The organism is Aggregatibacter valvarum (assembly GCF_980468985.1).
Window position 1 is genome coordinate 1 of sequence record NZ_OZ413141.1, and the last position, 230686, is coordinate 230686.

At 43.3% G+C, this 230686-nt stretch carries 190 protein-coding genes, 5 tRNA genes, 3 rRNA genes, 6 pseudogenes and 3 CRISPR repeat arrays; of the genes and pseudogenes, 107 read left to right on the forward strand and 97 right to left on the reverse strand.

Features of this window, described 5'->3' with window-relative positions:
• Positions 1-20: 20 nt before the first annotated feature.
• From rrf to gmhB, 5 genes are all read right to left on the reverse strand, one after another.
• Positions 21-136: ribosomal RNA gene (rrf, locus tag AC30SF_RS00005) — 5S ribosomal RNA — on the reverse strand.
• 173 nt (positions 137-309) lie between these two features.
• A 23S ribosomal RNA gene (locus AC30SF_RS00010) occupies positions 310-3206 on the reverse strand.
• Between the two features lie 250 nt (positions 3207-3456).
• A tRNA-Glu gene (locus AC30SF_RS00015) sits at positions 3457-3532 on the reverse strand.
• A 105-nt stretch (positions 3533-3637) separates the two neighbouring features.
• Positions 3638-5177: ribosomal RNA gene (locus AC30SF_RS00020) — 16S ribosomal RNA — on the reverse strand.
• Together the 16S, 23S and 5S rRNA genes with 1 tRNA gene alongside form the textbook arrangement of a ribosomal RNA operon.
• A 281-nt stretch (positions 5178-5458) precedes the next feature.
• Positions 5459-6016, reverse strand: a complete 558-nt coding sequence (gene gmhB / locus AC30SF_RS00025) for a D-glycero-beta-D-manno-heptose 1,7-bisphosphate 7-phosphatase (protein ID WP_314116499.1) — start codon at positions 6014-6016, stop codon at positions 5459-5461.
• A 195-nt stretch (positions 6017-6211) separates the two neighbouring features.
• Between gmhB and metN the strand changes: the two genes are divergently transcribed.
• From metN to trmL, 4 genes are all read left to right on the forward strand, one after another.
• Complete coding sequence (metN, locus tag AC30SF_RS00030) at positions 6212-7249, forward strand: methionine ABC transporter ATP-binding protein MetN (protein WP_489607159.1); 1038 nt, start codon at positions 6212-6214, stop codon at positions 7247-7249.
• Positions 7239-7916, forward strand: coding sequence for a methionine ABC transporter permease (locus AC30SF_RS00035; protein WP_314954397.1), 678 nt, complete (start codon positions 7239-7241; stop codon positions 7914-7916). The genes metN and AC30SF_RS00035 overlap by 11 nt, the downstream gene beginning before the upstream one ends.
• A gap of 34 nt (positions 7917-7950) precedes the next feature.
• Positions 7951-8781, forward strand: coding sequence for a MetQ/NlpA family lipoprotein (locus tag AC30SF_RS00040; protein ID WP_448757670.1), 831 nt, complete (start codon positions 7951-7953; stop codon positions 8779-8781).
• Between the two features lie 210 nt (positions 8782-8991).
• Complete coding sequence (gene trmL, locus AC30SF_RS00045; protein WP_489607160.1) at positions 8992-9468, forward strand: tRNA (uridine(34)/cytosine(34)/5-carboxymethylaminomethyluridine(34)-2'-O)-methyltransferase TrmL; 477 nt, start codon at positions 8992-8994, stop codon at positions 9466-9468.
• An 87-nt stretch (positions 9469-9555) separates the two neighbouring features.
• Here trmL and glpX read toward each other — a convergent pair whose 3' ends face one another.
• Positions 9556-10569, reverse strand: coding sequence for a class II fructose-bisphosphatase (gene glpX, locus AC30SF_RS00050; protein ID WP_290521914.1), 1014 nt, complete (start codon positions 10567-10569; stop codon positions 9556-9558).
• Positions 10570-10746: 177 nt separating this feature from the next.
• Between glpX and cas10 the strand changes: the two genes are divergently transcribed.
• From cas10 to clpB, 15 genes are all read left to right on the forward strand, one after another.
• The gene (gene cas10, locus AC30SF_RS00055; RefSeq protein WP_489607161.1) at positions 10747-12918 is read left to right on the forward strand and encodes a type III-A CRISPR-associated protein Cas10/Csm1; all 2172 of its coding nucleotides are present in this window, start codon (positions 10747-10749) and stop codon (positions 12916-12918) included.
• 9 nt (positions 12919-12927) lie between these two features.
• Positions 12928-13317, forward strand: coding sequence for a type III-A CRISPR-associated protein Csm2 (gene csm2 / locus AC30SF_RS00060; protein ID WP_489607162.1), 390 nt, complete (start codon positions 12928-12930; stop codon positions 13315-13317).
• A 15-nt stretch (positions 13318-13332) separates the two neighbouring features.
• Positions 13333-14025 (forward strand): type III-A CRISPR-associated RAMP protein Csm3, encoded by a 693-nt coding sequence (gene csm3, locus AC30SF_RS00065; RefSeq protein WP_296027463.1) that lies wholly within the window; start codon positions 13333-13335, stop codon positions 14023-14025.
• Between the two features lie 9 nt (positions 14026-14034).
• Positions 14035-14973, forward strand: coding sequence for a type III-A CRISPR-associated RAMP protein Csm4 (gene csm4, locus AC30SF_RS00070; protein ID WP_489607163.1), 939 nt, complete (start codon positions 14035-14037; stop codon positions 14971-14973).
• Positions 14970-16502: an RAMP superfamily CRISPR-associated protein gene (locus AC30SF_RS00075; protein WP_489607164.1), complete on the forward strand. Its 1533-nt coding sequence runs from the start codon at positions 14970-14972 to the stop codon at positions 16500-16502. Before csm4 ends, AC30SF_RS00075 begins: the two co-directional genes overlap by 4 nt.
• Complete coding sequence (gene cas6 / locus AC30SF_RS00080) at positions 16499-17425, forward strand: CRISPR system precrRNA processing endoribonuclease RAMP protein Cas6 (RefSeq protein WP_489607165.1); 927 nt, start codon at positions 16499-16501, stop codon at positions 17423-17425. The genes AC30SF_RS00075 and cas6 overlap by 4 nt, the downstream gene beginning before the upstream one ends.
• Before the next feature lie 56 nt (positions 17426-17481).
• The gene (gene csx16 / locus AC30SF_RS00085) at positions 17482-17772 is read left to right on the forward strand and encodes a CRISPR-associated protein Csx16 (protein WP_314401806.1); all 291 of its coding nucleotides are present in this window, start codon (positions 17482-17484) and stop codon (positions 17770-17772) included.
• Between the two features lie 9 nt (positions 17773-17781).
• Complete coding sequence (locus AC30SF_RS00090) at positions 17782-18951, forward strand: Card1-like endonuclease domain-containing protein (RefSeq protein ID WP_489607166.1); 1170 nt, start codon at positions 17782-17784, stop codon at positions 18949-18951.
• Positions 18951-20156: a CRISPR-associated ring nuclease Csm6 gene (csm6, locus tag AC30SF_RS00095; protein ID WP_489607167.1), complete on the forward strand. Its 1206-nt coding sequence runs from the start codon at positions 18951-18953 to the stop codon at positions 20154-20156. Before AC30SF_RS00090 ends, csm6 begins: the two co-directional genes overlap by 1 nt.
• A 354-nt stretch (positions 20157-20510) precedes the next feature.
• Positions 20511-21552: direct repeats of the CRISPR family, unit length 37 nt; unit sequence GTCGAAAGACCCTGCCCTGCTCCAAAGGGATTGAAAC.
• 104 nt (positions 21553-21656) lie between these two features.
• Positions 21657-22616: direct repeats of the CRISPR family, unit length 37 nt; unit sequence GTCGAAAGACCCTGCCCTGCTCCAAAGGGATTGAAAC.
• A 427-nt stretch (positions 22617-23043) separates the two neighbouring features.
• Positions 23044-23403: a hypothetical protein gene (locus tag AC30SF_RS00100; protein ID WP_489607168.1), complete on the forward strand. Its 360-nt coding sequence runs from the start codon at positions 23044-23046 to the stop codon at positions 23401-23403.
• Positions 23404-23491: 88 nt separating this feature from the next.
• A complete protein-coding gene (locus AC30SF_RS00105; RefSeq protein WP_489607169.1) occupies positions 23492-24346 on the forward strand; it encodes a hypothetical protein in 855 nt (284 codons plus the stop codon).
• 15 nt (positions 24347-24361) lie between these two features.
• Positions 24362-24646: a CRISPR-associated endonuclease Cas2 gene (cas2, locus tag AC30SF_RS00110; RefSeq protein WP_021616129.1), complete on the forward strand. Its 285-nt coding sequence runs from the start codon at positions 24362-24364 to the stop codon at positions 24644-24646.
• An 8-nt stretch (positions 24647-24654) separates the two neighbouring features.
• Entirely contained in the window at positions 24655-25725 is a 1071-nt protein-coding gene (gene cas1 / locus AC30SF_RS00115; RefSeq protein WP_489607170.1) for a CRISPR-associated endonuclease Cas1, read from the forward strand.
• A gap of 9 nt (positions 25726-25734) precedes the next feature.
• Positions 25735-26022: a CRISPR-associated endonuclease Cas2 gene (cas2, locus tag AC30SF_RS00120; RefSeq protein ID WP_021616127.1), complete on the forward strand. Its 288-nt coding sequence runs from the start codon at positions 25735-25737 to the stop codon at positions 26020-26022.
• Between the two features lie 220 nt (positions 26023-26242).
• A CRISPR array of direct repeats spans positions 26243-27416; the repeat unit is 37 nt; unit sequence GTCGAAAGACCCTGCCCTGTTCTAAAGGGATTGAAAC.
• A 245-nt stretch (positions 27417-27661) separates the two neighbouring features.
• Positions 27662-30232 carry an ATP-dependent chaperone ClpB gene (clpB, locus tag AC30SF_RS00125; protein ID WP_489607171.1) on the forward strand — a complete coding sequence of 857 codons (2571 nt, stop codon included), beginning with the start codon at positions 27662-27664 and terminating at the stop codon, positions 30230-30232.
• Between the two features lie 53 nt (positions 30233-30285).
• Here the strand turns inward: clpB and AC30SF_RS00130 are convergent, their stop codons facing one another.
• On the reverse strand, positions 30286-30624 hold the full coding sequence (locus tag AC30SF_RS00130; protein ID WP_489607172.1) for a helix-turn-helix domain-containing protein: 339 nt from the start codon (positions 30622-30624) through the stop codon (positions 30286-30288).
• Between the two features lie 201 nt (positions 30625-30825).
• On the opposite strand from AC30SF_RS00130, the gene AC30SF_RS00135 reads away from it, so the two are divergent.
• From AC30SF_RS00135 to AC30SF_RS00155, 5 genes are read left to right on the forward strand one after another with little or no spacing between them, the layout of a single operon-like run.
• Positions 30826-31272: a thermonuclease family protein gene (locus AC30SF_RS00135; protein ID WP_489607173.1), complete on the forward strand. Its 447-nt coding sequence runs from the start codon at positions 30826-30828 to the stop codon at positions 31270-31272.
• The gene (locus tag AC30SF_RS00140) at positions 31265-31633 is read left to right on the forward strand and encodes a hypothetical protein (RefSeq protein ID WP_489607174.1); all 369 of its coding nucleotides are present in this window, start codon (positions 31265-31267) and stop codon (positions 31631-31633) included. Before AC30SF_RS00135 ends, AC30SF_RS00140 begins: the two co-directional genes overlap by 8 nt.
• 2 nt (positions 31634-31635) lie before the next feature.
• Positions 31636-31899, forward strand: a complete 264-nt coding sequence (locus tag AC30SF_RS00145) for a hypothetical protein (RefSeq protein WP_489607175.1) — start codon at positions 31636-31638, stop codon at positions 31897-31899.
• A 55-nt stretch (positions 31900-31954) separates the two neighbouring features.
• Positions 31955-32698, forward strand: coding sequence for a hypothetical protein (locus AC30SF_RS00150; RefSeq protein ID WP_489607176.1), 744 nt, complete (start codon positions 31955-31957; stop codon positions 32696-32698).
• 12 nt (positions 32699-32710) lie between these two features.
• On the forward strand, positions 32711-33844 hold the full coding sequence (locus AC30SF_RS00155) for a hypothetical protein (protein ID WP_489607177.1): 1134 nt from the start codon (positions 32711-32713) through the stop codon (positions 33842-33844).
• An 89-nt stretch (positions 33845-33933) separates the two neighbouring features.
• Here the strand turns inward: AC30SF_RS00155 and ruvX are convergent, their stop codons facing one another.
• The 4 genes from ruvX to metJ form a co-directional block, all read right to left on the reverse strand.
• Complete coding sequence (gene ruvX / locus AC30SF_RS00160) at positions 33934-34353, reverse strand: Holliday junction resolvase RuvX (protein ID WP_489607178.1); 420 nt, start codon at positions 34351-34353, stop codon at positions 33934-33936.
• Entirely contained in the window at positions 34353-34913 is a 561-nt protein-coding gene (locus AC30SF_RS00165; protein ID WP_297931180.1) for a YqgE/AlgH family protein, read from the reverse strand. Before AC30SF_RS00165 ends, ruvX begins: the two co-directional genes overlap by 1 nt.
• Positions 34910-35653 (reverse strand): 16S rRNA (uracil(1498)-N(3))-methyltransferase, encoded by a 744-nt coding sequence (gene rsmE, locus AC30SF_RS00170; RefSeq protein WP_489607179.1) that lies wholly within the window; start codon positions 35651-35653, stop codon positions 34910-34912. Before rsmE ends, AC30SF_RS00165 begins: the two co-directional genes overlap by 4 nt.
• A gap of 71 nt (positions 35654-35724) precedes the next feature.
• Positions 35725-36042 carry a met regulon transcriptional regulator MetJ gene (gene metJ, locus AC30SF_RS00175; protein ID WP_489607180.1) on the reverse strand — a complete coding sequence of 106 codons (318 nt, stop codon included), beginning with the start codon at positions 36040-36042 and terminating at the stop codon, positions 35725-35727.
• Between the two features lie 316 nt (positions 36043-36358).
• Between metJ and zapB the strand changes: the two genes are divergently transcribed.
• The 13 genes from zapB to AC30SF_RS00240 all read left to right on the forward strand — a co-directional run bounded on the left by zapB (position 36359) and on the right by AC30SF_RS00240 (position 47006).
• Positions 36359-36577 (forward strand): cell division protein ZapB, encoded by a 219-nt coding sequence (gene zapB / locus AC30SF_RS00180; protein WP_021616118.1) that lies wholly within the window; start codon positions 36359-36361, stop codon positions 36575-36577.
• A 57-nt stretch (positions 36578-36634) separates the two neighbouring features.
• Positions 36635-37078 (forward strand): FMN-binding protein MioC, encoded by a 444-nt coding sequence (gene mioC / locus AC30SF_RS00185; RefSeq protein WP_295973370.1) that lies wholly within the window; start codon positions 36635-36637, stop codon positions 37076-37078.
• A 417-nt stretch (positions 37079-37495) separates the two neighbouring features.
• The gene (mnmG, locus tag AC30SF_RS00190) at positions 37496-39385 is read left to right on the forward strand and encodes a tRNA uridine-5-carboxymethylaminomethyl(34) synthesis enzyme MnmG (protein ID WP_489607181.1); all 1890 of its coding nucleotides are present in this window, start codon (positions 37496-37498) and stop codon (positions 39383-39385) included.
• A complete protein-coding gene (gene rsmG, locus AC30SF_RS00195) occupies positions 39385-40017 on the forward strand; it encodes a 16S rRNA (guanine(527)-N(7))-methyltransferase RsmG (protein WP_479743719.1) in 633 nt (210 codons plus the stop codon). The genes mnmG and rsmG overlap by 1 nt, the downstream gene beginning before the upstream one ends.
• A gap of 106 nt (positions 40018-40123) precedes the next feature.
• Entirely contained in the window at positions 40124-40498 is a 375-nt protein-coding gene (locus AC30SF_RS00200) for an ATP synthase subunit I (RefSeq protein ID WP_296027729.1), read from the forward strand.
• A 27-nt stretch (positions 40499-40525) separates the two neighbouring features.
• On the forward strand, positions 40526-41314 hold the full coding sequence (gene atpB / locus AC30SF_RS00205; RefSeq protein WP_021616113.1) for a F0F1 ATP synthase subunit A: 789 nt from the start codon (positions 40526-40528) through the stop codon (positions 41312-41314).
• A 56-nt stretch (positions 41315-41370) separates the two neighbouring features.
• A complete protein-coding gene (gene atpE / locus AC30SF_RS00210) occupies positions 41371-41625 on the forward strand; it encodes a F0F1 ATP synthase subunit C (RefSeq protein WP_021616112.1) in 255 nt (84 codons plus the stop codon).
• A 49-nt stretch (positions 41626-41674) separates the two neighbouring features.
• On the forward strand, positions 41675-42145 hold the full coding sequence (gene atpF, locus AC30SF_RS00215; protein ID WP_021616111.1) for a F0F1 ATP synthase subunit B: 471 nt from the start codon (positions 41675-41677) through the stop codon (positions 42143-42145).
• Between the two features lie 13 nt (positions 42146-42158).
• The gene (atpH, locus tag AC30SF_RS00220; protein WP_033002533.1) at positions 42159-42707 is read left to right on the forward strand and encodes a F0F1 ATP synthase subunit delta; all 549 of its coding nucleotides are present in this window, start codon (positions 42159-42161) and stop codon (positions 42705-42707) included.
• Positions 42708-42719: 12 nt separating this feature from the next.
• Positions 42720-44261: a F0F1 ATP synthase subunit alpha gene (atpA, locus tag AC30SF_RS00225; protein ID WP_021616109.1), complete on the forward strand. Its 1542-nt coding sequence runs from the start codon at positions 42720-42722 to the stop codon at positions 44259-44261.
• A 15-nt stretch (positions 44262-44276) separates the two neighbouring features.
• Positions 44277-45146, forward strand: a complete 870-nt coding sequence (atpG, locus tag AC30SF_RS00230; protein WP_489607182.1) for a F0F1 ATP synthase subunit gamma — start codon at positions 44277-44279, stop codon at positions 45144-45146.
• A gap of 16 nt (positions 45147-45162) precedes the next feature.
• Positions 45163-46536: a F0F1 ATP synthase subunit beta gene (gene atpD / locus AC30SF_RS00235; protein WP_006719891.1), complete on the forward strand. Its 1374-nt coding sequence runs from the start codon at positions 45163-45165 to the stop codon at positions 46534-46536.
• Positions 46537-46577: 41 nt separating this feature from the next.
• A complete protein-coding gene (locus AC30SF_RS00240; RefSeq protein WP_021616106.1) occupies positions 46578-47006 on the forward strand; it encodes a F0F1 ATP synthase subunit epsilon in 429 nt (142 codons plus the stop codon).
• Between the two features lie 376 nt (positions 47007-47382).
• Here AC30SF_RS00240 and AC30SF_RS00245 read toward each other — a convergent pair whose 3' ends face one another.
• From AC30SF_RS00245 to aspA, 4 genes are all read right to left on the reverse strand, one after another.
• Positions 47383-48129, reverse strand: coding sequence for an MlaA family lipoprotein (locus AC30SF_RS00245; RefSeq protein WP_489607183.1), 747 nt, complete (start codon positions 48127-48129; stop codon positions 47383-47385).
• Between the two features lie 138 nt (positions 48130-48267).
• Entirely contained in the window at positions 48268-49599 is a 1332-nt protein-coding gene (hslU, locus tag AC30SF_RS00250) for an ATP-dependent protease ATPase subunit HslU (RefSeq protein WP_489607184.1), read from the reverse strand.
• Between the two features lie 20 nt (positions 49600-49619).
• Positions 49620-50147, reverse strand: a complete 528-nt coding sequence (gene hslV / locus AC30SF_RS00255; RefSeq protein ID WP_005704683.1) for an ATP-dependent protease subunit HslV — start codon at positions 50145-50147, stop codon at positions 49620-49622.
• A 210-nt stretch (positions 50148-50357) separates the two neighbouring features.
• Positions 50358-51776 (reverse strand): aspartate ammonia-lyase, encoded by a 1419-nt coding sequence (aspA, locus tag AC30SF_RS00260; RefSeq protein WP_489607185.1) that lies wholly within the window; start codon positions 51774-51776, stop codon positions 50358-50360.
• A 226-nt stretch (positions 51777-52002) separates the two neighbouring features.
• Here aspA and AC30SF_RS00265 point away from each other — a divergent pair, with 226 nt between their 5' ends.
• The 3 genes from AC30SF_RS00265 to groL all read left to right on the forward strand — a co-directional run bounded on the left by AC30SF_RS00265 (position 52003) and on the right by groL (position 54594).
• Positions 52003-52485, forward strand: coding sequence for an FxsA family protein (locus AC30SF_RS00265; RefSeq protein WP_489607186.1), 483 nt, complete (start codon positions 52003-52005; stop codon positions 52483-52485).
• Positions 52486-52569: 84 nt separating this feature from the next.
• Positions 52570-52860 carry a co-chaperone GroES gene (locus tag AC30SF_RS00270; RefSeq protein ID WP_489607187.1) on the forward strand — a complete coding sequence of 97 codons (291 nt, stop codon included), beginning with the start codon at positions 52570-52572 and terminating at the stop codon, positions 52858-52860.
• 90 nt (positions 52861-52950) lie between these two features.
• Positions 52951-54594, forward strand: coding sequence for a chaperonin GroEL (gene groL / locus AC30SF_RS00275; RefSeq protein WP_489607188.1), 1644 nt, complete (start codon positions 52951-52953; stop codon positions 54592-54594).
• 68 nt (positions 54595-54662) lie between these two features.
• Here the strand turns inward: groL and AC30SF_RS00280 are convergent, their stop codons facing one another.
• Positions 54663-55430 carry a glycosyltransferase family 2 protein gene (locus tag AC30SF_RS00280; protein ID WP_489607189.1) on the reverse strand — a complete coding sequence of 256 codons (768 nt, stop codon included), beginning with the start codon at positions 55428-55430 and terminating at the stop codon, positions 54663-54665.
• 96 nt (positions 55431-55526) lie between these two features.
• On the opposite strand from AC30SF_RS00280, the gene waaA reads away from it, so the two are divergent.
• Together waaA and coaD are read left to right on the forward strand one after the other, a co-directional pair.
• Positions 55527-56807, forward strand: coding sequence for a lipid IV(A) 3-deoxy-D-manno-octulosonic acid transferase (waaA, locus tag AC30SF_RS00285; RefSeq protein ID WP_489607190.1), 1281 nt, complete (start codon positions 55527-55529; stop codon positions 56805-56807).
• A gap of 4 nt (positions 56808-56811) precedes the next feature.
• Entirely contained in the window at positions 56812-57288 is a 477-nt protein-coding gene (gene coaD / locus AC30SF_RS00290) for a pantetheine-phosphate adenylyltransferase (RefSeq protein WP_376922030.1), read from the forward strand.
• A gap of 253 nt (positions 57289-57541) precedes the next feature.
• Here the strand turns inward: coaD and AC30SF_RS00295 are convergent, their stop codons facing one another.
• Genes AC30SF_RS00295 through hemC form a run of 4 tightly spaced genes read right to left on the reverse strand, consistent with a single transcriptional unit; the run spans position 57542 to position 61902 of the window.
• A complete protein-coding gene (locus AC30SF_RS00295; RefSeq protein WP_489607191.1) occupies positions 57542-58798 on the reverse strand; it encodes a heme biosynthesis protein HemY in 1257 nt (418 codons plus the stop codon).
• Positions 58799-58801: 3 nt separating this feature from the next.
• Positions 58802-60184, reverse strand: a complete 1383-nt coding sequence (locus AC30SF_RS00300; protein WP_489607192.1) for a uroporphyrinogen-III C-methyltransferase — start codon at positions 60182-60184, stop codon at positions 58802-58804.
• 30 nt (positions 60185-60214) lie between these two features.
• Positions 60215-60961 (reverse strand): uroporphyrinogen-III synthase, encoded by a 747-nt coding sequence (locus AC30SF_RS00305; RefSeq protein ID WP_209363747.1) that lies wholly within the window; start codon positions 60959-60961, stop codon positions 60215-60217.
• Between the two features lie 14 nt (positions 60962-60975).
• Positions 60976-61902: a hydroxymethylbilane synthase gene (hemC, locus tag AC30SF_RS00310; protein ID WP_311462165.1), complete on the reverse strand. Its 927-nt coding sequence runs from the start codon at positions 61900-61902 to the stop codon at positions 60976-60978.
• A gap of 153 nt (positions 61903-62055) precedes the next feature.
• On the opposite strand from hemC, the gene AC30SF_RS00315 reads away from it, so the two are divergent.
• The 6 genes from AC30SF_RS00315 (at position 62056) to AC30SF_RS00340 (ending at position 73844) form a co-directional block, all read left to right on the forward strand.
• Positions 62056-64557, forward strand: a complete 2502-nt coding sequence (locus tag AC30SF_RS00315; RefSeq protein ID WP_489607193.1) for a class I adenylate cyclase — start codon at positions 62056-62058, stop codon at positions 64555-64557.
• Between the two features lie 9 nt (positions 64558-64566).
• Positions 64567-65196 (forward strand): two-component system response regulator NarL, encoded by a 630-nt coding sequence (gene narL / locus AC30SF_RS00320; protein ID WP_489607194.1) that lies wholly within the window; start codon positions 64567-64569, stop codon positions 65194-65196.
• A 159-nt stretch (positions 65197-65355) separates the two neighbouring features.
• The gene (gene tamA / locus AC30SF_RS00325; RefSeq protein WP_489607195.1) at positions 65356-67113 is read left to right on the forward strand and encodes an autotransporter assembly complex protein TamA; all 1758 of its coding nucleotides are present in this window, start codon (positions 65356-65358) and stop codon (positions 67111-67113) included.
• A 20-nt stretch (positions 67114-67133) separates the two neighbouring features.
• Positions 67134-71015, forward strand: a complete 3882-nt coding sequence (gene tamB, locus AC30SF_RS00330; RefSeq protein ID WP_489607196.1) for an autotransporter assembly complex protein TamB — start codon at positions 67134-67136, stop codon at positions 71013-71015.
• A 22-nt stretch (positions 71016-71037) separates the two neighbouring features.
• Positions 71038-72594, forward strand: a complete 1557-nt coding sequence (gene ppx / locus AC30SF_RS00335; RefSeq protein ID WP_489607197.1) for an exopolyphosphatase — start codon at positions 71038-71040, stop codon at positions 72592-72594.
• Positions 72595-72797: 203 nt separating this feature from the next.
• On the forward strand, positions 72798-73844 hold the full coding sequence (locus tag AC30SF_RS00340) for an extracellular solute-binding protein (RefSeq protein WP_489607198.1): 1047 nt from the start codon (positions 72798-72800) through the stop codon (positions 73842-73844).
• Positions 73845-74441: 597 nt separating this feature from the next.
• Here the strand turns inward: AC30SF_RS00340 and AC30SF_RS00345 are convergent.
• Together AC30SF_RS00345 and cgtA are read right to left on the reverse strand one after the other, a co-directional pair.
• A tRNA-OTHER gene (locus AC30SF_RS00345) sits at positions 74442-74516 on the reverse strand.
• Positions 74517-74594: 78 nt separating this feature from the next.
• Positions 74595-75770 carry an Obg family GTPase CgtA gene (gene cgtA / locus AC30SF_RS00350; protein WP_489607199.1) on the reverse strand — a complete coding sequence of 392 codons (1176 nt, stop codon included), beginning with the start codon at positions 75768-75770 and terminating at the stop codon, positions 74595-74597.
• Between the two features lie 293 nt (positions 75771-76063).
• Between cgtA and ligA the strand changes: the two genes are divergently transcribed.
• A complete protein-coding gene (ligA, locus tag AC30SF_RS00355) occupies positions 76064-78079 on the forward strand; it encodes an NAD-dependent DNA ligase LigA (RefSeq protein ID WP_489607200.1) in 2016 nt (671 codons plus the stop codon).
• Positions 78080-78175: 96 nt separating this feature from the next.
• On the opposite strand, the gene lgt is transcribed toward ligA, so the two are convergent.
• Genes lgt through rppH form a run of 3 tightly spaced genes read right to left on the reverse strand, consistent with a single transcriptional unit; the run spans position 78176 to position 80387 of the window.
• Complete coding sequence (lgt, locus tag AC30SF_RS00360) at positions 78176-78982, reverse strand: prolipoprotein diacylglyceryl transferase (protein WP_489607201.1); 807 nt, start codon at positions 78980-78982, stop codon at positions 78176-78178.
• An 8-nt stretch (positions 78983-78990) separates the two neighbouring features.
• Positions 78991-79788 (reverse strand): sulfite exporter TauE/SafE family protein, encoded by a 798-nt coding sequence (locus AC30SF_RS00365; protein WP_489607202.1) that lies wholly within the window; start codon positions 79786-79788, stop codon positions 78991-78993.
• 2 nt (positions 79789-79790) lie between these two features.
• Positions 79791-80387, reverse strand: coding sequence for an RNA pyrophosphohydrolase (rppH, locus tag AC30SF_RS00370; RefSeq protein WP_489607203.1), 597 nt, complete (start codon positions 80385-80387; stop codon positions 79791-79793).
• Between the two features lie 165 nt (positions 80388-80552).
• Here rppH and AC30SF_RS00375 point away from each other — a divergent pair.
• A pseudogene (locus AC30SF_RS00375) lies at positions 80553-80774 on the forward strand (helix-turn-helix domain-containing protein); the annotation flags it as partial.
• A 23-nt stretch (positions 80775-80797) separates the two neighbouring features.
• Positions 80798-81022 (forward strand): annotated as a pseudogene (locus AC30SF_RS00380) (type II toxin-antitoxin system HipA family toxin); the annotation flags it as partial.
• An 82-nt stretch (positions 81023-81104) separates the two neighbouring features.
• Here AC30SF_RS00380 and AC30SF_RS00385 read toward each other — a convergent pair.
• Positions 81105-83189, reverse strand: coding sequence for a TonB-dependent receptor domain-containing protein (locus tag AC30SF_RS00385; protein ID WP_489607204.1), 2085 nt, complete (start codon positions 83187-83189; stop codon positions 81105-81107).
• Between the two features lie 187 nt (positions 83190-83376).
• Here AC30SF_RS00385 and AC30SF_RS00390 point away from each other — a divergent pair, with 187 nt between their 5' ends.
• The 15 genes from AC30SF_RS00390 (at position 83377) to glmS (ending at position 102348) form a co-directional block, all read left to right on the forward strand.
• Positions 83377-84135 (forward strand): 7-cyano-7-deazaguanine/7-aminomethyl-7-deazaguanine transporter, encoded by a 759-nt coding sequence (locus AC30SF_RS00390; protein ID WP_489607205.1) that lies wholly within the window; start codon positions 83377-83379, stop codon positions 84133-84135.
• A 144-nt stretch (positions 84136-84279) separates the two neighbouring features.
• A complete protein-coding gene (gene secE, locus AC30SF_RS00395) occupies positions 84280-84690 on the forward strand; it encodes a preprotein translocase subunit SecE (protein ID WP_021616065.1) in 411 nt (136 codons plus the stop codon).
• 1 nt (position 84691) lies between these two features.
• On the forward strand, positions 84692-85243 hold the full coding sequence (gene nusG / locus AC30SF_RS00400; RefSeq protein ID WP_021616064.1) for a transcription termination/antitermination protein NusG: 552 nt from the start codon (positions 84692-84694) through the stop codon (positions 85241-85243).
• A 174-nt stretch (positions 85244-85417) separates the two neighbouring features.
• Entirely contained in the window at positions 85418-85846 is a 429-nt protein-coding gene (gene rplK, locus AC30SF_RS00405) for a 50S ribosomal protein L11 (RefSeq protein ID WP_005630840.1), read from the forward strand.
• Positions 85847-85850: 4 nt separating this feature from the next.
• Positions 85851-86540 (forward strand): 50S ribosomal protein L1, encoded by a 690-nt coding sequence (gene rplA, locus AC30SF_RS00410; RefSeq protein ID WP_290521274.1) that lies wholly within the window; start codon positions 85851-85853, stop codon positions 86538-86540.
• A gap of 355 nt (positions 86541-86895) precedes the next feature.
• Complete coding sequence (rplJ, locus tag AC30SF_RS00415) at positions 86896-87387, forward strand: 50S ribosomal protein L10 (protein WP_021616062.1); 492 nt, start codon at positions 86896-86898, stop codon at positions 87385-87387.
• A gap of 51 nt (positions 87388-87438) precedes the next feature.
• Positions 87439-87810 carry a 50S ribosomal protein L7/L12 gene (gene rplL / locus AC30SF_RS00420; RefSeq protein ID WP_005702046.1) on the forward strand — a complete coding sequence of 124 codons (372 nt, stop codon included), beginning with the start codon at positions 87439-87441 and terminating at the stop codon, positions 87808-87810.
• 268 nt (positions 87811-88078) lie between these two features.
• Positions 88079-92107, forward strand: a complete 4029-nt coding sequence (rpoB, locus tag AC30SF_RS00425) for a DNA-directed RNA polymerase subunit beta (protein WP_489607206.1) — start codon at positions 88079-88081, stop codon at positions 92105-92107.
• Between the two features lie 102 nt (positions 92108-92209).
• Positions 92210-96478, forward strand: a complete 4269-nt coding sequence (rpoC, locus tag AC30SF_RS00430) for a DNA-directed RNA polymerase subunit beta' (RefSeq protein WP_209363695.1) — start codon at positions 92210-92212, stop codon at positions 96476-96478.
• 164 nt (positions 96479-96642) lie between these two features.
• Positions 96643-97452, forward strand: a complete 810-nt coding sequence (nudC, locus tag AC30SF_RS00435) for an NAD(+) diphosphatase (protein WP_489607207.1) — start codon at positions 96643-96645, stop codon at positions 97450-97452.
• Positions 97433-98497 carry a uroporphyrinogen decarboxylase gene (hemE, locus tag AC30SF_RS00440; RefSeq protein ID WP_489607208.1) on the forward strand — a complete coding sequence of 355 codons (1065 nt, stop codon included), beginning with the start codon at positions 97433-97435 and terminating at the stop codon, positions 98495-98497. Before nudC ends, hemE begins: the two co-directional genes overlap by 20 nt.
• A gap of 17 nt (positions 98498-98514) precedes the next feature.
• Positions 98515-99105 carry a YjaG family protein gene (locus tag AC30SF_RS00445; RefSeq protein WP_489607209.1) on the forward strand — a complete coding sequence of 197 codons (591 nt, stop codon included), beginning with the start codon at positions 98515-98517 and terminating at the stop codon, positions 99103-99105.
• 162 nt (positions 99106-99267) lie between these two features.
• Positions 99268-99540, forward strand: coding sequence for an HU family DNA-binding protein (locus AC30SF_RS00450; protein WP_209363688.1), 273 nt, complete (start codon positions 99268-99270; stop codon positions 99538-99540).
• A gap of 136 nt (positions 99541-99676) precedes the next feature.
• Entirely contained in the window at positions 99677-100453 is a 777-nt protein-coding gene (locus AC30SF_RS00455; RefSeq protein WP_033002526.1) for a DeoR/GlpR family DNA-binding transcription regulator, read from the forward strand.
• A 62-nt stretch (positions 100454-100515) separates the two neighbouring features.
• Positions 100516-102348, forward strand: coding sequence for a glutamine--fructose-6-phosphate transaminase (isomerizing) (gene glmS / locus AC30SF_RS00460; protein WP_489607210.1), 1833 nt, complete (start codon positions 100516-100518; stop codon positions 102346-102348).
• A 1035-nt stretch (positions 102349-103383) separates the two neighbouring features.
• Here the strand turns inward: glmS and uvrA are convergent.
• The gene (gene uvrA, locus AC30SF_RS00465; protein WP_489607211.1) at positions 103384-106215 is read right to left on the reverse strand and encodes an excinuclease ABC subunit UvrA; all 2832 of its coding nucleotides are present in this window, start codon (positions 106213-106215) and stop codon (positions 103384-103386) included.
• A gap of 170 nt (positions 106216-106385) precedes the next feature.
• Between uvrA and AC30SF_RS00470 the strand changes: the two genes are divergently transcribed.
• Entirely contained in the window at positions 106386-106871 is a 486-nt protein-coding gene (locus AC30SF_RS00470) for a single-stranded DNA-binding protein (RefSeq protein ID WP_489607212.1), read from the forward strand.
• 383 nt (positions 106872-107254) lie between these two features.
• Here AC30SF_RS00470 and AC30SF_RS00475 read toward each other — a convergent pair whose 3' ends face one another.
• The 5 genes from AC30SF_RS00475 to polA form a co-directional block, all read right to left on the reverse strand.
• On the reverse strand, positions 107255-107476 hold the full coding sequence (locus tag AC30SF_RS00475; protein WP_021616050.1) for a sulfurtransferase TusA family protein: 222 nt from the start codon (positions 107474-107476) through the stop codon (positions 107255-107257).
• A 15-nt stretch (positions 107477-107491) separates the two neighbouring features.
• Positions 107492-108532: a YeeE/YedE thiosulfate transporter family protein gene (locus tag AC30SF_RS00480; protein ID WP_489607213.1), complete on the reverse strand. Its 1041-nt coding sequence runs from the start codon at positions 108530-108532 to the stop codon at positions 107492-107494.
• A gap of 194 nt (positions 108533-108726) precedes the next feature.
• Positions 108727-109338, reverse strand: a complete 612-nt coding sequence (locus AC30SF_RS00485) for a glutathione S-transferase N-terminal domain-containing protein (RefSeq protein WP_489607214.1) — start codon at positions 109336-109338, stop codon at positions 108727-108729.
• Positions 109339-109568: 230 nt separating this feature from the next.
• Positions 109569-109886, reverse strand: coding sequence for a cupin domain-containing protein (locus AC30SF_RS00490; protein WP_290521312.1), 318 nt, complete (start codon positions 109884-109886; stop codon positions 109569-109571).
• A 15-nt stretch (positions 109887-109901) separates the two neighbouring features.
• Positions 109902-112700: a DNA polymerase I gene (polA, locus tag AC30SF_RS00495; protein WP_489607215.1), complete on the reverse strand. Its 2799-nt coding sequence runs from the start codon at positions 112698-112700 to the stop codon at positions 109902-109904.
• A 215-nt stretch (positions 112701-112915) separates the two neighbouring features.
• Here polA and AC30SF_RS00500 point away from each other — a divergent pair, with 215 nt between their 5' ends.
• The 7 genes from AC30SF_RS00500 (at position 112916) to AC30SF_RS00530 (ending at position 116649) form a co-directional block, all read left to right on the forward strand.
• Complete coding sequence (locus tag AC30SF_RS00500) at positions 112916-113461, forward strand: outer membrane protein (protein ID WP_479743755.1); 546 nt, start codon at positions 112916-112918, stop codon at positions 113459-113461.
• 120 nt (positions 113462-113581) lie between these two features.
• Positions 113582-113812: a YceK/YidQ family lipoprotein gene (locus AC30SF_RS00505; RefSeq protein WP_489607216.1), complete on the forward strand. Its 231-nt coding sequence runs from the start codon at positions 113582-113584 to the stop codon at positions 113810-113812.
• Between the two features lie 9 nt (positions 113813-113821).
• A complete protein-coding gene (gene rep / locus AC30SF_RS00510; protein ID WP_489608288.1) occupies positions 113822-115837 on the forward strand; it encodes a DNA helicase Rep in 2016 nt (671 codons plus the stop codon).
• 126 nt (positions 115838-115963) lie between these two features.
• Positions 115964-116057 (forward strand) — tRNA-Ser (locus tag AC30SF_RS00515).
• Between the two features lie 17 nt (positions 116058-116074).
• Positions 116075-116151 (forward strand) — tRNA-Arg (locus AC30SF_RS00520).
• 54 nt (positions 116152-116205) lie between these two features.
• A tRNA-Arg gene (locus tag AC30SF_RS00525) sits at positions 116206-116282 on the forward strand.
• Between the two features lie 106 nt (positions 116283-116388).
• Positions 116389-116649 (forward strand): DUF5339 domain-containing protein, encoded by a 261-nt coding sequence (locus AC30SF_RS00530; RefSeq protein WP_109128813.1) that lies wholly within the window; start codon positions 116389-116391, stop codon positions 116647-116649.
• A gap of 61 nt (positions 116650-116710) precedes the next feature.
• Here AC30SF_RS00530 and mutT read toward each other — a convergent pair whose 3' ends face one another.
• From mutT to secM, 3 genes are all read right to left on the reverse strand, one after another.
• Complete coding sequence (gene mutT / locus AC30SF_RS00535; protein WP_489607217.1) at positions 116711-117109, reverse strand: 8-oxo-dGTP diphosphatase MutT; 399 nt, start codon at positions 117107-117109, stop codon at positions 116711-116713.
• 86 nt (positions 117110-117195) lie between these two features.
• Positions 117196-119904 (reverse strand): preprotein translocase subunit SecA, encoded by a 2709-nt coding sequence (gene secA / locus AC30SF_RS00540; RefSeq protein ID WP_489607218.1) that lies wholly within the window; start codon positions 119902-119904, stop codon positions 117196-117198.
• A 77-nt stretch (positions 119905-119981) separates the two neighbouring features.
• Positions 119982-120299, reverse strand: a complete 318-nt coding sequence (gene secM, locus AC30SF_RS00545) for a secA translation cis-regulator SecM (protein ID WP_489607219.1) — start codon at positions 120297-120299, stop codon at positions 119982-119984.
• Positions 120300-120390: 91 nt separating this feature from the next.
• Here secM and AC30SF_RS00550 point away from each other — a divergent pair, with 91 nt between their 5' ends.
• The 4 genes from AC30SF_RS00550 to pckA (AC30SF_RS00565) all read left to right on the forward strand — a co-directional run bounded on the left by AC30SF_RS00550 (position 120391) and on the right by pckA (AC30SF_RS00565) (position 124901).
• Entirely contained in the window at positions 120391-120702 is a 312-nt protein-coding gene (locus AC30SF_RS00550) for a DciA family protein (protein ID WP_489607220.1), read from the forward strand.
• 39 nt (positions 120703-120741) lie between these two features.
• On the forward strand, positions 120742-121149 hold the full coding sequence (locus AC30SF_RS00555) for a MerR family transcriptional regulator (RefSeq protein WP_489607221.1): 408 nt from the start codon (positions 120742-120744) through the stop codon (positions 121147-121149).
• Positions 121150-121234: 85 nt separating this feature from the next.
• Positions 121235-123124 (forward strand): bifunctional glutathionylspermidine amidase/synthase, encoded by a 1890-nt coding sequence (gene gss / locus AC30SF_RS00560; protein WP_489607222.1) that lies wholly within the window; start codon positions 121235-121237, stop codon positions 123122-123124.
• Positions 123125-123284: 160 nt separating this feature from the next.
• A complete protein-coding gene (gene pckA / locus AC30SF_RS00565) occupies positions 123285-124901 on the forward strand; it encodes a phosphoenolpyruvate carboxykinase (ATP) (protein WP_489607223.1) in 1617 nt (538 codons plus the stop codon).
• A gap of 106 nt (positions 124902-125007) precedes the next feature.
• Here pckA (AC30SF_RS00565) and AC30SF_RS00570 read toward each other — a convergent pair whose 3' ends face one another.
• Complete coding sequence (locus tag AC30SF_RS00570) at positions 125008-125148, reverse strand: hypothetical protein (RefSeq protein WP_489607224.1); 141 nt, start codon at positions 125146-125148, stop codon at positions 125008-125010.
• A 97-nt stretch (positions 125149-125245) separates the two neighbouring features.
• Here AC30SF_RS00570 and AC30SF_RS00575 point away from each other — a divergent pair.
• Positions 125246-125572 (forward strand): annotated as a pseudogene (locus AC30SF_RS00575) (MerR family DNA-binding protein); the annotation flags it as partial.
• Positions 125573-125613: 41 nt separating this feature from the next.
• Here AC30SF_RS00575 and AC30SF_RS00580 read toward each other — a convergent pair.
• Entirely contained in the window at positions 125614-126258 is a 645-nt protein-coding gene (locus AC30SF_RS00580; RefSeq protein WP_295972667.1) for a hypothetical protein, read from the reverse strand.
• A gap of 265 nt (positions 126259-126523) precedes the next feature.
• On the opposite strand from AC30SF_RS00580, the gene pckA (AC30SF_RS00585) reads away from it, so the two are divergent.
• The gene (gene pckA / locus AC30SF_RS00585; protein ID WP_489607225.1) at positions 126524-128140 is read left to right on the forward strand and encodes a phosphoenolpyruvate carboxykinase (ATP); all 1617 of its coding nucleotides are present in this window, start codon (positions 126524-126526) and stop codon (positions 128138-128140) included.
• Positions 128141-128406: 266 nt separating this feature from the next.
• Positions 128407-128565 (forward strand): annotated as a pseudogene (locus AC30SF_RS00590) (IS200/IS605 family transposase); the annotation flags it as partial.
• A gap of 136 nt (positions 128566-128701) precedes the next feature.
• Here the strand turns inward: AC30SF_RS00590 and AC30SF_RS00595 are convergent.
• Together AC30SF_RS00595 and AC30SF_RS00600 are read right to left on the reverse strand one after the other, a co-directional pair.
• Entirely contained in the window at positions 128702-129760 is a 1059-nt protein-coding gene (locus tag AC30SF_RS00595) for an MBL fold metallo-hydrolase (protein WP_489607226.1), read from the reverse strand.
• Positions 129761-129945: 185 nt separating this feature from the next.
• Positions 129946-131952: a YadA family autotransporter adhesin gene (locus tag AC30SF_RS00600; RefSeq protein WP_489607227.1), complete on the reverse strand. Its 2007-nt coding sequence runs from the start codon at positions 131950-131952 to the stop codon at positions 129946-129948.
• A gap of 196 nt (positions 131953-132148) precedes the next feature.
• On the opposite strand from AC30SF_RS00600, the gene AC30SF_RS00605 reads away from it, so the two are divergent.
• Positions 132149-132829, forward strand: coding sequence for a pseudouridine synthase (locus AC30SF_RS00605; protein WP_489607228.1), 681 nt, complete (start codon positions 132149-132151; stop codon positions 132827-132829).
• 4 nt (positions 132830-132833) lie between these two features.
• Positions 132834-133550 (forward strand): MgtC/SapB family protein, encoded by a 717-nt coding sequence (locus tag AC30SF_RS00610; protein WP_021616021.1) that lies wholly within the window; start codon positions 132834-132836, stop codon positions 133548-133550.
• Positions 133551-133635: 85 nt separating this feature from the next.
• Here AC30SF_RS00610 and AC30SF_RS00615 read toward each other — a convergent pair whose 3' ends face one another.
• Positions 133636-134523 (reverse strand): RsiV family protein, encoded by an 888-nt coding sequence (locus tag AC30SF_RS00615; protein WP_489607229.1) that lies wholly within the window; start codon positions 134521-134523, stop codon positions 133636-133638.
• Positions 134524-134584: 61 nt separating this feature from the next.
• Positions 134585-135460, reverse strand: a complete 876-nt coding sequence (locus AC30SF_RS00620) for a VirK/YbjX family protein (protein WP_489607230.1) — start codon at positions 135458-135460, stop codon at positions 134585-134587.
• 139 nt (positions 135461-135599) lie between these two features.
• On the opposite strand from AC30SF_RS00620, the gene yihA reads away from it, so the two are divergent.
• Together yihA and AC30SF_RS00630 are read left to right on the forward strand one after the other, a co-directional pair.
• Positions 135600-136214 carry a ribosome biogenesis GTP-binding protein YihA/YsxC gene (yihA, locus tag AC30SF_RS00625; protein ID WP_290521734.1) on the forward strand — a complete coding sequence of 205 codons (615 nt, stop codon included), beginning with the start codon at positions 135600-135602 and terminating at the stop codon, positions 136212-136214.
• Positions 136215-136334: 120 nt separating this feature from the next.
• On the forward strand, positions 136335-137870 hold the full coding sequence (locus AC30SF_RS00630) for a YifB family Mg chelatase-like AAA ATPase (RefSeq protein ID WP_489607231.1): 1536 nt from the start codon (positions 136335-136337) through the stop codon (positions 137868-137870).
• Between the two features lie 13 nt (positions 137871-137883).
• Here AC30SF_RS00630 and AC30SF_RS00635 read toward each other — a convergent pair whose 3' ends face one another.
• The 3 genes from AC30SF_RS00635 to gpt all read right to left on the reverse strand — a co-directional run bounded on the left by AC30SF_RS00635 (position 137884) and on the right by gpt (position 140591).
• Positions 137884-138711 (reverse strand): divergent polysaccharide deacetylase family protein, encoded by an 828-nt coding sequence (locus tag AC30SF_RS00635; protein WP_489607232.1) that lies wholly within the window; start codon positions 138709-138711, stop codon positions 137884-137886.
• The gene (envC, locus tag AC30SF_RS00640) at positions 138708-139874 is read right to left on the reverse strand and encodes a murein hydrolase activator EnvC (RefSeq protein ID WP_489608289.1); all 1167 of its coding nucleotides are present in this window, start codon (positions 139872-139874) and stop codon (positions 138708-138710) included. Before envC ends, AC30SF_RS00635 begins: the two co-directional genes overlap by 4 nt.
• A gap of 252 nt (positions 139875-140126) precedes the next feature.
• Positions 140127-140591 (reverse strand): xanthine phosphoribosyltransferase, encoded by a 465-nt coding sequence (gene gpt, locus AC30SF_RS00645; protein WP_021616013.1) that lies wholly within the window; start codon positions 140589-140591, stop codon positions 140127-140129.
• 114 nt (positions 140592-140705) lie between these two features.
• Between gpt and AC30SF_RS00650 the strand changes: the two genes are divergently transcribed.
• Positions 140706-142172: an aminoacyl-histidine dipeptidase gene (locus tag AC30SF_RS00650; protein WP_489607233.1), complete on the forward strand. Its 1467-nt coding sequence runs from the start codon at positions 140706-140708 to the stop codon at positions 142170-142172.
• Between the two features lie 452 nt (positions 142173-142624).
• Here the strand turns inward: AC30SF_RS00650 and gltS are convergent, their stop codons facing one another.
• Complete coding sequence (gene gltS / locus AC30SF_RS00655; RefSeq protein ID WP_489607234.1) at positions 142625-143833, reverse strand: sodium/glutamate symporter; 1209 nt, start codon at positions 143831-143833, stop codon at positions 142625-142627.
• Positions 143834-144142: 309 nt separating this feature from the next.
• On the opposite strand from gltS, the gene AC30SF_RS00660 reads away from it, so the two are divergent.
• Entirely contained in the window at positions 144143-145183 is a 1041-nt protein-coding gene (locus AC30SF_RS00660) for a glycosyltransferase family 9 protein (RefSeq protein WP_489608290.1), read from the forward strand.
• Here the strand turns inward: AC30SF_RS00660 and yczE are convergent.
• The gene (gene yczE, locus AC30SF_RS00665) at positions 145127-145792 is read right to left on the reverse strand and encodes a membrane protein YczE (RefSeq protein ID WP_315543455.1); all 666 of its coding nucleotides are present in this window, start codon (positions 145790-145792) and stop codon (positions 145127-145129) included. The two genes, AC30SF_RS00660 and yczE, sit on opposite strands and share 57 nt — an antisense overlap.
• Positions 145793-145999: 207 nt before the next feature.
• Between yczE and mobB the strand changes: the two genes are divergently transcribed.
• Both mobB and AC30SF_RS00675 read left to right on the forward strand, forming a co-directional pair.
• Positions 146000-146506 carry a molybdopterin-guanine dinucleotide biosynthesis protein MobB gene (gene mobB / locus AC30SF_RS00670; protein WP_489607235.1) on the forward strand — a complete coding sequence of 169 codons (507 nt, stop codon included), beginning with the start codon at positions 146000-146002 and terminating at the stop codon, positions 146504-146506.
• 10 nt (positions 146507-146516) lie between these two features.
• Positions 146517-147908 (forward strand): DHA2 family efflux MFS transporter permease subunit, encoded by a 1392-nt coding sequence (locus tag AC30SF_RS00675; protein WP_489607236.1) that lies wholly within the window; start codon positions 146517-146519, stop codon positions 147906-147908.
• 287 nt (positions 147909-148195) lie between these two features.
• On the opposite strand, the gene AC30SF_RS00680 is transcribed toward AC30SF_RS00675, so the two are convergent.
• The 14 genes and pseudogenes from AC30SF_RS00680 to AC30SF_RS00745 form a co-directional block, all read right to left on the reverse strand.
• Complete coding sequence (locus tag AC30SF_RS00680; RefSeq protein WP_209363621.1) at positions 148196-148570, reverse strand: DUF5376 family protein; 375 nt, start codon at positions 148568-148570, stop codon at positions 148196-148198.
• Positions 148571-148572: 2 nt separating this feature from the next.
• Positions 148573-148923, reverse strand: a complete 351-nt coding sequence (locus AC30SF_RS00685; RefSeq protein ID WP_489607237.1) for an EndoU domain-containing protein — start codon at positions 148921-148923, stop codon at positions 148573-148575.
• Positions 148920-149327: a DUF5376 family protein gene (locus tag AC30SF_RS00690; protein WP_489607238.1), complete on the reverse strand. Its 408-nt coding sequence runs from the start codon at positions 149325-149327 to the stop codon at positions 148920-148922. The genes AC30SF_RS00685 and AC30SF_RS00690 overlap by 4 nt, the downstream gene beginning before the upstream one ends.
• 9 nt (positions 149328-149336) lie before the next feature.
• A pseudogene (locus AC30SF_RS00695) lies at positions 149337-152726 on the reverse strand (hemagglutinin repeat-containing protein); the annotation flags it as partial.
• 686 nt (positions 152727-153412) lie between these two features.
• Positions 153413-153889 (reverse strand): hypothetical protein, encoded by a 477-nt coding sequence (locus AC30SF_RS00700; RefSeq protein WP_489607239.1) that lies wholly within the window; start codon positions 153887-153889, stop codon positions 153413-153415.
• A 316-nt stretch (positions 153890-154205) separates the two neighbouring features.
• Entirely contained in the window at positions 154206-154451 is a 246-nt protein-coding gene (locus AC30SF_RS00705; protein ID WP_489607240.1) for a hypothetical protein, read from the reverse strand.
• Between the two features lie 118 nt (positions 154452-154569).
• Positions 154570-154818, reverse strand: a complete 249-nt coding sequence (locus AC30SF_RS00710; RefSeq protein ID WP_115179505.1) for a hypothetical protein — start codon at positions 154816-154818, stop codon at positions 154570-154572.
• A gap of 8 nt (positions 154819-154826) precedes the next feature.
• Positions 154827-164975, reverse strand: coding sequence for a two-partner secretion domain-containing protein (locus AC30SF_RS00715; RefSeq protein ID WP_489607241.1), 10149 nt, complete (start codon positions 164973-164975; stop codon positions 154827-154829).
• A gap of 47 nt (positions 164976-165022) precedes the next feature.
• Positions 165023-166768 (reverse strand): annotated as a pseudogene (locus tag AC30SF_RS00720) (ShlB/FhaC/HecB family hemolysin secretion/activation protein).
• A 106-nt stretch (positions 166769-166874) separates the two neighbouring features.
• Positions 166875-167528 carry a ribonuclease T gene (rnt, locus tag AC30SF_RS00725; protein ID WP_314401631.1) on the reverse strand — a complete coding sequence of 218 codons (654 nt, stop codon included), beginning with the start codon at positions 167526-167528 and terminating at the stop codon, positions 166875-166877.
• A gap of 92 nt (positions 167529-167620) precedes the next feature.
• Positions 167621-168028: a lactoylglutathione lyase gene (gene gloA, locus AC30SF_RS00730; protein WP_033002744.1), complete on the reverse strand. Its 408-nt coding sequence runs from the start codon at positions 168026-168028 to the stop codon at positions 167621-167623.
• A gap of 178 nt (positions 168029-168206) precedes the next feature.
• Positions 168207-169577, reverse strand: coding sequence for a quorum sensing histidine kinase QseC (gene qseC / locus AC30SF_RS00735; protein ID WP_314401629.1), 1371 nt, complete (start codon positions 169575-169577; stop codon positions 168207-168209).
• Positions 169561-170232: a response regulator gene (locus AC30SF_RS00740; RefSeq protein ID WP_314170680.1), complete on the reverse strand. Its 672-nt coding sequence runs from the start codon at positions 170230-170232 to the stop codon at positions 169561-169563. Before AC30SF_RS00740 ends, qseC begins: the two co-directional genes overlap by 17 nt.
• 88 nt (positions 170233-170320) lie before the next feature.
• Positions 170321-170737 (reverse strand): YgiW/YdeI family stress tolerance OB fold protein, encoded by a 417-nt coding sequence (locus AC30SF_RS00745; RefSeq protein ID WP_296027670.1) that lies wholly within the window; start codon positions 170735-170737, stop codon positions 170321-170323.
• Between the two features lie 129 nt (positions 170738-170866).
• Here AC30SF_RS00745 and AC30SF_RS00750 point away from each other — a divergent pair, with 129 nt between their 5' ends.
• The 3 genes from AC30SF_RS00750 (at position 170867) to AC30SF_RS00760 (ending at position 173710) form a co-directional block, all read left to right on the forward strand.
• Complete coding sequence (locus AC30SF_RS00750; RefSeq protein WP_489607242.1) at positions 170867-171982, forward strand: pyridoxal phosphate-dependent aminotransferase; 1116 nt, start codon at positions 170867-170869, stop codon at positions 171980-171982.
• A gap of 90 nt (positions 171983-172072) precedes the next feature.
• Positions 172073-172990 carry a formate dehydrogenase accessory protein FdhE gene (fdhE, locus tag AC30SF_RS00755; RefSeq protein ID WP_489607243.1) on the forward strand — a complete coding sequence of 306 codons (918 nt, stop codon included), beginning with the start codon at positions 172073-172075 and terminating at the stop codon, positions 172988-172990.
• 15 nt (positions 172991-173005) lie between these two features.
• Entirely contained in the window at positions 173006-173710 is a 705-nt protein-coding gene (locus AC30SF_RS00760) for a tRNA1(Val) (adenine(37)-N6)-methyltransferase (RefSeq protein WP_489607244.1), read from the forward strand.
• 45 nt (positions 173711-173755) lie between these two features.
• Here the strand turns inward: AC30SF_RS00760 and dnaE are convergent, their stop codons facing one another.
• Positions 173756-177232, reverse strand: coding sequence for a DNA polymerase III subunit alpha (gene dnaE, locus AC30SF_RS00765; RefSeq protein ID WP_489607245.1), 3477 nt, complete (start codon positions 177230-177232; stop codon positions 173756-173758).
• 260 nt (positions 177233-177492) lie between these two features.
• Entirely contained in the window at positions 177493-178605 is a 1113-nt protein-coding gene (apbC, locus tag AC30SF_RS00770) for an iron-sulfur cluster carrier protein ApbC (RefSeq protein WP_489607246.1), read from the reverse strand.
• 171 nt (positions 178606-178776) lie between these two features.
• Between apbC and metG the strand changes: the two genes are divergently transcribed.
• Positions 178777-180837, forward strand: coding sequence for a methionine--tRNA ligase (gene metG / locus AC30SF_RS00775; RefSeq protein ID WP_489607247.1), 2061 nt, complete (start codon positions 178777-178779; stop codon positions 180835-180837).
• A gap of 146 nt (positions 180838-180983) precedes the next feature.
• Here the strand turns inward: metG and iscX are convergent, their stop codons facing one another.
• The 9 genes from iscX to trmJ all read right to left on the reverse strand — a co-directional run bounded on the left by iscX (position 180984) and on the right by trmJ (position 187428).
• A complete protein-coding gene (gene iscX / locus AC30SF_RS00780) occupies positions 180984-181178 on the reverse strand; it encodes a Fe-S cluster assembly protein IscX (protein WP_489607248.1) in 195 nt (64 codons plus the stop codon).
• The gene (fdx, locus tag AC30SF_RS00785) at positions 181178-181519 is read right to left on the reverse strand and encodes an ISC system 2Fe-2S type ferredoxin (protein WP_005700966.1); all 342 of its coding nucleotides are present in this window, start codon (positions 181517-181519) and stop codon (positions 181178-181180) included. Before fdx ends, iscX begins: the two co-directional genes overlap by 1 nt.
• Positions 181520-181529: 10 nt before the next feature.
• Entirely contained in the window at positions 181530-183389 is a 1860-nt protein-coding gene (hscA, locus tag AC30SF_RS00790; RefSeq protein ID WP_489607249.1) for a Fe-S protein assembly chaperone HscA, read from the reverse strand.
• A 23-nt stretch (positions 183390-183412) separates the two neighbouring features.
• Positions 183413-183934: a Fe-S protein assembly co-chaperone HscB gene (gene hscB, locus AC30SF_RS00795; RefSeq protein WP_489608291.1), complete on the reverse strand. Its 522-nt coding sequence runs from the start codon at positions 183932-183934 to the stop codon at positions 183413-183415.
• Between the two features lie 11 nt (positions 183935-183945).
• Positions 183946-184269, reverse strand: a complete 324-nt coding sequence (gene iscA / locus AC30SF_RS00800; RefSeq protein ID WP_021616853.1) for an iron-sulfur cluster assembly protein IscA — start codon at positions 184267-184269, stop codon at positions 183946-183948.
• A 189-nt stretch (positions 184270-184458) separates the two neighbouring features.
• Positions 184459-184842 (reverse strand): Fe-S cluster assembly scaffold IscU, encoded by a 384-nt coding sequence (gene iscU / locus AC30SF_RS00805; RefSeq protein WP_021616852.1) that lies wholly within the window; start codon positions 184840-184842, stop codon positions 184459-184461.
• A gap of 57 nt (positions 184843-184899) precedes the next feature.
• A complete protein-coding gene (locus tag AC30SF_RS00810) occupies positions 184900-186114 on the reverse strand; it encodes an IscS subfamily cysteine desulfurase (RefSeq protein WP_489607250.1) in 1215 nt (404 codons plus the stop codon).
• A 37-nt stretch (positions 186115-186151) separates the two neighbouring features.
• On the reverse strand, positions 186152-186634 hold the full coding sequence (gene iscR, locus AC30SF_RS00815; RefSeq protein ID WP_209363591.1) for a Fe-S cluster assembly transcriptional regulator IscR: 483 nt from the start codon (positions 186632-186634) through the stop codon (positions 186152-186154).
• 74 nt (positions 186635-186708) lie between these two features.
• Positions 186709-187428, reverse strand: coding sequence for a tRNA (cytosine(32)/uridine(32)-2'-O)-methyltransferase TrmJ (gene trmJ / locus AC30SF_RS00820; protein ID WP_489607251.1), 720 nt, complete (start codon positions 187426-187428; stop codon positions 186709-186711).
• 151 nt (positions 187429-187579) lie between these two features.
• On the opposite strand from trmJ, the gene suhB reads away from it, so the two are divergent.
• Both suhB and metK read left to right on the forward strand, forming a co-directional pair.
• Positions 187580-188380 carry an inositol-1-monophosphatase gene (suhB, locus tag AC30SF_RS00825; RefSeq protein ID WP_489607252.1) on the forward strand — a complete coding sequence of 267 codons (801 nt, stop codon included), beginning with the start codon at positions 187580-187582 and terminating at the stop codon, positions 188378-188380.
• 223 nt (positions 188381-188603) lie between these two features.
• Positions 188604-189758, forward strand: a complete 1155-nt coding sequence (metK, locus tag AC30SF_RS00830; RefSeq protein WP_021616847.1) for a methionine adenosyltransferase — start codon at positions 188604-188606, stop codon at positions 189756-189758.
• A gap of 481 nt (positions 189759-190239) precedes the next feature.
• On the opposite strand, the gene slyD is transcribed toward metK, so the two are convergent.
• The 8 genes from slyD to thrS form a co-directional block, all read right to left on the reverse strand.
• Entirely contained in the window at positions 190240-190848 is a 609-nt protein-coding gene (gene slyD / locus AC30SF_RS00835) for a peptidylprolyl isomerase (protein ID WP_296027497.1), read from the reverse strand.
• 95 nt (positions 190849-190943) lie between these two features.
• Positions 190944-191663, reverse strand: coding sequence for an SIMPL domain-containing protein (locus tag AC30SF_RS00840; protein WP_489607253.1), 720 nt, complete (start codon positions 191661-191663; stop codon positions 190944-190946).
• A 60-nt stretch (positions 191664-191723) separates the two neighbouring features.
• Positions 191724-192161, reverse strand: coding sequence for a ribonuclease E inhibitor RraB (gene rraB, locus AC30SF_RS00845; RefSeq protein ID WP_314170667.1), 438 nt, complete (start codon positions 192159-192161; stop codon positions 191724-191726).
• Between the two features lie 99 nt (positions 192162-192260).
• Entirely contained in the window at positions 192261-192647 is a 387-nt protein-coding gene (gene mscL, locus AC30SF_RS00850) for a large-conductance mechanosensitive channel protein MscL (protein WP_376921739.1), read from the reverse strand.
• Between the two features lie 104 nt (positions 192648-192751).
• Entirely contained in the window at positions 192752-194128 is a 1377-nt protein-coding gene (gene trkA, locus AC30SF_RS00855) for a Trk system potassium transporter TrkA (RefSeq protein ID WP_296027493.1), read from the reverse strand.
• 22 nt (positions 194129-194150) lie between these two features.
• The gene (gene rsmB / locus AC30SF_RS00860) at positions 194151-195512 is read right to left on the reverse strand and encodes a 16S rRNA (cytosine(967)-C(5))-methyltransferase RsmB (protein ID WP_489607254.1); all 1362 of its coding nucleotides are present in this window, start codon (positions 195510-195512) and stop codon (positions 194151-194153) included.
• Positions 195512-196468: a methionyl-tRNA formyltransferase gene (gene fmt / locus AC30SF_RS00865; RefSeq protein WP_489608292.1), complete on the reverse strand. Its 957-nt coding sequence runs from the start codon at positions 196466-196468 to the stop codon at positions 195512-195514. Before fmt ends, rsmB begins: the two co-directional genes overlap by 1 nt.
• Before the next feature lie 192 nt (positions 196469-196660).
• Positions 196661-198592, reverse strand: a complete 1932-nt coding sequence (gene thrS / locus AC30SF_RS00870) for a threonine--tRNA ligase (protein WP_489607255.1) — start codon at positions 198590-198592, stop codon at positions 196661-196663.
• A gap of 1 nt (position 198593) precedes the next feature.
• On the opposite strand from thrS, the gene AC30SF_RS00875 reads away from it, so the two are divergent.
• Positions 198594-198722, forward strand: a complete 129-nt coding sequence (locus AC30SF_RS00875; protein ID WP_489607256.1) for a hypothetical protein — start codon at positions 198594-198596, stop codon at positions 198720-198722.
• A gap of 107 nt (positions 198723-198829) precedes the next feature.
• A complete protein-coding gene (locus AC30SF_RS00880) occupies positions 198830-199717 on the forward strand; it encodes a fructosamine kinase family protein (RefSeq protein ID WP_489607257.1) in 888 nt (295 codons plus the stop codon).
• 101 nt (positions 199718-199818) lie between these two features.
• Here the strand turns inward: AC30SF_RS00880 and AC30SF_RS00885 are convergent, their stop codons facing one another.
• The 6 genes from AC30SF_RS00885 to AC30SF_RS00910 form a co-directional block, all read right to left on the reverse strand.
• Positions 199819-200646, reverse strand: a complete 828-nt coding sequence (locus AC30SF_RS00885; RefSeq protein WP_209363570.1) for an OmpA family protein — start codon at positions 200644-200646, stop codon at positions 199819-199821.
• Between the two features lie 212 nt (positions 200647-200858).
• Positions 200859-201917 (reverse strand): protease SohB, encoded by a 1059-nt coding sequence (gene sohB, locus AC30SF_RS00890; RefSeq protein WP_489607258.1) that lies wholly within the window; start codon positions 201915-201917, stop codon positions 200859-200861.
• Between the two features lie 40 nt (positions 201918-201957).
• Positions 201958-202860 (reverse strand): recombination-associated protein RdgC, encoded by a 903-nt coding sequence (gene rdgC / locus AC30SF_RS00895; RefSeq protein WP_489608293.1) that lies wholly within the window; start codon positions 202858-202860, stop codon positions 201958-201960.
• Positions 202861-202937: 77 nt separating this feature from the next.
• Positions 202938-203453, reverse strand: a complete 516-nt coding sequence (gene def / locus AC30SF_RS00900) for a peptide deformylase (protein ID WP_021616832.1) — start codon at positions 203451-203453, stop codon at positions 202938-202940.
• Positions 203454-203567: 114 nt separating this feature from the next.
• Positions 203568-204152, reverse strand: coding sequence for a Fe-S biogenesis protein NfuA (nfuA, locus tag AC30SF_RS00905; RefSeq protein ID WP_489607259.1), 585 nt, complete (start codon positions 204150-204152; stop codon positions 203568-203570).
• A 108-nt stretch (positions 204153-204260) separates the two neighbouring features.
• A complete protein-coding gene (locus AC30SF_RS00910) occupies positions 204261-204947 on the reverse strand; it encodes an amidophosphoribosyltransferase (protein WP_489608294.1) in 687 nt (228 codons plus the stop codon).
• A 150-nt stretch (positions 204948-205097) separates the two neighbouring features.
• On the opposite strand from AC30SF_RS00910, the gene AC30SF_RS00915 reads away from it, so the two are divergent.
• Positions 205098-205910 (forward strand): Cof-type HAD-IIB family hydrolase, encoded by an 813-nt coding sequence (locus AC30SF_RS00915; RefSeq protein WP_021616829.1) that lies wholly within the window; start codon positions 205098-205100, stop codon positions 205908-205910.
• A 145-nt stretch (positions 205911-206055) separates the two neighbouring features.
• Here the strand turns inward: AC30SF_RS00915 and raiA are convergent, their stop codons facing one another.
• From raiA to serB, 3 genes are all read right to left on the reverse strand, one after another.
• Positions 206056-206379, reverse strand: coding sequence for a ribosome-associated translation inhibitor RaiA (gene raiA / locus AC30SF_RS00920; RefSeq protein WP_296027482.1), 324 nt, complete (start codon positions 206377-206379; stop codon positions 206056-206058).
• Positions 206380-206563: 184 nt separating this feature from the next.
• Positions 206564-207055, reverse strand: coding sequence for a YajQ family cyclic di-GMP-binding protein (locus AC30SF_RS00925; RefSeq protein WP_005701698.1), 492 nt, complete (start codon positions 207053-207055; stop codon positions 206564-206566).
• A gap of 10 nt (positions 207056-207065) precedes the next feature.
• Entirely contained in the window at positions 207066-208010 is a 945-nt protein-coding gene (gene serB, locus AC30SF_RS00930) for a phosphoserine phosphatase (protein ID WP_489607260.1), read from the reverse strand.
• 77 nt (positions 208011-208087) lie between these two features.
• Here serB and AC30SF_RS00935 point away from each other — a divergent pair, with 77 nt between their 5' ends.
• Positions 208088-208765 carry a YtjB family periplasmic protein gene (locus AC30SF_RS00935; protein WP_489607261.1) on the forward strand — a complete coding sequence of 226 codons (678 nt, stop codon included), beginning with the start codon at positions 208088-208090 and terminating at the stop codon, positions 208763-208765.
• A 158-nt stretch (positions 208766-208923) separates the two neighbouring features.
• Here AC30SF_RS00935 and tsaD read toward each other — a convergent pair whose 3' ends face one another.
• On the reverse strand, positions 208924-209952 hold the full coding sequence (tsaD, locus tag AC30SF_RS00940) for a tRNA (adenosine(37)-N6)-threonylcarbamoyltransferase complex transferase subunit TsaD (RefSeq protein ID WP_489607262.1): 1029 nt from the start codon (positions 209950-209952) through the stop codon (positions 208924-208926).
• Between the two features lie 224 nt (positions 209953-210176).
• On the opposite strand from tsaD, the gene rpsU reads away from it, so the two are divergent.
• From rpsU to AC30SF_RS00965, 5 genes are all read left to right on the forward strand, one after another.
• Positions 210177-210392, forward strand: a complete 216-nt coding sequence (gene rpsU / locus AC30SF_RS00945; protein WP_005701713.1) for a 30S ribosomal protein S21 — start codon at positions 210177-210179, stop codon at positions 210390-210392.
• A gap of 119 nt (positions 210393-210511) precedes the next feature.
• Positions 210512-212272, forward strand: coding sequence for a DNA primase (dnaG, locus tag AC30SF_RS00950; protein WP_489607263.1), 1761 nt, complete (start codon positions 210512-210514; stop codon positions 212270-212272).
• A gap of 75 nt (positions 212273-212347) precedes the next feature.
• Positions 212348-214207, forward strand: a complete 1860-nt coding sequence (gene rpoD, locus AC30SF_RS00955) for an RNA polymerase sigma factor RpoD (RefSeq protein ID WP_489607264.1) — start codon at positions 212348-212350, stop codon at positions 214205-214207.
• A gap of 279 nt (positions 214208-214486) precedes the next feature.
• Complete coding sequence (locus AC30SF_RS00960; protein WP_021616818.1) at positions 214487-214654, forward strand: hypothetical protein; 168 nt, start codon at positions 214487-214489, stop codon at positions 214652-214654.
• The gene (locus AC30SF_RS00965; RefSeq protein ID WP_489607265.1) at positions 214644-214937 is read left to right on the forward strand and encodes a type II toxin-antitoxin system RelE/ParE family toxin; all 294 of its coding nucleotides are present in this window, start codon (positions 214644-214646) and stop codon (positions 214935-214937) included. The genes AC30SF_RS00960 and AC30SF_RS00965 overlap by 11 nt, the downstream gene beginning before the upstream one ends.
• Positions 214938-215681: 744 nt before the next feature.
• On the opposite strand, the gene AC30SF_RS00970 is transcribed toward AC30SF_RS00965, so the two are convergent.
• The 5 genes from AC30SF_RS00970 to AC30SF_RS00990 form a co-directional block, all read right to left on the reverse strand.
• Positions 215682-215978 (reverse strand): type II toxin-antitoxin system RelE/ParE family toxin, encoded by a 297-nt coding sequence (locus AC30SF_RS00970; RefSeq protein WP_209363541.1) that lies wholly within the window; start codon positions 215976-215978, stop codon positions 215682-215684.
• The gene (locus tag AC30SF_RS00975; RefSeq protein WP_489607266.1) at positions 215971-216156 is read right to left on the reverse strand and encodes a hypothetical protein; all 186 of its coding nucleotides are present in this window, start codon (positions 216154-216156) and stop codon (positions 215971-215973) included. The genes AC30SF_RS00970 and AC30SF_RS00975 overlap by 8 nt, the downstream gene beginning before the upstream one ends.
• 368 nt (positions 216157-216524) lie before the next feature.
• Positions 216525-216767, reverse strand: coding sequence for a hypothetical protein (locus AC30SF_RS00980; RefSeq protein WP_489607267.1), 243 nt, complete (start codon positions 216765-216767; stop codon positions 216525-216527).
• Positions 216768-216880: 113 nt separating this feature from the next.
• Positions 216881-217192 (reverse strand): helix-turn-helix domain-containing protein, encoded by a 312-nt coding sequence (locus AC30SF_RS00985; protein ID WP_479743885.1) that lies wholly within the window; start codon positions 217190-217192, stop codon positions 216881-216883.
• Positions 217189-217500, reverse strand: a complete 312-nt coding sequence (locus tag AC30SF_RS00990) for a hypothetical protein (RefSeq protein ID WP_489607268.1) — start codon at positions 217498-217500, stop codon at positions 217189-217191. The genes AC30SF_RS00985 and AC30SF_RS00990 overlap by 4 nt, the downstream gene beginning before the upstream one ends.
• Positions 217501-218163: 663 nt before the next feature.
• Between AC30SF_RS00990 and AC30SF_RS00995 the strand changes: the two genes are divergently transcribed.
• Positions 218164-226773 (forward strand): YadA-like family protein, encoded by an 8610-nt coding sequence (locus AC30SF_RS00995; RefSeq protein WP_489607269.1) that lies wholly within the window; start codon positions 218164-218166, stop codon positions 226771-226773.
• 559 nt (positions 226774-227332) lie between these two features.
• Here AC30SF_RS00995 and AC30SF_RS01000 read toward each other — a convergent pair.
• Entirely contained in the window at positions 227333-227488 is a 156-nt protein-coding gene (locus tag AC30SF_RS01000) for a hypothetical protein (protein ID WP_489607270.1), read from the reverse strand.
• Between the two features lie 209 nt (positions 227489-227697).
• Positions 227698-227853, reverse strand: coding sequence for a hypothetical protein (locus AC30SF_RS01005; RefSeq protein ID WP_489607271.1), 156 nt, complete (start codon positions 227851-227853; stop codon positions 227698-227700).
• A gap of 361 nt (positions 227854-228214) precedes the next feature.
• Between AC30SF_RS01005 and AC30SF_RS01010 the strand changes: the two genes are divergently transcribed.
• Together AC30SF_RS01010 and AC30SF_RS01015 are read left to right on the forward strand one after the other, a co-directional pair.
• The gene (locus tag AC30SF_RS01010) at positions 228215-228430 is read left to right on the forward strand and encodes a hypothetical protein (RefSeq protein ID WP_290521044.1); all 216 of its coding nucleotides are present in this window, start codon (positions 228215-228217) and stop codon (positions 228428-228430) included.
• Positions 228427-228807 carry a hypothetical protein gene (locus AC30SF_RS01015; RefSeq protein WP_021616348.1) on the forward strand — a complete coding sequence of 127 codons (381 nt, stop codon included), beginning with the start codon at positions 228427-228429 and terminating at the stop codon, positions 228805-228807. Before AC30SF_RS01010 ends, AC30SF_RS01015 begins: the two co-directional genes overlap by 4 nt.
• 429 nt (positions 228808-229236) lie before the next feature.
• Here the strand turns inward: AC30SF_RS01015 and AC30SF_RS01020 are convergent, their stop codons facing one another.
• Positions 229237-229773, reverse strand: coding sequence for an REP-associated tyrosine transposase (locus AC30SF_RS01020; RefSeq protein WP_489607272.1), 537 nt, complete (start codon positions 229771-229773; stop codon positions 229237-229239).
• Positions 229774-230686 lie beyond the last annotated feature (913 nt).

Genomic DNA, 230686 nt, shown 5'->3' on the forward strand with positions numbered 1-230686 from the left:
TCAGGGGTTCATACGAATAAACTTGGCGGTGACCTACTCTCACATGGGAATCTCCCACACTACCATCGGCATAACAGCGTTTCACTTCTGAGTTCGGTATGGAATCAGGTGGGTCCACCGCATTATCGCCGCCAAAAATCGGTCGATGATATTCTTCTCTTTCTCTCTTATCTCTTTCTTTTTATTTCTCTGTCTTCTTCAAACTAAAACAAGCTGACTCTCCACTTTCTCTTCTTCGTCTACTCTCTTAACTGTTACCCTCTACTTCACTCCATGCTCCAGGTCTCCCCCAAAACACTTGAGCGTTGTATGGCTAAGCCTCTCGGGCAATTAGTATGCGTTAGCTCAATGTATCACTACACTTACACACCGCACCTATCTACGTCTTAGTCTTAAACAACCCTTACAGATTTTAAATCTGGGAGAACTCATCTCTTGGCAAGTTTCGTGCTTAGATGCTTTCAGCACTTATCTCTTCCGCATGTAGCTACCCGGCAATGCGTCTGGCGACACAACCGGAACACCAGTGATGCGTCCACTCCGGTCCTCTCGTACTAGGAGCAGCCCCAATCAATTCTCCAACGCCCACGGCAGATAGGGACCGAACTGTCTCACGACGTTCTAAACCCAGCTCGCGTACCACTTTAAATGGCGAACAGCCATACCCTTGGGACCTACTTCAGCCCCAGGATGTGATGAGCCGACATCGAGGTGCCAAACACCGCCGTCGATATGAACTCTTGGGCGGTATCAGCCTGTTATCCCCGGAGTACCTTTTATCCGTTGAGCGATGGCCCTTCCATGCAGAACCACCGGATCACTATGACCTACTTTCGTACCTGCTCGACTTGTCTGTCTCGCAGTTAAGCTTGCTTATACCATTGCACTAACCTCACGATGTCCGACCGTGATTAGCAAACCTTCGTGCTCCTCCGTTACGCTTTGGGAGGAGACCGCCCCAGTCAAACTACCCACCAGACACTGTCCGAGACCGCGTTTCGCAATCTTCGTTAGAACATCAAACGTTAAAGGGTGGTATTTCAAGGACGACTCCATAATCACTGGCGTGACTACTTCAAAGTCTCCCACCTATCCTACACATCAAAATTCAATGTTCAGTGTCAAGCTATAGTAAAGGTTCACGGGGTCTTTCCGTCTAGCCGCGGGTACACCGCATCTTCACGGCGATTTCAATTTCACTGAGTCTCGGGTGGAGACAGCCTGGCCATCATTATGCCATTCGTGCAGGTCGGAACTTACCCGACAAGGAATTTCGCTACCTTAGGACCGTTATAGTTACGGCCGCCGTTTACTGGGGCTTCGATCAGGAGCTTCTCTTTCAATTACACCATCAATTAACCTTCCAGCACCGGGCAGGCATCACACCCTATACGTCCACTTTCGTGTTTGCAGAGTGCTGTGTTTTTAATAAACAGTTGCAGCCAGCTGGTATCTTCGACCGGTTCAACCTTCAGGGGCAAGCCCTTACAATCTACGCCGGCGCACCTTCTCCCGAAGTTACGGTGCTATTTTGCCTAGTTCCTTCACCCGAGTTCTCTCAAGCGCCTGAGTATTCTCTACCTGACCACCTGTGTCGGTTTTCAGTACGGTTTAGTAAAGCCTTTCGCTTAGTGGCTTTTCCTGGAAGTGTGGTATCAGTTACTTCAGCTCCGTAGAGCCTCGTCATCATCTCTCAGTGTTAAGGAAGTCCGGATTTGCCTAAACTTCCCACCTACCAACTTAAACGTACATATCCAACAGTACGCTAACCTAACCTGCTCCGTCCCCACATCGCAGCTTTACCAAGTACGGGAATATTAACCCGTTTCCCATCGACTACGCTTTTCAGCCTCGCCTTAGGGGCCGACTCACCCTGCCCCGATTAACGTTGGACAGGAACCCTTGGTCTTCCGGCGAACGGGTTTTTCACCCGTTTTATCGTTACTTATGTCAGCATTCGCACTTGTGATACGTCCAGCATGCTTCTCAACACACCTTCATCCGCTTACACAACGCTCCCCTACCCAACAGACTTACGTCTGATGCCGCAGCTTCGGTGCTATATTTGAGCCCCGTTACATCTTCCGCGCAGGCCGACTCGACTAGTGAGCTATTACGCTTTCTTTAAATGATGGCTGCTTCTAAGCCAACATCCTAGCTGTCTAAGCCTTCCCACTTCGTTTCCCACTTAATATAGACTTTGGGACCTTAGCTGGCGGTCTGGGTTGTTTCCCTCTCCACGACGGACGTTAGCACCCGCCGTGTGTCTCCTGAGTATCACTCTTCGGTATTCGTAGTTTGCATCGGGTTGGTAATCCGGGATGGACCCCTAGCCGAAACAGTGCTCTACCCCCAAAGGTGTCCGCTCAAGGCTCTACCTAAATAGATTTCGGGGAGAACCAGCTATCTCCCGGTTTGATTGGCCTTTCACCCCCAGCCACAAGTCATCCGCTAATTTTTCAACATTAGTCGGTTCGGTCCTCCAGTTAGTGTTACCCAACCTTCAACCTGCCCATGGCTAGATCACCGGGTTTCGGGTCTATACCTTGCAACTCAACGCCCAGTTAAGACTCGGTTTCCCTTCGGCTCCCCTATTCGGTTAACCTCGCTACAAAATATAAGTCGCTGACCCATTATACAAAAGGTACGCAGTCACCCTTGCGGGCTCCCACTGCTTGTACGTACAAGGTTTCAGGTTCTATTTCACTCCCCTCACCGGGGTTCTTTTCGCCTTTCCTTCACAGTACTGGTTCACTATCGGTCAATCAGGAGTATTTAGCCTTGGAGGATGGTCCCCCCATCTTCAAACAGGATATCACGTGTCCCGCCCTACTTCTCGTTAGCTTAGTACCACGACCTGGACTTCGAGTACGGGGCTATCACCCTGTGTCGCCAAGCTTCCCAGCTTGTTCCTCTGTCTCTATCGCTATCACTAACAGGCTCTTTCGCTTTCGCTCGCCGCTACTCACAAAATCTCGGTTGATTTCTTTTCCTCGGGGTACTTAGATGTTTCAGTTCTCCCGGTTCGCCTCACTTACCTATGAATTCAGTAAGTGATAGTAGATTCTTCATCTACTGGGTTTCCCCATTCGGACATCTTGGATTAAACGCCTCTTATCGACTCATCCAAGCTTTTCGCAGATTAGCACGTCCTTCTTCGCCTCTGATTGCCAAGGCATCCACCTTGTACGCTTTGTCACTTAGCCATACAACCTCAAGTATTCTTAGGATGAACAATCTGATGAAGATAAAATGGAATTTAAAGTTAAAATCCACTCTACATCACAGATTGACGCTAAAAACACGTTAGGTTTGTCAGCCGTAACAGTTAATTTATTCAGAATCATTGCCTTTTATCAATGACCCTTACTCAGACTTTCTTGAAAGTCTCGTTTTCAGCTTGTTTCCAGTTTGTTAAAGAACAGTTTATTAAGAAGACAAAAAATCATCTTTAAATGGCGTCCCCACGGGGATTCGAACCCCGGTTACCGCCGTGAAAGGGCGATGTCCTAGGCCTCTAGACGATGGGGACAACATGTAAAGATATTCTTCACATCTTGCTTTATTTGTTTATTCTTCTTTTGTTTACAATCATCAGCCAAACTGTGTGGACACTTAAAGTCAATTCTATCTTTGGTAAGGAGGTGATCCAACCGCAGGTTCCCCTACGGTTACCTTGTTACGACTTCACCCCAGTCATGAATCATACCGTGGTAAACGCCCTCCCGAAGGTTAAGCTATCTACTTCTGGTACAACCCACTCCCATGGTGTGACGGGCGGTGTGTACAAGGCCCGGGAACGTATTCACCGCGACATTCTGATTCGCGATTACTAGCGATTCCGACTTCATGGAGTCGAGTTGCAGACTCCAATCCGGACTTAGACGTACTTTCTGAGATTCACTCCACCTCGCGGCTTCGTCACCCTCTGTATACGCCATTGTAGCACGTGTGTAGCCCTACTCGTAAGGGCCATGATGACTTGACGTCATCCCCACCTTCCTCCGGTTTATCACCGGCAGTCTCCTTTGAGTTCCCGACCTAATCGCTGGCAACAAAGGATAAGGGTTGCGCTCGTTGCGGGACTTAACCCAACATTTCACAACACGAGCTGACGACAGCCATGCAGCACCTGTCTCATGGTTCCCGAAGGCACTCCCGTATCTCTACAGGATTCCATGGATGTCAAGAGTAGGTAAGGTTCTTCGCGTTGCATCGAATTAAACCACATGCTCCACCGCTTGTGCGGGCCCCCGTCAATTCATTTGAGTTTTAACCTTGCGGCCGTACTCCCCAGGCGGTCGATTTATCACGTTAGCTACGGGCACCAAGCTTAAAGCCCAATCCCCAAATCGACAGCGTTTACAGCGTGGACTACCAGGGTATCTAATCCTGTTTGCTCCCCACGCTTTCGCACATGAGCGTCAGTACATTCCCAAGGGGCTGCCTTCGCCTTCGGTATTCCTCCACATCTCTACGCATTTCACCGCTACACGTGGAATTCTACCCCTCCCTAAAGTACTCTAGCTACCCAGTCTGAAATGCAATTCCCAGGTTAAGCCCGGGGATTTCACACCTCACTTAAATAGCCGCCTGCGTGCCCTTTACGCCCAGTTATTCCGATTAACGCTCGCACCCTCCGTATTACCGCGGCTGCTGGCACGGAGTTAGCCGGTGCTTCTTCTGTGATTAACGTCAATTTGTTGCGCTATTAACACAACAACCTTCCTCGTCACCGAAAGAACTTTACAACCCGAAGGCCTTCTTCATTCACGCGGCATGGCTGCGTCAGGGTTGCCCCCATTGCGCAATATTCCCCACTGCTGCCTCCCGTAGGAGTCCGGGCCGTGTCTCAGTCCCGGTGTGGCTGGTCATCCTCTCAGACCAGCTAGAGATCGTCGGCTTGGTAGGCCTTTACCCCACCAACTACCTAATCCCACTTGGGCTCATCTCATGGCATGCGGCCTCGCGGTCCCGCACTTTCATCTCTCGATTCTACGCGGTATTAGCGACAGTTTCCCGTCGTTATCCCCCTCCATAAGCCAGATTCCCAAGCATTACTCACCCGTCCGCCACTCGTCAGCAAGAAAGCAAGCTTTCTCCTGTTACCGTTCGACTTGCATGTGTTAAGCCTGCCGCCAGCGTTCAATCTGAGCCATGATCAAACTCTTCAATTCAAAAAGTTTAATCGCTCAATACTGCTGACTTAATTAATCATCTATAATAAATAAACGAATCTTCGTAGCACTATTCAGTTCAATTTTAAAATCTTTAATGATAAAACGAATCTTCAAGTGCCCACACAGTTTGTCTGATTGATTGTTAAAGAACAAAAAACGACGCGCTGCTTAATGCTTTACAACGGCGCGTCGTTGTGGTGGCGTATTATAGGCATTTTTTATCACCACGCAACCCCTTTTTAGCTTTTTTTTCATTTTTTGTTTTGATTGGTTATTTTTTATAAATTTTGACTAATAATCAGACTAGGAATGTCTACAATTGAATCTAATACGTAGTCTGCCATTTTTTCTCCCTCAGAAGTGATCGGTTTACCGGTTCGCACTAAAACAAGCGTTTTCACCTTAGCTCCCTTCCCGGCAAGCAAATCTTCCACTTTATCTCCAACCATAATAGATTTTGTCGGATCGATATTCAGCTCTTCTATTGCTTGTAGTAACATCCCCGATTTCGGCTTACGGCAGTCACAATCCTGTTTAAATTCGGCAAGTTTTGCCTCCGGATGATGCGGACAATAATAGATACCATCCAAATCCACACCGCGATCAGCCAATGACCAATCCATCCATTCTGTTAACTGCAAAAACTGTTGCTCAGTAAAATACCCTCGCGCAATGCCTGATTGATTTGTTACCAGCACTAACAAATAGCCCATCTCTTTCAGTTTTTTTAGCGCCTCAATACTTCCTTCAATAAAATGGAAATGATCAATGTCATGCACATAACCATAGTCAATATTCAACGTTCCGTCTCGATCTAAAAAAACCGCTTTCTTCATCTTTTTATCCTATTTAAATATAAATTCGCGCCGATTATCTTCTTTATTTTTATCTTGTGCAAACCTTCAACTTTTTTGTTCTAAGAGAAAGCAAATAATTATAAGAATGTCATGGATAGAGGTTGACATGGCATTCTAGACGTCTAGAATACAAAAATCTTTTTTTGATAAAAACGAAACCGCAAAAGGGCTTATATGATTAAGCTAAAGAATGTCAGCAAAATTTTCGACGTTTCAGGTAAAAAACTGACCGCACTTGATAACGTTTCCTTGGATATTCCGAAAGGGCATATCTGTGGCGTTATCGGCGCATCCGGTGCAGGCAAAAGCACTCTGATTCGTTGTATCAACCTATTGGAAAAACCCACTGTGGGTTCCGTTATCATTGATGGCAAAGATCTCACTCAACTTCGCGATGCGGAACTGGTATTGGAACGCCGTAATATCGGCATGATTTTCCAACATTTCAATTTATTGAGCTCCCGCACTGTCTTTGGTAATGTTGCGTTACCTTTAGAGTTAGAAGGTACACCAAAAGAAAAAATCGATGCGAAAGTCAACGAATTGCTTTCTTTGGTAGGCTTAAGCGACAAAAAAAATGTATATCCGTCTAATTTATCCGGCGGTCAAAAGCAACGCGTCGCCATTGCACGTGCACTAGCAAGCAATCCCAAAGTGTTATTGTGCGACGAAGCCACCAGTGCGCTGGATCCGGCAACCACACACGCCATCTTAAAATTATTAAAAGAAATCAACCGCACTTTAGGCATCACGACTCTCTTAATTACCCACGAAATGGATGTTGTCAAACGCATTTGTGATTTAGTTGCCATCATCGATCACGGCAAACTCGTAGAACAAGGTTCAGTAAGCGACATTTTCTCCAATCCAAAAACAGAATTGGCTCAAGAATTTATTCGTTCTACCTTTAACGTTAATCTGCCTGATGAATATCTAGAGAATCTATCACACACGCCAAAACACGCTAAGTCTTACCCGATTATCAAATTCGAGTTTACCGGACGCTCTGTGGATGCCCCATTGTTATCTCAAGCTTCCAAAAAATTCGGCGTGGAATTAAGCATTTTAACGTCTCAAATTGAATACGCCGGCGGTGTGAAATTCGGTTTCACCGTGGCTGAAGTGGAAGGCGACGAAGATGCTATTACACAAACCAAAATCTATTTAATGGAAAATAACGTACGCGTTGAGGTATTAGGCTATGTGGAATGATTTTTTAACGCAACTTACGCCTCAAATGTGGCAAGCGGTGTGGGTTTCTACCTATGAAACCGTGTATATCAGTTTTGCTTCAACCCTTCTTGCCGTTATCGTTGGTTTGCCTTTTGGTGTGCTCACCTTCCTCACCGGCAAAGGCGAAATTCTGCAAAACGCTCGTTTAAATCTCATTTTGAACATTGTGATTAACATTGGTCGCTCCATTCCTTTCATTATTTTGTTAATTATTTTGTTGCCCTTTACCCGTTTCATTTTGAACACAACGCTGGGGACAACGGCTGCCATTATTCCATTAAGTATTTGCGCCATGCCATTTGTAGCACGTTTAACCGCTAATGCCTTAGTGGAAGTGCCAAAAGGCTTAACGGAAGCCGCAAAAGCCATGGGTGCGACAAACTGGCAAATCATCCGCAAATTCTATTTGCCGGAAGCTCTGCCGACCTTAATTAACGGCATTACACTGACCTTAGTGACCTTAGTGGGCTATTCCGCCATGGCAGGCATTGTCGGCGGCGGTGGTTTAGGTAGCCTCGCCATTAACTACGGCGAATATCGCAACATGGTGTACGTTAAATGGGTCGCCACAATTATTATTGTCGTATTCGTCATGATTTCACAAAAACTGGGCGATGATTTAGCAAAACGCGTCGATCATCGTTAATTCACTTAACATTGACATCAAAAGAGGATCTTTTATGAACTTAAAAAAACTATTAGGCGTAGCAACACTTGCCTCCGTATTTGCATTAACGGCTTGTAACGAAGAGAAAAAAGCGGAAGCTGCACCAACCGCAGAAGCACCGGCTAAAATTAAAGTCGGCGTCATGGCAGGGCCTGAGCACGAAGTGGCTGAAATTGCGGCAAAAGTTGCGAAAGAAAAATATAACTTAGACGTTGAATACGTTTTATTTAACGACTATGCCTTACCAAACACCGCCGTGTCTAAAGGCGATTTAGATGCGAACGCCATGCAACACAAACCGTATTTAGACAAAGATTCCCAAGCGAAAGGGTTAAACAATCTCGTTATTGTGGGCAACACCTTTGTTTACCCATTAGCCGGTTATTCTAAAAAAATCAAAAACGTAAATGAGTTACAAGATGGTGCTGTGGTTGCGGTACCAAATGATCCGAGTAACTTGGCACGTGCGTTAATCTTATTAGAAAAACAAGGGTTAATTAAATTAAAAGATGCCACAAACTTATTCTCTACTTCCATGGATATCATTGAAAATCCAAAACACTTACAAATCAAAGAAGTGGACACTTCTGTTGCCGCACGCGCTTTAGACGACGTGGATTTAGCGGTTGTGAATAACAACTATGCCGGTCAGGTTGGCTTGAATGCGCAAGATCACGGTGTGTTTGTGGAAGATAAAGATTCTCCATATGTGAACATTATCGTGGCACGCACTGATAACAAAGACAGCAAAGCTATCCAAGATTTCGTGAAAGCTTACCAAACACCGGAAGTAGAACAAGAAGCGAAAAAACACTTTAAAGACGGCGTGGTGAAAGGCTGGTAATTTAAATCTCCTGTAAAAACATCGTAAAATGAGACCGCACTTTTAAGCGATAAAACGCCAAGTGCGGCCATTTTTTTACACGTTTTTTACGGAGAATATCAGGATGAAAATCCCTTTTTAACCATTGATAAGAATTTTTTATGAACGCTTTTAGCCGGTCAGGTTTGCGCCTATAATAAGCCGTCTATTGTTATACCAATCAGGAACACCATGTTAGATATTGTTTTATACGAACCGGAAATACCACAAAACACTGGAAATATCATTCGATTATGCGCCAACACGGGCTTTCGCTTACATTTAATCGAACCTCTAGGATTTACGTGGGACGACAAAAAATTACGCCGTTCCGGCTTGGATTACCACGAATTTGCCGACATCAAAAAACACAAAACTTTCGCGGCATTTTTACAAAGTGAACAACCGAAGCGCTTATTTGCCTTAACAACAAAAGGCACGCCGGCACATAGCGAAGTGAAATTTGAATTGGGCGACTATTTAATGTTTGGCCCGGAAACCCGCGGTATTCCGATGGACATTTTAAACAGCATGCCGGCGGAACAAAAAATCCGCATTCCTATGGCCGCCAACAGCCGCAGCATGAATCTCTCCAACTCGGTGGCTGTTGCCGTATATGAAGCTTGGCGCCAGCTGGGATATCAAGGTGCAGTAAATCTTGCGCGATAAGATGAACTAAAAATTGCGCTTGTAAAAGGCGATATAAAATGGGCTAAGTGCATTTCATCGTTGCTACTTAGCCCTTTTCTTTTAGGATTATGCGCCGATTAAACGGGAAAGTGCAGTGTCTTTTCGGTCTAAATAATGGGTCGATTGAATACGACGAATGGTTCTGGATTTACCTCGAATCAACAAGGTTTCCGTGGTGGCTAAATTGCCTTTACGGCGAATGCCTTTTAATAAATCACCATGAGTAATCCCAGTAGCAGCAAATACCAAATTGTCATCACGCACGAGCTGTTCCAGCTGCAGCACTGTATTGACTTGAACTCCCATTTCTTCACAACGGCGAATTTCTTCTTGTGCCAATGCCTTATTTTCCGGCGTATCGCCTTTCACCTGATCACGCGGCAATAGACGGGATTGCATATCTCCGCCCAAAGCACGAATCGCGGCAGCCGCCACAACACCTTCCGGCGCACCACCAATGCCATAAACCATGTCAATTTCCGCTTCCGGCAAACAACATAATACTGAAGCCGCCACATCACCATCAGGAATCGTAAATACGCGCACACCCAGTTGATGCATTTTTTCAATCACCGCTTCATGGCGGGGTTTATCTAAAATCATCACCGTTAAATCAGATAACAATTTACCGAGTTTCGACGCGACACGACGCAAATTTTGTTCAAGCGGCAAATTCAAATCCACAATGCCTTTGGCTTCCGGCCCCACCACCAACTTTTCCATATACATATCCGGCGCTTTCAAAAAGGTATTTTTGCCGCCTGCCGCCAACACGGAAATTGCATTAGACTGCCCCATCGCCGTCATGCGCGTGCCATCAATAGGATCGACCGCAATAGACACCAATTCGCCCATACCTGAACCCACTTTTTCACCAATATATAACATCGGCGCGTGGTCAATTTCGCCTTCGCCAATCACGATTTCTGCATCCATATGAATCAAATTTAGCATATAACGCATGGCTTTCACGGCAGCATCATCAGCCGAATGTTTATCCCCACGCCCCAACCACGCAAATCCGGCAAGGGCAGCAACTTCGGTTACTCTCGAAAACTCAATGGCTAATGATCTATTCATGGCATAATCCTTAAAAATGAGAAATAAAAATCGGCTTATTCTAGCACCAAGCAAACGTTTGCTATAGCGAAAATCGTAAAAATATGCGTTAATATTGATGTTTACAAATTTGTATTTGCTGGCAAATTTAAAAAACGTGCTTATACTTCACTTAATATTTCAATACATGGAGTAATTATGTCAGATCATACAATTTCTCTCGCTTTTTCAGTATTGCACCATTATTTAAAGCTATTCGCTGAAAAACAAGAACCTCATTTACCTCTTCCCTCTTTTCCATCCCAATTCAAACAGGTTGATATATCTCCTTTCTTATCACAAGCTGAATGCATTGTTTTAGGTAAACAACCTGAATTAAAACAAAGCAATAAACTGTTTAGTTTGTTTGAAACAATCCATCAAGAAAATAAAGAAACACCATTTTCTTACGATTTTCAACCACTTTCGCCGAATACTATTTTCCCGAAAAAAGAAGAAAACAACACCGCACTTTCAGTGCATTGGGATAAATTTATCAACGCAATCAAGGAGATTCCTAAATCTCATTGTGATAACCCAAGTTTATGGTTAGATCATTTTGATACCGCAATGCAATGTTTCACTTGCAATTTACCAAGCCCTTATAGTGATGACATTTCTTTCTATGATTTCACTAAAGCAGTCGCCGCCTTTGTGGTCGCACTCGCAGATCAAGAAAGCAATAAAGCAGAGCCATTCTTATTGATTCAAGGCGACTTTTTCGGCATTCAAGATTTTATATTTTCCGGAGGCAGTGCTTCCAATAAAGGTGCTGCAAAAATCTTGCGCGGGCGTTCTTTCCAAGTGTCACTTTTCACCGAATTAGCTGCACTTAAAATTTTAAATGTTTGTAAGTTACCAACCACTTCACAAATGATGAATGCGGCGGGTAAATTTTTGATTGTGGCACCAAATACGGAAGAAGTAAAAAATGCAATCAAGCAAGTTCAATCGGAATTAAACCAATGGTTTATCAAAGAAACCTACGGATTAATTGGGTTGGGTATCGCAGTTCAACAAGCAAAGTTCAGCGATTTTGAAGAAAAGTGCTATGAAGAATTAGTTAAAAAATTATTTCAGAATTTGGAAGAACAAAAACTCAAGCGGTTAGATTTAACGGATACCACGCAAAGCGTGCAAGAAGTTGAATATCCAAATGGTGTTTGTGAAATGAATAGCTTTTTCCCGGCTCAAATTGGGAAAGAACATTCCGTGATTTCAGAGGATCAAATCAAAATTGGGGAAATGTTATCAAAAAAACAACGCATTATTATTGCGGATATAAACGCTGACATTAACCATAAATATGAAACACAAATCCTAAAATTGCCGATTTTTGGCTTTAAAGTGATTTTTACCAATAGCCGTGAAGATACTAAAGAATTTGGTTATCCGGTAAAACTGTTACAAATTCACCGTTTTTGGGATTTCTCATTGCCAAAAGATACTAATGCAAAAATCTGGAACGGTTATGCCCGCCGTTATATCAATGCCTATGTGCCTTTTGATGAGGAAGGAAAGATTATTACGTTTGAGGATATTGAAACTCAAGATAAAGGACAAAAAGCATTAATGACCTTAAAAGGAGATGTGGATAATCTTGGCACGATTTTCCAAGAAGGTATTCGGTCTGCCAACATTGCAAAAATGGCGGCGCTTTCTCGCCAAATGAATCTCTTTTTTAGTCTTTGGTTGCCGGCTTATTGTGCTGAACAAAGCCAAAGTATGTACACCGTGTTTGCGGGGGGAGATGATTTCTTCTTAATCGGCCCTTGGTATTCTACGCAAAAAGTGGCACACGGAATGCAACAAGCTTTTGCGCATTATGTAGCAGAAAATCCTAAAATTCATTTTTCGGTGGGAATGGTGATGAGTAAATCAAACATTCCTGTGCCACGTTTAGGCGATTTAGCCGAAGAAGCGTTGGAGAAATCAAAAGGTATTGATAAAGGCGAAAAAGTTTCTACAGCGGAAGGTAAAAATGCGGTAACAATTTTTAATCGGTCAGTGAAGTGGGCGGATTGGAAACAACTTTGTGATTTAGAGGAAGAAATTCACCGATTGGCAGAAACTTATAAAATTTCAACGTCTTATCTTTATTCATTAATTCGTTTATGTGAACAAGCTGCGGATGAAAAGAATATTGAAAGCGCCATGTGGCGGAGTCGTTTTTATTATCGCACAGCACGTTATGTAACGGATAAACTCTCTAAAGAAACTCGTAATAAAGCATTAAGTGAAATTAGCATTTCATTAGGAGATAAGGGGATTGGATCGTATAAATTGAATTTTGCCATTCCATTAACAAACTATTTCTATCAAAAACGATAAGGAAAATTTATGTTGAACATTAACGAAATCAAATTTGGCAATGAAAAATCAGCCGAAATCTTTTCAGATATTGCACAACGTGCAGCAAAACATATCAAAACCAATAAAAATTTAAATAAAACAACACAGTTACGTAAGTTTTATGATGAATTAGCCATGTGGAACGATCGTGTGCAATTAGTGCGTGAAAATAAGGCAGGTAAATTCCAAGAACTAATACCATTTATCAAAATGTTAAAAGCTAAAGTTGCTTATGCTGAAGGGCGTAAGAACGTTGATAAAAATTTTTCTGACATCTTTAATCGCTGTATTGATCAGATAAATAACGTAGAAACTTTACGTGATGCAAAATTATTTATGGAAGCTGTAATGGGCTTTTGCAAATTAGAAGAATTTTAACAAGGAATTAGGATTATGAAACTCACAAATATTGTAGAAATCAAAGCTAAATTAGTATTACAAACAGGTTTACATATCGGCGCAGGCGATAGCGAAATGCATATTGGAGGTATTGATAATTCAGTAATCAAACATCCTCTAACCCAATCACCTTATATTCCGGGTTCAAGTTTAAAAGGGAAAATCCGTACATTATTAGAATGGCGTTCTGGTGCTGTCCAAAATAATCCTTTGACATTAAAAGATGTCTCTAAAAATCCTGAAGAAGTAAAGAATATTTTACGTTTATTCGGTATCAGTGGTGATACTAAAAATAGCGAACAAGAAGTCGCTGAAATTGGTGTTTCTCGCCTCGCATTTTGGGATTGTGCACTAAATGAAGACTGGGAAAAAGCGATTCGTGATGATAACCAACTTTTAACCGAAGCCAAAAGCGAAAATACCATCGACCGCATAACCTCAACGGCGGGAAATCCTCGCCAAACGGAACGCGTACCGGCAGGTGCAGAATTTGATTTCAAACTCACTTTACGCCAATTTGAAGGCGATAAACCGGAACTTCTTGATTTAGTGTTAAAAGGTTTAAAACTGTTAGAACTTGACAGCCTTGGCGGCTCCGGTTCCCGGGGTTACGGCAAAGTGAAATTTACTGAATTAACGGTTGATGGCGAAGCTCGTAATTTAGACGACATTAAACCTTTCGAATAAGGTGATTTTATGAAGTTATATCGTTTTACACTCACACCACAAAGTGCGATGGGAACGCCTTTGGTGGGCGATACCTTGTTCGGCCAACTTTGTTGGGCCGTGCGGAATCGCTTTGGTGAAGCTCGCTTAAGTGAATTACTTGAAGGTTATACAGCACAGCGCCCATTTATGGTGGTGTCTGATGCGTTTCCGGCAGGTTTTTTGCCTTTACCGACGTTGCCATCAACGTTTTGGGAAACCAAAACAAAAACCGATCGCAAAAGTTTAAAAAAAGCCCAATGGGTCAAAATCACCGATGCAGAAAAAAGTGCGGTGAAATTTTGGCAAGAATGTACTTTACAAGCGAATTTTCAATTCAAAAAAGAAACTCAAGACCAGTTTCACAACACTATTGATCGCCAAACAAATACCACGGGTGATGGACAATTTGCGCCTTATTCCACAGAACTAACCTGGTTTGGCGCACAACAAAAATTCGATCTCTATGTCGTGTTAGATGAAAATCGCTTTTCATTGGAAGCGTTAAAAATAGTACTTCAAGATGTCGGAAATATTGGTTTCGGACGTGATGCCTCTATCGGGCTAGGCAAATTCTATTGTGAAAAGCCACAAGCCTTTGATTTTACTCAACCGAATGCAAATTGCTATTTAACGCTAGCCAATTGTGCCCCACAAGGTTTAGGTTTAAATAAGGACCACTGCTACTACCAAATTACGACAAGATTTGGTCGTCACGGTGACATTCAAGCATTAAGCTCTAACCCATTTAAAAAGCCGATTATTCTGGCAAAACCCGCGGCCATTTTTACGCCTGAAAACTATCAACCCCGTTTATTTTTAGGTAATGGATTAGGCAATGTGTCTTATGCTCAACCAGAAGCCGTGCATCAAGGCTATGCTCCCGTCTTAAATTTATTTGTCGATTTTGAACATAAGGATCACAAATGAAACCATTTATACAAACCCACAACGTTTATTTAACCCCATTAAGCCCGATTCATATTGGCTGTGGTGAAGATTTTGAGCCAACGAATTATGTCATTGATAATGAAACTTTATTTAATTTTGAACCTAGCCATTTAATATTAAATGAGCGGGAGAGAACGGATTTATTAAATGCTGTGAACCGTTTAGATTTACTTGCGATTCAACGTTTTTTCTTAAACCACAAGGATAAAGCAATCGCAAATTCTGAGTATTTTGCAGATGTTGCCGAAGGTTTAGCGCAAGATTATAAAAATCGCGTTGGAAAAGTTTCTCAACGTGAAAGTGATGGAAACAAAGTAATCAATAATCTTTCAATTGAACGCACTGCATTTCTACCTTTGCAACATCTACCTTATATTCCGGGTAGCGGATTTAAAGGCGCACTAGCAACGGCATTATTAGATCAAGCTCATCAAGCAAAAAATAACCCCAAAGTAAATGCTAAAGATCATAGCCATTTATTAAAAGAATACATTGGTGAGTTTGAGAAAAGCAAATTACGCCATGTAAAATTTAGTGATTTTATTCCGCAATCTTTAGCTGAAAGTAAAGTTTACTATTCGCTTAATTTTAAGAAAAAATTAGGTAAAACGGATGGTAAAGGACGCGCTATGGCATTGCGTCGAGAATGTATCTCTATGGGACAATACCGTGCTTTTCAAAGCCAATTAACATTAACCAAAAGTCAAAATACTTTCTCTTTAACAGAGCTAATTGATGCACTTAAAAAATTCTATTTACCTGTATTTAAAAAAGAAATGGAATTACTACAAACCCGTAATTTAGTGTCTGTACAATATGTAAAATCGCTTGAAAAACTCATCTCTTTACCAAAAGTTGCTTTAATCCGTTTAGGCAAAAATGGCGCAGACAGCAAAACCTATCAAGGTGAAAATATTGCGCAAATTAAAATTATGGGAGCAAAAGGCACTCCACCCATGTTTAAAGACAGCAGTACAACCGTATGGCTGGCAGGAACAAGCAGTACACAACAAACAGATCTTCTTCCCTTCGGTTGGGCATTAATTGAAGTTGATCCCACAACGGAAAATGAAGACTTAAAAACGTGGTGTGAAGCTCAACCAAAATCAAAATTTGATCGTTCTGAAATTTTGGCAAGGCGCGAAGCTCAAAAAGCGGAACAAGCACGCTTACAAGCAGAAGCTGAAGCAAAACGCTTAGCAGAACAACAAGCTGAGGCTGAAAAACAAGCCTTATTACATTCGCTATCAAATAATCAACGTCTTGTTATGGATTTTGTGGAAAAAGTACAAACCACCCGAGAACGCCAAGCAGACAATACAGGTTCGACCTTGCTAAAAGAAGCTCAAGCACTAATTGAAAGTGCGGTTGAAAATTGGGATGTTTCTGATCGTAAATTCGTACAAGCGCAAATTACACTAGATTTACTTAAATCTAAGGTCGATTTTAAGAAGAAAGACACCGAAAAAAATCTGAGAAAATCCTTAAACAAACTGGTGACAGAATGATTCCAAATTCTTTCCCCATAGCTCGCTATCAATTTGATTTTGTTGTGAGCGAGCCGATTTTGTTGCCGGAATATTCAGGTTCCACCTTGCGTGGTGCTTTCGGGCGGGCATTGCGAAAAATTGCTTGCATGACAAAGCTGGAAGACTGCAAAGGCTGCCCGCTTTATCGCACCTGCCCTTACACCAACATTTTTGAAACGCCTGCACCGACAGCGCATGAATTGCAAAAGTTCAGTCAAGTGCCGAACGGCTATATCATTGAACCGCCGGCATGGGGAGAGCGACTTTATGCCGAAGGTGAAAAATTGACATTTTCGCTTGTGCTATTCGGACGGCTGATTGAACAGCTCCCCCTCATTGCTTTTGCTTTCAAGCGAGCTTTTGAATATAACGTCGGACGGGGAAAGGCAAATTTACTTGATATCGCCAAAGTTGAAGTAGATTTAACCCGACAATCCATTTTACAAAATGGGAATATTATCGAATATAAAAAAACAATCGAAATTCCGACCGCACTTGATAGCGTGGCACAAATCAAAATAGAGACGCCTTTAAGGCTACAAGAAAATGGCAAGCCTTTACGGGTAAATGAGATGACGGCAGAGCGATTTTTTATTTCTTTAACCAAGCGCCTTTCCTTATTAAGTGAATTTCATTCTGAGCCCTTGAATCTAGATTTTGGATTACTAAAAACCCAAATCGAACAAATTCAAGATGATAAACACTTAAAATGGCAAGATTGGACGCGCTATTCCTCCCGCCAAGATCAGAAAATGAAATTAGGAGGGGTAATCGGCGAATGGCAATTCAAAAATTTATCACCGGAATTAGCTAAATTACTTTACATCGGACAATGGCTACATTGTGGGAAAAATGCCACTTTTGGATTAGGCAAATATCGGATTACAAATTTGTCATTCTGAACATTAGCGATGAAAAATGTAACAATACGACTTGTTTTTATTAGATAAGGATTATTATGGCTGTTTGGTTTGTTTCTCGTCACCCTGGTGCGATTGAATGGATAAAAACGCAATCTATTCATATTGATCACTGGGCTACCCACTTGGATACTAACCAAATTCAACCTAATGATGTGGTCATTGGGACGCTACCGGTTCATCTTGCAAGCCAAGTTTGTGAGAAAGGAGCTACCTTCTATTTTTTATCCGTTAACGTAAAACCGGAACAACGCGGAACAGAACTCACTGCACAGCAACTTGTTGAACAAGGTTGCTTGTTGCAGGCATTTCATATTGAAAAACGATAAGGAAACATTATGCAACCTAAATATGATGTACATTTTTGTTTGATTTCAGATCAAGCTGCGCCCTCATTATTACCTATTTTAGATCCTGATTTTAAACCGAAAGAAGCAGTTTTTTTAGTATCCGATAAAATGAAAAGTAATGCAGAGGCATTAGAAAAAGTTTTTAAAGAAAAAAACATAAAAGTCACATTAGTTCGTATTGAAAATATTTATGATTTCCAAGAAATGGAAAATTGTTTTATTGAGCTAATAGATCAATTTGATGGGAAAGATATCGCACTCAATGTAACCGGTGGTACAAAATTAATGGCAATTGTGGCGCAGAACACCTTTGCTATGGGCGGAAAACCCATTTTTTATGTGGATAGTGATAATAACCAAATCCTATTTATTAGCCGTGATGAACAAGGACAAAGCATTCCTAATAAAACGCTTAATTGTCAGATTGATTTAAAAACCTATCTTTCTGCTTATGGCATGGTTTACAAATCCACTAAACAGCCAATGGCTTCCGAACGATTAATTGCCAATTTGGAACCGTTTATCAAGCAATATGATAAATATAAAGATAGTATTCCAGGACTTAATTATTATGCTTCTGAATCCCAAAAGAATGGTTTTAAAGTGAAATTCACGAATCATGATGATGAATCGCTAGTTTCATTACTAGAAGAGCTACACCACAAAAATTTATTAGATTTTGATCGTCATAGAATAGATTTTAGAGATACAGTACATAAAGAGTTATTAAATGGCGTATGGCTTGAAGAAATAACCTATAAAGCCATTGAGAATATCAAATCGATTCAAGATAAAGCATTAAGTTTAGAGGTTGGGAATTCCTCATACGATCAAAATAAACACCAATATGCCTTAAAAAATCAAGGTAATCAAAATGAATTTGATATCGCATTTATGGCAAAAAATCGTCTGCATATCATTGAGTGTAAAACACAACTGATGAACAAAGAAGGCGGCATAAAATCAGAAGAGATTTTATATAAACTAGAAGCATTAAAGAATTATGGTGGCTTAATGACTAAAAAATGTTTAGTCAGTTATTTTGAAGTACCGGAATCAGTAAAGAATCGAGCAAAAGAATTACATATTGAAATTATTCAAGGTAAAGATCTGCAGCGATTAAGAGAAAAAATCTCAAATTGGATAGGAAAAGCATAATGAATCAAAAACGTAAAATCCTCCTTTCCGTCACCGGCATGTCCCCTGCCGTTGTGACTGAAACGCTCTATGCGCTTGTCACAGAGAAAAATTTTGTTCCTACTGAAATTCAAGTCATTACCACTGAACAAGGCAAAAATAAACTACTAGAAACCTTGTTAGGGATTGAAGGCGGACGTAAAGAACGCAAAGGGGCACTACAAGAATTTATTGAAGATTACGGTGAGCAATACGGTTTCTCTTCAATTCATTTTGATGAAAGCTGCATCCATATCATCACAGATAAGTGCGGTCAAAATTTACCGGATATTCGTACGCCGGAAGAAAACGAACAGGCTGCCAACAGCATTGTGCAATTAGTGGGTAATTTATGCCAAGATGAAGATATGCAACTACACGTTTCCATTGCCGGCGGACGCAAAACCATGGGCTTTTTTATGGGTTATGCGTTATCGCTCTACGGACGTGAACAAGATAGCCTTTCCCATGTTTTGGTAGATACGCAATATGAAAACTTACCCAGTTTTTATTATCCAAAACCTTATTCACACCTCATCAATGAGCGTGATGGCAAACAAATTGATGCTAAAGATGGCAAAGTAATGCTGGCTGAAATTCCTTGGGTGCGTTTAGGCTTAGGCGTACCGGAAGATCTCAAACAACAGGCTATTTCTTACAGTGATTCGGTAAAAAATGCGCAAGCATTGTTAGATAAACCACAAATTCAATTTTTTACTAAAAAACATAAAGAATTAGGAGAATGCATATCTAAAAAAGCTATTTTTGGTTCATTAATGATTGATATGCCACCAAAAGGCATGGCATTACTGCTATCTATTATTTATGCAAGAAAAAATAACTTTGAAATCAGTACAGGTTATAGAGAAAAATCTATCTCTACATTTTTAAAATTTTATTCTTTTTTAGGTAAAGATAATGAAGATATCAAAAAAAGATTTTATTTTTATGAAAATAGTCATTCATCAGAAGAAGATAAATACCTGAAAAATAATGAGGCGTTTAATGATATTCTTTCTGAAGCAACATATCACTATAATAAGAAGGTAAGAAAATCATTCTCTATTGGTGAAAAAGCACACTGCGATTATTTAATCTCAAATAGTGGAGCTTATGAGTTATCTGTTTCATCAAATAGTTTGCTAACTAACGAAATAGAACATTTCTTTAAGTTTAATGTTAAATAATCCAAACCGCCCTTGTGGCGGTTTTCTTTTCTATAAATCGCCCACAACATCACGCCACAAACTCCCAATAGCACTTAGGCAAAGCCAACCTGCAAATGTATTATCCGAACGGCACGAACGATGAGCTTACCTTATAACAGAGATGAAAATGTGAAGAAAGTGAGGTAGAATAGCTCGCAAGTCACATAAAAAAACATCGTTTTTTATCACCGCACTTGTAACAAAGATGAAAAAGAAAATGGATAAAATCGTTCAATATTTAATCAAATCCACACCTTGCTTTTCGCATGAGGGGAAAAGTTGGGAAGCGATCTTCTCAAGCCTTATCCACCAAGGCACTAAACCACCCCTGCAGTCGAAAGACCCTGCCCTGCTCCAAAGGGATTGAAACTTTCGAACACTGTTGTTCGAAATTCTCTAAGTTCGTCGAAAGACCCTGCCCTGCTCCAAAGGGATTGAAACTGTTCTGACATTATAACCAGAACTTTGTATTAAGTGTCGAAAGACCCTGCCCTGCTCCAAAGGGATTGAAACGGACATTGCTGATCTGACGAGCAATGAGTTCTTTTTGTCGAAAGACCCTGCCCTGCTCCAAAGGGATTGAAACAGTGTTAAGATCTCAATTTTACCAAATCCGTAACCGTCGAAAGACCCTGCCCTGCTCCAAAGGGATTGAAACTCGCCATCGCCACGGATGAATTCCGTCCGACACGTCGAAAGACCCTGCCCTGCTCCAAAGGGATTGAAACTTGTTGACGGTACGTTTGTTAAGCGTGAACCTGAAGTCGAAAGACCCTGCCCTGCTCCAAAGGGATTGAAACATTAATAGGCGCATTGAATTAGCCTACTTATTCGGTCGAAAGACCCTGCCCTGCTCCAAAGGGATTGAAACTCTGGACTATTGAGACTTTGAGCTTGTCTTTCAATGTCGAAAGACCCTGCCCTGCTCCAAAGGGATTGAAACATACTTCAGCGAGATCTTCTACGCTTTCATAAATAGCGTCGAAAGACCCTGCCCTGCTCCAAAGGGATTGAAACTTCTGCGCCCGTCGTTGATGCGCTTTAATTGGGTAAGTCGAAAGACCCTGCCCTGCTCCAAAGGGATTGAAACCTTTTTTATCCATTTTGTTAACTCCTCATTTGTGTCGAAAGACCCTGCCCTGCTCCAAAGGGATTGAAACAAATCATGGGCCTGCTCTTCAAAACTCTTACCTTGTCGAAAGACCCTGCCCTGCTCCAAAGGGATTGAAACATAAAAACTACTGTGAAGCTAGACAAAACCTTATGTCGAAAGACCCTGCCCTGCTCCAAAGGGATTGAAACTAAATGCCATCTCTTAAATAGGTTTGGTGGGTTTTGTCGAAAGACCCTGCCCTGCTCTAAAGGGATTGAAACAGAAGACAGCATAATTGCTTAATAACTGGGTATTGTCGAAAGACCCGCCCTGCTCCAAGGGGATTGAAACGTGCTTGCTTTACTAAGCTTATACGATATGCTTCTGTCGAAAAACCCAGCCCTGTTCCAAAGGGATTGAAACTGTTGTGCCTTACAAACAAAAGTCAGATCTTACTGTTGAAAGACCTCACCCTGCTCCAAAGGGATTGAAACATTCTATCGGGCGGTAGTACCATTTTTTCTTTTGGTCGAAAGACCTCGCCCTGCTCCAAAGGGATTGAAACTGTTTGTTGATTTTTGTAATTGCCTTTTGATCGTCGAAAGACCCCGCCCTGCTCCAAAGGGATTGAAACACCAACATATTGGCGATTTTACATGGCTCAATTGTCGAAAGACCCTGCCCTGCTCCAAAGGGATTGAAACATGCTTGCTTCCGACACATCGCCCACCCAACGTAAGTCGAAAGACCCCGCCCTGCTTCAAAGGGATTGAAACCAAGCAATACATCGTTCAAAATCAGCAAATACGTCGAAAGACCTCGCCCTGTTCCAAAGGGATTGAAACTGGAATTCTGGCATTTTATAGTTTACTTTATCTTTGTCGAAAGACCCCGCCCTGCTCCAAAGGGATTGAAACTTGCGCTTGATTGCATAGAATTCTTCTTCACTAATGTCGAAAGACCTCGCCCTGCTCCAAAGGGATTGAAACTTAGTCGTTCGTTTAATAGTTCAAACACACGTTCAGGTCGAAAGACCTCGCCCTGCTCCAAAGGGATTAAAACCCCTTTTCTTTCTGACCTAATTCACCATTTAGAGTCGAAAGACCCCGCCCTGCTCCAAAGGGATTGAAACTTGAATTTGAACGAATGTTCTAACAGGATAGGTATGTCGAAAGACCCCACCCTGTTCCAAAGGGATTGAAACAATCTTGAGTAGGGAATGTTGATATTGATTTCGTGTCGAAAGACCTCGCCCTGCTCCAAAGGGATTGAAACGATGCGTGGCAGATAAAATTGCCTTTTAAGGTATGTCGAAAGACCCCGCCCTGTTCCAAAGGGATTGAAACGCATAATCCTCACTGTAGTTGTGCGCTACAAAATGTCGAAAGACCCGCCCTGAGCTAAAGAGATTGAAACTAGTTTCCATATTTTTTTATCCTTTGGAATGTCGTCGAAAAACCCAGCCCTGCTCCAAAGGGATTAAAACTTCCCGTCATAGCTAAACAGCGTCACATTGCCTTGTCGAAAGACCCCGCCCTGTTCTAAAGGGACTAAAATGCACCTAAAATCAACCGCACTTTTGGCGATTTTTTTATAAATACGTATTTCAAAAATACAAATTTTATTTATCTATTCTTAACGCTCAATTCAAAATAAATAATCCCATCTAAATAAAATCACCGTTTAATCTCTTTGATATACAAATTTGCATTTTATTCTTTACATTATTTTTTTATTTATGATGTATTCATAAAGAATAAGTAAGGAGGAAATATGTTGAACTTAAGAATGCATCATAAAGCAACACAAGCAACATTTAATCCTTCCTATACTGAAAGTGAAATGAACGCTATTGCTGCAGGTTTTGTTGAAGTAAGAGACGAACGTGCTTATAACGGCCATTATTTCATGAAAAATGGTAAAAAATGGATTCATAATTTAGAAGCTTTACGCAAGAAATTAAATGCTGAATATGGTCATTATATTGATGATGAGGAACTGTCTGCACCGGCACCTGAAGGCTTTGGTTACGACATTGAAACCTATTATTTATATAACTCAACATCATCAACTCACAATGATTTTTCAACTCGTTTTCGTACAATGCTGGAGAAAGTTTGTATTAAGCATTAGCTTGAATACAAATTTGTATTTCAATATTTAACACTCAAGATAATTTATTATTTAATCAATCATTGAAACACGAAAGGTGAAAATAAAAATGTTCTATATCACTAAACATAATTATTATAAAAATATTATCTGTAAGTTAGATATTGATGTTCCTATGATTGAAAAAACAGGCTTTTTCTCAAGTTACAAACTCGATCTATTCGATCTTGATCTTAGCTATTTTGCAAAAAATGAGCGTGAAGCCCTTATTATCAGCGATCATTTATTTCGTAATATTTCTAATATTAATAAGAATGTGATTTTTAAACAAATCAAACGCAAAGAAAATAACTGGGTGTATAAACTTAGTATGCCTGCATATCATGCAGATCGTCATTGCCCAAATTTAACAAAAGAATTCAATAACATCAGAATTCCATTTTCTCTTGAGCTTTCTTTATGCAAGGAATATCGTCAATTTTTTATTGATAATAAGGATCGTTATGGTAAGAAAGCCGGTCTTATTGAACCGAAAGCTTTCGCACGTAAGTTAAAAGAGAAATTTAACTTAAGCGAAGAGCTTGATGTATTGCTAGACAATCATATTTTACCGGAAATCCGTGAAAATAGCGGTGTGGAGTGTATAAACATCACTGTTGAACAGTTTGTTGATGAAATCAATGAACTCATTAATATTTTTAAAAATTTCATTCGCGAAGAACAGGTTTCAGCCTCGTTCTCTCGCCGTTCATGGTTAAGTACTAAAGAAGATTCTGAACTTTCTAAAGAGGAACGTGAATCTATGCAGAAAGTATATGAACAAAAAAGAAGAATCTGCGCCCGTATTCTCGCATTTCATTTTCAGCACTTTGAAAAAGAAGGGTTTAACATTTCGGAAAATCTATTAGAAATGCTTGGATTTCAGGCTTGCCCAAATTGCTGTAAGCATATTATTCCATTCTAAAATCGGAGAAGGGTTATGGATACTCGTCGGAGTCGCTACCTGATCGCCTATGATATTGCTGATTCTCATCGGCTTTATCAAATGCATAAACACGTCGAGGCCTATGCCATTGGCGGACAAAAATCTTTCTATGAATGTTGGCTAACAGAACATGAAATGATTGCATTCCAACAAGACGTAAATGCATTAATTGACGCCTCTGACGATCGTGTATTTATTTTTAGAATTCCAAATAGCATAGAGCCTTTGTTATTCGGCAAAGCCACATTGCAATCAAATTCCCCATTTTTACTTGTTTAGGAGGCATTATGTCGAGCTTATATATTGATAGAAAAGGCACTGAAATCAAATTAAGTGGCGAAGCCCTTGTGTGTTATGAAAATGGTGAACGCGTCGGCACCATTCCCCTTGCGCCAATAGAACGCATTTATTTAAAAAGCGATGTCACCGTACAAGCCTCATTGTTGGCAAAATTGGGAGAAAAGGGCATTGGCATTATTTTTCTTTCCGGCAGAAAAAATACCCCCACACTCTTTTTGGCTCAACCACACAATGATGCCACCCGTCGTTTAAACCAATATGAACTGGCAAAAAATGAACCTTTCTGTTTAGCGTTTGCGAAAAAACTCATGCAACTCAAATTAGTCACACAAAAAAATTGGCTTTGGCAGGCAAGTCATGCCCGCGCGGATAAAAGAAGCCAATTGGCAGAAAAAGCCGGCGAATTGGATCAACTCATCGGCAAAATCAGCGAGCAAACCACCCTCGCCTCATTGCGTGGTATTGAAGGCAGAGCCGCCTCCGTTTATTTCACCGCATTAAGTCTTTATCTTCCTCCGGCATTACGCTTTCAAGGCAGAAACCGCCGTCCACCACGGGATCCGTTCAATGCCGTCTTATCCCTCACCTACACACTCATCCATTCAGAAGCCGTACTCGCAGCCTATGGCGCAGGGCTTGATCCATATATCGGCTTTTATCACGCCCTTGATTTTGGTAGAGAATCCCTTGCCTGTGATCTCATTGAACCGTTACGCCCTTTAATTGATAACTGGTGTTTAGGCTTATTTCGCCAAAACATTTTACGCGAAGAGTCTTTCTCTACAACACAAGAAGGCTGCTTTTTAGGGAAAGCAGGGCGTGTACAATTTTATAAAAGCTATGAAAGTGCGGTCGGAAATTGGCGCAAAATGCTCACAGAGAACAGTTTAGACATTGTTAATCTCATTAAACAGGCTGATTTTATCAGCTCACCACAACGCCGTGAAAGTGAATGGCAAACCTTTTCCGATCTCAATGAAAAACAATGGCAAGGCTTGCTAGGACGCTATTATTTTAATCAACAAACCATGCTGCAAGATGTGATTTTCCAATTTTAGGAGAAAAATATGCAATACCTTATTGGTTACGACATTGCCGACCCCAAACGTCTCCAGCGTATTCATCGCCGCATGACCAAATATGCCACCCCGATTCAATACAGTATTTTCTTATTTGAAGGTTCAGAAAAATTGTTAACACAGTGCTTAACGGAGGTTATGCAGATTTTCCATAAAAAAGAAGATGATCTCCGAATTTATCCCTTACCCCATAACTGCTCTCAATGGCGCTTAGGAAAAGCGAGCCTGCCCCAAGGCATTATTTGGACAGCATTACCCATCAGTTTAACATTATAACAGAGGTGAAAATGTGAAGAAACTGAGGTAAAATAGTGTGCAGAAATCATATAAAAAAACATCATTTTTTATCACCGCACTTTGAACAAAGATAAAAAAAGAAAATGGATAAAATCGTTCAATATTTAATCAAATCCACACCTTACTTTTCGCGTGAGGGAAAAAGTTGGGAACCGATCTTCTCAAGCCTTATCCAGCAAGGCACCAAACCACCCCTGCAGTCGAAAGACCCTGCCCTGTTCTAAAGGGATTGAAACCAATTCTTTTCACGAGAGATTGCTCTCTCTCTTTGTCGAAAGACCCTGCCCTGTTCTAAAGGGATTGAAACAAAGCGGTAAAAAGTCATTGACCCTTTTTTGATGAGTCGAAAGACCCTGCCCTGTTCTAAAGGGATTGAAACATAATCTTCACCGGTAAGAAACGGATGAAATTAGTCGAAAGACCCTGCCCTGTTCTAAAGGGATTGAAACTCCTTATCATCGACAGCCACGAAAGAAACCGATGTCGAAAGACCCTGCCCTGTTCTAAAGGGATTGAAACTCTTTGGTAGCTCTTACTGTAGCCCATGATTCTAGTCGAAAGACCCTGCCCTGTTCTAAAGGGATTGAAACATCGCCATCACTCAAGATTATCATTAAGCCGTTAGTCGAAAGACCCTGCCCTGTTCTAAAGGGATTGAAACTTTTCCTGTAAAAGGGTCTAATTCCTTAATACGAAGTCGAAAGACCCTGCCCTGTTCTAAAGGGATTGAAACTTACTAACCATGCTGAATTGGTCAGACAACACAGGGGTCGAAAGACCCTGCCCTGTTCTAAAGGGATTGAGATTGACTTGCCCAAAAACAGCCCAATTTTTTTAATTGTCGAAAGACCCCGCCCTGTTCTAAAGGGATTGAGACTAGTCTCCTTGTTTAAATGACAAATCACCCGTCAGTCGAAAGACCCCGCCCTGTTCCAAAGGGATTGAGACAAAGCGCTCCAAGCGTACTGCCTCTTGTCGAAAGACCCTGCCCTGTTCTAAAGGGATTGAAACTTACTAACCATGCTGAATTGGTCAGACAACACAGGGGTCGAAAGACCCTGCCCTGCTCTAAAGGGATTGAGACAATCATTCTTAATCAATACTTCAAAAAGATTACTATGTCGAAAGACCCTGCCCTGCTCTAAAGGGATTGAAACTTATGGTGTATTTGGGCGGTTTTCTCTCGTCTATCGTCGAAAGACCTCGCCCTGCTTCAAAGGGATTGAAACAAATCACTGCCTGCATAAACATTGTATAGCTCAAGTCGAAAGACTCCGCCCTGCTCCAAAGGGATTGAAACTCATATGCCGTTTTGCAGTGATTAGCGTCAAAAAAGGTCGAAATACCCCACCCTGTTCCAAAGGGATTGAGATTAACCAATACCAGAAGTATGAAGGTTGAAATATTTGTCGAAAGACCCGCCCTGCGCCAAAGGGATTCCCCATCAATCATCAAAGTGCGGTGTGTTTTTTAAATAAATCACACTAATCAAATTCTACGAATTAATAGACAAAACTAAATTTTTCATTTTTTCTCTTGAAATCCCTCAAAACGATCTTATTTAAATTTGGCGAACAAATGTTCAACAGAACATTCATGGAACGAAGAAGGAATACTTATGAATATTGAAAAATTTACGACCAAATTCCAACAAGCCATTGCTGAAGCGCAATCTTTAGCGATTGGTAAGGATAATCAATTTATTGAACCGGTACATTTATTGAGTGCGTTGTTAAATCAACAAGACGGCTCAGTGGCGCCGATTTTAACCGCAAGCGGCGTGAACGTTGCCGTGTTGCGTAACGAACTCAACAATGAACTTGCCAAACTTCCGCAAGTCTCCGGCAATGGCGGTGATGTACAACTTTCCCGTCAGTTGCTTAACTTGTTGAATTTATGCGACAAATTGGCGCAACAACGGCAGGATAAATTTATTTCCTCCGAACTCTTTTTGCTTGCTGCCTTGGAAGAAAAAGGCGCCGTCAGCGAGATACTGAAAAAGTGCGGTGCGAAAAAAGACCAAATTTTACAAGCCATCGATCATATTCGTGGAGGAAAAAACGTGAATGACCAAAATGCGGAAGAAAGCCGCCAAGCCTTAGAAAAATATACTATCGACTTAACTGCCCGCGCGGAAAGTGGGAAATTGGATCCGGTGATTGGGCGTGATGAAGAAATCCGCCGCACCATTCAAGTGTTGCAACGCCGCACCAAAAACAACCCTGTGCTTATCGGTGAACCGGGCGTGGGCAAAACCGCCATTGTGGAAGGTTTGGCACAACGTATTGTGAACGGCGAAGTGCCGGAAGGTTTGAAAAATAAACGTGTGCTTTCCCTTGATATGGGTGCGTTAATCGCCGGGGCAAAATATCGCGGTGAATTTGAAGAACGCTTGAAAGCCGTGTTAAATGAACTCGCCAAAGAAGAAGGCCGTGTCATTTTATTTATTGATGAAATTCACACCATGGTCGGTGCGGGTAAAACCGATGGCGCCATGGATGCGGGCAACTTGTTAAAACCAAGTTTGGCACGCGGTGAATTGCATTGTGTGGGCGCAACCACGTTGGACGAATATCGCCAATACATTGAAAAAGACGCCGCACTTGAACGTCGTTTCCAAAAAGTGTTTGTGGATGAACCGAGCGTGGAAGACACCATTGCTATTTTGCGTGGTTTAAAAGAGCGTTATGAAATCCACCACCATGTACAAATTACTGACCCGGCTATTGTGGCGGCGGCAACCTTGTCCCATCGTTACATTTCCGATCGTCAGTTGCCGGATAAAGCCATCGACTTAATCGATGAAGCGGCTTCTAGCATTCGGATGGAAATTGACTCTAAACCACAGCCGTTAGATCGCTTAGATCGCCGTATTATCCAACTCAAATTGGAACAACAGGCGTTACAAAAAGAAGATGATGATGCCAGCCGCAAACGCTTGGAAATGTTAGAAAAAGAATTGGCGGAAAAAGAACGGGAATATGCTGAATTAGAAGAGGTATGGAAATCCGAAAAAGCGGCGCTTTCCGGTGCGCAACACATTAAAGCGGAATTGGAAAACGCCCGCACCCAAATGGAACAAGCCCGTCGTGCCGGTGATTTAAACAAAATGTCCGAATTGCAATATGGTAAAATTCCGGAATTAGAAAAACAATTAGCGGCAGCAGAAGGTGCGGAAGGCAAAGAAATGAGCCTATTACGCTATCGTGTTACCGACGAGGAAATTGCAGAAGTGCTTTCCCGTGCCACCGGCATTCCGGTCTCCAAAATGATGGAAGGCGAAAAAGAAAAACTCTTGCGCATGGAAGAAGAATTGCATAAACGGGTTATTGGGCAAAACGAAGCCGTGGACGCTGTGGCGAATGCGATTCGTCGTAGCCGTGCCGGTCTTTCCGATCCAAATCGCCCGATTGGTTCCTTCTTATTCCTTGGACCAACCGGCGTGGGTAAAACCGAGTTGTGCAAAACCTTGGCGAAATTCCTATTCGATAGCGAAGATGCCATGGTGCGTATTGATATGTCCGAATTCATGGAAAAACACAGTGTATCTCGCTTAGTCGGTGCGCCTCCGGGCTATGTGGGCTATGAAGAAGGCGGTTATTTAACCGAAGCCGTACGTCGTCGTCCATATTCCGTGATTTTGCTCGACGAAGTGGAAAAAGCACACAATGATGTGTTCAACATCTTGTTGCAAGTGTTGGATGATGGCCGTTTAACCGACGGACAAGGCAGAACCGTGGATTTCCGCAATACGGTAGTGATCATGACCTCTAACTTAGGTTCTGATTTGATTCAAGGTAATCAAACCGAAAGCTACGATGAAATGAAAGCCTTGGTAATGTCCGTGGTGAGCCAACATTTCCGTCCGGAATTTATTAACCGGATTGATGAAACCGTCGTGTTCCATCCGTTGAATAAAAACAACATTCGCGCCATTGCGGAAATTCAGTTAAAACGCTTAATCAACCGCATGGAAAGCCGTGGCTATGTGTTGCACTTTACAGATAGCACACTCAATTTCATTAGCGAAATCGGTTATGACCCGATTTACGGCGCACGTCCGTTAAAACGTGCGATTCAGCAAGAAATTGAGAACCCGTTAGCGCAACAAATCCTGTCCGGCAGTTTGTTACCGGAAAAACCGATTAGCGTGGATTACGTTGACGGCAAAATTGTGGCAAAACAATAGTCACCCTAAATGCAAAAGTGCGGTTGATTTTTTAACCGCACTTTTTTGTTTCTTTAATCTGTCTTTTTTAATTCTTTTAAAAAGGCAACAAGTATTGTCTTTTGTGGTGTCGTTAATTCCTGCCAATATCTATCTAGTTCATCATGATTCCATTCTGCCAACTCCATACAATCTGCAAAAAAGTAGCTAATCGGTGTTTTTAGAAAAGTAGCAATCGCGACTAAATGAGACATGTTGATTTTGTTTGTACCGCGTTCATAGCGGGAAAGTTGTGGTTGAGAAATATCGACATATTCAGACAGTTTTTCTGCTGTGTAACCCAGTTCTTTACGTTTTTGTTGGATGCGTTGTCCTATAAGTCTATCGATCTCTGTTGAAACCAGTTGTGCCATTATATTCCTAAACATTATGTATCTATAGTACATTTTTTGTGATTTTTTGCATTGATTGAATACCATTAAGAGAATATAATTCCTATATATTATGCATTTAATAGATAATTGGGTATTATCAGAGTGCTAAAAATGAATAAAACAATGTATCTACTGTTTTTTATATTGGTAACTGTGTCAATCTTAGGTATATCTCGAAAGATGCATAAGTTTGAACTTCCATTAGAGACTAATAGTCCTCTAAAACAAATTAGGGTTATTGATGGAGATACCTTTGAACTGAATGGATCAAAAATTAGACTTTATGGAATTGATGCCTTTGAGAAAAATCAGAAGTGTTATAAACATGGTGAAAGTGCAGATTGTGGAGTTTTAGCAACAAATTATTTATCTTTTTTGTTAACAGGTAAAAATATTTCTTGTAATAAAAAATCTTTGGATAAGTATGGTAGGAATGTATCAATATGCACTGTTGATGGAATTGATATCAGTAAAATGATGGTTAGGCAAGGATGGGCAAAAGCCTACACAAAGTATTCATCGGATTATATAGAAGATGAACAATTTGCTAAAGATAACCTATTAGGTGCATGGACTAAAGATTTTATAGAGCCAAAAGATCAACGAGGGAAAAAAGCTCATGAGTAATGAAGTAAAACAAAATACACCATCAATTATAACTGAAAAACTTCTTTCTTCTTTATCAGAAAAGCAACGTACAGGCTTAGCTGAACATTATACAAAAGAGATGATAAATCTGCAGATTTATAATGAAAAAAAAGGAATTGATAGGGGAAATATATCTGAGACCATAGGAACATTAACAAATAAAACTAGAGATGCAATGAATCATGGAGCTGAAATAAAAATATCTACAACAATCAAACATGAGAATAGCGAAACTAAAGTAGAGCTAAGTGATCCATTATCAGCCAATAGAGAAAGTAAGCTGCACTTATATGTTTTCGCATTAATTGCACTAATTATTATCGTTTTTTTATTTAAATAGTTATGAAAATAAGAGTTGATCAAAACACAACTATAGATGCAATATTTGACAAGTTATACCCAAGGATTATTGATCTTAAAAAAGAAAATGAAATTCGTAGTATGGTAAATAACTTAATTATTCAAGAGAAAGAGTTCTTGATGTTAAATGTTTCAAGATATCGTTTATCCGAATTTATCTCAATAGATGATGAAAAGATAATTCTATATATTCGATCAGATAATATTTTGGATAAAATTAAAAAGAGATTGCATAAATATGTCTAGATACCGCTCATCTTATCGCCCTAACTTTTATTACGATAAACCATTAAGTGTTTACTTGGCTGAAAAGCATATAGAAGAAGCTCAAAAATTACAAGAAGAATTAGGTTCATCAATTCAAGATGTAAAAGAATATTTATATTCATTATCAGATTCAGATTTAGATCTAATATTAATAGAATATGAAAAACTTATTCTTAGTGAGGAAAAAGAGAAAAAACCTGGGGGAGCTAAATCGGCAAAAGAATATGCAAGAAAAACATTAAAAAAATGGAAATATGGTGAAATAGAAATGAGTGGTCTAGTTGCTCAAAGATTTTTTAAAATTTTACCTAATTTTATACCGTTAAATATTAAATATGAATTAATAGATAAATTATTTAATCATTTAGAGGATTTGACAAGTGATAACACATTGAAAGTCTTCTATATTGGTCCTGATTTTAATGTTAATCAGTTGATATCGGAGATAAGGTTATATTATGAGAAAAATCTAAAGTACTATGAGATACCAGATTCTTTAAAAGCAAGGTTTAATTGGTTATCTCAAAGTGATGTTATAGTACAAAAACAACTAGTTGATTATTTTAAAGATAAGAAAAAAAGTATAGAGTTAGAAGAACTCAAGAGTACATTAATTATGTTATCTAACAAGTTGCAAGATTTTAATGGTAAATATATAACAGGATTAGAACATAGCATTACGATAAGTAAAAATACTGTAAAAATTATTTTTCACAAAAAAGCAAGGGGCATAATGTATGAAAAACCAAAGAGTTTTTGGGAAAGTATATTTGGATAAGGAGATACTAAAATGAAAATTAACGAAATAGTAGGTATAAAAACCACAGCCATATCTTTTTGGGAAGATGTTTATAACGAATATAAAGATATTGATTTATCAATGGTCGATATTTTAGATATTGTTGATCATTTGAATGAAACATTTAAACTTTACTTTCCTACTATAAGTATTGGTTTTGGGTATTATCCTGAAATAACCGGAAGAATATTCCTAATAAATTTAGATTATAGCAATATTAATAATCTTATTTATTTGTGGTTTTTAGATAAAACTAAATTTGATTTTGGTATAAGAATTTCTTTAATTGAAGAGGATACGATAAATCAATATAAATTAGATTTTGCGGATTCCTATAACATTCAATTTAAATTATCAAAAAATCAAAGTTTGATTGATCTTGAGTTTTTTTCTGAAAACATAAGTGAAGATAGATTTGATATTGCCTTTGTAATTATTCGATTTGTTTTGGGTGAATGGAGTATGTACAGCAAAATAAATTCAATAAGAATGTTAGAGTACATGCCAGAAAATCCTATACCTCTATCTAAACTATACTATACATTTAATAATATATGGATTAATGAGCTAGGACATTCTGGCAAAAATGAAGGATATCATTTTGATAGATATCTTCTCCCAGCATTATCAGGTGAAGAGGTAGGGATAATGAATGGCTTTATCCCTATGAGAAATAAGTTGGCAAATCACTTAGTTGGCTCTATTGATTATCCGTTTTCTTTTTTTATGTTTGTAACATTAGAGAATGGGTACAATGAAGATGAGATCGATACATTTGAAAGCTCCATTTTTGATATCTATGAAAAAGGTAAAGGAGTTATAACTGTAAGAACAAGGCAACCAAGTGAAAATAGATATAGTGTATATGGATATTGTGCTCAGCCTGAACTAATTTATACACATCTTACATCATTATTAAAAAGCTACCCAAAATTTAATGCTGAAATAAATATATTATTTGATCAGAACTGGTATGGTTACCGACATTGGGTATTAGATAAGAACATAAGGATGGATTTATCTGAGATAAATGAACTAATAACTTCATCTAAAAAAAATTCTACTGAACAACTAATTAATAAACAGCCCAAAAAGTCATTTTTTCAAAGATTATTTAAGCGATAAAAAAAAGCCATTTAGTGAATGCTAAATGGCTTTTTTGTTATCTGATCAACCTCAAAGTGCGGTCGCTTTTTTATGCGTTTTCAACGCAGTTATTCACTGTGTTGTTCAAACCAGCTTTCTAAAATTAAGCAGGCGGAAATGCCATCCACTTTGCTTTTATTTAAAGCACGATAACCGCCGCGACTGAAAATTTCACTGCGAGCTTCCGTGGTTGTGAGGCGTTCATCCTGTAATTCCACCGGTAAATTAAAACGTCCGTTCAAGCGATTGGCAAATTTTTTGGCGCGTAAGGTCAGTTCTTGTTCGGTGCCATCCATATTGAGTGGCAAACCAACAACGATTCGTGCCGGCTGCCATTCTTTGATGACTTTACCGATAGCATCCCAATCAGGAATGCCGTCTTGTGCTTTAAATGCCGGCAACGACTGTGCTGTGCCGGTGATACTTTGCCCCACTGCACAACCAATGCTTTTTGTGCCGAAATCAAAGGCTAAAACCGTAATGCCCATTAACAATGTCCCACTTGACCGACAAAATTATGCATATCAATGCCGAGCAATTGATTGGCCGCCAACCAGCGTTGATCGCATGGTAAATCAAACAGGATTTGTTCCGTTGCCGGCACGACCAGCCAAGAATCATGGGCGATTTCTTGCTCTAACTGATTGGCTTCCCAACTGGCACAACCTAAAGCAACCAAATATTTTTCCGGTTCTTCAAAGGTGCCAAATGTATCTACTACATCGGCAGACGTTGTTAGCACAAGATTATCATTCACCTTATAACTGTGATTAAATACTTTTGGAACAGGCGTATGCAAAATGAAACCGCGATCAACGTTCACCGGCCCACCGGCAAGCACCAATTTATTGTTATAAGTGCGGTCGGTTACCATCATGAAATTCATTTTTGCACTCAGTTCTGCAATGGTTAAGTCAGTGGGCTGATTAATCACCAATCCCATAGACCCTTTTTCATTATGTTCACAAATATAAATGACTGTCCGATAAAAATAACTGTCCTCTAAATTTGGCATAGCAATGAGCAAATGATCTTGTAAATCCATCATAATGTTTCCCCCAAATCACCAAAACAGACTTGTAACGCGGTTATTGCTGCCATCGCGGCTGTTTCAGTGCGTAATACACGTTTTCCTAATAACACTTCCACAAAACCTTGTTGTTCGGTTTGTGCAATTTCTTGCGCTGATAAGCCACCTTCAGAACCAATTAGTAAGCGCACGCCGGCAGTGGGTATCGTTGGCAACGTGCGAATGGAATGGGTTGCTCTCGGATGAAGATTTAATTTCAGTGCGCCATCTTGTTCGGCGCACCATTGTTGTAATTTCATTAATGGGCGAATTTTCGGAATTTTATTCCGGCCACATTGTTCACACGCCGCAATGGCAATTTTTTGCCACTGTTGGATTTTTTTTTCCATACGATCACCGTCTAATTTCACGCCACAACGTTCCGACCACAGCGGTGTAATCACGTTCACGCCTAATTCGACGGATTTTTGAATGGTAAATTCCATGCGTTCGCCACGCGAAATCACTTGCCCAAGGTGAATAAACAATGGACTTTCCCGATCGTCAAATTGCCGGCTTAAAATTTCTACATCGATGCTTTTTTTACTCACCTGCGTAATCATCGCTTGGTATGTCTGGTTACTGCCATCAAAAAGTTCAAGGTGTTCACCGGGCTGCATACGCAAAACACGCCCCACATGATTTGCACCGTCTTCAGACAAGGTGCAAAAAGTGAGATGATTCAACGATGTAGGATGATAAATTCTAGGTACTCGCATAATAGAACATTAACTAAAAATCATGGTTCTATCATAACAGAAAAGAAGAGGGCAAAGAGAGAAATGATAAATTAATATTCCCATTTGGTCGGATCAATACCTAACTCACGCATAATCACTTTCGCTTCTTCAGGAATTTCATCGCTGCGCTCTTTGAGCAAATCCTCATCTATTGGCAAAGGCTGGCCGGTAAAGGCGTGTAAGAAAGCTTCACAAAGCAATTCACTGTTTGTTGCGTGGCGTAAATTACGAATTTGGCGACGAGTGCGTTCATTTGTCAAAATTTCAAGCACTTTAATTGGAATGGAAACCGTAATTTTTTTCACTTGTTCGCTTTTTTTGCCATGTTCTGCATAAGGGCTAATGTATTGTCCGTTCCAATTCGCCATAATTGATTCCTGAAATAACCTTAGTAATTGTCTCAATATTCTAATAAAAAAGAATAAAAATAACAATCTAGCCGTGAAGACTGCTAGATTTCCATGGATGCGTCTGCCCTAGACAACCTGACGTCTTCATCAACTCAAAAGTGCGGTCAGTTTTTTCAAGGTTTTTTCTGCTTCATGGTGAATTTTTAAGAAAATTCCCTTTACAGAGGACGACTAGCCCCATGAATTAACAGACAATGCGATTCTTTGCTTTAATAAAATCAATTAAGTCGGTAGAATACCTCCACTTTTTATCCATTTTTTAGAGGAAATCACTATGTCATTAGAAGTTTTAGATCAGTTAGAAAACAAAATTAAACAAGCCGTTGAAACCATTCAACTCCTTCAACTCGAAGTGGATGAATTAAAAGAAAAAAACGGCAGATCACAACAAGAAAACGATGCGTTACGCAGTGAAAACGAACAATTAAGAAGCGAACATCAAAATATTCAAGAACGTTTACGCTCACTTTTAGGCATCACTGACAGTATCTAACGATTCTTTATTAAACCAAGGCTTAGTTAATCTAAGCCTTCTTTTTTGGGAGAAAAAATGCAACCTCACATTTGCTTAATCACCGGCAGCACTTTAGGCGGTGCCGAATATGTTGCCGAACACATAGAAAGCCGATTACAACAACAAGGTTTCAGTACTGAATTGCACCACGGCCCGGCATTAAATGACGTAATTAATGAAAAATTATGGCTAGTGGTGACTTCCACTCATGGCGCAGGCGAATTACCGGATAACCTCAAACCGTTATTTGAAGCTCTGGATGCAAGTGATAATGACCTTTCCCACTTAAGATTTGCGGTGATCGGTTTAGGAAATTCTGATTACGATACCTTTTGCTTTGCCGTGGACAAAGTAGAACAAAGTTTATTGGCAAAAAGTGCGGTCAAAATAACCGATGCTTTACGCATTGATGTCTTAACAGAATCTGATCAAGAACAGTGCGCAGAAGACTGGTTACCTAATTTTACGCATAATATTTAATCAATAAAAAAGCAAACAGAGTGTGGATAACTTCGGTGATTATTGTTAAAAATCTGTTTTTATGTGATGAATAAATTCTGATGCTAATCAACCTGTGGATAAATAAGGAAGTTATACACAAGAATTAACGGTATCGATCGGGAAGATCTTAACACGTTTGAAAATGATCTATGTATTTCATTTACAACGTAAAAACGATCTTATTCAACGGTTTTTATGATCCTTATAATAGTAATAATAAAAGATCTCTATATAAAGATCTTATTTCTTATTAGCGAAGATCCTTCTCCCGATCCCTCTTTTTTCTTTCACTGAAACGCATCTTTTAACCACCTAAGATTTTCAGTAAAATAGCGACCAATTTTTTCAAGGATCAACAGATCCGTACCTCATTTAAAATAGAGATCATTCATAATCATGTTTTACACTGAAACCTATGATGTCATCGTGATCGGTGGCGGTCATGCAGGAACAGAAGCCGCATTGGCACCTGCACGTATGGGATTAAAAACCCTATTACTTACTCATAATGTAGATACTCTCGGACAAATGTCTTGTAACCCGGCGATTGGCGGAATTGGCAAAGGGCATTTAGTAAAAGAAGTGGATGCCATGGGCGGATTAATGGCGCATGCCGCCGATAAAGCCGGTATTCAATTTCGTACATTAAACAGCAGTAAAGGCCCGGCCGTACGCGCAACACGTGCGCAAGCGGATCGTGTGTTATATCGTCAAGCCGTCAGAATCGCCCTTGAAAATCAACCGAATTTAGATATTTTCCAACAAGAAGCCACAGATATCTTAATTGAACAAGATCGTGTAACCGGTGTTACAACGAAAATGGGGCTTACGTTTCATGCAAAATCTGTGATCTTAACCGTCGGCACCTTCTTAGCCGGTAAGATCCATATTGGTTTACAAAATTATGAAGGAGGACGTGCAGGTGATCCGGCTTCGGTAACCCTCTCTCATCGTTTAAGAGATCTTGGTTTACGTGTGGATCGCTTAAAAACCGGAACACCGCCACGTATTGATGCACGTACGATCAATTTTGAAGTTTTAGCTAAACAACATGGCGATGCAGTATTGCCGGTGTTCTCTTTTATGGGATCCGTTTCTGATCACCCGCAACAAATTCCTTGTTATATCACCTACACCAACGAACAAACCCATAATGTGATCCGTAATAACTTGGATCGTAGTCCGATGTATACCGGTGTCATTGAAGGGATCGGACCACGTTATTGCCCATCGATTGAAGATAAAGTAATGCGCTTTGCAGATCGTAATTCGCACCAAATTTATTTAGAACCGGAAGGCTTAACCAGTAATGAAGTGTATCCGAATGGGATTTCAACCAGTTTACCGTTTGACGTGCAAATGGGTATCGTCAATTCCATGAAAGGGTTGGAAAATGCCCGCATTGTGAAACCGGGTTATGCCATTGAATATGATTATTTTGATCCACGTGATTTAAAACCCACCTTAGAAACCAAATCCATTCAAGGTTTATTCTTTGCCGGTCAAATTAATGGTACGACCGGTTATGAAGAAGCAGCAGCACAAGGCTTATTGGCTGGGATTAATGCTGGTCTTTACGTACAAGAGAAAGAAGCCTGGTTTCCGCGCCGTGATCAAGCTTACACCGGTGTGTTGGTGGATGACCTCTGTACATTAGGAACAAAAGAACCCTATCGCGTGTTTACTTCTCGTGCGGAATACCGTTTGTTATTGCGTGAAGATAATGCCGATATTCGTTTAACGCCAATTGCCCATGAATTAGGATTAATTGATGACGCACGTTGGGCTCGTTTTAACCAAAAAATGGAAAATATCGAGCAAGAGCGTCAACGCTTACGCAGTATTTGGTTGCATCCACGTTCTGAATACCTAGAAGAAGCCAATAAAGTATTGAATAGTCCATTAGTGCGTGAAGCCAGTGGTGAAGATTTATTACGCCGTCCGGAAATGACTTACGATATTTTGACTTCCTTAACGCCATATCAACCGGCAATGGAAGATAAAGAAGCGGTAGAACAAGTAGAAATCGCCATTAAATATCAAGGCTATATCGAGCATCAACAAGAGGAAATCGAAAAACAAAAACGCCACGAAAATACAGCTATTCCGGTTCACTTTGATTACAGCAAAGTTTCCGGTTTATCTAACGAAGTGCGGGCAAAATTGGAACAACATCGTCCGGTCTCTATCGGACAAGCGAGCCGTATTTCCGGTATTACGCCGGCAGCGATTTCCATCATTCTAGTGAATTTGAAAAAGCAAGGCATGCTAAAACGTGGTGAATAATGACTAATTTAGAACTTCAATTAACGGATAAGCTAAAAACATTGTTAAAACAGACCGCACTTTCTGTGACAGAACAACAGCAACAACAGTTAGTGAAGTTGGTTTTATTGCTCGATAAATGGAACAAGGCTTATAATCTAACGTCTGTGCGTGATCCGCAGGAAATGATGGTTAAACATATTTTAGACAGTCTTGTGGTGAGCCCTTATTTACAAGGTGATCGTTTTATTGATGTCGGTACCGGCCCGGGCTTGCCCGGCTTGCCTTTAGCTATCATTAATCCGCAAAAACAGTTTGTTTTGTTAGATAGCTTGGGTAAACGGATCAGTTTTATTCGCAATGCGGTATGTGAGTTAGAGCTTACCAATGTTGAAGCAGTGTTGAGTCGCGCGGAAGAATATCAACCCGATCACCAATTTGACGGGGTATTAAGTCGTGCTTTTGCCTCGTTAAAGGATATGACCGACTGGTGCCATCATTTACCGAAAAAAGAGGGGCATTTTTATGCTTTAAAAGGCCTCTATCACAATGAGGAAGTTCAAGCCTTGGAGGGGAAATTTATGGTTAAAGAGGTGATTAAACTCCATGTTCCTGAGCTTGTAGGTGAACGACATTTAATCATTCTGCATTAAATTTCTAAAAGTGTGATTTATTTAACAGTTTTTCCCCTTTTTTAAGTTGAATCTCTCTGTGCTAAATGTATAATTAGCCAGTTTTTGCATACTAAAAAATAATGTGATGTCTAGGGTTTTAACGCAAGCGAAGCATTGTTACCAAAAATCAATATGGATTGAAATGGGGATTTTACTCATTATCGGTGCGTTAATTTCACTTTGGCAGTGGAAAAGTGCGGTTGATTTCTGTCTTGGATTTTTCTGTGCTTTTCTACCTTTTTGTGCTTTTGTGTATCTTATTTTTTATCGTAAACAGCATTTATCAACAAAATTGACCGCACTTTATCGTGGGGAAGCGGTAAAGTTTGCATTAACGATACTATGTATCATTGCTGCGTTTAAAGGATTTCATGTAAGTGAATTCATTTTATTTTTTGCAGGTTTTTTCGTGGCATTAGTGTTGAACAATGTCGTTCCATTTTTGCTGAACAGGTCTTAATTTTAAGTTCTATATAAAGGGTCAACTATGTCCGGACAAACAACCTCTGAGTATATCGGCCACCATTTGTCTTTTTTAAAGACCGGTGAGGGTTTTTGGCATATTCATGTCGATACGCTGTTTTTCTCTATCGTATCAGCCATTATTTTCCTTTTCGTTTTTTCACGTGTTGCGAAAAAAGCGACACCGGGCGTACCAAGCAAAATGCAATGTTTGGTCGAAATTTTAGTGGAATGGGTCAATGGTATCGTAAAAGAAAACTTTCATGGTCCACGCAATGTTGTTGCACCGTTAGCATTAACCATTTTTTGTTGGGTGTTCATTATGAATGCCATCGACTTAATCCCAGTCGATTTTCTTCCACAATTCGCAGGTTTGTTCGGTATTCACTATTTGAGAGCTGTGCCAACAGCAGATATTAGTGCAACGCTCGGCATGTCAATCTGTGTCTTTTTCTTAATTCTTTTCTATACAGTAAAATCTAAAGGCTTTGGTGGATTGGTTAAGGAATATACTTTACACCCATTTAATCACTGGGCGTTTATTCCGGTTAACTTTATTCTTGAAACCGTTACTTTACTGGCTAAACCAATTTCTCTCGCATTCCGTTTATTCGGTAATATGTATGCAGGGGAATTAATCTTTATTCTCATTGCTGTGATGTATTCTGCCAATATGGCAATTGCGGCATTGGGAATTCCATTACACCTTGTTTGGGCGATTTTCCATATTTTGGTCATTACGCTACAAGCATTCATCTTTATGATGTTGACGGTGGTTTACTTAAGTATCGCTTATAACAAAGCAGATCATTAATTTTATTTTTTATTAACCGGCTCTAGGGCTAAACTTAACTTCTATTGGAGAACATTATGGAAACTGTAATTACAGCTACAATTATCGGTGCATCAATCCTTCTTGCATTCGCAGCATTAGGTACAGCTATCGGATTTGCGATTTTAGGCGGTAAATTCTTAGAATCTTCCGCTCGTCAACCTGAGCTTGCTTCTAGCTTGCAAACAAGAATGTTTATCGTTGCAGGTTTATTGGATGCGATTGCGATGATTGCTGTTGGTATTTCTTTACTTTTCATTTTCGCAAACCCATTCATCGGTTTATTACAATAATCACCTTATTTGCTTATCAACGTAAAACAAGCAGATTAAGGAGGACGTTGTGAATCTAAATGCAACATTAATTGGTCAACTGATTGCGTTTGCAATTTTCGTGTGGTTCTGCATGAAATTTGTTTGGCCACCAATTATTAGTGCAATTGAAAAACGTCAAAGCCAAATTGCGAATGCTTTAGCTTCTGCTGAAGCGGCTAAAAAAGAACAAGCAGATACTAAAATGCTTGTTGAAAAGGAAATTTCTGAAGCGAAAATTCAAGCGCAAGAAATTTTAGATTTAGCCAATAAACGTCGCAATGAAGTTTTAGACGAAGTGAAGGCAGAAGCCGAAGAACTTAAAGCGAAAATCATTGAACAAGGCTATGCTGAGGTTGAAGCTGAACGTAAACGTGTTCAAGAAGAATTACGTGTAAAAGTTGCGTCTTTGGCCATTGCAGGTGCTGAAAAAATTGTTGGACGTACTGTGGATGAAGCAGCCAACAATGACATTATTGATAAATTAGTTGCAGAACTATAAGAAGGTTGAGCTTATGTCAGAATTAACTACCATAGCTCGCCCTTATGCTAAAGCAGCGTTTGATTTTGCCGTTGAACAAAGTACATCTGACAAAAGTGCGGTAGAAAAATGGAATGAAATGTTAGGTTTTCTTGCTGAATTAGTGAAAAACGAAACAATGCAAAATTATCTAACAGGTTCTCTTTCTGCACAAAAATTAGCAGATACGGTGATCTCAATTTGTGGTGAACAATTAGATCAATATGGGCAAAACTTAGTTCGGTTAATGGCTGAAAATAAGCGTTTAACTGTTCTTCCGCAAGTTTTTAAAGAATTCCAACATTATGTTGAGGAATATAAAGCTATTGCGGAAGTGAACGTCATATCGGCTCAACCATTAAGCGTCATGCAACAAGAAAGAATTGCAGCCGCAATGGAAAAAAGATTAGCCCAAAAAGTTAAGTTAAATTGCAACGTTGATAGCTCGCTCATTGCTGGCGTTATCATTCGTACAGAAGATTTTGTGATTGACGGAAGTAGTCGCGGACAGCTTGCCCGTTTAGCAAATGAGTTGCAATTATAAGAGGATTAGAAAATGCAACTAAATTCAACTGAAATTAGTGAATTGATTAAAAAACGCATTGCTCAATTTGATGTGGTGAGCGAAGCCCGCAATACAGGAACGATTGTTTCTGTTAGTGATGGGATTATTCGTATCCATGGTTTAAGCGATGTGATGCAAGGCGAAATGATCGCCTTACCGGGCAACCGTTATGCCATGGCACTTAACCTTGAACGCGATTCGGTTGGTGCGGTAGTTATGGGGCCTTATGCCGATCTTGCCGAAGGAATGGAAGTGCAATGTACCGGCCGTATTCTTGAAGTGCCGGTTGGTCGTGGTTTATTAGGTCGTGTTGTAAACACCCTTGGTCAACCAATTGATGGTAAAGGTGAAATTGAAAATGACGGTTTTTCTCCGGTTGAAGTTATCGCGCCGGGTGTAATTGAACGTAAATCCGTTGATCAACCAGTACAAACCGGTTATAAAGCGGTTGACTCCATGGTGCCAATCGGTCGTGGTCAACGTGAATTGATTATCGGTGACCGTCAAACCGGTAAAACAGCATTAGCGATTGATGCCATCATTAACCAACGTAATTCAGGCATTAAATGTATCTATGTGGCAATTGGTCAAAAAGCGTCAACAATTGCTAACGTAGTACGTAAATTAGAAGAACATGGTGCATTAGCTAACACTATCGTGGTTGCGGCATCTGCGTCTGAATCTGCAGCATTACAATATTTAGCACCTTATGCCGGTTGTGCAATGGGTGAATATTTCCGTGATCGTGGTGAAGATGCATTAATCGTTTACGATGATCTTTCTAAACAAGCGGTAGCTTATCGTCAAATTTCCCTATTATTACGTCGTCCACCAGGTCGTGAAGCATATCCTGGAGACGTGTTCTACTTACACTCACGTTTGCTTGAACGTGCTTCTCGTGTAAATGAAGAATACGTAGAAAAATTCACCAAAGGCGAAGTAAAAGGAAAAACCGGTTCTTTAACTGCTCTTCCAATTATTGAAACTCAAGCGGGTGACGTTTCTGCATTCGTTCCTACTAACGTGATTTCTATTACCGATGGTCAGATTTTCTTAGAATCTAACTTGTTTAACTCCGGTATTCGTCCTGCGGTGAACCCGGGTATTTCGGTTTCTCGTGTAGGTGGTTCTGCACAAACTAAAGTGATTAAGAAACTTGCGGGTGGTATTCGTACTGCACTTGCACAATATCGTGAATTAGCGGCATTTGCTCAGTTTGCTTCAGATCTTGATGATGCAACTCGTAAACAACTTTCTCATGGTGAAAAAGTAACCGAATTGTTGAAACAAAAACAATTTTCTCCGCTTTCTGTTGCTGAGCAAGCAGTAGTGTTATTTGCAGTTGAATTTGGTTATTTAGACGATGTTGAGTTATCTAAAATTGCAAGTTTTGAAACCGCACTTCTAGATTATGCAAATCGTAATTATGCCGAGTTTATGCAAGAGCTTACTAAAACCGGTAACTATAATGATGAAATCAAAGATACATTAAAAGGTATTTTAGATAGTTTCAAAGCGAATAGTGCTTGGTAGTAACGGAGAAATAAGATGGCAGGTGCAAAAGAGATAAAAACCAAAATTGCCAGCGTACAAAGTACGCAGAAAATTACCAAGGCAATGGAAATGGTTGCAACCTCGAAAATGCGTAAAACGCAGGACCGTATGGCGGCATCTCGTCCGTATTCTGAAACTATCCGTAGTGTTATCAGCCATGTGTCTAAAGCAAGTATCGGTTATAAACACCCGTTCTTAGTTGAACGGGATGTGAAAAAAGTGGGTGTTTTAGTGATTTCTACTGATCGTGGAATGTGCGGTGGTTTAAACGTGAATTTATTTAAAACCACACTTAACCAAATTAAAGACTGGAAATCACAAAATGCGACGACTGAGCTTGGCTTGATTGGTTCTAAAGGGATTAGTTTTTTCCGTTCCCTTGGTTTTAAGGTAAAAAGCCAACTTTCCGGTTTGGGCGATAACCCTTCTTTAGAAGAATTAATTGGTGTAGCAAATACCATGTTTGATGCTTATCGTAATGGAGAAATTGATGCAATTTATATTGCATACAATAAATTCATTAATACGATGTCGCAAAAACCGGTTGTACAACAATTAGTTCCTTTACCGGAAATGGAAAACGATCACTTAAGCGAAAGACAACAGGCATGGGATTATATTTACGAACCTGAACCAAAAGTGTTATTAGACAGCCTTTTAGTTCGTTATTTAGAATCTCAAGTTTATCAAGCGGTTGTAGATAATTTAGCTTCAGAACAAGCGGCTCGAATGGTAGCAATGAAAGCAGCAACAGATAATGCAGGAAATTTAATTAATGACCTGCGGTTGGTGTATAACAAAGCTCGTCAAGCAAGTATCACAAATGAATTAAATGAAATCGTTGCCGGTGCGGCTGCGATTTAATAGAAGAGGAACGGTAATGGCGACAGGTAAAATTGTACAAATCATCGGTGCGGTGATTGACGTCGAATTTCCACAAGATGCAGTACCAAAAGTTTATGATGCATTAAATGTTGAAACAGGTTTGACCCTTGAAGTTCAACAACAATTAGGTGGCGGTGTGGTACGTTGTATCGCATTAGGTGCTTCCGACGGTTTAAAACGTGGTTTAAAAGTAGAAAACACAAACGATCCGATTCAAGTACCGGTAGGAACAAAAACCCTTGGTCGAATTATGAACGTGTTAGGTGATCCAATTGACGAACAAGGTCCAATTGGTGAAGAAGAACGTTGGTCTATTCACCGTTCTGCACCAAGCTACGAAGAACAATCAAACAGTACCGAATTATTAGAAACCGGTATTAAAGTGATCGACTTAATTTGCCCGTTTGCAAAAGGGGGTAAAGTTGGTTTATTCGGTGGTGCGGGTGTAGGTAAAACCGTAAATATGATGGAATTAATCCGTAATATCGCGATTGAACACTCAGGTTACTCCGTATTTGCTGGTGTAGGTGAGCGTACCCGTGAAGGTAACGACTTCTACCACGAAATGAAAGATTCCAACGTATTGGATAAAGTATCTTTGGTTTACGGTCAAATGAATGAGCCACCGGGTAACCGTTTACGTGTTGCGTTAACCGGTTTAACCATGGCGGAAAAATTCCGTGATGAAGGTCGTGATGTATTGTTCTTCGTGGATAATATTTATCGTTATACTCTTGCTGGTACGGAAGTATCTGCATTATTAGGTCGTATGCCATCAGCGGTAGGTTACCAACCAACCCTTGCAGAGGAAATGGGTGTATTACAAGAGCGTATTACTTCAACTAAAACAGGTTCTATCACGTCCGTACAAGCGGTTTATGTGCCTGCGGATGACTTGACTGACCCATCTCCGGCAACTACCTTTGCGCACTTAGACTCAACCGTTGTATTGAGCCGTCAAATTGCGTCTTTAGGTATTTATCCTGCGGTTGACCCACTAGATTCTACATCTCGTCAATTAGACCCATTAGTTGTTGGTCAAGAGCATTATGATGTTGCTCGTGGCGTACAAGGTATCTTACAACGTTATAAAGAATTGAAAGATATTATTGCGATTCTTGGTATGGATGAATTATCTGAAGAAGATAAATTGGTTGTAGCCCGTGCGCGTAAGATCGAACGTTTCTTATCACAACCGTTCTTCGTTGCTGAAGTATTTAACGGTACACCAGGTAAATACGTTCCGTTAAAAGAAACCATTCGTGGCTTTAAAGGTATTTTAAACGGCGAATACGATCATGTTCCGGAACAAGCGTTCTACATGGTCGGTTCAATTGACGAAGCGCTAGAAAAAGCCAAAAATATGTAATCACTTCAAGCTGATGCATATCAAACTTGAAGGAGAAAAACATGGCAACATTTAATTTAACAGTCGTAAGTGCAGAACAAAAAATCTTTTCCGGTAATGTGAAAAGTGTTCAAGCAACAGGTATTGAGGGTGAACTCGGTGTTTTACCGGGGCACACCCCTTTATTGACGGCAATCAAGCCAGGTATTGTTAAATTTACTTTAGAAAATGATAGCGAAGAAGTTATCTATGTTTCTGGTGGTTTTTTAGAAGTTCAACCAACGATTGTGACTGTGCTTGCGGATGTCGCAATTCGTGGTCAAGAGCTTGATAGCGAGCGTATTCTTGCTGCTAAGAAACGTGCGGAAGAAAATATTCATCAACATCACCATGATGCTGATTACGAATTGTTAATGCTTAAACTTTCTAAAGAATTAGCGAAACTTCGTGCTTACGAACTGACAGAGAAGTTAGTGAAATCTAAACGTTAATTACAGCGGACACAGTGATTTCATAAAAATTAAGGACTGATTCCTAAGAGAGTCAGTCCTTTTTTATTATAGCCAGCCACAAAGTCTGGCGATAAAAACCATACGCGATGTGTATTGAGCTAAATAGCTTAAGCGATGAACAGAAAAAATTCTCGCGATATAACGAAAACAAGACTGACAACCAAAACTCAACATATAGGAAGATTATTTACCCCTCGTAGCGTGCAACTTGTTGCACGAATGATTAACCTCGTGCGTAATTCACAGCATGATCAAATCATGCACGGAACGTTATTTAACCTTTTCGAGTATTCACGATTTCGTGCAACAAGTTGCACGCTACGATTCACTAATTATGAATTAAAGAGAAAATTAATCAGTCAATTTGATTAAGAATATCTTCTGATAAGGCCGGAGTTGCTTTTTCTTCTTTCTTGTTGGCACGGATGCGATAGTCAATATTTTGGAAATAAGCTTCGCGGAAAGTAACGTAAGGATCTTGAGCCTGCTCTAACAATGCTTCTTTATCCATTAAACTTGCACGCGTATCGATACCTTGAACCGTCCATTTTAATAAACTCCAAGGGCCTAATAATGACAACATTGGATAGGTTGTATCTGCTAGGTTACCAATATCTTGTCGTGGTGTTGCCGGGCCATATACGGGAAGCATAATGTAAGGGCCGGTTCCCACGCCATAGCGACCTAACGTATCGCCGAAACGGGAATTTTCTTCTTTTTTAAGTGGTGCGCTGTAGCTTGCAATATCAATTACGCCACCTAAACCAAAGATACTGTTTAACCAAAAACGGTTGAAATGAACCATTGCCAATTTAAATTCACCTTGCACTAAACGGTTAGCAAAGCTTGCAGGCTCATCGAGGTTATTAGCAAAGTTAACAATTCCGGTTCGAATTGGGGAAGGGACATATTCTTTCCAGCCTTGAGCAAGAGGTTTTAATACGTAAGGATCCGCAACATGGTAGTTAAAATCCCACATTTTACGATTAAAACCCTCTAAGGCATCTTTACGTTCTCCGGTTTCCGGATCAATGGTTGATGAACAACCGGTGAGTGTTGCCGTGCCTAATAAGAGCGCAATGAATAATTTTTTTGTCTGCATAATTTGTACTCAGGCGAATGAAAAAGTGGGCACATTGTAAACAACTTAGTGACTAACTACAAAAACTTTCTAAAATTCTACCGCACTTGATAAATAAAAGGGCACGACATTTGTCGTACCCTAAATAAAACCAGAAGATTAAAGAATAAAGCGACTTAAATCTTCATTTTCTACTACTTCACCTAATGCCTCACTGACATACGCGGCATCAATGTTCACGGTTTGTCCATCCATGTCGCTGGCGTTGAAAGAGATTTTATCCATTAAGCGTTCCATCACGGTATGCAAACGGCGGGCACCGATGTTTTCGGTTTTTTCGTTGACACGAAATGCCGCTTCGGCGATTTTCTTAATAGCATCTTGAGTAAACTCAATATTCACCCCTTCCGTTGCCATTAAGGCTTTGTATTGCTCGGTTAAAGAGGCGTTCGGCTCAGTCAGAATACGCTCGAAATCCTCGGCGGTGAGTGCTGATAATTCCACACGAATTGGCAAACGACCTTGTAATTCCGGGATTAAATCTGACGGACGCGCCACTTGGAACGCACCGGAAGCGATAAACAAGATGTGATCGGTTTTCACCATGCCGTGTTTGGTGTTCACGGTAGAACCTTCCACCAACGGCAATAAATCGCGTTGCACGCCCTCACGGGAAACATCCGCGCCACTGTATTCGCCTTTCTTACAAATTTTGTCGATTTCATCGATAAACACGATGCCGTTTTGTTCCACCGCATCAATGGCTTTTTGTTTCAACTCTTCCGGGTTCACCAATTTCGCCGCTTCATCGTCAATTAAGGTTTTTAACGCATCCTTAATTTTCATTTTGCGTTTTTTGGTTTGGCTACCGGAAAGGTTCTCAAACATGGATTGTAATTGACTGGTCATGTCTTCCATGCCAGGAGGTGCCATGATTTCCACGCCCATGGATACACCGGCCACATCGATTTCCACTTCTTTATCGTCTAACTGACCTTCGCGTAGTTTCTTACGGAAAATCTGACGGGTGTTACTTTGACTATCGCGGTTTTCCACTTCACCCCATTGGTTCTTCGCCGCAGGCAATAAGGCATCTAAAATTCGCTCTTCTGCCGCTTCTTCCGCTTTAGCACGATTTTTGACGATTTCCTGTTGACGTACCAATTTCATGGCGCTGTCGGTTAAATCGCGAATAATGGAATCCACTTCTTTGCCCACATAACCTACTTCGGTAAATTTAGTGGCTTCTACTTTAATGAACGGCGCATTGGCTAATTTTGCCAAACGGCGGGCAATTTCCGTTTTTCCCACGCCGGTCGGTCCAATCATAAGAATATTTTTCGGGGTCACTTCATGGCGCATTGGCTCTTGTAACTGCATTCTGCGCCAGCGGTTTCTTAGGGCAATTGCTACTGCACGCTTGGCGTCGCTTTGACCGATAATATGTTGATCTAATTCAGAAACTATTTCACGAGGCGTCATTTCAGACATGGTTGATTCCTTATAATTTTTTAATTCGGCAATTCTTCAATAGTAAAATTGGTGTTGGTGAACACGCAAATTTCACCGGCAATTTTGAGAGATTTTTCCACAATTTCACGTGCCGACAACTCGGTGTTTTCCACCAACGCACGGGCAGCAGATAAAGCGTAGTTGCCGCCAGAGCCGATAGCAAGAATTTGATCTTCTTCCGGTTGTACTACATCGCCGATACCGGTAATGATCAGGCTTTCTTTTTCATCCGCCACAATTAGCATCGCTTCCAATTTACGCAATGCACGATCAGTGCGCCAATCTTTTGCTAATTCCACCGCACTTTTCAGTAAATGCCCTTGGTGCATTTCTAATTTACGCTCAAAAAGCTCAAACAACGTAAAGGCATCTGCCGTGCCGCCCGCAAAACCCGCCAATACTTTGCCGTTATATAAACGACGCACTTTACGCGCATTGCCTTTCATCACCGTATTGCCAAGGGAAACCTGTCCGTCACCGCCCACAACCACTTTGCCGTTGCGACGTACACTTACAATCGTAGTCATAATGTTGTCCTTTATAAAACAGAAATATGCAAACTATATTGAGGTTAATTGAGAGAATTCAAGGGATATGAAAGGAATTTACGCTTTGTTTTTTCATGTCATTTTTATTTCGGTATACAAAAAAATCAGCGCCTAATCCATTAGGACGCTGATTTTGACTAAATAAACAAGCTAACTATTCGATAACTAATTTACTGATTTGTTCACTTTTTATTTATTTAATTTTGCTTTATAAGTCGGATTCATCAAGTTTTCTACGGAAAGGATGTCGTCCAATTGTTCTTGGGTTAACAAGCCTTTTTCCAAGACCACTTCACGCACGCCTTTACCGGTTTGCGCACAGATTTTACCCACTAAGTCGCCGTTGTGATGGCCGATGAACGGGTTCAAGTAAGTGACAATACCGATGGAGTTGTAAACGTAGTTTTCGCAGGTTTCTTTGTTGACAGTGATGCCATCAACACATTTATCGCGCAAGTTTACACAGGCGTTGCCTAAAATCTCAATGGATTCAAACATGGCTTGAACAATCACCGGTTCCATCACGTTTAATTGTAATTGACCCGCTTCTGACGCGAAAGTCACAGTGGTGTCGTTACCAATCACTTTGAAGCACACTTGGTTCACCACTTCCGGCACAACCGGGTTCACTTTAGCCGGCATGATGGAAGAACCGGCTTGTAATTCAGGCAAGTTAATTTCTTTAATACCTGCACGCGGACCAGAAGAGAGTAAACGTAAGTCGTTACAGATTTTTGACAATTTCACCGCAGTGCGTTTTAACGCGCCATGCACGGAAACATAGTCGCCACAGTCAGCAGTCGCTTCAATTAAGTTCTCTGCGCCACTGCAAGGTAATCCGGTGACTTGTGATAAATATTTAATCACAGTCGGTACATAGCCTTGCGGGGTATTTAAACCGGTACCAATTGCGGTCGCCCCCATGTTGACTTCCAGCAAGTGTGCCGCCGCCGCTTTTAAGTGTTTCACTTCTTCAGCCATTAACACCGCAAACGCTTTGAATTCTTGACCCACGGTCATTGGCACCGCATCTTGTAATTGGGTACGACCCATTTTTAATACTTTCTCGAATTCTTTCGCTTTGTTTTCAAAGCCTTGTTGCAAATAAGCGACTTTTTCAAGAAGTTTGATTACGCTGTTATACACGGCAATATGGAAACCGGTAGGGTACGCATCGTTGGTGGATTGGCTGGCGTTCACATGATCCATTGGGTCAAGGTATTTATATTCACCTTTTTTGTGACCTAAAATTTCTAACGCTAAGTTGGCAATCACTTCATTGGTGTTCATGTTGACGGAAGTACCTGCACCGCCTTGGTAAATATCGGACGGGAATTGATCTAAACATTTGCCGTTCACCAACACTTCATCACAAGCTTTTACGATAGCTTCTGCAATTTCTTTTGGAATGGCACCCAACTCACCGTTCGCCAATGCCGCTGCTTTTTTCACCATCACCATGCCGCGAACAAATTCAGGCACATCGGAAATAGTGACATTCGAAATATTAAAATTTTCTACCGCTCTTAAGGTGTGAATACCCCAATAAGCATCTGCAGGGACTTCACGTTCACCTAATAAATCCACTTCTTTTCTGTATTGTGTCATTTGGGCTCTCCTTTTATACATAACACGTTGCTTTGAAATATTTAGATTATAGAAAATTAGACCAAAATTTAATTGATCTAAGTCACAGATTTTTGACGCGCCTTTAAGAGTTATTTTTATTTTTCAGATTAGTTTTTTTTACCCGAAAGGTGTAGGCATGAATAAAAGTTGCACTGCAGAATAAAGCGGGTAATATGCACATCCAACGTATTTTTAAGGAGCGAACATGCCGTTTATCATTTTTCTTTTCGCTGTTTTTCTATTTATTTATGTGGAACTGAGCCTACTGGTTTGGCTAGGAAGCCAGTTGGGTATCCTCATGCTCATTTTGTTGTTGATTAGTTCTTCGTTACTGGGCATTGCCATCATCCGCGCACGTGGTTGGTACAGCCTCACGCGAGTGAAACAGCAGCTCACACAAGGCGAATTGCCCACTGACACGATTTTCAGCTCACTACGCTGGCTTGTTGCCGGTGTGCTTTTTGTCATTCCCGGCTTTGTTACCGATATTTTCGCCTGTGTGCTGTTAAGCCCTCTCGGTCGTTACATGATCAACGCTTTCATTGGCAGTAGGTTTGTATTCTTTCGACAAAACATCTTTAAAACCGACCGCACTTTTTATTCCTCTCAAAACAATCCTCCTAGAGATGGCGAGATTTTTGAGGCGGAATTTGAAAAGGAAGCGGATGAAAATAAACGGTTAAAATAATTTTGTCTTTCCCTTGAAAGCGGAAAAATGATTCCCATATAGAAGAAGCTTTTTTATTAATTTAAGAAATAGAGGAAATTTCAGATGAATATTCGTCCATTACACGACAAAGTGATTTTAAAACGTGAAGAAGTGGAAACTAAATCTGCCGGCGGTATCGTATTGACCGGTTCTGCAGCCACCAAATCTACCCGCGCGGAAGTATTAGCGGTCGGCCCTGGCCGTTTATTAGAAAACGGTAGCATTCACCCAATGCACGTAAAAGTGGGCGACATCGTGATTTTCAGCGACAGCTACGGTGTGAAAACAGAAAAAATTGATGGTGAGGAAGTACTCATCCTTTCCGAAGGCGATATTTTAGCGATCGTTGAATAAGCAAAAACACGCTGAAAAAACGGCCGCACTTTAAACGAAATAGATCATGGTGGGAGCAATCTCACGCAACAAAATAAAAGGAAATTAAACATGGCAGCAAAAGACGTAAAATTCGGTAACGACGCACGCGTGAAAATGTTAAGAGGTGTAAACATTTTAGCCGACGCAGTAAAAGTCACTCTTGGTCCAAAAGGCCGTAACGTAGTGTTAGACAAATCTTTCGGCGCACCAACCATTACTAAAGACGGTGTGTCTGTGGCGCGCGAAATCGAATTAGAAGATAAATTTGAAAACATGGGCGCACAAATGGTGAAAGAAGTTGCTTCTAAAGCCAATGATGCCGCCGGTGACGGTACAACCACTGCAACTGTTCTAGCACAAGCCATCGTGAACGAAGGCTTAAAAGCCGTAGCGGCAGGCATGAACCCAATGGATTTAAAACGCGGTATCGACAAAGCGGTTACTGCCGTCGTTGCCGAACTTAAATCCCTTTCTAAACCTTGCGAAACCTCTAAAGAAATCGAACAGGTGGGTACCATTTCCGCAAACTCCGACAGCATTGTGGGTCAATTAATCGCACAAGCCATGGAAAAAGTGGGTAAAGAAGGCGTGATTACCGTAGAAGACGGCACCGGTTTAGAAGATGAGTTGGATGTAGTTGAAGGGATGCAATTTGACCGCGGTTACCTTTCCCCGTATTTCATCAACAAACCGGAAACGGCAACAGTAGAATTAGATAATCCATTCATTTTATTAGTCGATAAAAAAATCTCTAATATTCGTGAATTATTACCGGTATTAGAAGGCGTCGCAAAAGCAGGTAAACCGTTATTAATCATTGCTGAAGACGTAGAAGGCGAAGCGTTGGCAACATTGGTAGTGAACACCATGCGTGGCATCGTGAAAGTAGCTGCAGTGAAAGCGCCAGGCTTTGGTGACCGTCGTAAAGCGATGTTACAAGACATTGCGATTTTAACGGCCGGTACGGTGATTTCTGAAGAAATCGGTATGGAGTTAGAAAAAGCCACTCTTGAAGATTTAGGTCAAGCAAAACGCGTTGTGATCAATAAAGATAACACCACTATCATCGACGGTATTGGTGATGAAGCGCAAATCCAAGGTCGTGTGGCACAAATTCGTCAACAAATCGAAGAATCTACTTCCGACTACGACAAAGAAAAATTGCAAGAACGCGTGGCGAAACTCGCTGGTGGTGTTGCGGTAATTAAAGTCGGCGCAGCAACTGAAGTAGAAATGAAAGAGAAAAAAGCCCGCGTGGAAGATGCACTACACGCTACCCGTGCAGCGGTAGAAGAAGGCGTGGTTGCCGGTGGTGGCGTCGCATTAATTCGTGCGGCCAGCAAAGTTGCTGATTTACGTGGCGACAACGAAGAACAAAACGTGGGTATTAAACTTGCTCTTCGTGCCATGGAAGCACCGTTACGTCAAATCGTGACAAACGCAGGTGAAGAAGCCTCTGTGGTTGCAAGTGCGGTGAAAAATGGCGAAGGAAACTTTGGTTATAACGCAGGTACCGAGCAATACGGCGATATGATTGCGATGGGTATCTTGGATCCGACCAAAGTAACTCGTTCCGCATTGCAATTTGCCGCTTCTGTCGCTGGTTTAATGATCACTACCGAGTGTATGGTGACTGAATTACCAAAAGATGACAAAGCTGACCTCGGTGCTGCCGGTATGGGCGGCATGGGAGGTATGGGCGGAATGATGTAATTTCTCTGATTCCGTCTCACATCCAAATGATTCGCACCTTAGTAAGTAACCTTGCTAAGGTGCGTTTTTTATGAGTCTGATTTTTGTGTTCTTACCCATAAATCAGCGTATTTCACAAAAGTGGAATGCGCTGAAAGAATCGCCAGTAATAAGCCGGCTTTGCCATCTAAGAATCCCAAACGAATAAAATACATTTTGACAAAACAGCCTACAGCATGGCTGATGCCTTGCCATAACGTTGCTTTTTTACCGGCTTTTTCTCGTTGGTCTGCCCACGCTTTGGCATAGCCGGCAGATTTAACTAGGTAATGGTGGATATTTTGGTATGTATAATGCAACAAATCCCCTTGTAAATTTTGGATATTGGCATTTGCCGGCAGTTCTACTTTTTCATGCACCAGTTGATCGCCATAATGGGCAAAATCTTTACGATATAACCGAATAACATAATCCGGATACCAGCCGGAATGACGAATTTTATGACCAAAAATTTCACTTAATCGCGGGATTTTATAAGCGGTATTCGGCGCATCTTGCGCAATAGCTGCTTGAATAGATTGACGTAGCTCAGGGGTTACCCGTTCGTCTGCATCGAGCCATAAAACATAGTCGGAGGTGACATACTGTTGTGCTAATTGTCGCTGTTTGCCGAATCCCGGCCAATCGGTATTTTGGTAGAATTTTGCGCCGTATTGTTCCGCAATCTGTTGGGTTGCATCAGTGCTGCCGGAATCTAAAATCACTATTTCATCCACCCACGCGGTTACCGTGTCCAAACATTGTGCAAGGTGGTGGGCTTCATTTTTAACAATCATTGCAACACTAAGAGTCGGCATCGTTTTATCCTTTGTGAATGAGTGACAAACGCTTATACTAAACGCCTGTTTGTCTTGATTAATTTTGCAATTCTAGCATAAGCCAACACATTTGCTATGTTACGTTTTTTCTATACCTGTTTGATGTATCTTGCTCAGCCTCTGCTGTGCCTTTTTATGGTCTTGCGCAGTTTTCGCGCGCCCCACTATCGTAAACGTCTCGCCGAGCGTTATGGCTTCTATGGTAACACGCAATCTCCGTTGCCGAACGGCGTCTTACTTCACGCCGCTTCTGTTGGTGAGGTGATTGCCGCCGTTCCTTTAATTAAGCGGATTCAGCAAGATTATCCGCAACTGGCGATCACAGTGACCACAATGACGCCCACCGGTTCCGAACGGGTAAAAGCGGTTTTTGGCAACAGCGTGACCCATGTGTATTTGCCTTATGATTTGCCGGGTGCGGTGTCTCGTTTTATTGAATTTGTACAACCGCGCGTAGGCATTGTTATCGAAACGGAACTTTGGTTTAACCTAATTCACCAATTCGCACGGCGCAGTATTCCCTTTATTATTGTTAACGCGCGCTTATCCGCACGTTCTGCCACGCGTTACGGTTGGTTTAAAGAATCGTTAAAACCGCTATTGAATAACATCACGTTGATTGCTCCGCAAGATGATGTGAGTGGGCAACGTTATGCGCAATTAGGCATTGCACCCGAACGATTAGTCGTAACCGGCAATATCAAATATGACTTGAATGTGAGTGATGAACTCTTTCATCAGATTACAGCATTAAAGGCACAATGGAATACCCAGCGCCCTATCTGGATTGCCGCCAGCACACACGAAGGCGAAGATGAAATCATCTTAAAAAGTCACCGCACTTTATTGCGCCAATATCCGGATTTGTTGCTGATTCTGGTGCCACGCCATCCTGAGCGGTTTAATTCAGTGGCTCAACTGATTGAACAAGAGGGCTTTGGTTTCATGCGGCGTAGCAGCCACGAAATACCGACAGAAGAAACACAAGTCTTGCTCGGTGATACCATGGGCGAACTCATGTTGTTATACGGTATGGCAAAGGTAGCGTTGGTTGGTGGCAGCTTGGTGGCGCACGGCGGGCATAATCCCCTAGAACCGTTGGCATTCAAATTGCCGGTGATCAGCGGAAAACATACCTTGAACTTTCCTGAGATTTTCACAAAATTAATTGAACGGCAAGGTGTGTTAATTACGGAAGATACGCCACAAGCCGTAGCCAAAGCGGTGGCAACCTTTTTGCAGTCGCCTGAGCTTGGCGAACGTTATGGTCAGGCAGGTTATGCCGTGTTAAATGAAAATCGCGGTGCGTTGCAACGCGTGATGAATTTATTAAAACCTTATTTAAACTTAGGATGAAGCAATGACAACGGTAATTTATCCCGGCACATTTGATCCGCTTACGAACGGGCATTTGAATATTATTGAGCGAAGTGCGGTGATTTTTTCAAACGTTTTGGTGGCGGTGGCGGAAAGCCCAAGTAAAAAGCCTTTATTCACGTTAGACGAACGTGTCGCGTTGGTACGTCAATCGGTGGCGCATTTGTCGAATGTTAAGGCCATTGGGTTTAATAATTTGCTTGCGCATACCATCGCGGAGTATGACGTCAAAGCCATTATTCGTGGGGTGCGGAGTACGACAGATTTTGAATATGAAGTGCAGTTAGCCCATCTTAACCGACTTCTTACCCATGGCGTGGAAAGCCTGTTTTTCCCTCCGGTGGAACAGTGGTCTTACGTTTCTTCCACCATGATTCGTGAAATTTATTTACACAACGGCGACATGAGTCAACTTGTCCCACCGATGGTGTTAAAGGCGTTGCAAGAGAAACGGAAATAGCTTTATCTTATTCGTGCAACAAGTTGCACGCTACCTTGAGACGGTTGCGTGTATCTTGATGCACGAAATGAAACCCGATCAAATTTGAGCGTATAAGACGAAAATACGTGGCAAAACCACCGCACTTTTTAAGGGAATAATTTATCTGTTTGTCCAACAAGTTGTATGTGATGTCGGTTTTGCATATTGAAATGCGCCAGCTCCGGTTTGGTGTTCTGGCGCATTAATGAGGGTTATGTGATTGGGGCTATGCTTAAAGTGCGGTGGATTTTTCCGATGTTTCTTCCGAGGATAAGGTGGCTACCGACATGGCGGATTTCAACCCTTCTTCGCGTAATTTCTGTGCCGTCTCGTTATCTCCCACTTGTTCGAAGACGTAAGAGGCCATGTGAATGTCATTAGGATCTAATTGATCTTTATGGGCAATCAGTTCTTTAAACACTTCACTGGCATGAGTAAAATCGTTGTTGCGCACATACAAATACCCCAATGCGCGTTGGGCGCAGCATTGTATTGACGGGCTGGCGGTTTTTAGCCACTTGGTAACAATTTTTACTAACTTGCTGTTATCTTCTGGTTGTAAGCGGCTAATTTGTTTAAATAACGGTTGCATTAGCGGACTGTCGGTCTCTAATTTTTTCGCCAATTCCAACGTTAATTCATAGGCAGATTCATGATCATTGCCATCAATCAAACGGCGAATCACACCTAATTTCACATAGGCATCTTGGCGGCGCTGGCGCGGTTGTTCATTCCACCATGCCAGCAAACCATCTACGCCTTCTTCGTTAATTTTTTCATCTAACAAGCCGTCTTCCACTTGATGTTGGAGTTGTTCGAGCTCAGCGTGGCTATAGAGAGCGGATTTTTCTACCTGTTCAAGAATATTATCCAAAGCTTGGTAAGCATTTGATTTTAAATAAATATCTACGGCTAATTTCAAGACTTCTTTATTGCGACCTGCCATGACCAATAGGCTATCTACGGAACTGCGCGCGGCAGGCAATTTGTTTTGTTGCAATAAAATGCGGGTGCGGGCAATTTCTAGAATCAGGCTGTCGGTGCCGGCAAGTTCTGTCGCTTGAATTAAATAACGGTTGGCGCTGAACTCATCGCCACGCTGTTGTGCCGCTTCAGCCGCTTTAATAAAGTTTAATACCGGCTCATCGGAATGTTTCGCGTTTTTGCCGATGAGTTTTTCCGCTTTAGAATAATCGCCCTCATCCATACGCATTAACCCTTCCAAGGTTTGTTTTTGCGCTTTTACGCGTTTACGGCGGGAAAACCAACTGTAAGTGTTATTACTTAAACGGCAAAAACGGCTGATTGCCGCTTCAATGCTATAGACCACCGCCAGTGAAATCACAAAGAAAATCACCAATGTGGTAAGAGACATTTCGACAATGTTGTCGGCAGTTTCAATACGGACATAACCTTGCTTGCCGGATAAATATGGGCCGGCAAGCAATCCGGCTAATAATAGCAACATTAAAAATAGTGATCTTATCATGGTCTATTTCTCCTGTTGTTCAGGTTGATTCGGGGCGGTGCTTGTATCCGCGCCATTTCCTTGCTCTGCAGGGCTTGTGGCATGGTTTTCTGTCGCTTTGACATTTTCCGGATCGAAATCTTTGTCAGCGGAAAGCGTGATTTTTTGCACTTCTTGCGGTTGTTTATTCAGCAATTTATCCAAGGCATTTAAGCTGCTAAGCTGGGTCGGCACATCCACGTAAATGGATTGTTCTGCCAATTCATCCAGTTTTTTCAGGAAGTTTTGTGCTACTTCCGTGCTGGTATCAAAATAGGTACGAACCCAAGAAGCCACTGTTTCCAAAGATTGTTTATATAAATCATCTTGTTGACGTGGCACGGCTAAAATCGCAATTTGTAAGCGTAAGCGAATGTTTTCACGTAAATAAATGTCTTGATTTGGTGCTAATAAGGCTTTGTTATCCGTTTTTTTGGGCGTGATGCGAATAAAATGATTTAAAAAACTGACCGCACTTTTTTCAGCGTTGGATTTCCAATCTTCCAAAGAATTGGTAAGTTTGTCCGAGTTTGGATCTTCATCAAAATTCACATTCAATACGTTCAACTCATCTACGTCATTTGCCAACTGGGACAATTCCTGCATGATAGCATTTTGATCCACGTTGTTGAGGGATAACAGCTTCTTCAAATCAGCATTAATTGAGCTACGTACAGTGGCAACTTGCGGCATTGCCACTTTGGACAAGGTCTCACCCGCCACTTTTAATAGCGATACGCTGGTGTCCACATCGTTATCCAACACCAATTTACGCAAGGCATTGTTTAATAAAAAATCTGCTTCGGTCAGCAACCAATCGTTTGGTTGTTCCGCTTTGCTTTGATTGGTCAAACGCTGAACTTGTTGTTGCAACGCTGATAACTGTTGTTCTTTGGCGGCTAATTCTTGATTCAAGGCGCTGATTTGGTCGCTCGCCACTTGAGAAAACTCGGCTAACTTCGCCAACTGGCTTTTTTCTGCTTCAAAGCTTGGGAGATTGACGGGTTCAGCCGTATTTTTTTGCTGAAGTTGCGTTTGAAGTGCGGTCAGTTTTTGTTGCATTTCGTCAACCTGTTGTTGCCCGAAATAATAACCGCTGCCGCCTAAGCCAAGGGCAATCAAAATCGCTAATACGCTCAACGCAGAACCGTTTTTCTTCACAATAACGGTTTCGTGTGGAGTGGATGCGGAAGACTGTCTATTTTCGTTCTCTTTATGTTGCATGGTTGCTTGTTTATCCTCTACCTTGGGGTCAACGTGTTCATTTTCTATGGTGTCTTGTTTTGCTAAATCAAGATCCTTATTCACATCAATTTCGTGTTCAATTTCTGCATGATTTTCCAGATGATTCGATTTCTTGTTAGCCATATTGATTACCTATAAAAGAGACATGTTGCGTTAACGACATTGTAATAAGGTTTGTAATAATGTTTGATTATCCGCACGAGGTGAAACAATCACATTCTGCCAGCCCAATGCCTGCGCCAAATGGGAAATTCGCTCACTGACGGTAATGAGTTGACAACTTTTTAGCCAATTATGTTCATTTCGTGGGACAAAATCCAGCAGTTGCGTCAGAATTTCCCCGCTGGTCGCCACAATAGTTTGAATACCGGCACGCTTACACAGACTGGTTTGCTCCACATTATTATAAACAAGCGGTTCTCTTCGGTAACATTCAACGATCTCAACGTTAGCACCGCGTTGTTGCACTTGTTCTGAGAGGAGTTCGCGTCCGCCATTACCGCGCAAAATCAAAACGGTTTTGCCTTGTAAATTTTGCATTGCAGGAAGTTGTAATACGCCTTCGCTGTTTTCTTGGCTTGTCGGATAATGCACGGCCGTGGCGGTTGTGGCGGCAAAATACTGTGCGGTGCCTTGCCCTACGGTGAAATAGTGCAAATCATCACGCCATGCAAAACCGGTATCTTTTAAGGCTTTGTCGGCAAAATCCACCGCACTTTTGGAGACGATAAAGACATAATCATCTGCTTTTAATTTGGCAAATTTATTCGGTAACTCATTGAGTTCTGCACCGGCTTCAATGGTAAATAAGGGTAAATGAATGGCGACGATTCCGGCTTTTGCCAGCATCTCCACGAGTTGTTGCCCACGTTCATCAGGGCGAGTTACCAAAACGGCCATTGTGCCCCCACGATTTATGAATAAATTGCTTGCAAAATTTTGTCAGCGCCTTGCGCTAAAAGCTGTTCGGCAATTTTCACGCCTAAAACTTCGGCATTTTCCACCGCACTTTTGCCTTCTGCGCGAATAATGCGACTGCCGTCAATATCGCCTACTAAGGCTCTTAAATACAGCTGCCCTTGTTGTAATACGGCATAACCGCCAATCGGTACTTGGCAACCGCCTTGTAAATGATTATTCATGGCGCGCTCTGCTAATACGCAGTAAGTGGTTTCTGCATCAGCCAGCGGCGCCAGCAATGCCTGCACCTGCGCATCATCGGTACGACATTCAATCCCCACAGCACCTTGTCCGGCAGCCGGTAAGGATTGTTCAACGTCAATAAAAGATGCGATACGATCTGCTAAGCCCAAACGAATGAGGCCGGCAGAAGCTAAAATAATGGCATCATAATCGCCGTTATCTAATTTGCTTAAACGTGTTCCCACATTGCCGCGCAAAGAGCGAATGTCTAAATCGGGGCGTAAGGCTTTTAATTGGCATTGGCGACGTAAACTTGATGTCCCGACCACCGCGCCTTGCGGCAACTCTGCAAAAGTGCGGTAAGAATGAGACACAAAGGCATCACGCGGATCTTCGCGTTGGCAAATCACGGCTAATCCCAGGCCTTCGGGAAATTGCATCGGCACATCTTTCATGGAATGCACGGCAATGTCGGCTTCTTTAGTTAATAACGCATTTTCTAATTCTTTAACAAACAAGCCTTTGCCACCGATTTTCGCCAGTGGTGAATCTAAAATCACATCGCCTTTAGTTACCATCGGCACTAATTCAATGGTTAAATCGGGATATAACTGTTGCAGACGATCTTTCACATAATTTGCCTGCCATAACGCCAACGGGCTTTGGCGAGTCGCAATTTTTAAGGTTTTTTCAAGCATAATAACAACATATTGATCAGGTCTAATGAGGGATTATCCTATCACTGTTAACTTCAAAAGTCAGTGTTCATTTAATTTTTTTTGCTTTCCGTCAATACTGATGATAGAGTAGCCGCTAGCGAAGCATGACCGTCGTAAAAAACAGGATATTACTTGAAGTTTGATCTCGATAAAGCTAAACAACGTGTGGACGATTTAGATAGGTTGCGTATCCAGCGGGCTTTATCCGACACGCCTGAATCCTTTCAACATATTTTCAAACTGATCCCATTATTACTCCATTTTAATCATCCTGATTTGCCGGGCTATGTTTCTGATGCGCCCACCGGCATTGCCCATTTTTCCCCAACGCCATTCCAACAGGAATATCTTGCACATACGCTGACAGATGAAAGCGTGAAAAACTTCCTCAAAAAACACCGCACTTTTGAATCGGAAGCCATTCTTGGCGTCTATGTGATGGGCAGCATCGCCTCTATTGCCCAAACGCCACAATCTGATTTAGATATTTGGCTGTGTCATCGAGAAGATTTGAGTCCATCAGCACGTGAACTTTTACAGCAAAAAGTCGAGCGCATTCAACAATGGGCAAAGCGTGTTCACGTAGAAATGAATTTCTATTTAATGGATCAAAGACGGTTTCGGTGTTTTCGTTATGTCGAGCCAATGACTGCCGAGAATTGTGGTTCGGCACAATATATGTTGTTGCTGGATGAATTTTACCGTTCAGCCATACGCCTTGCCGGGAAGCCGTTATTGTGGCTGCATTTGCTGATTGAAAATGAAGCGGATTACGAGGCAGAAATCGAACGCTTAACGCAAACGCAGCAATTAGATTTAAATGATTGGGTGGATTTCGGGGGGTTAGGCACCTTGTCCGCCAATGAGTATTTTGGTGCGACCTTATGGCAGCTGTATAAAGGGATTGATTACCCTTATAAATCCCTGCTCAAAATTTTGTTGTTAGAAACCTATTCTTGGCGTTATCCAAACACGTATTTGATTTCTCGTGAATTTAAACACGCCTTATTAACCGGTGAATTGAACGTTGTTCATCAATTTGATCCTTATTTGGCGATGCTGCAACGGGTAACTGCTTATTTGACCGAACGAAAAGAATATAAACGGCTGGATTTTGTGCGTTGTTGCTTTTATATCAAAGTGCATGAGAACGAAGCAGAGGTAAATAAAAGTAACTGGCGATTGGATGCGTTACTTAAGCTGACGCAACAATGGGGCTGGCATTGTGGGCAAGTGGAATTATTAAACCATCGCCAACAATGGAAAATTAAGCAAGCCGAAAAAATGCATAATGACCTGATTAAGTTTTTAATGTTGAGTTATCGTAACTTAGTGAATTTTGCCCGCAAACATCAGGTCAATGTCAGCATTATGCCACAAGATATGAGCATATTAACCCGTAAACTTTACACGGCATTTGAAGAATTGCCGGGCAAAGTGACCTTGCTGAATCCACAGTTTGCTGTGGATTTATCGGAACGCTATCTAACGTTTATTGAAGTACGTAATAACCGTCAGTTTAAGGACGGTTGGTATATGATTAACCAAACGCCGGACATTCACGGTTTTTGTCGTCCACGTTATACAGAATATAGCCAAAGCCTGAATAAATTAGTGGCGTGGGCGTATTTCAATCGTTTGCTTACGGCAAATACCGAGCTCTTTGTTGCCAGTAAAAATGTCGAACTTAACACGTTGCGCCAGTTTGTGACGGATTTGCGGTTGACATTTCCTATCGACAACGCCTCTGCCAGCAATTCCGACCTGAGTCATCCTTGTGAAATTCGCAGTCTTGCGGTCATTATTAATTTGACCCAAGATCCGACCGCACATTTAACCGACATTAAATCCAGCATCCAATCAAGCGACTTATTTAGTTTCGGCGCGAACGAAGAAAGTTTAGTCGGCAGCATTGATCTCACGTATCGCAACGTTTGGAACGAAGTGCGGACATTGCATTTTGAAGGGCCGAATGCCATTTTGTTAGCGTTAAAAGTGCTTTCCAACAAAATTTATCGTGGTGCGCCGTTGCCAAAATTGGTGCAGGTGTTTTGTTACAGTCGGTATTATCGCCGCGCCTTACGCCGCATTGTGACGACTCTGATTAATAAATGCATTAGCATTCAAATCGGTGCCGCGCAACCACCTAAAAATAATTTATTGCGCGTGGCAGGGAAAAACTGGCAGTTTTTCTTTGAAGAACGCGGCATTAGTTTACAAGAAATCCACAATGCTAAACTCACTAAAACAAGCCAAATTGACACCGCACTTAGCTACAAAGTCAATCCGACTTATCCTGCCGTGGTGAAACATCATAAATACCCGCGTGAAATTGACGCCTTTGCCAGTGAAGGGTTCTTGCAATTCTTTTTTGAAGATAATCCGAACGGGAGTTTCAATGTGTACATTTTAGATGAACTCAATCGCATTGAGATTTATCGTAACTGTGATGGCACAAAAGAGAAAAAAATTCACGAAATTAACCGAATTTATCAAGCGTCAGGGTTGGATGAAAATAACAATCCGTATAAAATCGTGCAACGTGATTTCAATTATCCACAATTTTACCAGCTATTAACGACAAAAGACGGGATGACTATTGTGCCGTTTCATAGTCGCCTAGCCTTATCTTAAGGGGGTCACATGACTGATAAATTAAAAGTATTAATTATTGACGATCATCCGTTAATGCGTCGAGGCATCAAACAACTTGTTGAATTGGAAGAGGGGTTTGAGGTCGTCGGTGGTGCAGGGAACGGCAGCGAAGGCATTAGCTTGGCATTACAAATGTCACCGGATCTCATCATTTTAGATCTGAATATGAAGGGGTTGTCCGGTTTGGATACACTAAAAGCGTTAAGATCGGAAGGCGTGGATGCCCGTATTGTGATCTTAACTGTATCTGATGCGAGAAGTGATATTTTCACCTTAATTGATGCCGGTGCGGATGGCTATTTACTCAAAGACACCGAGCCGGATACCCTGCTTTCCCAACTTAAACGCATTGCGCAAGGGGAAGTGATTTTAAGTGATTCCATTAAAGATTTACTGATTGAACGCCAATCTTCTCAAGAGCCGATTTATTCTTTAACGGATCGTGAAATGGATGTGTTGCGTTTAATTGCCACCGGACTTTCCAACAAACAAATTGCCGGCCAATTATTTATTTCGGAAGAAACCGTTAAAGTACATATCCGCAATTTGTTGCGTAAACTGAACGTACATTCACGCGTTGCCGCCACCGTGTTATATTTTAAACACCAAAACGGATAACGTTTTTTCCTTTCTGCAATAGCCGGTTTCTTCCGGCTATTTTTTTCTGTTTTTTCATCGTTGCCGGATTCCGGAAATTTTTTAAAAATCCACCGCACTTTACATTGCAGGGCTATGGTCTAAACGGTTACACTACAAGCCTTTAATTTTGGGGTAAGTATGAAGCAACTGAGTAGCAATATCACGACATGGCGCCTGTGTGCGCTTCTTTCTTTCGGCTTGTTTGGATCTACCGTTGCTTGGGCGGAAAATCCGGTGGAGTTACGCATTGAAGGCGTTAAAAATCATGCCTTGGATGAAAATATTCGGCTTCACCTCAATGCCGTTGAGAAATATGATACGACGGATATTGCACGCTATCAGGATGTGGTCAGCGCTGCGATTGATAAGGGATTGCGTGCCTTAGGCTACTACGATTCGACGATTCGGTTTGAGCTGAAACCCCGCGAAGGCAAAGCGCCTTTGCTTATTGCGCATGTGTCACCGGGAGAACCGGTGAAACTTGCCGGAACCGAAGTCATGATTCGTGGTGATGCCGAACAAGATCCGTTCTTTCTCAAGCTAAAGACCCAACTACCGAAAGTTGGCACCGTGCTGAATCACGAAGTGTATGAGGACTATAAAAGCCAACTACAACAACTGGCGCTCACCCGTGGTTATTTTGATGCAGCATTTGAGCTTTCTCGCTTGGAAGTGATGAAATCCACTCATGAGGCATGGTGGAAGCTCGCCTTTAATAGCCAAAAACGTTACCACTATGGAAAAATTAACTTTCTGCACGCCCAAATTCGTGAAGAATTTTTGCGCAATATGCTTAATATTAAACCCGGTGAACCTTATTTATTAAGCGATCTTTCTACGCTAAACAATAACTATTCTTCCACCAGTTGGTTTAGCTCCGTGTTATTGCAACCGCACCTCAAAGAGAAGACAAAAACGGTGGATTTAGATGTGCTACTTTACCCGCGTAAGAAAAACATTATGAGCGTCGGGATAGGCTATTCCACCGATGTTGGCCCTCGTTTACAATGGAGTTGGACCAAACCTTGGATTAATGATCGCGGGCACAGTATCCGCAGCAATCTGTATCTTTCTTCTCCGAAACAAACGCTTGAATTAACCTATAAACAGCCATTGTTAAAAAATCCGCTGAATTATTACTATGAATATTCGGCGGGTTTTGAGCGTGAAAATAAAAACGACACCCAAACCACCGCCTCGACGTTTGCCGCCTTGCGTTATTGGAATCACCCGACCGGCTGGCAATATTCGCTCGGTTTGCGGGTGCGCCATGATGCCTTTACGCAAGCGGATATTTCCGACAGCACATTATTACTTTATCCCACAGCCTCCTTAACGCGTACCCGTTTACGTGGTGGGGCTTTTCCTGATTGGGGTGATTCGCAACGCATTACGACAGATTTCGGACGTAAACTGTGGCTATCGGATGTGAATTTCTGGAAAATTCAAGGCTCTACCGCGTGGATTCGCACCTATGCGCAAAATCACCGTTTTCTGACCCGTTTGGACGTGGGCATATTGAATACCGCCAATATTCACCGCCTTCCGCCTGCGTTACGTTTTTTTGCCGGTGGCGATCGTAGTGTGCGTGGTTACGGATACAAAAAAATCTCACCGAAAGATCGCAACGGCAAGCTTATCGGCGGTTCACGCTTGCTCACCGGTACGCTGGAATATCAATATCAGGTTTATCCGAATTGGTGGTTGGCGACCTTTATGGATAGCGGATTGGCGGCCAATACGTTTGATCCGGACGAATTACGCTATGGCACCGGCGTTGGTGTGCGTTGGGCATCGCCTGTGGGGGCGATTAAATTCGATATTGCCACACCGGTACATGACAAAGACAACAGCAAAAATATTCAATTTTATATTGGGCTTGGCGCCGAAATCTAAACAGCCAAACGGATACCATAATGACAGAACATAAGGAACAAGCGCCGGAAGCGCCTAAACCCCAAAAACAGAAAAAATCCCTTTGGTGTCGCATTGGATGCGTATCAAGTGCGGTCATTTTTTTGCCTGTTTTTTCACTGCTCGGGCTCCTCGCGACCCAAAGCGGACAACATAAACTCATCCAATGGACAGATGCCTTGCTTGATGAACTTTCGATTGAACAGGTCGAAGGGAATTTGAGCGAAGGGCTGGTGCTAAAAAACCTTCGCTTCCAAACAGCCGGAGTCGATACACAAGTGGCGGAAGCCCGTCTGCAACTGCAATTAAGTTGTTTATGGCGGGCAGATATTTGCATTGACGACATTCGCTTGCAAAAGCCTTACATTCAAATTGACACCGCGTTATTGCCACCTTCGGAAGATAAACCGGACACCGACAGCGCATCCATGAAGCGGATTCGACTGCCTATTGGCATAGACATTCATCAGGTCGCCATTCATGATCTGAGCCTCATCATTGATCAGCAGAAAATGACATTGGGCACTTTTCAAACGGCGGCGTCTCTCAATAATGAAAGTGGTTTAACGTTAGCGCCCACAACCATTCAGGATTTTACCTTTATCCATGAAATGAGTGATGCCTCGGAAGATGAGCCTCAGCCGCAAGCCACGCCCAATAACCCGATTGATTGGGCGGCATTAGAACAAACGCTTAGCCAACCGCTTCTCGCTGATTTAGGGCAACAAATCGAACTGCCTTTTGATATGCATATTCAAGGCATTCACGGCACAAACTGGCAATACCAAGCCATTAACACAAAAGGCGAAAGTGAATTTGCGATTCAAGTCAGTGCTGCCGATTTGTTGGCGGATGCCACCGGGGATAACGTGCAATTGCAGACATTGTCGGTGAAAAGTTCACTTGGCGAGGTGCAATCCAAGGGGCAAATCCAGCTGCAAGCGGATTTTCCGCTCCAACTGAATATCAACGCCGATTTAAACACCTTAAAACAGAAAGAGATGGTGCTGTTGCCGGCAACAAAAGCGAATTTAACGCTGTCAGGAACGCTAAAAAAACAGACCGCACTTTTATTGCAAACACAGGGTGCAATCGATGCCGAGCTCAAAGCTGAAGCCCAGTTGACCGCGCCGAAAACACCATTAAACATCAAATTAGCCGTAGCCCGAGGTCAATATCCTTTTGACGGCAATGATCCGTTAAGCATAAAAGACGTTAATTTAACTATTAACGGCGATATATTGACCTCTCAAATTCAGTTAAACGGCGCTGTCAGCGGCATGGGCATTCCTGCCAATAGTCTTGATTTACAGGCGATCGGCCATTTATCCAACATTGAAATACACCAGTTGAAACTTAACGCCTTAGAGGGGTCAGCCGAACTGAAAGGCGATGTGAATTGGCGTGACGGGGTGGAATGGAATAGCCATTTGCAGTTAGCCAAAATGAATCTTGGTCGTTATTTATCCGCCTTTCCTGCGGTTTTATCGGGCGAGTTAAGCTCACAAGGTCAGGTTAATCAAAAAGGTTGGCAAGTGGCGGTGCCGCAAGTGGATATTCAAGGCACCTTGGCACAACATTCTATTGCGTTGCAGGGCGGTTTAACGGCCGGTGACCAACAGGGGGTAACGATTCCGCAGTTGGTGCTGACTTATGGGGAAAATAAGATCCATGCGCAAGGCTCGATGGGGAAACAATCGGATTTCACCTTAAACATTAACGCACCGAATTTGCGTGGGTTATGGGCGGATTTATCTGCAGGGGTTGCCGGTCACATAAAATTAAACGGCGATGTGATGCGTCCGCAGGTGGATGTGGATCTCACAGCGAACCACGTGGCTTTTCAGCAAATGCATTTAAATCAAGCGATGATAAAAGGTCAAATTAACGGCGAAGAACGCGTAAAAGGCGAACTGGATATTCACCTTAACGGTTTTCATTATAACGATATTAGTATTAACCAGCTGAAACTTGCTGCCTCAGGCGATGAGCAAAAACACGTGCTACACCTGACTTCTGATGGCAAGCCGGTGGCGGCAAACCTGAATTTAACCGGCAATTTCGACCGCACTTTAGCGCGTTGGCAAGGCACGTTAAGCCAAGCCATGATTAAATCGGAATTTGGTAATATCCAAACCAACCAAAACGTGGCGATAACCTTTGATAATAAAACGGCGGAGACGACAATTTCCGCCCATTGTTGGATGCACAGCAACACGGATCTCTGTTTTCCACAGGCGTTCAAGGTAGGGGCGAATGGCGATGTGCCGTTTGAGATTAAACGTTTTGACCTCGCGTTAGTGAATAAAATCTTGGCACAGGAGATGCTCACCGGTCATCTTTCCGGCAAGGGGCGCGTGGCTTGGTTTAGTGATAAACCGATGTTGGCGGAACTACAAGTGAAAGGCAATCGTCTTTCCCTGACGCAAAAGTTGGATAATCGCACGCTCAAATTGGATTTTCCGCAAATTAGCCTCAACGGAAATTTAGCCAATAATAATTTGGCGGTTAAATCGGAAGTGAACATTCAAAATCAAGGCAAAATCAGCACCGATTTAACCTTACAAGATATTGCTAACGCACGTAAACTTGGTGGAACTTTTCATATTCACAACTTAAATTTAAGCCTTGCCAATCAATTGTTAGCCAGCGATGAAAAGGTTGATGGCGAACTCAAGGCGAATCTGACATTAGGCGGTAATCTGAATGCGCCAACCTTAAATGGAAGCGTGAATTTAAATAAACTCACCGCCAAAATGCGTTCTTTGCCGTTTGATATTAAAGAAGGTGAACTGGCATTACACTTTACCGGAACGCAATCCACGCTCAAAGGTCATCTACAAACAGCCGACAGCCGACTCAACCTTAGCGGCGATGCCAACTGGAAAAATATCAACGATTGGCGTACCCGTTTGCGCGCGCAAGCGGATCAATTTAAAGTGAATATTCCGTCTATGGCGAGCTTAAAAATCAGCCCGGATGTAGAAATCAGTGCCTCACCGAAATTGTTGTCCTTGTCCGGTAATGTGGATATTCCATGGGCGAGAATTGCGATTGAGTCCTTGCCGGACAGCGCCGTTGAAGTGAGTGCCGATGAAGTTATTTTAGATGGAAAAGCCGCGAAAGCCTTGCCGAAAACGATCCCATCGGAAACACGAGGCGGGATGGAAATTAAATCGGATCTTAAAATTAAGATTGGCGATGATGTTCATTTAAATGCATACGGACTGAATACGAATTTGCACGGTTTACTTTCCGTGAAACAAGAACGCGGCAATTTGGGATTGTATGGCGAAGTGAATTTGAAAAACGGGCGCTATGCCTCTTTTGGTCAAGATTTATTGATTCGTAAAGGATTAATCAGTTTCGTGGGGCAACCGTCGCAACCCTCTTTGAACATTGAAGCTATCCGCAATCCTGAAGCCATGGAAGACAGCCATGTGACCGCCGGCGTGAAAGTCACCGGTATCGCTAGCGCACCAAGTGTGACGATTTTCGCTGAACCGGGCATGCCGCAAGATCAAGCACTTTCTTATATTTTGACCGGCCGTTCATTAGAAAACAGCAGTGATTCGACATCTAGCGGTTCTGTCGGAGCTGCTTTGTTAGGCATGGGATTGGCAAAAACAGGCAAGGTGGTCGGTGGTATAGGAAAAGCATTTGGGATCAATGATTTGAACCTTGGCACACAAGGCGTAGGCGACAGCTCAAAAGTGGTGGTAAGCGGGAGCATTACGCCACGATTGCAAGTGAAATACGGCGTTGGGCTATTTGATGGCTTAGCCGAAGTCACATTGCGCTATCGCTTGTTACCGCAACTTTATGTACAATCCGTGTCAGGTGTCAATCAGGCTTTTGACTTCCTCTACCAGTTTGAATTTTAGCCAATAGAAAATCTTCCGAATTATGAATAACGAAAACTTACTGAGCAAAGCCGGTGAATTGCATGCAAGACGGGGCGAGGTGCGTGAAATTGCCGCTATCGATCTCGGTTCCAACAGCTTTCACATGATCGTTGCCCGCATTGTCAACGGCACATTGCAAGTGTTATCGCGATTGAAACAAAAAGTGCAATTAGCGGAAGGCTTGGATGAAAATCAAGTGTTAAGCCAAGCGGCGATTGAACGCGGAGTAAATTGCTTGGCATTATTTGCCGAACGTTTGCAAGGGTTCCCGGCGGAGAACGTCAGCGTGGTTGGCACTTACACGCTACGCCGTGCCATTAATAACGAAGAATTTTTACGTCAAGCCGCTACGGTTTTTCCTTATCCGATTAACATCATCAGCGGCAAAACCGAAGCTAAAACCATTTATGCCGGTGTTTGCCACACCCAACCGGAAATGGGGCGAAAATTTGTCATTGATATTGGTGGCGGATCCACTGAGATGATTATCGGCGATAATTTCACCCCTTTAATTTATGAAAGCCGTCACATGGGCTGTGTCAGTTTTGCCAAGAGATTCTTCCCGAATGGCGAAATTTCAGAAGAAAGTTTCCGTTTAGCTAAACAAAGTGCGGTGAATAAAATCGAAGATTTGGCATGGGAATATCGCAATTTAGGCTGGCAGTCGGTGCTCGGTTCATCGGGGACGATTAAAACCGTGCATCAAGTGATCAGTGAAAATATCGATTCGGACGGTATTATCACCGCAGAACGGTTGGATCACCTTATTCAGCAAACCTTGCCGTTTTCTCACTTTGAACAACTGAAATTTCATGGCTTAAATCCTGATCGCGCTGATGTGTTTGTTCCCGGCTTGGCGATTTTAAAAGCGATATTTGAAAATTTCCAAATCGAAAAAATGCGTTATTCCGATGGTGCATTGCGTGAAGGTGTTATGTATAGCTTGGAAAAAAATTTTCAGGTCAATAACATTCGTGAGCGCACTGCATTAGGCTTGGCGGAACAATTTAATATCGACCAAGCGCAGGCGGAGCGGGTGTATCAAACGGCGGCATTGTTATTCGGACAATATTCATGTTGGCAAAATCCGGAACTGATTGACGACATGCAAGACGTTCTGTTTTGGGCGGCACGCTTGCATGAGGTGGGCATTGTGATCAATCACAAGAACCTGCAAAAACACTCTGCGTATATTTTATATAACACCGAATTACCGGGTTATGACAACGAACAGCATCGTCTTCTCTCCACCTTGGTACGTTACCATATGGGGAATTTTAAATTACCGGAAATGTTCAAATTCTCCCGTTATCAGGAACAAGATGTGTTAGCGTTAATTCGGATTTTACGTTTAGCTATCATCCTAAATCGTTCCCGCCAAGCCACAGAAAAGACGAAAGAAATCACCTTAAAAATCGACCGCACTTTGCATCATTGGACGCTGCAATTCTCAGAGGATTACTTACAACATAATCCATTAATCAAAAACGAACTGCTACTTGAAAATCGCTTTTTGCAAGGATTAGGCTTTGGCTTGACGATCCTCAACACGCATTAATCCGGTTACCTATCTCGAAAACAGGTCGAATGCAGGAGAAAGCATATCGGCCTTTTTTGTATGAAGGCATTTTTCTGCTTAACCTCTTCCGCCTGAAAGAGCAGGACAAAATCTAAAAATCTGCTATACTGCCCGCCGAGTTTTTACTCAATTCTTTTATGAAAATTAACCACTCGCTATGATTAGCTTTGGAGGACAATAAATTGAAAAATTTGTTTGCAAAAACGCTTAAAACCCTCGGCTTGACGCTGACTCTCCTTTCCACCACCGCCTTTGCGCAAGAAAAACTGTACGTTTATAACTGGACCGATTACGTCCCTTCCAGTCTCGTTGCTGAATTTACCAAAGAAACCGGTATTGAAGTGATTTATTCTACGTTTGAAAGCAACGAAGAAATGTATGCCAAACTCAAACTGATTTCCGATAACGCCGGTTATGACTTGGTGTTTCCGTCCAGCTATTATGTGAATAAAATGGCGAAAGACGGCATGTTGCAAAAGCTCGATCACAGTAAGTTAAGCAATTTCAAACAAATTCCGGACAATTTATTGCATAAAGACTTTGACCCGAACAACGAGTATTCCTTGCCTTATGTTTACGGCTTGACCGGTCTTGCGGTGAACTCGGAAGACATTGACCCGAGCAAAATCACTAGTTGGGCAGATTTGTGGAACCCGGAATACAAGGGCAAAGTGTTGTTGACCAGTGACGCGCGCGAAGTGTTTCATATTGCGTTGTTGTTAGACGGCAAATCCCCGAATACGACTAACGAAGAAGAGATTAAAGCGGCTTATGAACGTTTGGTGAAACTTCTGCCGAACGTAGCGGTGTTTAACTCCGACTCACCGGAAGTGCCTTATGTTCAGGGCGAAGTGGCATTAGGCATGATTTGGAACGGTTCCGCTTATTTAGCACATAAAGAGAACGACAAAATTGCCTTTGTTTATCCGAAAGAGGGCGCGATTTTCTGGATGGATAATTATGCCATTCCAAAAAGCGCAAAAAATGTCGAAAATGCTTACAAATTCATCGACTTCTTATTGCGTCCGGAAAACGCCAAAGTGGTGTTAGAACGATTGGGCTATTCCATGCCAAATAATGGCGTGAAAGCCTTGTTGACACCGGCTATGGCAGAAAACCCAACCTTATTCCCACCGGCTGAGGAAGTGGAAAAAGGCATTATCCAAAGCGATGTGGGCGAAGCTGTCGATATTTATGAAAAATATTGGAGCAAATTAAAAACCCATTAATCCTTTCCCACCAAGTGCGGTCAAAATTCAAAGTAAATTTTGACCGCATTTTTTTCTTATAGCCAGCCAAAGTCTGGCTATCTGTTGCATGAATGATTAAACCTCAATGCGTAATTCATGATTTCGCGCGTAGCGTGCATCTTGATGCACGAAGGATTAACTTCAATGCGTAATTTATGATTTCATGTGTAGCGTGCAACTTGTTGCACGAAGGATTAAACCCTCAATGCGTAATTCATGATTTCGTGCGTAGCATGCAACTTGTTGCACGAAGGATTAAACCCTCAATGCGTAATTCATGATTTCGTGCGTAGCATGCAACTTGTTGCACGAATGATGAACCTCAATGCGTAATTCATGATTTCATGCGTAGCGTGCATCTTGATGCACGACCAAACTACGCAAAGAACGTTATTTAATCCTTCGGGCATTTACGATTTCGTGCAACAAGTTGCACGCTACGATTCTGTTTTACCAGCACATCTCATTGCGTAAAATGGTGTAAGTGATACCGGAAGCTTTTAATGCGGCTTCGGTTTCAACGTAATCTCCGGTAAGGGATTTCACGGTATTGAAAGGGAAACATTGAATGACTAAGCGCTGGGGCAGGATTTGAACCTACAGTATACATAATGTTGTCATCATGCCGAGTTGCCGTTTCGCCACCCAGCGCTTTAGTTAAGTTGATTCAACCCTCTTTTGAGGAGTCTGTCAAGTGGAACTCGACATAAGCTTTGACGAAAATACATGCTAGGGCTTATAAATAATTTCTACGCCTTCTTCGTCTTCTTCCGACCAGTCATCCCAGTCGTCATCGTCTTCATCATCAATATCGGCGTTTTCTAACTGCGCTTGATGATACTCTTCCCACTTGAATTTCACTTCTTCGTTTTCAACCGGAAGCGCTTCGGTCTCACGTGGGTTAGCTTCCAAGAAGTCCATAATATCACGGCAAAGTTGTGGCACGTTTTTGCCGGTAGCGGCAGAAATCAAATAATAATCCTCTTCCCAACCGAGCTGTTCGGCGATCGCTTCTGCGCGTTCATGGGCTTCTTCATCGCTCATGGTATCGATTTTATTGAAGACTAACCAACGCGGTTTTTCTGCCAAAGATTCGCTGTATTGAAACAATTCCGATTCGATAATCGCCACATTGTCTGCCGGATCAGATTCATCGATTGGGTGAATATCCACCAAGTGAATCAATACGCGGCAACGTTCTAGATGTTTTAGGAAGCGGATGCCTAAACCCGCTCCTTCGGAGGCGCCTTCAATTAAGCCCGGAATATCGGCCACCACAAAGCTGCGGTTATCGTCCACTTTCACCACGCCTAAACTTGGCACCAACGTGGTGAACGGGTAATCCGCGACTTTCGGTTTAGCGGCGGAAACGGCACGGATGAAGGTGGATTTACCGGCGTTAGGTAAGCCCAGCATACCCACATCCGCAAGTAACATAAGCTCTAATAATAAATCGCGTTTTTCCCCGGGGGTGCCCATGGTTTTTTGACGTGGCGCACGGTTGATAGAGGATTTAAAACGCGTGTTGCCAAGCCCATGATAACCGCCTTTGGCAACCAATAATCGCATGCCGTTTTGGGTTAAATCGCCGATGACTTCTTGGGTGTCGTTATCAATAGCACGCGTCCCCACCGGCACGCGTAAGGTAATGTCTTTGCCGCGGTGTCCGGTGCAATTTGCACTGCGACCATTTTCGCCGCGTTCGGCAGCGAAACGTTTTTCAAAGCGGTAGTCAATTAGCGTATTTAAATTTTCGTCAGCAATTAAATAGACATCGCCGCCATCGCCGCCATCGCCGCCGTCCGGCCCGCCTTTCGGGATATATTTTTCACGACGGAAACTGGCACAACCATTGCCTCCGTCCCCGGCTTCGACACGAATCAAAGCTTCATCAATAAATTTCATATTTTTCCTATGGGTTCATGTGTTATCGATTGATTTAAGTCGGGCTATTCTATCAGAATCCGCCGTAGAAGTTTGCACAATAACGCCGTAGAACAAAAAAATCGCCTAAAAATTCAGTGGAAAATTTGATTACTGCTGCTTGGTTAGCGCGATTTTCCCTTATAATGTGCCGTATTTTCATTGAACGGCTTGATGTCTTCGCGCCATGGTTTGGAAGAGGCGCGCCACATTGCCCTCTTCAATTTGCCGCCCTAAAGTGCGGTCGTTTTTTCGATTATTTTTATGGAATAACAATGACAACTTCAATCCAACAACAAATTGACGATCTCAGAAAAACCCTACGTTATCACGAATATCAATATCATGTGTTAGACGAACCGCAGATTCCCGACAGCGAGTATGATCGCCTTTTTCATCAGCTCAAAGCCTTAGAACAACAACATCCCGAACTGATCACCGCTGATTCGCCGACCCAACGCGTAGGCGCGCGACCATTATCGGAGTTTGCGCAAATTAAACATGAACTTCCGATGCTCTCATTAGATAACGCCTTTTCTGATGAGGAATTTCTGGCATTCGTGAAACGGATTCAAGATCGTTTAGGACTTGTGCCAGAACCATTGACATTTTGTTGCGAACCTAAATTGGACGGATTGGCGGTCAGTATTTTGTATGTGAATGGTGTACTGACCCAAGCGGCAACGCGCGGCGATGGCACAACAGGCGAAGACATCACACAAAACATTCGCACCATTCGCAACATTCCCTTGCAGCTACTAACAGATAATCCGCCAGCACGCTTGGAAGTGCGCGGTGAGGTGTTTATGCCGCACGAGGGGTTCGAACGCTTAAACGAACGCGCCTTGGAACAAGGCGAAAAAACCTTTGCTAACCCGCGTAATGCGGCGGCAGGTTCCTTACGCCAATTGGATCCCAAAATCACTAGCCAACGTCCGTTAATGCTCAACGCGTACAGCATTGGTATTGCCGAAGGCGTCGATTTGCCAGCAACACACTATGAACGTTTGCAATGGTTGAAATCCGTCGGCGTGCCGGTAAATAGCGAGATCCGTTTATGTGATGGCGTTGAAAACGTTTTAAATTTCTACCGCACTATGATGGAAAAACGTAGTTCCTTGGGTTATGACATTGACGGTACGGTATTAAAAGTCAATGACATCGAATTGCAACAAAGACTGGGCTTTATTTCCAAAGCACCGCGTTGGGCAATCGCTTACAAATTTCCTGCACAAGAAGAACTAACCGTATTAAATGACGTGGAATTCCAAGTCGGTCGAACCGGTGCCATCACGCCGGTGGCTAAACTACAACCGGTATTCGTTGCCGGCGTAACGGTAAGTAACGCGACCTTACATAACGGCGACGAGATCGAGCGTCTCAACATTGCTATCGGCGACACGGTGATTATTCGTCGCGCCGGTGATGTGATTCCACAAATTATTGGCGTCGTACATGATCGCCGCCCGGCCAATGCGCGCCAAATTGTCTTTCCAACGCACTGTCCGGTGTGCGATTCCTTAATCGTACGCATTGAAGGCGAAGCGGTGGCACGTTGCACCGGCGGGTTATTCTGTGCGGCACAACGCAAAGAAGCGCTAAAACATTTCGTCTCACGCAAAGCCATGGACATTGACGGCGTAGGGGCTAAACTGATTGAGCAACTGGTAGATCGCGAATTGGTTCATACCCCGGCAGATTTGTTTAAGTTGGATTTAACCACACTCACCCGCTTGGAACGCATGGGGCCGAAGTCTGCTGAAAATGCGTTAGCCAGCTTAGAAAAAGCCAAACACACGACCCTCGCCCGTTTTATCTTTGCGTTGGGTATTCGTGATGTGGGTGAAGCTACCGCATTAAATCTGGCAAACCATTTCAAAACCTTAGAGGCGTTGCAAAATGCCGATTTAGAACAACTGCAACAAGTGCCTGATGTGGGCGAAGTGGTCGCGAATCGCATTTTTGTGTTTTGGCGCGAAGAACACAATGTTGCGGTGGTGAATGATCTCATCGCTCAAGGAGTACATTGGGAAACTGTTGAAGTACAGGAAGTGAAAGAAAATCCGTTCAAAGACAAAACCGTGGTGCTCACCGGCACCCTTTCCCAAATGGGACGCAACGACGCCAAAGCGCTATTACAACAACTCGGTGCAAAAGTCAGCGGCAGTGTTTCAGCCAAAACCGACTATGTTATCGCCGGTGAAGCGGCAGGTTCCAAACTCAGCAAAGCAGCAGAATTAGGCGTGCAGGTGTTGAGTGAGGAAGAGTTTTTGGCGTGGATTGGTGCATAGGCAAGCCAATACAAAATGACCGACTTTTTGATTAAAAGTCGGTCGTTTATACTATGCATGCGATAAAATGAAGAAAATGAAATCATGCCAAAGGCATTATTTAACGGATTTTTGCACCGCACTTTGGCGATATGCCCAAAGCATAATGGCAATGCCCCCTACAATCATAGGTACGCAAAGTAACTGCCCGCGCGTGATCACATTGAGGAAAAGTTCTACATCCGGTTCGCGAACATATTCAACAATAAAACGGAAAAAACCGTAGCCGATAAGGAATAACCCAGCCACAGAACCTGTCGGACGTGGTTTGCGAATAAACCCATTGAGAATCAAGAACAACACTAAACCTTCCAACACAGCTTCATATAACTGAGACGGATGGCGCGGCAAGAGCAGCGGATCCGTTGGGAAAATCATCGCCCAAGGCACATCGGTTTGACGCCCCCATAATTCAAGGTTAATGAAATTACCAATACGCCCCATACCTAGCCCGAACGGAATTAAGGGCGCCATAAAATCAGCCGTTGCCCAAAAGCGGCGTTTTTGTATCTTAGAGGTGATGATCATAGCGATAATCACACCGATTAAACCGCCGTGGAAAGACATTCCCCCTTCCCAAACGCGGAATAAGTACAGTGGATCCTGTAAAAAACGATCCAGATTATAAAAGAAAACATCGCCGATTCGTCCGCCGAAGAAAATCCCCATAAAGCTGTTAAATAGCAAAGAGTCCACTTGATCCACCGTCCAACCGCTGTTCGGTTGTTTGGCACGACGTATGCCAAGCCAGCGAGCAAAAATAAAACCAAGTAGATACATTAAACCGTACCAGCGCAAGCCAATCGGGCCAAATTCAAAAATCGCCGGGTCGAAATGGGGTAAAACCAAATAGTCTGAATTCATAACATTCCTTATTTCAATAACATATTAATCGCCACCACAATTAAGAAGGCGGCAAATCCTTTCTTCAAGGTTGACACCGGTAATCGGTTGGTCATATTGGCGCCGAGTTTGGAGGTAAAAAATGAGGTGACGGTAATGCCTAATACCGCGGGAAGATACACAAAACCGAGGGAATAATTCGGCATTCCCGGCGTCCCCCAACCGCTCAGCATAAAGCTCAACATACCGGCGATGCCCATTAACATGCCACAAAATGCGGCGGTACCGATGGCCTTTTTAATGTCCACATTGCGTGAATTTAAAAACGGCACGATAAAGCCGCCACCACCAATACCGGCAACGCTTGATATCATACCGATTAAAGCACCGCCGATAATTGAGGATAAAGGCGTGATTTTTTTGTTCGGATCGATGTTTTTCGGCTTAATAGACAAAATCATTTTAATCGCCAGATAGGTGACTAAGCAGGCAAATAACTTACCGGAAATTTCAGGTGGCAATTTACTGATGTATTGCCCGGAAATAAAGGCGCTAATCATTAACGCGGGCGCAAAATATTTCAACGTTGACCAAACCACGTTGCCGAGCTTGTGGTGTCGTTGTGCGGAAGAAAATGCGGTAACCACGATGGTAGCAAAAGACGTGCCAAGTGCGGTGGACATGAGTAATGAATCCGGCACACCCACAATTGGCAGTAGATAAACCATCATCGGTACAATCACCATGCCGCCGCCAATGCCGAAAAGCCCCGACAAGAAGCCGGCGGCACAACCGGCAAGCAAGCAGAAGAGAAAGAAGGTTAACATAATTATCCTCTATATTTACGCGGTGTGCGTTTGGGCGATTTAGAATAATGTTGCTTGAGAGAAGAGAAAGCGGGTTTTTTATCGCCGAATGTTGCGGTTTCAGTCTGCGCCAAGGCTTTACTATTTTCATCAAATAACACCGCCGCAAACTCTTTCATGGCTTTACGATAAACCTCTTTTTTAAAAGACACCACTTGACGCACCGGATACCAAAAGCTTACCCAACGCCATCCGTCAAATTCCGGCGTTTTACTGCACTGCATATTGATATTCTTGGTATCAGTCACTAACTGCAATAAAAACCAACGTTGCTTCTGCCCGATACACATCGGTTTGGAATCGTGACGCAATAAACGCTTCGGTAATTTATAACGTAACCACTGTTTAGACGCATATAGAACACGCACATCTTTAGGCGTTAGCCCCACTTCTTCAAATAATTCTCTAAACATGGCTTGCTCGGGAGTTTCGTTATCATTAATGCCCCCTTGCGGAAATTGCCAAGAATTCTGTCCGTATCTCTTCGCCCACAGCACTTGCCCTTTGTCGTTACAAATAACAATGCCTACATTCGGACGGTAGCCATCGAAATCGATCACTATCGTATCCCTTAATCTGTCTCATTTTTTACACTAAATAGCGACAAATTGTTTCATAAACCAAGCATTAGCACAACTTTATTCTGTATTTTCATATTGTGCTGATACAGCATCATTGTCAGCTCACTTGAATGAATCATCTCCCTTTGAGGAGGTAGATTATTAAGGCAACAGCTTTATGCCGGGAAAATTACTGATCTCAAGGCATTTGGAAAAATGCTAAATGATAAACGGAAATCACTTGGTATTGAGCTGAGTATGTTGGAGTTGCAAACCGGCGTGTCTATTTCTACGCTAAATCGCTTATTTCAAGATCCAAGCCAAGTTCGATTTACCACTATTTTTCTTGTTGCTCGAACATTAGGAGTGTCGCTATGCGCAATTTAGTCCGCTCGGGAAAAGTCTTTCTCTACGGTGAATATATCGGTGATGATTTTGTCGAGTTTGGGGAAAATATTGGATTAAGTAAGAATGTGATTATTCAAAAATTCATTCCTGAAATTACACAAGAAAAAGAGAAGGTCGAGCGGATTTATTCGCAATCATTTATGCCACAGTCACATATCGATAGTGTCTTGAAAAATTATCGTAAGCGTTTGACGTTACTTAACGTATTAAATGAACCTGAATTATAGCATTTAAAGTAAATTTTGACCGCACTTTTAGGGGAGAATAAAGGCACATTTTAGAAATCAAATGTGCCTTATTGTGATTGGATTAGAATGTGATATTAAGGTTTGTCCAGAAACGACGACCATCTTCTACCGTCCAGCTTCCGCCGTTGGTATCCACACGCTCGCCAATTTCATTACCAATATTTAATACCGCAAAGTTAAGAGAGACATTTGGATTAACCTTATAGGTTGTGCCCAAATCCACCGTGGTATATCCGCCGCGAGTACGGTAGGCATTTCGGTTGTCCCCATTACGCGGATTTGCCCAAATTTGTTTACCTTTATAAGCCACGCGAGTATAGGCGCTTAAGCGATCATTTACGATCCAATTTAGTTTTCCGCTAGCGGAATGCTTAGGTGTGTTATCCAATGGCAATCCTCTTAAACTCACGCCTGAAGCTGAAATGTCTTCATCCGATTTACGTTTTGAATGCTGGTATGTATAAGACAAATCTACGTTCCAGTGTTCGTCAAACGGAATATGGGAACTCACTTCAACGCCTTTAATATTGGCGCGACCGACATTGCTGTATTTATAAAGTTTAGCACCGGTAAGCGGATCCGGATTGCCGGTGTAATGGCTGGTCAGTTTGTTTTTAAACTCTGTATTAAACAAGGTTACTGTGGCATTGGCACCGCTATCGTGATTGTAAACAACACTCACCTCCTCATTGACGCTGGTTTCCGGTTTTAAGTTTGGATTACCGTAAATGACACCGGCGCCCGCTTCTGTCGCAGTAACATAGCTTTCGCTCAATTCACGAATACTTGGTGCACGGAAAGCTTTCGCGATTCCCCCTTTTACACTGAAGTTATCATCAATATGGTAAACCGCATAGGCTCTTGGGTTCCAATGCGTACCAAACTTCTGGTGATGATCCAAGCGAGTTCCTAGGGTTAATAGGAATTTATCGGTGAAATTAATTTCATCTTCAAGGAAAAACGCATACTGGTGAACGTTATTTTTCGTATTTTTATAAACAGGCACTGAGCGTGTTTGCGTTTTTCCATTCACTGTTCTTGTCATTCGATTGACTTTGGTAACGGAATCGTCTTCCAATTTGGCATTTTGATGCTGACCACCAAATACGAAGAAATGGTTTGCCACAGGTAACATGAATTTCGCATCAAATACGGTGTTTGTGATTTCCGGTTTACGAGAATCTACCACGCCATTCGTGCTTACTTCACGTTTGGCTTTTTCTTGATATAAACTCAATTCGGAGCTTATCACATCCCAATCGGCTTGATGGGTTAAAGACCAGTGATTTCTGATGGCGTGTGTAGCTCCCGGTTGGTTGTGTGCAACACTGGCACCACGCGTTGTTGTTAACGCTAAGGATTTTCCCGGTGTTTCCTGTTTTTCGAGTAAGTGGCGACCGCCTTCTAAGATAAAGGTTTGTTTATCAGTTGGTGTAAAGGAAAGTTTAGCATTGATATTTCGGTTTTTATTACGATTAGAACCGCCGATGATATTATCTTCAGGGCGATAGTCTGCACCGCCATAAACTTGCAGCCCTAACTTATCTTGAACTAATGGACCTGAGACAAAGAAATTACCATGATGTCCATTACCAAAAGTGCTCTTATCATGTGCGGTAAAACCGACGGAAGCAGAGCCTGTCCATTCTTTGGTAACATTTTTGGTAATAATGTTGACAACGCCGCCCATCGCATCAGAACCATACAGAGAGGACATCGGTCCGCGCACCACTTCAATGCGCTCAATTGCATTTACCGGCGGGATAAATGCACCTTCAAAACCGCCGTTACCATTTGGGCGGGATTCACGGGTATTTTGACGACGACCATCAACCATGATTAATGTGTAATCAGCCGGTAAACCACGGATAGAAATATCTGATTTATTTACATTACTCCCACTGACATTTACGCCCGGAATATCTTGTAACGCTTCTTCCAAACGATTGGATGGATGTTGTTTAAGCTGTTCTTTATTCACAATGCTGATGCTGGCAGGCGCATCTTTTAAATCTTGAGAGGTACCGGCGGCAGTGACAACGATAGGTGCTAATGCCTCAGTATTTGTTTCCTCTGCGAATGTTTGGGTCGAGAAAACAGAAAAAAGAGCTAAACTAATAGGAGAAAGTTTAATGCATGATTTCATAAAGGTCCTTTTTAATATTAAGAATAATTCTTTTTCATGATACAGAAAAATCTTGACCTTTTGAAGTGCGCGATATTTCGGTTGAATTATTTTTTTGATGAAGTATTATTTGCGCCCTGCAATTTTTGCAGAATCACATATTCACTGGGTTCCCTAACCCCAATTTAAACTAAAAAGGTAACACAAAATGACACAGGCATTTTCGATCTTCAACGATCGCCAAAAACGTCGAGCGCTTGTTCTGCTCAGTTTCTTTCATATTTTTATCATTGCTGCCAGCAACTACTTAGTCCAAATTCCTTTTGAAATTCATGTGTCATTAACCCTGTTTGGTGCACAGGAAGATTTCATGTTTCACAGCACATGGGGATCACTCACGTTCCCATTTATCTTCTTAGCAACCGATTTGACCGTGCGGGTATTTGGTGCAAAAGAAGCGCGTTGGATTATTTTTATTGTCATGATTCCTGCGTTAATTATCAGTTATTTAGTTTCTACACTCTTTTCAGAAAGCCAATATCAAGGATTCTCTGCGTTAAGTGAATTTAATGTCTTCGTCTTTCGTATTGCGGTAGCTAGTTTCTGTGCTTATGTCTTTGGGCAGTTGCTGGATGTTGTGGTCTTTAACCGACTCCGTCAACTGAAAACGTGGTGGATTGCACCGACTAGCTCTATGGTATTTGGCTCAATGGCAGATACCTATTTGTTCTTCGCGATAGCTTTTTATGCCAGTAGCGATCCGTTTATGGCGGAACACTGGGTCGAAATCGGTTTTGTCGATTATTTATTCAAACTCTTTATTGGTGTTCTATTGTTCGTACCGGCCTATGGCATTGTTCTCAATATGATTTTACGCAAAATGCAATCATTGATAGATGCAATGGGTAGCAATGAGGATGCGCTTAATACAAAAAAGACCATATCTTGCGCCTCTGATCAGTGCTAATTACTTTGCCGAGTAATGTTCTTGTATTGCCATCTCTTGTTTTGCAGTGGGAACTTTTTATAGCTAACTGAGGAATTAGTTGTTATAATTTCGCGCCTTATCAACAAGATTCCTTATTTTACGTTATTACGATGGATTAAATTTATGGCATTAGACATAGAAAAAAAGAAAAATACGCTTGAGGCTCCTGAAGAAAAGTCTAAAGGATTAAATGCTTTTTTATGGTTGTTGACAGTTGTGATCATTGCTGCAACAGCTTTCGGTAATATTTATTTCGAAGATCAATATTCCACGCCGATCCGTGTTGTTGCTGTTGTTGTATTGTTACTGATTGCTTTAGGGATAGCGGCAATGACTAACCAAGGACGAAAAGCACTTGGTTTCTTCCAAGATGCTCGCACTGAATTACGTCGCATTGTTTGGCCAAGCCGCCCGGAAGCAACGCAAACCACTTTTATTGTTGTGGGTGTAACTGTGTTTGTGTCTTTAATCCTCTGGGGCTTAGATTCAATTATCGTGAGTATCATTACCTTCTTAACTGACTGGAGATTCTAAAATGACCGAAACCGCAAATAAAAAACGTTGGTATGTGTTGCAGGCCTTCTCCGGTTTTGAAGCGCGTGTTGCGACCACATTGCGTGAATACATCAAACTTCACAATATGGAAGATCAATTCGGTGAAGTGTTAGTGCCGACAGAGGAAGTTGTCGAAAATGTGGCAGGTAAACGTCGCAAAAGTGAACGTAAATATTTTCCGGGTTATGTATTAGTACAAATGGAAATGAACGATGACACTTGGCACTTGGTGCGTAGCGTGCCACGTGTGATGGGTTTCATCGGCGGTACACCGGATAAACCGGCACCAATTAGCAATCGTGAAGCGGATATCATTCTAAATCGCTTAGAGCAAAATAGCGATAAACCAAAACCAAGAACGACCTTCCAACCGGGCGAGGAAGTCCGCGTCACCGAAGGACCATTTATGGATTTCAACGGTACAGTCGAAGAAATCGACTACGAAAAAGGCCGCTTGAAAGTCTCTGTATCTATCTTTGGTCGTGCGACACCGGTTGAGCTTGAATTTGGTCAAGTGGAAAAGAATAGCTAGTTAAAAATGTTCAAAATTTTGACCGCACTTTAAATCAACTAGGATCTAGGATAAAGTGCGGTGACTTTCTCAAGTATTTTACTTGAAAAACCGGTTGCCTTTGATTAAAATGCAACCCTTTTTATCAACAGGGGAGCTAGTAATAGCGTTATCACCCATTTAGAGGAAACTAAAATGGCAAAAAAAGTCCAAGCCTACGTTAAGTTGCAAGTTGCAGCGGGTATGGCAAATCCATCACCACCGGTTGGTCCGGCATTAGGTCAACAAGGTGTGAACATCATGGAATTCTGTAAAGCATTCAACGCTCGTACTGAGAGCTTAGAAAAAGGTTTACCAATTCCGGTTGTTATTACTGTCTATGCAGACCGTTCATTTACGTTCGTTACAAAAACCCCACCGGCAGCAGTTTTATTGAAAAAAGCAGCAGGTATCAAATCTGGTTCTGGTAAACCGAACAAAGATAAAGTGGGTAAAGTCACTTTAGATCAAGTTCGTCAAATCGCTGAAACTAAAGCAGCAGATATGACTGGTGCGACTATCGAAACCAAAATGAAATCAATTGCTGGTACTGCTCGCTCAATGGGTTTAGTGGTGGAGGAATAATACGATGGCTAAATTGACTAAAAAAATGAAAGCAATCAAAGCTGGCGTAGATTCTACTAAAGCATATGAAATCAACGAAGCAATCGCGTTATTAAAACAATTCGCAACAGCTAAGTTCGTTGAAAGTGTTGATGTTGCAGTAAACTTAGGTATTGATCCTCGTAAATCTGACCAAAACGTTCGTGGTGCAACTGTGTTACCACATGGTACAGGTCGTGAAGTTCGCGTGGCTGTGTTCACCCAAGGTGCGAACGCAGAAGCAGCTAAAGCAGCAGGCGCTGATTTAGTCGGTATGGAAGACTTAGCAGAGCAAGTTAAAAAAGGCGAAATGAACTTTGACGTTGTAATCGCTTCTCCTGATGCAATGCGTGTTGTTGGTCAATTAGGTCAAGTATTAGGCCCGCGTGGTTTAATGCCAAACCCGAAAGTGGGTACTGTGACACCAAACGTTGCGGATGCTGTTAAAAATGCGAAATCCGGTCAGGTTCGCTACCGTAATGATAAAAACGGTATCATTCACACCACTATCGGTAAAGCAAACTTCTCTGAAGCGCAATTAAAAGAAAACCTTCAAGCGTTGTTAGCCGCTTTAACTAAAGCAAAACCTGCAACTTCTAAAGGTATCTTCATTAAGAAAGTCAGTCTTTCTACGACAATGGGTGCTGGTGTAGCTATCGATCAAGCTTCACTGTAATTCATCAAAGTATAATAAAATATGACCGCACTTTTGTGAGTGCGGTTATTTTTTCCGGTGTTTATCATTGTTGAGTGGTGATTTTTTGTCATCGAGCATTTACAAACGATATTTCGACCGTTATAATCTTTGACCTTTTTAGACCGTAGTTTATTTGCGGTTTAGTATTTCTGGTTGGTGCTTGACCTCATTCAAGCCCCGTCCAAGACCGTAGGGGAGCGATCTTAATTATCCTACGTAGATGGTGAACAGAATAAGAATTTTCTTGCTTCTGTGCACCGAATTCGTCCTAATAGTCGTTTTATTAGGTATTTAAATTCCGAGCAATCGGAGTGTATTCAGGAGCTAAAAGCCAATGGCATTAAATCTTCAAGACAAACAAGCAATTGTTGCCGAAGTAAATGAAGCAGCCAAAGGTGCCCTTTCTGCTGTGATCGCGGATTCCCGTGGTGTAACAGTAGACAAAATGACCGAATTGCGTAAATCTGCACGCGAAGCCGGTGTTTCTATGCGCGTTGTTCGTAATACTTTATTACGTCGTGCGGTAGAAGGCACTGAATTCGAATGTTTGAAAGACACATTCACCGGTCCAACACTTATCGCATTCTCTACTGAACATCCTGGTGCTGCAGCACGTTTGTTCAAAGAATTTGCGAAAGCAAACGATAAGTTTGAACTTAAAGGTGCAGCCTTTGAAGGTAAGATCCAAGATGTTGAATTCTTAGCAACATTACCGACTTACGACGAAGCAATTGCACGTTTAATGGGCACAATGAAAGAAGCTGCGGCAGGAAAACTTGTTCGCACTCTTGCGGCATTACGCGACAAATTACAAGAAGCGGCTTAATCAAGCGTTTCTTCATCCAATTAACTTTATTTACTTTAGGAATTGATTGTTATGTCATTAACTAACGAACAAATCATTGAAGCGATTGCTTCTAAATCTGTAACTGAAATCGTTGAATTAATCACAGCGATGGAAGAAAAATTCGGTGTTTCAGCAGCGGCAGCAGTAGCAGCAGCGCCAGCAGGTGGTGCAGCAGCGGCAGCAGAAGAAAAAACTGAATTCGACGTAGTTCTTGCTGAAGCGGGTGCTAACAAAGTAGCAGTAATCAAAGCAGTACGTGGTGCAACCGGTTTAGGCTTGAAAGAAGCTAAAGACTTAGTTGAATCTGCACCAGCTGTATTGAAAGAAGGCATCGCTAAAGCAGAAGCAGAAGCACTTAAGAAAGAATTAGAAGAAGCTGGCGCGAAAGTAGAAATCAAATAATTTTGATTTTGTTTTGTCCTGTTTCTCAGGCTAAATGGCTGGTGGGTGACCATCAGCCATTTTGTGCTATCAAAAACAGAAGTAAATTTGCCGTTTAATTACTTTTGTTTCCTCAGATTAAATTCAGCATTTTAATTTGAGTCACCCACTCAAGAAGTAAGGTTCATAGTGCGGTCATCTAAAACGGTATCTAATATGTTATCACCAATTTTTGCCCAAATTATTGTGTGTTGATTGTGGGTCACTGAACAGCAAACAGAGGAACCCTATGGTTTACTCCTATACCGAGAAAAAACGAATTCGTAAAGACTTCGGCAAACGTCCGCAAGTTTTAAATATTCCTTATTTATTAACAATCCAGCTTGATTCTTTTGAGAAATTTATTCAACGAGATCCGGATGGTCAGCAAGGCTTAGAGGCCGCTTTCCGTTCAGTATTCCCTATTGTCAGTACCAATGGAAATACCGAATTACAATATGTTAGCTATCAATTAGGCGAGCCGGTATTTGATGTGCGTGAATGTCAAATCCGTGGCACCACCTATGCAGCACCATTACGCGTGAAATTACGCTTAGTAAGTTATGACAAAGACGCTGCACCGGGTACGATCAAAGATATTAAAGAACAAGAAGTTTACATGGGGGAAATCCCCTTAATGACCGATAACGGTACTTTTGTGATTAACGGTACCGAGCGTGTTATCGTGTCTCAATTACACCGTAGTCCGGGTGTATTCTTTGATAGTGACAAAGGTAAAACGCACTCTTCAGGTAAAGTGCTATATAACGCACGTATTATTCCTTACCGTGGTTCATGGTTGGATTTTGAATTTGATCCAAAAGATAACTTATATGCGCGTATTGACCGTCGTCGTAAGTTACCGGCAACCATTATCTTGCGTGCGTTAGGTTACACCACTGAACAAATCCTAGATCTTTTCTTTGATAAAGTTGTCTTCGAAATTAAAGATAATAAATTACTGATGAATCTAATGCCTGAACGTTTACGTGGTGAAACGGCAGCATTTGATATTGAAGCTAATGGCAAAGTGTATGTTGAACGTGGTCGTCGCATTACTGCACGTCATATTAAAGCTTTAGAAAAAGACAACATCACACAAGTTGAAGTGCCGACTGAGTATATTGTTGGCAAAGTTGCAGCAAAAGATTATGTGGATCTTGAAACCGGTGAATTGGTTTGCCCTGCCAATATGGAGCTTTCCCTTGAGCTATTGGCCAAATTGGCACAAGCCGGTTATACACAAATTGAGACTTTGTTTACGAATGATCTTGATTATGGTCCGTATATTTCCGAAACCTTACGTGTTGACCCTTCTTATGACCGTTTGAGTGCGCTAGTCGAAATCTATCGCATGATGCGTCCGGGGGAGCCGCCGACAAAAGAAGCTGCTGAAGCGTTATTTGATAATTTATTCTTCTCTTCCGACCGTTATGATTTATCTGCGGTAGGTCGTATGAAATTTAACCGCTCTTTAGGCATTGAAGAAACTACCGGTAGTGGCACATTAAGTAACGAAGATATCGTTAATGTCATGAAGAAATTGATCGAAATTCGTAACGGTCGTGGTGAAGTGGATGATATCGACCACTTGGGTAACCGTCGTATTCGTTCAGTGGGTGAAATGGCAGAGAACCAATTCCGTATTGGTTTAGTGCGTGTTGAGCGCGCGGTGAAAGAGCGCTTGTCTTTAGGTGACCTGGAAGCAGTTACACCACAAGATTTAATTAATGCGAAACCGATTTCTGCTGCGGTGAAAGAATTCTTTGGTTCATCTCAATTATCTCAATTTATGGACCAAAACAACCCGTTATCAGAAGTTACACACAAACGTCGTATTTCTGCATTGGGACCGGGCGGTTTAACTCGCGAACGTGCAGGCTTTGAAGTGCGTGACGTCCATGCGACTCACTATGGTCGCGTGTGTCCGATTGAAACCCCTGAAGGTCCAAACATCGGTTTGATTAACTCTCTTTCCGTTTATGCGCGTACCAACGACTACGGTTTCTTAGAAACACCGTATCGTAAAGTCGTCAATGGCCAAGTGACTGAAGAAATCGAATACCTTTCTGCGATTGAAGAAGGTAAATACGTTATTGCACAGGCGAACTCAAACCTTGATGAGGACTTCCGTTTTACCGATGCGTTTGTTACCTGTCGTGGTGAACATGGTGAATCTGGTTTGTATAAACCGGAAGAAATTCACTATATGGACGTTTCTACCCAACAAGTGGTTTCTGTGGCAGCAGCTTTGATTCCATTCTTAGAGCACGACGATGCGAACCGTGCCTTGATGGGTGCGAACATGCAACGTCAAGCCGTACCAACATTACGCGCAGATAAACCATTAGTCGGTACCGGTATTGAGAAAGCGGTAGCGCTCGACTCCGGTGTTGCGGTTGTTGCAAAACGCGGTGGTACGATTCAATACGTGGATGCTTCCCGTATTGTAGTGAAAGTCAATGAAGACGAAACCGTTGCGGGCGAAGCCGGTATTGATATTTATAACTTAATCAAATATACCCGTTCTAACCAAAACACCTGTATCAACCAAATTCCTTGTGTGGAATTAGGCGAACCGGTTGAGCGTGGTGAAATTTTGGCGGATGGTCCTTCTACCGATTTAGGTGAGTTGGCGCTCGGTCAAAATATTCGCGTGGCGTTCATGCCATGGAACGGTTATAACTTTGAAGACTCCATGTTAGTTTCCGAACGTGTGGTACAACAAGATCGTTTCACAACTATTCACATTCAAGAGCTTTCTTGCGTGGCACGTGATACCAAATTAGGTGCGGAAGAAATTACCGCGGATATTCCTAATGTCGGTGAAGCCGCATTAAGCAAATTGGACGAATCCGGTATCGTGTATATCGGTGCAGAAGTAAAAGGCGGCGATATTCTGGTCGGTAAAGTGACACCAAAAGGTGAAACCCAATTAACCCCGGAAGAAAAATTATTACGCGCGATCTTCGGTGAAAAAGCCTCTGACGTGAAAGACTCTTCTTTACGCGTACCAAACAGCGTTTCCGGTACCGTTATTGACGTACAAGTGTTTACCCGTGATGGCATAGAAAAAGACAAACGTGCGTTAGAAATCGAAGAAATGCAATTAAAACAAGCGAAAAAAGACTTGAGCGAAGAGTTTGAGATCTTGGAAGCCGGCTTGTTTATGCGTGTCCGCAACCTATTGTTATCCGGTGGTTTCGATGCGAAATCTTTAGATAAATTAGACCGCACTAAATGGTTGGAACAAACCTTAGACAACGAGGAAAAACAACACCAATTAGAGCAGTTAGCGGAACAACACGAAGAATTACGCAAAGAATTTGAACGTAAATTAGAAGTTCAACGCAACAAGATTATCCAAGGCGACGATTTAGCACCGGGCGTGTTGAAAGTCGTTAAAGTGTACTTGGCGGTGAAACGTCAAATTCAACCGGGTGATAAAATGGCGGGTCGTCACGGTAACAAAGGGGTTATCTCCAAAATTAATCCTGTGGAAGACATGCCATACGATGAAAACGGTCAACCTGTTGAAATCGTATTGAACCCGCTGGGCGTTCCGTCCCGTATGAATATCGGTCAGATCTTAGAAACTCACTTAGGTTTGGCGGCGAAAGGTATCGGCGATCAAATTAACGCGATGATTAAACAACAACAATCTATCGCGAAATTGCGTGAATACATGCAAAAAGCCTATGACCTTGGCGGCGGTTCACAAAAAGTGGATCTCAGCACCTTTACTGACGAAGAAGTGATGCGTTTAGCGCAAAACTTGCGTAAGGGTTTACCGATTGCGACACCGGTATTTGATGGTGCCCATGAAAAAGAAATTAAAGGCTTATTAGAGCTTGGTGGTTTACCGACTTCCGGTCAAATTACCCTTTATGATGGTCGTACAGGTGAGAAATTCGAGCGTCCGGTAACAGTAGGTTACATGTATATGCTCAAATTGAACCACTTGGTTGATGACAAAATGCACGCGCGTTCAACCGGTTCTTATAGTCTTGTTACTCAACAACCGTTGGGTGGTAAGGCGCAATTCGGTGGTCAACGTTTCGGTGAGATGGAGGTGTGGGCACTTGAAGCTTATGGTGCGGCTTATACCTTACAAGAAATGTTAACCGTGAAATCCGATGATGTGAACGGTCGTACGAAGATGTATAAAAACATCGTCAGCGGCAACCAACAAATGGATCCGGGCACACCGGAATCTTTCAACGTAATTATGAAAGAAATCCGTTCACTTGGTATCAACATCGATTTGGACGAAGAATAAGTCAGGGTATTGACCCCTATTGAGCCCAAGTGCGGTCGATTTTAAAAACGTTTTGAAAAACGACCGCACTTGAATAAGTTTAACTCCGACAGGAGCAAATCTGTGAAAGACTTAGTTAAGTTTTTAAAAGCACAATCAAAAACCGCTGAAGATTTTGATGTGATTAAAATCGGTTTAGCCTCACCTGACATGATCCGTTCTTGGTCATACGGTGAAGTTAAAAAACCTGAAACAATCAACTATCGTACCTTTAAACCGGAGCGTGACGGTCTTTTCTGTGCCCGTATCTTCGGACCGGTAAAAGATTACGAATGTTTGTGCGGTAAGTACAAACGCTTAAAACACCGCGGTGTGATTTGTGAAAAATGTGGCGTAGAAGTCACGCAAACTAAAGTTCGTCGTGAACGTATGGGGCACATTGAATTGGCCTCACCGGTGGCGCACATTTGGTTTTTAAAATCCCTGCCGTCCCGTATCGGTTTATTGTTAGACATGCCGTTGCGTGATATTGAACGCGTGCTTTATTTTGAATCTTACATTGTGATCGAACCGGGTATGACCGATCTTGAGCGCGGTCAGTTGTTAACCGAAGAACAATATCTTGATGCCGAAGACCGTTGGCAAGATGAATTCGAAGCCAAAATGGGGGCGGAAGCCATTCAAGCCTTATTGCGCGGTATCGATTTGGAAGCGGAATGCGAAAATTTACGCGAAGAATTACAAGAAACCAATTCCGAAACCAAACGTAAGAAAATCACTAAACGCTTAAAATTATTAGAAGCTTTCTTACAATCCGGCAATAAACCGGAATGGATGGTGATGACCGTATTACCGGTGCTTCCACCAGATTTACGTCCGTTAGTGCCGTTAGATGGCGGTCGTTTTGCGACTTCTGACTTGAATGATTTATATCGTCGTGTCATCAACCGTAACAACCGTTTAAAACGTTTATTAGATTTAATCGCACCGGATATTATCGTGCGTAACGAAAAACGGATGTTACAAGAATCTGTTGATGCGTTGTTAGATAACGGTCGCCGCGGTCGTGCTATTACCGGTTCTAACCGTCGTCCGTTAAAATCATTAGCGGATATGATTAAAGGTAAACAAGGTCGTTTCCGTCAAAACTTGTTGGGTAAACGTGTTGACTACTCCGGTCGTTCCGTAATCACCGTAGGTCCATACTTGCACTTACATCAATGCGGTTTACCGAAGAAAATGGCGTTGGAATTATTCCGTCCGTTTATCTATGCAAAATTAGAAAGCCGTGGTTATGCAACCACGATTAAAGCTGCGAAGAAAATGGTGGAGCGTGAAGATGCGATTGTTTGGGATATCTTGGCTGAAGTCATTCGCGAACATCCGATTCTGTTGAACCGTGCGCCAACATTGCACCGTTTGGGTATTCAAGCGTTTGAACCGATCTTAATTGAAGGTAAAGCGATTCAATTACACCCACTTGTTTGTGCGGCGTTCAACGCGGACTTCGACGGTGACCAAATGGCGGTACACGTACCGTTAACGTTGGAAGCGCAATTAGAAGCGCGTGCGTTAATGATGTCCACCAATAACATTCTTTCTCCGGCAAACGGTGATCCGATTATCGTTCCATCACAAGACGTGGTGTTGGGTCTTTACTACATGACCCGCGAAAAAGTGAACGGTAAAGGTGAAGGCATGTTATTGCAAGACCCACGTGAAGCAGAAAAAGCCTATCGTACCGGTCAAGCAGAATTGCATTCTCGCGTGAAAGTCCGTATTACCGAATATGTGAAAAATGAAGCAGGTGAGTTTGAATCAAAAACTACATTAACAGATACCACTATCGGTCGTGCCATTTTATGGATGATCGCGCCGAAAGGAATGCCGTTTAGCTTGTTTAACCAAACCCTTGGCAAAAAGGCGATTTCTAAGTTAATTAACGAAAGCTATCGTCGTTTAGGTTTGAAAGCCAGTGTGATGTTTGCTGACCAAATCATGTACACCGGTTTTGCTTATGCGGCACGTTCCGGTTCTTCTGTTGGTATTGACGATATGGTGATTCCGGCGAAGAAATACGAAATTATTTCTGCCGCGGAAGAAGAAGTGGCTGAAATTCAGGAACAATTCCAATCCGGTCTTGTGACTGCAGGTGAACGCTATAACAAAGTGATCGATATTTGGGCTGCCGCCAACGAACGTGTGGCGAAAGCCATGATGGAAAACTTATCGACGGAAGAAGTCATTAACCGTGAAGGTAAACCGGAAAAACAAGCGTCTTTCAACAGCATCTTTATGATGGCAGATTCTGGTGCGCGTGGTTCTGCAGCACAGATTCGTCAGTTAGCCGGTATGCGTGGTTTGATGGCACGTCCGGATGGTTCCATTATCGAAACGCCAATTACCGCGAACTTCCGTGAAGGTTTGAACGTTTTACAATACTTTATTTCTACCCACGGTGCGCGTAAAGGTTTGGCGGATACGGCGTTGAAAACAGCGAACTCCGGTTACTTAACTCGTCGTTTGGTTGACGTCGCACAAGACCTCGTTATCGTAGAAGATGACTGTGGTACACACGAAGGTATCGTGATGACCCCGTTAATTGAGGGTGGCGATGAAAAAGTGCCTCTACGCGAACAAGTTTTAGGTCGTGTTGCGGCAGAAGACATCTTAAAACCGGGTACAGAAGAAGTATTAATTCCACGCAATACCTTATTAGATGAAAAATTGTGTGATGTATTAGACGAAAATTCTGTGGACAGCGTGAAAGTCCGTTCTGTTGTAACCTGTAATACCGACTTTGGTGTGTGTGCGAAATGTTACGGTCGTGACTTAGCACGCGGTCACTTGATTAACCAAGGTGAAGCTGTGGGGGTTATTGCGGCACAATCTATTGGTGAACCGGGAACACAGTTAACCATGCGTACGTTCCACATCGGTGGTGCGGCATCTGCAGCAGCCAAAGAGTCTAGCGTACAAGTGAAAAACAACGGGACATTGCGTTTAGCCAATGCGAAATTCGTTACGAATAACGAAGGCAAATTGGTATTAACGTCTCGTAATACCGAATTAACCGTTGTAGATACTTTCGGTCGTACCAAAGAGCACTATAAAGTGCCTTACGGCGCGATTCTAAACAAAGGCGATCACCAAGAGGTGAATGCCGGTGAAACCATCGCCAACTGGGATCCGCATACTATGCCGGTTATCTCTGAAGTGAGTGGTTTTGTGAAATTTGTGGATATCGTGGACGGCTTAACCGTCACCCGTCAAACCGATGAATTAACCGGTCTTTCTTCTATCGTAGTGCAAGATGTGGGTGAACGTGCAACCGCTGGTAAAGACTTACGTCCGGCAATCAAACTGGTGGATGACAAAGGCAACGATGTTGTTGTTCCGGGTACTGACGTCGTGGCGCAATACTTCTTACCAAGTAAAGCTATCGTGACATTAGATGACGGCGCAGAAGTGCATATCGGTGATCCGTTAGCGCGTATTCCGCAAGAATCTGTAGGAACGAAAGATATTACCGGTGGTCTTCCACGCGTGGCAGACTTGTTTGAAGCGCGTAAGCCGAAAGAGCCTGCGATTTTGGCGGAAATCTCCGGTATCGTGTCCTTCGGTAAAGAAACCAAAGGTAAACGTCGCTTGTTGATTACCCCAGCAGAAGGCGAAGTGTACGAAGAAATGATTCCAAAATGGCGTCAATTGAACGTATTCGAAGGTGAAATGGTTGAACGCGGTGATTTAATCTCCGATGGTGCGGAAACGCCACATGACATCTTACGTTTACGCGGTGTACACGCGGTAACCGAATATATCGTGAATGAAGTCCAAGAAGTTTACCGCTTACAAGGGGTAAAAATTAACGATAAACACATCGAAGTGATCGTACGCCAAATGTTGCGTAAAGCGATTGTTACCAAAGCTTACGACTCCGAATTCCTTGAAGGGGAACAAGTGGAAGTAGCTCGCGTGAAAATCGTTAACCGTAAACGTGAAGCGGAAGGCAAACCACCGGTGGAATTTGAACGCGAATTATTGGGTATTACCAAAGCGTCCTTGGCCACCGAGTCCTTCATCTCTGCGGCCTCCTTCCAAGAAACCACTCGTGTGTTAACGGAAGCGGCAGTGGCAGGTAAGCGTGATGAATTACGCGGATTGAAAGAAAACGTCATCGTAGGTCGTTTGATTCCGGCAGGCACCGGTTTTGCGTATCACCAAAATCGTCATAAAAATGCGTCAGTTATCGCAGATGAAGAGGTGCCGGTAAGACTATCGGCGATGGATGAAGAAGAGATTGCTTCTGAATTCGTCATGACCTCTGAAGATGCCGAGGCCAGTTTAGCTGAAATGTTAAATATGGTAGAAGAAGACGATCACGCAGAATAATATTTCTGCAAGAAGAAACCCGAGCGAAGTCTCGGGTTTTTTTATGGGGATCATTCGCTAAATGAACAAATACCTTTTATAATGACCGCACTTTTTTCTTCTCGGAACCACAAAGTGCGGTAGAAAATGGACGTGTTTTCCGCGTATTACAACAGGTGTTAAAAATGAAAATAATTGAGCCTGACAAACAGGGCTTTTGGCTCTTTACGCAAGCGTCATCGATTCATTGGGTGGATGGCAAACTTCCTTTTGGTCGTGCCGATGAGTTAGGATTAACCGGACTTCACGCCATGCGTATTGGCGAGTGGGCAGGACAACCCCTGTATTTGGTGGAATCCCAAACGGATGATGGTCGTGCGTATTTTTCCTTGCGTGATCAGCTATCATTGCCGTTGGAACAATTTAATTTGCTCAGCCGTGGTGTGGAGCTCAATCATTTTTACCAAACGCATCAATTTTGCGGCAAGTGCGGTGGCAAAACGGAACAAATGTCGGATGAATGGGCGGTACAATGCCAAGCTTGCGGCTTTCGTACTTATCCTGTCATTTGCCCATCCATTATTGTTGCCGTTCGGCGTGGTTCACAAATTTTGTTAGCAAATCATAGTCGCCATAAAGGCGGTATGTACACAACGCTGGCAGGCTTTGTGGAAGTGGGGGAAACCTTTGAGGAAGCCGTGCGGCGAGAAGTTTACGAAGAAACCCATATTCATGTGCAAAATTTGCGTTACTTTGGTAGCCAACCTTGGGCATTTCCCAATTCGCAAATGGTCGGGTTTTTAGCCGATTACGCCGGCGGTGAGATTCAAATTCAGCCGGAAGAAATTCATGACGCTCAATGGTTTGCTTATGACCAGCTGTTGCCTGAGCTACCGCCCCATGGCACGATTGCGCGCAAACTTATTGAAGCGACACTGGCATTGTGTCAACAACATCATAATAACGAGAGATTTTATGACCACATTAAAAAATGACCGCTATTTAAGAGCCCTTTTACGTCAACCTGTGGATATGACGCCGATTTGGATGATGCGCCAAGCCGGGCGGTATTTGCCCGAATACAAAGCCACTCGTGCGCAAGCCGGTGATTTTATGTCCTTGTGTCGCAATGCAGATTTAGCCTGTGAAGTGACATTACAACCGTTGCGCCGTTATGCTTTGGATGCCGCGATTTTATTTTCCGATATTTTAACGATTCCCGATGCTATGGGACTCGGCTTAAGCTTTGGCGCCGGTGAAGGGCCGAAATTTGAACGGGTTATCGACAGCAAAAGTGCGGTAGAAAATTTACCTGTTCCGGATCCGGAACAAGAACTGCAATATGTGATGAATGCGGTGCGCACGATTCGCCGTGAACTCAATGGTGAAGTGCCCCTTATCGGCTTTTCCGGGAGTCCGTGGACATTGGCTACTTACATGGTGGAAGGCGGTTCTTCTAAAGCCTTTACGAAAATTAAAAAAATGCTGTATAGCGAACCGCACTTATTGCACGCCTTGTTAGATAAACTGGCTGATAGCGTGATTCTTTACTTAAATGCGCAAATTAAAGCCGGCGCCCAGGCGGTTATGGTGTTTGATACGTGGGGCGGCATGTTGGCGCATCGTGAGTATCCGGAGTTTTCTTTGCGTTATATGCACAAAATCGTGGACGGTTTGATTCGTGAACATGAAGGACGCCGTGTGCCGGTTACCTTATTTACCAAAGGTGGCGGATTATGGTTAGAAGCCATGGCTGACACAGGCTGTGATGCCGTGGGCTTGGATTGGACGGCGGATATTGCGGAGGCACGTCGTCGCGTTGGGCATAAAGTGGCATTGCAAGGCAATATGGATCCGAGTGTACTCTATGCGCCAGCCGGTCGAATTGAAGAGGAAGTGCGGTCGATTTTGGCGGCGTTTGGTGAAGGGAGCGGCCATGTATTTAATCTTGGGCATGGCATTCATCAGGATGTGCCGGAAGAAAGCCCGAAAGTCTTGGTGGATGCGGTACACCAGCTATCCAAGCCTTATCATCTCTAAAGTGCGGTAAAAATAATATGCGAAATCCGATTCATAAACGTTTAGAAAATCTCGCCACTTGGCAGCATTTAACTTTTATGGCGTGTCTATGCGAACGAATGTATCCCAACTATCATTTGTTTTGCCAAATCACAGAACAACCACAAAACGCCAAGGTGTATCACAATATTTTGAATTTGGTGTGGGAATATTTAACGGTTAAAGAGGCCAACATTAATTTTGAAAATCAGTTAGAAAAACTGGAAAACATTATTCCGGATGTGAATGACTATGATTTTTACGGTGTTGTGCCGGCATTAGATGCTTGTGAAGGGTTGGCGGAAGTGTTGCATACCATCATTGCCGGCGCGTCATTGGAGCAAGCGGTAAAAGTCAGCCAACTGTCATTGGGAACGGTAGCGGGTTATTTAGAAACGGAATATGATCGCACCTTATCCGAGGTGGAACTGAAGGAATCGGATTTAATCCAGCAAGAATTAGATGTGCAATGGCAACTGTATCGCGCGTTAAAAGAGGCGGAAAGGCATGATGTTGAACTGATTTCTGATTTAAAAAATGCGTTGCGTGAAGAGGCGGTTTCGAATATTTGTATAAAAATAGAACAGTAATGTGATATTTTCCACAAAAATCATAATTCATGCTTTGCTTTCGGTGCAACTTAGATTAAGCTTTGCCTGCACTGATTATAGTGAGCTCAGTTTATTGAATGAGTAATGATAATATTATTTATTTCACCACTGTAAATTTAAAAAAATAGAAGGTACTAATCTATGAACAAAACAGATTTAATTGATGCTATTGCAAGCGCAGCCGAATTAAATAAAAAACAAGCTAAAGCTGCTTTAGAAGCAACTTTAGATGCAATCACTGAAAGCTTAAAAAAAGGTGATGCCGTACAATTAATCGGTTTCGGCACATTTAAAATCAATGAGCGTAAAGCGCGTACCGGCCGTAACCCACAAACCGGCGCCGAAATCAAAATTGCAGCATCTAAAGTACCGGCATTCGTTTCCGGTAAAGCATTAAAAGATGCCGTTAAATAATTAGTTCTGAAATTGAATCTTTAAACCCTGTTTATGATAAACAGGGTTTTTTGTTACCTATCTTTTTATTTACATCCTTTCTAAATCGCTATAAACTTTCGAACCGAAATTTAACTGGAACTATTTGGGTTTGGAAATGACTAAACGACACATTCAGCCTCGCAATACCCAACAACGTCGTCACGGCATCATGCAATTATTGCTGGAGCGCGGAGAGGTGAGCGTTGATCAGCTTGTTCAGTTGTTTGATACTTCGGAAGTCACGATTCGTAAAGACCTAACGGTGTTAGAAAACAATGGTTTCTTAGTGCGTCGTTACGGTGGCGCGATCTTAATGCCGCAAGAACTCATTGAGGACGAACAGGAAGATTTTCTTTCGGAACGAAAGTTGGCCATTGCTAAACGGGCAGCCGAACGTATTTTAGATCACAACCGTATTATTATTGATAGCGGCACCACCACGGCGGCATTGATTAAACAGTTGAACAACAAGCAAGGGTTGGTGGTGATGACCAATTCTATGTATGTAGCGAACGAGCTGCGTTCCCTCGAAAATGAGCCAACGTTGTTAATGACCGGTGGCACATGGGATAAAGCTTCTGAGTCTTTTCAAGGTAAAGTGGCGGAGCAAGTATTGCGTTCCTATAACTTCGACCAGCTGTTTATCGGTGCCGATGGAATTGATTTTGATCGTGGAACGACCACATTCAACGAATTGGTTGGCTTAAGCCAAGTGATGGCCGATGTGGCGCGTGAAGTGATTGTGATGGTGGAATCTCAAAAGATTGGGCGAAAGATGCCTAACGTTGAATTGGTGTGGCAGCAAATTGATGTATTGATTACCGATAATTTGTTGTCAGAAGACAGTAAAAAACGCATTGAAGCTCATGGCGTAGACGTCATTTGCGCTTAGCTTAAAAGTGCGGTTATTTTAAATAATGTTTTTTTTAGCTTATTTCAGGAGAGCAAAAAGTTATGTGTGGAATTGTTGGTGCCGTCGCACAACGTGATGTGGCAGAAATTTTAATTAATGGATTACATCGCCTTGAATACCGTGGTTATGACTCCGCAGGATTGGCAGTAGTCAATTTACAACATGAATTACAACGTGTACGTTGCTTAGGCAAAGTGAAAGCGTTGAATGAGGCAGTGGAAAAATCCCCGCTTATCGGTGGCACCGGCATTGCGCACACCCGTTGGGCAACCCATGGCGCACCTTCCGAAGATAACGCACACCCCCACGTTTCCGGCAATTTTGCGGTGGTGCACAACGGCATTATCGAAAACTATGAAGAATTGCGTGCGTTGTTGAAAGCGCGTGGTTATGTGTTTACCTCTCAAACAGATACGGAAGTCATTGCGCATTTGGTGGAATGGGAAATGCGCAGCGCAGGCAGTTTATTGGAAGCTGTGCAGAACGTCGTAAAACAATTAACCGGCGCCTATGGTATGGTCGTGATGGATCGTATGCATCCGGAACATCTCGTGGCAGCGCGCTCCGGCAGCCCGTTGGTGATCGGTTTGGGCATCGGCGAAAACTTCCTTGCTTCGGATCAACTTGCTTTGTTAAGCGTTACCCGCCGCTTTATTTTCTTAGAAGAGGGCGACATTGCAGAAATTACTCGCCGTTCCGTGGATATTTACGATTGCGATGGTCATAAAGTCGAGCGTGAGGCGCATGATTCCAATTTAGAAAACGATGCGGCGGAAAAAGGCAGACACCGTCACTTCATGCAAAAAGAAATTTACGAACAACCGACCGCACTTATCAACACGATGGAAGGTCGTGTAACCCACAACAACGTGGTGGTGGAAGCGATCGGTAACGGTGCGAAAGACATTCTCGAAAAAGTGGAACACATTCAAATTGTGGCTTGTGGTACATCTTACAATTCAGGGATGGTGTCTCGTTATTGGTTTGAAAGCGTGGCCGGCGTGAGTTGTGATGTGGAAATTGCCTCTGAATTTCGTTACCGCAAATTTGTAGTACGCCCAAACAGTTTATTGATTACGATTTCCCAATCCGGCGAAACAGCGGATACCCTAGCCGCCTTACGTTTAGCGAAAGAAAAAGGCTATATGGCGGCGATGACGATTTGTAACGTAGCCGGTTCGTCCCTTGTGCGCGAATCGGATCTGGCATTCATGACCCGCGCCGGCGTGGAAATCGGGGTAGCCTCCACCAAAGCCTTTACAACGCAGTTAGCCGCATTGTTAATGTTAGTCGTGGCGGTTGGTAAAGCCAAACAGACTCTTTCTACGGAGAAAGAGCAGGACATTGTGAAAGCATTGCAAGCGTTGCCGGCGGAGATTGAAAAGGCTTTAGCGTTCGATAAACACATTGAAACCTTGGCGGAAGATTTTGCCGAAAAGAACCATGCGTTATTTTTAGGTCGTGGCGAGTTCTACCCCATTGCGATGGAGGCCTCGTTGAAGTTAAAAGAAATTTCCTACATTCACGCAGAAGCCTATGCCGCCGGTGAGCTAAAACACGGTCCGTTAGCCTTAATTGATGCCGATATGCCGGTGATTGTGGTCGCACCAAACAATGAATTGCTGGAAAAAATCAAATCCAACATAGAAGAAGTGCGCGCCCGTGGCGGTCAATTGTATGTGTTTGCTGATAAAGAGGCCGGTTTTAGTGAAGCGGAAGGCATGAAAATCATCACCATGCCAACGGTAAATGATATTACCGCACCGATTTATTACACCGTGCCGATGCAGCTGTTGGCTTATCACATTGCCCTAATTAAAGGCACCGATGTGGATCAGCCTCGTAACTTAGCGAAAGCGGTTACCGTGGAATAATCTCTCAAAACGCCTGAAATTCTGACCGCACTTTGAATGACAAAATCAAAGTGCGGTCTTTTTTTTTATAAATTTTGCCCATGTAACATACCGTATTGCACGATTAAAATAACGTCATGTAGCATACAACATGCTGCACGAACAAGGCGAAATTACCCAGACCGTAGCGTGCAACTTGTTGCACGAAAAAGACGGAATTAAACAAACGATGTGCTTAAAGGCACGGTCATTGTTGGGGCGTTTTTATCCATTCTCCACAATGAACGGAAAGGTATTTCGTGCATCAAGATGCACGCTACGAGAAAAAAACGTGATTGAACCAACGTCGCGTGCAACTTGTTGCACGAAAAAGACGGAATTAAACAAACGATGTGATTAAATGCACGGTCATTTTTTGGGCATTTTTATCATCCATACACCCAATTTAACGGAAAGGTATTTCGTGCATCAAGATGCACGCTACGAGAATCCAAAACGTGATTGAACCAACGTCGCGTGCAACGTGCTGCATGAACAAGGCAAAATTACCCAGACCGTAGCGTGCAACTTGTTGCACGAACAAGACGGCATTAAACAAACGATGTGCTTAAACGAGCGGTCATTTTGGGGGACGTTTTTACCTATTTACCAAAATGAACGGAAATATATTCCGTGCATCAAGATGCATGCTACGAGAATCCAAAACGTGATTGAACCAACGTCGCGTGCAACGTGCTGCATGAACAAGGCAAAATTACCCAGATCGTAGCGTGCAACTTGTTGCACGAAAAAGAAGGAATTAAACAAACGATGTGATTAAATGCACGGTCATTTTTTGGGCATTTTTATCATCCATACACCCAATTTAACGGAAAGATATTTCGTGCATCAAGATGCACGCTACGAGAATCAAAACGTGATTAAATCAACGTAGCGTGCAACGTGCTGTACGAACAAGGCGAAATTACCCAGACCGTAGCGTGCAACTTGTTGCACGAATAAGGCAAAATCATCCAGACAACGTGCGCAAAAGTGCGGTAGAAAAATAAAACGTTTTTAACCTTTCGCCAAAATTCCTTTCAGGAATCGCGCGGTATGCGAACCTTCTACGTTAGCCACCTGCTCCGGCGTACCGGTGGCGATAATTTGCCCGCCGCCACTACCACCTTCTGGGCCGAGATCCACAATCCAGTCGGCGGTTTTAATCACGTCTAAATTGTGCTCAATGACCACGATAGTATTGCCTTGATCGCGCAAGCGGTGCAACACGGAAAGCAACTGTTTGATGTCGGCAAAGTGTAGCCCGGTAGTTGGTTCGTCCAGAATATACAGGGTTTTGCCCGTATCCCGTTTAGAGAGTTCCGTTGCCAATTTCACCCGTTGCGCTTCACCACCGGAAAGGGTGGTGGAAGATTGGCCCAAGCGGATATAAGACAAGCCTACGTCCATTAGCGTTTGCAGTTTGCGCGCAATCATCGGAACCGCATCGAAAAATTCGCGCGCTTCTTCCACGGTCATGTCTAACACTTGATGAATGGTTTTACCTTTGTAGCGAATTTCTAAGGTTTCGCGGTTGTAGCGTTTGCCCTTACATTGGTCGCAAGGCACGTACACATCCGGCAGGAAGTGCATTTCCACTTTGATTACGCCGTCGCCCTGACAGGCTTCGCAACGCCCGCCGCGTACGTTAAAACTGAAGCGTCCCGGATTGTAGCCGCGTGCTCGAGCTTCCGGTACGCCGGCGAACAGCTCACGAATAGGGGTAAATACGCCCGTGTAGGTTGCCGGGTTAGAGCGCGGTGTACGTCCAATTGGGCTTTGGTCAATATCGATGACTTTGTCGAAAAATTCTAAACCTTCGATAGATTTATACGGCGCTGCTTCCGAATTTTCCGCACGGTTTAACGCATTTTGGGCAATCGGGAACAAGGTGTCGTTTATCAACGTGGATTTGCCTGAACCGGACACGCCGGTGATACACGTGAACAAGCCCACCGGAATCTCTAAATTGACGTTTTTCAGATTATTGCCTGATGCGCCGAATAACTTGAGTATTTTTTTCTTATCAAGTGCGGTACGTTTTTTCGGTATTTCGATTTTTTCTGCGCCGGATAAGAATTTGCCTGTAAGCGAGTTTGGATTTTGCATGATTTGCTGTGCTGTCCCTTCGGCAATGACGTTGCCACCATGCACACCTGCGCCAGGGCCAATATCGATAATGTGGTCGGCGCTTAAAATCGCATCTTCATCATGTTCCACCACAATCACAGTATTGCCGAGATTTCGTAAGTGAATCAAGGTACTAAGCAAGCGTTCGTTATCCCGTTGATGTAACCCTATAGACGGTTCATCCAACACATACATCACGCCGACCAAGCCCGCACCAATTTGGCTGGCAAGGCGAATGCGTTGCGCTTCACCGCCTGAAAGGGTTTCAGCGGAGCGGGAAAGGGAAAGATAATTCAAGCCCACATTCACCAAAAATTGTAACCGCTCTTTGATTTCTTTCAGAATCTTCTCGGCGATTTGCGCTTTTTGTCCGCTCAGTTGTAGCGCTCCAAAAAAGCTCAAGGCTTCCCCGATGCTTTTCTCTGAGACATCAGGCAGATTGGTTTGCTCAATATAAACGTTGCGTGCCTCTGGGCGCAAACGCGAACCGCCACAATCGGCACAAGGGCGATTGCTGATATGTTTAGCAAGTTCTTCGCGCACTGACATGGATTCCGTTTCTTTATAGCGGCGCGCCATGTTGTTCAAAATACCTTCAAAGACATGGTGGCGCAACACCACATCGCCACGATCGTTCATGTATTGGAATTCAATTTCTTCCTTGCCGGAGCCGTGCAAAATAATCTGTTGGATTTTTTTCGGCAGTTCTTCAAAAGGCGTTTCAATATCGAAATGGTAGTGTTTCGCCAAGGACGTGAGCATTTGGTAATAATAGAAATTGCGACGATCCCAGCCTTTAATAGCGCCATTGGCAAGGGAAATGCTTGGATTTTGCACCACACGTTTTTCATCGAAATATTGTTGCACGCCCAAACCATCACAAGTCGGGCACGCACCGGCAGGGTTATTAAAGGAGAAGAGACGAGGTTCCAGTTCCGGCACCGAATAGCCGCAGTGCGGACAGGCAAAGTTAGCAGAGAACACCAGTTCTTCCGCCTTCGGATCGTCCATATAGGCGACTACTGCCGTACCACCGGAAAGCTCGAGCGTGGTTTCAAAGGATTCCGCCAATCTTGTGGCTAAATCCGACCGCACTTTAAAGCGATCCACCACCACTTCGATGGTATGCTTTTTCTGTAATTCCAGTTTTGGCGGATCGGATAAATCACAAATCTCACCATCGATACGGGCGCGAATGTAGCCTTGCGCGGCAATTTGTTGCAATAATTTAACGTGTTCACCTTTGCGCTCTTTTACCACCGGCGCCAACAACATCATTTTGCTTTCTTCAGGCAGAGAAAGCACTTTATCCACCATTTGGCTGATCGTTTGCGCCGTGAGTGGCACATTATGATGAGGACAGCGCGGCTCGCCCACGCGGGCAAACAACAAACGCAGGTAATCGTGAATTTCGGTAATGGTACCCACTGTTGAACGTGGGTTGTGTGAGGTAGATTTTTGCTCAATAGAAATGGCCGGTGAAAGCCCTTCAATATGATCTACATCGGGTTTTTCCATTAATGACAAAAATTGACGCGCATAGGCGGACAAGGATTCCACATAACGGCGTTGCCCTTCGGCATACAGCGTATCAAAGGCTAAAGAAGACTTACCTGAGCCGGATAAACCGGTAATAACAATGAGTTTGTCGCGTGGAATCGTTAAGTTAATATTTTTTAGATTGTGGGTTCTTGCACCACGAATATCGATGGTATCCATAATAGATTTTATAAATGAAAAGAAGTATAAATTTGCGATAATTATCGCATATTCCTAAATAACTGTGCAAATATCCAGTTAATTTTCTTGAAAGCGTGGATTTATCCCGAATTTTCAGGCAGAATAGAGCAAATTTTTTTACAGCAAAATTGAATAAAGAAGAGGATATTATGGCTGGAGTAAATAAAGTCATTATTGTGGGCAACTTAGGTAACGATCCTGAAATTCGCACCATGCCGAACGGCGAAGCGGTTGCCAACATTACCGTTGCCACCAGTGAAAGCTGGAATGATAAAAACACTGGCGAACGTCGTGAAGTGACCGAATGGCACCGCATTGTGTTCTATCGTCGTCAGGCGGAAGTGGCGGGCGAATACCTGCGCAAAGGTTCTAAAGTTTATGTTGAAGGGCGTTTAAGAACCCGCAAATGGCAAGACCAAAACGGCCAAGATCGCTACACCACAGAAATTCAAGGCGACGTTTTACAAATGTTAGACAGCCGCGCTGATCGTCAATCTGGCGGCTACGCCCCAGCAGCACAGCCAAGCTACTCAAGCCAAGCACCAAGCGCGCCAACTGCACCACGCGCCACCCCGGCAAGCAAACCGGCAGCCGAAGTACCGATGGATAATTTTGATGATGATATTCCGTTCTAACGAATAAAGAACAAAAATGATAAAGGGTCTGATGTTATGTCAGACCCTTTGTTTTTTTATAACATAAAGTCGGTGTATTTTTAGCATAAAAGTGCGGTCATTTTTCTGTGTGTTTTTCCAACTTAAATATCGTAAGTTTTGACCGTACTTTTTTATCGTAATAAGAAAGTAGGGCATTTTAGGGCGCAAGTACGCAATCACCAGATACTACGGTACCTCCAACGTAAGAGGGTTTTTGTAAGGCGTTTGCTTATTGATTAATACTTAAGAAAATTGGCACAAGCGTGGACACTTGCGCCATCAGGGGGTGCTATTTTGTGAGGTCATTTCAGCTCTGTGCAGCAGCCACATAATTTCGAGACATCAAGCCGCACTTTTATATCTTATTTAATGACGGTAATTTTCCATTTAGCATCATCGATTTGTTCAAAATCAGTTACTTCGTAACCCTCTTCTGCCGCCCATGCAGGAATGGCTTCTGTGGCTTGTGTGCAGTCAAATTCAATTTCTAACCCATCGCCCTTATTGAGTTTCGCCATGGCTTCTTTGGCTTCAACCAATGGGAAAGGGCAAACTAAACCGAGTGTAGGTAATTTAACAATCATTTTTATCTCCTAAAATTAAGCTGTGACGGTTTTTAATCGTTGCGGTCGGATAATGGTAAAGTAAGCGGCAACCCAAGTGCCAAGCACCATTAGTGGCAAAGAAACCCAGCCTTGCCATGAGAAGAAAGCGGTTTCAACCAAGCCATTACCAATAGAGCAACCGCCTGCAAGGCTTGCACCGATGCCCATAAAAATCCCGCCTAGTGCGCTACGCAAAATGGTCGTGACATCGGGAACGCGAACGCGAAATTCATTGCTTCCTTTCGCCCCAATAAATGAACCAATAAAAATCCCTAGGACGAGGAACACACCCCAGTTAATAAATTTGTCATTGCCGGTAACGAGGTATTGCATAATGTTGGCAGAAGGGCCGGTAATACCTAGGCCAAATTCACGTCCTGTTGCTACGCTTAAAGGCCAAGCGAGCAAAGCGATTAATCCCACCAACACGGCAGACACAAAAGGATGCCAGCGTTTTTCAAATAACAAATGGGCGAAACCTGTTTTTCTTGGTTTAAGCGTCGCTAATTTGGGCGCCGGTTTGCTTAAATGTTTGTACACATAATAACCGGTAATCAAACTAAGTAATGCGACCAACCACCACGGTGAAATGCCGAAGGTATCGTAAATATTGCGTTGTTCGATATTAATATCGCGCAATGCTTTATTAAAATCACCGAGTGGGCCGGTTCTCATCATTGCGCTTAACAGCATATAGGTAAAAAGTGCAATCCAGCTTCCGACTAAACCTTCTGCCGCACGATACCAAGTTCCTGTGGCACAACCGCCAGCCAACACAATGCCGATACCAAATAAAAATGCGCCGGTTAATACGGCTAAAAAGGCAAAGTTTTCAGCAGGATCAACATTCAACACGCCTATTTCTTTTAATAAAAAGAAGCCGATAGATTGCACCGTAATGGCAATAAGTAATGCAACAAACATTTTGTTGTTTTTGGTGATATATAAATCACGAAAGGCACCGGTGATACAAAAACGCCCACGTTGCATCACAAAACCAAGCAAAATACCACAAAATAACCCTGTTAAAAGCATAGGATCTCCTAAAGTAAGTAAAAAACGAATGCGGTATTTTTAATGAATTTAGAATATATACGCCAAGAACTTTTAGTTAATTGGTATGTGATTTAGAAATAACAATCCGCACATTTACGTGCGGATTGTTATTTTTTTATAGCATAAAGTCAGTATATTTTTAGCATAAAAGCGCAGTTATTTTCCTAGGTGTTTTATCTTGGTTTGGTCTCTGCTAAAAAATCATAATGCTGATTCATGTGCGCTGCCCAAGTTACTAAATTTGGGGAGAGCTTGTTTAAATCTAACCCGATTTGAGTTTGACGAAATACCCACCAGTCAATAAGACAGACGGCACTTATCGTACCGATATTTAACTGCTCATCAAATTTTGTCAGATACTTTTCCAATTCAATAAAACTACGACAATTACGTTCATTGAGTTGTTCATGCCGTGTCGTCCACCATTCTTCCTGTGGGCGAAGCATGCGTTCAGCAAGCATTGGAATGGTATTTTCTAAAATGCCATCCACCAAAGAATGCACCTGTAGCACCTGCCAGCGTTGTTCTCCTTGTGGAAATAAACACTTACTGTGTCCGATAGAATCGAAATATTCACTGATTAATAGACTACCAAATAACCATTCTCCGTTATCAAGTTGTAGCGCCGGAATGCGTCCGAGCGGGTTGTCTTGGTTATGTGGAGAATCGGGATCGAACGCGGATGTCACGCGTAACAATTCAATTTTTTCGTCCAATTTATGATATTTAAGCACAGCCATCACTTTGCGCACAAAGGGACTTGCGGTGGAATACCAAAGTTTCATGGTGATCTCCTTGTTTATTGCATCTTGGAAGCCTATAAAAGGACAGTTAAATTTTACCGCACTTTTGCCAATGACTTCTCTCTTAGAAAACTAAAACGTTGCGGGGGACACGAAAATTACCTCACTTGATCACTTTGTGTCCGACAGTGTTTTGTAAAATAAAAATCCTTTTAGGCAGATTTAGCGGTCATATTTTATTATGTTTCTGAAATAGTTAAATTCTTTATTAATCAAACACTTCCCGCCTTTTCAATCACCAAAATCCGTGCTTCGCCTTGCGGGTGGGCAACGTGTTCGGTGCCGATGCCGGCGTAGAAAATATCGCCGGTTTCTAACAATACGCTTTTGGCTTCGCCGCGCTCTTTGTAGTGCATTTCCACCACGCCGTCCATTACGGCAAAGACTTCTTCGCCATCATTGATATGCCATTTGTAAGGCTCATTTGTCCAATGCAAACGCACGCTGATGCCATTCATTTCGGTGATATCCAAGCCGCCCCATGCACGGGTGGCGGTGAAATCTGCGCTACGGATAATTTTGTGTGACATATTCTCTCCTTCGTTTTAATGTGCTTCGTCCCAGTTTTTGCCCACGCCCACATCCACAATCAGTGGCACCACAAGTTCGGCAGCCGCTTCCATGTGTTGTTTGATGAGATCGCTAAAAAACGCGATTTTTTCTGACCGCACTTCAAACACCAATTCGTCATGCACCTGCATGATCATGTGAATATCCGGATCATCACGCGTAATTTCATCCAGTTTAATCATGGCGCGTTTAATGATGTCTGCAGCGGTGCCTTGCATCGGCGCGTTAATTGCCACCCGTTCCGCGCCTTTACGACGCATGGCGTTGGAAGAATTGATTTCCGGCAAATATAAACGGCGTCCGAATAAGGTTTCTACGTAGCCCTGCGCTTTCGCTTTTTCACGGATGTCGTGCATAAAGGTTTGCACGCCCGGGTAACGTTGGAAATACAAATCCATGTAGCGTTGCGCATCCGCGCGGGAAATCCCAAGCTGACGAGAAAGCCCGAAAGAGGACATACCGTAAATCAGTCCGAAGTTAATGGCTTTCGCGTTGCGGCGTTGTTCGCTAGTCACCTGTTCCAACGGCAAACCGAAAATTTCAGCGGCGGTAGAGCGGTGAATGTCTTTGCCTTGCGCGAACGCGTTAATCAAGCCGGCATCATTGGACAAATGCGCCATAATGCGCAGCTCGATTTGGGAGTAATCGGCGGCGATAATTTTATAGCCGTCACGGGCAATAAAGGCTTGGCGAATACGGCGCCCTTCCTCGTTACGAATCGGAATATTCTGCAAATTCGGATCACTGGAAGAAAGCCGCCCTGTTGCCGTCACAGCTTGATGATAAGAGGTGTGCACGCGCCCGGTTTGCGGGTTCACCATTTGCGGTAATTTGTCGGTGTAAGTGGATTTCAGTTTGCTCAAGCCACGATGTTCCACCAACACTTTCGGCAATTCGTGGCTGTACGCCAGTTCTTCCAACACTTCTTCATTGGTGGATGGCGCGCCTTTCGGGGTTTTTTGCAACACCGGCAAGCCGAGTTTATCGAACAGAATTTCTTGCAACTGTTTCGTGGACGCCAAATTGAACGGTTGCCCCGCCAGTTCGTGCGCCCGCATTTCAAGTGCGGTCAATCTTTCGGTAATTTCGTTGGACTGCAAGAACAGCGCATCAGAATCAATCAGCACGCCACAACGCTCCATGCGCGACAACACGCCGAGCAACGGCAACTCGATGGATTGATAAAGTTCCACCAAACTGGGTTGCGACTGAAGTTTTTCCCACAACACTTGTTGTAATTTCATGGTCACGTCGGCATCTTCCGCCGCGTATTCGCCTGCTTTTTCCAGTGGGATTTGGTTGAATGTCAGCTGATTTTTCCCTTTGCCGGCGATATCTTCAAAGCCGATGGTTTGGTGTCCGAGATAGCGTTTCGCTAAGTCATCCATGTTGTGTCGACCGGTGCTGTCCAAGGTGTAAGAAAGCAACATGGTGTCGAATTCAATGCCCTGCAATGCAATGCCGTTGCGGGCGAAAATAGTCATATCAAACTTGAGATTCTGCCCGACTTTACCGATAGTCGGATTTTCCAGAATCGGTTTGATGGCAGTAAGTGCGGTGCTTTTTTCGAGCGTTTTTGGCGCACCGAGATAATCCAAATGCAACGGTAAATACGCCGCTTCGCCATTTTCTAACGCAAAAGATACGCCGACCAAATTGGCGGACATATAATCCAACCCGTCGGTTTCCGTATCCACCGCAATCAGTTTCTCGGCACTTAATTTTTCTACCCAGCGGGCTAAATCCGCTTCAGTCAGAATATTTTCATAGCGGCTGCGGTCGATCTTAAATTTAACGGAATTTTCAACCGCACTTTCATCGGTTTTGACTGCCGGTGTCGCTTGATAAGGATTCATTTTCACCGATTGCGTCGGTTGCGTTACGGAACTGGTGCCGTTCATCACTTCGCCTAGCCAGCGTTTGAATTCATACCGTCCGAAATATTCGATTAAGGCATCATTATTGCTGTCACCAAGCGCAAGTTCTTGCGGAGAAAAGGCCAGTTCTACGTCGGTTTTGATGGTTGCTAACGCGTAGGACAAATCCGCCATGTCTTTTTCGGCAAGCAATTTTTCACCGAGTTTCTTCGCGCCACGAATCGGCAGTTCGGCAACTTTATCTAGATTGGCATAAATTTGCGCCATGCTGCCGATGCCCTGCAAAAGTCCTAATGCTGTTTTTTCACCTACGCCTGAGACACCGGGAATGTTGTCGGAACTGTCACCCATCAACGCCAGATAATCAATAATTAACTCCGGCGGAATACCGTATTTTTCAATCACGCCCGCGCGATCCAGCAAGCTGTTGTTCATGGTATTAATCAACATAATGTTATCGTCCACCAGCTGTGCCATGTCTTTGTCGCCGGTACTGATGAGTACTTTCTGCCCGTTTTTTGAGGCTTGGCATGCCAGCGTGCCGATCACATCGTCCGCTTCGACGCCTTCCACCACCAACAGCGGAATCCCCAATGCGCGGATCATGTCATGCAAGGGCTGGATTTGTTTACGCAGATCATCCGGCATCGGCGGACGGTGAGATTTATATTGCTCAAACATTTCATCGCGGAAAGTTTTGCCTTTGGCATCAAACACCACCGCAATATGGCTTGGCTGAACCTGCGAAATCAAGCTTTTCAACATATTCAGCACACCATACATGGCGCCTGTCGGTTCACCATTGGAGTTGGTCAGCGGAGGGAAAGCGTGAAAGGCGCGGTATAAATAAGAAGAACCGTCCACGAGGACAAGGGGATTTGCAGCAATTTGAGCCATAATCATCTCATGATGTTGATAAAATGTTGTCGCATTATAGCGAAAATCGGCTAAAGGCGCATGGGGAATCCCTCTGAAAAAAGGGATCAAAAAACACCGAAAAAACGTACCGCACTTTGTCTCGTCAGAGCGTTGGAATCGCGGATGGATCTTGATTCTAAGGGGGAAAATGCCTATACTCAGGTCGTTTTTAACACAATCCAACAGAGGATCTTATGAAAAAATTCACACTTTTAGCGCTTAGCGCGGCTATCGCATCAACAACGGCAATTGCCTCCGATGTTAATTTCACTGATTTAGGTATCGGGGTTGGCGTGGGCACAACAAAATATGAAGGTGCAAAACGTATTGCCAATATTGATGCTATCGTTGATTACGGTTTCCAACTTGATGAAAATGTCGTGGGTATCGTGGAAGGTAAATTGAAAGCGCATGATTCCAAATTACAAGACAACGCTTATGGCCGATTTGAACAACGAGGACGTTTAGGCGTAGGTTATTTGTTAGGTTATAAAGTTGCACCGTCTATTTTGCCTTATGCGAAACTCAGTGGCGAAGTGGTGAAATTTAAAAAATATGCTCACGATGGCAGCTACAGTGCAAGCGACACAAACTTAGGTTATGGTTTCGGTGCCGGTGTGAAAGCCGCCGTTGTGCCAAACTTTGAACTTGGCGTTGAATATTTACGCACCGGTCATCGCTTTGAAAGCACGAACATTAAAGGCAATACATTCAGCACAAGCGCGACCTATCGTTTCTAATTTGAATGCATTTTAAAGAGATTGCGCCGAAGGAAAACCAACGGCGCAATTTTTTTGCCTACGCAATCTTACGGAAACTTTGCCCTATCCTTTCCTATTTGGTGTAAAATTCGCCTGCTTATGAAATTTCACTCCCTAAAAACACTGCTTTTTTCGACCGCACTTTTCACCACAAGCGCCTGTGGCACCGTGGTAAAGCTCGTGGATCCAACGGAATCTTATAGTGCTTATGCCGGCACGAAATACGATGTCGAGATGGCAACGCGCTGGGGCTTGCCAATTTTGGATGTGCCGTTGTCTTTTCTATTGGATACAGCGCTACTGCCTTATGCGTGGTCGAAAAGTGAATAATCAATGACTATGAAACTCAATCCGCAACAACAACAAGCCGTGGAATATGTGTCCGGCCCCTGCCTCGTTTTAGCCGGTGCCGGCTCAGGAAAAACGCGTGTCATCATCAACAAAATCGCTCACCTTATTGGTAAGTGCGGTTATCTTCCAAAGCAAATCGCCGCCGTCACTTTCACCAATAAAGCCGCACGTGAAATGAAAGAACGTGTGGCACAGTCCATCGGTAAGGAATCCTCCAAAGGGCTAATTGTATCCACCTTTCACACCCTCGGGTTTGACATTATTAAACGCGAATACAAGTACTTAGGTTTTAAAGCGAACATGACGCTGTTTGATGAACATGATCAAATGGCGTTGCTAAAAGAGCTCACTGCCGATCTATTGCAAGAAGACAAAGAGTTACTACGCATGCTGATTAATCGCATTTCCAACTGGAAAAATGATTTGTGCAGCCCGCAACAAGCAATGGCATTGGCGCGTGATAAGCAAGAACAAACCTTTGCTCATTGTTATGACCGCTATAACAAACAATTGCGTGCTTACAATGCCTTAGATTTTGATGATTTGATTATGTTACCGACCCTACTGTTCAAACAGAACGAAGAAGTGCGGTCCAAATGGCAGGAGAAAATTCGCTATCTGTTGGTGGATGAATACCAAGACACCAATACCAGCCAATATGAGTTGATTAAGTTGTTAGTGGGCGATCGTGCGCGTTTCACCGTAGTGGGTGACGACGATCAGTCTATTTATTCTTGGCGTGGCGCACGACCACAGAATATGGTGCGATTACGCGATGATTTTCCGGCGTTACGGGTAATTAAACTGGAACAAAATTACCGTTCCAGCCAACGCATTTTGCATTGTGCCAATATCCTCATCGATAACAATGATCATGTTTTCGACAAAAAACTCTTTTCCAATTTAGGCGAAGGGGAAAAGTTACACATTATTGAAGCGAAAAACGAAGAACATGAGGCGGAACGAGTGGTAGGTGAGTTGATTGCTCACCGGTTTATCGCTAAAACCCATTATCGTGATTATGCCATTTTGTATCGTGGTAACCACCAATCGCGCTTGCTGGAAAAAATTTTGATGCAAAACCGCATTCCATACAAAATCTCCGGTGGCACATCCTTTTTCTCCCGCGCGGAAATTAAGGACATGATGGCGTATTTGCGTTTGGTGGTGAATCAAGATGACGATGCGGCGTTTTTGCGCATTGTGAACACGCCAAAACGGGAAATCGGTACGGCAACACTGGAAAAATTGGGTTCACTGGCACAAGAAAAACATGTCAGCTTATTTGAAGCGATTTTTGATTTTGAGCTGATTCAACGGGTCACGCCGAAAGCCTATGATGCGTTGCAAAAATTCGCCCGTTGGATTGTCGAATTGAATGATGAAATACAACGTTCCGAACCTGAACGTGCTGTGCGCGCCATGCTGGCTTCGTTACATTATGAAGAATATTTATACGAATACGCCACCAGCCCAAAAGCGGCAGAAATGCAGAGTAAAAACGTGGCGACACTGTTTGATTGGGTTGCTGATATGCTCAAAGGCGATGAATTTAACGAACCGATGAATCTGAACCAAATCGTCACCCGCTTAACGTTGCGCGATATGTTAGAACGGGGCGAAGAGGAAGATAACAGCGATCAGGTACAATTAATGACGCTTCATGCCTCCAAAGGGCTGGAATTTCCACATGTGTTTTTAATCGGCATGGAAGAAGGCATTTTGCCGCATCAAACCAGCATTGACGAAGACAACGTGGAAGAAGAACGCCGTTTGGCGTATGTGGGCATTACGCGTGCGCAGCAGAATCTATGGTTTTCTTTGTGCAAAGAACGACGTCAGTTCGGCGACTTGATTCGTCCGGAACCAAGTCGATTCTTACTGGAGTTGCCGGAAAACGATTTGCAATGGGAACGGGATAAACCGCCGTTAAGTGCCGAACAGCAACAGGCGAAAACGCAAAGCCATATTGCCAATTTACGGGCGATTTTACGTGGGAAATAATCTGTGAATGTGATACTTGAAGTTGTCGAGAAATCGCACAACTAACTTGATTTCAAGTACTTTTCGGAAAAAATAATTTGACTTATTGTCATAAACCCGTATTATACCGCCACACAAACCGATTGTGGTGAGATGGCCGAGTAGGCTGAAGGCGCTCCCCTGCTAAGGGAGTATGGGGTCAAAAACTCCATCGAGGGTTCGAATCCCTCTCTCACCGCCATTTGTTTAATTTGTCTCGCACCCGTAGCTCAGCTGGATAGAGTACTCGGCTACGAACCGAGCGGTCAGAGGTTCGAATCCTCTCGGGTGCGCCATTTTAAATCGACTCTATTATTTAAAATGGTCTGAGCAAATTAAACACCAACTACGCACCCGTAGCTCAGCTGGATAGAGTACTCGGCTACGAACCGAGCGGTCAAAGGTTCGAATCCTTTCGGGTGCGCCATTTCATTTTAGTTTCTCAATTCTTACTTTCTTTCCTGAGCAAAATGTCTAATAATGGGCCGTCGCCTGACTTGAGGCGATATTTTCAAACCATTATGGAGAAAAAAATGAAAAAATTATTAGTTGCAGTATTATTATCCGGTTTTGCAATGTCCGCATCTGCTGGCTTATCTAAAAGCTGCGAAACATATTTTGCTGAAATCGACTCTTTTGTGAGTGCAGTACCTGCAGCACAACAAGCGATGATGAAACAACAATATGAAGCAAGCAAACAACAATTATCTGCTTTACCAGAAGCTGCACAAGAGCAAGCTTGCTCCCAAGCAACTGAACAATTAAAACAAGCTAAAGCAGCAATGGGCAAATAATCCGGCTTTTTGTTTTTTTTCAAAGACCCGACATATGTTGGGTCTTTTTTATGGGCGAGAGTTAGGATTCGGCTAATAAACGTTGAATGAGTTTGGCATTTGCCGGGGGGAATTGAGCAGCATCCAGTTCGTTTTGTGCCAACCAGAAACCTTCTTGTCCCTCACGCCCAAAGGGCTCGCCAACCCATTCTTCTACCAGATAAAAAAAGAAAGAAATCACTTTAGTTGGGTATTCAAATTCAAAACGCTCAAACAGCTGTGCATTAAGTACCACAATACCGATTTCTTCTTCTAGTTCCCGTTTTAATGCCTGTTCCGGTGTTTCGCCTTTATCAACTTTACCGCCAGGAAACTCTAGGGACTGTGCAAAGTCTTGTCCTTCTAGGCGTTGAGTTAAATAAATTTGACCGAATTCGTTACGAATAATCCCGGCTGCAACCTGTACAAGCGGTTTCCTCATTTTTCCATCCTTCACTGAATCTTCATGAAAAAAAGTGCGGTTAAAAATTGAATTGTTTTTCTAACCGCACTTTTATTTATTTCCAATTAATGTTTGGCACGACTGCCGTGGCAATGTTTGTATTTTTTACCGGAACCACATGGACAAGGTTCGTTACGCCCGATTTTATGGTGTTCTTCCACCGCATGTTGAGCGTCTTGTTCATCCTGTGATTCTTCATTGTGATACTGCATTGTTGCCGCTTCGCGTTGCGCCAATTCTTGACGTAAACGTTCTGCTTCTTCCATTTCCTCTTGTGTGCGAACTTGGACGCGGCTTAAGGTGGTGACCACGCTTAATTTCAAGGCATCCAACATTTCGGTAAACATTTGGAAAGACTCTTTTTTGTACTCTTGTTTCGGATCTTTTTGTGCATAACCGCGTAAATGAATACCACGGCGTAGGTGATCCATCGCAGATAAATGTTCTTTCCAAAGTTCATCTAGGGTTTGCAACATCACGCCTTTTTCAAAATTGCGCATAGTTTGTGCACCGGCCAATTCTTCTTTGCGTTTATATTCATCAGTAGCCGCTTGAATAATACGCTCACGCAAGGTTTCTTCATGCAGATGATTGTCTTCATCCAGCCATTTGGTGATAGGTAAATCCAGCGCGAAATCTTGTTTTAAACGTTGTTCCAATGCCGGCACATCCCATTGTTCTTCAAGTGATTGTGGCGGAATGTATTGATCGATAACACTGTTGAATACGTCCTGACGAATCACATCGATAGTTTCAGAAATATCGTCATTTTCTAACAATTCATTGCGTTGTTCATAAATCGCATGACGTTGGTCGTTTGCCACATCATCAAATTCGAGTAAGTTTTTACGCCCATCGAAGTTGTGTGCTTCCACTTTAGCTTGTGCGGAGGCAATGACTTTTGCCAACAGCTTGGATTCCATGGCCTCGCCAGGTTGGCTGAAGGCTTTGCGCATCATGTTAAGTTTGCCTTCATTGAGGTAAATACGCATTAACGCATCGTCTAAGGATAAATAGAAACGGGAAGAACCTGGGTCCCCTTGACGACCGGAACGACCGCGCAACTGGTTGTCGATGCGACGGGATTCGTGGCGTTCAGTACCGATAATGTGCAGGCCACCGGCTTGTTTTACAATGTTATGGCGTTCTTGCCATGCGGCTTTGATTGCCTCAATTTGTTCCGGCGTTGGATTTTCCAGTTTATCCACTTCCGCTTTCCAGTTACCTCCCAGCACGATATCGGTACCACGACCCGCCATGTTGGTGGCGATAGTGACGGCTCCCGGATACCCTGCATTGGCAACGATTTCCGCTTCTTGTGCGTGGAACTTGGCGTTCAACACATTATGTTTAATGCCCGCTTTGGTTAACGCATTCGAGAGTAATTCGGATTTTTCAATAGAGATTGTGCCCACTAATACCGGTTGTTTACGTGCTACACAATCTTTGATGTCCTCAATAATGGCATCAAATTTGTATTCTTCCGTTTCGAACATCACATCGGTGCGGTCATCACGGATCATCGGACGGTTGGTCGGAATGACGACGGTTTCTAAGCCATAAATTTTTTGGAATTCAAAGGCTTCCGTATCCGCCGTACCGGTCATCCCCGCTAATTTCTCGTATAAACGGAAATAGTTTTGGTAAGTGATAGAGGCGACAGTTTGGTTTTCGCTTTGAATGCGAACCCCTTCTTTGGCTTCGATGGCTTGGTGTAAGCCGTCCGACCAACGACGACCTGCCATCGTACGACCTGTGTGTTCATCTACAATAACAATCTCGCCATCTTTTACAATGTAATCCACATCACGTTCAAATAAGGTATGAGCGCGCAATGCCGCCATAACGTGGTGTAACAAAGAAATTTTAGACGGTGAATAAAGGGATTCGGTGTCTTTCATGAACCCATGTTCAATTAACCATTGTTCGCATTTTTCTTGCCCACGTTCGGTCAAGTAAGCTTGTTTGGTTTTTAAATCCAACGTGTAATCGCCTGTACCTTGATATTCTTCGGTATCTTCTTTGTCTTGTTTAATTAAGACAGGAATCAATTTGTCGATAGCAATATACAGTTCGGAGCTGTCTTCTGCCTGACCGGAAATAATTAACGGCGTACGTGCTTCATCGATTAAGATGGAGTCCACTTCGTCCACTAACGCATAGTAGAGATCTTTTTGAAAACGCTCTTGCGGGGCGTGCGCCAAGTTGTCACGCAAATAGTCAAAACCTAGCTCGCTGTTGGTGGCATAAGTAATGTCTGCGGCGTATGCTGCGCGTTTTTCTTCCGGTGACATACCTGGCACGTTTACGCCAACGGTCATCCCCAAAAATTCAAATAATGGACGATTAGTTTCCGCATCGCGGCGGGCAAGATAGTCATTCACGGTAACCACATGCACGGCTTTGCCCGGTAATGCGTTCAAATAGCATGGCAATGTCGCAGTTAAGGTTTTCCCTTCACCGGTACGCATTTCCGCGATACAGCGACTGTTAAGCACCATACCACCGATAAGTTGCACGTCGAAATGACGCATACCAAGCACACGTTTACTGGCTTCACGCACGGTCGCGAATGCTTCCGGCATTAAACTTTCCAAGGTTGCGCCTTGCGCTAAACGGTCACGGAATTCCGCCGTTTTTGCTTTCAGCTGTTCATCGCTTAACGCTTCGTATTCCGGCTCAAGTTTATTAATTTTAACGACGATTTTATTAAGGCGGCGCAAAACACGGTCGTTACGGCTGCCAAAAATTTTAGTTGCAATAGTTCTAAGCATAATTCTTTCTTTTTTAAAAACAGATAAATGAAATCGTTTAATGACATTAAACGACGGAATAAATAAGACAATCGAGGTTAAATGAATGCCGGTCCGGCACGAATTGGCGCATGAGAAATAAACGGTGAACGCGAAAAGTGCGGTTCATTTTGGGAGAGAATTTCAACTGCCGGTAAGGTCTGTTGCGGTTGACATTGTTGCTGGCGGGTTTGTTGTAATAAAGACACCGCCGTTAAAATTTGAGGCGCATTTTGCTGCTGCGTATTTTGATAGTTTTCATTACCAACAGCAGCGGGATAATTCAGTTCCTGCGTAGCGGGCAAAACAAAAATCGCCAGCATGCCGAGAAGCAGTCGCGACCAAAAATTGTGTTTGCTTTTGTTGGAAATAATCATAAGGATTTCACTATCAAAAAATTGTCGGTATTGTAGCGGAATTTCGCTACAATGTCATAAATATTAGGGCGGAGAAGCGGAAAACAAGGCAATGCGTTATCAAAAACCGATCAATATTCAAACTTTATTGCAAGATTCGCCATTGGCGAAAATGATGCAAAAAGGCGTTCGACTGAATGAACTAAATCAGCAAATGAAAGCCTTCTTTCCCGCGGAATTTGCCGGGCTGTATCGTATTGCCAATATTGAGCAACAGAGTTTGCGTATTGAGGTGGCCAATGCCATGGTTCGCCAAAGTTTTTTGTTTCGCCAACAGGCATTATTGGGCGTTATTCAGCAGCAGTTGCCGGAAATTACCGAATTAATTTTTTACATTAACCCTGAATTTCGTCCTGAGTCATAAAAGTGCGGTGTCTTTTCCAGGTGTTTTTACGGAGATGAGATGAAAATAGGGAAGTTAGCCAAAGCGGTTGGTTGCAGTGTGGATGCCATTCGATTTTATGAACAAAAAGGCATCATGCCACGCCCGTTGCGTTCTGCAGGTGGTTTCCGTTTATACACTGACGAACATGTGCAGCGCTTGTCATTTATTTGTTATTGCCGTTCTTTGGATATGTCCCTGGAAGAAATCAAATTGCTCTTGAGTTTGGACACCGCATCAGAACAACAAAAAACAGAAATTAATCAATTACTCGATCGGCATATTCAAGACATCGCCAAGCATATTCATCGTCTGCAACATTTACGCATGAATTTGTTGCAATTAAAACAGCAATGTGGTGAGTCGGAACAGCAGAATTTACTGCAGATCTTACAGCGTAGCCATGCGAGGTTCAGACCGATAAGATAACTACCGAAAATGTATAAAACGTAACTTGGGGCAGTAGGGGAAAAGATCTATACTATTGGCCTGATTTACTTTTCTCGGAGTTGTTATGCCGGATCGTTCTCCTAATATCACAACACATGATCCTTTTGGCAGCTTGTTGGGTTATGCGCCCGGTGGTGTTGCCATTTATTCTTCAGACTATAATACGGCAGATTCGCAGGAATACCCTGACGACGCCGCTTTTCGTAGCTACCTGGGTGGCGAATACATGGGCTATAAGTGGCAATGTGTGGAATTCGCCCGTCGCTATCTTTATCTCAATTACGGCATGGTCTTCACCGATGTGGGCATGGCGTACGAAATTTTTTCCCTGCGTTTTCTACGCCAAGTAGTGAATGACGCATTGTTACCGCTACAAGCCTTTGCCAATGGTGGCAAGCGAGCGCCGGAATGTGGCGCGTTGCTGATTTGGCAAGAAGGGGGCGAGTTCAAACACACCGGCCATGTGGCGATTATCACCGAGGTACTGGCAGACAAAGTCCGTATCGCAGAACAAAATGTGATTCATTCCCGCCTGCCGAGTGGTCAACAATGGACCCGTGAATTGCCAATGACGATTACAGAGGAAGGTTATCGCTTACAGGATACTTTTAATGATACAGAAATCCTTGGTTGGATGATTCAAACGGACAACGAGGAATTCAGCCTGCCACAACCTATGCCGGCGCCGAATAAACTCAACATTTGTGCAAAACATATTGAGAATCAAGGGCAGTTTTCAGCAAACTGGCTGGATGAAACAAAACCGTTAGAGGCGGCTTACGTTAAAGCAATGCAAGGGCATCGAGTGAATCATGGTGATCAATATCGTTATTTTGCGCTTTCCGAAAGCGCACAACATGAACTGATTCGCGCTACGAATGAATTGCATCTCATGTATTTGCACGCCACCGACAAAGTACTCAAAGACGATAACTTATTGCAATATTTCAACATCCCAAAACTGCTTTGGCCTCGCCTGCGGTTATCTTGGCAAAATCGTCGTTATCAAACCATCAGTGGACGATTAGATTTCTGTCTCGATGAGCGCGGTTTGAAAGTGTATGAATACAATGCTGATTCCGCCTCTTGTCATGCTGAAGCGGGCGCAATCTTGCCACGTTGGGCAACACAAGCCGGACTCACCGCGGGGCATGATCCGAGCGAAGGTTTACTTAATGCGTTGGCAGATACATGGAAACACAGCCATGCGACATCGTTAGTCCATATTATGCAGGATTACGATGCTGAAGAAGATTACCATGCCTTGTTTATGCGTGATGCCCTGACACAAGCCGGTTTTAAAACGAAGATTATTCACGGCACGGAAGGTCTCCACTGGGATACACGCGGACAATTATTAGACGATGAAAATCAGCGTGTCCAAAGCGTATGGAAAACCTGGGCGTGGGAAACCGTGTTGGAGCAATTACGTGAAGATGCGACAGGGCGTGAAGTTGCTCCGCCGATTCGTACCGGCTATCCGGAAGATAAAGTGCGGTTAATTGACGTGTTACTTCGCCCGGAAGTACTGGTTTATGAACCTTTGTGGACAGCCATTCCAAGTAACAAAGCCATTTTGCCGGTGTTATGGTCGTTGTTTCCAAATCACCGTTATTTGTTGGAAGCGGGATTTGAACTGACATCAGAACTAATTAAAAATGGCTATGCACAAAAACCAATTGCCGGTCGTCGTGGGGATAATGTGAAACTCATTGGCGAATGTAAAACCGTGTTAGACAGTACAAACGGCCGTTTTGATAAACAGGAAAACATTTACCAGCAACTTTGGTGTTTGCCGAAAGTAGAAGATCAATATATACAGGTATGCACTTTTACCGTAGGTGGGCATTATGCCGGGAGCTGTTTGCGTTCCGACCCGACTCGGGTGATTGTCGGCGATAGCGATATGCAGCCGTTACGTATATTCAACGACAAGGCATTTATCACGGATTAAACCATCAATGGATCTTGAGACTGTTCTCTAGGCATTTGAGTCATAAAAATTTTGGAAAGAATGTTCGAATCTTTGATCAAGATAACAGTTTTTAGGTAGAAATTCTCATAGAATAGAGACAGTCTTTATTTTTAGTACTTTTAACACAACGAGGTGATCTATGACTGACTTAAGTAAAGTGATTAAAGAACTTGAAGCTCTTGGTATTCATGATGTCAAAGAGGTTGTTTATAACCCAAGTTACGAACAATTATTTGAAGAAGAAACCAAACCGGGCTTAGAGGGGTTTGAAAAGGGTACGTTGACCACAACCGGTGCGGTGGCTGTGGATACCGGCATCTTTACCGGTCGTTCACCGAAAGATAAATATATTGTGTTGGATGACACCACAAAAGACACCGTTTGGTGGAATTCCGATGCAGCGAAAAACGATAACAAACCAATGACCCAAGAAATTTGGGCGAGCTTGAAAGGCATTGTGACTAAACAACTTTCCGGTAAACGCCTATTTGTGGTTGATGGTTTCTGTGGTGCTAGCGAACAAGACCGCATTGCGGTACGTATCGTGACTGAAGTGGCATGGCAAGCCCATTTCGTGAAAAACATGTTTATTCGTCCGACAGAAGCTGAATTAAAAGATTTCAAACCAGGTTTCGTGGTGATGAACGGTTCTAAATGCACCAACCCGAACTGGAAAGAACAAGGTTTGAACTCTGAAAACTTTGTTGCATTTAACTTAACTGAACGTGTTCAATTAATCGGCGGTACTTGGTACGGCGGTGAAATGAAGAAAGGTATGTTCTCCATGATGAACTACTTCCTACCGCTTAAAGGTGTTGGTGCAATGCACTGTTCCGCTAACGTAGGTAAAGATGGCGATGTGGCTGTATTCTTCGGCTTATCCGGTACCGGTAAAACCACCCTTTCTACCGATCCGAAACGTGAATTAATCGGTGACGATGAACACGGTTGGGATGATGTGGGTATCTTCAACTTTGAAGGTGGCTGCTACGCGAAAACCATTCACCTTTCTGAAGAAAACGAACCGGATATTTATCGCGCAATCCGTCGTGATGCGTTATTAGAAAACGTAGTTGTGCGTGCAGATGGTTCCGTTGACTTTGATGACAGTTCCAAAACAGAAAACACTCGTGTGTCTTATCCGATTTATCACATCGATAACATCGTTAAACCGATTTCCCGTGCAGGCCACGCAACTAAAGTCATTTTCTTAACGGCAGACGCATTCGGCGTATTGCCACCGGTTTCTAAATTAACACCGGAACAAACTAAGTACTACTTCTTATCAGGCTTTACGGCAAAATTAGCGGGTACAGAACGTGGTATCACCGAACCAACCCCAACTTTCTCAGCGTGTTTTGGTGCAGCATTCTTAACTTTACACCCAACTCAATATGCGGAAGTGTTGGTTAAACGTATGCAAGCAGCAGGTGCAGAAGCGTATTTGGTGAACACTGGTTGGAACGGTACAGGTAAACGTATCTCTATTAAAGATACTCGCGGTATTATCGATGCTATCTTAGATGGTTCTATCGAAAAAGCTGAAATGAGCGAACTACCAATCTTCAATTTGGCAATTCCTAACGCTTTACCAGGTGTTGACCCAGCTATCTTAGATCCGCGTGACACTTACGCAGACAAAACACAATGGGAAGCAAAAGCGAAAGATCTTGCCGGTCGTTTCGTGAAGAACTTTGAAAAATATGCAACAAATGCTGAAGGTAAAGCATTAATTGCTGCAGGTCCTAAAGCGTAATCTTCTGATATGTTGTAAAACGCTGTATTAAAAAATAAATTGAACGGCCATCACATCATGAATGTCATGGCTGTTTTTTTACACTGAATTCAATTAACAGAAACGCCTAGTTATTTTGAAACCAACTGGACGTTAACGTATCAACATCAAAAACTTGCCCAATTAACGGCGTCAAAGGATTTAACCCCAATTTTTGCGCCATCGGAATGCTTTGTAATACCGGCTCATTCCATGCGTGTAATGCCAAAGGATAAGCGCCTCAGTGAATTGGCATAAATCGTTTTGGATTTAATTTAACGGCCAATTCAACCGTTTGATGAGGAAATAAATGGTTATCCGGCCAGCGCCCATCACTTTCTGCCGGTGGTTTTCGTTTATACACAGACGAACATTTGCAGCGCTTGTCATTTATTTGTTATTGCCGATCTTTGGATATGTCCCTAGAAGAAATCAAATTGCTCTTGAGTTTGGACACTGCATCGGAACAACAAAAAACAGAAATTAATCAATTACTTGATCGGCATATTCAAGACATCGCCAAGCATATTCACCGATTACAGCATTTGCGCATGAATTTGTTACAGTTAAAACAGCAATGTGGTACATCAGAGCAGCAGAATTTACTGCAGATCTTGCAACGTAGTCATGCGAAGTTTAGACCGATAAAATAAAGCCACCTCATCTTAGGTGGCTTTTATTGTTGGTGAGAAAATTAGTTTTTGACAAAATCGCTAAATGTGAGCTCGTACTCATCACCATCCCGACTGTAGGAAATAAAGCGCGGGAATTTTTCCCCTTCATGTTTTTTCACCACAATGTCTTTATTCCCTGTTTTAAATTGATAGGTAATTTCAGTTACATCCTGTTTTTTATATTTAATTTGTTTTTTGTTCGTGTTCAACACCACATTCTTCATTGGATAAAGTTTTTTGCCGTTGGTGATTTGGAAACTGGTTGGCAACTTATCGTAATAACTCAGCTGGAAAGCAACGGTAAATAAATCGTAAGTCGGCAAAGTAAGCGCTTCGGTTTTCAAGCCGTCTTTCACTTTACCATATTCAATTTTACGGTTAGCAATTTTCGCTTCGGCATAAGGTTTGTTATTGCGTGTATCTTTATAACTTAGCATATTGAAAAAATTGCTACTTTGTGCGCCTTTGGAGGTGAACTGAATGTTGTATAACGGCACGTTAATATTAGCTCTGATACTGTACTCAAAACCGTCTGACTGAAAATGCACATAAGCAGGCATGAGATAATTGGAGCTGTATTTGATGTTCAAATCCGTTGCTTCGGCAGCTTGTACACCGGGAATATAAAGTAATGTAGCCAGTAAAAATAATTTGAGTAATTTCATGTGATTCCTTTTATCTCGTTAAATTGTTGTGCAACTTAGAACGAGCTTTCAAGCATAAGTTCCCGTTGAAAGTGCGGTGCTTTTTGGATGCGTTTTGATAAAGCGGTGAGCGACTTTTCCAAAAGGCGGATAAATTCTCCCTAAAATCGAATAAAAAAGAAAGTAATATTCAAATCTTTGATCAAGATAACAGTTTTTAGGTAGAAATTCTCATAGAATAGAGACAGTCTTTATTTTTAGTACTTTTAACACAACGAGATGATCTATGACTGACTTAAGTAAAGTGATTAAAGAACTTGAAGCACTTGGTATTCATGATATCAAAGAGGTTGTTTATAACCCAAGTTATGAACAATTATTTGAAGAAGAAACTAAACCAGGTTTGGAAGGTTTTGAAAAAGGTACGTTGACCACAACCGGTGCGGTGGCTGTGGATACCGGCATCTTTACCGGTCGTTCACCGAAAGATAAATATATTGTGTTGGATGACACCACAAAAGACACCGTTTGGTGGAATTCCGATGCAGCGAAAAACGATAACAAACCAATGACCCAAGAAACGTGGGCAAGCTTGAAAGGCATTGTGACTAAACAACTTTCCGGTAAACGCCTATTTGTGGTTGATGGTTTCTGTGGTGCTAGCGAACAAGACCGCATTGCGGTACGTATCGTGACTGAAGTGGCATGGCAAGCCCATTTCGTGAAAAACATGTTTATCCGTCCGACAGAAGCTGAATTGAAAGATTTCAAACCAGGTTTCGTGGTAATGAACGGTTCTAAATGCACCAACCCGAATTGGAAAGAACAAGGTTTGAACTCTGAGAACTTCGTTGCATTTAACTTGACTGAACGTGTTCAATTAATCGGCGGTACTTGGTACGGCGGTGAAATGAAGAAGGGTATGTTCTCCATGATGAACTACTTCCTTCCACTTAAAGGCGTGGGTGCAATGCACTGTTCCGCTAACGTAGGTAAAGATGGCGACGTTGCAGTATTCTTCGGTTTGTCCGGTACCGGTAAAACCACCCTTTCTACCGATCCAAAACGTGAATTAATCGGTGACGATGAACACGGTTGGGATGATGTGGGTATCTTCAACTTTGAAGGTGGTTGCTATGCGAAAACCATTCACCTTTCTGAAGAAAACGAACCGGATATTTATCGCGCAATCCGTCGTGATGCGTTATTAGAAAACGTGGTTGTGCGTGCAGATGGTTCCGTTGACTTTGATGACAGTTCCAAAACAGAAAACACTCGTGTGTCTTATCCGATTTATCACATCGATAACATCGTTAAACCGATTTCCCGTGCAGGCCACGCAACTAAAGTCATTTTCTTAACGGCAGACGCATTCGGCGTATTGCCACCGGTTTCTAAATTAACACCGGAACAAACTAAGTACTACTTCTTATCAGGCTTTACGGCAAAATTAGCGGGTACAGAACGTGGTATCACCGAACCAACCCCAACTTTCTCAGCGTGTTTCGGTGCAGCGTTCTTAACTTTACATCCAACTCAATATGCGGAAGTGTTGGTTAAACGTATGCAAGCAGCAGGTGCAGAAGCGTATTTGGTGAACACTGGTTGGAACGGTACAGGTAAACGTATCTCTATTAAAGATACTCGCGGTATTATCGATGCTATCTTAGATGGTTCTATCGAAAAAGCTGAAATGAGCGAACTACCAATCTTCAATTTGGCAATTCCTAACGCTTTACCAGGTGTTGACCCAGCTATCTTAGATCCGCGTGACACTTACGCAGACAAAGCACAATGGGAAGCGAAAGCGAAAGATCTTGCCGGTCGTTTCGTGAAGAACTTCGAAAAATATGCAACAAATGCTGAAGGTAAAGCGCTAATTGCAGCTGGCCCTAAAGCATAATTGTCTGGCGCACTGCAAGACGTTGTATTAAAAAATAAATTAAACGACCATCACATTCATGATGTGATGGTCGTTTTTTATTTATTCCTCGTAGCGTGCAACTTGTTGCACGAATGATTAAAACATTAACCTCGATGCGTAATTCACGATTTTGTGCGTAGCGTGCATCTTGATGCACGACCTAATCACGCACGGAACGTTATTTAACCCTTTCGGGCATTCACGATTTCGTGCAACAAGTTGCACGCTACAATTCACTGAAATAGAGATATGAAAATAGACATTTCCGAGTGAAAGGATTTTTTGACAGCACAGTGAGCTTAAATACAAAAGTTGTGGAGAACTATATAAAGAATCAAGAAAAAGAAGACATGGTTCAAGATAATTTATCCACGAAAGAGCATATTGACCCTTTTAAGGGGTAGTCAAGGAAGTCATTAGACACGGCTGTCAGTTTTCACAAGCCCTTTAGGGGCTTGCGAAGTATAGGCCCTTATAGGGGAGCCTAAAAACCGCATGTTTTACGTGCGGATTGTTATTGAATTCAATTCACTGAAAACACTAGGTGTTTTGAAACCAACTGGGCGTTAACGTATCAACATCAAAAACTTGTCCAATTAACGGCGTCAAAGGGTTTAACCCCAACTTCTGCGCCATCGGAATGCTTTGTAATACCGGCTCATTCCATGCGTGCAATGCCAAAGGATAAGCGCCCCAGTGAATTGGCATAAATCGTTTTGGATTTAATTTAACGGCCAATTCAACGGTTTGATGAGGAAATAAATGGTTATCCGGCCAACGCTTATCATATTGTCCATTTTCAATGAAAGCGATATCAAATCCGTTAAAACGTTCGGCGATCACATCAAAATGCTGACCATAAGAAGAATCACCATGGAAATAAAACCGCTCTTCTTTATGTTGAATCACAAAACTGGCCCACAGTGTTCTACTATTATCAAATACACCGCGCCCGGAATAATGGCGTGCAGGCAGTGCGGTATAACGTACCCCGTTATATTCCACACTGTCCCACCAATCTAACTCGGTAATTCGCGTTGGTGCCACCCCCCAGCGTTGTAATAAAACGCCAATTCCCAGCGGTACAATAAAATGGCACTGGCGTTTAGCAAGAGTGCGTATGCTTTTCCGTTCAAGATGATCGTAATGATTATGAGAAATCAGCACGACATCGATCGCCGGTAATGCTTCAAGTGGTGCAGGCGGATCTTGGAAACGATGCATCATCACTGGCAGAGGCGAGGCACTTTTGCCAAAAAGCGGATCGGTCAGAATCGTTTGAGTGCCAAGACGCATCATCAATGTTGAATGACCAAACCAAATAAAGCGACCTTTGGGTGCCGGAGCTAAAAAGGTTGTCCAATCCGGTTTAAGGATAGGTAACGGTGCAGGAGGATGCAGCGATTTTTCCCGAAAAATGAACGTCCACATTGCACTGGCAGCGTGAACCGGTCTCCTTGCTTCAGCATTAAAAAAAGTGCGGGTATGAGGATCGTAATGATCACCGGCAGGATAAGGAGGATAATGCTTAGCATAAAGCCAGCGCCCCATTCGACCTGCAACATCACCAAACATTCCCCGTTGCTTTTTGTGTGTCATCGTTACCATGTCAATGAATCCATCAATGTTTCCATTATATGCCAACTTTTCTGAAATAATCGCTCAGCGAATGAAATAAAATCATGTGAACTCCCATGGTAACAAGCATAAAAAAATACCTGTTTCCGGCATGATAATCCGAAAACAGGCATGATATCCGTAAATTTAAACCCGGGTACTAAAAACTACCATTGATATCCAATACCGGCACCGACATTGAAATCACCTTGGGTTGTTGCAGAACCACTCATTTTGAAAATGACTTTATTAGATTCATTTGCTTTTGAATAGCCTACAGCAACGGCACTTTCACCTCTATAATTACCTACGCCAACGCCTAATAAGTTAGAACCGGCTTGAGTAACTTGAGGAATATTAGCAAGCGCCGCAGCACCGGCAATACCGCCACGCAATTTTTTATCATTCTTTTGCAAATCCTTACGTACAGAATCCACGGATGATTTTACTTCATTAAGCTGCTTCACATTTACCGCATCATGAGCATTGATCCCATCCGCAACATTTGTTACACGACGTTTTGTTGTTGCATTCCCCACTGAAACCGTATTGATTTCACCTCGATCAACCACGGAACCTTGTCCTAAGGCGACGGAATTTTCAGCCAAAACGCGAGTACCTTGCCCAACAGCAACGGCCTTATTCGCCACTACTTTAGCCTGGGAACCGAATGCAGAGGAATTATCTCCCTGCACCTGTGCAGACGAACCGACAGCAGTGGAATTACGACCATCTACTGTTGCCGCTTCCTTATTAATCTCGCCTTGTTCATTTGAGGATTGAATAATGCGTTTAATACCGTTCGCTTCGGCAGTCACTGTATTCTGTGCTAAAACGGCCTCATCTCTTGCTTTTTCTGCAGTTTGCGCAAATGCTTGCGTCATATTTTCAGAAACTTTTGCGGCGGTTTCTGAATCTTTAGCGTTAGTTTCTGAAGTTTTTGCTGCGGTTTCAGATGCCTTAGCATTGGTTTCCGCAGTTTTTGCTGCTGTTTCAGAGACTTTAGCGTTGGTTTCTGCAGTTTGCGCAGCTGTTTCAGAGGCTTTCGCATTGGTTTCTGCGGATTTTGCTGCTATTTCTGAATCTTTAGCGTTATCTTCTGAAGTTTTTGCGGCAGTTTCAGAAGCTTTAGCGTTGGTTTCTGCAGTTTGTGCAGCGGTTTCTGATGCTTTAGCGTTAACTTCTGACGTTTTTGCGGAAGTTTCAGAGGCTTTCGCATTAGTTTCCGCAGTTTTTGCTGCTGTTTCAGAAGCTTTCGCATTGTTTTCTGCAGATTTTGCAGCTGTTTCAGAGGCCTTAGCATTGGTTTCTGCAGTTTGCGCGGCTGTTTCTGATGCTTTCGCTGCGGTTTCAGATGCCTTAGCATTGGTTTCCGCAGTTTGAGCAGCAGTTTCAGAGGCTTTAGCGTTAGTTTCTGCAGTTTGTGCGGCGGTTTCTGATGCTTTTGCTGCGGTTTCTGAATCTTTTGCTGCTTTTGCCGCATCTTCTGCTTTTTTAACGGATGCGTTAATCGCTGTAAGGGAATTCGTGACCGTTGTTGCTGCGTCTTTCGCCTCTTTCAAAGTTTTCTTGGAGGTTTCTGAAAAACCATAGACAATCTTACCACTTCCGTCTGTCGTCACAGAAAGTTCATTAGTGGCACCTAAAGTTAATGTATCGTCAGCAGTAGTCTTCCATTCATCCGCTTTACCGCTAGTAGTTGTTAAAACTTTTTCGTTATTAGCAATGTTAAAGGTATAAATTCGCTTTTTGATACCCTCAACATCATCATAAATGCCCTTTGTCGCATTCGCCAAGGCATAAAGCTGAGAGCCGTTTACAGCATCTGTGGACGTTGCAGAAATTTGTCCGGCACCCACATTCTGCAACTGACGATAAAGCCGCATATCTTTATTACCTAAAGAAATAACGCCATCAGTCGTCTTAATCTCTCCTGCTGCTGTTTTACCAACATCCATTGCCCCAATCTTCAGTTCTTGAAGTGGATTTATTTTCTCATTTTTAGAGTAGATACCAACCTCTATATTATCCGCACCGACTAATACAGGAAAAGCTGAAACGAAAGGGCTAAATTGTAAGCCACCGACAACCAGTGCTGCACTTAGAATAGCTTTTGAAGAAGTGAATTCGGAGACGGTAGAAAGTTTCCGAACAGTATTTAAGGGCTTTTTCATAAATGATCCTTTTGTAAAGTCCGCCACTATATAATTGTTACAATAAAATCAATCACTTGATGGCAATAAAAGTAAAAGTAGAGTAATTTTCACTCATCCGATGAGCTGAAGTCGCACATTCTACTGGAAATTTTTCTTTTTAAAAAGAAAAGAGTAAGATTGAGCGTAATTTTGAATAACGAGGATAGCCTCCGTGATGAAAAGGCCTCATTTACGTGCGCCCAAGCAAAGAATAACGAAAATCTTCGGCAAAAAAACAAAAACACCGCCGAAAGCCTCTTTAAATTTTTCCCAGACAAAGGTGATTTTATTTAATAAACCTTTTGATGTGCTCAGCCAATTTACCGATGGTGAGGGTCGTGCCACCTTAAAGGATTTTATTGATATTCCTGATGTGTATCCTATTGGGCGGTTGGATAAAGACAGCGAGGGCTTACTTCTCTTAACGAATAACGGAGAAATTCAACATCGTTTGGCGAATCCGCAATTTAAAATGGCGAAAACGTATTGGGTGCAAGTGGAAGGCATTCCGAACGAAGAGGCGTTGGAACAACTGCGTAAAGGCGTGTTGTTAAAAGATGGCATGACACAACCGGCGAAAGTGCGGTCGATTTTGCCGCCGGATTTTTTATGGGCGCGTGTGCCACCTATTCGTGAACGGAAGCAGATTCCAACCTCGTGGTTAGAAATTCAAATTCACGAGGGAAAAAATCGACAAGTCCGCAGAATGACCGCCCACATCGGTTTTCCGACATTGCGTCTGATTCGTTATCGGCAGGCCGGCTTTGATGTTAAAAATTTACCGCCGAAAAGTTACCGCACTTTAACGACAACCGAGCTTCAACAACTTTATCACTTACTGCAACTGACCGACTAAAACCATGACAGACTTAACACAATTTATCGCCGATTTTACCCAAGACAGCCATGTCTTCATTTTCATTAAAATCCTCTTTGCCATGGTGCTTGGGGGAATTATCGGCTTGGAAAGAGAACTCAAAGCCAAACCGGTGGGTGTGAAAACGTGCATGATTATTGCGGTGACGACGTGCGTGCTAACCATTGTCTCCATTCAATCTGCCGAGCATTATGCCCAAGTGTCTGAAAATATCCGCACCGATCCTATGCGGCTGGCGGCACAGGTGATTAGTGGTATCGGTTTTCTTGGTGCCGGGGTAATTTTACGTAAACACAATGATGCCATTTCAGGGTTAACTACGGCGGCGATCATTTGGGCGGCGGCAGGTATTGGCATTGCGTCAGGGGCGGGATTTTATTTTGATGCACTTATTGCCACGATGATGATCCTTGTTGCGATTCGCTTAAGTCCTTATGTGCATAAATGGGTTCGTCGTCACGAAAAGAAAGGAAAAACACGCATTAGCGCCACGCTTTCTTCCGCTGAAGCCATTGGTCAATTTATCTTGTTATTAAAAGCACATCATCATCTTATTGAAAATATGAATATTAAAGATCAGGGCAACGGTGAAACAAAATTAACGCTCCGTTGTGCAATGAATAATAAAGAAACCGCACATGAATTATATGCATTATTAAAACAATCACCGCATATTCTTCATTTAGAAGTCGAGAATTAACCATTTCGAATAATTAGCAGAATATCATCATGTTATTGATGGGATATAAAAAAGAGTTGATATATCAACTCTTTTTTATGCCGATTTATTCGGGTGTATCTTTGGCTAAAAATTGGAATTCAGGGGTTAATATGCTTTTTAAATCGTTTTCATAAAATGACAGGGTCAATTCTTTTTCTCCTTCAGCATAAGATCCTAATGCATAGGGCGGATAAACAAACGTAATACCCTCACGAGAAAAATAGACATTTTCACTGACATAGAAATCATCTTTTGACATAAACGGTTCGATAAGCTCACCTTGTTCATTGCGATATTGATTTCTATATCTCTCCCACAATAAAGATTTTAATTTATCTTGTGCGGATTTAACGAAAATATCCTCCACTTTAATTACTGCTTTTTTCTTTAAATCCACAAGGACAAAATCCGTCCCATAAAGACCGTGCGCACCACCGGTATAATTGTGTGAGAAAATGGTAAACGTGGCAATATTTTCCCGTTGCCCTAAATATTCGGTCAGCATTTGGGTTTCATAGGCTGACATTTCGTATTCTTTCGCCTCTTTGAGTGCTTCTGCCATGTTATGTTGTAAAAATTCGATAAATTGTTGCTTATTATCGATTTTTATATTTTTATCTACGCCAAACTGTTTAATGACTTCATTTAATAATAACTCGGTTAACCAATCTGAAGACGTTTTTAACGTGGTAATATCAAATTTCACTTGATGCCATTCCTGATCGTTTCCCTCGCTTGTGGAGGAGGGAATCTTTTCTGTTTTTCGAAATAGCACTTCCGGTTCTACGCGAATCATTTGATTTTCCGCTAAATCAGCTACCTGTTTTTGCAAGGTCGCAACCTGTTCATTTAATTGGGCGATTGTTTCTACTTGCTTTTGGGTGTCTTTATCATGGCAAGCTGTGAGTCCCATCACGCCGGCAACTAAAACGGCGATGAATAATTTTTTCATAAAATTTCTAGTCTCCCTGTGAGAGAAAATGGGGAAGTAAACGTATGTTTGCGTTAAATTTCTACCGCACTTTGAGTGCAGTCGCCATATTTTCCTGTAATTGTTCCAACATGGCATAACGTTTACGGTACATAGAACGCTTATTGCTTGGAATATCGTCCATATTTTTGGTTTCAAAATGCAGTGGCAATTCCCAATAATCTTTTAACGTGCCGGCAGACTCCGCGAAAATCGCATCATAATCCACCACATAACGTTTGCTTTGCACAATGCGGGATTTGTTTTGATATTTATGCGGAATGCCCCACAAAGCGGAATAACCTAACACATTAGTTAGGGCTTTCATGGCTTCCACCATCAAATAAGCCGGACGCAATCCATGACATTTCTTGGTCAGCAATTTCACCATGTCTTTTGAACCTTCAAAATTCGGCCCTTGAATCACCGCAATTAAAAGCGCCTGTTGCACTTTGCCGAAGGTCAATAAATACACCAATTCTTGGCTTGGTGAATGAATCAATTCCAATGTCCAAAAGCCTTCCATCGGCTGATGTTCGCTAAGCATTAATTTAAGCTCAAAGTCAGGAATCACTTCACCAAAAGAAATGGCGTGTTGCCACAACGGCGGCAAACCAAGTGCGGTCAATTTTTCCGGTAAAAATGTCAGGTTGTCGCACATGGCCTCCAAGCGTTGTTTGGCGCTAAAGCGTTTATCCAAAAAACGGTGCGCCAAAGGATAGCTAAAATCCGGGCGGGTATTCAGCAGAGGCACGAGCGACGCGTTCTGATTGACAAAATATTCAAATTTTTTAATGGCTTGTCGGTGAAGAAGGGAACGTAAGCGATAACGTAAACGTTTTATGCGATACGATTTTTTACCTCGATCCGGATACAAAGCGAGAGGATGAGGCCATTGATAAAGAGCGTGTTGAGTCATTGGATGCCACAATCAAAATAGAAATAAAGTTGGCGCGCATTTTCGCATAATCTCCCCTTTTTTGCATTTTTTTGTCGTTTTTTTGCGGTTGATAAAGTATCCTAGCCGGCAATTTATCACCTTGGACACAAAGCACATCATGTCAGAGATTAAACTGAATTATCACAAAACCCATTTTTTAACCAGTTCGCCGAACCTCAAAAGTCTGCCGGAAGACAGTGGCGTTGAAATCGCCTTCGCCGGTCGCTCCAATGCAGGAAAATCAACCGCACTAAATGCCTTAACGAATCAGAAAAACCTTGCTCGCACATCAAAAACTCCGGGGCGTACCCAGCTCATCAATTTGTTTGAGGTGGAGCCACAATGCAAGCTAGTGGATTTGCCGGGCTATGGCTATGCCGCCGTGCCGGAACAAATGAAATTGCAATGGCAACAAGCTCTTGGTGAATATTTGCAAAAACGCGAATGTCTTGCCGGAATTGTGATTTTGATGGACATTCGCCATCCGCTCAAAGACTTGGATCAGCAAATGATTGAATGGGCGGTGGCCTCTGAAAAACCGGTGTTATTACTGCTTACGAAAGCGGATAAACTGAGTCAAAGCGAACGCAGCAAACAGGTCAAAATGGTGCGTGAAGCGATTTTACCGTTCCAAGGGGACATTCAAGTGGAAGCGTTTTCTGCCTTGAAACGCACCGGGATTGATCGCTTGGCCGCCAAATTAGATGCGTGGTTTGCCCCGGTTTTTGCCTAAAAAAAGCCATTTCTGCGATTCTGATCGCAAAAAAGTGCGGTGTGAATGTCTTTCATTTCGCACTTTTTTTATTTTGGCGCTCCGCCTTTTTCTTCTTTCTTCAGCATTACGGAGCCCAATATGTCTTTAGCCATCGTTTACAGTCGCGCCTCCATGGGTGTTCAAGCGCCACTGGTCACCATTGAGGTGCATTTGAGCAACGGTAAGCCAAGTTTTACGCTGGTTGGGTTACCGGAAAAAACGGTGAAAGAAGCCCAAGACCGTGTTCGCAGTGCGTTGCTCAATGCTGAATTTAAATATCCTGCCAAGCGCATTACCGTCAACCTTGCCCCGGCAGACTTACCCAAAGAAGGCGGACGTTTTGATTTGCCTATTGCCATCGGTATGATTGCCGCCTTTGGTTATATCGATCCGGAAAAATTAAAACAGTTTGAATTTATCGGCGAACTTGCCTTGACCGGTCAACTGCGTGCCGTGCATGGCGTCATCCCTGCGATTCTGGCGGCGAAACAAGCCAAGCGAAAATGCATTATTGCACAAGGCAATGCCAACGAAGCGTCACTGGTTTCCGAGCAAGAAACCTATTACGCGAATTCTTTATTGGAGGTGGTGCAATTTCTTAATGAACAAGGAGAGCTGCCTCTTGCCGGTGACATCAAAACTCAAAGCGCGGTGGATTTTTTCCCTGAAAATCCCAAAGATCTGACAGACATCATCGGGCAACAACATGCCAAGCGCGCTTTAATGATTGCCGCGGCCGGGCAGCACAATCTGTTATTTTTAGGCCCGCCCGGCACAGGAAAGACCATGCTTGCCAGTCGCTTAACCGGATTACTGCCGGAAATGACCGATCAAGAAGCTATTGAAACTGCCGCGGTTGCAAGCCTTGTACAAAATGAACTGAATTTTCACAACTGGAAACAGCGTCCTTTTCGTGCACCTCACCACAGCGCCTCCACACCGGCATTGGTGGGTGGTGGTTCGATTCCAAAACCCGGGGAAATCTCCCTTGCACACAATGGCGTGTTGTTTTTGGATGAATTGCCTGAATTCGAACGCAAGGTGTTGGACGCCCTCCGCCAGCCTTTAGAAAGTGGTGAAATCATCATTTCCCGCGCCAATGCCAAGATTCAATTTCCGGCAAGATTTCAGCTGATTGCCGCCATGAATCCCAGCCCGACAGGGCATTATCAAGGCACCCATAACCGCACATCGCCACAACAAATCATGCGCTATTTGAATCGCCTCTCCGGCCCGTTTTTAGATCGTTTCGATTTGTCCATTGAGGTGCCATTGCTGCCACAAGGTAGCCTGCAAAATAGCGGCGACCGTGGCGAATCCAGTGCCATAGTGAGAGAGAAAGTCTTAGCCGCCCGTGCCATTCAACTGCAACGTGCCGGCAAAATTAACGCCCATTTAACCAGCAAAGAAATTGAACGAGATTGTAAACTGGAAGAGAAAGACGCGTTATTTTTAGAAAATGCGTTGACCAAACTCGGGCTGTCTGTGCGGGCATACCACCGCATACTCAAGGTTTCCCGCACTATTGCGGATTTAGAAGGGGAAAAGCACATTCGCCAGCGACACTTAGCCGAAGCTCTTGGCTATCGTGCGATGGACAGACTATTACAGAAACTTTCTAAAGCATCTGTCTAACCAAACGGCAAGACTAAGGCACACCACGCAACAATGGCACTGCGGTATAAGGTGGAATGGAGGTAGGCGAAGGCATTTCGCTAAAGAGAAGCATAAAAGGTTTTGGCGGTGCGATTTTTTCATTTCGCCACAAACTGCCCATAGAAACAAGCTGCACGTCCGCCGGCAAATTGGTGATGCCCGCTTGCAAGACGGCAATAGTATTTTTACGCGGATGCCCGATAGCAATGGCGATACCGTGTTTCTGCGCATATTGCACGGCAGCTTGAAATTGTCGTTGCACATCAGCAAACGTATCGCTGTCGTCTAAAAAGATATGCCGTTCTAACGTCCGCACACCTTGTTCTTTTGCCATTTTACCTGCCACACTGCGGCCAATAGTGCGGCTATCGAGGAAAGACAAATGACGCTCACGAAGTGCGGTCATTAATTTGGTCATTAAGGGCCCATCTGCCGTGGCGGCGCTGCCCATGTGATTATTCATCCCAATGGCGTTGGAAACAATATTATGAGCGGTTTGAACTCGGTGATTCACCTCCCCTTGCGACATTCCCAAATGCAACCCGCCGTCTTCAATTTTCATTTTAGACTGCGTTTCCATGGGCATATGAATGAGAATATCGCGCCCTTGTTGGAACGCCTGTTGATTACGTTGTTTGGCGTAAGGCGCAGCCGGAATAATCGCCACCGACACTGCTTTCGGCATTGCCAAAATCTGGGCATCTTCTTTTGCGTGATAGCCTAAATCGTCAATCACAATAGCAAGCTTGGCAGAATAGGCAAAGGGTGCCGCCAAAAGTGCAGTCGCCAACAACAACGTTTTTCTGATCACCCAATTCATCGCAACCAACCCAACGGATTTACTGCCACGCCTTTGCGACGAATCTCAAAATACAATCCGCTTTTCGATTGGCCACCGCTATTGCCCACTTCACCGATTTTTTGGCCGGCTTTCACGAGCTGCCCTTCTTTCACCGTAACCGATTGGTTATAGCCATACAAACTTAAATCGCTATCGCCATGTTTCACGATCACCATTAAGCCGTAACCTTGCAGCCAGTTGGCGAGAATCACCCGCCCGTCAGCAATAGCTTTCACCGGTGTACCGGCGCCCGCCGCAATCACGATCCCCTTCCAGCGTAACTCGCCCATTTGAGTTGAACCAAAACTGTTCACGACTTTGCCCACCACCGGAAAACCATATTGTTTTTTCGGTGTGCCTAACCCGGCGGTGCTGTTCAACAGTTGGCGCTCTTGCGCTGTTGGTTGATAAGGCTTGTGATTTTTCGTTTCTTCCGCCTGTTTTTTCTGTGCTAACGCCTCACGCTCACGCTGTTCTTGCTGACGCGCCGCCTGTTCCGCACGCTGGATTTCTTGGCGCAAGGCATTTTCGTTGGCTTTCAGCGCTTCTAATTTATTTTCATCTCGCGTTAAGTTTTGGTTCAGTTGGTTCAGCGTAGATTGGCGTTCCTTCTGTACTTTTTGCAATTCTTGCTGCTGTTTTTTCTGTCCGGCAAGTTGCGCTTGTTGCGTTTTATGTTGTTCTGCAATGGCGGCTTTTTGTTTTGCCAGCTGCTCCTGCGTATTCTTCAGCTCCTCAATTAACCCCATCCGTACTTGATTCAAATGCTCATAATACGCTTTCATGCGTTCTGCATTTTGCCCTTTATCGGACAGCATTCGCTCCGCCACCGATGGATTCGTGCCGGAACGATAGGCAGAATCCAATTGCTTCGCCAGTTTGGCTTTTTGCTCTTTTTCTTGTTTTTGTAACTGTTTGATTTGTCTATCGGTATCGCTGATCGTTTTGCGAATTTCTTTTAAATCGGATTCCGTTTGACGTAATTGCCCGATCACCGAATTAATCTGATTTTCTTGAGTTTTTAATGTGCTCTGTAGTTTCTGCTGTTCCCGCTTTTGCTGCTCTATTTTCTGTTTTTGTTGTTGAATTTGCTGATGAATTTTTGATAAATTATCCTCTTGCGCAGCAAAAGCCAGAGGCATAGCGCAGAAAAGTGCGGTCAATATCGGCAGTGTTTTGATGGAAGAGGAACGATAGCGAGAAAAAAGCGTCGTTTCTGTTTTAATCTTTAGGCATGAGTTCTCTATCATCATTGCAACCTTTAATATATTTTCTTTGTCATTAAAAATAAAAACCCACTTTTTAGCATCAGGCTAATCGGCGGGCTTTATATAGCGCATTCGATAGACTAAACCATCCAGCGCGATGAATAAAAAGTGCGGTGGCTTTTTACATTATTTTCGAGCCAACGGTGGAACGAAACAAATGCCCATATCCCAAGGCTGTTCGATCCACGTATTTTGTGGAATATCCACCACATAATCATCCACCAATTCCGCGCCGGCCGGTTTTGCGAAAACGGTAACAAAACGGGCGTTCGGATACATTTCGCGAATGGCGCGAGCGGTGTTGCCGGTATCCACTAAATCGTCAATCACGATGAAACCTTCACCGCCATTGTCTAATTGTGCTGCGTGTAACACCTGCAATTCGCCTTGTTTGTCATGATTATAACTGGCAATACACACGGTTTCCACATGGCGAATGCCTAACTCACGGGCCAATACGGCAGCCGGAAATAAGCCGCCACGACTGACAGCAACAATGCCTTTCCATTGAGAAGCGGGAAGTAAGCGTTCGGATAATTTTCGTGCGTGCATATGAAACATATCCCACGTCACAACGTATTTTTCACTCATAAATATTCACCTTTCAGGATTTTTGTGGCGCATAGCCCAAGAAATAAAATGGCGTTAGGATAACCTGAAATGGCATTTTATGCTATTATTTTCACTCATTTTTAAGGAGGAAATATGTCAGAAATACAACAACTCAGTCCGAATTCACTTTGGAAATGGTTCGATCAAATTTGTGCCATTCCGCATCCATCTTATCAAGAAAATGAGCTGGCGGAATTCATTGTGAATTGGGCAAAAGGTAAAGGATTTTATGCAGAACGTGATGAAGCGGGCAACGTCTTAATCCGCAAACCGGCGACAAAAGGCATGGAAAACCGCAAAAAAGTTGCCCTACAAGCCCATTTAGACATGGTGCCACAAGCTAATGAAGGCTGCCACCATAATTTCGCTACCGACCCGATTTTGCCTTACATTGATGGCGAATGGGTGCACGCTACTAACACTACTTTAGGTGCGGATAACGGCATCGGCATGGCCTCCACCTTAGCCATTTTAGACAGCGACGATATCGCTCATCCAGATTTGGAAGTGTTACTCACCATGACCGAAGAACGCGGCATGGAAGGCGCCCTTGGTTTACGCGCCAATTGGTTACAAAGTGAAATCATGATCAATACCGACACCGAAGAAAATGGGGAAATTTATGTCGGCTGTGCCGGCGGTGAAAATGCGAACATCCTTTTCCCGATTCAATATGAAAATAATGCCTTCACACATAGTTATCAGCTGGTGTTAAAAGACTTACGAGGCGGCCACTCCGGTTGCGATATTCACACCGGGCGCGCCAACGCCATTAAAGTCTTGGCACGTTTCTTAGCAGAATTTTCACAAAATCAACCGCACTTTGTTTTTGCCTTGAGCGATATTCGTGGCGGTTCCGTGCGCAATGCGATTCCGCGTGAAGCGTTTGCAACCTTGGCTTTTGATGGCGATGTTGCCACGTTAAAAAGTGCGATGGAAAATTTCAACGTTTTATTAAAAAACGAATTGGCATTAATTGAACCAAACTTCACCTTGACATTACAAGCTACCGAAAAAGCACCGCAAACTTTCTCTGTTGCCGACAGCCAACGTCTTATTCATTTGTTGAATGTGTTACCGAACGGCGTGATTCGCAATAGTGATGTGTTGGACAATGTGGTGGAAACCTCATTAAGTGTCGGCGTGCTAAAAACGGAAGACACACAAGTGAAAGCCACGATTTTAGTGCGTTCTTTAATCGAAAGTGGTAAAGAGTATGTGGCGGCAATGTTGAAATCATTAGCCGCATTAAGTGGCGCAAACGTAGAATTTGCCGGCAATTATCCAGGGTGGGAACCACAAGCGCATTCTGAAATTGTGGATTTAACTCACAAAATTTATGCAGAGGTTTTAGGCTATGAGCCGGCAATTAAAGTCATTCATGCCGGTCTGGAATGTGGCTTGTTGAAGAAAATCTATCCGAACATGGATATGGTGTCCATCGGGCCAACCATTAAAAACGCCCATTCGCCGGATGAAAAAGTCCATATTCCTGCGGTACAAATTTATTGGTCGTTAATCACGAAATTATTGGCAGAAATTCCGGTGAAAAACGCATAAAAATAAACAATAACAATCCTCACCTAAAACGTGCGGTTTTTAGGCTCCCCTCCCCTATAAGGCCTATACTTCACAAGCCCCTCAAGGGGCTTGTGAAAACCGGTCACCGTGTTTATTTTCATATTACTATTTTTGTGAATCGTAGCGTGCAACTTGTTGCACGAAATCATGAATGCCCGAAAGCGTTAAATAACGTTCCGTGCGTAATTTGGTCGTGCATCAAGATGCACGCTACGCATGAAATCGTGAATTACGCATCGAGGTTAATTATTCGTGCAACAAGATGTATGCTACGCACAAAATCGTAAATTACGCATCGAGGTTAATTATTCGTGCAACAAGTTGCACGCTACGAGGAAGGACTCCATACGCATAGCGTATGGTTTTTATAGCTATGGCTATAATAAAAAACCCTATTGATGCCTCAATAGGGTTTTTATTTTTTTACAATATTAATGTAAGGCAGTGACAACCACCATAAAGACTTTCAACAATGCCGCATTCACCAAGTCAATAAAGAAAGCACCGACCATCGGAACGATTAAGAAGGCTTTGTGAGACGGTCCAAAACGACTGGTGATGGCTTGCATATTGGCAACGGCGGTTGGTGTTGCCCCTAAGCCAAATCCACAGTGACCGGCACTTAACACCACCGCATCGTAGTCTTTGCCCATCATGCGATAGGTCACATAAATGGCAAAGGCTGCCATGAGTACCACTTGTAATGCCAAAATAATCATCACCGGTAATGCCAATCCGGCTAATTGCCATAATTTGAGAGACATTAACGCAATGGCAAGGAAGAAAGATAAACCGACGTTACCCAGTACATCCACGGCGGAATCCGCCACGTTAAATTTAAACACATGGGTGAGGGTGTTACGAATGATCACACCGGTAAATAAACACCATACGAAGGCTGGCAGGGCTAACGCAGTATCTTTGGTTTGCGCATATAAAAATTGTCCCACCAACAAGCAACAAACAAGCATGGTGATCGTTTCAATTAATGAACGGGTAGTAATTTTACGTTGGAACGTTGGATGTTCGAAGGCTTCTTGAATATCGCTATGTTCATCATTTTCAGGGCTTTCATCACGACGCATTTTCTTTAATAAATGGCGTGCGACCGGGCCACCAATCACACCGCCGCACACCAAACCAAAGGTGGCACAAGCCATGGCTAATTCAGTGGCGCCTTGTAATCCGAAGGTTTCTGTAAAGGTTTTAGCCCAAGCCGCACCGGTACCATGCCCCCCGGTGAGGGTAACGGAACCGGCGATTAAACCATAGGCCGGATCAATATTCAGCAATAAAGAACCTGCGATGCCTAAGATGTTTTGTAAAGCGATTAAAATTGCGGCCGCAATAACAAAAATAATTAACGGCTTGCCGCCTTTTACTAAGCGAGCAAAGTTTGCACTTAACCCGATAGAGGAGAAAAAGACAAGCATCATGGCAGTTTGTAAGTTGGTGTCAAACGTAAAAGAAATGCCCCAACCTTGGTATAACACGGTCAATGCGATTGCGACTAAAAAACCACCGACAACGGGTTCAGGAATATTATAGTTTTTTAAAATGGAAATACGTTTTACAAGGAAATACCCAAGCAACAGCACAAAGCCGGCTAATGCGAGGGTTTCATAGGTATTAAAATTCATAGACTGTCCTCTTTTTGATGGTTATTGACCTCAATCCATATTGAAGGCTTAACAATAGGAAAATTTATGTGATAAATAAATTTTTCTTATCTATCAGGAAAGGATTTTCAATGTAACAGAAAAAATTCATCACTTCTATAGGCAATCCGTTGTTTTTCAGGGGAAATTCAAGGAATTTAACAAAAATGTGACGAATGTTGCATTTATTTTACAATTAGTTAATTAGGCGATTTTCATTGGCATAACTCTTTTTAATCTGTCGCAGTCGGGCTAGAATACGCCCAATTTGGGCTAAAGAATGGAAACTTCATCATGAATGTATTAGTGATCAGAAACGATAAATTGGGCGATTTTATGTTGGCGTGGCCGGCGTTTGCGATGTTAAAAGCATCGGATCCATCACTAAAACTGACCGCACTTGTGCCGTCTTACACGGCTGAGCTGGCGCGCACTTGCCCTTATTTAGATGATGTGCTCATTGATGCACCTAAAAACGACAAAATGGCATTTCAGCGCGTTGTCAGTGAGATTAAAGCACGGCAATTTGATGCGATGATCAGCTTCTTTTCCAATACACATAACGCCAAGTTAGCGTGGAAATGCCGTATTCCTTACCGCTTGGCACCAGCGACCAAATGGGTACAGTTTTTTTATAATCATCGTTTAACGCAACGCCGTTCTCAATCGGCCAAGCCAGAATTTGAATATAACTTGGATTTGGCGCGTGCCTTTTTACGCGATCACAAAATCCCTGTGGTTGAGCCACGCACACCGTATCTTTCCTTTGAGCAAAGTGCGGTGGATATTCAGCGTAAATTTTTGTGCGACCAGCTCCAGATCGATACCTCGAAAAAATGGATTTTTCTACACAGTGGCTCCGGCGGCTCTGCCAATAATTTGTCGCTTACGCAATATGCGCAATTAATCCAAGGTCTCTTGTGCCATTTGGATGTCTATGTGATTTTAACCGCCGGCCCAACTGAAAGTGAAAAAGCCCATGAATTAGCGGGATTAGTGCAGGATCCACGCGTTGTGATTTATGATAAAAATAAAGGGTTGGTGGATTTTGCGCATTCTTTAGCTTGTGCTGATTTATTTATCGCCGGTTCCACCGGACCGTTGCACCTAAGCGGTGCGTTAAACGTACCGACCATCGGATTTTACCCAAGCCGTCGTTCCGCGACGCCTTTGCGTTGGCAGCCGATTAATGATGCCCATAAGCACTTAGCGTTCTGCCCACCGAATGATAAAACCAGCCAAACGGATTTAACGCAAATTAAGATTGAGGAAAAGCTAGAGGAAATTATCGGTTTTATGACGAAAATATGGCACGCGGCTGATAAAAAATAAGGTGTATTGCACCACCCAACCAATGCCGAAGGCAAACATGAGCGTGCCAATGCCTAATACGCCGCCAAGTAGGAACCCGAACACACAGACCAACACTTCAATAGACGTGCGCACGATGCCGATTTTCCAATGAAAATGTTGGCATAAGCCGACCATTAAGCCATCTCGTGGGCCGGAGCCTTGGTGGCAGGTTAAATAAAAAGCAGTGCCGATGCCAAACAATAAAATGCCAACAATGGCATAAGCAAAACGGGCATAAAGTGCGGTGGGTTTTGGCAGTAAATAGGTTGTTACGCCCAAAACAAACGCAATTACAAAAATGTTTATGACGGTGGCAAGCCCGGGTTTGAGTTTTAGCGGAAACCACGCCAACATGACAATGAGGCTGATCATCCAAGAGGCCCAACCTACGCTAAACTGTCCTTGTGTCGCCACGCCTTGGGATAATACCGTCCAGGGCGCAGAGCCTAAATCCGACAACAATAACAACCCCTCGCCGAATCCAATGCTCGTTAAGGCGCATAGCAAAACGCTGAGGGATTTCAATTCAATCGACCAGAGCGATTTTGCAGCCCAAGAGGTATGTGGAAACACGTGCGGTTTTTTCATGGCGTCATATTACTCGCGATTATTCGGGTACGGATTAAGGCATCCTATTCGACAATGCCTTAAGAAAGAAGATATGTTACAACAAACGGCGCGGAAAGTACGCTAAAACGCAAGAGAAAACCAAAAACGCCTCCATGTCGGTGAATTCCTTTTCTGCCTCAGGTTGTTATATAATCAACCGCATTCAACCCTCTCTAAGGATCACCTATGCTTCCCATGCTTGGCATTACCGGTTACAGCGGTAGCGGCAAAACCACATTATTAGAAAAATTGTTACCGGCATTGCAACAGCGCAATTTACGCCCAGCCGTGATTAAACATAGTCATCACAATGCGCAAATTGACAAAGAAGGCAAAGACAGTTGGCGCATGAAAGAGGCGGGCGCGGCGCAAGTGATTATGGCCTGTGATCAACGTTGGGCGTTAATGACGGAAACGCCACAAAGTGTCTCTTTGCCTTATTTAGCCCAACAATTTGACCGTGCATTAACCGATTTTGTGTTGGTGGAAGGCTTTAAGCAAGAGCCGATTGAAAAAATTCTGCTTCATCGCCAAGGAATGACAAAGCCATTGCCGGCGCTTGACGACTATGTTCTTGCCGTGGCGACCGATTATTCGTTAGCCTGCGAAAAACCGGTTTTAGACATCAATCACATCGAGCAAATTGCCGACTTTATTGCGGCGTGGTACCAACACAAGTGCGGTGAAATTTAAGCGTATTTTTATGAGTCAGCATCAACATTACCGACACCTTGCCCTTATCGCCGCCATGGCATTGTTTATGCAATCCCTTGACGCAACGATTCTCAATACCGCGTTGCCGGCGATTTCCGCCAGCCTGAATGAATCGCCATTAGAAATGCAAATGACGATTATCAGCTATTCACTTACGGTTGCCTTGTTTATTCCACTCACCGGCTGGATGGCAGATAAATATGGCACGTTAAATGTTTTCCGTGCTGCCGTGGGGGTTTTTGTGTTGGGATCGGTGGCTTGTGCCATGGCAAATTCGCTAAACGCCTTGATTGGGTCACGGATTTTGCAAGGCGTGGGCGGTGCGTTGATGATGCCTGTTGCGCGTTTAACGATCATTCGGAATGTGCCCAAAACCCAGTTGGTTGCTGCGTGGAACGCTATGGCGATGGCAGGGCTTATCGGCCCTGTATTAGGGCCTATCGTGGGCGGTTGGTTGGTCACACATGCCACATGGCATTGGATTTTCTTAATTAATATTCCCATCGGCGTACTCGGCATAGTATTTGCCGGGCGTTATATGCCAAATAGCACAGGAAAAATAAAGAAGCTGGATTGGATTGGTTTCATCTTATTTGCGGGGGGCTTAGCAGGCGTTACCCTCGGGTTGGACTTGCTGTCGGAAGAGCGCGCCAATTCAGGGCTCACTGCCGTCATGTTAAGCGCAGGTTTCATCAGTTTTCTGCTTTATTATTTCTACGCAAAACGTGCGCAAAATCCGTTGTTACCGCTGAATGTCTTTCGGGTTCGTACGTTTCGTATTGGCATGATTGCCAACATCTTTATCCGTTTAACCGCCTCGGGCATTCCTTTCCTCATGCCTTTGATGTTACAGCTCGTCTTTCATTACGGCGCTGATATTGCCGGTTGGTTACTTGCGCCCATTGCACTCAGTTCCATTATCACGAAATCCTTTGCCGGCAAAGTCTTAGCGCGTTTCGGCTACAAAACAACGCTTATTTCCACCGCACTTTCCATGACGCTTGCAGTTATTGCTATGAGCCTACTTAATCAACACGCTGCATTATGGCTGCTTGTCTGCGTTTTGGCGTGGTATGGTTGTTGTATGTCCATTATCTTCACTGCCATCAACACCCTCACTGTTTGTGAACTCAGCGACCACAATGCCAGCACAGGCGCTACCTACCTCAGCGTCATCCAACAAGTCGGCATCAGCATCGGCATCGCCGTCTCTGCCGTCATTTTAGATCGTTACCGCCATGTTATCGGCGAACAAGGCGAGCAACTACAACAGGCATTCAGCTACACGTTCCTCACTTCCACCCTCTTCGGCATAGCCTTGCTATGGACATTGCTTTACCTCAAAAAAAGCGATGGCGCAGGAAATTTTCACCGGAAATAGACGATATCAAAACTCCATTCCCCACATTTCATGTAACGTGTTGTACGAATGAAAATACGCTAATGAGGTGGATAGATCGCCTCATAGCGTGCAACTTGTTGCACGAATAAAAACACGAGCATGAGATGGATAGGTCGCCTCGTAGCGTGCAACTTGTTGCACGAAATGAAAATACGCGCATGAGATGGATAGGTCGTGCATCAAGATGCACGCTACAGGGTAAATTTAAAGTGCGGTCAATTTTCGAGAAGTTTTAAAACTCTTTGAAAATCAACCGCACTTTCAACTTAAAATTCTAAGCGCTGTGTTAAGCCTTCTTCCGGTTCTTGACTTCGGAAAATCAGCCATAACCTCAACACATCAATCATAATTCCACGCGGTAAAGTGAGATAAAGTGACTCCTCTTCTTGGGCAAAGAGAAAATAAAAATTCACTTGATCGTTCATCACTTCAACACACCAAGAATTGGATGAAATATCTGCTTCTTGAATCGTCTCATCTGTTAAGATTGACAATGAATGATCTAAAAAAGAGAAATAATTTGGACCTCCCATTGGATCATTCAAATAACCGGTTAATGGATTTAGTTGGTGATTTTCCTCTAAATGGCAAGTTGGAATAATTTGCCCTTTATGCTGAATATACGTAAAAATAAGCTTCATCTTCACTCCTGCTCAGCACTTGGAAAAGCAGTCACGACAGGATAGGTATAGCCTTCTATGCGCACGCCTGAATTTGAAATGCCAACCCACATACCTTCAGCTTTACGAATAGGATCTAAATCATCTACTTGATTCATATAAGCAGAATTAATTTCCACTTTGATGCGATCTGCCGTCCATGTTTGGGGAAACATCAAGGTCTCCCCATTATTATTGGTTTTTGCAATATATTGATTGGTTTCACTATCAAACGCGGAAATTTGTGCAAGATATACACCATTTGGATAAGTGTATAATATCCGTTCAACACGGATATTGCCTAAAGCGGAATGTCCACCGATCATGACTGTCATTTATAAGCCTCCTCTGAATCAACAATTTCTTGGTAGTTTGGATGCTTTAATTCTACAGGTCTTTCAATGAAACTATACCAGCGTCTAGCTAAATACATTAACTCCTCTCTATCTATAATATAATATATTTCTTCACTAGGATCATAATCTGCAGGTCTATCTTCAGGTAAATACAAGGAGAATCCCAAATATACCTTATCCTTATCTATTACTGCATCCATCACATCCGTACTAACATAATCTTTATCTATAGATAAATCGGCTAATGTAATACTACTATCAAATTTTAAAGTATCTAAATATATACGTACATATTCATCTCTCCAGGAGTGATTTTCATCATTTAAAAACACACAAGTTGATTTATAAAAACTTGAATCATCAAACTTAAATAATAGTTTCATATACTTTTCCTAATTATAACTAGGAGCCTTAGGATAAATAGTGTCGATTTTTCCATTTTCCTTAACATACCAACGAACTTCAACTCCTGATTTTGTCACTCCTTTCCACTCAGACTTAGTACTAGGAACTTTGCTAGCATTTTTAAATGCATGCTCCAATTCAACTCGCAATCTATCCTGAGTCCAAGTTCTTGGAAACATTGTTGACACACTATCTTTTTCCTTACCGGATTTTTCTAAAAATGGCTTGGCATTTGGATCTTTTAAAGCCCTAGGATTTGGAATAGAAACTTTAGCCTCATAAACACCGTTTGCATATTCTTTAATTACTTTTTCCACTTTTACATTTCCGAGAGTGGTATGTCCCCCTTTAAAGAAATTACCTCTTGGCTCACCATTAATAATATGGTTTTCTAACACTTTATCAGAAATTGGTAACTTAATATTTTTCGCCAACTCCTTAGCTTCTCTATTTAAATTCTGTTCATTTAAATAAAAATCTTTTTGGCGATTAGAAATCCTTTCATTTAACCCTTTATTTCGATTTCCTCCTAGACTGGCGATGTTCTTCGACTCATAAAACCCATTCACCGAACTCTTAAGATGGTCAGCGGCTTCTTTTTGATACTTAATCGCCTCGGCAACATTCCCTGCTTTTTCAGCAGCTTTCGCCATGTTAAGTGCGTTCTTCGCCTCTTTTAACGGCTTCGTGACAACATCCGCACCGGGAATCAACCCTACTGTTGCCAACGCATAGTCAATACCATTTTCCGCCTCTACAAAGGATTTTATATCTCCAATTATCGGCGTAAAGTCCGCTAAAAATGCACCTACATCCCCCGTGGTTCTTAAGTTTTTAACCAATTCAGGATGCGCTTTTTCAAATTCTTCCGCAGCTTGGCGCGCCGCTTCGCTTAACTGAGTTTGCACTGTGGCATTTGCGACTAAACCGTTAGCATAATCCGTGGATTTATACGCTTGGTCAAAGAAGTTATTCTCCACTGCCCCTTTCGCTGTTTGTGCGGCAATGCCCACACCATCCGAACTGTTCGCAAGTGCCCCACCGGCTATGCCGGCTGCCGCTTGGCTTAATGTGGAGACCGTGAGTTTTTCTTCTTGGCTTAACGCATTCGGGGATTTGCCATAAAGTGTTTCGGCGATAACCTTGGCGGCAGCTTCGCCGGCCACCGCGCCCGCAGCACCTGCGGCAACATTACGGTTGCCTGCATAAGCCTCCACGGCGCCCCACAATGCATGGGCAGTTAAATTGACCGCATCACTTTGGCCTTTTGTGGCTTCTTTGATGTGATGGTTTACCATAGGGGATAAACCTGAAGCCACCACTTCCGCAGCCGGTCTGCCGGCAAGTGCGGTACTCAGTACGTTCATGGCCGAATCCACCAATCGGCGTTGGCGTCCCCCGGTTTCCCATTCCTTGGCTGCTTGGTCGGCCTTATCAAACTGCATTTGAGCTTGTCTTTCTAAAGTGCGGTTACTTTCCGAATCGTTTTCTTTAACCGCCTTTTGCGCTTGCTCTAATGCCACTGCCGCCTCATATTTTTGTTTGCGGGCTTTTTCGCTCAGTTTTTCGATAATCAAGGCCGCTCCTTGACTTAGGTTGTTGCCAAACTGCTCGGTGACGTCGCGTTGTAAATCCAGCTCTTTTTGTACTTTGTCTTTATCAAAATGATTTTCCAACTTGCCGGCATGCTGCGCGGCATTATCCGTAGTGACCTCGGTCTTAATGCGGTCTCGGGTTTGCTCAACCGTTTCACCGGTTTTCGCCAGTTGTCCCGCTTGGTCTCTAATTTCAATATTCGAAGTATTAATACCACTTCTTGTTGTACTGGATTGATTTTCTTTATCTGAGCCGTAGCCGAGGCCTAAGGTAGATTGCAACGAGGCCAAACCGGTTGCCGATTTCGCACGATTAGCATTGCCCTCCGTGTCGGTCGCACTGACCGTTTCCTTGCCGTTTTTATCCAAATAAACCGGATTGCCCTTGCTATCGGTCGCCTGTTTACTACTTTGTGCTTGACCCTCTTTACCAAACGGTGTGTCAAAATTCGCTGCCACACTGCCGCTCACACCAAAGCTTGAACCGCTATAGTTTGAATGGTTTTCAAGGTCTGAATGTGTAATCGTTCCCGTACTAAACCGGTTTTTGCCCTCATCCTCCGCCTTTTGTGTCGAGGTGATGAGACCGCCTTTTAAATCCGTATGGTTGACGTTGATGTCATACCCCTCATCCCCTGCATAGATGCCGGCTTGTTCATTCACACTCGCGTGGTCGGCATGGATGTTTGACTTGTTGAAACTACCTCCAACGGATGCGCCATAACCCACCGTCACACTCCCACTTCCGTTCATTTGTTTGCCTTTGTATGTGGCAGTGTCTTGCAGGCTTTCGATGTTGAGGTTTTGAGCATTGACTTCTACACGTTTGCCTTTCACTTGGCTACCGATAATATTGGCATCACCACCGGCTTGAATCACGGTTTTACTTTGGCTATCACCTACGTGGCTAGCCACATAAGTGGTTTCATCTCCATTGCCATAGCCTTTTCCGTAATTACCGCCTAAAGTAGCCCCAACAGCCGCACCATTGCTCACTTTCATCGCCACCCCCACATTAAAGCCGCTCGATTTATTGGTGCTGCGCTCTTTGTGCGTTTGTTCGGCTGCCGTGATGTTGATGTCATTGTCCGCCTCCAAGAAGGTCCCTTGTTTACCGGACACATCCGAACCTTGAATCGTGATGTTGGATGCTTTGCCTGCCCCTGTGGCAACAATATTCACTTTGCCTCCGGCATTCACTTGTGATTTGGCCGCGGTTTTGCCTTCAGTATGCGTACGTGATTCGCTCTTTTGTTGACCGTAAGTGATTTGTGCTCCCACGACGGAATCCATATTTCCATTTTCCATCGCCTCTTGCACCGCTTTTCCTGCCTGTCCCACCGCTTGTCCGGCTCGATAGGCATCCATCGCCGAGTTCGCCGCCGCCATGGCATTGATTCGGTCATTTTTGCTTTGACCGACGCGCTCAACGGATTTCACCGTCCCTTGCACGGCTTGTAAAGCAGACAGTATCGGCGAGGTGACGGCAAGGGTTACCCCTTTTTGCTCAAAGGTTTGTTTGGTATTGGTTTCATATTTATCATCTGCCGCTTTAATGTCGACGTTTTTCGCCAAAATATTGACATCGCCGTTCACCGCACTCACCTGACTTGCCGTTTGGCTGTAATGGTTCTCTGCGATGAGGGTAGTGTTGCCATTTAAGCTCCCCACTTGGCTGCCCTGGGCATAAAACTTCGTTTTATCGCTTTCTAGCGTTTGCTTTTGGGCACCAAACGTAACCCCTAGGCCTCCTTCGCCCAACACGCCTGATTTTTTCCCAGATAGTGCGCGTTTCCTAACGCGTGCCAAAAACATCCATTTTGTTTGATTCAGGTTTTCACTATTTTTATTAACAACTTCATTCAGTTTGTCTATTTTAGTTAGATTCAAGCACACGTCAGGAGACGCGCGCTATCTAAGAGGGCTATCTTTTGGATTACTATCATTAATAATTACTTTCTCACTTTATTTGAAATTATTATTGATAACAAGAGCAAAGGAGTACCTAAAAAGAAACCTTTAAAACAAAAAATAATTATTTCTCTTACCTCCTCCCAAGAAATATATCCTCCATTAATTATAAAAGACATAATAATTAAAAATATAGAAACCCCTACAGATAAAATCACAGATAGAAAAACAGAATAAATAAAATACTGGAGAATCTTACTTATCACTATAAACACCTCCAATCTGATTTTTTATATTTTTTTCATTATTATTTAATTTCTGATTTAAGTATTCGCTAGTAAAAGAATCTACTGCCGTTCCAAACTTAGCCGGATACCCCACGATGGCGCGCGTCTCCTGACGCGTGTCCAAAACATCCGTTTCAGTTGATTCAGGTCCTCACTATTTTCATTAACAACTTTATTCGGTTTGTCTATTTTAGTTAGATTCAAGCACGCGTCAGGAGACGCGCGCTATCTAGGAGTGAATTATTTAATATACACACATCCCTATTTATCTTATTGTATGTGGTCATTTATTATTTTACATAAAATTATAACTAAACTTATAATTCCCCAAATAATTAAACAGATATTAGCTTTTACCCCAATTTTAATCCTATCTATAAAAGTTATGTTATTTAGCAAAACATCATCAGGATGAATATATACATCTTCTAAAGATTTATATGTCTCCCCCTCATCCCCACGAACTCTAGTACCATCATTTAATTTTTTGGCAATAGCTATTAGCTTTTCTATATGCTTATCATCCGTGGTATTAATGTAATATTCACCTTCAATACCTTCAGTATAAAAAATAGTAAAAGAAGGATCATCTTTATCATAATAGAACTCCAAAACTCCATTTTCATTTAATTCTTCCTTCATATTGAACTCTCTAAATAAAAACTCCCTAAACTTTTCTTTATTCATGATTAGTTTAGAAGAAATATCTTTTGTATCCGTATTAACTAAAGAAACATGATAAGCCATTATTTATCCTCACGATGGCGCGCGTCTCCTGACGCGTGCCCAAAACATCAATTTCGTTTTATTCAGTTTTTCATCTATTTTCATTAACAACTTTATTCAGTTTGTCTATTTTAGTTAGATTCAGGCATGTGCAGGAAACGCGCGCTATCTAGGAGCGTAATCATAGGGGATAATAAAAAGTGCGGTTCAATTTTTACGTGTTTGATAAAACACTTCAAAATCTTACCGCACTTTGACGATGATTAACATTTATATTTTGCCCGCTATTCGCAAACAAAAACATAAGTGTTTTTTTCCTCCCACTCGACTTTGCGATCTAATCCCAAAATCCATTTTCGTGTAAGCAGTTATTTAATTCCATGTCCGCTTTTTCCTTTTCTTCTTCAGTGTTTTCCGGTAAATATTTTGTTTCTTCAAAACAAATATCCCGTATTTTTTTTTCTTTATCAGATAATTTAGTTGGAATGTTACCATTCCACCATCTGACAAGATAAGAATCTTGCTCTAAGCCGCAACCGGATAAAGTAAGAATATATATAATAGTTAATATGATTTTTTTCATAATTAATTACGCCGGTGTTACCATTTTAGGTAATATAGATTTTTTTATAATCAATCTTCTACTAAGAGTAAATTTGAATTTAATTTTGTTAGCATATTTTTTTTAAACATCATCTATACTACCAGTATCCTTCTTGTTCCATGCAGGCTCTTGTATATGGAACTCTTTTCGAGCCATCAGGATCTATTGATTGAGGATACATTTCTTCAGATTTACGTATACATAGACTATATGCCTCCATTTCATTTTGAGATGGCATTACTCCGTTATTCCAAAATCTTTCAATGGGGTCATCAAATAACACTCCACAGCCAGATAAATAAAATATTAAAGGTAAAATAAAAATAACATAAAATATTTTATGCATTTATCCTCCTATTTAGGCTTAACTATTTGGGGTAGTGATGGATTATCATTTTCGTTTATAGGAACCCATTTCTTATTAAATTCTGCACTATATTTATTGGTAACTTTATTATCTTCAGAAACGACTATTCCCTTATCATTGATATACTGACCTTGTTTATTTATTAAGTGTGGATTAGGCACTTCCGCAAAATAACTACTGTGAGAATAAGTAAACCAAGTATTTTCCACTCCGCCTGTCGGTTCATTACCGCCTACAAAATATTTACTACGCAAGGCTATTAATGGTGTTCTCCCCACAAAGTCGGTGTGATGCACTGCCGATTTTACTGTGCCGTTACTTGTTTTCTCTTGGTTATTTTTATCTAAATAGCGATAGCTTCCGTTAACATTGGCCAGTTGATTGGCGTAATCCTGCACATTCGTCGCCGTACCATAAAAACGAGATTCCCGAATCGGAATATTGGTTAAACCGTTTCTATTGGCATATTGTAACGCCACACTTGCCGTTAAACCGCCTCGACTGTGATTACTCAAATCAATTTGATAACCATTTTGTTTTGCATAATTGTACAACTTAACATTCGCTTTTTCTGCTGTCGTTAACGGCAATCTGCCTCCCAATAAATCATTAGTTTTATCGTAAGCAGCATAAAGCAATTCCGAAAGCGGGTTACTTGTAGGTCGGTTATAAACCACTACCACACCCTCTTTATTGGTTGCCCATTTGTTCTGTTTTATCGCATTTTTTAATGCGTCATCTAATGGATTCATAATACCGTTATTGGAAATGGTAATAACATTATTCGAATCACTCGGCTTTAATTCGGAAATATCAAAAATTTGACGTTTATCTCCTATTTCCGCTCTACCATTTTCTGTTGGACGTTTTGAACCATCTCGATTGAAATTCGAACAATATAACGAATCCTGCTTACACTTCTCTAACCAAATTTGTTTAGGTGCGGTAGCCGTTCTAACAATTGGGTCGGACGCAACGGCTGTTCCAACGTATTTTGTTGCATCGGCATTGCCCCAACCGTATAAACTACCAAGTGCCAGATCTACATAAAAAGCCGTTTTTTCCAGTCCATCCGCTCGTCTATCTAATTCTAGTGATTCTTCTGTGTTATAGCCTGTTTTACCGTCTTCTCCGCGAGTATTTCTACGGATTTCAACGGCTTCAGCTCGTTTCTTATCTGCGATATCATACAGTTCTTTCTTAATATCTTGGCGAGTTCGGTCAAACTCTTGAGTCACATTTCTTTGTAAATCAATTTCTCTTTGAACCTCGTCTTTATCAAAGTGATTTTCCAACTTGCCGGAATGCTGCTCTGCATTATCCGTAGTCACATCGGTTCTAATGCTATCTAGAGTTTGCTCAACCGTTTCACCGGTTTTCGCCAGTTGTCCCGCTTGGTCTCTAATTTCAATATTCTTTGTATTAATACCACTTTTTGTTGTGCTTGATTGGCTATCCTTGTCATAACCAAATCCAACGCTATGTGTTGTTTCCAAAGAATCCCAACCTGTAGCAAGTTGTTTTGCGTTGTCTTTACCCTGCGCATTTTTGGCTTCTGTGGTCAATTCTCCTCGGTCGTTTCTATAAATCAGATTGCCATCATCATCCACCGCCTGTTTACTACTTTGCGCTTGACCCTCTTTACCAAACGGCGTGTCAAAATTCGCTGCCACACTGCCGCTCACACCAAAGCTTGAACCGCTATAGTTTGAATGGTTTTCAAGGTCTGAATGTGTAATCGTTCCCGTACTAAACCGGTTTTTGCCCTCATCCTCCGCCTTTTGTGTCGAGGTGATGAGACCGCCTTTTAAATCCGTATGGTTGACGTTGATGTCATACCCCTCATCCCCTGCATAGATGCCGGCTTGTTCATTCACACTCGCGTGGTCGGCATGGATGTTTGACTTGTTGAAACTACCTCCAACGGATGCGCCATAACCCACTGTCACACTGCCACTTCCGTTCATTTGTTTGCCTTTGTATGTGGCCGTGTCTTGCAAGCTTTCGATGTTGAGGTTTTGGGCATTGACTTCTACTCGTTTGCCTTTTACTTGGCTACCGATGAGATTCGCATCACCACCGGCTTGAATCACGGTTTTACTTTGGCTATCACCTACATGGCTAGCAACATAAGTAGTTTCATCACCATTACCATAACCTTTTCCGTAATTACCGCCTAAAGTAGCCCCAACAGCCGCACCATTGCTCACTTTCATCGCCACCCCCGCATTAAAGCCGCTCGATTTATTGGTGCTGCGCTCTTTGTGCGTTTGTTCGGCTGCCGTGATGTTGATGTCATTGTCCGCCTCCAAGAAGGTCCCTTGTTTACCGGACACATCCGAACCTTGAATCGTGATGTTGGATGCTTTGCCTGCCCCGGTGGCAACAATATTCACCTTGCCGCCGGCATTCACTTGTGATTTGGCCGCGGTTTTGCCTTCAGTATGCGTGCGTGATTCGCTCTTTTGTTGACCGTAAGTGATTTGTGCTCCCACGACGGAATCCACACTGCCATTTTCCATCGCCTCTTGCATCGCTTTTCCTGCCTGTCCCACCGCTTGTCCGGCTCGATAGGCATCCATCGCCGAGTTCGCCGCCGCCATGGCATTGACTCGGTCATTTTTGCTTTGACCGACGCGCTCAACGGATTTCACCGTCCCTTGCACGGCTTGTAAAGCAGACAGTATCGGAGAGGTCACGGCAAGGGTTACCCCTTTTTGCTCAAAGGTTTGTTTGGTATTGGTTTCATATTTATCATCTGCCGCTTTAATATCGACGTTTTTCGCCAAAATATTGACATCGCCGTTCACCGCACTCACCTGACTTGCCGTTTGGGTGTAATGATTCTTTGCGATGAGGGTGGTGTGGCCATTTAAGCTCCCCACTTGGCTGCCCTGTGCATAAAACTTCGTTTTATCGCTTTCTAGCGTTTGCTTTTGGGCACCAAACGTAACCCCTAGGCCTCCTCCGCCCAACACGCCTGATTTTTTCTTGCTGTGAAAATCCTCGGAATAAACTTTGTTTTCCGCTTCTTTGATGTCGATGTTTTTCGCCTGCACCGTTAAGCCGTTTTCTCCCACCACATTTGAGCCTTGCACCGTGACATTCCCTTGGCCGGCAATAAGATTCACCGTTTTACCGTCAATGTTACTGCCCACCGATTGCGCAATATCGTGTTCATGGCGATGTATCTCCGTCGTTTTACTCAACCCGAAGCGACCTCTGCTCACAGATTTTGACGCGCTTGCCAGTTGTTCCTCTTCGCGCCCGGCTTCAACCTGGATATCCCCTTGTTGTGAGCCAATCAGCACGTTGCCCTTTTCGCTACCGATATTCGATTGGCGTATCCGGACATCCTTTTTCGCCACAAGCGTCACATCATCCTTGCCTTTAAGGGTACTGCCCACTTCCGAATGTTGCGCTAAACGATAGTAGTTATCCGCATCGCCGTTGTAATACTCTTTATTGCTCACCGTTAATGTCGTCACGTTTAACATATTCCCTGCCGTTGCGCTTAAACTGCCTTGGCTTTCAATATCGGCCGCTTTTATCGTCAGGTTCTCATTGCTGTGTAATGCCAAACGGCCGCCTGCACCGGTGACTTTCACGCTGGCAAGACGGTCTAACACCGTGCGGGCAACATTGCCGTCGGCACTTTCTGAAGAGGAAAGCGTACTGCGAATGTCTAAATTTTTCCCCGCCGCTAACGAGAGCGATTTCACCGCTTCAATATTGCCTAAGTTAATCAGGTTTTGTTTCGCCGATAAATCAACCGTATCCCCCAGTATCGAGCCTTCGTTTTGCAGTTGATTTGAATGAATCCGGGTTAAATCTCGTCCCGCAATCACGCCGCTGTTTTCCAGCGTATCTACATTGCCGAGAATTTGATTGGCTGAAACCACGCCCCCTCGGCTGTTAATGTCACTATTGCGTGCCACCAAATATACTTGCGGCACAAGTGCGGTGACTTTACGTCCGTCTGCAAGACTAATCTCTTTATTGACAAACCAAACCATATCGCTGGTCAGTTCTGACATTTGTTTGGCGGTTAAGCCGACACCCAAGGCAAGGTTAAATTGTTTAGCGTATTTCACCCCGCTATTCATTAACGCTTTGTATTGGTCTATATCGTTGTTGTAGCCTTCAATGTAACGGCGACCAGTCAGTTGATGGATTTGCTCGTTGATTAAACGTTGTTCATAGAAACCATCGCCTAAACGTTTATGAACGTTATCGTGATTGTAACGAAGCTGTTCAAACATGTAGTCGGAACTGAGCCAGCGTTTACGATCGGTAAATTTTGGATCGGTTTCGACCAAATAACCGTTTGGTGCCTCCGGATTAATTTTATAGAGGCTGGCTTGAGGTAATTTCACATCCGGAAGATGCGTTTTCACCACCGGCATTGTCATATTCGATAAGTCTTGAGGATCAAATTTTTCAACGGTGGTCTGTAATTTAGCGATGACCTGCCCGGAACTTATCACATTATGGTTATTTATGGTCGGTGTCAGTGTAATTTCGGTATGCTTGCCGATAGACGGATTTAATGGTGATTTTTCAATAGAAATCCCATTTGGACTATCCGCACTATTTGACATAACAGAGACGGTATCTAACTGAATATCTTTCACTTTGGTTTTATCATCCACAGTGGCACCGGACGTGATTGGGGTGCCGATCGTGTTGAGTACTCTGTTAAATGTGAAATGCTCCGTTGGATGATCATAAGGACCATATTTCAAGTTATTACGGTGGTAGTGAGAATATTTGCCTCGTTTTTTACGAGTACCACGTTCAACCCTGTAAATACCATTGTCTTGGCGATTAATTTCTCCTTGGATATCTTCATTATGGAGTTTTACTCTACCGCCATCCAAAGAACTATTTTGGGTATTCTGCTCAAATGCAGTATCTCCCAACCAAAGCTGTCTACCCACTAAAAGCTGACTATATTTATTATGTAAATCATCCCCATCAAGTAATAGAGAGCCTCCGATAGAAATCTTTGACGGATCAGTATGTTCTAAAGTGGTTGTGTTGGTCGTTTGTTTATAAAACCAAGAATACCAACCCGATCCTTCTTTTCGTGTACCATCATTTAAGAGGAAAAAAGAATATGGACTTTTAGAACCATTATTAACATAATAGATACCATCTCGTCCTTCCCTGTAACGGTGGGCATGTTCCCCTAATGCATGCTCAGTAATATGCTCAACTTTAGTATCAATTCCTTTTTTCACATAAAGATCTTGATTTAATAGATGTGCAGTATTGATTTTACCGTCTCCAAGTGCCTCAATAGTCGCACTACCGTTATCTACAAGCGTCGCTTTGCCGATTGCATAATGATTTTCATCTAGTTGTCCACCAATTGAGAGCTTGCCTGAACTAAAAATTAGAGAGTGATCACGGTTAATCAATTTTCCTATACCGAAATCGAGTCTGTCCCGCGCCGCAATCGTAGCCGCTTTCGTCTCTCCATTGACGGTTTCGGCCAAGTTTTCGACTGTTGCAGCATTAATTGCCAAATGATCACCGTAAATTCGTCCTGTGCCGATATTTGTTACGGCTGAGCTCTTGATAACGGTGTTAACGCCATCAATCAACCCTCGGTTTATTAAGTTCGTTGAATTCAGCATTGTCTCATTTGATGAAAGTTCTGCATTGGCACGATTCTCAATATGATTTGCCGAAATCGTCATTTTATTGGCAACTCTCTGCTCGGTATTATTCGTGAAGTTACCTTCCGTTTTAAACGTTAGATTATTTGCTTCAAAAGCATTATTTAAGATAAAACTCTCTTTTAATGCGATATTCAGATCGCCTTTTGTTTTAATATTGCCTTCAGATGCCAAGCCTATTGCATTTAAATTAACGGTTTTATTACCTTGAATAAGCCCTTTCTCATTATTTACCATTAAATTGTTGCCGTTTAAGACATCCACGGTGTTCACCGCCAATAATTCTCCCTCGCTATTATCCAAATGATTATTTGAGGTAATAGAGACATTATTCGCACCATAAATGCCACCTTGTTGGTTATTTAATGTTGCCGTTTGGATGACAATATCTTGACCTTGAATACCTTGTGCCGGTGATTTATCTTTTGCTTTTGTACCTTGGTTATCAAGCTGCTCGGTATTGAGGGTTAATTTATCTGCATAAATTAACGAACCTTGCTCAGATGTTGCGCGGTTATTGATTGTTTTCGCTGTAATATTGGCTACATGAGAAGAAATCTTGCCTTCTTGATTATTCACCGACTGTGTAGAGAGTGTTAAATCTCCCTGACTTTGAAGCATTCCTTGCTGATTTTGTATGTCTTCTGCTGTCGTGATATTAAGCGTATTTCCACCATAGAGTTTACCTTGCTGATTAAATAGCGTAGTGACACCTTGTAAAACCATGCTACGCAATCCAACAATTCCCTTTAAAGCATCTTGGGTATGTCGGTTATCAATGACATTTTGGTAAGCCTCAATTAAGAGTGAATCGTCTGCTCGAATGAGGCCGTTTAGGTTATTAATATTCCCCGAGTGAATATCGGCCTTATTCTTGGCGAATAAGGTGCCTTGTTGATTATCAATCTGTTGTTGAGCTGTTTTGAGCAGTAATTGATTGGATGAAACCACCTTGCCTTGTTGATTTTCTAACCCTTTAGTCATCAAGGTAAGCATATTTTCTGCCTTGATCGTGCCTTGTTGGTTATTTAATGCCGTTTGTGTCGTAATATTTAAATTGGCAGATACAGAGGCAATTTGACCGGCTTGATTATTGATTTTATCTGCATTCAGCGAACCATCATTTACCATTAAAATTTCACCGGACTGATTTTGAATATTAGAAGCTTGAAGTGCGGTGCTATTTAACGCTGTAATACGTCCGGCTTGATTATCAAGTTGCTTCGCTTTTAAACTCAAATCAGTGGCGATGATGCCTTGCTGCTTATCTGCAAGGGTATTGCGATTATCTAAGGTTTTTTGCGTAAAAATTTCTGCTATTTTGGCACGAATACTCCCCTGTTTATTATTGAGCATATCCGTATTTAATTTCAGTGTGCCGTTTTGCGCTAAAACCATGCCTCCCGTATTATTTATCTCGGATTGATTGCTATTAATCGTGAGCTTTTCACCAAGGCTGGCAAGGATGCCATTTTGATTTTGAATACCTTGTTTTACATCAACATGTGCTAGTTGGCGTGCAATTAGTTTGCTCTCTTGATTATCCAGCGTTTGTGCAGTCACATTTACTTGATTGCCGCTTATTTCGCTTTGTTTATTTGATTTAATAGCATCAGCAACCAAATTAACGGTATTTGCAGTGATTAAACCGTTGTTCTGTTCGAGGGTATTAGTATGCAAATCAAGCTGTGATTGTGTACGTATTTCACCTTGATGATTAATGAGAGATGCCGTATTTACGGTGGCATTATTGCGTGAAAGAATATTCCCGTTATTGTTATTCAAAGAATTTGAATGCAGGGTTAATGAATGTTGTGCAATAATCCCTTTACTACCTTGCTTTTCCAATAAGGTTTTTTGATTATTAATTGACTGATTATTGCTATTAATAGCAATCTCATTTGCTGAGATTAATCCTTGATTGTTGTTGATTGCCCCGCTGTTAATATCAATATTTTGAGCAGCAATAATATTTCCCTGTTCGTTTTCTAAACGATGCTGATGCGTATTGATAATGAAAGAACGCTCCTGACTGCCAATCGTTCCATTTTTATTGTTTAATGTGCCGCCGGTTTGAATATCACCATTTAACTTCGCAATAATATGGCTATCTTTATTGCTTAATTCATTTGACGTGATGATATTAAGATTATCCGCCGAAATGACACTTTTTGTGAGTGAATTCAGTGTATTTGCAGCCAAATTTAACGTCTGAGCTTTAATGGCACCATTTTGCTGATTTAAATTATCGGATAAGGTGATATCGGCCTGTTTAACAGCGCGAATACTACCTTCATCATTAGAAAGATTTTTCGCATTTAAAGTTGAATTGTCCTGAGTGTAAACCAAACCTTGCTGATTATCGACATTGGCGACATTGATAATCTGTTTGCCTACACTGACGATCCGCCCTTGTCGGTTGACTACATTTCCTGCCTGAATATTCACTTCTCCAAGTGCAACAATCCCCTTATCTTGGGCATCCGTTAAGGTCTGTTTATTAGATAGAGATTGTCCCTGGGTATTAATAGCAACATTTTGATTAGATTGAATTAAGCCGCCATCATTAATTAATTCACCTGAATTAAGAGAAAGACTTTGATTGGACAACATTACGCCATTTGTTGTATCAAGTTGACCGGTTCCGGTATTTACCACTAGTTTGCCATTTGCCAACAAATGTCCTTGGCGGTTATCCATCCCATGAGAATAGAGAGTTAAATCACCTTGCGTTTTCAATGTACCGCCTTGATTCTTCAGTTGATCGCTGACCGAAAGTTTCAGTTCATCAGTGCCGGTTTGTTCCCAAACAGCCTTTTGCATATTGAGTGAATGTTGCTGAGCTGTGATTTTTTCTGCTTTAAGGTAGCTTTGTTGTGCTTGAAGCTCAGCAGGGGTGTTTAATGATAATGTCTTATCCGCAATTAACGTTGCATGATTAGCTTGAATATTACCCTGATTTGCGACAACACTCACAGAATGCGCTGATGTATGACTATGGTCGAGATCAACTTCTGAACTTTGAATATCGATCTGACCTGAAGCAAGATTTTTCCCTTGCAAAGTTGCTTTTGCTGTCGCAGAAACCGTAACGGTTTTGCCTTGACCGGAATTTTTTTCAAGCGAACGTACTTCACCCTGTGCGGTATCTTTTACCTCTACACCGGCAGCAATTAATGAATTGGTTGATGTTTTGACCCTTGCCGCTTGATAGGTAATGTTGCCTTTAGCGACAGATTCTCCGTTTTGAGTAATTTGATCGGTGGCAATTTTATGAATGTCACCTTGGCGCGCAACAATAGCCCCATCTTGCTTAATATCTAATGCGCTATTTAATGTAATATTGCCTTGACGATTTTCAATTTTGCCTTTGTTCTCAATCCCTTGCATTGCAGTAAGCTGCGTGGATTTTGCAGCATTGAGTGTTCCCGTATTGACAATTCGTCCTTGACTATCAATATGCAGGGTTTCTGCACTCGCGCCAATATGACCGGCATTGCGCACACCGATACCGGCTTCGGTACCAACCAAGTGGATTTTGCCCGAGTACATTCCACCTAATTCACCCACATCAATTGCAACCTGTGGCTTAATATCTCCAACCGATGCTTGTTCTGTACGAATAACTTGTAACGTTTCGTCAGCATCAGATCGCGCGATAGTATTTTTCCCGGCGATAACCGTGATCTCTTTTTTCGACCAAATACCGGCGTTTACTTCAGCTTCTCGAGCAAGAATTTCAGTATAATCCACATGACTGTTATCTAGGCCTTTTCCACTAACGGTTACTTTACCCGCTTCAACTTTGAAATTATCGACTTGACCGTTTTTAATTTCAGGTTTGCCGGTAGTCAAAGTCACGCGGTCAGAATTAATAATCCCACAGCCTTCGCAATGCAATCCGTTTGGGTTTGCAATAATGACATTGGCTTTCTTACCTGCTACCTCCATGTAACCTTTCATCACCGAAGGATTATTAGAGTTTACTTCATTTAAAATAACGTTTGCTTCACCGCGAGCAAGATAGGGGTTGCCTTGCACCATGCCCGCCAGTTGAGTCTGCGTATGTGTACGGCTGTTATTTAACACAGCGCCTTTCTCAGCAATATCAAATTGACTGTATTTGTTGTGGGACAAGCCTTTATCGTTGGGGGTTTGAATATTGACTTGCGGTAGACCGTTGGCCGTTTGTAGTACGATTGGTTGCTGGTTTTTCGGGGCAGACTTATCAGCTTGGATAATTAAGGTTTCAGCGACTGCACTCTCTGAAAATGCGACAAAACCCAAAACGCAAAATAGACTAAACGCTAAGGGTTTTAATCGAACCGATACATGAGACAGACTAACATCATGTTTTTCAGTTGATTTTCCCTCGGATTTAGCTAACTCGGAGACGACAACAAAACGTTGCAAAGTTTTACTGAAAATGACACGGAAACATTGTTTGTTCATACCTTAATCCTCAAATTTTATCCAAATTGATTTAGCTGAAAAATAAATTAAAAACTATATCCGATATTAAAACCGGCAACCGCATTAGAAGTTCTGAATCCTTCGGGTTTACGTATAGGTTTACCTACAAAGACATCATAACTAAAGCCTTTGATTCCTCCTCGCAAACCGATCGCCGTTCCCATTAAATGGCGACCAAGTTGATTTTCTGTGGACCAGCCTGACACTCGCCCTCCGTCAACAGCCCAATAAGCGGCATGATTGGGGTTAAATTGCCAACTTAGCTCGTTTCGCCAGTTCCAACCACGTTCACCGGATAGAGAAAGTTCACCATCAAAACCGCGTACGGTATAACGTCCACCAATTGAAAAACGGTCTTGAGCGATCAGTGGGGTTTTATTCCACTGGGCATTCAAGCTGCTTTGCCATTGCCAAGCTTGGCTACCCCATTTAAAGGGTTTTATGAGATTGATACTCGCTGTAATAATTTTAGGACGAGAGGTGCCTTCACCGAATAGCTCTTCAGGGGCAGATAATGCTCTCCGAGCAGCCGTTCCTCGTTTGAAATTAATTGAAAAATCTACGGTGGCTGTTGGGAAATATTCTTTGTGGTTAATCCCGGCTTCCCAGCCGGCCATTCGTCTTCTTTGTACGTCAATTTCTGCACCATCGATATAATTTTGAGATTGACGAGACCAAAAAGAACCTGAAACCAAGGTCTTGCGTTTGGCATCACGATAGAGCAGATAGGAGAGTGTCAATTTATCCGTCTCACTTTCACCCGAGTAGATATAACTATTATCAAAAGCGCCAAAGACTTCCTGATGATATCTACTCTGATTATGGGAAAACGCTAAATTCCAGTAACCAAACGGAATAGAATAGTAAAGTGTGAGGTTTTTACTGGCACGGCGACCTCGGTCATCTCCTTTTTGTTTTATCGAATGAGTAAAAGAGGTGTAGAAAAGATCATTTGCTGAAAAAATATTGTCTATAGAGAGTGTGCCATTGGCTTGCCATTTACCAGTAGAAGTCGAGCCGGCATCGTCTAATCCGACATTTAAACGAAATGGAAAGGCTTGATTGTAACTAATTTTTAAATCACTCTCCCCCACCTCCGCTTTATCGCTTTCACTCGGTAAAATTTCGATGTTTGCCTCAACAGTCGGTGCACGTTTTAAGTTTTCAAGGGATTGCTCAATATCTCGAATATTCAGTATGTCGCCGGAATGAAACGTCAATCCGGTTAATGCATGTAAGCGGGTAAAACGAGGCACATAACTACTATCAGCAACAATCGTATTACGCACTTTACCCGGAATGACGGTTAACATTAATTTCCCATCACGTAAATCTTGTTCTTCTGTCACCACACGTGTTGTCACATACCCTTTCTCAATAATGTTATTTTGAATCTGTTTCATTAAAACACCTAAACCCGCACCACCAAAACAGTGAGGTAACGTCAGTTTTAATGATTTCGCTGCTTTATCAAACGCCCATTGAAATTGACTTTTTAGCAAAGAAGAGTGGTAATCCGTTAAAGTAATTTGATGAATGGTATAACAGGGAGATTATGCAGAAGAAAGTAAAAGTGATTCACTGTGAGGCGAATCTAGACGAATATCAGGTTGAGTCTGCAATTTGTCTGCTTGTGCCTGTTGATATTGTTTCTGTCGCTGTTGTTGTGCCGCATCAATGTTGTTTAATTGAGGGTCACGCGTATCGGCGAAAGCTACTGTTGATAGTGTAGAAGAAATTAAGCTTAAAACGAATGTTCGATAGTATTTCATAGTTAATAGGCCTCATATTCAGTTTGTAAAGTCTAGAGTGTTTTCCATTTTCTTTCAAATTAATCAAAAAAACCACAATCTATAAGTGCGGTCAAATTTAAAGTCGTTATTCCTTCGCCACAATATGCGGGAATCCACCGAGGGCTTTTAGGTGATTTACCATATAACAAAACAGCTCGGCGGTGCGTTCTGTGTCGTAAAGGGCGGAATGCGCTTGTTGGTTGTCGAAAGGAATATTCGCCGCTTGGCAGGCTTTGATCAGCACCGTTTGACCGAACATAAAACCGCTTAACGTGGCGGTGTCGAAGGTGGAAAAGGGATGGAAAGGATTACGTTTAGCATTGGTGCGTTGTGCTGCCGCCATAATAAATCCCTGATCAAAAGCGGCATTATGCGCCACAATAATAGAACGTTGGCAGTCCGCCTCTTTTTGCGCACGTCGCACCATTTTAAACATCTCGCTGATGGCAATATTTTCACTCACGGCGCCACGCAATGGGTTATCAACATCAATGCCGTTAAACTTAATCGCTTCCGGGTTAATATTGGCGCCTTCAAAAGGTTGAATATGAAAATGGCATTTTTGATCGGGTAAGAGATTGCCCTGTTCATCCATTTTGACTGTAATCGCCGCCAATTCTAATAGCGCATCGGTTTTTGCGTTCAAGCCGGCGGTTTCCACATCAATAATGACCGGTAAATACCCACGGAAGCGGTGTTTTAATAAATGATAGTTGATGGTTTCTTGCGTGTCAGACATACCTATTCCTAAAAATAAAACGTGGATTATCGTTCATAATCCACGTTAAAAAACAGTTGAAATTTTCACCGCACTTTTAGCTTAAGTTTAGCCTAGTTGCCTAAACCGGCTTGTGCGCTTTTATTCTCAATGAATTCGATTTTGTAACCGTCCGGATCTTCGACGAAAGCAATCACGGTGGTTCCGCCTTTCACCGGGCCCGGTTCGCGGGTAACATTGCCGCCCGCTTGACGCACGGCTTCGCAGGTGGCGTAAATATCATCAACCCCAATGGCGATGTGGCCGTAGGCATTGCCTAAATCGTATTTCTCGACGCCCCAGTTATAGGTTAATTCCAAGACGGACGCTTTATCTTCATCATCGTAGCCTAAAAATGCCAAAGAATATTTATATTCGGGATTCTCGCTGGTACGCAATAAACGCATCCCCAACACGTCTTGATAAAATTGAATGGAACGTTGTAAATCGCCGACACGTAACATTGTGTGTAAAATTCGCATTTGGTTTTCCTCACTGTGAATAAATCTTGTCAATTATGCCACAGAATGAATGGATTTGCCTGATGAAATTCGTGCTAAACGTTATCGTAATTTGTCGTAGAGATACGCAAAGAAGCGCATTAAAAGCACAAAGTGCGGTGAAAATTCACCGCACTTTTAGCCCCACCTTTTTATCGACTTACAACAAAATCTCCGCACACAACCCGATGCGTTCACCGGCAGCATTTTTACGGTTAGAAAGGTTGAGTTGGTAATGATGCAATTCGGCAATGCGGCGAACAATAGACAAGCCCAATCCGCTGCCTTTTTCGTTTTGACCTGCGGGGCGATAGAACCGTTGACCGAGTTTAGCCAGATCCGCCTCATCCACACCGCCACCGTTGTCTTCCACCAAAATCTTGTTTTTTTGCAACCGCACTTTAACCTGACTGCCCGCCGGGCAATAACGAATGGCATTGTCTATTAGATTACGTAGCATCAGCGCCAACAACAACGGCTGCCCCATTTTTACCGGTGGCACGGCGATGGACTCAAATGCCAACGTAATTTGGTGTTTTTCCGCATGAAAATACAATTCCCCCATCAGCGACGGAATCAACTGTTCCCAATGAATTTCCTGTAAATTCTCCAGTTCTTTCAAATTATCTAAACGAGAAAGGGTTAATAATTGCTCGATCAGCTGGGTTGCGCGATCGATGCCTTTGGTCAGATTTTCCAACGCCTGTTCACGCAAGTGCGCGTCATCACCGGCAAGTTGTGCCACTTCCGTTTGAATACGCAAAGCAGCAAGCGGGCTGCGCAATTCATGGGCGGCATCGGAAGTAAAGCGGCGTTCACGCAATAAGGTGGCCGAAGTGCGGTCGAAAAATTGATTCAAATTTTGAATTAACGGCAAGATTTCCGTTGGTAGGTTGTCGGTCGGTAACAACGACGTGTCGTCAGGCAAACGTTTCGCCACTTGTTCACCCACGGCTTTTAGGCTGTGTAATTCTCGGCGGATAATCAATCCGAGTGCCGTCAATAAAAACGGCAAGCCGGCAAACCAAATCCACATTTGCCCGAAGACCATTTGATTGATGAGATCATCGCGATATTCCAGCTCTTGTCCCACGGCAACCAGCAAACGCCCCCCGGCAACAGGAAGCCAAAAAATACGCCAGTCATCATCGTCCTCACGAATTTTACTGACCGAAAAGCCTTTTTTCGGCGCATAAATAAAATTCTCACCATTTTCACCATCGCTAAGCACAATATTGCCGTCGGGAGTAAAAATCGCAAAGGCTAGGGCATCGTCATCAAAGCGGTGCTTTTTAAAAGGACGGCGTGGTTGTGGGTTGTGACGATCGATTAAAAGATTCCGTAAGTCAGAGGAAGCTAGCCGTTCAGCAAAGAGGATTTGTTGTGCATCAAAGACTTGGTTCACTTCTTTACGGACTTGAAACCACGCCACTGCCGTGGAAAGCAACCACACGAAAATCGATGCCAGAGACAAAGTGGCAATTAAGCGAAAACGAAGGCTGCGTTTGTGCCAATTAAGCGTCTTCATCATTTTTTCCTAAGGCATAGCCCACGCCATGTACGGTGCGAATAAATTGTTTGCCGAGTTTTTGGCGTAAGTTGTAAATATGCACTTCCAAGGCATTGCTGTTGACTTCATCATCCCAGTTGTAAAGTTTTTCTTCTATAAAATCACGGGTGAGAACGCGTTCTTTATTCAGCATAAATAGCTCAAGCAGTTTGTATTCGCGCGTGGTTAATGCAATTTCTTGTTCATTCAACAATACTTTACGTTGATTCGGATCGAATTTGACGCAGCTATGCTGAATAATCGGGCTGGCATGCCCATAACGACGACGAATCAACGCTTGCAAGCGTGCCACGACTTCCGCCAGCGCAAACGGTTTGCATAAATAATCGTCCGCGCCGCGTTGTAAGCCCGTAATGCGCTCATCTAAGGTATCTCGTGCCGTTAAAATCAACACCGGCACATCCTGCCCGTTTTTACGCCATGCCTGCAGCACGTCTAAACCGTCCATTTTCGGCAAGGTTAAATCTAACACCACCGCATCATAAGGCGCGCCTTGCGCTGCCGCCAATCCGCTTTTACCGTCAGTAAACCAATCCACCGCAAAGCCCGATTTGGTCAAACCGATTTGAATGCCGTTGCCAATAAGCGCATCGTCTTCGATCAATAAAATTCGCATAAAAAAATCACCGCACTTTTCACTTGAGATATTACCTATTAAAAATAAACAAAAAGTGGCTCATCACCACTTTCTGTTTTGGGTCGGATTATTTTACAATTTTTTCGACACGCTCAATATCCACTTCCGTTTTATTCCAAGATTTATCCACTTCACCGTAAAGTTTCACTTCATCACTCGGGGAAATATCCTGACCGCGCCATGCTTTGCGGTCGATTTCTACTTGGAGTTCACCGCTGGCATCTTTGAAAATATAGTCATCTTTACCCACTTGTTTAACGATATTGCCTTGTAAAATCACATATTGATCGTCAACCCACGAAGTGGCGTCTGCTGCTTTGCTTAGTGTTTGTTCGCCATTAACAAACCCACCACGTTTAAAATCCCCTTTTTGATGGTGTTGTACTTGTGACGCATTAGGATCTTGGAAACCACCTTTGGCAAAAGCGCCGCTTGCGGCAACGGTTGCTAATACGAAAATTGTTGCTAAACTACGTTTCTTCATTTGAAATCTCCTTCATAAAGTTCATTATCACAAAGCCCCTTGCTTTGTTGAGAGCTATTAAATCAAGTAAAAATTAAGAAAAGATTAAGAAGCTTAAAATTTTCTAAAAAAAGAGAAAAAGGAAACATTATGCGTTACGACAACATGTCCGCTTTTATTGTGATGGATATTGTACGAGAAGCCGCGAAATACCCGAACGCCATTCATTTTGAAATCGGTCAGCCGGATTTACCGCCTTCCGATAAGGTCAAAGCCGCATTGCAAAATGCCGTGCAACACAATCAATTTAGTTACACAGAAAGCCTTGGACTTCTGGCGTTGCGAGAAAAAATCGCCGCGTATTATGAGCGCACTTATCAGGTAAAAATTAACCCGAATCGTATTTTGCTTACGCCCGGTACCAGCGGTGCATTCCTGGTGGCTTATGCCCTTACCTTAAATAACGGCGACAAATTAGGTTTAACGGATCCGTCTTATCCTTGTTATAAAAATTTTGCTTACATGATGGATATTCAACCGGAATTCATGCCGGTAGATAAACAAGATTGTTATCAATTAAGTGTAGAGCAATTAAAACGCCATCAAATTAAAGCGTTACAAATTTCCTCGCCGGCAAACCCAACAGGCAATATTTACACCACCGAACGCTTGAAAGCGCTTAACGACTATTGTCGTGAGCACGACATTGCCTTTATTTCCGATGAGTTGTATCACGGTTTGGTGTATGACGAAACTGCTGCAACCGCCTTGCAATTTAACGACAAGGCGTATGTCATCAATGGTTTTTCTAAATATTTCTGTATGTCGGGCTTACGTTTAGGTTGGATTATTGTGCCGGAGGATAAAGTGCGTGAAGCGGAAATCATTGCGCAAAATATCTTTATTTCCGCCCCGACATTAAGCCAATATGCCGCATTAGAGGCCTTCGATGACGCGCATTTAGCGCAGGTAAAACAGCAATTCCAAGCCCGTCGCGATTTTTTATATAACGCCTTAAAAGACATTTTTACCATTGAATTTAAACCGCAAGGTGCTTTTTATTTGTGGGCGGATGTCTCGAAATACACTAATGACAGCTATGAATTTGCCAAACAAATGCTCCATGAAATTCAGGTCGCGACTACGCCGGGCATTGATTTCGGGCAAAACGGCACGAAGCATTATTTACGTTTTGCTTACACTCGCAACATCGAGCATTTGCAAGAAGGGGTAAACCGCATTAAACGCTGGCTGGCAAATAAATAAAAATTACCCATTCCAGTCATTGAACCACAAAATTATGCGCCTATAATAGGCGCGAATTTTTACTTTCTATTAACAATAAACCCTAAAATTATGAGTATTCGAATTCTACCTGAAAATGAAATTAAACAAGCAGCCGCCTCTTATACTGCGCCACCATTGTTGTTTTCCAGCCCGAAAAATTTATATCAACGTCGCGCTGCGCGTTTAAGAGAGTTAGCCCAAGATCACCCGCTTGCTGATTATCTGCTATTCGCTGCAGCGATTGCTGATGCGCAATTAGAACTGTTTGAAAATATGCCGATTCCGCAAGATCCGAGACTGGAAAAACTGTCCGGCGAACAATTAGCGCATCAACCGTTAAATACACAACATTGGCAGCGTGATCCAATTTGGCGCAAATTATTGACCGCACTTTTAGAGAAATTAAAACCTTCTGCCAACGACCATATTCTCACCACCATCGAATGGTTAGAAAAAGCCGCTGACAGTGAATTGGAAGACCTTGCCGATAAAGTCTTGGCGCAAGAATTTGCCACCATTTCCAGCGATAAAGCGGTGTTTGTATGGGCTGCATTATCCTTGTATTGGCTTCAATTAGTGCAACAAATTCCTCATAATGCGAAACAAGAAAGCACGGAAAATCTTCATTGTTGTCCGGTGTGTAACACTGCGCCAACGGCAAGTTTAGTGCATTTCGGCAGCCAACAAGGTCTGCGTTATTTGCACTGTGCGCTTTGTGAAAGCGAATGGAATATGGTGCGTAGCCAATGTTCTAATTGTGGGCAAAACAAAGAATTAGATTATTGGTCAATTGATGATTATATGGCAGCCATTCGAAGCGAAAGCTGCGGCAGTTGTAAAAGTTATTTAAAAATTATGTTCCAAGAAAAAGAACCGAAAGTGGAAGTGATTGCCGATGATTTGGCTTCTCTTTTCTTAGACATGGAAATGGAAGAAAAAGGCTTTATGAAAAGTGGCTTAAATCCGTTTATTTTTCCGGCGGAATAAGCACGAATTTCTACCATGCGCAGTGCAGGATTTCGTTTTAAGCAATTTCATGTCAATCATGATCGTTGCGCCATGAAAGTGGGCACTGACGGTGTTTTATTAGGTGCTTGGGCGGATGTAAATTCCGCCCAACAGATTTTAGATTTAGGCACCGGCAGTGGATTGATTGCGTTAATGTTAGCGCAACGCAGTGCCGCAGAAAGTCAAATTCATGCCGTTGAATTGGATCCTGCCTCCGCACAACAGGCACAAGAAAATGTCGCTGCCTCGCCTTGGGCGGAAAAGGTTCATGTGTATCAACAAGATGTTTTTACGTTTTGTCAGCAAACCCCAGTAAAGTTTGATTTAATTGTGGCGAATCCGCCCTATTTTGAAAGCGGCATTGCTTGCCGAGACACCCAGCGCGACACCGCACGCTATGTGATTCAATCTCATGTTGCGTGGTTGGAGGCGGCACATTCTTGCCTCACGCCACAGGGCAAAATCAGCTTTGTCTTACCTTTTGAGGCCGCCGAAACGTTGCTAAAATCCACTGCACTTTCTTGCGTTACCCGTTGCGATGTAGTGACGAAAGCCGGAAAAACACCTCAGCGCGTGTTATTGACTTTTTCTACGCAAGCACAACAAACGGCATATCAACAACTGACGATTTATGATGCGCAGAATCAGTACCATGCGGATTTCATCGCATTAACGAAAGACTTCTATTTGGCGTGGTAAGTCATGGCAGGGCAAGCATCATGTGTTTTGCTTTACCCGCGCCTCTTATTCAAACTCCAATTCCACCGCACTTTCACCAAGCAACGTCACAAGTTCTGTCAGCAATTCATCGGTTGGATTGACCGACCATTGCACGCCCATTTTGACTAAGGCTCTGCCTTGTGGGCTTTGGTAATAAATATGCACCGGCAGAGAATTGCCGCTGTAAGGCTGTAAAATCCGTTTAAATTGCTTAATGAATTGTGGTGTAATCTGTTCTTGAGACAGGCTAATCGCAAGGCTTTTCGCATAGCGTGCACGGGCTTCGTCAATCGTCATCAAATCCCGCACAGACATTCGCAAGCCTTGCGAGAAATCATCAAAACTGACTTGCCCCGACACCACGATCACCGTGTCTTTTTGCAATTTTTCGCCGAATTTATCTAGCGCTTCGCCAAACAAGGTTAAATCTAAACGACCGGAGCGATCATCAATGGTGGCAATGCCAATGTGGTTGCCTTTTTTGGTCACGGCGATACGGGTATTCACCACCAAACCGCTGGCGGTGCTCATTTGTCCACGATAATTCGGGGTGAGTTCTTTTAGGCGAACAGGACTATAATGGGATAATTCTTTCAAATAACGACTCACCGGATGGCTGCTGAGATACAACCCCAGAGTTTCCCGTTCACCGTCTAAAATGGTCTTTTCCGTCCAAGGTGCAATGTTGGCATAAGAATGCTCCACTTCCTCATTGGTTTCCGTCAGAACACCAAACATATCCGTTTGCCCCAAGGCTTCGTCTTTCGCGTGTTGATCGGAGGCTCGCAAGGCATCTTCTAGATTTTGTTGTAGCGCCGCGCGATGTGGTCCAAGCTTATCGAAAGCACCAGATTTAATCAGGCTTTCAAATGTGCGTCGATTGATTTTCTTTAAATCCACACGAGCACATAAATCAAACAAGTTTTTGAAAATACCGTCTTTCTCACGGGCTTCTACTAGCGCCGCAATCGGGCCTTCACCCACGCCTTTAATGGCACCGATACCGTACACAATTTCGCCGTTTTCATTCACGCTAAAATGATGTTTCCCGGTGTTAATATCCGGCGGCACCACCTTCAAGCCCATGCGCATACATTCATCGTATAAACCGACGATTTTATCGGTGTTATCCATTTCCGAGGTCATGACTGCCGCCATAAATTCTGCCGGGTAGTGCGCCTTCAGCCACAGGGTTTGATAAGAAACCAACGCATAGGCGGCAGAGTGTGATTTGTTAAAGCCATAGCCCGCAAATTTTTCCACCAAATCGAAGATCTTCATGGAAAGATCACCGTCTATGCCATTTTTGATGGCACCCTCTTCAAATACGGAACGCTGCTTCGCCATTTCTTCCGGTTTTTTCTTACCCATCGCACGACGTAATAAGTCCGCGCCACCCAACGTATAACCCGCCAACACTTGGGCAATTTGCATAACCTGCTCTTGATACAAAATGATGCCGTAGGTTGGCTCTAAAATTGGCTTAAGGGATTCATGTTGATAGTTGGCATCGGGGTAAGAGACTTCTTCTCGCCCGTGTTTACGGTCAATAAAGTTATCCACCATGCCAGATTGTAATGGGCCCGGTCGGAACAACGCCACCAACGCGATAATGTCTTCAAAACAGTCCGGCTTAAGACGCTTAATCAAATCTTTCATGCCGCGTGATTCCAGCTGGAACACTGCCGTAGTTTCGGCATTGAGCAACACTTCAAAAGATTGATGATCATCCAACGGAATGGCGCTGATATCCACCAACGGTTTGCCTTCTTTTTCCATGCGCGCATTAATCATGTCCAACGCCCATTTGATGATGGTTAAGGTGCGCAGACCTAAGAAGTCAAACTTCACCAAACCGGCATATTCCACGTCATTTTTATCGAAGTGGGTGACAGGATGTTTCCCTTCCGAATCGCAATACAGCGGCGAAAAATCTGTAATTAACGTCGGTGAAATCACCACTCCACCGGCGTGCTTACCGGCATTTCGTGTGACACCTTCCAGCTTGCGTGCCATGTCAATAATGGCGCGGACTTCTTCGTCCGCATCGTAAATTTCTTGCAGTTTTGGCTCGGCTTCAAACGCTTTGGCGAGCGTCATTCCGGGATCAGGCGGCACTAGTTTAGAAATGCGATCCACAAAGCCATAAGGTTGTCCTAGCACCCGCCCCACATCGCGAATCACCGCTTTTGCCGCCATGGTACCGAACGTAATAATTTGCGACACCGCACCGCGTCCATACATTTCGGCGACGTGTTCAATCACGCGGTCGCGCCCGTCCATACAGAAATCCACGTCAAAGTCAGGCATGGAAACCCGTTCCGGATTAAGGAAACGCTCAAAAAGCAAATCGAATTCTAACGGATCCAAATCAGTAATTTTTAACGCATACGCCACCAAAGACCCTGCACCGGACCCCCGCCCCGGACCCACCGGAATATCGTTATCTTTTGACCATTGGATAAACTCCATCACAATCAAAAAGTAACCCGGAAAGCCCATTTGGTTGATGACATCCAGTTCCACCTGCAAACGTTCATCGTATTCCGGACGGCGCTCTGCACGCAGTTTTTCATCAGAAAACAACACCTTGAGGCGTTCTTCCAAGCCCTCTTTGGCGCGTTTCACAAGGTAATCTTCGGTGCTTAAATCACCGGTTGGAAATTTCGGTAAGAAATATTCGCCCAATCGAATGGTGACATTACAACGTTGTGCAATCAGTAGCGTGTTCTCCAGTGCGCTCGGCACATCGGCAAACAAATCACACATTTCTTGTTCGGAACGGAAATATTGTTGACCAGTATAATTTTTAGGACGTTTCGGATCATCTAACGTGAAACCGTCATGAATCGCCACGCGAATTTCATGGGCTTCAAAATCGTCAGCGTGTAAAAAGCACACATCATTGGTCGCCACCACCGGCAACTGTTCCCGTTCGGCCAGTGCTAACGCCGCTTGAATATAACGCTCTTCATCAGGGCGACCGGTACGGGTAAGGGTAAGATAAAAATGATTAGAGAAAAATTCGTGGTAAAAATCCACCGCACTTTTGAGTTCATCAGTGTTACTACGCAGTAATTTTTTACCTACATCGCCATTAACGCCACCGGATAAAACAATCACCCCTGCACGGTGTTCCACCAGCCACTGCTGATCGATATACGGCACATCGGCATAACCGCGTTCATAGGCTTTAGAAAGCAACAACGTGATATTTTTGTAGCCTTCGTTATTTTTTGCCAATAAGGTTAAACGGAATCGCTCATCGCCACACAGCTCGCTTTGCACCAGCACATCTGCCCCAATAATCGGCTTCACGCCGGAAGATAATGCCTCCCCATAAAACCGGACCAAACCACAGAAATTCGTGAAGTCCGTTAGCCCTATCGCCACCATGTTATTTTCCACACAGGCTTTCACCAACGGTTTCACTTTAGCAATACCGTCAATCATGGAAAAATCACTGTGAACCTGCAAATGAACAAAACGTGGCGGTGACATAAACATCCTTAAAATAACAAAAAGTGCGGTCAAAAAATCCAATGGATTTTGAGTCTTGGTTTAACCAACGGCAATGAAGATAGCGTGCGTAATTTTAGCGGTATTTTGGGAAATTGTAGAGAAAAAATACGTGGCTTATGACGTTCTTTCTCGGTATCAAAGGGAGACGGTATTGCATAGTTGAGATAAAAATACGGCGAAAAATACTGAGATTTTTCACCGCACTTTGCTTTTAGGTAAGGTAATTTAATGCAATGTAGTTACTTTACTTCGCGGAACATAATTTCTCCCGGAATCACAGACCCTTGCCAGTAAAGTTCGCTTGCCACTTTTTCGGCCAATTGCATGAAGGATTTGGCAATGTCGTCTTCAGGCGCAGCGATAACTGTCGGTTCGCCGCGATCCAAATCTTGACGTAGGCGAATGTGTAACGGTTGTTGACCTAATACTTTGATGTTGTATTTGTCTGCAATGCGCTCTGCACCACCGGTACCGAAAATCGCTTCTTGGTGACCGCAGTTGCTGCAAATGTGCATGGACATGTTTTCCACGATACCTAATACCGGCACGGAAACGCGCTCAAACATGGCAATACCTTTCACCGCATCCAATAAAGCGATGTCTTGAGGTGTTGTCACGACAATGGCGCCGGTTACCGGAATTTGTTGGGACAGGGTGAGCTGAATGTCGCCGGTGCCCGGAGGCATATCGATCACAAGATAATCTAAGTCAGGCCATAGGGTTTCTTGTAAGAGCTGGCTTAATGCGCTACTTGCCATTGGACCACGCCAAATGGTGGCGTTGTCTTCGTCCATGAGGAAACCGATAGAGTTAGCATACAAGCCGTGAGCTTCAATTGGTGTGATGTGTTGGTTATCCGGTGAGGTTGGGCGTTGATGCGGTGCACCAAGCATGTGCGGAATGGATGGACCATAAATATCCGCATCTAAAATTCCCACGCGTGCACCTTGTTGTTGTAACGCGATAGCAAGGTTGACGGAAACGGTAGATTTACCCACGCCGCCTTTACCGGAGCTCACCGCAATAATATTTTTTACGCCTTTCACAGCAGGATGGTTGTTGGCGCGTTTGAGGGTGGCGATTTGGTAGTTAAGTTGCCATTTGACATTTTCTACGTCTGCTGCGGCTTTTAATGGTGCGGTTAAGGCATTTTTTAATTCGGCAAACGCGGTGTTCCAAGCGAAAGGCATGGACAATTCCACGCGTAGCGTATTTCCGCCTTTTTCGACTTTTTTCAGCGCGTTGAGTGAAACAAGATCTTTTTGCAGAGTAGGATGTTGAAAGTGTTTAAATAGCTGAACAAGGTGTTCCTTTTGCTGTTCCGTTAAATTGTCGGAAAATAATGTCGCCATAATGCTTCCTTTTTTATGTCATAAATTCGTCGGGCGCTATTTAATCATGCACGCCTTTATCTGTTAAGTTAAAAATGCGTAAACCGTGATTAAACTAGAAAAAATACCCTCAATAAGGTAACATAAGCGCCAATTTTTTTCCGTTTTTTAAGTATTTTAAAGGTCAATATTATGTCGAATTCCAAGCGTAAAATTTTAGTCACTTGTGCCTTGCCGTATGCCAATGGCCCTATTCATTTAGGTCATATGTTGGAACATATTCAGGCAGACATTTGGGTGCGTTTTCAACGGATGCGTGGCAATGAAATTTATTTTGTATGCGCCGATGACGCACACGGCACACCAATCATGCTAAAAGCCGACCAAATGGGCATTACGCCGGAGCAACTCATTGACGATGTACGCCACAAACATATGGCGGATTTTGCCAGTTTTAACATCAGCTTTGATAACTACCATTCCACACACAGCGAAGAAAATCGCGAGTTTTCAGAGTTCATTTATAACCGCTTAAAAGAAAACGGTTTTATTAAAAGTCGCACTATTTCCCAACTCTATGATCCGGAAAAAGGGATGTTCTTGCCTGATCGTTTTGTGAAAGGCACCTGCCCGAAATGTAAATCACCGGATCAATATGGCGACAACTGCGAAGTGTGCGCGGCAACCTACAGCCCGACAGAACTTATTAACCCACGTTCTGTGGTATCCGGCGCAACGCCGGTCATGAAAGATTCCGAACACTTCTTCTTTGATCTGCCAAGTTTTGAAGCCATGTTGAAAAACTGGTTAGGTTCCGGATCTTTGCAGCCGGAAGTGGTGAATAAAATGCAGGAATGGTTTGAAGCGGGTCTTCAACAATGGGATATTTCCCGCGATGCGCCATATTTTGGTTTCCAAATTCCGAATGCGGAAGGCAAATATTTCTATGTTTGGCTAGATGCGCCTATCGGTTACATGGCGTCTTTCAAAAATTTGTGTAAACGTGAGAGCCACATTGATTTCGACAGTTTCTGGCGCAAAGACAGCGATGCCGAGCTTTATCACTTCATCGGCAAAGACATCATGTATTTCCACAGTTTATTCTGGCCAGCGATGTTAGAGGGTGCAGGTTTCCGTAAACCGAGCAATATTTTTGTGCACGGCTATGTGACGGTAAACGGCGAGAAAATGTCAAAATCCCGTGGTACATTCATTCAAGCGGCAACCTATTTGAAACACTTGGATCCGGAATGCTTGCGTTATTACTACGCGGCGAAATTAAGTAATCGCATTGATGATTTGGATTTGAACTTAGAAGATTTCGTTCAGCGCGTGAATACGGATTTGGTGAATAAATTGGTGAATTTGGCTTCCCGTAACGCCGGTTTTATCCAAAAACGTTTTGACGGCAAGTTGGCTGCGACATTAGATGATCAGGCTTTATTTAATGAATTTATTGCACAATCTGAGCAAATCGCTACGTATTACGAAAATCGCGAATTCGGCAAAGCTATTCGTGAAATTATGGCATTAACCGATAAAGCCAACAAATATATTGATGATAAAGCGCCTTGGGTGATTGCGAAAGAAGAGGGCAAAGACGCGGAGTTGCAAGCGGTGTGTTCCATGGGGATTCAATTATTCCGCGTGCTTATGGGCTATTTGAAACCGGTGTTACCAAAACTGGCAGAACGTGCAGAGGCTTTCTTGCAAGCGGAATTAACCTGGGCAAATTTAGCGCAACCATTGTTAAATCATCAAATCGCACCATTTAAAGCCTTGTTCTCCCGTTTGGATGGTAAGCAAATTGAAGCAATGATTGAGGCGTCTAAAGCGGAAAACGCGCAAGTGAACGCGGCGCCTGTCGCAAAAAGTGCGGTCAAAAATGCCAATGAATCTGCGGGCGCGATTGAGCCAATTGCAGAGACCATCACGATTGATGATTTCGCGAAGCTTGATATGCGAGTGGCGAAAGTATTGAAATGCGAAGCCGTGCCGGAATCCAATAAATTATTGCGCTTTGAACTGGATTTGGGTGATCACAAACGCCAAGTTTTTTCCGGTATCAAGGCGGCTTACGATAAACCACAAGAGCTAGAAGGTCGCTTTGTGATAATGGTGGCAAACCTTGCACCACGTAAAATGAAATTCGGTGTGTCCGAAGGCATGATTTTAAGTGCGGGCACCGGCGGCGCGGATTTGTTCCTGTTGTCTGCTGATGCGGGTGTGAAAGCGGGAATGCAGGTGAAGTAAGCATCATTCCACATTTGTAGGGACAGACGTTATGTCTGTCCGACAATCTGATGATACGAATAGGACAGGTATAAAGCCTGTCCCCTACGGTTAAAGTTTGGGTTAAAGTTTGCGATCAAAGTGCGGTTGTTTTTCTGAGAGAATTTCTACTCGTACTCTTCCAACCACTTCAGCAAAATCGCTTCTAAAATTGTTTCGTTTGATTTTTGCGGATCATCGTCAAAATCGTCTAATTCACAAATCCAGCGGTGCAAATCGGTAAAACGCACGGTTTTTGGATCCAGATCCGGATTGTTGTCATACAAGGCTTCGGCAATGCGTTGGGCGTCCGTCCATTTCATCAGTGCGCCGCCTCATTTGCATGATTAATATTGTATTTCGGGATTTCAACGACCAAGTCTTCATCACCAACAATACATTGGCAAGACAAGCGGCTGTCCATTTCTAAGCCCCAAGCTTTATCTAACATATCTTCTTCTTGATCGCTTGGTTCATTTAAAGAATCACCGCCTTCACGCACCACAACATGGCATGTGGTGCAAGCGCAAGAGCCATCGCAAGCGTGGTGAATTTCTACGCCGGCGTTGTGGGCCACTTCAAGTAAATTATCACCGGCGGCGGCGTCAACCACCATGCCTTCCGGGCAAAATTCTTCATTGGGTAAAAAAATCACTTTTGGCATTTTAACATCCTTACTTTCCTACAATATCATCAACGGAGTGACCTGCTAACGCGGTGCGAATGGATTTATCCATACGACGGGCAGCAAATTCCTGCGTTGCTAAATCCAGCGCTTTGATACCTTGTTTGATGGCAAGGGAATCATCCTGCTGTTTTAATTGTTCCAACGAAATAATCGCGTTTTTGACCGCACTTAATTCGTCGTCATCTAATAAATCATAATCCTGTGCCAGAGCCGAGCGCACACTTTCCAGTACACGTTCCGCCTCTACGCGTTGTTCCGCCAATAAACGCGCTTGAATATCCTCTTTGGCATTTTCCATGGAGGCTTTCAGCATGTTGGCAATTTCATCATCCGTTAAACCATAAGAAGGCTTCACCTGAATCGAGGATTGCACACCGGTGGTTTTTTCCATGGCTGTGACGCTGAGTAATCCATCGGCATCCACTTGGTAGGTGACACGAATATGTGCTGCGCCCGCCGCCATCGGAGGAATGCCGCGTAACGTGAAACGGGCTAGAGAACGACAATCGTTTACCAGTTCCCGTTCACCTTGTACGATGTGCACCGACATTGCGGTTTGTCCGTCTTTGAAGGTAGTGAATTCTTGCGCACGCGCCACAGGAATGGTGGTGTTGCGCGGAATGATTTTTTCCACTAAACCGCCCATGGTTTCTATGCCAAGGGAAAGCGGAATAACGTCCAATAACAATAGCTCGGAATCCGGTTTATTGCCGGCGAGAATATCCGCTTGAATGGCTGCACCAAGGGCGACCACTTTATCGGGATCGATTGATGTCAGTGGTTGTTTTTGGAAAAATTCACCCACTTGTTCGCGCACATAAGGCACGCGGGTAGAACCGCCCACCATCACCACTTCATTCACCTCTTCCGTTTCCACGCCGGCATCTTTTAAGGCACGGCGACAAGCAAGTAAAGAACGTTTAATTAACGGTTGAATCAGTTCGTTAAATTGCTCTCGGCTGATGTTGCCAAGCCAATTGCGATACTGAATTTTAGCTTCCGTTGAGTTAGTTAATTCCACTTTAACGTGATTGGCTAATTCGATCAGTTCACGATATTGGCTGTCATTTTCCGGTTTTACTGCAGATTGTTCGATAATCCAATCGGCTAAGACCAAATCAAAATCATCACCACCTAGCGCCGTGTCTCCACCGGTCGCCAACACTTCAAACACGCCGCGGGAGAGGCGCAAAATGGAAATATCAAAGGTACCGCCGCCTAAATCATACACGGCAATCACGCCTTCTTGTCCGCTATCCAAGCCGTACGCAATGGCAGCCGCAGTCGGTTCGTTTAATAAACGTAGCACATTAAGGCCTGCTAATTTCGCGGCGTCTTTGGTACTTTGGCGTTGTGCATCATCAAAATAAGCCGGCACGGTGATCACTGCACCTACAAGGTCACCGCCTAAGCGTTGCTCACCAAGTGCGGTCAGTTTTTTCAGGATTTCTGCGGAAATTTCAATCGGACTACGTACACCCTGACGTGTGGCTAATAAAGGCAAACCGTTTTCACTAGCGACAAATTGATAAGGCAAATTCGGATAACGTTGTTGAATATCCGCAAGACTGCGACCGATTAAACGTTTGACGGAAATCACGGTGTTTTGCGGATCCTGCGCCGCAAGTTCGGCGGCTTCGTAACCAACAATCACGTTGTCATCTTTGCCAAAATGCACAACAGAGGGCAATAACGGACGATTTTGTTCGTCCAATAAAACATCGCTGTGGCCGTTGCGCACGGTGGCAATCAGGGAGTTTGTGGTGCCGAGATCGATGCCCACGGCAAGTTTTTGTTGATGGGGCGCGGCACTTTGTCCCGGCTCTGCAATTTGAAGTAACGCCATGTTGTTTCTCGATATGCTTTACATTAAAAATCTAAAAGAGTTTCTTCAACTCGCTCAATTTCTGCTTGAAGTTTTTTGATAAAACGTAACTTGTCTGTGATTGCCCGTGCAATGTCCCATTGTTGCTCATCAAGTGCGGTGGATAATTCGCTTAAAATGGCATGACGGATTTGGTTAATTTCTTGGGTAAATGCGGTTAATTCATCGGTGTCTTTACGGTTTTCGATATTTTCTAAGGTTTCACGCCATTCCATTTGCTGCATCAGAAAACCAATGTCTTTGTTGCTTTTTTCTTCTGGGTTTTCTCGTTCGCCGGTATTGAGAGCAATGATGCTGTCGGCGCGTGCAATCGGATCTTTTAAAATGCGCAACGCATCATTAATTTCCGCTGATTTTTGTATCGCAAGGCGTTGTTCTTGCGCAGAGGCCGCTGAAAAATTATCCGGATGAAGGGATTTCTGCAGAGCTAAATAACGTTCATTTAATAATGCGCTGTCCACTTGAAAAACAACGGGTAAATCAAATAAAGCAAAGGGATTATTCATCATCGTCTCAATTACACGTTAAAACTTTCACCGCAACCGCATTCGTCTTTGACATTCGGGTTGGTGAATTTGAAGCCTTCATTTAGGCCTTCTTTGACAAAATCCAATTGGGTGCCGTCTAAATACACCAGGCTTTTGGTGTCCACGATCACTTTTACGCCGTGTTGCTCAAATACCTGATCGTCTTCGTTTAATGTATCCACGAATTCCAGCATATAAGACAAGCCGGAGCAGCCGGAGGTTTTGATCCCCAAACGTAAACCAATCCCTTTCCCGCGTTTTTCTAAAAATGTTCTGGCGCGATTTGCTGCGCTTTCGGTTAATGTGACTGACATATTTTATTTCTCCAAAATCAAATGCTACTTAAGTGTTTCGCGGTGTTATAAGTAGACGGAAGTAACACTCAGGATATCAAAATACTCTATTCGTCATTATCGTCTTTCCTGATTAAGGAAAAGACAAAGTGCGGTTCGTTTTCTCAGCATTTAAAAAATGCGTTGAAAACTGACCGCACTTTTATTGTCTTAAGAGCCTTTTTTTGCTTTGTAATCAGCAATAGCCGCTTTGATGGCATCTTCTGCCAAAATGGAGCAGTGCACTTTCACCGGTGGTAATTCGAGTTCTTCAGCAATTTGGCTGTTTTTGATCGCGCCTGCTTCTTCTAAGGATTTACCTTTCACCCATTCGGTAATTAAAGAACTGGAAGCGATTGCGGAACCGCAGCCGTAGGTTTTGAATTTGGCGTCTTCAATAATGCCTTCGTCGTTCACACGGATTTGTAATTGCATCACGTCACCGCATGCTGGTGCGCCGACCATACCGGTGCCGACGGCGCTGTCTTTTTTGTCCATAGAACCCACGTTACGTGGATTTTCGTAATGATCGATCACTTTTTCGCTGTATGCCATTTTTTGTTCCTTTCCTAAAATAATGTATTTATTGGGCGATTTTCACCGCCCGTCAAATTAGTGGGCTGCCCACTCAATGGTGTTTAAGTCGATGCCTTCTTTGAACATATCCCAAAGTGGAGACAATGCGCGTAATTTTTCCACTGCACTTTTCATTAAGCCGATGGTGTAGTCGATTTCTTCTTCGGTGGTGAAGCGGCCTAAGGTGAAACGAATCGAGCTGTGCGCTAATTCATCATTGCGGCCTAACGCACGTAACACATAAGACGGTTCTAGGCTTGCAGACGTACAAGCGGAGCCGGAAGATACCGCAATGTCGCGCAATGCCATCATTAAGGATTCACCTTCTACATAGTTGAAACTGATGTTGAGGTTGTTGGCGACACGGTGTTCCATGGAGCCGTTAACGTAGGTTTCTTCGATATCTTTTAAACCGTTGTATAAACGATCGCGAAGGGCTTTAATGCGTGGAATTTCTGTTGCCATTTCTTCTTTTGCGATGCGATAAGCTTCACCCATCCCAACAATTTGATGAACAGGCAATGTTCCGGAACGCATACCGCGCTCATGACCGCCGCCGTGAATAATGGCTTCTAAGCGGATACGCGGTTTACGGCGAACATATAACGCACCGATCCCTTTTGGTCCGTATAATTTGTGGCTGGACATGGACATTAAATCCACCGGTAATTCGGCAAGGTTGATCTCCACTTTGCCTACACTTTGGGTGGCGTCCACATGGAAAATGGTTTTATTCGCATGACATAATTCGCCGATAGCTTGAATATCCTGAATCACGCCGATTTCGTTATTCACGTGCATGATAGACACCAAAATAGTGTCCAGACGCAATGCAGCTTTAAATTTTTCTAAATCGATTAAGCCATCGGATTCTGGTTCTAAATAGGTGACTTCAAAACCCTCACGTTCTAATTGGCGGCAAGTGTCCAACACCGCTTTGTGCTCGGTTTTGCAAGTGATAATGTGCTTGCCTTTGGTTTGATAAAAATGCGCTGCACCTTTGATTGCCAAGTTGTCTGATTCTGTTGCACCGGAAGTGAATACAATTTCACGAGAATCCGCACCAATGAGATCGGCAATTTGATTACGTGCAATATCAACGGCCTCTTCTGCTTGCCAGCCGAATTTATGGGAACGCGATGCTGGGTTGCCGAACACACCGTCAATGGTTAAATATTCCATCATTTTTTTTGCAACGCGTTCGTCCACCGGACAAGTCGCCGCATAATCCAAATAAATAGGTAATTTCATTATTCACTCCTAAATAATTTTATTTTAAACCGCACTTCTAGCTATGTTGTGGGGCATTTGTAATCACGAGTAGATTTTCAAAATCCTCGTGTTTATGATGACGAACATTTTGTTTCTCTTTATGTTGAGAAACCAATTCCGCCAAAGTAATTTCATTGAGGAAATCGGCAATGCGTTGGCTAAGTTTGTCCCATAATTTGTGTGTAAGACATTCGCTTCCATTTTGGCAATTACCTTTCCCTAGGCATTTGGTGGTATCGATATTTTCATTAACAGCAGCGATGATCATGCCGATGGAAATTTCATCAGGCGCATAACCTAATTTATAACCACCGCCCGGGCCGCGTACGCTTTTGACTAAATGATTGCGACGTAGCTTAGCAAATAATTGTTCTAAGTAAGAAAGAGAAATGTTTTGGCGCTCGGAAATATCAGATAAACTTACGGGCCCATCATTGGCATGAATGGCAATATCGAGAATTGCGGTGACTGCATAACGACCTTTTGAGGTTAATTTCATCTTTTATGTTCCTAAATAATAAACTAAACAAAGAAATCTTACATTGTTGACTTTTACAGTCAACTATTATTCTTTTACGATTTAAGCTTTTTTCTCACCGCACTTAGCATTCCGAGCAGAATATTGAGCTCTGTTTTTTCCAACTCGGCACGACCGTATAAACGGCGGAGTTTTTGCATAACCCCTTGATTTTGAATAAACCCAAGGGATTGATAAAGCTGCTCGGTATGATGATAAAAATATTCCAGCTCCTGCATCGATGGATAAATATCGGTATTGACGGATGTGGCTTTCGCTTCTGTCGTGGTGGCTAAATAAGCCATGCGTATTTCATAACTGATCAATTGCACTGCCATAGCAAGATTAAGCGACGCATAATCAGGATTGGCAGGGATAGTGACGTGATAGTGGCATTTGAGCAATTCTTCATTGGTCAATCCCACACGTTCACGCCCAAAGACAATCGCGACTTTTCCGTTTATTGCATGATGAATGGCTTTTTCACCACATTCGCGCGGTTCAATCAGCGAGTTTTGCAAATGACGCAATCTTGCGCTGGTACCAATCACTAAAGAACAATCGGCAACCGCTTCGGAAAAAGTGTTGACGATAACCGCACTTTTCACCACATCTTCCGCACCGGCAGCCAGCGCAATCGCTTGATCGTCTATGCCTTGTTTCGGTGCCACCAACACCAAATCGGTTAATCCCATTGTTTTCATCGCCCGCGCTGCAGAGCCGATATTGCCACTGTGCGAGGTTTCAATTAAAACAATTCGAATATTTTTTAACATGATGTTTATTGTATGACTGAAAACGGCGCGTATTTTAGCATAATACCCTTTGTTTTTAGTCAACAATTCTAAAAATTTTTCTGATAGCTATTTTCTTCCAAATCTCTTATACTCTTAGCCCAAATTTGTTCTTTAAAATCCGGTGGAATCTATGAATCCTATGTTAAATATCGCGATTCGTGCAGCACGAAAAGCAGGCAATATTATTGCAAAAAATTATGAGCGTCGTGACGAGATCATCACGATAGAAAAAGGTAAAAACGATTATGTGACTAATGTCGATAAAGCTTCGGAAGAAGCCATTATTGAGGTCATCAAAAAATCTTACCCTAACCACACCATCATCACTGAAGAAAGCGGTGCGTTAGAGGGCAGTGATAACGATGTTCAATGGGTGATTGATCCGCTGGATGGTACCACAAACTTTGTAAAAGGTTTGCCTCATTTCTCCGTTTCTATTGCTATTCGTGTTAAAGGCCGCACCGAAGTGGGCGTGGTTTACGATCCTATCCGTAATGAATTATTCACTGCCGTGCGCGGTGAAGGCGCAAAATTAAATGATCTGCGTTTACGCGTGGAAAATAAGCGTGATTTATCCGGCGCGGTACTTGCCACCGGTTTTCCGTTTAAACAAGCTAAATATATGCCAATGCAATTTCGCATGATGGAAAGTCTTATTCAAGAGGTGGCGGATTTCCGTCGCACCGGTTCTGCGGCGTTAGATCTTTGCTATGTGGCAGCCGGTCGTGTTGACGGCTATTTTGAATATGGCATTAAAGCTTGGGATGTGGCAGCTGGCGATTTAATCGTTCGTGAAGCCGGCGGTATCGTGACTGACTACAATGCAGGTCATAGTTACTTAAAAGCCGGGCATATTGTTGCCGCCGCACCACGCGTGTTAAAAGAGATGTTGAATAAAATTCAGCCTTGCTTAGCTGAAGATTTAAAATAAGAAGAAAATCGACCGCACTTTCCACCCAAAGTGCGGTCGTTTTTTTTACGTTCCGTGCGTGATTTGGTCGTGCATCAAGATGCACGCTACGCATAAAATTGATAAAAATCCCACCTGAATTACCTTGCGTTTTAGGTCTAAAGGCGTATTATAGCCGTCTAGATGTAAATCCCTCTAAACATCTTTGCGTTTGTTATTACACAGAATTATTTTGGAGAAGAGTATGAGTCAATATTTATTTACGTCCGAGTCCGTTTCTGAAGGGCATCCGGATAAAATCGCCGATCAAATTTCTGATGCGGTATTAGATGAAATCATTAAACAAGATCCGAAAGCCCGTGTTGCCTGCGAAACCTATGTGAAAACCGGGATGGCATTAGTGGGCGGTGAAATCACCACCTCTGCTTGGGTTGATATTGAAAACTTAGCGCGTGAAGTGATTTGCGATATTGGCTACACCAGCTCTGAAATGGGCTTTGATGGTCGTTCTTGCGCGGTATTAAATGCGATTGGTAAACAATCTGCCGACATCAACCAAGGCGTGGATCGTGAAAGTCCGTTAGACCAAGGCGCAGGCGACCAAGGCATTATGTTCGGTTATGCCACCAATGAAACCGATGTGTTCATGCCGGCCGCTATCACTTATGCGCACCGTTTAATGGAACGCCAAGCACAAGTGCGTAAAAGCGGCAAATTAGATTGGTTGCGCCCCGATGCGAAAAGCCAATTAACCTTTAAATATGAAGATAACAACATTGTCGGCATTGATGCCGTGGTGCTTTCCACCCAACACGCTGAAACCATCAGCCAAAAAGACTTGCACGAAGGCGTGATGGAAGAAATCATCAAACCGGTATTGCCGGCGCAATGGTTATCCAAAGACACCAAATATTTTATCAACCCAACCGGCCGTTTTGTGATTGGTGGCCCGATGGGGGACTGTGGTTTAACCGGTCGTAAAATTATTGTGGATACTTACGGCGGTGCAGCACGTCATGGTGGCGGTGCATTCTCCGGTAAAGACCCATCGAAAGTTGACCGCTCTGCTGCTTATGCTGCCCGTTATGTGGCAAAAAATATCGTTGCTGCAGGCCTTGCCGATCGTTGTGAAATCCAACTTTCCTATGCGATTGGTGTGGCTGAACCGACATCCATCATGATCGAAACTTTCGGCACAGGCAAAGTGGCCAATGAATTGTTGGTCAATTTAGTGCGTGAATTCTTTGATTTACGTCCGTACGGCTTAATCAAAATGTTAGATTTAATCCAACCGATTTATCGCCAAACAGCGGCTTATGGTCACTTTGGTCGCGAACAATTCCCTTGGGAAAAAATCGATCGCGCAGCAGACTTACGTGCTGCGGCAGGATTAAAATAATCCTCCTGTGAAAATAAAATCCTAACGCGCTTTTGCCCGTTAGGATTTTTTTGAATCGTAGCGTGCAACTTGTTGCACGAAATCATGAATGCCTGAAAGGGTTAAATACGTTCCGTGCGTGGGTTTGGTCGTGCATCAAGATGCACGCTACGCACGAAATCATAAATGTCCGAAAGGGGTAAATAGCGTTCCGTGTGTGGTTTGGTCGTGCATCAAGATGCACGCTACGCAAGAAATCGTGAATGCCCGAAAGGGGTAAATAACGTTCTGTGCGTGTTTTGGTCGTGCATCAAGATGCACGCTACGCACGAGATTGTGAATTACGCATCGAGATTAATCATTCGTGCAACAAGTTGCACGCTACGAGGGGAAATAATCCGCCTATAATAAAAATCCTAACGCGCGTTTGCTCGTTAGGATTCTTTTTAGTGGTGGCGTTCAATCACAATAAAATGGGGTGCCATTCATTTGTTTTTGTTGATTAGTGGTTACATCCACAGCCACAACCATGGCTTTCATGCGCTTCTTCAGGGTGTTCATGAGCGTGATCATGATGGTGGTGATGACCGCCACAACCACAGCCATGGCCTTCTTCATCGCTGTCATGACCGCCGCAGCAACCACCTTCTTGGTGTAAATGACCGTGTGCGATTTCTTCTAATGTTGCTTCGCGTGTATCGATGACTTCTACCGTGAAATGTAACTCTTGACCGGCTAACATATGGTTACCATCGACGACAACATCATTGTCACCCACTTCCGTAATGACCACAGGCAACGGTCCCATATCGGTGTCAGCAATAAAGCGCATGCCTACCGCCAGATCATCTACACCAACGAATACGTCTTTCGGCACGCGTTGTACCATGTTTTCGTTGTATTCACCGTAGCCTTCTTCCGGTTTTACACGAACTTCAAATTTGTCACCTACCGATTTGCCTTCCAAGGCATTTTCTAAACCGATCACAAGGTTATTATGACCTTGTAAATATTGTAACGGTTGATTTGCCGGTGCTTCATCCACTAACACACCGTCTTCAGTACGAACTTGATAAGCGATACTTACCACCACATTTTTTGCAACTTTCATTGTTTACCTCATTTGTTGAAAGGAAGATTCCTACGGCAATCTTTACCGTAAAAAACATTGTCATTCTATAAAAAATCGCTTTCGGGAAAAAGAGATTAGTTGAATAACTTAATTTGTGCGCTCACTGTCGCTTTTAATTCCGCTTTACTGTGGCTATCTAAGTTAACTTCATCTGCATTTTCTGAAGCGAATGCGCTCGCTTTAGCCAGTGGCATCATGCGACCTTCAAAATAGGGAAGCTCATTTCGGCTATCCAAATTTAAATTGAGAATTTCATAGCCTTTTGCATTGAGTGAAGTTTGGATTAATTGGGCTTTATGTTGGAATTGCGCTAAAGCACTTTTCATCATTTCATCTTCAAATTTAGCCGTAGCTTCTTTGGAGAGTTTTTGCATCACCTCGGCAATGGCGAAGGTGTCATTGAGGTCAGAAATCACTTGAGACAGTGCCACAAAATCCTTGCTTTCTAAGACTAAATCAGCACGCTCAACCCAGCCGGCTTGTTTGCCTTTGTCATCGTAACGCACTTGTGTTTTACGGGCATTTTTCTTAATTTCTACCGCACTTTGTTTTTTAATCACATCTAAGGCAGCATTGACTTTTTCATTGATGGTTTGGTTTAAGGCTTTTAAGCTTTTATTTTCTTCTTTGATGAAAAGTGTCACGGCCATTACGTCATAATCCACTTCTTTGGACACTTCTGTGCCAAAAGAAATAACATTTTTGCTCGCGTCATCGACAGATTGGGGTTCTGCGTGAGCGGTTAACGCAAGGCTTAAAGGCAAGAGTAATAAAGTGAACGATTTTAATTTCATGCGACTCTCCTACATAACGTGTGGTGGATATAAAGTGCGGTGGATTTTCCGGGTGTTTTTTTAATGCTTAACGAACGCTTCTTCGTCATCATCTAAGTCATCTTCATCATCAAAAAACTCGCCATCATCGCCGTATTCATCTTCTTCTGCATTTGGATCTTCAAAATACGTGCCCCAACCGTCATAGTTGCCTTTATATTTTTCTAACAATGGCAATAATTCTTTTTGTTGTGCATCAATGATTTCCGGTTTCAGTTCCACTTCGCTGATAATATCGCAACAGAATACCACGTTGCCGTTTTCTTCTTCAAACTCTTCCGCTTCGGACACTTCATAGCCGGCTTTAAACGCCTCCATGGCAATTTTTTCTAATTTATCAAAGTCATGATGAGAAATATGATGTTCAATAATATACAGCGCATCCGGATCGCTGCCGTCATTTAATAAATCAGTAATAATGTCTCGGGTTTCGGCTTTTAATTCATCTAAATGACTCATAGGGATTCCTTGTTAAAAATGGGATGGGTGAGTGCAAATATGATACAGGAATAAAAAGAAAAATCTTCTCATAAGGAGAAGATTTTGATGTGATGTTTCTTATTTTTTCAATAAGTCGCGAATTTCGGTTAATAATTTTTCTTCGGTGGTCAGTTCTTTGACTTTCTCTTCCGGTTTTTTCAGTTTATTTAACGCTTTAATCATCATGAAAATTGCAAATGCGATAATGATGAAATCAAAAACGTTTTGAATAAACACACCGTAATTTAATGTCACTGCCGGGGTTTCTCCCACAGCATCGGCGAGGGTGATTTTAAGATCTTTAAAATCCACGCCACCGGTTAAAATACCCAATACCGGCATAAAAACATCTGCCACTAATGAGCTGACAATCTTCCCAAATGCGCCACCGATGATCACACCGACAGCCATATCAACGACGTTACCGCGCATAGCAAATTCGCGGAACTCTTTAATAAAACTCATAGCAATCTCCTCATAGTCATGAAAATACGTAGGGCTATTCTCCCTACGGGTTGAAAAGGCGCACATTATAGGCAGTTTATGCCGGAAGCACAATTTTTTCTTGTTTAAATAAAGAACGCACTCGGTTGGAATAATTTCTCCACATCAGAAATGTATTTTTTCTCACTTAAATACACGATGACATGATCGCCCTCTTGAATCAGCGTTTGGCTGTTGCCGATAATCACATCATTGTCGCGTAAAATAGCACCGATTAAGGTCCCGGTTGGCAGTTTCAGCGATCCTATTTCACGGCCGATGACATTAGAGGTGTTTTCATCGCCATGAACCACAATTTCTAATGCCTCTGCTAAACCATGGCGTAAAGACACGACGTTTACCACATCCCCTTTGCGGACATGTCCTAGCAAGGCTGAAATCGTGGCTTGCTGTGGCGAAATGGCAATATCAATGGTACCGCCTTGAATCAAATTGATATAGGCCATACGCTGAATTAATACCATCGCTTTCTTCGCACCAAGACGCTTGGCAAGCAATGCCGACATGATATTCGCTTCATCGTCACTTGAAAGGGAAAGGAACACGTCAATGTTTTCAATATGCTCTTCAAATAATAGGTTTTGATCGGAGGCATCTCCGTGAAACACTAAGGTTTTTGACAATTTTTCTGCCAGCGCAGTTGCCCGTTCGGCATTTCGTTCAATGAGTTTCACCGAACAATGGGCTTCCAGTTGTTTTGCCACGCCGGCACCGATATTCCCACCACTGACAATCATCACGCGCTTATAGGGTTTTTCGAGGCGTTGCAGTTCACTCATGACTGCTTTAATGTGTACCGTAGCACAAATAAAGGTCACTTCATCGCCGGCTTCAATGATTGTTGAGCCCTGTGGGCGAATGACTTTATCTTGGCGCAAAATCGATACGATACGGCAATCAATGTGCGGCAAATGTTCTTTTAGTGTGGAAATGGAATATCCCACTAACGGCCCACCGTAATAGGCTTTTACCACAACCAAACTGATCTTATCTTTCGCAAAATACGCCACCTGTAATGCACCGGGATAGCTGATTAAACGGACAATATCCTGTGTGACCAAATTTTCCGGGGAAATAATGTGATCAATCGGAAAGGCATCGGTAGAAAATAATTTTTCTTTTTCTTTCAAGTACTCACTGTTACGAATTCGGGCAATTTTGGTGGGCGTATTAAATAGGGTATATGCAATTTGGCAGGCAACCATGTTAATTTCGTCAGAACTGGTTACTGCAATTAATAAATCTGCGTCGGGCGCACCGGCATCACGCAAAATTTTAGGCGAAGAGGCGAGGCCTTGCATGACGCGTAAATCATGTTTGTCTTGCAAATGTTCTAAATTCAACGACTCATCGTCAACCAGCGTGATGTCATTATCTTCGCTCACTAAATTCGTTGCCAAAGTCGAACCCACTTGTCCGGCGCCTAAAATAATTATCTTCATTTGATTCTCTCCATGGCTAACGTTAGCCCTGACGTTTTATCAATTTCGCATAATAAAAGCCATCGCCACCATTGATTTGCGGAATAAACTGAAAACCGACCGCACTTTGATTGTGCGCCAGCACATCAGGTGGTAGATCTAGTGCCGCCAATTGTGCGTCCGGTGTCTTTTGCAAAAAGCGTTCAATTTGCTGCGCATTTTCCTCTGCAAGCACAGAACACGTGGCATACAACAATATCCCGTTCGGTTTTAAATAATGCCACAGGGCGTCTAAAATCTGTCTTTGCAAGGCAACCAGCTGATCGATATCGGCCTCTTGACGCAACCATTTAATATCCGGATGACGGCGAATGACCCCGGTGGCAGAACAAGGTGCATCTAATAAAATGCGATCAAAACGCACCGCACTTTTGCCCAATTTGTCTAGCCATGCTTGTGGATTCGCCGCATCACCGCACACGACTGTCGCCTGCTGTTGCATCCGCGCTAAATTTTCTTTCACGCGTTGCAAACGATTTTCTTCCACATCCAACGCCATCACATCAGCCTGTGGTGCCAGTTCTAAAATATGGGTGGTTTTGCCTCCCGGTGCCGCACAGGCATCTAAAATAACCTCATGATTTTGTGGCTGTAATAATAACGCCGCCCATTGTGCATGAAGATCTTGAACTGTCACACCACCTTCGGCAAACAACGGTAAATTTTGCACGGCGGTTGGCTGAGTTAACCCCAGCGCCTGCGGATGAGACGTTACTTGCGTTTCCATCTGCTGTACCGCTAATAAAGTGTGGTAAGTTTCCAGGCTGTTTTTTTGCGTATTCACCCGTAACCACATGGGTGGCTTTTGATTATTGGCGTCAATGATCTCGCGCCAGTTCGGATAAACCTTTTTCAGTTTATTCACAAACCAATCAGGATGCAGCGTTTGCCAATGTTTATCCACAATCGCAAGAATATCATCTTGTTCGCGCAAAAATCGACGCAGCACCCCATTCACCAAACCTCGAAAACTGTCAGATTTTAAGGATTTTGTCGCATTCACCACTTCATCTACCGCGGCATGCGCCGGCACACGCATATAAAGCAGCTGATATAAACCGACCAATAACAAACAATGCACAATACGCGTTTTGCCTTTAAGTGGTTTATCCACAAGGCGTTTGATGATTTGTTCCAAACGAGGCAATACGCGACATATACCGAAACAAATTTCTTGCAACAAAGGTAAATCTTGCGCTTTCACCGAAGATTGCGCTTCCGGTATCAACGTAGACAAGGATTTCCCTTCATCCAATACTTGCAAAATCACTTTCGCCGCCATCGCTCGTGTAGAAAGTGTGGTTGTTTTTGGCGGTGTTTTTTTAGATGAGTATTGTTTTTCCATTAGGCCAGCACCTTACCCACTTGGAACCAATCAGCACGTCCATTTAATAAATCCTGAGCAGACATCGGTTTCTTGCCCGCGGGTTGTAATTGCAATAAATTCAGTACGCCATCCGCTGTCGCGATTTGGATGCCCTGTTTATCAGCGGCTAAAATCGTTCCCGGCGTGTTATTCACATGGGGCAACACGGTTGCCTGATACACTTTCAGCGTTTGCGGATTATTCTGTCCATCCATTAATTCCAAATAAGCCATTGGCCAAGGATTAAATGCGCGAATGTTGCGTTCCAACTGCGCAGCCGATAGCTGCCAATTTAACTTGGCTTCTTCTTTGGAAAGTTTGTCAGCATAATTACTTTGGGTGTCATCTTGTTTTTCCGCGGTGAATTTACCGGTTCCTAAATTATCCAATACATCAATTAATGCCGACGGCGCAAGCTCTGCCAGTTTGTTGTAAAGACTGGCGGACGTTTCTGTCGGCAAAATCTCACAAGAGACTTTGTGCAACATATCGCCTGTGTCCAACCCGGCATCCATTTGCATAATCGTGACACCGGTCTGTGCATCGCCTGCCCAAATTGCCCGTTGAATCGGTGCTGCACCACGCCAACGCGGCAACAAAGAACCGTGCACATTTAAGCAACCATAGGTTGGTGCATCTAAGACGGCTTGGGGTAAAATTAAGCCGTAAGCCACCACGACCATGACATCTGCATGCAACGCACACAATTCGGATTGCGCCTCTGCCTTTCGTAAGGATTTCGGTTGATAGACAGGAATCTGGTGTTGCTCGGCTAATTGTTTTACCGGGCTGGCTTGCAATTTCTTACCGCGACCGGCAGGTTTATCCGGCTGGGTGTAAACGGCAATAACGTTATGGGAAGAATTGAGCAAAGCGTGTAAATGCTGTGCAGCAAAGTCCGGCGTGCCGGCAAAGATAATATTGAGTGGTTTCATCATGTTCTACGTTATGGTCAGTGTGATTTTACCGTTTGCGGTGCGAATGCTGTGGCGCAGATCTTTTCCTGCAACACGGGGCATACGACAGTGCGTCTTTCTGAATGCCAATTATTATGCAACAAGGGCAGGCATAAAAAAAGTGCGGTTAATTTTAACCGCACTTTGATGTGGTTGCGTAAATAGCGGAACTTACGCTTCGCCTAATAATTTCAAGTCGCGATTTCTCACTTGTGTTTTCAGAATCTCTAAGAATTCTTCCACCGTGAATGTGCCGAGATCTTGACCTTTACGGGTACGTACCGCCACTTTGCCGGCTTCGATTTCTTTATCACCGCAAACCAGCATATAAGGCACGCGGCGTAAGGTGTGTTCGCGGATTTTGAAACCGACTTTTTCGTTACGCAAATCGGTTTTCACGCGTAAACCTGCATCGGATAGCTTTTTCGCGACTTCTTGCACGTACTCGGATTGAGAGTCAGTGATGTTCATCACAACCGCTTGCGTTGGCGCTAACCATGCCGGGAAGAAACCGGCATATTCTTCGGTGATGATACCGATGAAACGTTCAATCGAACCTAAAATCGCACGGTGAATCATTACCGGTGTACGGCGATCATTATCTTCCGCCACATACGACGCATTTAAGCGACCCGGGAGCGCAAAGTCTAATTGGATAGTCCCGCACTGCCATTCACGATCTAAGCAATCGCGTAAAGCAAACTCAATTTTCGGGCCGTAGAACGCACCTTCGCCCTCTTGAATTTCATATTCAAGCCCATTGTGTTTTAACGCGTTGGCTAAACCTTGCTCTGCGCGATCCCACATTTCATCCGCACCGATACGTTTTTCCGGACGGGTTGAAAGTTTAACGAAGATATTGGTAAAGCCAAAGGTGCTGTAAATATCGTAAACCATGCGGATACAGCTGGTCACTTCGCTTTCAATTTGGTCTTCAGTACAGAAAATATGGGCGTCGTCTTGCGTGAAACCGCGTACACGCATTAAACCGTGTAAAGAACCGGAAGGCTCATTACGGTGGCAAGAACCGAATTCCGCCATACGAATTGGTAAATCGCGATAAGATTTTAACCCTTGGTTAAAGATTTGAACGTGTCCCGGGCAGTTCATCGGTTTGATGGCGTATTCGCGGTTTTCCGATTGTGTGGTAAACATCAAATCGCCGTAGTTTTGCCAGTGGCCTGTTCTTTCCCACAACACGCGGTCCATCATGAACGGACCTTTCACTTCTTGGTAATCGTATTGTTTTAATTTGGTACGTACAAAGGTTTCCAATTCGCGGAAAATCGTCCAACCATCGTTGTGCCAGAACACCATGCCCGGTGCTTCTTCTTGCATATGATATAAATCTAACGCTTTACCGATTTTACGGTGGTCACGTTTTGCGGCTTCTTCCAAGCGTTGCAAATAGGCATCCAGTTGTTTTTTATCTGCCCAAGCCGTGCCGTAAATCCGTTGCAACATCTTGTTTTTGCTGTCACCGCGCCAGTAGGCACCGGCAATTTTTTGTAATTTGAAATGATGGCAGAAACGCATATTCGGCACATGCGGGCCACGACACATATCAATATATTCTTGGTGATGATAAAGCGCTGGTGTTGCAGTACGTTCGATATTTTCATCTAGGATCGCCATTTTGTACGGCTCGCCACGTTTTTCAAACGTATCTCTTGCTTCTTGCCAGCTGACCGGCGTTTTAATCACGTCGTAATCCGTTTTCGCCAATTCCAACATGCGTTTTTCAAGGGCATCAATATCTTCTTGGGTTAAAGAGCGGTCTAAATCCACATCATAATAGAAACCGTTGTCGATCGTTGGGCCGATGGCCATTTTGACATCCGGGAATAATTGTTTAATCGCATGACCGAGTAAGTGCGCTGTGGAGTGACGAATAATTTCCAAACCGTCTTCGTCTTTGGCAGTAATAATTTCTAATGTGCTATCTTCGGTAATCAGATCGCAGGCGTCTTTACGTTCGCCGTTGACACGACCAGCAATGGTCGCTTTGGCAAGACCTGCACCAATACTTTGTGCAACTTCTAATACGGTAACAGGTTTATCGAATTGACGTTGTGAACCGTCAGGTAAAGTAATAACTGGCATAATGCATCCTTATACAGTGGTCACCCATACGCAAGGTGGCTTGTTTCATTTAATTAAAAAACGTTTTAAAAAAGTACCGCACTTTTATCGTCCTTACCACGGACAAGCCAAGTGCGGTGCGAAATTCTAGCATATTTTAGAATGACAACCAAATGCTCAAATTTTGACTTATATCACAGTAATTTTCCCTTAATCTTTTACACTGTTCTTATGATTCACCAGCAAAAGGAACAGCGTATGTGGAAGTCGATTTCTCAAGTGTTAGCTGATCAATTCGGGGCGTATTATTCCATCAAAAATAAAACCAAAATTCATACCGGCGAAATGCATGAATCTTGGATCATTGATGATGGCATTCAACCTGTTTTTGTGAAAATGAATGAAAAGTCCTACCGTTCCATGTTCCGTGCTGAAGCGGATCAGTTAATCATGTTGGCAAAAACCAATACCGTTCGTGTGCCGGAAGTCTATGGCGTCGGTTGTTCGCAAAATCACAGTTTTCTGTTGTTGGAAGGATTAGCAATGCAGCCGAATACGCCACAAAATATGGCAGAATTTGGCGAGCAACTGGCACGCTTACACCAATATCAAGGTTCGGAAAATTACGGTTTATCTTTTGATACCTGGCTCGGGCCGCAATATCAACCGAACGAATGGGGTTCCCATTGGGCGAAATTCTTCAGTGAACAACGTATTGGTTGGCAATTACAACTCTGCGCAGAGAAAAATCTGCATTTCGGGGACAACGGAAAAATCATTAGAGCCGTTGCTACATTATTGGCAAAACATCAGCCAAAACCCTCGCTTTTACACGGCAACTTGTGGATTGAAAACTGTGCCAACATTGACGGACACACCGTGACCTATGATCCGGCTTGTTATTGGGGCGATCGGGAATGTGATTTAGCCTTTACCGAATTATTCGAGCCGTTCCCACAGGAATTCTATGAAAATTACCACCGCACTTTCCCGTTAGAGGAAGGGTATCAAGCACGGAAAATCATTTATCAGCTTTATCATTTGCTTAACTTCAGTAGCCGTTTTCATGGCAACTATGTGGCACTTGCCAATAAGCTTGTGCATGATGTGTTACAACGCTATGAGGCGCTTGAAAGAAAAATTTGAAGAATTAAGAGGAAAGGCAAGATTAAGAAAAACGAAAAAGAAAGGGCAGATTAAATTGCCCTTTCTATGGAATAGCTTGATGTCAATATGACAATGCGTACTTAGTACAAGTATGCTGGATCGCGATGTCCGCTTTGAACACCTTTCAATGTTGGCATTGCGCCTGAGGCGGTGTTGAAAGAGGTAATTTCAACGCGACGGTTAGGGTGTAAACAACGAATTAATTCTTGACCTTTTTCACTGTTACACGCTTTCACTTGGTGCGCTTTACCGTAACCGATAGCCGTAATTGGAAGCGCGATACCACGTTCGATTAAACGTGATTTAACGCGTTCTGCACGACGTTGGGAAAGATCCAAGTTATAAGATTCAGAACCTAAACGGTCAGTATAACCAGCGACTCTTACTTCTTTCGCCGGAGATGATCTTAATTGCATTGCCACGTTATCTACTACGGATTTGCCTTGTTCGGTTAAGGTATCTTTATCGAAGTCAAACAAGAAATCAGCCGTTAAAGAAAATGTGGAGTTGCCGTTACAGCCGTTTGGATACCAGAAGAAGCTTTGGGCATCCATATTTTTGTCAAATAAGATCTTGTATTGGCAGATTTTATGCTCACCGTTTTCACGATAGTGAAATACATAATCCCATTCACGAACAGCAAATAAGCCTTCGCTAAAATGAGGTACGCCGATGAGGTTATAAATTTGGTCTTTGTTCATACCTCTTTCGATCATACGAACATTATCCCAATTCGGCCATGAACCGAGTTGTGTGCCATCGTGGTTAAACTTAGATTTTTCAATCTTCGGCCACACTAACTCTGTTCCCTCAACAGGTGTCCCTTCTTTGGATACTTTGCTGAGGTTACCGCAACCAACCAACGTCGTGACTGCGATAGCTGAAAGTAAAAAATGTGATAATTTCATTTAATTTACCTTATAGGTTAGTGAAATGATTTATGTGTAAGTTTTTGGTTAAAAGCGACCCATATTAGCAAACTTTCCTTATCCATGTAAAACAAAAAACAGGAAAATTCCACAGATTTACACAAAATTGGCATAAATACGTTGACAAATCCAACAAACTCAATAAGTTAATTGGGCTGTTAATGTTCTGTGAAACAAGCGTAGAATTTGTTTTACATGAATGTGTGTTTATTGTTTTTTATTAAGTTTAACAATAGGTTACCTGCACTTTCTTCCGCTTGCTTTCCGAGGATTTGTAAGAAAGGTTTTTTTACAGCGTAATGCAATGCAACAACGTGTTTTTCTTTTATTGCCTGCAATAACAAATCATCGCTTGTCATAATGTCATCCACCAGTTTTAACTGCAACGCCTGCTGCCCAAACCAATGTTCTCCCGTTGCCACACGATCCACGTCTAAGTGCGGTCGATATTGGGCGACAAATTGTTTGAACAGTTGATGGGTTTCGTCTAATTCTTGTTGGAATTTTTGTTTTCCCTTTTCTGTATTTTCCCCTAAGATCGTCACCGTGCGCTTATATTCGCCTGCTGTCATCACATCCACGTCCACATCATGTTTTTTCAGTAACCGATGAACGTTAGGTACCTGTGCCACTACGCCGATTGAGCCGATAATCGCAAAGGGCGCCGAAACAATTTTATCGGCCACACAGGCCATCATATAACCACCACTTGCGGCTACTTTATCCACCGCGACCGTGAGTTTAATGTCATGCTGTTTTAAGCGTGCCAACTGCGAGGCGGCTAAGCCATAGCCATGCACCATGCCGCCGGGGCTTTCCAAACATAACAAAACTTCATCGTTAGGCTTTGCAGTTTGAATGATAGCGCTGATTTCTTCTCTTAACGCCGTTGTTTGGCTGGCGGCAACATCGCCTTTAAAATTCAACACATAAAGGGTTGGTTTTTGTTCGTCCGGTGTTGCTTCGCCTTTTTTGCGCTGTGCTTTCAAGGCTTTTGCTTTCATTTTTTCCGCTTTCTTCTCGGCTTTTTCTGCGGCTTTGAGTTCGTCATCGGTAAAATGAAATTCACGCAATGCCTTGCCGGTTTCTTCAAGGGTTTTGGACAAATCCGTGATAATCAATTCCCCGGATTGTGTGTGTTTTTTCTGTTTAATTGAAATGACCGTTGTTACCACGGCGACAACCATCAAAAGCAACGTAATCACTTCTAAAATAAATACGCCATAGCCAATAAAAATCTCTGACCACATTATTTTTTCCCTTACATTAACGAGTGAAATTCATATTAAATTATAACCGCACTTTTTCGCCGCCGAAGTCGTGCAAGAGGTTTTCAGTGAGCTGGCTGAGTAAACCGGTCATCAGCACGAAATCGGCATCGAAACGCTGCGCATAATCTTCTTTTAAAATATCGTCATTTTTTTCCCGAACGGCATCGGCAAATTTGAGACGCTTTAAGCTACAGTCTTCGTTTAACACGAAACTGAGGCGATCTTCCCATTCCAATGCCAGCTTCGTCACGTAGCGGGAATGGACGAGAGTGAGGATGTCTTCGCTATCCAGCGCGTGTTGTTTACAACGAATAACCCCATTGTTGACATCGCGTAACTCGGCTTCTTCCAATGGCACTAGCCATTCCGGCACCTGCCCTTGCGCAATCCATTCTTGCATCACCAATCCCGGCTCGTTGGCAAACGTTAACGGCACAACCGGCAGCGACCCTAAGGATTTACGCAACAATGCCAACGTCTCTTCTGCACGTTTAGCGGACGCTGCATCAACATAAATAAGCTGGTTTTCCGCATCAATCCACAAGGCAGTTTGTTGATATTTACTAAAAGCGCGCGGCAAGAGCGTGGCAATGACATCGTCTTTTAAGGTTTGTTTTTCCACTTTTTTTAACTTGCGGTTTTCTGCCTGTTCGATTTTTTCTATGCGCGCCTCCAATTCACGTTTAATGACGTGTGCCGGCAACATTTTTTCTTCTTTTTGAGCAAGCAATAAAATCTGTTTGCCCACGGCAAAATACAGGGATTCGCTGCCTTTCAACGGCGTTGACCAACCAAACTTAAGGATGTCCGATTGTGCGCAAGGCTGATAGCGGTGTTGTTCAAGCTGTGGCGCAAGGGTGTCGATCGACCAATCTAACGGCTTGGTGATTCGATAAATCAGGGCATTTTTAAACCACATGATGAGAGTCCTATAATCATTACATCAACAGGGCGGGATGAAAAAAGTGCGGTTAAAAATCACCGCACTTTGGGAGGTTACTATGCTTTTTGTTTTTCGCGTTGTTTTTTCAATTTAACAAGCTTTTCTTTAATTCGTTGGCGTTTGAGCGGAGAAAGATAATCCACAAACAAAATGCCATTGAGATGATCGATTTCATGTTGAATACAAATCGCCAATAAGCCGTCTGCTTCCAGCGTAAATTCATGACCATTGCGATCGAGCGCTTTAACGGTGACTTTTTCTTTGCGAGGAATTAACGCACGAAAGCCAGGAATCGACAAACACCCTTCTTCAATACCGGTTTCCCCTTCGGATGCCAAAATTTCCGGATTGATGAATACCAACTGATTTTGTTTATCGCCCTCAATATCAATGGTAATAATGCGCTGCAAAATATCCACTTGCGGTGCGGCCAAGCCAATACCTTCTTCCTGATACATGGTGTCGAACATATCATCAATAATGTTGCGTGTCTCATCGTTCACGTCCACAACCGGATCGCAAACCACTTTCAGGTGATCTTCGGGGTAAATTAATACATTAAGTGCGGTCATAACTTCTCTTTTAAGGGTTAATAAGTGCGGTATTGTAGCGTTTTTTTCTTGAAATGCCTATGAACAAAAAAAGAGCCAAGGCATTTACTTGGCTCAAATCACTCGGCTGTTTTATTAATAATAAGAATGTTCGCCACGTTGGTGTTCGGTAACGTCTTTTGCGCCCTTGAGTTCGTTCGGGAAGAGGCTGATTAATTGTTTTTCCACGCCGTCTTTCAACGTCACATCTACCATGGAACAACCGTTACAACCGCCGCCGAATTGTAGAATCGCATAGCCGTCATCGGTGATTTCCAATAAGGTAATTTTACCACCGTGGCTGGCTAATTGCGGATTAATTTGGGTTTGAATCACATATTCTACGCGTTCGATTAACGGTGCATCGTCTGCCACTTTGCGCATTTTGGCATTTGGCGCTTTTAAGGTGAGTTGTGCGCCTAATTCTTCCGTCACATAATCAATTTCGGCATCTTCTAAAAACGGTAGGCTAATGTCGTCCACAAAGGCAGAAAAAGTGTCGTATTTCATTTCGGTATCGCTTGCTTCCACCGAATTGGGCGGGCAGTAAGACACACCGCACTCCGCACTTGGTGTACCCGGATTGACAACGAAAATACGAATGTTGGTGCCTTCTTCTTGTTGATCAAGCAGACGACGGAAATGGGCTTGTGCAGCCTCTGAAATGGCTATTTTTTGCATGAAAACGTTCCCCACAAACTTGATTGATTTTGTCGGGCATAATACGCTTTACCGGTTTTTTTTTCTACCTTTTGCTGCAATAAATTCCGTTTTTCCTTGTTATGGCGTTTATGTTCGCGCCAATCCCCACACTTGAATATGTGCCACATTGGCTTGGCGTAACAGCTTGGCAATTTCGTTTAATGTTGAACCGGTGGTGATCACATCGTCAATTAATGCCACATGACGATACGGAAAATGCCGGCGTTTGGCGGAAAGTTGGAAGGCATTTTTCAAGTTTTTTCGCCGATCTTTGGCGCTCAAGCCCCGTTGAGTCGGCGTCCGTTTGGTGCGAAGTAACACATCATTGACACAAGGAATGTGTAACCACTTAGCCAGTTGGCGCGCCAAGAGATCGGCTTGATTATACCCTCGTTGCCACTGTCGAAAATGGTGTAGCGGTACCGGCAGAATCACCTCAGGCAGCATTAATCCATGCGTACGACGGGCATTGCGAATGGCTAAATATAATAAACGTGCCAGCGTGCGATCCAGCCAAAATTGCCGTTGAAATTTAAACCGATGAATCAGCGTGGAAAGCGGTTCGTTATAACGCCCGATAATTACCATGCGATCCCACGCCGGTTCTTGCTGCAAACAGTTGCCACAGTGCAAGGCGTTTTCCCTCAGTTCCGCACCGCAACAACCGCAATAAGGAAAACGCTGAATCGTTCGATTACAACGGCTACATAAACCGTGTTTGGCAAGTTTCAGTGGCGTGTGGCAATGCACACAGCAGGATTGAAAAAGGTTCATAAAAACGACCGCACTTGATTGAGAGAAAACAGATTCATCATAAAGTGCGGTGTGTTTTTTCGGTGTTTTTGGGCGCAATTTTAGGATCTCCCTCGCAAAAATGCTAAAATCAAGCCGTTTTGCCTGACATTGACAGAAAAGAGAAAGAAGATGACGATTCCAAATTATCGCGACCAAATTAAGCTGGTCTTTTTTGATATCGATGACACGTTGTTTATGAAGCACCGCGATTTCCTGCCGGCAACGGTGCCTGTGTTTATGCGTAAGTTGAAAGAAAATGGCATTATTCCAGCCATTGCCACCGGGCGCACGCGTTGTGCATTCCCACAGAAATTAAATCAGGTGATTGAGCAGGAAGGCATTGATTTATTTGTGACCATGAACGGGCAGATGGCAAGTTATCGCGGGCAAGTCATTGAGAAACATGTGATTCCAACGGAAAAAATTCGCCGTTTGGTACATTTTTTTGAACAGCATCATATGCCTTATGCCTTTGTGTCGGATCATACGGTCGCCGTTTCGGAGCGGAATGCCGTGGTGCAATGCGCCATGGATCCGATTTTGAAAGATTACATTGTGGATAAAACCTTTTTTGAAGGAAACGATATTGGGCAAGTGTTGCCGTTTTATCGTGCAGAGCAGGATGAATTGGTGCAAAATTCAGGCATATTAGATGGCTTACGTGTGGTGCGTTGGCATGAAGACTCTGTGGATTTATTTGATGCGGAAGGCTCAAAAGCCCGTGGTATTCAAGCGGTGGTCAAACATTTGGGATTACAGATGGACAATGTGATGGCGTTCGGTGATCAATTAAACGATTTGGAAATGCTAAACACCGTGGGCGTAGGTGTCGCCATGGGCAATGGTCATGAAAAACTCAAAGCGATTGCCGATCATGTGGCGGAACCGCTTGAGCAAGACGGCATTTATCGCTTTTTAATGAAGGCGGGTTTGATTGATTAATCACGCCTTTGGGCAATACGCTTTCTGCCTTTTGCACGAATGAAAATATTAACTAAAAACAAACCGCACTTTATCTCGTAAAATAAAGTGCGGTGTTTTATTTTTATGTTTTTACAACAACATTTCTGTCTCGTAGAGCTAACGCTTATTCTTTGAAAGAATCTTTCAAACGCTCATCGGCACGGCGCGCTTCGCTTTTGTGTTGTAACTTATTGAGTTGTCTTTCAAGTTTTTCTTCTACATCGTTAATTGCTTTATACATATCCTCGGCTTCCGCGCTGGCTAATAAGTTACCGTTCGGGGTGCCGATAGAAGCCTCCACAGAAAAACCTTTCGGGGTTTTATTCAAAATAAAATGAGGATTAATTAACTGAGTTTGCCATTTGTCCAACTTGGCAAGACGCTCTTCAACATGCGCACGGATTGCAGGGGTGATGTCCATTTGTTTGCTGGTGATATTCACTGTCATAGCATTTACCTCTTGTGTAATGAGTCGAACGACTCGGTTTGAATCCTTAGTTCTAACATAGTGACCTTGCCTGTGATTTTCAAGCAGAAATGTTTAAAAATATGATCTACGTCTAAAAACAAGACCGCCTAGTGTGGCGGCCTTGTTTTTTATTGTGAAAGTACGGTCATTTTTAAACGCGTTTTTAATCGCGGAAATTATTGAATTGGAATGGTTGTCCTAGTTCGGCGGTTTTGACGAGTTGAATCACAGCTTGTAAATCATCACGGGATTTGCCGGTAACGCGGACTTGCTCGCCTTGGATTTGGCTTTGGACTTTGATTTTGGAATCTTTGATAAGCTTAGTGATCTTTTTCGCCATGTCGGTTTCAATGCCTTGTTTCAGCTTGATTTCTTTGCTGTAGGTTTTGCCGCTGTGTTCATAGTCGGCAGGAATATCCAAGGAAGTGGATTCGATGTTACGTTTAATGCATGCATTACGTAAAATGTCGATGAGTTGCTCCACTTGGAAATCCGATTCGCTGCTCACTTTAATGCTTTCGTTTTTTTCGTTAAATTCGATGGCGGCTTGTACGTTGCGGAAGTCCCAACGGTTAGTCAGTTCGCGGTTGGCGTTTTCCACGGCGTTGCGGATTTCATGTCCGCTGATTTCGGAAACAATGTCGAATGATGGCATGGTTTTCTCCTTATTTCATTTTGTCGTTTGCACTTAAAATACATAAAAGTGCGGTTAAATCGGTGAAATTGACGATAACTTGCGCCAATTGTTGTACTTTTGGTTTGGCGTGATAAGCCACGCCGACATCGGCAATTTGCATCATGGCGAGATCGTTGGCGCCGTCGCCGATGGCAACAGTGTTTTCTTTGGCAATGTGAAATTGTTGTGCCAGCTGTTGTAAGGTTTGCGCTTTGTATTGTGCATCCACAATGGCGCCTTGCACCTTGCCGGTGAGTTTGCCGTTAATAATTTCAAATTGATTGGCGGCAATGAAATCTAAACCGAGTTTTTGTTGTAATACTTCGGCAAAATAGGTAAAACCGCCGGAAGCAATCGCCACTTTCCAACCGTGATTTTTGAGTTCTTTGACGGTTTCCACCAATCCCGGCATCAGCGGTAAATGCTGTTTGACCGCTTGCAAAATGCTTTCCGGTGCGTCTTTTAAGGTCGCTACTCGTTGGCGCAGACTTTGACTAAAATCGAGCTCGCCACGCATAGCACGTTCCGTAATGGCGGAAACCATCTCACCGGTGCCGGCAAGTTTGGCGATTTCATCGATACATTCAATTTGAATGGCGGTGGAATCCATGTCCATCACCAATAATCCCGCTTGCTTCAAACTGGCGTGAAAGTTTAACGGCGCAATATCCAGTGCCAATTCATGGGCAATGCCAATCCATTCGGCTTTCCACTCGCCTTTGAGCAACACCACGGTGTTATGCAATACATTCCACACGGCAAAACACAAAAAATTTTCACCGCACTTTTGTTGAAAAGCCTGTAGCGTTGTGAAGTTTAGCTTATCGGAATAAAGCACAAACGCCTGTGTGGCTTCACAAGGTTGATCGGCAATTAATGAGGCGGGCAATGAGGGAAAATGACGAAGAATATCGGTCAGATTTTGTGTTTGCATAAAAATCCTGTAAATTGTAGCGATTCTCAAAAAAGCGATTTATTCTAGCTTACTTATCCATCTTTGGGGAAAATAACTTGCATTTAGTAAAAGAAAAAATGATGAAATGGGTGATGTTATTCGGCATTATGTTGCTATGTGCCGGCATCATGGCGGTCATTTTATTTGGTATAAAACAGTTCAAAATCGGCTCACAGCTTGCCAGTGTCAACCAAGTGGCGAACGTGTCCCATTTACTGGCGCGGCAACAAGCCAGTTTGTTCTCAATGTTGTTAGTTAATAATGCCAAAACTGAACAACTGGTGGAAAATTTAGATAACTTCGTCAAAGAGGAATTTGTGTTGGACGCTGCTGTTTATGCCCGTAATGGTGAATTATTGGCGCAAAGCACCAACTCACCGAATCTCCGCAGTTTATTGGGATTGGATAAACCGGAAGAAAAAGACACGGATTCACAACAAATTGTCGAGCCGATTTATTCTTCAAACGGTGTAGAAGGTTTTCTGCGTGTGACCTTTGATGCCAAATATGCCCAATCGACAAAAAGCAAAATTAATCAGATGTTTCATCGGCTTTATGGCGAAATCATTATTGTGTTTTTAGTGGGCGTCTTATTTGCCGGCAGCCTGCATTATTTCTTCAGCCAGTATCACCGTAACCGTGTTCACGTTGCAGAAAAAGCCCCAATGCCAAGCAATAAAGCTACACGGTCTATGAGCAAGCTATTTCATCAGCGCAGAAGACGAGTGCGGTAGAAATTTACAGTAGAAACTGACAATAGAAACTCACGGTAGAAATGTCGGCAGAAAATTTACGCAGAAAGGAAGTAAAGAAGGACGTAAAGAAGAAAGTAAAAGTGCGGTAGAAAATCGGGTGAAATCTCCTCAATTTTCTACCGCACTTTTGTCGAGGGCTAAACAGCGGTTAATTCGGTCATCGCCCAACGGGGGCGCACTTCGATGGCAAGATCTTGCTGCTGTCCTTGTTTTAAACGTAGAAAACCGGCATAGGCAATCATAGCGCCGTTATCGGTGCAAAATTGCGGTTGCGGGTAAAATACTTCACCCCCAAATTGTTGCATCAGCTCCGCCAAGGTTTGGCGCAACTGTTTATTGGCGCTCACGCCACCGGCAATCACTAAACGCTTCAGGCCCGTTTGCTTTAACGCACGCTTGCATTTGATGGCGAGCGTGTCCACTACCGCCTCTTGGAACGCATAAGCAATATCTGCTTTGCTTTGCTCGGTTAATTCCCCTTCTTCTTGCACCACTTGATGAAGCGTATTGGCGGCAAAGGTTTTTAAACCGGAAAAACTAAAATCCAAACCGGGACGATCGGTCATTGGACGAGGGAACGCAAAACGATTCGGCGTACCCTTTAACGCTAAACGTGCCAGTGCCGCACCACCGGGATAATCCAAACCGAGTAATTTTGCCGTTTTATCAAACGCCTCCCCTGCGGCATCATCGATAGATTCGCCTAATAATTCGTAGCGTCCAACACCATCCACCCGCACTAATTGGGTATGTCCGCCGGACACTAACAACGCCACAAAAGGAAAGTGCGGTGGATTTTCTTCCAGCATCGGCGCCAGTAAATGCCCTTCCATATGATGTACCCCGATGGCGGGGACATTCCACGCATAGGCTAAAGAACGTGCTACGGTGGAGCCTACCAACAATGCGCCGACTAAACCCGGACCGCAGGTATAAGCGATGCCGTCAATGTCTTTGGCGGTGAGATGGGCTTCTTCAAGTGCAGCCTGTAATAAGGGGGCGAGTTTGCGGATATGATCGCGCGAGGCAAGTTCCGGTACAACGCCGCCGTAATCAGCGTGTAGCGCAATTTGGGTATGGAGCTGATTGGCGATCAAGCCTTTTTCTTCGTCATAAATGGCAACGCCTGTTTCATCACAGGACGTTTCGATGCCTAAAATTCGCATTGGTATTCTCTGTTTATCTTGGATTTATGCCACAAATTTTACCTTTTTTACTCAGGTTTAACCAGTTTATCAACACGGATTTCAGGAAAAGGCGAATCTTTCCTTTACTTTTCCTGTTAAGTTAGATTAAAATTGCGACCTTTATTGAATCTGCCACAACTTGTGGCAACAAATAAAATTTAAATTGCAATTAAATTAATTAAACTCATTGAGGTGATTGGCTTATGCCTGTAATTAAAGTTCGTGAAAATGAATCCTTTGACGTAGCATTACGTCGTTTCAAACGCTCTTGCGAAAAAGCTGGTATCTTAGCGGAAGTTCGTGCTCGTGAATTCTACGAAAAACCAACAACGATTCGTAAACGTGAAAATGCCACCCGCGCAAAACGTCACGCTAAACGCGTTGCTCGTGAAAACGCACGTAATACACGTTTATACTAATAACCGCATTTTAACTCGAGTTATTCAAACCGTGAATCTTCCAAGGCTCACGGTTTTATTTTCTCTTAATCTCATCAGTTAGGCTCATATTTCGTTCACAATAAGAGGCAGAATACTCGATGAAAGGTTCCATTCCCCGCACATTTATAGACGATATTTTAACTAAAGTTAATATCGTTGATCTGATCAATTCCAGAGTCAAACTGAAAAAAGCCGGCCGCGATTATCAAGCCTGCTGCCCGTTTCACCATGAAAAAACGCCTTCTTTTACCGTCAGCGATAAAAAGCAGTTTTATCATTGTTTCGGTTGTGGTGCGCATGGCAACGCGATTTCCTTTTTGATGGAATATGACAAGCTGGAATTTTTGGAGGCGGTGGAAGAACTGGCAGGGTTTCTTGGCTTGGAAATTCCCTACGAAAAACGACCGCACTTTAACGATAACGGCAAGCAGGTTAATTTCCAGACCAAGCGAAATCTGTATGAGTTAATGCAGGAAATTGCCAAGTTTTATCAGCAACAATTGCCGTTAAATATTCCTGCACAAAGCTATTTGCAACAACGCGGATTGTCAGCGGAAATCATTGACCGTTTTCAAATCGGTTATGTGCCAAATGCCATGGATACCGTGTATCGTCAATTTGGTAAAACTCGTGAAGAGCAACAAAAATTGTTCGATCTAGGCATGCTGTCGCGCAATGATCGTGGCAACGTGTATGACAAATTTCGTAATCGGATTATGTTCCCCATTCGTGATCGTCGTGGGCGTACGGTCGCGTTTGGTGGGCGCGTGTTAACCGATGAAAAACCGAAATATTTAAACTCACCGGAAACCGTCACCTATCACAAAGGCAGTGAACTTTACGGTTTATTTGAAGCGCTACAAGCGGACGATTCACCCCAAAAACTGCTGATGGTTGAAGGCTACATGGATGTGGTGGCATTAGCCCAATTCGGCGTCAATTATGCCGTAGCCTCTCTTGGCACATCAACAACCTCGGAACAAATTCAATTACTTTTTCGTTCCACCGAACAAGTGATTTGCTGTTATGACGGCGATCGCGCGGGACGTGATGCCGCATGGCGTGCCTTAGAAAATGCCTTGCCCTATTTAGAAGACGGACGGCAGCTAAAATTTATCTTTTTACCGGACGATGAAGACCCTGATAGCTTCATTCGTCAATACGGTAAACAAGGCTTCGAGGAATACATTGAGAACGCGCAATCCTTGAGTGAATTCTTGTTTGCGCACTTAACTCCGCAAGTGGATTTTTCTTCAAAAGAGGGCAAAGCGAAACTTGCCGCACTGGCGATTCCGCGAATTAAACAAATTCCGGGCGATGTATTGCGGTTGGATTTGCGTAATACGCTTGCGAAAAAATTAGGCATTTTGGATCCGACACAGCTGGAAAGTCTGCTCCCGAATCCTGCCAAACCACACAATGAAACCACCGTGCCGACCATGCAATTCAAGCGCACGCCAATGCGGATTCTCATTGCGTTATTGTTACAAAATCCGGAATTGGTGAAATTCATACCGGATTTGGAACCGCTCAAAAACTTAGACGAGCCGGGCTACGATTTACTCGCAGAACTGACCGCACTTTGTCGTGAAAAAATTGGCATTAGTGCCGGTCAACTGCTGGAGCATTGGCGCGATACACCGCAACAAGGGACGCTTGAAAAATTGCTGGCGTGGAACCATTTGATTGAAGACGATAAGATCGAAGACACGTTCCGCGAAACATTGCGTTATTTTTATCTGCAACTGGTGGATAAGCGCATCCAATGGCTCATTGCAAAAGATCGTGCGGAAGGCTTGGATCTTAACGAAAAGCAAGAGCTTTCACATTTGTTAGTAAAAAAACAAGAAAAGAAATAGTTAAACCCTAGTAAGAATGCTAAAATCCCTAGCATTTTATCTTCACTAAATAAGTCAGCAAGGCGGATATTAAATATGGATCAAAATCCACAATCTCAATTGAAACTACTCATCGCACAAGGGAAAGAGCAAGGTTATTTAACTTATGCCGAGGTCAATGACAGCCTGCCTGAAGAATTAGTCGATGCGGATCAGATTGAAGATATTATTCAAATGATTAACGACATGGGCATTCAGGTGTTGGAAGCCGCACCGGATGCTGATGATCTGATGCTCAACGAAAATATCGCTGATGAAGATGTTGTCGAAGAAGCCACCCAAGTGTTATCCAGCGTAGAAGCAGAACTTGGTCGCACCACCGATCCTGTGCGGATGTATATGCGCGAAATGGGAAGCGTGGAATTGCTCACCCGCGAGGGCGAAATTGACATCGCCAAACGCATCGAAGAAGGCATCAACGAAGTGCAAAGCGCCGTTGCCGCCTATCCTGAAGCCATTACCCATCTCATTGAACAATATGACGCAGTGGAAAGAGGGGAAGCCCGCTTAGCGGATTTGATTACCGGTTTTGTTGATCCGAACGTCATCACCGAAGCCGAGAATGCCGAATTAGAAGAAACCTTTGCGTCAGATGAAGAAAGCGAAAGTGTCGATGCGACAGATGAATTAGAGGACGAAGAAGGCAACGAAGAAAATAGCGGCGATGAAAGTGATAGCGATAACAGCATTGATCCTGAAGTTGCGCGCGAAAAATTCACCGCACTTAAAGATCAACATCAAAAAACACTGACAAGCATTGCAAAACACGGTCGCACCTCAGCCAAAACCAAAGCGGAAATTCAAGTATTATCTGAGATTTTTACCACATTCCGCTTAGTGCCGAAACAGTTTGATGCCTTAGTGTTGCGTATGCGCGACATCATGAAGCAAGTGCGCGACCAAGAACGCACGATTCAAAGAATCGTGGTGGATAATGCCAAAATGCCAAAAGCGACTTTCCAAAAAAGCTTTATCGGACACGAAACCCAAGACGTTTGGCTGGTGAAAGCCTTAGCGGCAGGAAAGTCTTGGTCAGAAAAATTAGTGCAATATGAAGCGGATTTACGTCAGGCGATTGCCAACTTAGTTCAAATTGAACAAGACACCAACCTCACCATTCAGCAAATTCGAGACATTTGCGAACGCATTTCGCAAGGCGAACTCAAAGCGCGCCGTGCCAAAAAAGAAATGGTGGAAGCGAACCTGCGTTTGGTGATTTCCATTGCCAAAAAATACACCAACCGTGGCTTGCAGTTCCTTGATTTAATTCAAGAAGGCAATATCGGCTTAATGAAAGCCGTGGATAAATTTGAATACCGCCGTGGTTACAAATTCTCCACTTATGCCACATGGTGGATTCGTCAGGCGATTACACGCTCTATCGCCGACCAAGCACGCACCATTCGCATTCCGGTGCATATGATTGAAACCATCAACAAACTCAATCGTATTTCTCGCCAAATGTTGCAAGAAATGGGACGTGAAGCCACACCGGAAGAACTGGCAGAGCGCATGGGAATGCCGGAAGACAAAATCCGCAAAGTGCTGAAAATCGCCAAAGAACCGATTTCCATGGAAACCCCAATCGGCGATGATGACGACTCCCATTTAGGCGATTTCATCGAAGATTCCACCTTGGAACTGCCATTGGATTCCGCCACCGCACAAAGCCTAAAAGCCGCCACACACGAAGTGTTGGAAGGCTTAACGCCACGTGAAGCGAAAGTGCTTCGTATGCGTTTCGGCATCGACATGAACACCGACCACACATTAGAAGAAGTCGGCAAACAATTCGATGTAACCCGTGAACGTATTCGTCAAATCGAAGCCAAAGCACTACGCAAATTGCGCCACCCAAGCCGCTCCGAAACCTTACGCAGCTTCTTGGATGAATAGCGAGCACATCAACGCACAACACCAAACAAAGAGAGGAAAGGAAACCTTCCTCTCTTTTTATTTACCCGTAGCGTGCAACTTGTTGCACGAAAAAACACGCATAAAAACCACCGCACTTTATTCCGCACCGAGGTGAAATCATTCGTGCATCAAGATGCACGCTACACACGAAATCGTGAACGCCCGAAAGGGTTGAATAATGTTCCGTGCGTGCAAATTCTTGCGTGATAATTGCAGGAATTGTAGAATGAAGCCAAACCTCAACGAACAGGGAATCCTATGCAAATCACCCTCTCATCTCCGCCTGTATTTAAGCAAAAAGAGACATATTACACCGAAGAAGAGCAACATTTGCTCGAACAACTAGAAAAAGGCATAGTGAAAACAATTTCTCACGAACAAGTGATGATTGATTTACGCCGAGAATTAAAGCTAGATGAAGTTTGATTACCTCATTAAATGGCATAGTGTGGCGGAGGAAAAATTACGCAGCCAAGCTCGCTACATTCTACAACAATCCCAAAATAGGCTTATTGCAGAGCATTTTTACGATGCCGTTAAAAGCGAAATAGACAAGCTTTCCTACACAGCGGATGTTTACCGATTCAGAAAGAAAAAAGAAATTTCAATATTGAACGGAAAATACATCGTTAAATTTCTTGTCGGCGCACACACCGTTTATATCATCGACTTCAAATCCGCAAAACAACAACATTATTCCACCCCGTAGCGTGCAACTTGTTGCACGAAAAAAACATACCCAAAAACCACCGCACTTCATTCCGTACTGAGGTTGAATCTTTCGTGCATCAAGATGCACGCTACGATATGAAATAACACGCCCCGTAGCGTGCAACTCGTTGCACGAAATCGTGAATACCCGAAAGGTGGTGAATAGCGTTCCGTGCGTGGTTCTTTCGTGCAACAAGTTGCACGCTACATGGTGACCGAGGTGTGCATGGTGAATAAATGGAGGAAATAAAAAGCCTGATAATTGATTATCGGGCTTTCTTAAAAGACATCTTGATGAATTCGGTGTGTCGAACCATAATCATTTCACTTTCAAGGGGTAATCTTGAAAGTGAGTGTAAGGCTTAAACCTTACAATGAAGAGGATAATATAATGTTGAAGACCATTATCCTAGTTATCGTGTTGTTGCTCTGGTCTTTGCCGGCTTACTAACCCGATAACTTACTGGGGGAGGACGAGTCCCCCAGCTCTTCAAAATTATGGCGTATCACAAAAAAATTGTCAATTAACGAAATCCACGCCGCAACGCCTCAAAAAACACACGCAAAAATCACCGCACTTTACAATACGAATCCCCGTAGCGTGCAACTCGTTGCACGAAATCGTGAATACCCGAAAGGTAGTGAATAACGTTCCGTGCGTGGTTCGGTCGTGCATCAAGATGCACGCTACATGGAATCACGCACGCAAAATCATTCGTGCATCAAGATGCACGCTACGCACTTAAGGTGAAAATGAGGGTTGGGGATAAAGCCGGCGGCTATGAACTACCGTTTTGATATACACGGTTTCTTCAATAACGCGATAAATAATACGATAATTTCGGCAAAAGGCTTCACGCTCACCGTCTTCGCGCAAACGACCGATGGCATCAGGCATAAAGGCAATCAAACGGAAGGTTTTTTCAAATTCGGCGAGGAGTTTCTCCGGAGTAGAAATAAACCCGGTGAATTCGTAAACATTGGCGAGGATTTCATTGATATTGTCTGTGGCGAGTTTAGACAAAATCACATTAGCCATAAACCGACTCATGTTGCTCATCCAACTGCGCGAGTTCCGCCGCTTTCTGTTGAATGGTGTGTTGCCATGTTGCGCGCGCCTCTTCTAACGAATAACAACGTCCTATCAGAATATCCTCATTGCCTCGCGCAATATTCTCAGCTAAAAATGCATCATAACCTTTTTCAGTCAGCAACATTATTTTCTCCTCAATAAATTGCGTTTTACTATAATCTTGCGCCCCCACAAAATCAACTCCCGTAGTGTGCAACTTGTTGCACGAATAAAAACGTTCCGTGCGTGCTTCGGTCGTGCATCAAGATGCACGCTACAATATGGAACAAGGCGATGGTGGGAATGGATTAATGATTGATGCCACGAGGTAAAAAGGCGGCAATCATAATATACGAACCGACTACTAAAAATTTAATAGTGAGCTCCCCGTAGCGTGCAACTTGTTGCACGAAATCGCAAATCACGCACCGAGGTGGAATCTTTCGTGCATCAAGATGCACGCTACGCACTGAAAACGCGCCATTTCAGACCAACGAACGACATAATCCTGCTTCATCGTTTTAACGTTTCACGCAAGGTGGCGACAACTTCTTCGTGTGAAAATGTTTGTATCTCACCGCGCAAAATGCCTTGTAAAAAACGCTGTTCTTCGGTTAAGGATTGTTCAAATAGAGATGAGATTTTCTCCTGAAAAGGCGTCTGCGGTTTGGTTTCATTTAACATATCATCTCCTGTGGTGTTCAATTTTGCTTTAGCATACAACGCCCCACGCAAAAATGCCAATAGTCGCCGCATACAGAAATAATGAACGCTCCCCGTAGCGTGCAACTTGTTGCACGAAATAAAAACGTTCCGTGCGTGATTCGGTCGTGCATCAAGATGCACGCTACGGAGTGCGAAAGGCGCGCTTAACCGGCAAGCTCCAATAATACATCGGGGTGGTGGGTGGCGATTTTTAATAATGTTGCTGCTGCGCCTGTGGGTTTGCGTCTGCCTTGCTCCCAGCCTTGTAACGTGCGGACGGAAATTCCCATAAGTTGCGCAAAGGCGGATTGCGACAACCCGGTGTTTTTGCGTGCGGTAATCGCCTCATTGGTGATCTCGCGCTCACGGCATTGCCCGCTCTTAATTTGGCGTACGGAAGTTAACAACAGCTCGCCGATTTCTTCACCGGTGAATTCGTGTTCGGCAATATTGATTTTCTCTAAATCTATCGTCATTTTTCCAATTCCTCCTTTAATTGCTTCAGAAAGTGTGCCGGAATCGTCTCGGATTTTGCTTTTGCATAAATTAACAACAGACATATTTTGCCGTCGTTAAGTTGATTAAAATAAATCACCCGACTTCCACCGCGCCGCCCCATACCTTGCCGTTGCCAGCGTAATTTGCGACAACCGCCCGAATGCGGAATCACATCGCCCGATTCGGGTTGCATTGCGATAAACGTGGCAAGCGCTTCTTGCTCATCTTGCGTTAAAATCGCAGAAGCCATTTTTGTGTAAATATGAGATTCAACAATTGTGTACATATCTCTCACCCTTTATGCGTCATTGTAGTAGTTTGTGCGCATAATGTAAACCCGTAGCGTGCAACTCGTTGCACGAAATCGTCAATCACGCACCGAGGTTAAATCATTCTCCCCCGTAGCGTGCAACTCGTTGCACGAAATCGTGAATACCCGAAAGGTGATGAATAACGTTCTGCGCGTGATTCGGTCGTGCATCAAGATGCACGCTACAGACAAATCATGAATCCCGAAAGGGTTGAATAACGTTCCGTGCGTGGTTCGGTCGTGCATCAAGATACACGCTACATGGAATTACGCGCGGGATGTGTCGGTCGTGCTTCAAAATGCACGCTACGATATGGGAAAAACACCCCGTTGGGCAAATGTAAAACAATGTAAACTCAAGGCGTGGGGTGTTGCGGTGGTTGACCTGTGGTTATTTTTTGAATATCATGCCGAAGTTAAGGTATAGGTTGAAATAATACCCTTTAAAATGCCGCGCGAGGTGATTTAAAGTGCGGTCGTTTTTCACGGTGTTTTTCAGCCGACACTTTCAGAACTTTTAAGGAGGATTGTGAGCAACAAAAGCATTCACTTCTAAAAAGCAGAACGGTTAAAAGCAAAGCAAAAAAGTTTTACGGCTGGCGACAGCCTTCGTTTTCTTCATAAAAAAGGAAATCACTTATGAATCATATTTACAAAAGCATTTTTAATAAGGCGCTTGGTGTGTTCACCGCCGTCCCTGAATTTGCTTCTGCACATGGCAAGGGTTCCGAAAGAACTGTTGTCGGTCGTGTTGCGAAAGGCACCGCCGGCTTTGCTGCCAGTGCGCTTGCCATCTCTGTTGGGTTGGCGCTAACCTCTACAAGTGCGGTGGCATCCGCAGGTATCTATGTTAATGATGGTACAGATCCTGGTTGTTTAGCCTTGCCTGACACGCCTTTCCCAAATACCGGCATTTATGGTATTTCTTCTAGCGGCAATTCAATTGTTCCTGGCAATAGCATGATCAACCCCGGATATACACTTGTTCCTGATTCTTATTTTGGTTTGGATAAAATGAAGCCTTGTCTGCCTTCGGGGGATGGTGTTCATGCAGCTGCAACTCAAACTAACCGTACCTTGTTCTATGGTAATACTCATACAGTGGATACCACAAACAACGGTTCTAAAAACCTCACCCTTGGCGGTCGTTTAGACGTGAACTCCGGTATCATCGGCGTGGGCGATCGTGGTACTAACGGCGCAGGCGCAACGAATAGCATTCGTATGGGTACAGGTACGACGTTGGATGATACAAATAAACATACAAATGCCATTGCAATTGGGGTAGATACAGCGACAACGGCAGAAGGTGCGGTTGCTATCAGTGCTGAGGCTAAAGCTAGAACAAGTTATTCTATCGCGATAGGTCGTAATGCAACTGCCGGTGGCGATATGGTTCCTTCTTCTAACGAGACTGGCGGTTCAATCGCAATCGGTCGTAATTCTTTATCAAATTACATTGGTGCCATTGCATTGGGTAACGGTGCACAAGTTTCTTCAGCAAAACCGGATGGTAAGACGACAGACGGTATCGCAATTGGTACTAAAGCGTTAGTGGATAACTATAGAGGCATGGCTATCGGTGCTCAGTCTCAAGCTAAAGGTTCGCAAAGTATCGTACTCGCCAATAATGCGCCTAATGCCAAAGTTTCCGTTGCTAGTGGTATACGTTCACAAGTCTATGGTGTCGAAAGTGAGGCTTCCGGCACAGATGCAGTAGCGATTGGTTATAAAAACACTGTTTCAGCCCACCGCACTTACGCAATCGGTAATGAGATTAATGTAGCTAAAGAAGCAGAAGAGGCTCTTGCATTTGGTACACGTGCTCATGTAAGTGGTGCATACCAAATTTCTCTTGGTTCAGATGCCGGTGCGGATGCAGTAGCGCCTAATACAAGTGGTATTGCTATTGGTAGAAATGCAGGTCGTTACGGTCAAAGTGGTATTCTCAATACTGCGATAGGTGCAGCTTCCGGTCAATATGTTAGTGGTTCATATAACATCGCTATGGGTACTGGAGCAGGTTCCGGTACTGATGCAGAGAAACTTGCGGCTAGCCAGACAATTTCTATTGGTCATAATGCGAAAGCTTCTAAACACACTGCCATTGCCATGGGTACCACTGCTCAAGCACGTACAGAGAAATCTGTTGCATTAGGTGAAAACGCTATAGCAGGTGATACTGCAGCACCAACCGTGAAAAAAGGTGAATATTCTACTGCGATCGGTAGTAGTACTTCTGCTTTAGGCTATGGTGCAACTGCGGTCGGTTCTATCACAAAAGCCAAAGTAAATTATGCTACTGCATTAGGTCACGAAGCAGAAGCAAGTGGTTCGGGTGAAACCTCCTTAGGTTATGGCGCAGGTGCAAATAGCACTTCACCTAACGGAAATCGTAATGGTGTTAACGTGGGTACGAATGCCGGTCGTTATGCTATCTCAGGTGGCAACAACGTTGCTGTAGGTATCTCTGCCGGTCAATACGTTGAAGGGGACAACAACGTTGCACAAGGTTATTCCGCAGGTTATTACATCAAAGGTAATGAAAACGTCAGCATTGGTACGAATGCGAACGTGGGATCTGCGACTGAGAAGTTGGAAGTGAGTAAAACAGTAGCGATTGGTAGCGCTGCGAAAGCCTCTGCTAATAATGCTGCTGCGATGGGTACACAAGCTGCGGCTTCAGGCTCTAATTCCGCTGCAATTGGTTTAAATTCGAAAGCCACGACCGACGGTTCTATTGCTATTGGTACAGCCTCTGAAGCTGGTGGACCGGCTACGGATCCAACCCTTTTAGGGACAAAAGCGATTGCAATTGGTTATGAAACCAAAGCTTTAGGCACTTCTAACGTTGCATTGGGTTATGGTTCCGTTGCGGAAAATGGTCATGATTCTGTTGCGATCGGTATAAAAGCGAAAACTTCCAACAAAAAATCTACTGCTATCGGTGCTTATAGTGAAGCCAGTGGTGAACAAAGCACAGTCATTTCAAATAACTTCGATAGCAAAGGTGGACAAGCTGTTTCTGTTGCAAGCGGAACGCGTTCACAAGTGTACGGTGCTGAAACCAACGTTTCCGGCAACAACTCCGTAGCCATCGGTGACAAAAACACTGTTGCAAGCGACCGCACTTATGCGATGGGTAATAACATCAATGTAGCCGCAGGTGCAGATGATTCACTTGTGTTTGGTACACGTGCAGCCGTTGGCGCAGCGAACACCGTAGCAATCGGTGCGAACGCGAATGCTGCACAAGCTAACTCCGTGGCGTTAGGTGCAGGCTCTGCAACCTCTGCTGCTCAAACAACAGGTCCTTACACCCTTAACGGTTCCTACACTGCAGCAGGTCAACCTAATGCCGCGAATGGCACCGTGTCTGTGGGTTCTGCCGGCAAGGAACGCCAAATCCAAAACGTGGCGGCTGGCGTGATTAGCGCAACCAGCACCGATGCGATTAACGGTAGCCAACTTTATGCAACCAATAACTACTTAAGCAATCTCGCAGGCGGCGTGAAAAATGTTCTTGGTGGTGATGCGGCAGTTGATAATGCCGGCAACCTAACCATGAGTAACATTGGTGGCACAGGCAAAGGTAACGTCAACGATGCTATCGCAGCAGCAAACACCAAAGTGGCGGCAGGTGACAATATCACCGTAACCCCAACCACTAACACTGACGGCAGCAAAACCTACACCGTGGCAACCAAAAAAGACTTAGTTGTTGATTCTGTGAAAGCAGGCGACACAACAGTGAATACCGATGGTGTAACTATCGCAGGTGGTCCAAGTATAACGAAATCCGGTATTAATGCGAACGGTAGAAAAGTAACCGGCTTGGTTGACGGTGATATCAACGCAACCAGCACAGACGCTGTGAACGGTTCACAACTTCATGCAACTAACACCAAGTTAGCTGACGTGGAAAATACTGCGAATACTGCGGTACAAGAAATTGAGTCCGCAAATCCGGATGCACTTTCTGTGAAAAAAGACGGTACGAAAGTAACCTTGACACCGAATGTTATCGCAGGCGATTTAGTGAATCCGGCAACCGGCGCGGTGAACACACCGGCAGCGGGTGATGCAGGCAAATTGGTGACTGCAGGTACGGTTGCTAAAGCATTAGCGGAAACCCACTTCGTGGTGGATACCAAAGCGACAACGGGTGGTGAATTAGATGGCGCTTCTCAAGCTGACCAAAAAATCAAATCCGGCAACAAAGTTACCCTTCAAGCAGGCAAAAACTTAAAAGCGAAACAAACCAACGGCACAGATGGTGCTCAAGTGGAATTCTCGCTTAAAGACAGCATCAGCTTGACTCAAGTCACTGCAGGCACCGGTGCAAACCAAGTTGTATTAGGCAACGACGGCGTGAAAGTCGGTGGCAACACTTACATTAACAACGACGGCTTAAATGCGAACAACAAACCTATCAGCAATGTCGCTGACGGTGTTAAACCGAAAGATGCAGTGAACAAAGGTCAGTTGGATGCCGTTGCGCAAGAAGCAGCGAAACACACTACTGTGAAAGCAGGTAAAAACGTTGAAGTGACTGAAGGCGCTAATGCAGCCGGCGGTAAAGAATATACCGTTAAAACGGCGGATAACCTTAATGTGACGTCTGTGAAAGCAGGTGACAGCACATTGAACACCGATGGTTTAACCATCGCAGGTGGTCCTTCTGTGAAGAAAGACGGCATCAACGCAGGTAATAAGAAAATTACCGGTGTGGCTAACGGCAACGTTGCCGCAGGCAGCACAGATGCGGTGAACGGCGGTCAATTAGCGGAAGTAAAATCCAAAGCGGATAGCGCAGTACAAAACGTTGTGTCTGGAAATCCGACCGCACTTACTGCAACCAAAGCGGGCGACACTGTGACGTTAACACCGAACTTTATCGCAGGCGACTTAGTGAATGCTGACGGTACGGTCAATGCCCCTGCAGCCGCAGACGAAGGCAAATTGGTGAGCGCGAAAGCTGTCGCTGACGCATTAAAAGCGAACCACTTTGTGGTCGATACCAAAGCTAACGGCGGTAAGACTGAAGCAGGTTCTGAAGCAGACGCGAAAGTGGGTTCTAGCAATAAAGTCACCTTTGAAGCAGGTAAAAACTTAGCTGCTAAACAAGCCAACACCGCTAACGGTGGCGCAACAGTGAAATTCTCACTTCAAGACGATATTAGCTTGAATAGCGTAACTGCAGGCGCAGGTGATAACCAAGTCGTATTAGGCAACGACGGCGTGAAAGTGGGTGGTAAAACCTACATCAACAACGACGGCTTAAATGCGAACGATAAGAAAATCACTAACGTTGCACCGGGTGCAGTGACTCCAACCAGCAAAGATGCGGTGAATGGTGGTCAATTGTATGACGTGGCGAAAAACGTAGCTGATCTTGTCGGTCCGGATGCGAAGATCGATCCTGCAACAGGTAAAGTCTCCGTGGCTGATCCTGCTCAAGGTATCGGCGGTACCGGTAAAGACAATATCGGCGATGCAATTAAAGCGGTGAACGCAACTGCAGCGAAACACACCACTGTTGTTGAAGGCAAAAACGTGAAAGTAACGAAAGGCAAAAATGCCGCCGGCGGTGATGAATACACTGTGGCGACAAAAGATGACCTAGAAGTGACTTCCGTAACTGCGGGTAATACCACAGTGAACACCAACGGTTTAACCATCACAGGCGGCCCAAGCGTAACGCGCGGCGGTATTGATGCAGGCAATGCGGTTATCACTAACGTTCGTGACGGCAAAGTGGAAGCAAACAGCAAAGACGCAGTCAACGGCGGTCAATTACATGACACCAACACCAAATTGGATGGCGTGAAAGCGAAAGCCGACACCGCAGTACAAGATGTGAAATCCGGTGATGAAAATGCATTAACTGCAGTGAAAGATCCGAACACCAACATCGTAACCGTAACGCCTAAACTCAGCGGTGATTTAGTGGATGCCAATGGCAACATCACAGCACCGGCAACACCGGCAGATAAAGGCAAGTTAGTGACTGCAGGCACCGTTGCACAAGCACTTGCAAACACCCATTTTGTGGTGGATACCAAGGCGACTGACGGCGAATTGGATGCCGCTTCTCAAGCTGACCAAAAAATTAAAGCCGGCAACAAAGTCACGCTTCAAGCAGGTAAAAACTTGAAAGCGAAACAAACCAATGCAGCCGATGGCGCAACAGTGGAATTCTCGCTTAAAGACAGCATTAGCTTGACACAAGTGACTGCAGGTGAAGGTGATAACCAAGTCGTATTAGGCAACGACGGCGTGAAAGTAGGTGGCAATACTTACATCAACAAAGACGGCTTAAATGCGAACAACAAACCTATCAGCAATGTAGCTGACGGCGTTAAACCGACCGATGCAGTGAACAAAGGTCAGTTAGATGCAGTGAAAGGCGTGGCTGACAGCGCAGTGAAATCTGTGAAAGCAGCAGACGGTGAAGAAAACTTAGTGGTTGACAACGCCGATCCGAAGAATCCGAAATTAAGCTTGAAGAAAGACTTAACCGTGGATTCTGTGAAAGCAGGTGACAGCACATTGAATACCGATGGCTTAACCATCGCAGGTGGTCCTTCTGTGAAGAAAGACGGTATTAACGCAGGTGATAAAACAATCACTAACGTAGCACCGGGCGCAGTAACAGCAGCTAGCAAAGATGCGGTTAACGGCGGTCAGTTGTACAACGTAGCGAATAACGTGAAAGACTTAATCGGTCCGGATGCAGCTATCGATCCTGCAACAGGTAAAGTCACTGTAGCTGATCCTGCTCAAGGTATCGCAGGTACCGGTAAAGGCACAATTGGTGAAGCGATTAAATCTGTGAAAGATAAAGCAGACACCGCAGTGCAAGACATCAAGTCCGGCGATGAGAAAGCATTATCTGTAACAAAAGCAGGCAATACTTACACCATCACACCTAACCTAAGCGGTGATTTAGTGGATGCTGATGGCAACATCACAGCACCGGCAACCGATGCAGACAAAGGCAAACTTGTGACTGCAGGCACCGTTGCACAAGCGCTTGCAAACACCCACTTCGTGGTGGATACCAAAGCGACTGACGGCGAATTGGATGCAGCTTCTGAAGCTGACCAAAAAGTGAAAGCTGGCAACAAAGTGACGCTTCAAGCAGGTAAAAACTTGAAAGCGAAACAAACCAACGGCGCAAATGGCGCTCAAGTGGAATTCTCGCTTAAAGATAGCATTAGCTTGACACAAGTAACTGCAGGTGAAGGTGATAACCAAGTCGTATTAGGCAACGACGGCGTGAAAGTAGGTGGCAACACTTACATCAACAAAGACGGCTTAAATGCGAATAACAAACCTATCAGCAATGTTGCTGACGGTGTGAACCCAACTGATGCTGTAAACAAAGGTCAGTTAGATAAAGTGGCTGGCGTTGCTGACAGCGCAGTGAAATCTGTGAAAGCAGCAGACGGTGAAGAAAACTTAGTGGTTGACAACGCCGATCCGAAGAATCCGAAATTAAGCTTGAAGAAAGACTTAACCGTGGATTCTGTGAAAGCAGGTGACAGCACATTGAATAGCGATGGCTTAACCATTGCAGGTGGTCCTTCTGTGAAGAAAGACGGTATTGACGCAGGTGATAAGAAAATCACTAACGTTGCACCGGGTGCAGTAACCCCAACCAGCAAAGATGCGGTTAACGGTAGCCAGTTGTACAATGTGGCAAATAACGTGAAAGACTTAATCGGTCCGGATGCGAAGATCGATCCTGCAACAGGTAAAGTGGCAGTAGCTGATCCAACCAAAGGTATCGGTGAAACCGGTAAAGGTACTATCGGTGATGCGATCAAACACGTTAACGATGCAGCGAAAGCCGCAGCGGATACTGCGAAGAAACACAGTTCTGTGAAAGCCGGTGACAACATTGTTGTGACTGAAGGTACTAACGCGGCTGGCGGTAAAGAATACACCGTTTCAACAGCGAAAGACTTGAACGTAGATTCTGTGAAAGCGGGTGATACCACCGTGAATAACGATGGTTTAACTATCGCAGGCGGTCCTTCTGTGAAGAAAGACGGTATTGACGCAGGTGATAAGAACATCACTAACGTTGCTGACGGTAACGTAGCAGCAGGCAGCAAAGATGCGGTTAACGGTGGTCAGTTGTATGATGTAGCGAAAAACGTTGCAGACCTTGTAGGTCCGGATGCAACGATCGATCCTGCAACAGGTAAAGTGACTGTAGCTGATCCAACCAAAGGTATCGGTGAAACCGGTAAAGGTACGATTGGTGATGCAATTAAAGCTGTGAACAATCTTGCGAAGAAAGCTGCAGCTGAGAAAACCAGCGTGAAAGCTAAAGACGGTCGTTCTAACGTGACTGTGACTGAAGGCACTAACGCTGCAGGCGGTCATGAATATACCGTTGATGTTGAACGTGCAGTGACTGAAGCAGGAAGCGATCAAGTGACCGTAACCAGCAAGCACGATGCAGACAGCAACACAACCACTTACACCGTGGATGTGTCTGACAAGACGAAAGCAAGTCTTGCTAAAGCTGACAGCGCTGTACAAGGTTTAACCTCTAAAGATGGTAACCTAAACTTCAACAAAGACCCTAACGGCAATGTAGAAGTAAGCTTCAACGATAATCTTAACGTGAAAAATATCACGGCAGATGGCGTGAAAGCGGGTGATACTACCATCAATAGCAATGGTGTTGAAATCGTGAACGGCCCAAGCATGACCAAAGACGGTATCAATGCAGGTGGTAAAGCAATTACCAACGTTGCTAACGGTAACCTAGCTAAAGGCAGCAAAGACGCGGTCAACGGCGGTCAATTACATGAAACTGCGCAAAGCGTAGCTGATGTGATTGGCGGCGGCGCAACCGTGAAAGACGGTAAAGTGGTTGCAGGCAAAAACGGTATCGGTAACACCGGACAAAATACCGTTCATGGCGCGATTGCGGCAATTAACCAAAATACCGCAAACAACTTCAACCAAATCCGTGGCGATCTACGTAAAATGGATCGTGACTTACGCGGCGGTATCGCGGGTGCATTGGCAACAGCCGGTCTTCCGCAAGCCTTCCGTCCGGGTAAGAGCATGGTTGCAGCAGCAGCAAGTACCTATCGCGGTCAAAGCGGCTTAGCGATTGGTGTATCCCGTATTTCTGATAACGGTAAAGTTATCTTGAAAGTCACCGGTAACACCAACTCCCGCGGCGACTTCGGCGGTACAATCGGCGCCGGTTACCAATGGTAATCACTCCGCAGCTCACCTAATCGGTGAACTCGCTTAACAAAAAAGCACGACATGAAAATGCCGTGCTTTTTTTATTCGTAATGTTAATGGTAATGCGTTATACGATGCCCCGTAGCGTGCATCTTTTACACCGCGTAGCGTGCAACTTGTTGCACGAATGAATCAACCCCGATACGTGATTCACGATTCCCCCGTAGCGTGCATCTTGATGCATGACCGAACTACGCACGGAACGTTATTTACCCTTTCCGAATATTCACGATTTCGTGCAACAAGTTGCACGCTACGATCCACGATCAACCCACACACGGAACGAAATAAAATGCGGTGATTTTTGTGTGTGTTTTTTCAAACAACGTATTATCAACCGTCAAGAGCGTTATTCATTTCGAATGTAGCGTGCAACTTGTTGCACGAATGATTCAACCTCGATAGGTGATTTATGATTCCCTCGTAGCGTGCATCTTGATGCACGACGGAACCACGCACGGTACGAAATAAGGTGCGGTGATTTTTGCGTGAGTTTTTTCAAACAACATATTATCAACCGTCAAGAGCGTTATTCATTTCGAATGTAGCGTGCAACTTGTTGCACGAAAGATTCAACCCCGATACGCGATTCACCGATTCCCTCGTAGCGTGCATCTTGATGCACGAAAGATTCAACCTCGATACGCGATTCACCGATTCCCTCGTAGCGTGCAACTTGTTGCACGAATGATTCACAAAGGGAACGAAATAAAGTGCGGTGATTTTTGCGTGTGTTTTTTCAAACAACGTATTATCAACCGGCAAGAGCGTTATTCATTTCGTGCAACAAGTTGCACGCTACGATTTACGACGGAACCACGCACGGAACGAAATAAAGTGCGGTGATTTTTGCGTGTGTTTTTTCAAACAACATATTATCAACCGTCAAGAGCGTTATTCATTTCGAATGTAACGTGCAACTTGTTGCACGAATGATTCAACCTCGATATGCGATTCACCGATTTCCTCGTAACGTGCATCTTGATGCACGAAAGATTCAACCCCGATACGCGATTCACCGATTCCCTCGTAGCGTGCAACTTGTTGCACGAATGATTCACAAAGGGAACGAAACAAAGTGCGGTGATTTTTGCGTGAGTTTTTTCAAACAACGTATTGCCAACCGTCAAGAGTGTTATTCATTTCGTGCAACAAGTTGCACGCTACGATCCACGATCAACCCACGCACGGAACGTTATTTAACCCTTTTCCGGCATTTCCGATTTCGTGCAACAAGTTGCACGCTACGATTCTGGCGTGGATACAAACAGAGAAGCCTTGCCTGACGTTGCAAGGACATTATGATTTAAGTAGAATAAATACAGTAGAAAGATAAATCATACATACATTTGTAGCAATTTTATGGTTTTATTCATTAATTAATTTATAAGAGGTGCAACAAGGAGGAGCGATGTTTAAATTTGACATGTCCCTTTCTCAAAATTTTGCTATTTTTTATGATGGTGATGATGTAGTTCTTGTAGATTCATTTGATAATAACCACTTCGATGTTCGTATGGGAACTGTGACAAATTCTGAAATGATCGGTAGCATTACGGCAAGCTCGGATTCAGAGCTTAATGTTGCCTTAGAGGGATTAATCAATAGTATTAGAGAGCAAAAATGATTACTCGCGATGATTTACTTAACTTAACCAAAAGTATAAATAATAAAGTAGCTCAATACGCTATGCAGTTTTCTCTCACTTTTCATTTCTCCGAAGATCGGGTGAATGATGCTCGTAATAATCCGCCAATTGATTTGCATGAGCTAGAAGATTTGTTTGATCGTTTTATTTCAACGCATATCATGGCTGTTGTTGCGTTAAATGATAAGGATACTTTCGTTATTGCCTGTTCCCGAACCAATATTCACATTCCTTGTGCGGTGCAAAAAACGACTGATGCGAATGGTGGTGCTTCTCATAAAAATATTGTGATAACGATTATGAGAAAATCTAATTTTGGTGCGAAACAAGAAGATATTATATTTAAAATCAGTTAGATTCTTTCCCTCGTAGCGTGCAACTTGTTGCACGAATGATTCAACCTCAGTATGCAATTCACCGATTCCCTCGTAGCGTGCATCTTGATGCACGACGGAACCACGCACGGAACGAAATAAAGTGCGGTGATTTTTGCGTGTGTTTTTTCAAATAACGCATTATCAACCGTCAAGAGCGTTATTCATTTCGAATGTAGCGTGCAACTTGTTGCACGAATGATTCAACCACGGTACGTGATTCACGATTCCCTCGTAGCGTGCATCTCGATGCACGACCAAACCACACACGGAACGAAATAAAGTGTGGTGATTTTTGCGTGAGTTTTTTCAAACAACGCATTATCAACCGTCAAGAGCGTTATTTATTTCGTGCAACAAGTTGCACGCTACGATTCACAATTCCGTGCAACGAGCTACACGCTACGGGGATTATTCTTGATATAAATTTTGTATTTTGACGCTGATATCGCCACCCCAATCGAGAGGATATATTTGGTCGGTGACATCACGGTGAAATGATGAATATGGCCAATCTTTAACAGCGGTGACGTAGCCATGTTTGACAGGGTTATAATAAATATAATCCCAATGGTTTGAGAGGTCTTGCTCGTTACGGATGAGATGTTCCCAAAAACGGCGTTGCCAAATACCAAGATCCCCTCGTCTTCGTTGGCTTTGATTTGGCATTCGGCAATGTGCAGGGATTTTTTGGCTAAATAGGGTTTTTAATAAACGAATTCGGGTGGCATAACGATGATCATTTTCAGGTAATTCCATGAGCCAATGAAGATGATCCGGTAATATACAGATGGCAATTGTTTTGAAAGGATAACGTTGTTGTGTTTCGATAAAAGCTGCTCGCAGTTCGTTAATATAGCGAGTTAGCCAATCTTTTGAACGATCTTGAAGCGCAAGCGTGAAAAAATAGGTACCACCCTCAGTGAGGTCTCGTCGATAAGTTGCCATAGGGGTTTCTTGTGCAGTTGTTCACATTCTATGCACCATTATACCAAATAAGCTTTTTGTATTCAGTAGCACGAATGATTCAACCCTAATGCGTAGTTCACGATTCCCTCGTAGCGTGCAACTTGTTGCACGAATGATTCAACCCCGATACGTAATCCACGATTCCCTCGTAGCGTGCAACTTGTTGCACGAATGATTCAACCACGGTACGTAATTCACGATTCCCTCGTAGCGTGCAACTTGTTGCACGACGGAACCACGCACGGAACGAAACAAAGTGCGGTGATTTTTGCGTGCATTTCAGACAACGTATCATCCACCGTCAAGAGCGTTATTCATTTCGAATGTAGCGTGCAACTTGTTGCACGAATGATTCAACCACGGTACGTGATTCACGATTCCCTCGTAGCGTGCATCTCGATGCACGACCAAACCACACACGGAACGAAATAAAGTGTGGTGATTTTTGCGTGTGTTTTTTCAAACAACGCATTATCAACCGTCAGGAGCGTTATTCATTTCGAATGTAGCGTGCATCTTGATGCACGAAAGATTCAACCCCGATACGTGATTCACGATTCCCTCGTAGCGTGCATCTTGATGCACGAAAGATTCAACCTCGGTGCGCGATTCACGATTTCCCCGTAGCGTGCATCTCGATGCACGAATGAGCCACACACGGAACGTTATTTAACCCTTTTTCGGCATTTCCGATTTCGTGCAACAAGTTGCACGCTACCATGACCAAACCACGCACGGAACGTTATTTAATCCTTTCGGGTATTCACAATTTCGTGCAACTTGTTGCACGAGTGATTCAACCACGGTACGTGATTCACAATTTCGTGCATCAAGATGCACGCTACGATCCACGATTTCGTGCAACAAGTTGCACGCTACGAAGATAAAAAAG

Coding starts and splice junctions, on each gene's coding strand:
- gmhB (WP_314116499.1), bottom strand. CDS start 6,016: ATGAAGAAAGCGGTTTTTTTAGATCGAGACGGAACGTTGAATATTGAC.
- metN (WP_489607159.1), top strand. CDS start 6,212: ATGATTAAGCTAAAGAATGTCAGCAAAATTTTCGACGTTTCAGGTAAA.
- AC30SF_RS00035 (WP_314954397.1), top strand. CDS start 7,239: ATGTGGAATGATTTTTTAACGCAACTTACGCCTCAAATGTGGCAAGCG.
- AC30SF_RS00040 (WP_448757670.1), top strand. CDS start 7,951: ATGAACTTAAAAAAACTATTAGGCGTAGCAACACTTGCCTCCGTATTT.
- trmL (WP_489607160.1), top strand. CDS start 8,992: ATGTTAGATATTGTTTTATACGAACCGGAAATACCACAAAACACTGGA.
- glpX (WP_290521914.1), bottom strand. CDS start 10,569: ATGAATAGATCATTAGCCATTGAGTTTTCGAGAGTAACCGAAGTTGCT.
- cas10 (WP_489607161.1), top strand. CDS start 10,747: ATGTCAGATCATACAATTTCTCTCGCTTTTTCAGTATTGCACCATTAT.
- csm2 (WP_489607162.1), top strand. CDS start 12,928: ATGTTGAACATTAACGAAATCAAATTTGGCAATGAAAAATCAGCCGAA.
- csm3 (WP_296027463.1), top strand. CDS start 13,333: ATGAAACTCACAAATATTGTAGAAATCAAAGCTAAATTAGTATTACAA.
- csm4 (WP_489607163.1), top strand. CDS start 14,035: ATGAAGTTATATCGTTTTACACTCACACCACAAAGTGCGATGGGAACG.
- AC30SF_RS00075 (WP_489607164.1), top strand. CDS start 14,970: ATGAAACCATTTATACAAACCCACAACGTTTATTTAACCCCATTAAGC.
- cas6 (WP_489607165.1), top strand. CDS start 16,499: ATGATTCCAAATTCTTTCCCCATAGCTCGCTATCAATTTGATTTTGTT.
- csx16 (WP_314401806.1), top strand. CDS start 17,482: ATGGCTGTTTGGTTTGTTTCTCGTCACCCTGGTGCGATTGAATGGATA.
- AC30SF_RS00090 (WP_489607166.1), top strand. CDS start 17,782: ATGCAACCTAAATATGATGTACATTTTTGTTTGATTTCAGATCAAGCT.
- csm6 (WP_489607167.1), top strand. CDS start 18,951: ATGAATCAAAAACGTAAAATCCTCCTTTCCGTCACCGGCATGTCCCCT.
- AC30SF_RS00100 (WP_489607168.1), top strand. CDS start 23,044: ATGTTGAACTTAAGAATGCATCATAAAGCAACACAAGCAACATTTAAT.
- AC30SF_RS00105 (WP_489607169.1), top strand. CDS start 23,492: ATGTTCTATATCACTAAACATAATTATTATAAAAATATTATCTGTAAG.
- cas2 (WP_021616129.1), top strand. CDS start 24,362: ATGGATACTCGTCGGAGTCGCTACCTGATCGCCTATGATATTGCTGAT.
- cas1 (WP_489607170.1), top strand. CDS start 24,655: ATGTCGAGCTTATATATTGATAGAAAAGGCACTGAAATCAAATTAAGT.
- cas2 (WP_021616127.1), top strand. CDS start 25,735: ATGCAATACCTTATTGGTTACGACATTGCCGACCCCAAACGTCTCCAG.
- clpB (WP_489607171.1), top strand. CDS start 27,662: ATGAATATTGAAAAATTTACGACCAAATTCCAACAAGCCATTGCTGAA.
- AC30SF_RS00130 (WP_489607172.1), bottom strand. CDS start 30,624: ATGGCACAACTGGTTTCAACAGAGATCGATAGACTTATAGGACAACGC.
- AC30SF_RS00135 (WP_489607173.1), top strand. CDS start 30,826: ATGCATAAGTTTGAACTTCCATTAGAGACTAATAGTCCTCTAAAACAA.
- AC30SF_RS00140 (WP_489607174.1), top strand. CDS start 31,265: ATGAGTAATGAAGTAAAACAAAATACACCATCAATTATAACTGAAAAA.
- AC30SF_RS00145 (WP_489607175.1), top strand. CDS start 31,636: ATGAAAATAAGAGTTGATCAAAACACAACTATAGATGCAATATTTGAC.
- AC30SF_RS00155 (WP_489607177.1), top strand. CDS start 32,711: ATGAAAATTAACGAAATAGTAGGTATAAAAACCACAGCCATATCTTTT.
- ruvX (WP_489607178.1), bottom strand. CDS start 34,353: ATGGGCATTACGGTTTTAGCCTTTGATTTCGGCACAAAAAGCATTGGT.
- AC30SF_RS00165 (WP_297931180.1), bottom strand. CDS start 34,913: ATGATGGATTTACAAGATCATTTGCTCATTGCTATGCCAAATTTAGAG.
- rsmE (WP_489607179.1), bottom strand. CDS start 35,653: ATGCGAGTACCTAGAATTTATCATCCTACATCGTTGAATCATCTCACT.
- metJ (WP_489607180.1), bottom strand. CDS start 36,042: ATGGCGAATTGGAACGGACAATACATTAGCCCTTATGCAGAACATGGC.
- zapB (WP_021616118.1), top strand. CDS start 36,359: ATGTCATTAGAAGTTTTAGATCAGTTAGAAAACAAAATTAAACAAGCC.
- mioC (WP_295973370.1), top strand. CDS start 36,635: ATGCAACCTCACATTTGCTTAATCACCGGCAGCACTTTAGGCGGTGCC.
- mnmG (WP_489607181.1), top strand. CDS start 37,496: ATGTTTTACACTGAAACCTATGATGTCATCGTGATCGGTGGCGGTCAT.
- rsmG (WP_479743719.1), top strand. CDS start 39,385: ATGACTAATTTAGAACTTCAATTAACGGATAAGCTAAAAACATTGTTA.
- AC30SF_RS00200 (WP_296027729.1), top strand. CDS start 40,124: ATGTCTAGGGTTTTAACGCAAGCGAAGCATTGTTACCAAAAATCAATA.
- atpB (WP_021616113.1), top strand. CDS start 40,526: ATGTCCGGACAAACAACCTCTGAGTATATCGGCCACCATTTGTCTTTT.
- atpE (WP_021616112.1), top strand. CDS start 41,371: ATGGAAACTGTAATTACAGCTACAATTATCGGTGCATCAATCCTTCTT.
- atpH (WP_033002533.1), top strand. CDS start 42,159: ATGTCAGAATTAACTACCATAGCTCGCCCTTATGCTAAAGCAGCGTTT.
- atpA (WP_021616109.1), top strand. CDS start 42,720: ATGCAACTAAATTCAACTGAAATTAGTGAATTGATTAAAAAACGCATT.
- atpG (WP_489607182.1), top strand. CDS start 44,277: ATGGCAGGTGCAAAAGAGATAAAAACCAAAATTGCCAGCGTACAAAGT.
- atpD (WP_006719891.1), top strand. CDS start 45,163: ATGGCGACAGGTAAAATTGTACAAATCATCGGTGCGGTGATTGACGTC.
- AC30SF_RS00240 (WP_021616106.1), top strand. CDS start 46,578: ATGGCAACATTTAATTTAACAGTCGTAAGTGCAGAACAAAAAATCTTT.
- AC30SF_RS00245 (WP_489607183.1), bottom strand. CDS start 48,129: ATGCAGACAAAAAAATTATTCATTGCGCTCTTATTAGGCACGGCAACA.
- hslU (WP_489607184.1), bottom strand. CDS start 49,599: ATGTCTGAAATGACGCCTCGTGAAATAGTTTCTGAATTAGATCAACAT.
- hslV (WP_005704683.1), bottom strand. CDS start 50,147: ATGACTACGATTGTAAGTGTACGTCGCAACGGCAAAGTGGTTGTGGGC.
- aspA (WP_489607185.1), bottom strand. CDS start 51,776: ATGACACAATACAGAAAAGAAGTGGATTTATTAGGTGAACGTGAAGTC.
- AC30SF_RS00265 (WP_489607186.1), top strand. CDS start 52,003: ATGCCGTTTATCATTTTTCTTTTCGCTGTTTTTCTATTTATTTATGTG.
- AC30SF_RS00270 (WP_489607187.1), top strand. CDS start 52,570: ATGAATATTCGTCCATTACACGACAAAGTGATTTTAAAACGTGAAGAA.
- groL (WP_489607188.1), top strand. CDS start 52,951: ATGGCAGCAAAAGACGTAAAATTCGGTAACGACGCACGCGTGAAAATG.
- AC30SF_RS00280 (WP_489607189.1), bottom strand. CDS start 55,430: ATGCCGACTCTTAGTGTTGCAATGATTGTTAAAAATGAAGCCCACCAC.
- waaA (WP_489607190.1), top strand. CDS start 55,527: ATGTTACGTTTTTTCTATACCTGTTTGATGTATCTTGCTCAGCCTCTG.
- coaD (WP_376922030.1), top strand. CDS start 56,812: ATGACAACGGTAATTTATCCCGGCACATTTGATCCGCTTACGAACGGG.
- AC30SF_RS00295 (WP_489607191.1), bottom strand. CDS start 58,798: ATGATAAGATCACTATTTTTAATGTTGCTATTATTAGCCGGATTGCTT.
- AC30SF_RS00300 (WP_489607192.1), bottom strand. CDS start 60,184: ATGGCTAACAAGAAATCGAATCATCTGGAAAATCATGCAGAAATTGAA.
- AC30SF_RS00305 (WP_209363747.1), bottom strand. CDS start 60,961: ATGGCCGTTTTGGTAACTCGCCCTGATGAACGTGGGCAACAACTCGTG.
- hemC (WP_311462165.1), bottom strand. CDS start 61,902: ATGCTTGAAAAAACCTTAAAAATTGCGACTCGCCAAAGCCCGTTGGCG.
- narL (WP_489607194.1), top strand. CDS start 64,567: ATGACTGATAAATTAAAAGTATTAATTATTGACGATCATCCGTTAATG.
- tamA (WP_489607195.1), top strand. CDS start 65,356: ATGAAGCAACTGAGTAGCAATATCACGACATGGCGCCTGTGTGCGCTT.
- tamB (WP_489607196.1), top strand. CDS start 67,134: ATGACAGAACATAAGGAACAAGCGCCGGAAGCGCCTAAACCCCAAAAA.
- ppx (WP_489607197.1), top strand. CDS start 71,038: ATGAATAACGAAAACTTACTGAGCAAAGCCGGTGAATTGCATGCAAGA.
- cgtA (WP_489607199.1), bottom strand. CDS start 75,770: ATGAAATTTATTGATGAAGCTTTGATTCGTGTCGAAGCCGGGGACGGA.
- ligA (WP_489607200.1), top strand. CDS start 76,064: ATGACAACTTCAATCCAACAACAAATTGACGATCTCAGAAAAACCCTA.
- lgt (WP_489607201.1), bottom strand. CDS start 78,982: ATGAATTCAGACTATTTGGTTTTACCCCATTTCGACCCGGCGATTTTT.
- AC30SF_RS00365 (WP_489607202.1), bottom strand. CDS start 79,788: ATGTTAACCTTCTTTCTCTTCTGCTTGCTTGCCGGTTGTGCCGCCGGC.
- AC30SF_RS00385 (WP_489607204.1), bottom strand. CDS start 83,189: ATGAAATCATGCATTAAACTTTCTCCTATTAGTTTAGCTCTTTTTTCT.
- AC30SF_RS00390 (WP_489607205.1), top strand. CDS start 83,377: ATGACACAGGCATTTTCGATCTTCAACGATCGCCAAAAACGTCGAGCG.
- secE (WP_021616065.1), top strand. CDS start 84,280: ATGGCATTAGACATAGAAAAAAAGAAAAATACGCTTGAGGCTCCTGAA.
- nusG (WP_021616064.1), top strand. CDS start 84,692: ATGACCGAAACCGCAAATAAAAAACGTTGGTATGTGTTGCAGGCCTTC.
- rplK (WP_005630840.1), top strand. CDS start 85,418: ATGGCAAAAAAAGTCCAAGCCTACGTTAAGTTGCAAGTTGCAGCGGGT.
- rplA (WP_290521274.1), top strand. CDS start 85,851: ATGGCTAAATTGACTAAAAAAATGAAAGCAATCAAAGCTGGCGTAGAT.
- rplJ (WP_021616062.1), top strand. CDS start 86,896: ATGGCATTAAATCTTCAAGACAAACAAGCAATTGTTGCCGAAGTAAAT.
- rplL (WP_005702046.1), top strand. CDS start 87,439: ATGTCATTAACTAACGAACAAATCATTGAAGCGATTGCTTCTAAATCT.
- rpoB (WP_489607206.1), top strand. CDS start 88,079: ATGGTTTACTCCTATACCGAGAAAAAACGAATTCGTAAAGACTTCGGC.
- nudC (WP_489607207.1), top strand. CDS start 96,643: ATGAAAATAATTGAGCCTGACAAACAGGGCTTTTGGCTCTTTACGCAA.
- hemE (WP_489607208.1), top strand. CDS start 97,433: ATGACCACATTAAAAAATGACCGCTATTTAAGAGCCCTTTTACGTCAA.
- AC30SF_RS00445 (WP_489607209.1), top strand. CDS start 98,515: ATGCGAAATCCGATTCATAAACGTTTAGAAAATCTCGCCACTTGGCAG.
- AC30SF_RS00450 (WP_209363688.1), top strand. CDS start 99,268: ATGAACAAAACAGATTTAATTGATGCTATTGCAAGCGCAGCCGAATTA.
- AC30SF_RS00455 (WP_033002526.1), top strand. CDS start 99,677: ATGACTAAACGACACATTCAGCCTCGCAATACCCAACAACGTCGTCAC.
- glmS (WP_489607210.1), top strand. CDS start 100,516: ATGTGTGGAATTGTTGGTGCCGTCGCACAACGTGATGTGGCAGAAATT.
- uvrA (WP_489607211.1), bottom strand. CDS start 106,215: ATGGATACCATCGATATTCGTGGTGCAAGAACCCACAATCTAAAAAAT.
- AC30SF_RS00470 (WP_489607212.1), top strand. CDS start 106,386: ATGGCTGGAGTAAATAAAGTCATTATTGTGGGCAACTTAGGTAACGAT.
- AC30SF_RS00475 (WP_021616050.1), bottom strand. CDS start 107,476: ATGATTGTTAAATTACCTACACTCGGTTTAGTTTGCCCTTTCCCATTG.
- AC30SF_RS00480 (WP_489607213.1), bottom strand. CDS start 108,532: ATGCTTTTAACAGGGTTATTTTGTGGTATTTTGCTTGGTTTTGTGATG.
- AC30SF_RS00485 (WP_489607214.1), bottom strand. CDS start 109,338: ATGAAACTTTGGTATTCCACCGCAAGTCCCTTTGTGCGCAAAGTGATG.
- AC30SF_RS00490 (WP_290521312.1), bottom strand. CDS start 109,886: ATGTCACACAAAATTATCCGTAGCGCAGATTTCACCGCCACCCGTGCA.
- polA (WP_489607215.1), bottom strand. CDS start 112,700: ATGGCTCAAATTGCTGCAAATCCCCTTGTCCTCGTGGACGGTTCTTCT.
- AC30SF_RS00500 (WP_479743755.1), top strand. CDS start 112,916: ATGAAAAAATTCACACTTTTAGCGCTTAGCGCGGCTATCGCATCAACA.
- AC30SF_RS00505 (WP_489607216.1), top strand. CDS start 113,582: ATGAAATTTCACTCCCTAAAAACACTGCTTTTTTCGACCGCACTTTTC.
- rep (WP_489608288.1), top strand. CDS start 113,822: ATGAAACTCAATCCGCAACAACAACAAGCCGTGGAATATGTGTCCGGC.
- AC30SF_RS00530 (WP_109128813.1), top strand. CDS start 116,389: ATGAAAAAATTATTAGTTGCAGTATTATTATCCGGTTTTGCAATGTCC.
- mutT (WP_489607217.1), bottom strand. CDS start 117,109: ATGAGGAAACCGCTTGTACAGGTTGCAGCCGGGATTATTCGTAACGAA.
- secA (WP_489607218.1), bottom strand. CDS start 119,904: ATGCTTAGAACTATTGCAACTAAAATTTTTGGCAGCCGTAACGACCGT.
- secM (WP_489607219.1), bottom strand. CDS start 120,299: ATGATTATTTCCAACAAAAGCAAACACAATTTTTGGTCGCGACTGCTT.
- AC30SF_RS00550 (WP_489607220.1), top strand. CDS start 120,391: ATGCGTTATCAAAAACCGATCAATATTCAAACTTTATTGCAAGATTCG.
- AC30SF_RS00555 (WP_489607221.1), top strand. CDS start 120,742: ATGAAAATAGGGAAGTTAGCCAAAGCGGTTGGTTGCAGTGTGGATGCC.
- gss (WP_489607222.1), top strand. CDS start 121,235: ATGCCGGATCGTTCTCCTAATATCACAACACATGATCCTTTTGGCAGC.
- pckA (WP_489607223.1), top strand. CDS start 123,285: ATGACTGACTTAAGTAAAGTGATTAAAGAACTTGAAGCTCTTGGTATT.
- AC30SF_RS00580 (WP_295972667.1), bottom strand. CDS start 126,258: ATGAAATTACTCAAATTATTTTTACTGGCTACATTACTTTATATTCCC.
- pckA (WP_489607225.1), top strand. CDS start 126,524: ATGACTGACTTAAGTAAAGTGATTAAAGAACTTGAAGCACTTGGTATT.
- AC30SF_RS00595 (WP_489607226.1), bottom strand. CDS start 129,760: ATGACACACAAAAAGCAACGGGGAATGTTTGGTGATGTTGCAGGTCGA.
- AC30SF_RS00600 (WP_489607227.1), bottom strand. CDS start 131,952: ATGAAAAAGCCCTTAAATACTGTTCGGAAACTTTCTACCGTCTCCGAA.
- AC30SF_RS00605 (WP_489607228.1), top strand. CDS start 132,149: ATGAAAAGGCCTCATTTACGTGCGCCCAAGCAAAGAATAACGAAAATC.
- AC30SF_RS00610 (WP_021616021.1), top strand. CDS start 132,834: ATGACAGACTTAACACAATTTATCGCCGATTTTACCCAAGACAGCCAT.
- AC30SF_RS00615 (WP_489607229.1), bottom strand. CDS start 134,523: ATGAAAAAATTATTCATCGCCGTTTTAGTTGCCGGCGTGATGGGACTC.
- AC30SF_RS00620 (WP_489607230.1), bottom strand. CDS start 135,460: ATGACTCAACACGCTCTTTATCAATGGCCTCATCCTCTCGCTTTGTAT.
- yihA (WP_290521734.1), top strand. CDS start 135,600: ATGTCAGAGATTAAACTGAATTATCACAAAACCCATTTTTTAACCAGT.
- AC30SF_RS00630 (WP_489607231.1), top strand. CDS start 136,335: ATGTCTTTAGCCATCGTTTACAGTCGCGCCTCCATGGGTGTTCAAGCG.
- AC30SF_RS00635 (WP_489607232.1), bottom strand. CDS start 138,711: ATGAATTGGGTGATCAGAAAAACGTTGTTGTTGGCGACTGCACTTTTG.
- envC (WP_489608289.1), bottom strand. CDS start 139,874: ATGCCTCTGGCTTTTGCTGCGCAAGAGGATAATTTATCAAAAATTCAT.
- gpt (WP_021616013.1), bottom strand. CDS start 140,591: ATGAGTGAAAAATACGTTGTGACGTGGGATATGTTTCATATGCACGCA.
- AC30SF_RS00650 (WP_489607233.1), top strand. CDS start 140,706: ATGTCAGAAATACAACAACTCAGTCCGAATTCACTTTGGAAATGGTTC.
- gltS (WP_489607234.1), bottom strand. CDS start 143,833: ATGAATTTTAATACCTATGAAACCCTCGCATTAGCCGGCTTTGTGCTG.
- yczE (WP_315543455.1), bottom strand. CDS start 145,792: ATGAAAAAACCGCACGTGTTTCCACATACCTCTTGGGCTGCAAAATCG.
- mobB (WP_489607235.1), top strand. CDS start 146,000: ATGCTTCCCATGCTTGGCATTACCGGTTACAGCGGTAGCGGCAAAACC.
- AC30SF_RS00675 (WP_489607236.1), top strand. CDS start 146,517: ATGAGTCAGCATCAACATTACCGACACCTTGCCCTTATCGCCGCCATG.
- AC30SF_RS00680 (WP_209363621.1), bottom strand. CDS start 148,570: ATGAAGCTTATTTTTACGTATATTCAGCATAAAGGGCAAATTATTCCA.
- AC30SF_RS00685 (WP_489607237.1), bottom strand. CDS start 148,923: ATGACAGTCATGATCGGTGGACATTCCGCTTTAGGCAATATCCGTGTT.
- AC30SF_RS00690 (WP_489607238.1), bottom strand. CDS start 149,327: ATGAAACTATTATTTAAGTTTGATGATTCAAGTTTTTATAAATCAACT.
- AC30SF_RS00700 (WP_489607239.1), bottom strand. CDS start 153,889: ATGGCTTATCATGTTTCTTTAGTTAATACGGATACAAAAGATATTTCT.
- AC30SF_RS00705 (WP_489607240.1), bottom strand. CDS start 154,451: ATGAAAAAAATCATATTAACTATTATATATATTCTTACTTTATCCGGT.
- AC30SF_RS00710 (WP_115179505.1), bottom strand. CDS start 154,818: ATGCATAAAATATTTTATGTTATTTTTATTTTACCTTTAATATTTTAT.
- AC30SF_RS00715 (WP_489607241.1), bottom strand. CDS start 164,975: ATGAACAAACAATGTTTCCGTGTCATTTTCAGTAAAACTTTGCAACGT.
- rnt (WP_314401631.1), bottom strand. CDS start 167,528: ATGTCTGACACGCAAGAAACCATCAACTATCATTTATTAAAACACCGC.
- gloA (WP_033002744.1), bottom strand. CDS start 168,028: ATGCGAATTTTACACACAATGTTACGTGTCGGCGATTTACAACGTTCC.
- qseC (WP_314401629.1), bottom strand. CDS start 169,577: ATGATGAAGACGCTTAATTGGCACAAACGCAGCCTTCGTTTTCGCTTA.
- AC30SF_RS00740 (WP_314170680.1), bottom strand. CDS start 170,232: ATGCGAATTTTATTGATCGAAGACGATGCGCTTATTGGCAACGGCATT.
- AC30SF_RS00745 (WP_296027670.1), bottom strand. CDS start 170,737: ATGAAGAAACGTAGTTTAGCAACAATTTTCGTATTAGCAACCGTTGCC.
- AC30SF_RS00750 (WP_489607242.1), top strand. CDS start 170,867: ATGCGTTACGACAACATGTCCGCTTTTATTGTGATGGATATTGTACGA.
- fdhE (WP_489607243.1), top strand. CDS start 172,073: ATGAGTATTCGAATTCTACCTGAAAATGAAATTAAACAAGCAGCCGCC.
- AC30SF_RS00760 (WP_489607244.1), top strand. CDS start 173,006: ATGCGCAGTGCAGGATTTCGTTTTAAGCAATTTCATGTCAATCATGAT.
- dnaE (WP_489607245.1), bottom strand. CDS start 177,232: ATGTCACCGCCACGTTTTGTTCATTTGCAGGTTCACAGTGATTTTTCC.
- apbC (WP_489607246.1), bottom strand. CDS start 178,605: ATGGCGACATTATTTTCCGACAATTTAACGGAACAGCAAAAGGAACAC.
- metG (WP_489607247.1), top strand. CDS start 178,777: ATGTCGAATTCCAAGCGTAAAATTTTAGTCACTTGTGCCTTGCCGTAT.
- iscX (WP_489607248.1), bottom strand. CDS start 181,178: ATGAAATGGACGGACGCCCAACGCATTGCCGAAGCCTTGTATGACAAC.
- fdx (WP_005700966.1), bottom strand. CDS start 181,519: ATGCCAAAAGTGATTTTTTTACCCAATGAAGAATTTTGCCCGGAAGGC.
- hscA (WP_489607249.1), bottom strand. CDS start 183,389: ATGGCGTTACTTCAAATTGCAGAGCCGGGACAAAGTGCCGCGCCCCAT.
- hscB (WP_489608291.1), bottom strand. CDS start 183,934: ATGAATAATCCCTTTGCTTTATTTGATTTACCCGTTGTTTTTCAAGTG.
- iscA (WP_021616853.1), bottom strand. CDS start 184,269: ATGTCAGTCACATTAACCGAAAGCGCAGCAAATCGCGCCAGAACATTT.
- iscU (WP_021616852.1), bottom strand. CDS start 184,842: ATGGCATACAGCGAAAAAGTGATCGATCATTACGAAAATCCACGTAAC.
- AC30SF_RS00810 (WP_489607250.1), bottom strand. CDS start 186,114: ATGAAATTACCTATTTATTTGGATTATGCGGCGACTTGTCCGGTGGAC.
- iscR (WP_209363591.1), bottom strand. CDS start 186,634: ATGAAATTAACCTCAAAAGGTCGTTATGCAGTCACCGCAATTCTCGAT.
- trmJ (WP_489607251.1), bottom strand. CDS start 187,428: ATGTTAAAAAATATTCGAATTGTTTTAATTGAAACCTCGCACAGTGGC.
- suhB (WP_489607252.1), top strand. CDS start 187,580: ATGAATCCTATGTTAAATATCGCGATTCGTGCAGCACGAAAAGCAGGC.
- metK (WP_021616847.1), top strand. CDS start 188,604: ATGAGTCAATATTTATTTACGTCCGAGTCCGTTTCTGAAGGGCATCCG.
- slyD (WP_296027497.1), bottom strand. CDS start 190,848: ATGAAAGTTGCAAAAAATGTGGTGGTAAGTATCGCTTATCAAGTTCGT.
- AC30SF_RS00840 (WP_489607253.1), bottom strand. CDS start 191,663: ATGAAATTAAAATCGTTCACTTTATTACTCTTGCCTTTAAGCCTTGCG.
- rraB (WP_314170667.1), bottom strand. CDS start 192,161: ATGAGTCATTTAGATGAATTAAAAGCCGAAACCCGAGACATTATTACT.
- mscL (WP_376921739.1), bottom strand. CDS start 192,647: ATGAGTTTTATTAAAGAGTTCCGCGAATTTGCTATGCGCGGTAACGTC.
- trkA (WP_296027493.1), bottom strand. CDS start 194,128: ATGAAGATAATTATTTTAGGCGCCGGACAAGTGGGTTCGACTTTGGCA.
- rsmB (WP_489607254.1), bottom strand. CDS start 195,512: ATGGAAAAACAATACTCATCTAAAAAAACACCGCCAAAAACAACCACA.
- fmt (WP_489608292.1), bottom strand. CDS start 196,468: ATGAAACCACTCAATATTATCTTTGCCGGCACGCCGGACTTTGCTGCA.
- thrS (WP_489607255.1), bottom strand. CDS start 198,592: ATGCCAGTTATTACTTTACCTGACGGTTCACAACGTCAATTCGATAAA.
- AC30SF_RS00875 (WP_489607256.1), top strand. CDS start 198,594: ATGCATCCTTATACAGTGGTCACCCATACGCAAGGTGGCTTGTTTCAT.
- AC30SF_RS00880 (WP_489607257.1), top strand. CDS start 198,830: ATGTGGAAGTCGATTTCTCAAGTGTTAGCTGATCAATTCGGGGCGTAT.
- AC30SF_RS00885 (WP_209363570.1), bottom strand. CDS start 200,646: ATGAAATTATCACATTTTTTACTTTCAGCTATCGCAGTCACGACGTTG.
- sohB (WP_489607258.1), bottom strand. CDS start 201,917: ATGTGGTCAGAGATTTTTATTGGCTATGGCGTATTTATTTTAGAAGTG.
- def (WP_021616832.1), bottom strand. CDS start 203,453: ATGACCGCACTTAATGTATTAATTTACCCCGAAGATCACCTGAAAGTG.
- nfuA (WP_489607259.1), bottom strand. CDS start 204,152: ATGCAAAAAATAGCCATTTCAGAGGCTGCACAAGCCCATTTCCGTCGT.
- AC30SF_RS00910 (WP_489608294.1), bottom strand. CDS start 204,947: ATGAACCTTTTTCAATCCTGCTGTGTGCATTGCCACACGCCACTGAAA.
- AC30SF_RS00915 (WP_021616829.1), top strand. CDS start 205,098: ATGACGATTCCAAATTATCGCGACCAAATTAAGCTGGTCTTTTTTGAT.
- raiA (WP_296027482.1), bottom strand. CDS start 206,379: ATGACAGTGAATATCACCAGCAAACAAATGGACATCACCCCTGCAATC.
- AC30SF_RS00925 (WP_005701698.1), bottom strand. CDS start 207,055: ATGCCATCATTCGACATTGTTTCCGAAATCAGCGGACATGAAATCCGC.
- serB (WP_489607260.1), bottom strand. CDS start 208,010: ATGCAAACACAAAATCTGACCGATATTCTTCGTCATTTTCCCTCATTG.
- tsaD (WP_489607262.1), bottom strand. CDS start 209,952: ATGCGAATTTTAGGCATCGAAACGTCCTGTGATGAAACAGGCGTTGCC.
- rpsU (WP_005701713.1), top strand. CDS start 210,177: ATGCCTGTAATTAAAGTTCGTGAAAATGAATCCTTTGACGTAGCATTA.
- dnaG (WP_489607263.1), top strand. CDS start 210,512: ATGAAAGGTTCCATTCCCCGCACATTTATAGACGATATTTTAACTAAA.
- rpoD (WP_489607264.1), top strand. CDS start 212,348: ATGGATCAAAATCCACAATCTCAATTGAAACTACTCATCGCACAAGGG.
- AC30SF_RS00960 (WP_021616818.1), top strand. CDS start 214,487: ATGCAAATCACCCTCTCATCTCCGCCTGTATTTAAGCAAAAAGAGACA.
- AC30SF_RS00965 (WP_489607265.1), top strand. CDS start 214,644: ATGAAGTTTGATTACCTCATTAAATGGCATAGTGTGGCGGAGGAAAAA.
- AC30SF_RS00970 (WP_209363541.1), bottom strand. CDS start 215,978: ATGGCTAATGTGATTTTGTCTAAACTCGCCACAGACAATATCAATGAA.
- AC30SF_RS00975 (WP_489607266.1), bottom strand. CDS start 216,156: ATGTTGCTGACTGAAAAAGGTTATGATGCATTTTTAGCTGAGAATATT.
- AC30SF_RS00980 (WP_489607267.1), bottom strand. CDS start 216,767: ATGCGGCGACTATTGGCATTTTTGCGTGGGGCGTTGTATGCTAAAGCA.
- AC30SF_RS00985 (WP_479743885.1), bottom strand. CDS start 217,192: ATGACGATAGATTTAGAGAAAATCAATATTGCCGAACACGAATTCACC.
- AC30SF_RS00990 (WP_489607268.1), bottom strand. CDS start 217,500: ATGTACACAATTGTTGAATCTCATATTTACACAAAAATGGCTTCTGCG.
- AC30SF_RS00995 (WP_489607269.1), top strand. CDS start 218,164: ATGAATCATATTTACAAAAGCATTTTTAATAAGGCGCTTGGTGTGTTC.
- AC30SF_RS01010 (WP_290521044.1), top strand. CDS start 228,215: ATGTTTAAATTTGACATGTCCCTTTCTCAAAATTTTGCTATTTTTTAT.
- AC30SF_RS01015 (WP_021616348.1), top strand. CDS start 228,427: ATGATTACTCGCGATGATTTACTTAACTTAACCAAAAGTATAAATAAT.
- AC30SF_RS01020 (WP_489607272.1), bottom strand. CDS start 229,773: ATGGCAACTTATCGACGAGACCTCACTGAGGGTGGTACCTATTTTTTC.